This window comes from Lactobacillus helsingborgensis (assembly GCF_000970855.1).
GTDB classification, from domain to species: Bacteria; Bacillota; Bacilli; order Lactobacillales; family Lactobacillaceae; genus Lactobacillus; species Lactobacillus helsingborgensis.
Map to the genome: position 1 here is coordinate 781755 of NZ_KQ034046.1, position 230686 is coordinate 1012440.

At 36.6% G+C, this 230686-nt stretch carries 197 protein-coding genes, 1 other RNA gene, 2 pseudogenes and 1 riboswitch (1 of these 201 running past the window's edge); of the genes and pseudogenes, 118 read left to right on the forward strand and 82 right to left on the reverse strand.

Translation table 11 applies throughout. The features are described 5' to 3' along the window. The first annotated feature begins 67 nt into the window (after positions 1–67). Together JF73_RS03735 and JF73_RS03740 are read left to right on the forward strand one after the other, a co-directional pair. Positions 68–8707: an SLAP domain-containing protein gene (locus JF73_RS03735; protein ID WP_046327025.1), complete on the forward strand. Its 8640-nt coding sequence runs from the start codon at positions 68–70 to the stop codon at positions 8705–8707. 934 nt (positions 8708–9641) lie between these two features. Then, positions 9642–23615, forward strand: coding sequence for an SLAP domain-containing protein (locus JF73_RS03740; RefSeq protein WP_046327026.1), 13974 nt, complete (start codon positions 9642–9644; stop codon positions 23613–23615). Between the two features lie 70 nt (positions 23616–23685). On the opposite strand, the gene JF73_RS03745 is transcribed toward JF73_RS03740, so the two are convergent. The 3 genes from JF73_RS03745 to rpsD all read right to left on the reverse strand — a co-directional run bounded on the left by JF73_RS03745 (position 23686) and on the right by rpsD (position 26142). Further along, the gene (locus JF73_RS03745) at positions 23686–24993 is read right to left on the reverse strand and encodes a replication-associated recombination protein A (RefSeq protein ID WP_046327027.1); all 1308 of its coding nucleotides are present in this window, start codon (positions 24991–24993) and stop codon (positions 23686–23688) included. Further along, positions 24994–25461, reverse strand: coding sequence for a YueI family protein (locus JF73_RS03750; RefSeq protein ID WP_046327028.1), 468 nt, complete (start codon positions 25459–25461; stop codon positions 24994–24996). A 69-nt stretch (positions 25462–25530) separates the two neighbouring features. Further along, positions 25531–26142, reverse strand: a complete 612-nt coding sequence (gene rpsD, locus JF73_RS03755) for a 30S ribosomal protein S4 (RefSeq protein ID WP_046327029.1) — start codon at positions 26140–26142, stop codon at positions 25531–25533. 424 nt (positions 26143–26566) lie between these two features. Here rpsD and ezrA point away from each other — a divergent pair, with 424 nt between their 5' ends. The 10 genes from ezrA (at position 26567) to mreD (ending at position 38867) form a co-directional block, all read left to right on the forward strand. Continuing rightward, complete coding sequence (ezrA, locus tag JF73_RS03760; protein ID WP_046327030.1) at positions 26567–28282, forward strand: septation ring formation regulator EzrA; 1716 nt, start codon at positions 26567–26569, stop codon at positions 28280–28282. A 161-nt stretch (positions 28283–28443) separates the two neighbouring features. Next, positions 28444–29601 (forward strand): cysteine desulfurase family protein, encoded by a 1158-nt coding sequence (locus JF73_RS03765; RefSeq protein ID WP_046327031.1) that lies wholly within the window; start codon positions 28444–28446, stop codon positions 29599–29601. Between the two features lie 6 nt (positions 29602–29607). Continuing rightward, positions 29608–30825 (forward strand): tRNA uracil 4-sulfurtransferase ThiI, encoded by a 1218-nt coding sequence (gene thiI, locus JF73_RS03770; protein ID WP_046327032.1) that lies wholly within the window; start codon positions 29608–29610, stop codon positions 30823–30825. Positions 30826–31094: 269 nt separating this feature from the next. Beyond that, complete coding sequence (locus tag JF73_RS03775) at positions 31095–33734, forward strand: valine--tRNA ligase (RefSeq protein WP_046327033.1); 2640 nt, start codon at positions 31095–31097, stop codon at positions 33732–33734. Between the two features lies 1 nt (position 33735). Continuing rightward, positions 33736–35013, forward strand: coding sequence for a bifunctional folylpolyglutamate synthase/dihydrofolate synthase (locus JF73_RS03780; protein WP_046327034.1), 1278 nt, complete (start codon positions 33736–33738; stop codon positions 35011–35013). Continuing rightward, positions 34994–35674, forward strand: coding sequence for an HAD family hydrolase (locus JF73_RS03785; RefSeq protein ID WP_046327035.1), 681 nt, complete (start codon positions 34994–34996; stop codon positions 35672–35674). Before JF73_RS03780 ends, JF73_RS03785 begins: the two co-directional genes overlap by 20 nt. A gap of 35 nt (positions 35675–35709) precedes the next feature. Next, positions 35710–36333, forward strand: a complete 624-nt coding sequence (locus JF73_RS03790) for a JAB domain-containing protein (RefSeq protein ID WP_046327036.1) — start codon at positions 35710–35712, stop codon at positions 36331–36333. Positions 36334–36430: 97 nt separating this feature from the next. Next, positions 36431–37435, forward strand: coding sequence for a rod shape-determining protein (locus JF73_RS03795; RefSeq protein WP_038522305.1), 1005 nt, complete (start codon positions 36431–36433; stop codon positions 37433–37435). 50 nt (positions 37436–37485) lie between these two features. Beyond that, positions 37486–38337 (forward strand): rod shape-determining protein MreC, encoded by an 852-nt coding sequence (gene mreC / locus JF73_RS03800; RefSeq protein WP_046327037.1) that lies wholly within the window; start codon positions 37486–37488, stop codon positions 38335–38337. Next, entirely contained in the window at positions 38337–38867 is a 531-nt protein-coding gene (gene mreD / locus JF73_RS03805) for a rod shape-determining protein MreD (protein ID WP_046327038.1), read from the forward strand. The genes mreC and mreD overlap by 1 nt, the downstream gene beginning before the upstream one ends. Positions 38868–38899: 32 nt before the next feature. Here the strand turns inward: mreD and JF73_RS09520 are convergent, their stop codons facing one another. After that, positions 38900–39031, reverse strand: a complete 132-nt coding sequence (locus tag JF73_RS09520; RefSeq protein WP_084608687.1) for a DUF4044 domain-containing protein — start codon at positions 39029–39031, stop codon at positions 38900–38902. A 102-nt stretch (positions 39032–39133) separates the two neighbouring features. On the opposite strand from JF73_RS09520, the gene JF73_RS03810 reads away from it, so the two are divergent. The 29 genes and pseudogenes from JF73_RS03810 to JF73_RS09820 all read left to right on the forward strand — a co-directional run. Next, positions 39134–39460, forward strand: a complete 327-nt coding sequence (locus JF73_RS03810; protein WP_046327039.1) for a DUF3397 domain-containing protein — start codon at positions 39134–39136, stop codon at positions 39458–39460. A gap of 168 nt (positions 39461–39628) precedes the next feature. Beyond that, positions 39629–40060: a division/cell wall cluster transcriptional repressor MraZ gene (gene mraZ / locus JF73_RS03815; RefSeq protein ID WP_038522316.1), complete on the forward strand. Its 432-nt coding sequence runs from the start codon at positions 39629–39631 to the stop codon at positions 40058–40060. 2 nt (positions 40061–40062) lie between these two features. Further along, complete coding sequence (gene rsmH / locus JF73_RS03820; protein WP_046327040.1) at positions 40063–41010, forward strand: 16S rRNA (cytosine(1402)-N(4))-methyltransferase RsmH; 948 nt, start codon at positions 40063–40065, stop codon at positions 41008–41010. 13 nt (positions 41011–41023) lie between these two features. Then, the gene (gene ftsL / locus JF73_RS03825) at positions 41024–41386 is read left to right on the forward strand and encodes a cell division protein FtsL (RefSeq protein ID WP_046327041.1); all 363 of its coding nucleotides are present in this window, start codon (positions 41024–41026) and stop codon (positions 41384–41386) included. Continuing rightward, entirely contained in the window at positions 41386–43551 is a 2166-nt protein-coding gene (locus tag JF73_RS03830) for a PASTA domain-containing penicillin-binding protein (protein WP_046327042.1), read from the forward strand. The genes ftsL and JF73_RS03830 overlap by 1 nt, the downstream gene beginning before the upstream one ends. Positions 43552–43557: 6 nt before the next feature. After that, positions 43558–44520 (forward strand): phospho-N-acetylmuramoyl-pentapeptide-transferase, encoded by a 963-nt coding sequence (gene mraY / locus JF73_RS03835; RefSeq protein ID WP_046327043.1) that lies wholly within the window; start codon positions 43558–43560, stop codon positions 44518–44520. Positions 44521–44529: 9 nt separating this feature from the next. Continuing rightward, positions 44530–45909, forward strand: a complete 1380-nt coding sequence (gene murD, locus JF73_RS03840) for a UDP-N-acetylmuramoyl-L-alanine--D-glutamate ligase (protein ID WP_046327044.1) — start codon at positions 44530–44532, stop codon at positions 45907–45909. A 1-nt stretch (position 45910) separates the two neighbouring features. Beyond that, positions 45911–47017: an undecaprenyldiphospho-muramoylpentapeptide beta-N-acetylglucosaminyltransferase gene (gene murG, locus JF73_RS03845; RefSeq protein WP_046327045.1), complete on the forward strand. Its 1107-nt coding sequence runs from the start codon at positions 45911–45913 to the stop codon at positions 47015–47017. A gap of 16 nt (positions 47018–47033) precedes the next feature. Next, positions 47034–47891, forward strand: coding sequence for a cell division protein FtsQ/DivIB (locus JF73_RS03850; RefSeq protein ID WP_046327046.1), 858 nt, complete (start codon positions 47034–47036; stop codon positions 47889–47891). Between the two features lie 60 nt (positions 47892–47951). Then, entirely contained in the window at positions 47952–49310 is a 1359-nt protein-coding gene (ftsA, locus tag JF73_RS03855; protein WP_046327047.1) for a cell division protein FtsA, read from the forward strand. Between the two features lie 14 nt (positions 49311–49324). Beyond that, complete coding sequence (gene ftsZ / locus JF73_RS03860) at positions 49325–50662, forward strand: cell division protein FtsZ (RefSeq protein WP_046327048.1); 1338 nt, start codon at positions 49325–49327, stop codon at positions 50660–50662. 15 nt (positions 50663–50677) lie between these two features. Then, positions 50678–51118 (forward strand): cell division protein SepF, encoded by a 441-nt coding sequence (locus tag JF73_RS03865; protein ID WP_038522343.1) that lies wholly within the window; start codon positions 50678–50680, stop codon positions 51116–51118. After that, complete coding sequence (locus tag JF73_RS03870; protein WP_046327050.1) at positions 51118–51423, forward strand: YggT family protein; 306 nt, start codon at positions 51118–51120, stop codon at positions 51421–51423. The genes JF73_RS03865 and JF73_RS03870 overlap by 1 nt, the downstream gene beginning before the upstream one ends. A 172-nt stretch (positions 51424–51595) precedes the next feature. After that, on the forward strand, positions 51596–52426 hold the full coding sequence (locus tag JF73_RS03875; protein WP_257011441.1) for a YlmH family RNA-binding protein: 831 nt from the start codon (positions 51596–51598) through the stop codon (positions 52424–52426). A gap of 5 nt (positions 52427–52431) precedes the next feature. Continuing rightward, on the forward strand, positions 52432–53187 hold the full coding sequence (locus JF73_RS03880; RefSeq protein ID WP_046327400.1) for a DivIVA domain-containing protein: 756 nt from the start codon (positions 52432–52434) through the stop codon (positions 53185–53187). 220 nt (positions 53188–53407) lie between these two features. Next, positions 53408–56197 carry an isoleucine--tRNA ligase gene (gene ileS / locus JF73_RS03885; protein WP_046327051.1) on the forward strand — a complete coding sequence of 930 codons (2790 nt, stop codon included), beginning with the start codon at positions 53408–53410 and terminating at the stop codon, positions 56195–56197. Next, positions 56197–56403 (forward strand): cold-shock protein, encoded by a 207-nt coding sequence (locus tag JF73_RS03890; RefSeq protein WP_038522352.1) that lies wholly within the window; start codon positions 56197–56199, stop codon positions 56401–56403. The genes ileS and JF73_RS03890 overlap by 1 nt, the downstream gene beginning before the upstream one ends. A 14-nt stretch (positions 56404–56417) precedes the next feature. Next, positions 56418–56990, forward strand: coding sequence for an NUDIX hydrolase (locus tag JF73_RS03895; protein WP_038522355.1), 573 nt, complete (start codon positions 56418–56420; stop codon positions 56988–56990). Further along, a complete protein-coding gene (locus JF73_RS03900; protein WP_046327052.1) occupies positions 56983–57315 on the forward strand; it encodes a hypothetical protein in 333 nt (110 codons plus the stop codon). Before JF73_RS03895 ends, JF73_RS03900 begins: the two co-directional genes overlap by 8 nt. A gap of 18 nt (positions 57316–57333) precedes the next feature. Next, positions 57334–58029 (forward strand): 5'-methylthioadenosine/adenosylhomocysteine nucleosidase, encoded by a 696-nt coding sequence (locus JF73_RS03905; RefSeq protein ID WP_046327053.1) that lies wholly within the window; start codon positions 57334–57336, stop codon positions 58027–58029. Between the two features lie 4 nt (positions 58030–58033). Continuing rightward, positions 58034–59185, forward strand: coding sequence for a cysteine desulfurase family protein (locus JF73_RS03910; protein WP_046327401.1), 1152 nt, complete (start codon positions 58034–58036; stop codon positions 59183–59185). Positions 59186–59238: 53 nt separating this feature from the next. After that, on the forward strand, positions 59239–59580 hold the full coding sequence (locus JF73_RS03915) for a DUF1831 domain-containing protein (protein ID WP_038522367.1): 342 nt from the start codon (positions 59239–59241) through the stop codon (positions 59578–59580). Positions 59581–59585: 5 nt separating this feature from the next. After that, on the forward strand, positions 59586–60710 hold the full coding sequence (mnmA, locus tag JF73_RS03920; protein WP_179853375.1) for a tRNA 2-thiouridine(34) synthase MnmA: 1125 nt from the start codon (positions 59586–59588) through the stop codon (positions 60708–60710). Positions 60711–60831: 121 nt separating this feature from the next. After that, positions 60832–61488 carry a histidine phosphatase family protein gene (locus JF73_RS03925; protein ID WP_046327054.1) on the forward strand — a complete coding sequence of 219 codons (657 nt, stop codon included), beginning with the start codon at positions 60832–60834 and terminating at the stop codon, positions 61486–61488. After that, positions 61485–62132: a tetratricopeptide repeat protein gene (locus JF73_RS03930; RefSeq protein ID WP_046327055.1), complete on the forward strand. Its 648-nt coding sequence runs from the start codon at positions 61485–61487 to the stop codon at positions 62130–62132. The genes JF73_RS03925 and JF73_RS03930 overlap by 4 nt, the downstream gene beginning before the upstream one ends. Continuing rightward, complete coding sequence (recD2, locus tag JF73_RS03935) at positions 62125–64503, forward strand: SF1B family DNA helicase RecD2 (protein ID WP_046327056.1); 2379 nt, start codon at positions 62125–62127, stop codon at positions 64501–64503. Before JF73_RS03930 ends, recD2 begins: the two co-directional genes overlap by 8 nt. Positions 64504–64514: 11 nt before the next feature. Beyond that, positions 64515–64910 (forward strand): DUF1828 domain-containing protein, encoded by a 396-nt coding sequence (locus JF73_RS03940; protein ID WP_052727774.1) that lies wholly within the window; start codon positions 64515–64517, stop codon positions 64908–64910. 103 nt (positions 64911–65013) lie between these two features. Then, positions 65014–65178 carry a P-loop NTPase family protein gene (locus JF73_RS09710; protein ID WP_179853376.1) on the forward strand — a complete coding sequence of 55 codons (165 nt, stop codon included), beginning with the start codon at positions 65014–65016 and terminating at the stop codon, positions 65176–65178. Then, a pseudogene (locus tag JF73_RS09820) lies at positions 65130–65349 on the forward strand (IS3 family transposase); the annotation flags it as partial. The gene JF73_RS09710 and the pseudogene JF73_RS09820, both read left to right, overlap by 49 nt. Here the strand turns inward: JF73_RS09820 and JF73_RS03945 are convergent. From JF73_RS03945 to def, 4 genes are all read right to left on the reverse strand, one after another. Continuing rightward, the gene (locus JF73_RS03945; protein ID WP_046327057.1) at positions 65346–66296 is read right to left on the reverse strand and encodes a diacylglycerol/lipid kinase family protein; all 951 of its coding nucleotides are present in this window, start codon (positions 66294–66296) and stop codon (positions 65346–65348) included. The pseudogene JF73_RS09820 and the gene JF73_RS03945 sit on opposite strands and share 4 nt — an antisense overlap. Positions 66297–66343: 47 nt before the next feature. Continuing rightward, complete coding sequence (gene rnjA / locus JF73_RS03950; protein ID WP_046327058.1) at positions 66344–68023, reverse strand: ribonuclease J1; 1680 nt, start codon at positions 68021–68023, stop codon at positions 66344–66346. Positions 68024–68028: 5 nt separating this feature from the next. Further along, a complete protein-coding gene (locus tag JF73_RS03955) occupies positions 68029–68253 on the reverse strand; it encodes a DNA-dependent RNA polymerase subunit epsilon (protein ID WP_046327059.1) in 225 nt (74 codons plus the stop codon). A 174-nt stretch (positions 68254–68427) separates the two neighbouring features. After that, positions 68428–68982 (reverse strand): peptide deformylase, encoded by a 555-nt coding sequence (gene def / locus JF73_RS03960; protein ID WP_038522395.1) that lies wholly within the window; start codon positions 68980–68982, stop codon positions 68428–68430. A gap of 255 nt (positions 68983–69237) precedes the next feature. Between def and typA the strand changes: the two genes are divergently transcribed. The 9 genes from typA (at position 69238) to holA (ending at position 78802) form a co-directional block, all read left to right on the forward strand. Further along, the gene (gene typA, locus JF73_RS03965) at positions 69238–71082 is read left to right on the forward strand and encodes a translational GTPase TypA (protein WP_038522398.1); all 1845 of its coding nucleotides are present in this window, start codon (positions 69238–69240) and stop codon (positions 71080–71082) included. Between the two features lie 97 nt (positions 71083–71179). Continuing rightward, on the forward strand, positions 71180–72361 hold the full coding sequence (locus JF73_RS03970; RefSeq protein ID WP_046327060.1) for an FtsW/RodA/SpoVE family cell cycle protein: 1182 nt from the start codon (positions 71180–71182) through the stop codon (positions 72359–72361). Next, on the forward strand, positions 72358–72699 hold the full coding sequence (locus JF73_RS03975) for a DUF2129 domain-containing protein (RefSeq protein ID WP_046327061.1): 342 nt from the start codon (positions 72358–72360) through the stop codon (positions 72697–72699). The genes JF73_RS03970 and JF73_RS03975 overlap by 4 nt, the downstream gene beginning before the upstream one ends. Beyond that, positions 72696–73247 (forward strand): 16S rRNA (guanine(966)-N(2))-methyltransferase RsmD, encoded by a 552-nt coding sequence (rsmD, locus tag JF73_RS03980; protein ID WP_046327062.1) that lies wholly within the window; start codon positions 72696–72698, stop codon positions 73245–73247. The genes JF73_RS03975 and rsmD overlap by 4 nt, the downstream gene beginning before the upstream one ends. Next, a complete protein-coding gene (gene coaD / locus JF73_RS03985) occupies positions 73247–73741 on the forward strand; it encodes a pantetheine-phosphate adenylyltransferase (RefSeq protein WP_046327063.1) in 495 nt (164 codons plus the stop codon). Before rsmD ends, coaD begins: the two co-directional genes overlap by 1 nt. Then, the gene (locus JF73_RS03990; RefSeq protein ID WP_046327064.1) at positions 73734–74783 is read left to right on the forward strand and encodes a SepM family pheromone-processing serine protease; all 1050 of its coding nucleotides are present in this window, start codon (positions 73734–73736) and stop codon (positions 74781–74783) included. Before coaD ends, JF73_RS03990 begins: the two co-directional genes overlap by 8 nt. A gap of 62 nt (positions 74784–74845) precedes the next feature. Next, positions 74846–75562, forward strand: a complete 717-nt coding sequence (locus tag JF73_RS03995) for a ComEA family DNA-binding protein (protein ID WP_046327065.1) — start codon at positions 74846–74848, stop codon at positions 75560–75562. Then, positions 75531–77819: a DNA internalization-related competence protein ComEC/Rec2 gene (locus tag JF73_RS04000; protein ID WP_046327066.1), complete on the forward strand. Its 2289-nt coding sequence runs from the start codon at positions 75531–75533 to the stop codon at positions 77817–77819. Before JF73_RS03995 ends, JF73_RS04000 begins: the two co-directional genes overlap by 32 nt. Then, complete coding sequence (holA, locus tag JF73_RS04005) at positions 77816–78802, forward strand: DNA polymerase III subunit delta (RefSeq protein WP_046327067.1); 987 nt, start codon at positions 77816–77818, stop codon at positions 78800–78802. Before JF73_RS04000 ends, holA begins: the two co-directional genes overlap by 4 nt. A 70-nt stretch (positions 78803–78872) precedes the next feature. On the opposite strand, the gene rpsT is transcribed toward holA, so the two are convergent. After that, positions 78873–79124: a 30S ribosomal protein S20 gene (gene rpsT, locus JF73_RS04010; protein ID WP_038522422.1), complete on the reverse strand. Its 252-nt coding sequence runs from the start codon at positions 79122–79124 to the stop codon at positions 78873–78875. 200 nt (positions 79125–79324) lie between these two features. Here rpsT and rpsO point away from each other — a divergent pair, with 200 nt between their 5' ends. The 7 genes from rpsO to yihA all read left to right on the forward strand — a co-directional run bounded on the left by rpsO (position 79325) and on the right by yihA (position 87197). Further along, the gene (gene rpsO / locus JF73_RS04015; RefSeq protein ID WP_038522425.1) at positions 79325–79594 is read left to right on the forward strand and encodes a 30S ribosomal protein S15; all 270 of its coding nucleotides are present in this window, start codon (positions 79325–79327) and stop codon (positions 79592–79594) included. 162 nt (positions 79595–79756) lie between these two features. After that, on the forward strand, positions 79757–81541 hold the full coding sequence (locus JF73_RS04020; protein WP_046327068.1) for a ribonuclease J: 1785 nt from the start codon (positions 79757–79759) through the stop codon (positions 81539–81541). Beyond that, the gene (locus tag JF73_RS04025) at positions 81541–82374 is read left to right on the forward strand and encodes a hypothetical protein (protein WP_046327069.1); all 834 of its coding nucleotides are present in this window, start codon (positions 81541–81543) and stop codon (positions 82372–82374) included. The genes JF73_RS04020 and JF73_RS04025 overlap by 1 nt, the downstream gene beginning before the upstream one ends. A gap of 184 nt (positions 82375–82558) precedes the next feature. Next, the gene (tuf, locus tag JF73_RS04030; protein ID WP_038522433.1) at positions 82559–83749 is read left to right on the forward strand and encodes an elongation factor Tu; all 1191 of its coding nucleotides are present in this window, start codon (positions 82559–82561) and stop codon (positions 83747–83749) included. Between the two features lie 144 nt (positions 83750–83893). Next, positions 83894–85219 (forward strand): trigger factor, encoded by a 1326-nt coding sequence (gene tig, locus JF73_RS04035; RefSeq protein ID WP_046327070.1) that lies wholly within the window; start codon positions 83894–83896, stop codon positions 85217–85219. Between the two features lie 123 nt (positions 85220–85342). Continuing rightward, entirely contained in the window at positions 85343–86623 is a 1281-nt protein-coding gene (gene clpX / locus JF73_RS04040) for an ATP-dependent Clp protease ATP-binding subunit ClpX (RefSeq protein WP_046327071.1), read from the forward strand. Then, positions 86613–87197: a ribosome biogenesis GTP-binding protein YihA/YsxC gene (gene yihA / locus JF73_RS04045; RefSeq protein WP_046327072.1), complete on the forward strand. Its 585-nt coding sequence runs from the start codon at positions 86613–86615 to the stop codon at positions 87195–87197. The genes clpX and yihA overlap by 11 nt, the downstream gene beginning before the upstream one ends. A 39-nt stretch (positions 87198–87236) precedes the next feature. On the opposite strand, the gene JF73_RS09825 is transcribed toward yihA, so the two are convergent. Beyond that, complete coding sequence (locus JF73_RS09825) at positions 87237–87365, reverse strand: SPJ_0845 family protein (protein ID WP_255409528.1); 129 nt, start codon at positions 87363–87365, stop codon at positions 87237–87239. A 216-nt stretch (positions 87366–87581) separates the two neighbouring features. On the opposite strand from JF73_RS09825, the gene uvrC reads away from it, so the two are divergent. The 8 genes from uvrC to JF73_RS04085 all read left to right on the forward strand — a co-directional run bounded on the left by uvrC (position 87582) and on the right by JF73_RS04085 (position 96588). After that, positions 87582–89384 carry an excinuclease ABC subunit UvrC gene (gene uvrC / locus JF73_RS04050; protein ID WP_038522445.1) on the forward strand — a complete coding sequence of 601 codons (1803 nt, stop codon included), beginning with the start codon at positions 87582–87584 and terminating at the stop codon, positions 89382–89384. Between the two features lie 77 nt (positions 89385–89461). Continuing rightward, complete coding sequence (obgE, locus tag JF73_RS04055; protein WP_046327073.1) at positions 89462–90766, forward strand: GTPase ObgE; 1305 nt, start codon at positions 89462–89464, stop codon at positions 90764–90766. 24 nt (positions 90767–90790) lie between these two features. Continuing rightward, the gene (locus tag JF73_RS04060; RefSeq protein ID WP_046327074.1) at positions 90791–92710 is read left to right on the forward strand and encodes an acyltransferase family protein; all 1920 of its coding nucleotides are present in this window, start codon (positions 90791–90793) and stop codon (positions 92708–92710) included. Positions 92711–92722: 12 nt separating this feature from the next. Next, a complete protein-coding gene (rnz, locus tag JF73_RS04065; protein ID WP_046327075.1) occupies positions 92723–93664 on the forward strand; it encodes a ribonuclease Z in 942 nt (313 codons plus the stop codon). Further along, the gene (locus JF73_RS04070; protein ID WP_046327076.1) at positions 93657–94451 is read left to right on the forward strand and encodes an SDR family NAD(P)-dependent oxidoreductase; all 795 of its coding nucleotides are present in this window, start codon (positions 93657–93659) and stop codon (positions 94449–94451) included. Before rnz ends, JF73_RS04070 begins: the two co-directional genes overlap by 8 nt. Positions 94452–94459: 8 nt before the next feature. Continuing rightward, positions 94460–94681 carry a lipopolysaccharide assembly protein LapA domain-containing protein gene (locus tag JF73_RS04075; RefSeq protein WP_038522459.1) on the forward strand — a complete coding sequence of 74 codons (222 nt, stop codon included), beginning with the start codon at positions 94460–94462 and terminating at the stop codon, positions 94679–94681. 110 nt (positions 94682–94791) lie between these two features. Next, entirely contained in the window at positions 94792–94983 is a 192-nt protein-coding gene (gene rpmF / locus JF73_RS04080; RefSeq protein ID WP_038522462.1) for a 50S ribosomal protein L32, read from the forward strand. A 57-nt stretch (positions 94984–95040) separates the two neighbouring features. After that, complete coding sequence (locus JF73_RS04085; RefSeq protein ID WP_046327077.1) at positions 95041–96588, forward strand: bifunctional metallophosphatase/5'-nucleotidase; 1548 nt, start codon at positions 95041–95043, stop codon at positions 96586–96588. A 35-nt stretch (positions 96589–96623) separates the two neighbouring features. Here the strand turns inward: JF73_RS04085 and JF73_RS04090 are convergent, their stop codons facing one another. Further along, entirely contained in the window at positions 96624–96830 is a 207-nt protein-coding gene (locus JF73_RS04090) for a YjzD family protein (RefSeq protein WP_046327078.1), read from the reverse strand. A gap of 107 nt (positions 96831–96937) precedes the next feature. Here JF73_RS04090 and JF73_RS04095 point away from each other — a divergent pair, with 107 nt between their 5' ends. From JF73_RS04095 to JF73_RS04170, 16 genes are all read left to right on the forward strand, one after another. Continuing rightward, on the forward strand, positions 96938–100066 hold the full coding sequence (locus JF73_RS04095; RefSeq protein ID WP_046327079.1) for a DNA polymerase III subunit alpha: 3129 nt from the start codon (positions 96938–96940) through the stop codon (positions 100064–100066). 160 nt (positions 100067–100226) lie between these two features. Then, positions 100227–101186, forward strand: a complete 960-nt coding sequence (gene pfkA / locus JF73_RS04100; protein ID WP_046327080.1) for a 6-phosphofructokinase — start codon at positions 100227–100229, stop codon at positions 101184–101186. A gap of 28 nt (positions 101187–101214) precedes the next feature. Then, positions 101215–102984 (forward strand): pyruvate kinase, encoded by a 1770-nt coding sequence (pyk, locus tag JF73_RS04105; protein ID WP_046327081.1) that lies wholly within the window; start codon positions 101215–101217, stop codon positions 102982–102984. A 178-nt stretch (positions 102985–103162) separates the two neighbouring features. Then, positions 103163–104047 carry a CvfB family protein gene (locus tag JF73_RS04110; protein WP_046327082.1) on the forward strand — a complete coding sequence of 295 codons (885 nt, stop codon included), beginning with the start codon at positions 103163–103165 and terminating at the stop codon, positions 104045–104047. Further along, on the forward strand, positions 104044–104943 hold the full coding sequence (xerD, locus tag JF73_RS04115; RefSeq protein WP_046327083.1) for a site-specific tyrosine recombinase XerD: 900 nt from the start codon (positions 104044–104046) through the stop codon (positions 104941–104943). Before JF73_RS04110 ends, xerD begins: the two co-directional genes overlap by 4 nt. 8 nt (positions 104944–104951) lie before the next feature. Further along, a complete protein-coding gene (locus JF73_RS04120; protein ID WP_046327084.1) occupies positions 104952–105308 on the forward strand; it encodes a hypothetical protein in 357 nt (118 codons plus the stop codon). After that, on the forward strand, positions 105305–106045 hold the full coding sequence (locus JF73_RS04125) for a segregation and condensation protein A (RefSeq protein WP_143435074.1): 741 nt from the start codon (positions 105305–105307) through the stop codon (positions 106043–106045). Before JF73_RS04120 ends, JF73_RS04125 begins: the two co-directional genes overlap by 4 nt. Beyond that, on the forward strand, positions 106035–106643 hold the full coding sequence (scpB, locus tag JF73_RS04130; protein ID WP_046327086.1) for an SMC-Scp complex subunit ScpB: 609 nt from the start codon (positions 106035–106037) through the stop codon (positions 106641–106643). Before JF73_RS04125 ends, scpB begins: the two co-directional genes overlap by 11 nt. After that, positions 106643–107362, forward strand: coding sequence for a pseudouridine synthase (locus JF73_RS04135; protein WP_046327087.1), 720 nt, complete (start codon positions 106643–106645; stop codon positions 107360–107362). The genes scpB and JF73_RS04135 overlap by 1 nt, the downstream gene beginning before the upstream one ends. Positions 107363–107389: 27 nt before the next feature. Next, positions 107390–107504: riboswitch (FMN riboswitch) on the forward strand. Between the two features lie 87 nt (positions 107505–107591). Continuing rightward, entirely contained in the window at positions 107592–108272 is a 681-nt protein-coding gene (locus tag JF73_RS04140) for an ECF transporter S component (protein WP_046327088.1), read from the forward strand. 103 nt (positions 108273–108375) lie between these two features. Further along, the gene (locus JF73_RS04145) at positions 108376–108867 is read left to right on the forward strand and encodes a LysM peptidoglycan-binding domain-containing protein (protein WP_046327089.1); all 492 of its coding nucleotides are present in this window, start codon (positions 108376–108378) and stop codon (positions 108865–108867) included. A 51-nt stretch (positions 108868–108918) separates the two neighbouring features. Beyond that, positions 108919–109593 carry a (d)CMP kinase gene (gene cmk / locus JF73_RS04150; RefSeq protein WP_046327090.1) on the forward strand — a complete coding sequence of 225 codons (675 nt, stop codon included), beginning with the start codon at positions 108919–108921 and terminating at the stop codon, positions 109591–109593. Positions 109594–109665: 72 nt separating this feature from the next. Beyond that, on the forward strand, positions 109666–110871 hold the full coding sequence (gene rpsA / locus JF73_RS04155; RefSeq protein ID WP_038522505.1) for a 30S ribosomal protein S1: 1206 nt from the start codon (positions 109666–109668) through the stop codon (positions 110869–110871). A 60-nt stretch (positions 110872–110931) separates the two neighbouring features. After that, positions 110932–112242, forward strand: coding sequence for a ribosome biogenesis GTPase Der (der, locus tag JF73_RS04160; RefSeq protein ID WP_046327091.1), 1311 nt, complete (start codon positions 110932–110934; stop codon positions 112240–112242). 183 nt (positions 112243–112425) lie between these two features. Continuing rightward, on the forward strand, positions 112426–112701 hold the full coding sequence (gene hbs / locus JF73_RS04165) for a non-specific DNA-binding protein Hbs (RefSeq protein ID WP_038522511.1): 276 nt from the start codon (positions 112426–112428) through the stop codon (positions 112699–112701). Between the two features lie 95 nt (positions 112702–112796). After that, complete coding sequence (locus tag JF73_RS04170; RefSeq protein WP_046327092.1) at positions 112797–114056, forward strand: tetratricopeptide repeat protein; 1260 nt, start codon at positions 112797–112799, stop codon at positions 114054–114056. Between the two features lie 64 nt (positions 114057–114120). Here the strand turns inward: JF73_RS04170 and JF73_RS04175 are convergent, their stop codons facing one another. Then, positions 114121–115008, reverse strand: a complete 888-nt coding sequence (locus JF73_RS04175) for a YitT family protein (protein WP_038522516.1) — start codon at positions 115006–115008, stop codon at positions 114121–114123. Between the two features lie 86 nt (positions 115009–115094). Between JF73_RS04175 and JF73_RS04180 the strand changes: the two genes are divergently transcribed. Continuing rightward, positions 115095–116294, forward strand: coding sequence for a CCA tRNA nucleotidyltransferase (locus tag JF73_RS04180; RefSeq protein ID WP_046327093.1), 1200 nt, complete (start codon positions 115095–115097; stop codon positions 116292–116294). Position 116295: 1 nt separating this feature from the next. Here the strand turns inward: JF73_RS04180 and trhA are convergent, their stop codons facing one another. After that, positions 116296–116961: a PAQR family membrane homeostasis protein TrhA gene (gene trhA, locus JF73_RS04185; protein ID WP_046327094.1), complete on the reverse strand. Its 666-nt coding sequence runs from the start codon at positions 116959–116961 to the stop codon at positions 116296–116298. A gap of 120 nt (positions 116962–117081) precedes the next feature. On the opposite strand from trhA, the gene JF73_RS04190 reads away from it, so the two are divergent. From JF73_RS04190 to JF73_RS04240, 11 genes are all read left to right on the forward strand, one after another. Continuing rightward, a complete protein-coding gene (locus tag JF73_RS04190) occupies positions 117082–117942 on the forward strand; it encodes a DegV family protein (protein ID WP_038522524.1) in 861 nt (286 codons plus the stop codon). 3 nt (positions 117943–117945) lie between these two features. Next, positions 117946–118176, forward strand: coding sequence for a YozE family protein (locus tag JF73_RS04195; protein WP_046327095.1), 231 nt, complete (start codon positions 117946–117948; stop codon positions 118174–118176). A 46-nt stretch (positions 118177–118222) separates the two neighbouring features. Next, entirely contained in the window at positions 118223–119062 is an 840-nt protein-coding gene (gene ylqF, locus JF73_RS04200; protein WP_046327404.1) for a ribosome biogenesis GTPase YlqF, read from the forward strand. After that, positions 119059–119814 (forward strand): ribonuclease HII, encoded by a 756-nt coding sequence (rnhB, locus tag JF73_RS04205; RefSeq protein WP_046327096.1) that lies wholly within the window; start codon positions 119059–119061, stop codon positions 119812–119814. Before ylqF ends, rnhB begins: the two co-directional genes overlap by 4 nt. Positions 119815–119858: 44 nt before the next feature. After that, positions 119859–120710, forward strand: coding sequence for a DNA-processing protein DprA (dprA, locus tag JF73_RS04210; RefSeq protein WP_046327097.1), 852 nt, complete (start codon positions 119859–119861; stop codon positions 120708–120710). Between the two features lie 60 nt (positions 120711–120770). Beyond that, positions 120771–122882 carry a type I DNA topoisomerase gene (gene topA, locus JF73_RS04215; RefSeq protein WP_046327098.1) on the forward strand — a complete coding sequence of 704 codons (2112 nt, stop codon included), beginning with the start codon at positions 120771–120773 and terminating at the stop codon, positions 122880–122882. Positions 122883–122967: 85 nt separating this feature from the next. Next, a complete protein-coding gene (gene trmFO / locus JF73_RS04220; protein WP_046327405.1) occupies positions 122968–124284 on the forward strand; it encodes a methylenetetrahydrofolate--tRNA-(uracil(54)-C(5))-methyltransferase (FADH(2)-oxidizing) TrmFO in 1317 nt (438 codons plus the stop codon). Beyond that, positions 124285–125214, forward strand: a complete 930-nt coding sequence (gene xerC, locus JF73_RS04225) for a tyrosine recombinase XerC (protein WP_046327099.1) — start codon at positions 124285–124287, stop codon at positions 125212–125214. It begins immediately after the preceding gene. Beyond that, entirely contained in the window at positions 125211–125735 is a 525-nt protein-coding gene (hslV, locus tag JF73_RS04230; protein ID WP_046327100.1) for an HslVU peptidase proteolytic subunit, read from the forward strand. Before xerC ends, hslV begins: the two co-directional genes overlap by 4 nt. Positions 125736–125752: 17 nt before the next feature. Next, positions 125753–127162, forward strand: a complete 1410-nt coding sequence (hslU, locus tag JF73_RS04235; protein WP_046327101.1) for an ATP-dependent protease ATPase subunit HslU — start codon at positions 125753–125755, stop codon at positions 127160–127162. A gap of 18 nt (positions 127163–127180) precedes the next feature. Continuing rightward, entirely contained in the window at positions 127181–128071 is an 891-nt protein-coding gene (locus JF73_RS04240) for an aldose 1-epimerase family protein (protein WP_046327102.1), read from the forward strand. A gap of 137 nt (positions 128072–128208) precedes the next feature. Here JF73_RS04240 and plsY read toward each other — a convergent pair whose 3' ends face one another. Beyond that, positions 128209–128844 (reverse strand): glycerol-3-phosphate 1-O-acyltransferase PlsY, encoded by a 636-nt coding sequence (gene plsY, locus JF73_RS04245; RefSeq protein WP_046327103.1) that lies wholly within the window; start codon positions 128842–128844, stop codon positions 128209–128211. Between the two features lie 97 nt (positions 128845–128941). On the opposite strand from plsY, the gene parE reads away from it, so the two are divergent. The 4 genes from parE (at position 128942) to JF73_RS04265 (ending at position 135494) form a co-directional block, all read left to right on the forward strand. Further along, positions 128942–130900 (forward strand): DNA topoisomerase IV subunit B, encoded by a 1959-nt coding sequence (parE, locus tag JF73_RS04250; RefSeq protein ID WP_046327104.1) that lies wholly within the window; start codon positions 128942–128944, stop codon positions 130898–130900. 11 nt (positions 130901–130911) lie between these two features. Then, positions 130912–133365, forward strand: a complete 2454-nt coding sequence (gene parC / locus JF73_RS04255) for a DNA topoisomerase IV subunit A (RefSeq protein WP_046327105.1) — start codon at positions 130912–130914, stop codon at positions 133363–133365. A gap of 140 nt (positions 133366–133505) precedes the next feature. Next, a complete protein-coding gene (locus tag JF73_RS04260) occupies positions 133506–134438 on the forward strand; it encodes a LysR family transcriptional regulator (RefSeq protein ID WP_038522558.1) in 933 nt (310 codons plus the stop codon). Positions 134439–134564: 126 nt separating this feature from the next. Beyond that, positions 134565–135494 carry a manganese-dependent inorganic pyrophosphatase gene (locus JF73_RS04265; RefSeq protein ID WP_038522561.1) on the forward strand — a complete coding sequence of 310 codons (930 nt, stop codon included), beginning with the start codon at positions 134565–134567 and terminating at the stop codon, positions 135492–135494. Positions 135495–135535: 41 nt separating this feature from the next. Here the strand turns inward: JF73_RS04265 and JF73_RS04270 are convergent, their stop codons facing one another. The 3 genes from JF73_RS04270 to JF73_RS04280 form a co-directional block, all read right to left on the reverse strand. Then, the gene (locus JF73_RS04270; RefSeq protein ID WP_034979176.1) at positions 135536–135895 is read right to left on the reverse strand and encodes a helix-turn-helix domain-containing protein; all 360 of its coding nucleotides are present in this window, start codon (positions 135893–135895) and stop codon (positions 135536–135538) included. Positions 135896–137038: 1143 nt separating this feature from the next. Beyond that, positions 137039–137881 (reverse strand): beta/alpha barrel domain-containing protein, encoded by an 843-nt coding sequence (locus JF73_RS04275; protein ID WP_046327106.1) that lies wholly within the window; start codon positions 137879–137881, stop codon positions 137039–137041. Between the two features lie 68 nt (positions 137882–137949). After that, positions 137950–139512, reverse strand: a complete 1563-nt coding sequence (locus JF73_RS04280) for a PTS sugar transporter (RefSeq protein ID WP_046327107.1) — start codon at positions 139510–139512, stop codon at positions 137950–137952. A 249-nt stretch (positions 139513–139761) separates the two neighbouring features. On the opposite strand from JF73_RS04280, the gene JF73_RS04285 reads away from it, so the two are divergent. Both JF73_RS04285 and xerS read left to right on the forward strand, forming a co-directional pair. Then, positions 139762–140487 carry a MurR/RpiR family transcriptional regulator gene (locus JF73_RS04285; protein ID WP_046327108.1) on the forward strand — a complete coding sequence of 242 codons (726 nt, stop codon included), beginning with the start codon at positions 139762–139764 and terminating at the stop codon, positions 140485–140487. Positions 140488–140514: 27 nt separating this feature from the next. After that, the gene (xerS, locus tag JF73_RS04290) at positions 140515–141624 is read left to right on the forward strand and encodes a tyrosine recombinase XerS (protein ID WP_046327109.1); all 1110 of its coding nucleotides are present in this window, start codon (positions 140515–140517) and stop codon (positions 141622–141624) included. A gap of 5 nt (positions 141625–141629) precedes the next feature. On the opposite strand, the gene JF73_RS04295 is transcribed toward xerS, so the two are convergent. From JF73_RS04295 to JF73_RS04305, 3 genes are all read right to left on the reverse strand, one after another. Beyond that, positions 141630–142265 (reverse strand): NUDIX hydrolase, encoded by a 636-nt coding sequence (locus JF73_RS04295; RefSeq protein WP_046327110.1) that lies wholly within the window; start codon positions 142263–142265, stop codon positions 141630–141632. Positions 142266–142314: 49 nt separating this feature from the next. Continuing rightward, a complete protein-coding gene (locus tag JF73_RS04300) occupies positions 142315–143193 on the reverse strand; it encodes a DegV family protein (protein ID WP_046327111.1) in 879 nt (292 codons plus the stop codon). A 75-nt stretch (positions 143194–143268) separates the two neighbouring features. Next, positions 143269–143682 carry a MarR family winged helix-turn-helix transcriptional regulator gene (locus JF73_RS04305; protein ID WP_046327112.1) on the reverse strand — a complete coding sequence of 138 codons (414 nt, stop codon included), beginning with the start codon at positions 143680–143682 and terminating at the stop codon, positions 143269–143271. Positions 143683–144054: 372 nt separating this feature from the next. Between JF73_RS04305 and JF73_RS04310 the strand changes: the two genes are divergently transcribed. Beyond that, positions 144055–145743, forward strand: coding sequence for an Rqc2 family fibronectin-binding protein (locus tag JF73_RS04310; RefSeq protein ID WP_046327113.1), 1689 nt, complete (start codon positions 144055–144057; stop codon positions 145741–145743). Between the two features lie 38 nt (positions 145744–145781). Here JF73_RS04310 and carB read toward each other — a convergent pair whose 3' ends face one another. The 11 genes from carB to JF73_RS04360 all read right to left on the reverse strand — a co-directional run bounded on the left by carB (position 145782) and on the right by JF73_RS04360 (position 157581). Continuing rightward, positions 145782–148958 carry a carbamoyl-phosphate synthase large subunit gene (gene carB / locus JF73_RS04315; RefSeq protein ID WP_046327114.1) on the reverse strand — a complete coding sequence of 1059 codons (3177 nt, stop codon included), beginning with the start codon at positions 148956–148958 and terminating at the stop codon, positions 145782–145784. A 2-nt stretch (positions 148959–148960) separates the two neighbouring features. Continuing rightward, the gene (locus JF73_RS04320) at positions 148961–150016 is read right to left on the reverse strand and encodes a carbamoyl phosphate synthase small subunit (protein ID WP_038522593.1); all 1056 of its coding nucleotides are present in this window, start codon (positions 150014–150016) and stop codon (positions 148961–148963) included. A 4-nt stretch (positions 150017–150020) separates the two neighbouring features. After that, a complete protein-coding gene (locus JF73_RS04325; RefSeq protein ID WP_046327115.1) occupies positions 150021–150926 on the reverse strand; it encodes an RluA family pseudouridine synthase in 906 nt (301 codons plus the stop codon). After that, complete coding sequence (gene lspA / locus JF73_RS04330; protein ID WP_046327116.1) at positions 150919–151383, reverse strand: signal peptidase II; 465 nt, start codon at positions 151381–151383, stop codon at positions 150919–150921. The genes JF73_RS04325 and lspA overlap by 8 nt, the downstream gene beginning before the upstream one ends. 8 nt (positions 151384–151391) lie before the next feature. Beyond that, positions 151392–153068 carry a formate--tetrahydrofolate ligase gene (locus JF73_RS04335; RefSeq protein ID WP_046327117.1) on the reverse strand — a complete coding sequence of 559 codons (1677 nt, stop codon included), beginning with the start codon at positions 153066–153068 and terminating at the stop codon, positions 151392–151394. Between the two features lie 210 nt (positions 153069–153278). After that, on the reverse strand, positions 153279–153611 hold the full coding sequence (locus tag JF73_RS04340; protein ID WP_046327118.1) for a hypothetical protein: 333 nt from the start codon (positions 153609–153611) through the stop codon (positions 153279–153281). 14 nt (positions 153612–153625) lie between these two features. After that, the gene (locus JF73_RS04345) at positions 153626–154855 is read right to left on the reverse strand and encodes a metallophosphoesterase family protein (RefSeq protein ID WP_046327119.1); all 1230 of its coding nucleotides are present in this window, start codon (positions 154853–154855) and stop codon (positions 153626–153628) included. Further along, positions 154842–155975 (reverse strand): THUMP domain-containing class I SAM-dependent RNA methyltransferase, encoded by a 1134-nt coding sequence (locus JF73_RS04350; RefSeq protein ID WP_046327120.1) that lies wholly within the window; start codon positions 155973–155975, stop codon positions 154842–154844. The genes JF73_RS04345 and JF73_RS04350 overlap by 14 nt, the downstream gene beginning before the upstream one ends. Positions 155976–156041: 66 nt before the next feature. Then, positions 156042–156454, reverse strand: an RNA gene (gene rnpB / locus JF73_RS09420) — RNase P RNA component class B. Positions 156455–156480: 26 nt separating this feature from the next. Then, positions 156481–156921, reverse strand: a complete 441-nt coding sequence (locus JF73_RS04355; protein WP_046327121.1) for a cell division regulator GpsB — start codon at positions 156919–156921, stop codon at positions 156481–156483. A gap of 93 nt (positions 156922–157014) precedes the next feature. Further along, complete coding sequence (locus JF73_RS04360; RefSeq protein WP_046327122.1) at positions 157015–157581, reverse strand: SLOG family protein; 567 nt, start codon at positions 157579–157581, stop codon at positions 157015–157017. 69 nt (positions 157582–157650) lie between these two features. On the opposite strand from JF73_RS04360, the gene recU reads away from it, so the two are divergent. Continuing rightward, complete coding sequence (gene recU / locus JF73_RS04365) at positions 157651–158283, forward strand: Holliday junction resolvase RecU (protein WP_038522619.1); 633 nt, start codon at positions 157651–157653, stop codon at positions 158281–158283. Continuing rightward, complete coding sequence (locus JF73_RS04370) at positions 158273–160648, forward strand: transglycosylase domain-containing protein (protein ID WP_084608690.1); 2376 nt, start codon at positions 158273–158275, stop codon at positions 160646–160648. The genes recU and JF73_RS04370 overlap by 11 nt, the downstream gene beginning before the upstream one ends. 38 nt (positions 160649–160686) lie before the next feature. Here the strand turns inward: JF73_RS04370 and JF73_RS04375 are convergent, their stop codons facing one another. From JF73_RS04375 to JF73_RS04410, 8 genes are all read right to left on the reverse strand, one after another. Further along, complete coding sequence (locus tag JF73_RS04375) at positions 160687–160887, reverse strand: DUF3923 family protein (RefSeq protein WP_038522621.1); 201 nt, start codon at positions 160885–160887, stop codon at positions 160687–160689. Positions 160888–160974: 87 nt separating this feature from the next. After that, positions 160975–161604 carry an endonuclease III gene (nth, locus tag JF73_RS04380; protein WP_046327123.1) on the reverse strand — a complete coding sequence of 210 codons (630 nt, stop codon included), beginning with the start codon at positions 161602–161604 and terminating at the stop codon, positions 160975–160977. Further along, complete coding sequence (locus JF73_RS04385; protein ID WP_046327124.1) at positions 161604–162245, reverse strand: DnaD domain protein; 642 nt, start codon at positions 162243–162245, stop codon at positions 161604–161606. The genes nth and JF73_RS04385 overlap by 1 nt, the downstream gene beginning before the upstream one ends. Positions 162246–162318: 73 nt before the next feature. Then, entirely contained in the window at positions 162319–163617 is a 1299-nt protein-coding gene (gene asnS / locus JF73_RS04390) for an asparagine--tRNA ligase (protein WP_046327125.1), read from the reverse strand. Positions 163618–163683: 66 nt separating this feature from the next. Next, on the reverse strand, positions 163684–164166 hold the full coding sequence (locus JF73_RS04395; RefSeq protein ID WP_046327126.1) for a hypothetical protein: 483 nt from the start codon (positions 164164–164166) through the stop codon (positions 163684–163686). Further along, entirely contained in the window at positions 164156–166942 is a 2787-nt protein-coding gene (locus tag JF73_RS04400; protein WP_046327127.1) for a helicase C-terminal domain-containing protein, read from the reverse strand. Before JF73_RS04400 ends, JF73_RS04395 begins: the two co-directional genes overlap by 11 nt. A 24-nt stretch (positions 166943–166966) precedes the next feature. Further along, a complete protein-coding gene (gene addA / locus JF73_RS04405; RefSeq protein ID WP_046327128.1) occupies positions 166967–170593 on the reverse strand; it encodes a helicase-exonuclease AddAB subunit AddA in 3627 nt (1208 codons plus the stop codon). Positions 170594–170595: 2 nt separating this feature from the next. Beyond that, entirely contained in the window at positions 170596–174075 is a 3480-nt protein-coding gene (locus tag JF73_RS04410) for a PD-(D/E)XK nuclease family protein (protein WP_046327129.1), read from the reverse strand. Between the two features lie 75 nt (positions 174076–174150). Between JF73_RS04410 and mvk the strand changes: the two genes are divergently transcribed. Genes mvk through fni form a run of 4 tightly spaced genes read left to right on the forward strand, consistent with a single transcriptional unit; the run spans position 174151 to position 178171 of the window. Next, positions 174151–175059: a mevalonate kinase gene (mvk, locus tag JF73_RS04415; RefSeq protein WP_046327130.1), complete on the forward strand. Its 909-nt coding sequence runs from the start codon at positions 174151–174153 to the stop codon at positions 175057–175059. Positions 175060–175063: 4 nt separating this feature from the next. After that, entirely contained in the window at positions 175064–176023 is a 960-nt protein-coding gene (gene mvaD / locus JF73_RS04420; protein WP_046327131.1) for a diphosphomevalonate decarboxylase, read from the forward strand. Between the two features lie 36 nt (positions 176024–176059). Then, entirely contained in the window at positions 176060–177142 is a 1083-nt protein-coding gene (locus JF73_RS04425) for a phosphomevalonate kinase (RefSeq protein ID WP_046327132.1), read from the forward strand. Between the two features lie 15 nt (positions 177143–177157). Next, positions 177158–178171, forward strand: coding sequence for a type 2 isopentenyl-diphosphate Delta-isomerase (gene fni / locus JF73_RS04430; protein WP_046327133.1), 1014 nt, complete (start codon positions 177158–177160; stop codon positions 178169–178171). A gap of 51 nt (positions 178172–178222) precedes the next feature. Here the strand turns inward: fni and JF73_RS04435 are convergent, their stop codons facing one another. The 4 genes from JF73_RS04435 to JF73_RS04450 are packed head-to-tail and all read right to left on the reverse strand — an operon-like array spanning position 178223 to position 182114. Next, positions 178223–179008, reverse strand: a complete 786-nt coding sequence (locus JF73_RS04435; protein ID WP_046327134.1) for a Cof-type HAD-IIB family hydrolase — start codon at positions 179006–179008, stop codon at positions 178223–178225. Between the two features lie 20 nt (positions 179009–179028). Continuing rightward, positions 179029–180414: an RsmB/NOP family class I SAM-dependent RNA methyltransferase gene (locus JF73_RS04440; protein WP_046327135.1), complete on the reverse strand. Its 1386-nt coding sequence runs from the start codon at positions 180412–180414 to the stop codon at positions 179029–179031. Continuing rightward, a complete protein-coding gene (locus JF73_RS04445) occupies positions 180398–181372 on the reverse strand; it encodes a hypothetical protein (RefSeq protein WP_046327136.1) in 975 nt (324 codons plus the stop codon). Before JF73_RS04445 ends, JF73_RS04440 begins: the two co-directional genes overlap by 17 nt. Beyond that, entirely contained in the window at positions 181362–182114 is a 753-nt protein-coding gene (locus JF73_RS04450; protein WP_046327137.1) for a hypothetical protein, read from the reverse strand. The genes JF73_RS04445 and JF73_RS04450 overlap by 11 nt, the downstream gene beginning before the upstream one ends. Before the next feature lie 84 nt (positions 182115–182198). Between JF73_RS04450 and lepB the strand changes: the two genes are divergently transcribed. Continuing rightward, positions 182199–182777 (forward strand): signal peptidase I, encoded by a 579-nt coding sequence (gene lepB, locus JF73_RS04455; RefSeq protein WP_046327138.1) that lies wholly within the window; start codon positions 182199–182201, stop codon positions 182775–182777. 62 nt (positions 182778–182839) lie between these two features. After that, positions 182840–183031 (forward strand): LBP_cg2779 family protein, encoded by a 192-nt coding sequence (locus tag JF73_RS04460; RefSeq protein ID WP_038522674.1) that lies wholly within the window; start codon positions 182840–182842, stop codon positions 183029–183031. A 313-nt stretch (positions 183032–183344) separates the two neighbouring features. Here JF73_RS04460 and JF73_RS04465 read toward each other — a convergent pair whose 3' ends face one another. The 12 genes from JF73_RS04465 to JF73_RS09920 all read right to left on the reverse strand — a co-directional run bounded on the left by JF73_RS04465 (position 183345) and on the right by JF73_RS09920 (position 192629). After that, the gene (locus JF73_RS04465) at positions 183345–184184 is read right to left on the reverse strand and encodes a hypothetical protein (protein WP_046327139.1); all 840 of its coding nucleotides are present in this window, start codon (positions 184182–184184) and stop codon (positions 183345–183347) included. Then, positions 184184–184891: an ABC transporter ATP-binding protein gene (locus tag JF73_RS04470; protein ID WP_046327140.1), complete on the reverse strand. Its 708-nt coding sequence runs from the start codon at positions 184889–184891 to the stop codon at positions 184184–184186. Before JF73_RS04470 ends, JF73_RS04465 begins: the two co-directional genes overlap by 1 nt. Then, the gene (locus JF73_RS04475) at positions 184884–185255 is read right to left on the reverse strand and encodes a GntR family transcriptional regulator (RefSeq protein WP_046327141.1); all 372 of its coding nucleotides are present in this window, start codon (positions 185253–185255) and stop codon (positions 184884–184886) included. The genes JF73_RS04470 and JF73_RS04475 overlap by 8 nt, the downstream gene beginning before the upstream one ends. Positions 185256–185379: 124 nt before the next feature. Then, positions 185380–186225, reverse strand: a complete 846-nt coding sequence (locus JF73_RS04480) for a hypothetical protein (RefSeq protein ID WP_046327142.1) — start codon at positions 186223–186225, stop codon at positions 185380–185382. Positions 186226–186298: 73 nt separating this feature from the next. After that, positions 186299–187138 carry a hypothetical protein gene (locus JF73_RS04485; protein ID WP_046327143.1) on the reverse strand — a complete coding sequence of 280 codons (840 nt, stop codon included), beginning with the start codon at positions 187136–187138 and terminating at the stop codon, positions 186299–186301. A gap of 74 nt (positions 187139–187212) precedes the next feature. Further along, positions 187213–188034 carry a hypothetical protein gene (locus JF73_RS04490; RefSeq protein WP_046327144.1) on the reverse strand — a complete coding sequence of 274 codons (822 nt, stop codon included), beginning with the start codon at positions 188032–188034 and terminating at the stop codon, positions 187213–187215. After that, a complete protein-coding gene (locus JF73_RS04495) occupies positions 188034–188738 on the reverse strand; it encodes an ABC transporter ATP-binding protein (protein WP_046327145.1) in 705 nt (234 codons plus the stop codon). Before JF73_RS04495 ends, JF73_RS04490 begins: the two co-directional genes overlap by 1 nt. Positions 188739–188747: 9 nt before the next feature. Next, complete coding sequence (locus tag JF73_RS04500; protein ID WP_046327146.1) at positions 188748–189101, reverse strand: GntR family transcriptional regulator; 354 nt, start codon at positions 189099–189101, stop codon at positions 188748–188750. Between the two features lie 488 nt (positions 189102–189589). After that, the gene (gene pepT / locus JF73_RS04510; protein WP_046327148.1) at positions 189590–190831 is read right to left on the reverse strand and encodes a peptidase T; all 1242 of its coding nucleotides are present in this window, start codon (positions 190829–190831) and stop codon (positions 189590–189592) included. A 13-nt stretch (positions 190832–190844) separates the two neighbouring features. Then, positions 190845–191642, reverse strand: coding sequence for a Nif3-like dinuclear metal center hexameric protein (locus tag JF73_RS04515; RefSeq protein ID WP_046327149.1), 798 nt, complete (start codon positions 191640–191642; stop codon positions 190845–190847). Further along, on the reverse strand, positions 191635–192318 hold the full coding sequence (locus JF73_RS04520) for a tRNA (adenine(22)-N(1))-methyltransferase (protein WP_046327407.1): 684 nt from the start codon (positions 192316–192318) through the stop codon (positions 191635–191637). Before JF73_RS04520 ends, JF73_RS04515 begins: the two co-directional genes overlap by 8 nt. A 71-nt stretch (positions 192319–192389) precedes the next feature. After that, complete coding sequence (locus JF73_RS09920) at positions 192390–192629, reverse strand: ATP-binding cassette domain-containing protein (protein WP_046327150.1); 240 nt, start codon at positions 192627–192629, stop codon at positions 192390–192392. A 525-nt stretch (positions 192630–193154) separates the two neighbouring features. On the opposite strand from JF73_RS09920, the gene JF73_RS04530 reads away from it, so the two are divergent. After that, the gene (locus tag JF73_RS04530) at positions 193155–193595 is read left to right on the forward strand and encodes an 8-oxo-dGTP diphosphatase (protein WP_046327151.1); all 441 of its coding nucleotides are present in this window, start codon (positions 193155–193157) and stop codon (positions 193593–193595) included. A gap of 12 nt (positions 193596–193607) precedes the next feature. Continuing rightward, positions 193608–194840 (forward strand): CPBP family intramembrane glutamic endopeptidase, encoded by a 1233-nt coding sequence (locus JF73_RS04535; RefSeq protein WP_046327152.1) that lies wholly within the window; start codon positions 193608–193610, stop codon positions 194838–194840. 46 nt (positions 194841–194886) lie between these two features. Here the strand turns inward: JF73_RS04535 and rpoD are convergent, their stop codons facing one another. The 10 genes from rpoD to rpsU all read right to left on the reverse strand — a co-directional run bounded on the left by rpoD (position 194887) and on the right by rpsU (position 204991). Then, positions 194887–196008 carry an RNA polymerase sigma factor RpoD gene (gene rpoD, locus JF73_RS04540; protein ID WP_038522729.1) on the reverse strand — a complete coding sequence of 374 codons (1122 nt, stop codon included), beginning with the start codon at positions 196006–196008 and terminating at the stop codon, positions 194887–194889. Between the two features lie 13 nt (positions 196009–196021). After that, entirely contained in the window at positions 196022–197830 is a 1809-nt protein-coding gene (gene dnaG, locus JF73_RS04545) for a DNA primase (RefSeq protein WP_046327153.1), read from the reverse strand. A 14-nt stretch (positions 197831–197844) separates the two neighbouring features. Then, positions 197845–199911 carry a glycine--tRNA ligase subunit beta gene (glyS, locus tag JF73_RS04550; RefSeq protein WP_046327154.1) on the reverse strand — a complete coding sequence of 689 codons (2067 nt, stop codon included), beginning with the start codon at positions 199909–199911 and terminating at the stop codon, positions 197845–197847. Continuing rightward, positions 199904–200821: a glycine--tRNA ligase subunit alpha gene (glyQ, locus tag JF73_RS04555; RefSeq protein ID WP_046327155.1), complete on the reverse strand. Its 918-nt coding sequence runs from the start codon at positions 200819–200821 to the stop codon at positions 199904–199906. Before glyQ ends, glyS begins: the two co-directional genes overlap by 8 nt. A 243-nt stretch (positions 200822–201064) precedes the next feature. Further along, positions 201065–201820, reverse strand: coding sequence for a DNA repair protein RecO (recO, locus tag JF73_RS04560; protein ID WP_046327156.1), 756 nt, complete (start codon positions 201818–201820; stop codon positions 201065–201067). After that, positions 201821–202726, reverse strand: a complete 906-nt coding sequence (era, locus tag JF73_RS04565; protein ID WP_046327157.1) for a GTPase Era — start codon at positions 202724–202726, stop codon at positions 201821–201823. Further along, a complete protein-coding gene (gene ybeY, locus JF73_RS04570; RefSeq protein ID WP_046327158.1) occupies positions 202726–203250 on the reverse strand; it encodes an rRNA maturation RNase YbeY in 525 nt (174 codons plus the stop codon). Before ybeY ends, era begins: the two co-directional genes overlap by 1 nt. Continuing rightward, positions 203250–204206: a PhoH family protein gene (locus JF73_RS04575; RefSeq protein WP_038522748.1), complete on the reverse strand. Its 957-nt coding sequence runs from the start codon at positions 204204–204206 to the stop codon at positions 203250–203252. The genes ybeY and JF73_RS04575 overlap by 1 nt, the downstream gene beginning before the upstream one ends. Positions 204207–204230: 24 nt before the next feature. After that, entirely contained in the window at positions 204231–204674 is a 444-nt protein-coding gene (locus JF73_RS04580) for a GatB/YqeY domain-containing protein (RefSeq protein WP_046327159.1), read from the reverse strand. 140 nt (positions 204675–204814) lie between these two features. Next, positions 204815–204991: a 30S ribosomal protein S21 gene (rpsU, locus tag JF73_RS04585; RefSeq protein WP_009560161.1), complete on the reverse strand. Its 177-nt coding sequence runs from the start codon at positions 204989–204991 to the stop codon at positions 204815–204817. Between the two features lie 177 nt (positions 204992–205168). On the opposite strand from rpsU, the gene JF73_RS04590 reads away from it, so the two are divergent. The 4 genes from JF73_RS04590 to JF73_RS04605 all read left to right on the forward strand — a co-directional run bounded on the left by JF73_RS04590 (position 205169) and on the right by JF73_RS04605 (position 209501). Then, positions 205169–205996 carry a pyruvate, water dikinase regulatory protein gene (locus JF73_RS04590; RefSeq protein ID WP_046327160.1) on the forward strand — a complete coding sequence of 276 codons (828 nt, stop codon included), beginning with the start codon at positions 205169–205171 and terminating at the stop codon, positions 205994–205996. A 95-nt stretch (positions 205997–206091) separates the two neighbouring features. Beyond that, complete coding sequence (locus JF73_RS04595; RefSeq protein ID WP_046327161.1) at positions 206092–207699, forward strand: ATP-binding cassette domain-containing protein; 1608 nt, start codon at positions 206092–206094, stop codon at positions 207697–207699. Positions 207700–207832: 133 nt separating this feature from the next. Then, on the forward strand, positions 207833–208369 hold the full coding sequence (msrA, locus tag JF73_RS04600) for a peptide-methionine (S)-S-oxide reductase MsrA (protein WP_046327162.1): 537 nt from the start codon (positions 207833–207835) through the stop codon (positions 208367–208369). 253 nt (positions 208370–208622) lie between these two features. Further along, positions 208623–209501, forward strand: a complete 879-nt coding sequence (locus JF73_RS04605; protein WP_038522761.1) for a YitT family protein — start codon at positions 208623–208625, stop codon at positions 209499–209501. A gap of 55 nt (positions 209502–209556) precedes the next feature. Here the strand turns inward: JF73_RS04605 and msrB are convergent, their stop codons facing one another. Then, positions 209557–209988: a peptide-methionine (R)-S-oxide reductase MsrB gene (gene msrB, locus JF73_RS04610; protein WP_038522764.1), complete on the reverse strand. Its 432-nt coding sequence runs from the start codon at positions 209986–209988 to the stop codon at positions 209557–209559. A 145-nt stretch (positions 209989–210133) separates the two neighbouring features. Here msrB and JF73_RS04615 point away from each other — a divergent pair, with 145 nt between their 5' ends. Together JF73_RS04615 and tpx are read left to right on the forward strand one after the other, a co-directional pair. Next, positions 210134–211318: a pyridoxal phosphate-dependent aminotransferase gene (locus JF73_RS04615; protein ID WP_046327163.1), complete on the forward strand. Its 1185-nt coding sequence runs from the start codon at positions 210134–210136 to the stop codon at positions 211316–211318. An 85-nt stretch (positions 211319–211403) separates the two neighbouring features. Beyond that, positions 211404–211898 carry a thiol peroxidase gene (gene tpx, locus JF73_RS04620; RefSeq protein WP_046327164.1) on the forward strand — a complete coding sequence of 165 codons (495 nt, stop codon included), beginning with the start codon at positions 211404–211406 and terminating at the stop codon, positions 211896–211898. A gap of 44 nt (positions 211899–211942) precedes the next feature. Here the strand turns inward: tpx and JF73_RS04625 are convergent. The 6 genes and pseudogenes from JF73_RS04625 to prmA all read right to left on the reverse strand — a co-directional run bounded on the left by JF73_RS04625 (position 211943) and on the right by prmA (position 220003). Continuing rightward, positions 211943–212442: pseudogene (locus JF73_RS04625) on the reverse strand (NUDIX hydrolase). Between the two features lie 108 nt (positions 212443–212550). Then, positions 212551–214401, reverse strand: coding sequence for an aspartate--tRNA ligase (gene aspS / locus JF73_RS04630; RefSeq protein WP_046327165.1), 1851 nt, complete (start codon positions 214399–214401; stop codon positions 212551–212553). A 4-nt stretch (positions 214402–214405) separates the two neighbouring features. Then, entirely contained in the window at positions 214406–215692 is a 1287-nt protein-coding gene (gene hisS, locus JF73_RS04635; protein ID WP_046327166.1) for a histidine--tRNA ligase, read from the reverse strand. Positions 215693–215963: 271 nt separating this feature from the next. Then, entirely contained in the window at positions 215964–216401 is a 438-nt protein-coding gene (gene dtd, locus JF73_RS04640; protein ID WP_046327167.1) for a D-aminoacyl-tRNA deacylase, read from the reverse strand. Continuing rightward, the gene (locus tag JF73_RS04645; RefSeq protein WP_046327168.1) at positions 216401–218641 is read right to left on the reverse strand and encodes a RelA/SpoT family protein; all 2241 of its coding nucleotides are present in this window, start codon (positions 218639–218641) and stop codon (positions 216401–216403) included. The genes dtd and JF73_RS04645 overlap by 1 nt, the downstream gene beginning before the upstream one ends. A gap of 417 nt (positions 218642–219058) precedes the next feature. After that, positions 219059–220003 carry a 50S ribosomal protein L11 methyltransferase gene (prmA, locus tag JF73_RS04655; RefSeq protein WP_046327170.1) on the reverse strand — a complete coding sequence of 315 codons (945 nt, stop codon included), beginning with the start codon at positions 220001–220003 and terminating at the stop codon, positions 219059–219061. Between the two features lie 63 nt (positions 220004–220066). Between prmA and ybaK the strand changes: the two genes are divergently transcribed. Beyond that, positions 220067–220567: a Cys-tRNA(Pro) deacylase gene (ybaK, locus tag JF73_RS04660; RefSeq protein WP_046327171.1), complete on the forward strand. Its 501-nt coding sequence runs from the start codon at positions 220067–220069 to the stop codon at positions 220565–220567. Positions 220568–220698: 131 nt separating this feature from the next. Further along, positions 220699–221643, forward strand: coding sequence for a sugar-binding transcriptional regulator (locus tag JF73_RS04665; RefSeq protein WP_038522795.1), 945 nt, complete (start codon positions 220699–220701; stop codon positions 221641–221643). On the opposite strand, the gene citX is transcribed toward JF73_RS04665, so the two are convergent. The 10 genes from citX to JF73_RS04715 form a co-directional block, all read right to left on the reverse strand. After that, positions 221640–222197 (reverse strand): citrate lyase holo-[acyl-carrier protein] synthase, encoded by a 558-nt coding sequence (gene citX, locus JF73_RS04670; RefSeq protein ID WP_046327172.1) that lies wholly within the window; start codon positions 222195–222197, stop codon positions 221640–221642. The two genes, JF73_RS04665 and citX, sit on opposite strands and share 4 nt — an antisense overlap. Positions 222198–222286: 89 nt before the next feature. After that, on the reverse strand, positions 222287–223825 hold the full coding sequence (gene citF / locus JF73_RS04675) for a citrate lyase subunit alpha (RefSeq protein ID WP_143435076.1): 1539 nt from the start codon (positions 223823–223825) through the stop codon (positions 222287–222289). After that, positions 223815–224729 carry an aldolase/citrate lyase family protein gene (locus JF73_RS04680; RefSeq protein ID WP_046327174.1) on the reverse strand — a complete coding sequence of 305 codons (915 nt, stop codon included), beginning with the start codon at positions 224727–224729 and terminating at the stop codon, positions 223815–223817. Before JF73_RS04680 ends, citF begins: the two co-directional genes overlap by 11 nt. Then, a complete protein-coding gene (gene citD / locus JF73_RS04685; protein ID WP_046327175.1) occupies positions 224730–225026 on the reverse strand; it encodes a citrate lyase acyl carrier protein in 297 nt (98 codons plus the stop codon). Next, positions 225016–226071 carry a [citrate (pro-3S)-lyase] ligase gene (gene citC, locus JF73_RS04690; RefSeq protein WP_046327176.1) on the reverse strand — a complete coding sequence of 352 codons (1056 nt, stop codon included), beginning with the start codon at positions 226069–226071 and terminating at the stop codon, positions 225016–225018. Before citC ends, citD begins: the two co-directional genes overlap by 11 nt. 20 nt (positions 226072–226091) lie before the next feature. Further along, positions 226092–226886, reverse strand: a complete 795-nt coding sequence (locus tag JF73_RS04695) for an alpha/beta fold hydrolase (RefSeq protein WP_046327177.1) — start codon at positions 226884–226886, stop codon at positions 226092–226094. Beyond that, positions 226887–228353 carry a DASS family sodium-coupled anion symporter gene (locus JF73_RS04700; protein ID WP_046327178.1) on the reverse strand — a complete coding sequence of 489 codons (1467 nt, stop codon included), beginning with the start codon at positions 228351–228353 and terminating at the stop codon, positions 226887–226889. It lies immediately after the preceding gene. 18 nt (positions 228354–228371) lie between these two features. Then, entirely contained in the window at positions 228372–229076 is a 705-nt protein-coding gene (locus JF73_RS04705; protein ID WP_046327179.1) for an RraA family protein, read from the reverse strand. Positions 229077–229096: 20 nt separating this feature from the next. Next, on the reverse strand, positions 229097–230026 hold the full coding sequence (locus JF73_RS04710; protein ID WP_046327180.1) for an L-lactate dehydrogenase: 930 nt from the start codon (positions 230024–230026) through the stop codon (positions 229097–229099). Between the two features lie 407 nt (positions 230027–230433). Further along, positions 230434–230686 carry the final stretch of a flavocytochrome c gene (locus JF73_RS04715; protein ID WP_046327181.1) on the reverse strand. It continues 1142 nt past the right edge of the window, so the window shows 253 of its 1395 coding nt (coding positions 1143–1395); its start codon lies off the right edge, out of view; its stop codon occupies positions 230434–230436.

Consider the following 230686-nt stretch of genomic DNA (forward strand, 5'->3'; position numbering starts at 1 on the left):
CCTGATTTATGATGGTGGTAATTTTAACATTTTACCACGAGGATCGTTAAACATTAATGGCTCAAATATGGGCGACTATTCTGGTACTTTAGTCCTAATTAGGGGTACGGCCAATATTGAAAACGGTGGTTTCAATATCGTTCTTGGAAAGCTAGGTCCAAATGGTAGATACGTAGATGGCGGTAATGGCCAAATACTTTTGGTAGATGTGCAAGGCGGGAAGTTATTTGTTAATAATCCTACCTCATTAATTTTGAATGTCCAGGGCAATACCAATCCTGCTACGAGTATTATCGGCACAATGCCGATTACCTTAACAAATGTGCGGCAGCAGTTTGATTTGAGCTCAACACAAACTGGGGTTGGTAAAGTAACATTGCCACCATTTCACGTTTTAACTGTTAGGAAAACTGACAATACAATTGCAGTTGATAATATTGAGTTGCTTAATGGTCAAGAAAAGCTAACTGCAGATAAATTAGCAGAAATTAAAGCACAGGCAGCCAAAGCTCATATTTCACTTGATAAATTGCCGCCTGATGTTCAAAATTCGTTGGCTGATGGGATTAAGAACGGCTGGACTTACGACCAAATCTTTTCGGATATTATTCAGAAAGCATTCAATAATAGCAATAATTTTGGCTATAACAACATTAGTTTCATTCCAGCCAATCCGAGTGGTTTTTTGGATATTGATCCTGGTAAGGTACAGATAACCAGAAATTCTGATGGTTCACAAACAATTTCCGGTGAACCAGGCAGCGTAATTAATTATAATTTTACTGTTGATGGTCCGGATTCAGATCCAGAAAATTTGAAAAACCCATTTAGTTTGATTCTCCCAGTTGCGACTAAAGCATATATTATGGCTAATTTAATCGATAGTATGGGAGTAAAAACTGCGTGGACACCAAAGGATCAAAATGGCAAGAATTTAATTGACAACCCATATTCGCAAACAAAAGACACCATAAGAGATTCAAGCAACAGTTCTTTGAGCCCTTTACCAACACAATTTGCAGCAATTGTAAATGATGATGGTTCATTTAGTTTTACTATTCCAGCCGATCAAACGATTAAGTTTGATAAAGGTTACTCTGTAGAATTAACTCCAAATGCAAACTTTGTTAGCTACGATCCATCAAGTGTAGCTGCAAGACGTCGCCCAATTGTTAAAAACTTAGATATTTTAACTTTGTCTGATGCACAAGATCAAGCTGCTAAGGCAATAACTGACGCAATTAGTGATGCGAAAATTCATAGACCTAACAACCTATCTGAAGCTCAAGTTAAAGACTTTAATGAGCAATTAGATAAAGTTGCGGCCGCTGCATCCAAAACAATTGATACTAATAACGAAAAAACTTCAGTTTATGCTTCAAGTGCAAACACTTTAAGCGAGGTTAACAATCGTAAGAATGCTGCTCTTGATGTAATTAAGAATATTGTAAGTCAGGCGCAAAATTCTTCAACTATCGAGTCGTCTCGCGATAGTGCAATAACTAATTTAAATAATGAAGCCACATTGCAGTCAAAGAGATTCCCTACAATGGTAGATGCAATTAATGCTGCACGTGATAAAGCAATTAATACTGTGAAAGGTATTCAAGCTGATAAAGATATTACTGAAGCAATGAAGAATGGTATTAATGCGATTGATCAAGCAGCTTATGGCTATAAAAAGAGTATTGAAATTGATCTTAAACAAAAAATTGATCAGGTCTATGTCGATACTTACAAGCTTGCAAACGATCCTAATTTGAGTAAAGAAGAGAAGGACGAAGTATTAAAGCTAACTAGTCGTTTGTCGCGCGCTCAGGCTATTGCTCAACCGGAAGGTGACATTGAAAAAGACCTTGATCAAGTATCAGTGGATGGACACCAAAAAGAAGCTCAAGGTATAATTGATCAAGTTAACAAAACAATTCAGGCCCTAAAAGACTTACAGGCTGTTGCTCAAGATGAAATTAAAAACCATGCCGATAAAACTGCAGAAATAAAAGATTCTTATAATCAAGCAGTTCATAACATTATTACCGGTGATGATCCTGATGGTTCCAAGGGTAAGGAGTCTATTAAGGAGATAAATGCTGATCAAGAAGCAAGTAAAATTAAGGCTGCAGCTGCGGCTGCCAAAGAGCGAGTACAAAATTCAGGCATTAGTTTAAATCAACAGACTCCTTTACTAGATGCAATTGATCAAGCAACTGAAGTTGCAACTGCTAAACCAGGAAGTTCTAAGTATGATGAGCAAAAGTCAATTTACGGAACATCTGATAACACTGCGATCAAACAAAGAGAAGCAGCTGCACAAACTATTTTTGATCAAAATGCTGCAAAGGCTGAGATTTTGGGTTATGCGAGCGCCAATGAAAATTCGTTAGGGATTTCTTCAAACTCTGATATCGAGAAAACAGTAAATGATGGTTTGACCAATATTGATCAAGCCAGCGATTCTACTGCTGTTTCAACAACCGAGGAGTCAACTAAGCGATCAATTTTAAGACAGCTTTCTAAGATTAAACTTGCTAAAGCTGAAAGCGATATCGAAACCCAACTGCGTAGTTTGCCTGGTTTGTCAGCAAATGATATTGATGATAGCGTTGCGGCTGCACAGAAGTTACTTAACAATTTAACAACTCCTCTTGGTTATAACCAGCGCATTGATCAGGCAGACAGTTTAACTGCAATTGATTCAGCGCGTAATGATGGTATTGCTGCCTTGAACAACTTACTGGCTTCAGCTAAAGCTAAGGGTGAGCGTAACAATTCCTTAGCTGATGCTATCAAGCAGATCAGACAAGCGCAAACAAAAGCTAATAATCAAATCGATCAGACAAGCAATCTGACTGATGAACAAAAGAAAGCATATCATGATCAAATCAGCAAGGTAGTTAACGACAATATCGATATTTTAAACAAGGTCGCTAGTTCTAAAATCGTTGAGACAGTCACTAACGCTAAAAACAGTATAGATAATATTGTAAGCGATGCACAGGGTACTGCCAATAAGGAGGTAGAAGAAGCTAGAACCAATGCAGCTCAAGACATTGATACAGCTGTTAATGATGCAAAAGCTAAAATTGAAAGCATTGATGATAGTCAACTCAGTCCTTCAAATAAGAAGTATTATGAAGACCAAATTGATCAAGATGCCCATGCTGCAAAGGCTAAAATTGCTTCGTCTCAAAATGTTTCTGATATCACTTCGGCAAAGCAAGAAGGTCAAAACAATATTCTTAAAGATTTAGGTGCTGCTCAAATCACAGCCACTAAGGCTCAGGCAATAAGTAAATTGCAACAGGCCAAGGCTAATGCCAAAAATACTCTTGCAAATTCTCATCTTGATCCGGCAATAGTTCAAGCAAAACAGGACCAGATTGATGCGGGTTATGATCAAGCAATCCAGGCGATCACTAATGACCATACAGTAACTGATATTAACACTGATGCTCAAACAGGAATTGATGCCATTAATTCTGTTATTAATTCTCTTTCTCCTGATCTCGAAGCTCAGGCCTTAGAACAACAGCGTCAAACTGCAATTGGAAAATTAAAAGATGCGCGTGATTCTGCAAGCAGTCAGATAACTAATGATCCTAATTTAGGAGTAACCGAAAAGAATGACTACTATAATCAGATTACCAATGCCTTCAATCAGGCTCAAACTGCCATTCAAGGTGCAAATAAAGATGATATAGATGCAGCATTAACTAAAGGTAAAAATGATTTAGCAAACATTCAAACTGCAGCAAACTTGCAGTCTGCAAAAGATCAGGCTTTAGCAGCTTTAATGGATGAGCGCAATAAAGTAAAAGAACAGATTGGCAATATGGATCAGATTACCAGTGCCAACAAAGCAGATTTACGTGCAAAAGTGGATGCTATATATAATATCGGTGTTAATGGAATTAATAATAAAACCACCACTACTAACGGGCAACTTAATGAAATCGTTCAAAGCGGTAAGTCATTAATTGATAATGTGATTAGTGATGTAAATGTTAACAAGATTCTCAATAAGCAAAAGCTTGATGATTATGCTCAAAAGGCGATTGACCGAATTAATAATTCGTCGGATATTACCAATGATGCCAAGAACACAACGATTAGTAACATTACATCCGCACGTGATAATGCAAAATCAGCAGTTGATTCTACAGATGCCATTTCCGATGCTAATACAGTTGAGAAAAAGGGCGAATCAGATATTGACGCTGCAGAAGCTACAGGTAATGGTTTTAATACATCTAAAACTGACATTAAGAATAGTATTGCCAATGCTGCTAGCAGTGCCAATAATCGCTTAAGTGACATTTTTAGCAAATTATCTACAGACCAAAGAAATGAAGTAAAAGATAAATTTAATGATGCAATTAATCAACTTGGTACAATCCCAACGGATGCAAATAGTAAAATTGACGCTGCCACAAATAAAGAGCAACTAACCGGTATTTATCAAGATGCATTAAATAAAATTAATAACATTGAATCTGCTGCCAAGTTAGCTAGTGATAAAGTTGTTGCCACCGATTTGATTAAAAATACAGCATACGCGGCTCGAGCTAAACTAAATGATTCACGAGACCAAAACGCAGTTTTTGCAGTGGCTGATTTAGGCATTAAAGATATTGGAGCGGCCAATGATAGCGCTACAGTTGAGAAAATCAAAAATAATACCTTACAGGGAATTAGTAACGTAGTTGCTAATGCAAGTGAGAGTGATGCAGAGGATATTCGTAAGCAAAGAGATCAAGCAATTAAAGAGCTTGATAAAGCTCTTGGAAAGGACTCAACTGCTACCGGTGTTCTACCAGAAATAAATGGTTTAAGTGATTTAACCTCTGATCAGCTGGCTAAGTTTAAACAGCAAGCACAAGATGCTTATGATCATGCGGTTGCAAACGTTAGTGGCGCTCTATTAGAGAACATTGACACAGAAAAGAATACGGGTTTAAGTAATATTTATCAGGCTTTAGCTGATGCTAAACTGCAGGCGGCCAAAAATAAAGCAAAATCTGCTTTAGATGATAAAGCCCAAACTTCAATTGATGGTGATGCTAAAGATAAATCTACAATTGAAAGCGAGCGGGATAAGGCCAAAGACAATATTGATAAAGCTCAAAATGAAGATGATGTGCAAAAGGCTCAAGATGAGGGTAATAAAGCAATTGAAGCAATTGTTGATACAGCTAATGATGAGAACATTACTAACGCTAAGACTTCTGCTAAAAATGATTTTGATAATTCAACTAATAAATTACAACAGCAAATTGATCAAGACATGGCTGATAAAAAATTAGGTCAAGACCAATATAATGATTTGAAGAATAAAATTGATCAAATTCGTCAGTCAGGTGAAACTAGAATAAACTCTGCTACCAACCAGGATCAATTATCTGATGCTAAAGATCAGAATAATGCTGATTTGAATAAAGTTAATAATGAAATCATCAAAGCAGAATCTGTCAATAATGCATTGACTAAGTTGCAAGATGCAGTTAACAAGGCAAATGAAGCTGCAGATAAAATTGCTAAAGACAATCCTAATCTGGCGGATCAGATGAGAGATCGCATTAAGTCCGAACGTGATAAAGCTGCTCAAAATATTCAAGCTGCTCAAAACAATGAGACTGATGCAAATAGTGCAATGAATCAAGCAGCGCAAGCTGGTAATGATGCAATTACTGGCTTAACTCAGCGATTCGAAGAAAAGAACAAGCAAATTAATACTCTGAAAGAATATGCTGAAGCTGCTAAGGCAAAATTGCCAAGTTCAGGACTTGATCCGAACGAAATAAGCCAAAATGAAGCTGCAATAAATAACGCAATGCAAAAAGCTGTTAGCGACTTATATAGTGCCGATGATAATGCAGACTTAGGTCAAGTTGAAAAAGCTGGTGAGGCCGCTATAGATCAAGCAGGTATTCCAGCCAATTTACTAAGTGAAAAGAATAAGCAAATTGCGGCTATTGATAAGTATGTCAAAGATAAGGGCAGTATTAGCCAAGTTGCCAGCGATTTAACTGATCAGCAAAAGGCGGATTTACAGGACCAGCTTAACCAGTTGATTCAAAAGACCAAGGATGAAATTAGTAAAGTTGCTTTACCAAGCAGTCCGACAATAACAGATCTCGAAAATGCTAAACAAAAATTGCAAAACATTGAAAAGGGGCTCGATAGCGAAGGACACCCAATCAATTTAGGTGAAACTGGAATTAACCAGCTTTACCAAACTGCCCAAGATAAAGAAAAAATATATCAAATTAAGCAAAATGCTATTAATAATCTTCTTGAGCAAAAAGCAGAAGCTGATAAAAAGCTTGAAGATTCTGGTTTAGTAAACTCTGATTTACAAAAGCAAAAGCAGAAGATTCAGGATATTTACGATCAGAGCAAAGCAAAGATTAACGCAGTTCCAACAATAGATAAGAACGGAAATGATCGCTCTACAGATGACGTCAAAAAGGACGTTGATCAGATTGTCAGCAACGCAACTCAAGGATATTCTGATAGTGATTCCGGTAGTCACATTCCTGGATTTGCTGATGTTGAAAAAGATACTGATCTTGCTGCTGCGAAAGCAAAGGCAGAGGATATTTTACAAAGAAAATATGCAACAACTCACAACATTATTGGGTTATCTCAACTAACTGCCGCTCAAAAGAAAGCATTGAACAAGATAGTTGATGATTTATATGCAAATGAAAAAGCAAGCATAGAGCAGCAAACTGATATCAACAAAATTCCGACTGACGAAAATCAAATTGGTACTAAGCTAACTGATACTTATCAAAATACTTCTGAATGGTTTGATTATAATCAAGCTAATGCCTTAAAGGGTGCTGGAAATGAAGTAACAGGTCTAGAAGCTGGGTACAATGGGTTAACTGAAGAACAAAAAGCCAATCCTGATTATCAAAGCAATATTCAAGCTATACGTGAAGCAATTGATGCAATTAAGCATTCAACAAATATTGGCTCTACAACCCAATCGTATAGCAAAGGAATCAATGCTTATAATGGGCTAATGGCCAAAGAACAAGTTAATGATATGTTTAATAAAGCAAAGGACACGCTTAATGATATAGATAGTCTACTTCCTCAGGATAGGGATCACTTCAAAAATAGACTTGATGGCATACACGGAAGTATCAATACTGTGCTTACTCAGGATGCTCAAGCTGATGCATCTTATGAAAATATTGCCAATCAGATGAACCATGATATTGACATGACAAGACAAGCAATTGATCAGTTAATGCAGCAAGCATTGTACACAGTTAAGAGTTCTGCCAATAGGGATATTGAGGCTGAGTACAAAGGTGCAGTTGCTCAGAATCAAAAATATTTTGGTGATTCTGCATGGATTTATGCAACTAACAGTGAGCATGACAAATATAAATATATATCTGGTAATTCTTACGATGAAGTTTCGAATAATAGACTAACTGGAATACGGGAAATTGCCAAAGCTGCTGTTTCTGATGCTGCTACTAATGCTAAGAAGAAAATTGATAATAACAAAGTAAAGCATGAGAATGGTGATAATTATACTAATGATGAAAAAGCTGTGATTAAGACTGAAATCGACCGCATTTTAGCTGATGCTCAGGAAAAGATTAATCAAAATAATACTCTAACTGATATTGACGGCAAGCGTGACGATGGTATTGAGACGATTAATAAGGCTTCATCGGATTCAACTGTCATTGATAAAATTATTAAAGATAGTGCCAACAATAACAACAATGGCAATAATAACTCTAACAACGATGGAGGCAATTCTACTTCTAACAGTAATGGTAATACGACTTCCAATCCTGTAAATCCACCTAAGCAGCCAACTACTGATAAAGAAAATGGAACAAATGGTGCGCCAAATGACTTAGGTGAAAGCACTAATGTGACTTTAATGCACAATGCTTATCTTTATGACGAAGATGGTAAACGCGCAAACAAGGTTACTTTAGGAGCTGGCTCTACAGTTATCACTTATGGTACCAAGACAATTAATGGTAAAGAATACTACGTTCTAGTTGATCAAGGTGCTAACAATAAGAAATATTATGTTGCTGCAAGTAATGGTCAAGCTACTACCCAAAAAGTTAAGCATAATTCTTATGTATATAATCAAGTGGGTAAGAGAGTTAAGAAGCCTGGAGTGTTCAAGAAAGGTAAAACAGTTAACACTTACGGCGCAGCAGTCAAAATTCGCGGTAAGAAATACTTTACTATTGGTAAAAACCGCTATATCAAAGCTGCTAACGTTGCACCAGTCACGGCAGCCCAAACTGCTAAGGAAGAAGTGACAGCAACAAGTAGCAATACTACTACTCCAGCAACTACCACTGTAGTTAAAAAGTTAATGCACAATGCTTATCTCTATGATGAAAACGGCAAACGTGCCAACAAGTTAATCATTAATTCTGGTTCAGAAATAGAAACTACTGGCAAAAAGACGGTTAAGGGCAAAACATATTATGCCTTAGCAGATGGTCTACTGATAGATAGTGGCAATGTTGACGCTAAGAAATTAAAACTGAAACATAATGCTTATATCTATAGCAAGTATGGTCATCGTTTAGGTAAAAAAGTTTTGAAGAAACATAAAGTTGTAAAAACTTATGGTAATCCAGTTAAAATCGGTCATAAGAAATTTTATGTTGTAGCTAGTGGTAAATATGTGAAGAAGGCAAACTTTTAGGCAATTAATCTTTAAGATTGACTAGTTGCTAAAACCACAAAATACCCCAAATTTAAGGTAAATTTGGGGTATTTTTGCGTCTGGACTTTTTATTAAAACACTATTCTTAATTACTGCTAAAAATAGGTTTGCAGCTTTAAGCTGCTAGTTGCTTTAACATAAATAATTGGATATTACAGCGCTTTGCTTTCTGGCCGTAATTCCAGACGAGTAATTTTAGTTTAATAGCAGGAAAAGTAAATGAATAGCCACTGAAATTTTAAAAGAAAGTCTTAGCTATTAAGTATGTGGCTGTTTATTTGCTATAGTTTTAATGCCGGCAAAATGATCATAACAAAAGAAGTTACATTTTCAGACTAAAATTAGCACTCCAAGGGTTAGAACCAAGCAAAAATTATTTTGATGACCAGTCAGAGTAGAAATTAAAGGTCATCATTTCGTGTCTGTTAACGAAGCGATCAAGTCGCAAAATCACCTATTTAAAAAAGTTATTTCAGTTTATTAAATAATATTACTCCCAAGTTTTGGCCAGATTTGGGAGTATTTTTGTGGGCAAAAATTTACTACTAATTTAAATAACATAGTTAAAAATAATAAATAAATAAGTTATAACTAAAAATAATTTGTATGTGTTATTTAATATACGAAAACATACTAGATAAATTTGTATCACAAATGTAATAAAAAACAATTTCAAACTAATTTGCAAAATAGTTTTTCCTTTAATCACTTTTAGTTATTTTTATTTAATTGGCTTAAATGGCAGTAAAATAGTAACTTATAAAAATAATAAAGTTATTTTTAATCAGAATTAACAATTTTTAAAAATAACGGTTATTTATAGCTTAACATCTATTGCTAAATACTATATTGACAATGAATAACGCTAGTTATAAAATTCAAAGTGTATTTTTAATTCAAGGAAGGACAACTTATGTTAGGGAAAAATAACTTTAAAGAACGACTAAGAAAAATGGAAATGCAACAAAAGCAAGACCGCTTTTCAATTCGCAAATTGACGATCGGTGCCGCTTCTGTTTTGTTAGGATTCACTTTTCTGGGTTTGGGTAGTCAAACGGTTAAAGCCGATACTGATCTATCAACCCAACAAGTCGATAGAAAAACTGAAACCAAGTCATCCGAGTCTGATTTGAGTGAAGCTGCAACAGAAAATAATAAGGCTGCTTCTCAATCAACTCAGGATGATAGACAAACCAAAAAGACCGAAAAAGAGCCAAAATTATCTACTTTTTCAGGCTTATCTTCATTTTTGAAGAGTAGTGATGAAGACTCGAAATCTGTCAGCAAGACAAAAACCACAAAAGAGCAGACAAAGAAAGATAGTAAAGAATCCGATCAATCTACTGCTGTTAAGCAGCCAGATACTGAGGCAAATGATGCAAATGCAGTCACACCGGGAAAAACTGATTCAACTGGTAAAGACACTAACACTGATATTACCTCAGGAGACAACACAGCCAGTGATGGCAAATTGCCAGAAGATTCACAGGCAAATGTGATTAAGCCGGGTGATGATACTAGCAATAATGATGAGCAAAATAACAGCACGGATAAAATTGCGCCTGCTAAAAATAAAAATCCATTAGTCAAGGATGCTGGCGATGGTTTTTCTTATCAGGTTTATAACTGGAAAGATTTTCAAGATGCGCTTAACAATATAAATATCACTGAAATTATTTTAATGAATGATGTTAGCGCAGATCCTAATAATGGCAATAATAGATTTAATGTTCCTGGGCGTACTCTCTTAATTAGATCAAACGGAGATGCCAAATATAAACTTGATTTCACTGGCTATTCACCTAGACAAAGCCGTGGTACAAATGCAGATATTACTTATCAAAGTCTTAATATGCGCAGTGGGGACTATTACGGTGTTTGGGATACCGAATATGTAAGTGATAATTATCATGCCAACATTATGTTTAAGGATTGCTCGTTTGAAGGGTCGCAATTAATCTATGCTGGTAGCAATACTCACATCTTTTTTACCGGAAATAATGACGTTCATACTGCAAAATGGCCCAACCATACTGATCAACAAATGTTTGAGTTTACTAATGGAAATGAAAATGACAGCATAGAATTCTTGGATGGTGAATTTGTCGGTTCAACGTACGGTGGCACTATAATCGAAATGAAGAGTAAGACTAACACTGTCAAAATTGACAGAGGTGCAACCGTAACACTTAATCCCGTGCAAGACTTTGATGAAAACAGAAGCACTGGTGAGGGGGGAAAACCTTTTAGCGCCATTTACATGGAAAGCGGCGGAATTGTTCAAGTTGGTGGCGTCTTGAATATTAATATTGGCCTAAATAAAGTGAGACCTTATAAGGGCACAAGAGATGCCGGTAAAGCCAGGGCTGTTTATTTAAAAGATTCGGGTTCAACATTTAACATTTTACAGAATGGCCAAGTCAATATTAATACGAATGGTAATATTACTGACGCTGCTTCAGGAAATCTATTTTATGATAACGGTAATTTGAACATTAGTCCTAATGGCGAATTAAATATTCTGGGTAGTAACATGGGTGATTACTCTGGCACACTAGTTTATATTACTGGCTCTGCTGATGTTGAAAATGGTGCCTTTAATATTAGATTAGGCGATAAACCAGGCACAGGGGCTATTAATCTACTTGATGTTCATGGTGGAACTTTAAAAATTAACAACCCGACATCATTTATTTTGGATTCTCATAATAATAAAAACACTGCAACCAGCATTATTGGCAATAACAAGATCACAATTACTAATGTTCGCCAGCAGCTGCAAACTAACTCTGGCAGCAGATTCACATTGCCGCCTTTGCATGTTTTACAACTGCAGAAATCAGCGAAGGGTATTTCTGTAAATACTATCGAAATGCTTGATGGCAATAAGACTTTGACTCAAGAGCAGTTAGATGAAATTAAGAACGATCCTGCCATTAAAGATATTATTAACGACAGAAAATTTGGTTCTTTCTTAACTGCTGCTGAAGCTGCTGTTAAGAATCCAGAATCTAATAGATTAGATGATATTATCAAAAATGCTTTAGAAAATGCTCTCAGCAGTTCAGATTCTGACAGCTATAATAACGTGACCTTTGTTCCTGCTAACCCAAGTGGATTCTTGGATATTGATGATGATAATTTACAAGTTATCAAGAATAACGATGGTTCTAGGACTATCAAAGGCAAAGTTAAGAACTACACCGAAGCAGAAGATGGTCCAAGTAATGATAATGCCTTTTATAAGTACTTCCCTAAGGGTACTAAGGGTTATGTAATTATTAGATACATTAGCAGCAATGCTAAATATAACCGGGTTATTCAGGAAGATAAAAATCTGAAGCCTTATGCCAATACTAATGATACATACCGTGGCAATATTATTGACCGGGTTCCGGAACTGCCTAAGGTCTTTACTTCCGCAATTAACCCAGACGGTACTTTCTCAGTAACAATACCTGCTGGTATTACCCTAAATATGAATAAGGGTGATAAAGTTGAAATAACACCTAACGCCAATTTCGTTGAATACAGTCCAGAAGTTGTCGCAGTAGGTTCTCGTCCGATAGTTAAGAGTATAGATATCCTTACTTTATCAGAAGCTCAAGACGACGCTGCTACTACGATCAGAAACGCGGTAAAAGATGCCGAAAGCAAGAAGCCAACTAATTTAAAAGAAAGTCAATCACAGACTTTTGAAGATGAGCTGGCTAAAGCATTGGCAATGGCAGATTCAGTCACTGAATCTAATAAAGACACAACAGTTTATGGTGCAGATACAATTGCTGAAGTCAACAGACGCAGAGGAGCGGCTCTTGATCTTGTGAATAAAGCTTTGCAAATTGCTAATGAAGAATCAGCAGAGCAAGATAAATTAGCTTCAGCCAAAGAAGCTGCTAAACAAGCACTTGAAAATGAACTTAATGGTAACGGTACTTCCGGGATGCCTGGTGTAGCTAACCAAATTGCTGATTTAGCAAACAGTGGTTTAACTCAGGACAACGTTAAGATATATCAAGATCAGGCTCAAAAAGCATACGAAGCCGCAAAGAAAGCTATTGATGACTGTGAAAGTTTTGATGAAATCACTAAAGCGCAAGCTAAGGGTGTAGCAGACATTGATCAAGCTTTGACAGATGCTAAAACACAACAACTTATTGATAAAGCTGCAAGTGACTTAAAGACTGCTAAAGAAGACGCTTTGGACGAATTAGCAGCTGAAAAGGCAACTGTTGAAGATAACATCGCTAATTTAAAGAATATCAGTACTGAAGCTAAAACTGCATTTAATAAGGAAGTTGAAGCTTACTATCAAGACGCTGTTGACAAAGTTAATAACCCGTCACCAGCAAGCGTTGAACAAGTAGACATTGAGAAGAACACTGGGATTATAAACATTAACAGTGTTTGGAACAAAGCTGCAGCACTGGGTAAGGAAATTGTTTTTGACCAGAAAAAACTTGATGAATACGCCCAAGCTGCAGCAGACCGCATCAATAAGACGGACATGTCTGATGAAGACAAGCAAAAAGCAGTAACCGATATTAACAAGGCGCGTGATGAGGCCAAGATAAATGTGGGCAAACAATTAACGGCTGAAGATGCAGATAAGGCTGAAGATGATGGCGAAAAGGCGATAAAAGCAGTTGAAGACAACGCAAATGCAGCCAACATTGAAGCTATTAAAACTTCTAATACTGCTAACGTTAACGCTGCTGCTGATAGCGCAATTGAGCGTGTGAATAAAGCTTATAATAGTTTGACAGAAGCAGGTCAGCAGGAAAAAGCTGCTGCCGATAAAGCGGCTGCAATTTTAGCTATTAACCAGGCTAAAGCCGCAGCCACCGAAACGATTAACGCTGCTACAACTAAAGATGCAATCATCAATGCCTTTAATGCTGCTAAAGACAAGTTTGACAATGCGGCAACTACAGCTGAAGTTGCTTTTGCCAAAATAGCAGCTGTTGATGCTGTCAAGAAAGCAGCTGAAACTGTCAAGCCGAATTTAAGTGCAGCTGATCAACAGACAGTTGATGGTATCGTAGCAAAAGCTAATAGCGATTTCCAAAAAGCGACAACAGTCGACAAGGTCAACAGCATTAAAGATCAGGCAATTAAAGATATTGCTAATGTTAAAACTACTGCTGATGTAGTTAAGGAAGCTGAGATCAAGGCTAACAAGGATACGCAGACTGCTAATATTGATACGGCAGCCACAGCAGCCAAGAAACGGATAACTGATGCTTACAATAAGTTGTCACAGGCTAACCAAACTAGTTACCAAGAATCGTTACAGAAAGCTTTAGATGATATTGACCAAGCTGCAAAAACTGCTAAAAATAATATTCAGAGTGCCCAAAATGTGGCAGACATTATAACTGCAGCAGAAAAAGGCACACAAGCAATTGCTGCTATTGAGACTAAGACAGAAGTAACATTTGCCCAAGCCGATGCTAAAGAAGCAATTGCAAATGAAGCTGCTAAGGTTAAGCCGAATTTAAGTACAGCTGATCAACAAACAGTTGATGGCATTGTGACTACAGCTAATGGCAAAATTGATGCGGCTACAGATATTCCAACAATTAATAATATTAAAAATCAGGCGATCAAAGATATTGATCAGGTCAAAACCACCGCTGATTCAAATTCAAAGGAAAAAGTTGAAAAGGCAAAAGAGCTGAATAGGACTAGTATTGATGATGCAGCTAAAAAAGCGGTTGCTCGTGTTGAAGCGGCTTATAAGAACTTAACACCTGCTGAACAGTCAGCTAATGAAGCTGCTTTTGACCAAGCTGTTACCGCCATTAAGAATGCTCAAACTACAGCTGAAGCCAAGATTGCAGCTGCGACTACTGAAACTGAAGTTGCTGCCGCAGCTAGTGAAGGTACAACAAACATTAATAAGCTGGCAGATGCAGCTGAATTAAACTTTGTCAAGATTACTGCTAACGACGCAGTACAAGCTGAAGCTGGAAAGGTAAAACCTAACCTCAAAGAAACAGCTGATCAAAATAAAGTAGATGAAATTGTTGACCAAGCTAAAGCCGACATTGGTGCTGCTGAGACCGTTGATAATGTAAACAGAATAAAAGAGAATGCAATCAAGGCAATTGACAACGTCAAAAGTAATGCAGAGCAAACAATTCAAAAAGCACAAGAATTAAGCAGAGAAAGTGTTGATGCCCAAGCAGATGCCGCTAAGAAGCGGGTCAAAGATGCTTATGATAAGCTCACAGCTGATGAGCAAAAGACGACCGCAGTTCAAACTGCTTATAACGCAGCTAATAATGCCATTGATAAAGCTAAGACTGTAGCAGAGACTGCAATAGCTGCCGCACAAACTAATTCAGAAATCACAACAGCTGTTGATAATGCTAATAAAGCCTTTACACAAGCAGCTTCTGACGCCGAATTGGCCTTTGCCAAGGTGGCTGCGATAGATGCAGTTCAGAGTGAAGCGGACAAAGTCAAGCAAGGCTTAAAGCAAACAGTTGATCTTAATAAAGTAGATAGTATAGTAACCCAGGCTCAAACTGATTTGAACAATGCTGATAGTGTTACCAAAGTTGACTTCATTAAAGACCAGGCAATTAAAGATATTGATAATGTTAAAGCTACAGCTGATGCAGCTGTTGACAATTCCCAAACAGTCAATAAAGCTAATATTGATAAAGCGGCAGCTGAAGCAATTCAACGGGTTCAGAATGCATATAACGAGTTATCTGCGGCTGAACAAGAGCAGGCTAAGTCAGAATACAATAAAGCTGTCAGTGATATTAATGAGGCAAAGAAGACTGCGGATGCGGCAATCCAAGCAGCAAAGACAGTAGATGATGCGACAAATGCTGCTATAGCAGGAATTTCTGCAGTTAATGATATTGCCAACAAGACAGAACTATCATTTGCAAAATTGGGAGCTAAAGCTGCGGTTAAAGCAGCTGCAGATGCAGTCACTAACGGTCTTGATAATGAAAACCAGCAAAAGGTACAAGAGATAGTAGCTACAGCAAATACTAACATTGACAAGGCTACTACTATCACTGACGTGGTTAGACTAAGAGACCAGGCTATCAATGATATTAAGGGTGTCAAAGCTGTGGCAGACGCTGTTCAAGAAGCACAGCTAAATGAAAACAAGAAAAACAACACCGCTAATGTTAATGAAGCTGCTGATGCTGCTAGAAAACGTGTCGATGATGCATATAGCAAGTTGAATGAATCTCAAAAGAATGCTAATCACCAGACTTACCAAAATGCCCTTGATGCGATTGATAATGCTGCAAATAGTGCAAATAACCAAATTGCACTGGCACAGTCAAGTGATCAAATATCAGAAATAGTTAAAACTGCTAAGACTCAGTTTGATAATGCAGCCACAAAAGCGGAAGTAGCTTTTGCTAAAGTAACAGCTGTTGCAGATATTTTGAATGAAGCGAATAAGGTTAAACAAGACCTAAAGGCTGATGCTGATAAGAATCGGGTTGACAATATTGTTAACACTGCTACTACCAGTATTAATAGCACTAATACTGATACTGTAGCTAAAGTAACCAGTATTAGAGATCAGGCTATTAAAGATATCGACGCTGTTAGAGCGGAAGCTAATGGTGGTGAACAAGCCAGTCTGGAAGAAACTAAGAATAATCGGACTGGTGATGTTAACAAAGCAGCAGCAAACGCTAAAGCTCGGGTTGATACGGCTTACGGTCAGCTGACACCTGCTGAACAAGATGTAACAAAGCAGACCTATACTGATACTCTTGCTGCAATTGAAAATACGCGCCTTAAAGCAAATAATGATATTGCCAGTGCTGATAATAAGGATGCGGTAAGCGATATAGCAGCAGCTGCTGAGCAGGAACTTGATCAAGAAGCAACAAAAGCAGAGGTGGCATTTGCGAAAACAGCTGCTAAAGATGCGATTCAGGCTGAAGAGCAGAGTGCTATTGCCGACCTTAAAGGTCAAGACGATAAGACTTCTGTGCAGAACATCGCTAACAATGCTATTAAAGAAATTGACCAAAATTCGACAGATACTGTTGCCAAAGTAAACAGCATTAAAGATAGTGCTATTAGTGCCATTAAGGCTGTTAAAAACACGGCAAATGCGGTAGATCAAGCTATTGTTGAAGAAGCTCGCAAAGACAGTTCTGCGAATATTAATGAAGCAGCTGAAACAGCTAAGAAGAGAGTTGAAGCAGCATATAGTAAGCTGACGGGAACTGAACAAGCAGTTGCCAAACAGGCTCATGATGACGCCCTTAGCGCAATTGCAAGTGCACAAAAAGCTGCTAATGATGCAATTTCTTCATTAAATTCAAAAGCAGAAATTACTCAGGCAGCAAATGAGGGTATTAATAAGATTGATGCAGCAGCAAACGAAGCAGAAGTAGCTTTCGCCAAGGTAGCAGCTAAGGATGCAGTTCATGAAAAAGCCAAATCTGTCATAGATCAGTTAAATAAATCTGATGATAAGAAAAAAGTGCAGGAAATTTCTGATCAAGCAGATAAAGATATCGACGCAACTGGAACAGATACTGTAGATAAGGTAAACAGCATTAGAGATAAAGCAATCAACGATATAAGTAATGTAAAAGCAACTGCTGATGACAATGAACAGAAAGAACTGGAGCAAACTAAGGAAAATAATAAGACTAGTGTTGATGATTTAGTTAAAGCTGCTAAAAAACGTGTTCAAGATGCTTATGACAAACTCGGAAAAGACGAAAAAGTTTTAGCTGCAAGTGATTACAATAAAGCCATGGCTAACATCTCTCAAGCCCAAGCAACAGCAAATGATGCGATTAGTGCGGCTGCAAATGCGGATGCAATTGTTAAGGCGGTAAGTACTGCGTCTACTGCCTTTGATGCGGCAGCTACAACAGCTGAGGTGGCATTTGCTAGAGTGACAGCTAAGACTGCAATCCAAGCTGAAGCTGATAAAGTCAAAAAAGGTTTGAAACAGGAAGTTGACCAAGCTAAAGTCGATAATATAGTGTTACGGGCAGAAAATGATCTTGCTGCAGCTGTAAGCGTAGATAATGTAAATACTATTGCGGCTCAAGCTATTAAAGACATCGATGCCGTTAAAGATACTGCTGAGGAAAATGAGCAGAAGGATTTAGCTAAAGTTAAGGATGATTCTAAGCAGAGTATTGATCAAGCTGCCACAGCTGCAAAGCAAAGAATTAAGGATGCATATAATACTCTTAGTGCAGATGAACAGGCAGCAACTAAGACAGATTATGACAAGGCAATCCAAACCATTACCGATGCTCAAACTGCAGCTAAAGCTGCTATAGAAAAAGCAACAGATAAGGATGCCGTAAGTAAAGCTGTCGGAGACGCCGATCAGGCTTTCACCCAAGCAGAAACGGAAGCTAAATTAGCATTTGCCAAAGTAGCAGCTAAAGATGCTGTTGATAAAGTGGCAAGTACTGTTAAGGGTAATTTGAGTAAGGATGCTGATAAGAAACAAGTAGATGTAATTTCAACTCAAGCTGATACTGCTATTGATAAAGCTACCGATATCACAATGGTCAATCAATTAAGAGATAAGGCAATTAGCGATATCAATGCTGTTAAAGCAACTGCCGAGGCAGTCGACAAAGCTACCTTGGAGCAAGCTAAGGATAATGGTAAGACCAATGTTAATGGTGCTGCTGCTGATGCTAAAAAACGGGTAGAAAATGCTTATAATAATCTTAATTCTGACCAAAAGAATGATAATTATCAAGCATACCAAAATGCTCTTACTGCAATTGACAATGCCGCCGATGCAGCAAATATCAAAATTGGTCAAGCCCAAACTGCTGACGAAATTAAAGGGGCAGTTGATGATGCTAAGACTAAGTTTAATGATATTGCAACCAAAGCTGAAGTAGCCTTTGCTAAAGTTATAGCTAAAGCTGCTGTTCAAAAGGAAGCAACAAAGGTTAAGAATGACCTGAAGTCTCAAGCTGATAAAAACAAGGTTGATGGTATTGTTAACCAAGCTAATATCCAGTTTAACGACAGTGCTACAGACACAGTGCAAGAGGTAAACAGTATTAGGGATAAAGCAATCGATGATATCGATGCTGTTAAAGACGCAGCTAACGGCAATGAACAAGCAAGCTTAGAAGAAACTAAGAATAATCAAAAGGGTAATATTAACAGTGCAGCAGACGCAGCTAAGGCCCGAGTAGAAAAAGCTTATAATGATCTGGAAAAAGATCAACAACAAAAAACTAAGCAGGTTCATGATAATGCAATTACTTCAATTGAAAATGCACTTCAAAAAGCAATTGCCGATATTCAAAATGCTGAAACTAAAGATGCTGTGGTAGCCATAGCAGCAACAGCAGAGCAAAAATTTGATCAGGAAGCAACAAAAGCAGAGGTAGACTTCGCAAAAGTGGCAGCTAAAGATGTAGTTCACAAGGAAGCTGCTAACGCTCAAAGTCAGTTAAAGAACACTGCTGATAAACAAAAGGTTCAAAACATTTCTGATCAAGCAGATACCGATTTTGATGATGCTGCAACAGATACGGTAGACAAAGTAAATAGCATCAAAGAAAATGCTATTAGTGCAATTAATGCTGTTAAAAATACTGCATCAGCAGTAGATGAGGCTTTGCTAGAGCAGGCTCGTAAAGACAGCACTCAGAACATCTCTAATGCCGCAGAAGCTGCTAAGAAACAAGTTGAAGATGCTTATGAAAAACTAAGTTCAAGTCAAAAGGCAGCAACAAAACTTGACCATGATAATGCGCTTACCGCAATTGAAAATGCCCAAACTGCAGCCATTGATGCAGTCAATGCAGCAACAAGCAAAGATGCTATCACTTCAGCAGTTAATGATGGAGTTAACAAGATTAACGCAGCAGCAACCACTGCAGAAGTAGCTTTTGCAAAAACAGCCGCTAAAGATGCGGTTCAAGCTGAAGCTGCAAATGTGATTAAGAAGCTAAAAGACAAAAAAGATCAGGAAACAGTTCAGAAAATCGCTGACGATGCAGTAACAAATATTGACAATGCTTCAACTGATACAGTGCAAAAGGTCCATGACATCAGAGATCAAGCTATCAATGATATTGATAAGGTGAAGAATACTATTGAGACCGCTGAACAAGCTAAGTTAGAAGAAGCTAAAGACAATAGTCAGGCAAGTGTTGATGAAGCTGCTGCAGCCGCTACAAAACGGGTTGAAGATGCATATAATAAGCTTAGTTCGCTGCAACAAACCAAGACTGAAGCAGATCATGATGAAGCTATTACTGCAATTAAAAATGCACAAAAAGCAGCAAATGAAGCTATTGCGCAAGCAAAAGATAAGAGTGCAGTGGCTGGAGCTGTTTCAACTGCAAATACAGCCTTTGATCAGGCGGCCACTCAGGCTGAAGTAGCTTTTGCAAGGGTAGTTGCTAAAGAAGATATTAGGAATGAAGCAGATAAGATCGAAAATGGCTTGAGCCTTGAAAGTGATAGGACTAAAGTTGAAGGCATTGTCAACGAAGCTAATACACAGTTAAATACAGCTGATACAGTGCAAAAAGTCAATGATATTAGAGATCAAGCCATCAGTGATATTGATAGTGTCAAGACAACTGCAGATCAAACTGCTGCTACTAAGCTTGATAATGACAAGAAAGATGCAATTACTGCTTTAACTAACAAACAAACTGAAGTTAAAAATGGCATCGATTCCCTGAAAAATGTCAGTGCTGAAAACAAGACCGCTCTAAAAGATAAAGTAGATCGCTTCTACCAAGATGCAGTTAACAAGATTAAAGATGTAGGTACAACTACTTCTGACCAAGTTAACAGTGCTAAACAAGAAGGCATCGATAACATGAGCAAAGTTCTTGAGGATGCAAAAGCTTTAGATACAGCTATTGCAAATGACCAAAAGAAATTAGATGATCATGCTTCTGCAGCAATTGACAAGATTAATAAGTCTGATTTATCTGACGCTGATAAAGAAAAGGCTATTGAATCAATCAATAAAGCTCGTGATGATGCTAAAGAGACTGTTGGTTCACAGCCAACTGTCGAAAAGGCAGACGCAGCTGAAAAAGCTGGAGAAAGTGCAATTGATACAGCTGAAAAAACTGCTACAGATACAGATTTAGGAAATACTAAACTTACCGAAAAGACCAAAGTCGAGGCTGCGGCAGACAATGCTAAGAAACAACTTGATGATGATTATAATAAGCTGACTCTTGACCAGCAAAAGGAAGTTAAAGATAAGTATGACAAAGCTAAAGCAGATATTGATCAGGCTAAAGCTGATGCTGAAAAAGCAATAGATTCAGCTACTTCCAAGCAAGATGTCAATAATGCTTCTGATAAGGCTAAGACTGACATTGACAAAGCTAAAAATGACGCTGAATTAGCCTTTGCTCAAGCTGCAGCTAAAGACGCAGTTAAAGCAGTTGCTGAAGATATCAAGAGTGGCTTAAATAGACAAGAGGATAAGAACAAGGTCAACGATCTTGTTACTCAAGCTAATAAAGACATTGACGCTGCAACTACAATTGATTCTGTAAATAGCATTCGTGACAAAGCGATTACTGCAATTAAGGGTATTAAGAATTCTGCAGATCAATCAGATAAAGATGACTTAGCTGCTATCAAGTCAACTAATAAAACAAATGTTGACCAGGCAGCAACTAAAGCTAAAAACCGTGTTGATGAAGCTTATAACAAGCTTGATGACACTCAAAAAGCAACTACTAAAACTGATTATGACAATGCTTTAGCCGCTATTGAGGATGCTAAGAAAGCAGCCGAAACTAAGATAAACAGTGCTACTAATGCAGACGCGGTTGCAGCAGCAGTTGACAATGCTTCTAGACAATTTGATTCTGCAGCAGCAACAGCTGAACTAGCCTTCAGTAAAGTAGCTGCCAAAGATGAAGTCAATAAAGCAGCTTCTACAGCTAAGCCAAGCTTGAGTAAAGATAATCAGGATCGGGTAGATGAAATAGCAAAACAGGCAAGTGTTGATATTGATTCAGCTGAAACTGTTGCCAATGTTGCTAGAATTAAGCAAACCGCTATTGATAAAATTAATGCCTTAAAAGGTAATGATGAAAAAGACTTAGCTCAAGCTATCTCAAATGCCAAAGCAGAATTGAGCAAAAAGCATGATGATGCGGTAGCAAGACTGAAGGATAAGTTTGGTAATGATGCAGATACCACTGAAGTAGATAAAGCATTCAACTCGAATAAGGACATCACTGGAGCATCGGTTGATGAAGTTAAAGAGCACGAATTAGCAGCCGAAAGGGAATTGGCTAAAGGCGAAGTTCAAGATACTGGCACAAATGCTAAGAAGAAAGTTGATGAATTAAAGCACAAAGATGGTACTGACTATACCCAAGCTGAAAAAGATGCTATCAAGAACCAAATTAACAAAGATGTTCATCACGCTATTGATAAGAATGGTACTATTGATCAAGCAAGCGATTCAGCTGGTGTGGATAAAGCTCGTAAGGATGCAATTGACAAGATAATTGGTGACACAATTCCTGACAGTCAGGAAGTTATCAACATCATAAATCAAGATAAAGAAGTTCTCAGTCAAAGACTTGCTAAGATTCGTGAAGCTGCTACTGCATATTTGAGACAGAAATTTGGTCCTGACACTGATGATAGTGCCATTCAGCAAAGTTATGAAGCTGCACTAGCAAAACTTAAAGCAAATCCTACAGACTTAACAACCGAACTTGAAGGTGAAAAACTGATAGCCAAGGGCGCTTTAGCAGATGCCCAAAAGGCTGCTAATAAGCGGGTTGATAGCGACAATAATTATGATTCTTCTGCTAAAGCTCAGATTAAGCAAACTATTCAAAAAGATTACAACGATCTTCTAAATAGTATCGAAGCTAGTTCGGCAGTTAGTGAAATAATTACGGCAAAACGTAATCTCGGAATTGATCAACTATATCGTGATGCTACTGAAGCTAATGTTCATGTCACTAACATTGTAGAAAATGGCGGTGGTGCTCAAACTCCTGGAATATTGCCGAATCAACCAAATAAGACTGATGATAAAGATAAGGATACTGATAAGAAGAATGAAGACTCTGAAAGAGTTGTCTTGATGCACAATGCTTACCTCTATGATGGCAATGGCAAACGTGCAAACGGCATTACTTTGGGAGCTGGTTCAATTCTTGATACATATGGTATTGAAACAATTAACGGTGACCAATATTATGTCTTAATTGATAAAGGTGATAATGATAAGAAATACTATGTAGCAGTTGGCAACATTAAGAGCACAGCCCAAAAGCTGAAGCACAATGCTTACATTTATAACCAATATGGCAAGCGGGTTAAGAAATCTGGTAAACTGAAGACCGGTAAAGCTATTGCCACTTATGGCAGCAGCGTCAAAATTCGCGGCAAGAAGTACTTCACTATTGCTAAGAATCGTTATATCAAGGCTGCTAATATTGCTAGTCAAGATGTATTGCTTAAGAGTGCAACAGCAAAACAAGGAGCTGCAGTTGCCAGCGGAGATCAATCACACATCCTGATTAATAAGAAAGTTATGCATAACGCATACCTTTACGATCAAAAAGGTATTCGTGCCAATGGCTTAATCATTAATGCAGGTTCAACAGTTGATGTGGTAACTCAAAAAGTTGTTAATAAGAAGATCTATTATGTTCTTGAAGATGGTTTGTATATTGCCGCAGGCAATATCGACTCTAAGAAACTTAAACTAAAACGCAACGCCTACATTTACAATCAGTATGGCAATCGTGTTGGTAAAAAAGTGCTGAAGAAACATAAGTCCGTAAAGACCTATGGTAATCCAGTTAAGATTAAGGGTAAGAAATATTACACCGTAGCAAAGAACAAATTTGTTAAGAAAGCTAATATCAAAGGATAATCAATTTCTTAACTAAAATAAAAGTGTCACAATTGTTAGAAATAACAGTTGTGGCACTTTTTGAATTCGTTTATTTTTTCTTTAAACCATTTTTTTGTAATTCATGCAAGGTTTCGTACTGCTTTTTTAAGCCCTTTTCAATTTTAGAATTGCCCTTAGGCTGGAAATATTGTTTACCCACTAATTTATCTGGTAAATATTGTTGGGCTACCCAATCATTTGCAAAAGAGTGAGGGTAAATATAGCCCTTGCCATGACCTAATTTTTTGGCTCCGGAATAATGGGCATCTTTTAAATCTGCTGGTATGCTGCCATAATCCTTATGTCTGACATCCTGCAAGGCAGCATCAATCGCACTAATTGCACTATTACTCTTAGGAGATATTGCTAACTCAATGACTGCGTTAGCTAGAGGTATTCTGGCTTCAGGAAATCCGAGATTCTTGGCAGCTTGAATAGCAACTTGAGTATGCTGAACAGCGGCTGGATTAGCCAGCCCAATATCTTCATAAGCTATCACGCTTAGGCGCCGGCAAATTGCTACTAGATCACCTGATTCAATTAATCTCGCTAAATAATGTAAGGCTGCATCAGTATCAGAACCGCGAATTGACTTTTGAAAAGCAGATACTAAATCATAGTGGCCGTCACCTTTGGCATCAAAGTTTTGGCTACGCATCTGAATCGAATTTGCCATTTCGTCTTGGTTAATAGTCAGGCTTTCAGTTTCAGTTTTACCAGCTGCAATCAGCTCTTGCTTTGTTGAACGCACAGCTAATTCAAGTCCGTTTAGAGTTGCACGTAAATCACCATTGCATTTTTGCACTAAAAGATTTCTAGCATCATGTGTTAATTTGACTTGGTATTTTCCCAATCCGTTTTTATCATCAGTTAAAGCACGATCAATTGCTTTACTGATGTCTTCTGCAGCAAGAGGCTTAAGTTCGAAAATTTGACACCGGGAACGAATAGCAGGAGAGATAGCTATATACGGATTTTCAGTTGTTGCACCAATCAAAATAATTTGTCCAGATTCTAACAATGGTAAGAGAAAATCCTGTTTAGTTTTGTCTAAACGGTGAATTTCATCTAATAATAATATAACTGTGCCACTGAGTTTTCCTTCTGCTGCTACCTGTTCTAACTGCTTTTTACTATCTGTTGCCGCATTCAGCTGGCGAAAAGCATATTTGGTTGAACCGGCAATTGCACTGGCAATACTGGTTTTGCCGATACCAGGGGGGCCATAAAGTATCATAGATGACAGCATCCTGGCTTCAACCATTCGCCGAATAATTTTACCCGGACCAATTAAATGTTGTTGACCAACAACCTCATCTAAATTTTGTGGTCTCATTCTGTAAGCTAATGGCTTCATTTAATTGTCTCCATGAAAAAGCCGATGCCAGAAGCCAGCCTTTTTTTGATTAGTATTGCTAAGCTGGGGTTTAGGCATTTCCGGCGGATATACCTGATCAATTTCAATCCGCATCTTGTTAATTGCGGTTGGTGCTACTACTAAAATGGCTGAGTCGTCTGGACCGGTTTTAGCAGTCTCGTTGTTAACAATAGTAAAAGCAATCTCGTATTTACTACAATAAGTTTCTACTTGATCCACAAAATTATCATGCAAATTGCCATTTATTAGTATGTTGTACCCTGTATAATCTTTAAAGTGTAATAAAAATAGTTTAGTTAATTTGGGGTCTTGTACTTCTGTATTAGTCATTCTAACTAAAACCCGTTCGCGAAGGGAACCTAAAAATCTTCTTCGTTCATCAGGTCTTGTTTGCGGGGTAATCCCTTGAGCAGCGTTCGATACTCTGGTATTTAAATCTTCAGTCATCAGTAGCTCTCCTTTCGGGTAGCAAAAACCCCTCTCCAAGCAGGAAAGGGGTTTTGTAAAATGTGGAAATTAAAGTAACTTGTTGTAGTATTCAACAACTAAAGCTTCGTTAATTTCTGGTTCCATTTCATCACGTTCTGGGAGACGAACAAGTGAACCTTCCATTTTGTTATCATCAAATGAAACAAAAGATGGGCGGGATACAACTGCTTCAAGCGCATCCTTAACTTGTTGCAAGTTCTTTGACTTTTCTTTGAGGCCAATGACTTGACCAGCCTTAACTTCGTAAGATGGAATATCAACACGCTTGCCGTCAACAGTAATGTGACCGTGGTTAACTAGTTGTCTAGCTTGTTCTCTAGTAGTAGCAAAACCTAAACGATAAACAAGACTGTCTAAGCGGCATTCAAGTAAAGCCATGAAGTTAGTACCATGTTCACCTTCACGGATCTTGCCGGCACGTGTAAACAAAGTTCTAAATTGACGTTCGTTTAAACCGTACATCCAACGTAGCTTCTGCTTTTCGTGCAATTGCTCGCCGTATTCTGATAAACGACCACGTGAATTAGGACCATGTTGACCAGGAGCATAGTTACGACGACTAATTTCCTTGCCTGTGCCTGAAAGTGAAATTCCTAATCTTCTAGAACGTTTCCAACTTGGACCTGTATATCTTGACATAAAATCCTCCAATAAAATCTGATAACAGTTTTTGGAGTAAAATAGTTACGTATAAGTTTAACATTCGTGCATCTTAATTTTCATTTTCGCCTATTGCAGCGTCGGTTACTCGTTCACTAAAACGTATTAAGATGTTGACGTTCTTGCCACTTATAGCTGCAAATATTTTACACGCTCTATATTATAGTTGTCTCAGTGTATTAAAGCAAGGAAAACATTGTTTACTTTATTTAATAGGAAGAAAAAAGAAAAACCAGTTTTAATTAGCCCTCATACTAAACAATTTCCCTTTAAAACTAGAGTGTATTTATTAATAGTAACTAAATTTTCTCGGCAGAATTTGATTATTTTTGCCAGTAAAGAAAACTCATACCCACAATAATACAGAAATTTGTTATAATTGGGTTAGTTTTGGAGGAAAATTATGTCACCAGCTCAATCCATAGTTGTAATCATAGCAAGTTTAATCATTATTATAATTGTAGTACTTATGATAGTAGTCAACCGTCGTCAATTGCGGGAAATTTTGGAATTGGACGACCAGATCTCAGAAATAGAAAAAATGCATTTGGAAACAGATATAATTGATCTGGATAAAATGGATTTAGCAGGTGAGAGTCTGACTACTTTGACTACATGGCGCAAGAATTATACGCAGGCAGCAACTGAAAAAATACCTGCAGCGCAGACTTTTCTCGAACAAGCAGCCGACCAAAATGCGCATTATCATTTATTTAAAGCGCATAAAAACATCAAACAAGCTCAGGAAATTATGACGCAAACTTATGATGATGCGAAAAATACTAAGGAAGTTTTCACTGAACTGCTCGAATCAAATAGAGAAAACCAAAAGCAATATGATGACTTATTTAATCAGTATAAAGACCTGCGCAAAAATGTACTTGCTGATTCTTTTGAATATGGTTCTGCCCTTGATCAGATTGAAAATGAGCTGACAGCAATGGAAAATGACTTTTCCGAAGCTAAGAGTTTAACTGCTCAAGGCGATCAGGTAGAAGCAAAACGTATTCTTTCAAAAATTAAAGCTGCTTTGGCAAATGTAGGCTGCCTTTTACCCCAAGTCAGAGAGGCAAGGCATCAACTTGATCAGGTATTTCAAGATCAATTAGATGAATTATCTGATACATATAAAAAGATGATGTCTTCCAAGTTTTATATTACTGAGCTTGATGTTTTAGCCGAAATTAAGAAAGTCCGTGGTCAAGTTACCGATGCTGGTAAGCTATTAACCGAATTAAAGATTTCTGCTTTGAATAAAGAAATTGCTAAAATCAAACAAGAAATATCGGCCTTGTACGACGTTTTGATTAAAGAATACAAGGCACGTCCATTTGTAGAGGAAAACCAGGAGAAAATCCAACGCTTATTGGCCCATGAACAAGTAGAGTCTAAGAATTTGGTCGCTAAATTACGCCATATTGATGAAAGTTATGAATTAACGCATAATGAATTAGCTACCAGTAGGCAATTAGAACAAGAAGTTAATGATATGGAGCGGCAATATACGGTTGATACGCAGAATGTGGCTGATGGTAAAGGAGTATATTCTGCAATTAAATCGTCGTGGTTAAGTATGTTGGACCGTTTACGCGAAATTAGTGCGCAACAGAAAAAAATGGCGCAAGATGTTGATGGGTTATATGATTCTGAAAATGTGGCTAATGATTCAATCAACCGTTTCAAGCAGGAAGTTTCTCTGGTTTATCGGCGTTTGGAGCGTAAAAAGCTGCCGGGAAACCCCGATGCCTTTGTCCAGATGTATACGTTAGTCGTCAATGAAATTGGGCACGTGGCTAAAGAGTTAAGCCAAGTGCGATTAAATATGGAAAAGATTTCACAGGAATTAATTCAGATTTCTGATGACGTTGAAAGGTTAAAAAGAGAGTCAGACGATATTATCAATTCTGCGGACTTAGTTCAGCTTACCTTACAATATTCAAATAAATATTCAAATAATGGGTCAATTAAAGCTGCTCAGAAAAAGGCAATGCAACTTTATGAAGAAGAATTCAATTATAAAGATGCTCTTGATACGATTGCGACTGCTATTGAAAAAGTCGAACCAGGTTCATATCAGCGTTTAGAAAACTTGTATTATTCAGATAAGAAAAACAATTGATTATACTTTAGTTACCAATTATAATTATCAAGCTTTAAGATTAGCAAATGATTTTAAAGCTTTTTTAGTGTAGCTGCATTAATAATTGAAGCTTTAGTTAATTTAAGTTACAATTTATAAGTTAATAGCTAATCATGTAGTGCTTTGGGGGAGAGAAACTTTTGATATACTTTGACAATAGTGCCACGACCAAGATTGACCCTTCTGTTTTAGCAACCTATGATCAAGTTGCGCAAACTATTTGGGGCAATCCCTCCAGTTTACATAAATTGGGTGACCGTGCTTTTCAACTTTTAGAAAGTTCACGTAAGCAAATTGCTGCACTTTTAAAGGTTAAACAGGATGAAATATTTTTTACATCAGGTGGTACCGAAGCGAACAATTGGGCAATAAAAGGGACTGCTTTTCAAAAACGTGAATTTGGTAAACACCTCATTACTTCAAGTGTTGAACATGCCTCCGTCGCTAATGCTTTTAATGCTTTAGAATACCTGGGTTTTCGGGTAACTCGCTTGCCAGTTGACAAAGAAGGGCGCGTTAACGTTAATGATTTGCGTAATGCACTGGATTCTGACACTACTTTGGTATCAATTATGGGTGTTAATAATGAGATTGGAACTATTCAGCCCATTGAAGAAATTAGTGATTTGTTAACTAATTATCCGACAGTCAGTTTTCATGTTGATAACGTCCAAGCTTTAGGTAAAAATATTTGGCAGCGTGTTTTTACTCCCCGCGTGGATTTTTCCAGTTTGTCTGCTCATAAATTTCATGCTCCAAGAGGTACGGGTATTCTTTACAAAAAAGAAGGAAAAATGCTCGCACCACTTCATGATGGCGGTGGTCAGGAAAAAGGGCTGCGGTCGGGTACCGAAAATTTGCCGGCAATTGCAGGAATGTCTAAAGCTATCCGCCTTCTGTTAGAAAATGAAGCGGCTAAAGCTCAAAAAGAGTCTGCTATTAAAGGCAAAATTGTAGCATACTTACAAGATAAACCGGGGATAACTATTTTTTCACCTGTTTCTGCTGACTTTGCACCGCATATTTTATGTTTTGCACTTGAAGGGATCAGAGGAGAAACACTAGTACATACACTGGAAGAACATGATATTTATACTTCAACGACTTCTGCCTGTGCCTCGACTAAAGTTGATGAGGCTAGCACATTAGTGGCAATGCACATTGATAATAAAGTTGCAACCAGTGCTATTCGCCTTAGTTTTGATGAAACTAACACTCTTGCAGAAGCTGATGAATTTATTAAAGTCTTTGATCAGATTTACCGGCACTTTGCCACAATTAATCATTTAGGAGAATAAAATTAGATGAAATATACTGAGATAATGGTTCGTTACGGTGAACTTTCAACGAAAGGGAAAAACCGCAAAGATTTTATCGGTCGCTTAGCCGGTAATGTCACTAAAGTGCTGCGCGATTTTCCGCAAGTTGAAATTCATCCGCGTCATGATCGGATGCACATAGTTTTAAACGATGCTCCTTTTAAGGAAGTGGATCAACGGCTGAAAAAGGTTTTCGGCATTCAAACTTATTCACCTACCATTAAAGTTGAAAAGACATTAGAAGCAATTGAAAAGACCTCGCTTTCTTTAATGAACGAAACTTTCAAAAAGGGAATGACTTTTAAAGTTAATACCAGACGAAGCGACCACCAATTTTTATACGATACCAATGAATTAAATAAAATAGTGGGTGACTACCTTTTTGCCAACATGAGTGATTTGAAGGTAGAAATGAAACATCCTGATCTGGTCCTCAGAATTGAGGTGCGTAAGGATGCCGTTTATATTTCTAATCAATTACTACATGGGGCTGGCGGTATGCCTGTTGGTACAGGCGGGCGCGCTGTCATGATGCTCTCAGGTGGTATTGACTCACCGGTTGCTTCATACTTAGCTTTAAAACGTGGCGTTGATATTGATATGGTTCACTTTTATAGCCCACCGTATACTACAGAAAAAGCGCTAAATAAGGCTAAAGAATTAACCGGTATCTTGGCTAATTATGCAGGGAAAATCAATTTCATTGCAGTACCTTTTGCGGAAATTCAAGAAACTATTAAAGAAAAAATCCCTGAAGGCTACTTAATGACTGTTCAGCGGAGGTTTATGCTGCAATTAGCTGATAAAATCAGAGCCAAAAGAAAAGGACTGGCTATTTTTAACGGTGAGTCCGTCGGACAAGTAGCTTCACAAACTTTGGAATCAATGGCCGCAATTAATGATGTTACAACGACGCCTGTTGTTAGGCCGGTTGCTACAATGGACAAGACTGAGATTATCCGTTTAGCTGAAAAGATTGGTACTTTTGACCTGTCAATTCAGCCATTTGAAGATTGCTGCACTATCTTTGCGCCGCCGCGCCCAAAAACTAAACCTAGAATTGATAAGGCCCGTGAATTTGAAAACCGTTTGGATGTAGAAGGCTTAATAGAAAGAGCTTTAGCAGGTATTCAAGTTACAGCAATTTATCCTAACGATAAGTTTTTAGCAGATAAAGCGGCAGAAGATGCTGCACTGCTATAAAAAAAGTGTTATAATACCTGCAAAGCAATAATTGAGAGGTATTAACCTTATAGATAGAGAAAGGCTCATGGTTGGTGAAAAGCCGAATGAAGGTTAATTTGTAGCTTGATTGGACTGGTTGGCTGAACTTAAAGTAAGCTGGCCCGGTAAATATGCCGTTATCATTTTTAAGAGAAGCAGAAGTAGTTCTGCTTAATCTTAGGTGGTACCGCGGTTAATCATATCGTCCTAGACATTATGTCTAGGACTTTTTTATTGGGAGGAGAATTATGACAGATTTAGCGCCAAAATATGACCCACGTGAGGTCGAACAGGGTAGATATCAAAAATGGCTTGATCAAGATTTGTTTAAACCGTCTGGAGATAAAAAGGCACATCCATATTCAATTGTTATTCCACCACCAAACGTTACTGGTAAGCTTCATTTAGGACACGCTTGGGACACAGCAATTCAAGACACTTTAATCAGGTTTAAAAGAATGCAAGGCTATGACACTTTGTATTTACCAGGGATGGATCATGCCGGGATTGCAACTCAAGCTAAAGTTGAAGCAAAGTTGCGTAAACAAGGTAAAGATCGTCATGAAATGGGACGCGAAGCCTTTGTTAAACAGGTTTGGGATTGGAAAGATGAATACGCCGCTATTATTAAAAGCCAGTGGGCTAAACTAGGGTTATCATTAGACTATTCACGTGAACGTTTTACTTTAGACAAAGGATTATCTAAAGCCGTTCGGCGTGTTTTCGTCCAATTATATAATGAAGGTTTAATTTATCGCGGGGAATACATTATTAATTGGGACCCTGAATTGCAGACTGCTTTAAGTGATATTGAAGTTATTCACCAAGACGATAAGGGCGCCTTTTACCACATTAAATATCCGTTTGCGGATGGTTCGGGATTTGTCGAAATCGCAACTACTCGTCCTGAAACTATGTTCGGTGATACCGCGGTTGCTGTGGCACCTGGTGATGAGCGCTATAAAGACCTTGTCGGTAAAGAATTAATTTTGCCAATAGTTGGTCGTCATATCCCAATTATTGAAGATCAACATGTTGATCCAGAATTTGGTACCGGATTAGTTAAAATCACTCCTGCTCATGATCCTAACGACTTTTTGGTTGGCAATCGTCATCACTTAAAACGAATTAACGTCATGAATGACGATGGCACAATGAACGAAAATGCCGGTAAGTATGAGGGCATGGATCGTTTTGCATGTCGTAAAGCATTAGTTAAAGACCTGAAAGAACAGGGTTATTTGCTCAAAGTTAAGCCGATTGTGCACTCGGTTGGACATTCAGAGCGTTCTGGTGTTCAAGTTGAACCGCGTTTGTCAACACAATGGTTCGTTAAGATGAAACCACTTGCTGATAAAGTTTTAGAAAATCAGAAAACTGCTGGCAAGGTTAATTTTGTACCAAAAAGATTTGAACAAACCTTAGATCACTGGATGGAAGATGTCCATGACTGGGTAATTTCACGCCAGTTATGGTGGGGCCACAGAATTCCTGCTTGGTACAATAAAAAGACTGGTGAAATGTATGTTGGCGAAGATGCTCCCAAGGACATTGAAAACTGGAAACAAGATCCAGATGTTTTAGACACATGGTTCTCCAGTGCTTTATGGCCATTTTCAACTTTGGGTTGGCCTGATGAAAATTCTGTTGATTTTAAGCGTTACTTCCCAACCAATGCCTTGGTTACCGGTTATGATATTATCTTTTTCTGGGTTTCACGAATGATTTTCCAGAGCTTGCATTTTACACATGAAAGACCATTTAATGATGTGGTTCTTCATGGCCTGATTCGTGATGAACAGGGACGTAAAATGAGTAAATCTCTGGGTAATGGAGTAGACCCAATGGATGTCATTGACCAATACGGTGCTGATGCTTTACGCTGGTTCTTACTCAATGGTACAGCCCCAGGACAAGATACTCGCTATAATCCTAAGCAACTGGCATCTGCTTGGAACTTCATCAACAAGATTTGGAATGCCGCTAGATTTGTGATCATGAATTTACCAGAAGATGCACAAGCTGCTCACATGCCTGATACTAGTGAGTTTGATTTGTCTGACAGCTGGATATTCGATCGTTTAAATCACACTGTTAGCGAAGTAACTCGTTTATTTGATGATTATCAATTTGGTGAAGCTGGTCGAGAATTATACAACTTTATTTGGAATGACTTCTGTGACTGGTACATTGAAATGGCTAAAGTTGCTTTAAATGGTGATAATCAAGAATTAAAAACCAGAAAACAAGATAATTTGATTTGGATTCTTGATCAGATCTTACGCTTGCTTCATCCGATTATGCCATTCGTGACAGAAAAATTATGGTTGTCCATGCCACACGATGGTGAATCAATTATGGTTGCCAAATATCCTGAACCACATGCTGAGTTTGAAAATGAACCAGCTCGTCATGACATGGCTTTCTTAATCGAAATCATTAAGGCAGTACGTAATATTCGTATGGAAGTAAATGCTCCGTTGTCTTCTTCAATTGACATTATGATTCAATTAGAAGACGCAAAGAATGAAAGAATTTTAACTGACAATGAAGATTACGTTAAGAACTTTTTGCATCCAAAAGAATTAACCATTTCAACTCAAATTGCTGCACCAAAACTTGCTAAGACTGCCGTGATCTCAGGTGCACAGATCTTTGTTCCGTTAGCTGATTTAGTCAATATTGAAGACGAGATCAAGCGTATGACCAAAGAAGAAAAAGATCTGCAAGCTGAAGTTGAGCGCTCAACTAAGAAACTAAGTAATCAAGGCTTTGTCGCACATGCTCCTGAAGCTGTGATAAATAAAGAAAAAGCGAAAAAAGCTGATTACGAAAATCAACTTCAAAGCGTTCAGGAAAGAATTCAAGAATTAAAGAAGAGTGAATAACGTGACTTTTACTAAAGCTCAAGATGTGATTAATTATTTATACTCACTTCCTAAACTGCACGATAAGGCAGATTTATCTTATATTAAAAGGGTTCTAGCCTTTTTGGGCAATCCGCAAGACCAAATAAAAACTATTCACGTTACGGGCACAAATGGTAAAGGCTCAACTTCTTATTATTTAAGTAGTCTACTGCAAAAGGCCGGTCAAAAGACTGGTCTTTTTGTTTCTCCGTACGTGTTTGAATTTAATGAACGTATTCAACTAAATGGTCAAAACATTAGTGATAACAAATTAGTGGAAGTCGCTAATACTGTAGAGGCAGCTTTAACAGCAATCTGTCAAATAGATAGTCAATTTTCTTTAGTTACTTTTGAATATGAAGTGGTAATGGCCTTTCTTTATTTTTCATTGGAAAAATGTGATTATGCGGTGATTGAAGTTGGAATTGGGGGAGAACATGATAAGACTAATGTAATTACACCTGAAATCAGTGTCATTACTACTGTCGGATTAGATCACGAAAAAATAATTGGTCCGACAATTGAAGATATTGCCCGTGAAAAGAGCGGGGTGATTAAGAAAAATCGTCCCGTTATTTTAGGTAATATTCCTCAAAAAGTGCTGCCTATCATAGAGCAGAAGGCTAAATCAGAACATGCAACTGTTAAATTGCTGGGACGGGATTTCACGGTTTCAGACGAAAAACAATTGCTTTATAAAGATCATTCTCAAAAAATATCATTTTTACCTAAACCGCTAGTTGAAGGTTATGATATCGGCGTTGCGGTTCAAGCATTTAGTTTGCTAGATCTAACTTTGTCTGCAAGTGACATTCAAGATGCTATTAATCACACTGTTGTTCCCGGGCGCTACCAAGTCCTGCAAAATAATCCGTTAATAATTTTAGATGGTGCTCATAATATTCAGGCTGTCCACAATTTGCTTGATTTTGCTCATCATGAACAAAAAAAACGACACGGTCAAATTAGGATTTTGATCATGATGATGAAAGATAAAGATATTGCACAGGTTTTTGATTTATTTAAACCGACGGATCAGGTCTATTTGACTACTATCAACTATCCACGAGCAGCCAAGCAAGATGATTTTCCCGCTTGGGTTCAAGAAAGATACCCTTACTTTTCTGATTGGCAAACTTCCTATCTAAATCTAAAGCAAGCAAGTCAAACAAATGATATACTGCTAGTAACAGGTTCTTTTTATTTAGTGGGGGAAGTTTTGCAAAGGGAGAAACATAATGCGCGTTCACGGAATTAAAGAAGATATTAAAGGCATTCTTTTTGATATGGATGGCTTATTGGTAAACTCGGAAAATTTATATTGGCAGGCGAATATTCAGGCGGCAAAAGAGGCACATATAGGTACACCTGATGATATCTACCTTAAGCTTGTAGGTTCTACTAACACAGATATGAATGACTTTTACTTACAATATTTTACGAATACCGAGCAGCGCGATCAATTCATTAAACGCACAGACGAACTGGTGTGGCAATGGACAGATGAGGGCAAGTTGAAATTAAGACCCGGTGTACAAAAAGCCCTTGATCTATTTCAACAAGCTGGATTACCAATGGCAGTTGTAACTAGTAACACTGAAGATGTGGTTGAACATAATTTGTGGGCAACTGGAGCACGCAATTATTTTCAATTTCACTTAAATTATGACGATGTGCAGAAAAACAAGGTCAAACCCAAACCAGCACCTGATATTTATCTTTTAGCTGCAGACAGACTCAATGTGGCAAAAGAAAACATTTTGGCTTTTGAAGATTCAGCGCCAGGCTTATTGGCTGCTGTTAATGCCGGTATAAAGTGTGTAATGGTTCCCGACTTAATTCCTGCGTCTGCCAAAGATAAGCAAAAAGCGACCTTTGTCTGTCAGGATTTTTACGAGTTTTTGAAAAAAATTTACTAGATTTAAGCGTACTTAAATAGTGAAAGGATGGTTTTATGGAATTAATAAAATCTAAACACTATTTGGTAAAAACTGACTGGGAAATTTTAAATGATTTTGTCAATGAATTAAAAGAACTGGGAATAACAAAGTTTGATCAACTTGCTGTGAAGCTTAAAGAACTTAATATCAAAAACTTTGATGAATTGCTAAAATATATCTCTGGCAGCCAATGTAATGATGACTTGGCTATTTTAGCTGAAGGATTACTAGAACGGATACGAGCTGCAGTTCCTGACCGTGATTTGATCATGACTTCAAGTAACGAAGTGGGAACATACCTGACCGATAAATTAGCTGGACACAAACAAGAAGAACTGTGGGCACTATATATAGATAATAGTAATCATATTATTGCTGAAAAAAGATTGTTTCTGGGAACTTTGGATAAGTCAATAGCTCATCCGCGGGATATATTCCGTTGGGCTGTGATATATGCGTGTGCAGGGATATTTATTGTTCATAATCATCCTAGCGGTAACTTAATTCCATCCAGCAGTGATATTGAATTAACTAAAATGTTACAGGCAGCAGCAGACTTATTTCATATTGATTTTTTGGATCATTTCATTGTAGGTAAGGGACAGTATTTAAGTTTGCGTGAGCGACAATTATTTTAAATTCATCTTAAAGTTACATTCCATTTTCTTTTTTAAGTTGCACTTTATGCTATAATTATTCAAGATTTAGAGACTGCAATAATAAGGAGAGATTTTCGTGTTTGGATTAGGAGCAAAAAATATTGGCATTGATTTAGGAACTGCCAATACTCTTGTTTACATGGAAGGCAAAGGTATTGTCCTTAGAGAGCCTTCTGTAGTGGCAAAGAACACCCATACTGGGAAAGTAATCGCGGTTGGTTCAGAAGCAAGAGAAATGATTGGTAGAACGCCTGAAAGTATCGTAGCAATTAGACCAATGAAAGATGGTGTAATTGCTGATTATGATACCACAGCGTCAATGTTAAAATATTTCATCGAAAAGACAGTAGGTAATTCCAAACCATCAGCTATGATTTGTGTACCTTCAGGCGTCACAGAAGTTGAAAAAAGAGCAGTTATTGATGCTGCACGGGTTGCTGGCGCACGTGAAGCTTATGTGATTGAAGAACCGTTTGCTGCAGCAATTGGTGCTGGTTTGCCAGTAATGGATCCAACTGGCTCTATGGTAGTTGATATTGGTGGTGGTACTACTGATGTTGCAACTATTTCATTAGGTGGTATTGTTTCTTCTACTTCAATTCGTCAAGCTGGCGATAAATTCAATAATGCTATTGTCAATTATGTTCATTCTAACTTTAACCTTCTAATCGGTGAAAGAACTGCTGAAGATATTAAAATCCAGATCGGTTCGGCTTCAGTTGAAAAAGCTGAGGGTATTGAATCAGTTAATATTCGTGGTCGTGATTTAGTCACGGGCTTGCCTAAATCAGTTGATGTTAAAGCTGTTGATGTTTCCAAAGCTATTCAAGATGTTGTACAAGATATTATTGTAGCAATCAGAGAAACTCTGGAGCAAACTTCTCCCGAAATTGCAGCTGATGTTATTGATCATGGTATTGTGCTAACTGGTGGTGGTGCTTTACTTAAGAATTTGCCTGATGTTATTTCAGAAGCTACTAAAGTTCCAGTTTTCATAGCACAAGATCCGTTAGATTGTGTCGCAGTTGGTACCGGTGAGTCTCTGAAAAATATCGAAGTAATGCGTAAAAGTCGCAGATAAATAAACTAGTCGGCTATTAGTGCCGACTTTTCTTTAGGGACTGTTTCCATATGAAGAAATTTTTACAAAATAAGAAATTATTATCAGCATGTATAATAGTGGTCTTGATTTTTGCTATTCTAGGTGGCAGTGTTTCTATGCGTAACAAGCGAAATACTCCCATGATTATTCAAAGTTTTGGTAACGATGTAGTTGCTGTTGGTGCAAGGATAATTGATTTTCCTCTTAGTTTTGTTTCTGGCAGTTTGAATAATGTTCACGATCTTATGAATACTCAGAATGAAAACAACTATTTAAAGAGTAAAGTTACTGATTTGGAACAAACAAAAACTCGGAATGCCACCCTTGAAGCTGAGAATAAGCAACTTAAATCAGCCCTTAAATTAAAAGAAAGTTTGACAGATTATGAGAAAATTCAAGCTTCAGTTATTTCTCGTTCGCCAGACAGTTGGTCAGATCTTTTAATCATTAATAAAGGGACAACAGCAGGATTACGTAAAAATATGGCAGTAATGTCTGGAGGAGGCGTTATTGGTCGTGTTGTAGAGGTGAATGCTGCTTCGGCTAAAGTTGAATTAATTACTACGAGTGATAAATCAGCTAACCGTTTTGCAGTTGAAGCTCAAGCTGTAAATGGTAAAAAAGTACATGGTATCATCACTGTTATTGGTGATAATACTTTAGCTTTTACGCAAGCAGTTGACGGTAAAAAGTTAAAGCGTGGTACAAAGATATACACCAGCGGTATGGGAGGTAATTCTCCTAAAGGCTTGCTTGTGGGTACAATTGCAACGACAACACATGATACATTTGGTCTATCTGACCTAGTTAAGATTACACCAGCTGGGGAATTAAATGACCCTTCTGTTATTACCATTATCAAAAGAAAGGTGGATGACTAATGAGGTCTTTGCAAAAATTTAGTCTTGCTTTTGCCATGTTTGTTGCTCTAACAGTAAATGGCAGTCTGTCATTTTATCTCCACCAGTTCTTTTCATTTGGTAATGCGTCAAATTTGTTGTTACCTGTAAGTATGATGCTAATTGCACTTTTTGATGATACGAATGCAAAAGAAATTTGGCTCGCTTTGGGTGCTGGCGTTGTTAGTGACATATATTCCTTTGGCATCATTGGTATTTATGCAGTTTGTTTGCCACTACTTTGCTGGCTTTTACAAAAGGTCGCACGTTTTTTACCTGAAGTTTTTTGGGCTCGGATTTTAGCAGTTTTAGTTGCAGCAATTTTAGTTGACTCTTTTACTTGGCTTGTTCTCAATGTAACCGGTCTGTCTAATATTGCTTTTACAAGCCTTTTGCAAAGTATTTTTCCTACTTTAATTTGGTCTTTTATTTTTGCAGCAGCTACATATAGATTATGGTGGAATTTAGCACGAGACCATCCATTTATGATTAATTTAGAAAATTATCGCTAATAAAAAACGTGAGAAATTATTCTCACGTTTTTTTATTGGATAAAGCCAAGGGCGCCTACAGCTTGCATTACAACTGCTGCTAAAGTAATAATCGCCATTAACCAAGCCATTGCGATCGTCAGTTTTTCAAATTTAGATCTTTTTTTCTTATGTCTTCGCGTCATTGATAGACCTCCCTATTTGAACAATATTTTATGCTACTTAATTGTTTTTTTCAAACGACTAGTAGGATAAAATAGAAATTAATAAACGAGGTTATAATAAAAATGTTTTCAATTTTGATAATTCCATTAATAGGACTTGCATTGGCTTTTATTGTAAATAAAATCTTCCCAAAAGCTCAGTTTAGGGGCTATGACTTATTGCCCATATTTTTTATATATGGTTGTCATTTGATAACTAAACAGCAGCAAAAACCCGAATTTTTACCCTATGGCTTTTTTGTTTTTTTCTTTTTGGTAATCTTGCTTGCCGTTTCCGATGCTGTCAAAAACAAAAACCTTTCCTTAGGCAAAACAATGCGTAAAATCTGGAACTATTTAACAGTGAACACAATTTTTTGGTATTTAGGCCTGTTATTTATGATGATATAGTCAAACTTAAAATAAAAAAATTAGCAAAAATACTAGTCGCAAACCCGAACAGGTTTGCGACTTTTGCTTTTTGTGTCATTAAAAAATAAATATTTAGCTTTTTTTGATTAAAAAGTGGTAGGAAGTGGTGAATTGTGGTAAATTATTCAGTGGAAGGGGGGCTAAGCCATGTTCATGGGTGAATTTCATCACAATCTTGACAGCAAAGGGCGTTTAATTATACCTGCCCGTTTGCGTAGTCAAATTGGTGACAAGATGATTTTTACCCGCGGAATGGAAGGCTGTATTTTTGGCTATACTACTGAAGCATGGCAAAAAATTGAAGCTAAATTAGCGCAACTTCCATTAACTAAGAGAAACGCGCGTAGTTTTACGCGTTTGTTTTACTCTGGTGCGATGGAATGTGAATTTGATAAACAAGGTCGTGTAAATCTGACCACAACGTTGAAGAAACACGCAGCCTTGGTTAAAGAATGTGTCATTGTAGGAGTTTCTGACCGAATAGAGATTTGGTCGAAAGAACGTTGGGAAAACTTCAGTGATGAAGCAAACGAAAACTATGATGATATCGCAGAAAATTTGGATGATATTGAACTATAACTATGGAATTCAAACACACCAGTGTACTCTTACACCAAACAATAGAAAATTTAAAACCAAAAAATGGTGGTCTTTATGTAGACGCGACATTTGGTGGTGGCGGACATGCAAAATATTTACTAGATCAACTTGCAAATGGCACTTTAATCGGCTTTGATCAAGATGAATATGCAATAAATTCGGCCAAGTTAAACTTTGCTGATTTACTCAAATCTGATGCAAAACCTAAATTACAACTAGTACACGACAATTTTAGTCATTTAAAAATTAACTTGGTTAAGCTGGGTTACCAGAATGGCATTGACGGTATTTATTATGATTTAGGCGTATCTTCACCTCAATTCGACCAAGCACAAAGAGGCTTTTCTTACCGCTTTGATGCTAGGCTGGACATGAGGATGGATCAAACTCAAAGTCTTGATGCATATCAACTTGTCAATAATGCAAGCCAAAAAGAGTTAGCTGATATTTTGTATCAATTTGGCGGTGAAAAATTTTCTCGTCAAATCGCCCATAAAATTGTTCTTAAAAGACAAAAACAGCCAATTGAAACAACCTTTGAACTAGTTGAGGTTATTAAGGAAGCAATTCCAGCGTATGCACGTCGAACTGGTGGACATCCCGCAAAGAAGACTTTTCAAGCTTTACGTGTCGCTGTAAATCACGAGCTTGAAGTTTTAAATAAATCGCTTGAGGAGGCTATTGCGCTCCTTAAGCCCGGTGGTCGGATTTGCGTGATTACATTTCAGTCTGATGAAGACAAGATCGTGAAAAATATTTTTAAGAAATATTCTGAGGTTGAAGTTCCAAGAGGGATGCCTGTGATACCAGATGATATGAAACCAACACTTCGTTTGGTTAACCGCAAACCAATTGTAGCTTCTGCTGCTGAGCTTAAAAATAATAACCGCTCACACAGTGCAAAGTTGCGGGTTGCAGAAAAATTATAAAGAGGAAAAGGCAATGGCTGATAATTTAGCAAGAAAAGTAGAGTTTAATCCTAGTGAACAAAAAGTTCTACAACAAAGACAACGTCAGGTTCTTAATCATCACAATGTGGCCTGGACTGGCTTTGAGAAGTTCTTGCTTGCAGTAGGAGTGATGATTACAATCGGCTTAATGACAATGCTTGTTTCTTCCAGTATTTCTGCTACTTCAGCTCAACATGAACTTACAAATGTGCAACGTTCTGTAGCTAAGAGTCAGAGTCAAGTTGGAGATTTGCATCAAGAACTAGGAGAACTAACTTCGAGCTCGCGCATGAATAAGATTGCTCGCAGCAAGGGGTTGGCTTTGAATGAAAAAAATATTAGGACTTTACGCTAATGAAAAAACGCGTTAGTAATTCGAATACTGAACAATCCAAAGCTCACGGATACCGTTTTACAGTCGGGAGATTTCTCGAGGTAGCTGTTGCTTTGGTTTTTCTTGTATTTATAGGTAGATTTTTATATATTGGTATTTCAAATAAAGTTAATGGGCAGAATTTAACGGCCAAGACTGAGCAGTTATATATGCGTAACCAAGTGCTAAAGGCTAATCGCGGCACTATTTATGATCGTAATGGTTTGGCAGTGGCTCAAGATTCTCACTTGTACACTATTTATGCAATTCTAGACAAGTCTTCTATCAATTATAAAAATAAGCCGGAGTATGTAGTAGATAAAAATAAAACTGCCCAAAAATTGTCTCAGGTCTTACCGCTTAAAGCAGACAAAATTTTAAATTATCTTAACCCTTCACATTCTGTTTTTCAGGTACAATTTGGTACTGCAGGTTCTAATTTGACCAAAAAGCAAAAGGTTCAAATTGAAAAAATGAAACTGCCTGGAATTAAATTTTTTGAAACCCAGTCGCGATTATACCCCAATGGTAACTTTGCCTCTCATATAATTGGCATGGCTACACCCAAGTTTGATGAAAAGACCAGACAGCAAAATTTAGAGGGGACAATGGGGCTGGAAGCCTGGTATGATGATGTGCTTACTGGCAAGAACGGCTACCAGCTCTCAGCTGTCGATGCTTCGAACTTTCAAACGCCTAACAGTGCCCATACTTATAAGGCACCTGTAAATGGTAACAATATTTATTTGACTATTGACTCACAGTTGCAAGCATATCTTGAAAGTAGATTGTCGTATGTGCAAAATACTTTTAACCCTGTTTCTATGACTGCTGTTGTAGAAGATATTAAAACGGGTAAAATTTTAGCTGCTTCTCAAAGGCCAACTTTTAATCCGCAAACAAAAAAGGGCTTGAAAAAGTCCTACCGCAATATTTTGGTACAAGATACGTATGAACCAGGGTCTGTTTTTAAAGTATTAACACTTTCATCATCTGTAAATAGCGGAAATTACCATCCTAACCAATATTATAATTCTGGTTCCGTTACTGTTAATGGTTCCGTAATTCATGACTGGCAACCTCGTGGATGGGGCAGCATACCTTTTTCACAAGCTTTCCCCCGCTCAAGTAATACTGGTTTTGTTCATATTGAACAGCAGATGGGAGCGAAAACGTGGAAGAAATACCTCAAAAGATTTCATATTGGTCAAAAAACGGGAGTTACACTACCTGGCGAACAGGCGGGAACCATCGCCTTTAATTCTCCAATTGATCAAGCTGTTACCAGTTTTGGTCAGGGCGTTGACGTAAATGTCATGCAAATGATGCAAGCTTTTAGCAGTTTAGCAAATAATGGTCAAATGGTGAAGCCGCAATTTGTTGAAAAGATTACTGATGCCAATAATCATACTATTACCGGCTATCAAATTAAAAATGTGGGTCAGCCAGTTTATACCAAGGAAACAGCGGAAGTTGTGCTTAAAAACATGCGCCGGGTTTTAAATAAACGAATTGGGACCGGTGCAGCTTATCAAATGAAAAATCAAAGTATTGCTGTTAAAACAGGTACTGCGCAAATAGCTAACCTTAAAGGTGGGGGCTATTTGAAAGGTAATAATAATTATATCTTTTCTGTTGTTGGGGTTACACCGGCGAAACACCCGCGCTATTGCATTTACATTACTGTTAAACAACCTCGCAGGATGAGTAAACCTGCAGAAGTCATTCTCTCATCAATTTTTAAACCAATGATGAACAGAGTGATCATGATGTCAAAAAATGACCTGAATAGCTCAATGGTAGTTAAAGTGCCAGATATGAAGGGGTTAAGCTATGAAGAAGCTGAAAAGGTCACACAGCGTGTCGGTTTGAAACTGATAAAAATTGGGACGGGCTCGAAAATAACAGAGCAGTCTTATCCTAAGGGACAAAAGCAGCAAGCTGGAAAAACTATTTTGGTGCGGACGAATGGCAAACTTATTTGTCCGAACATGAAGGGCTGGAATCTTGATGAATTACACCAATTTGCTGATTTAACAGGTGTCAAATTAAGCATCAAAGGCTCAGGCGTGGTTCATAAGCAGAGTATTTCTGCTCAAAAGCCTCTAAAAACAGGAACCAAAATCAAAATACAATTAAAGGAGTAGCATTTTATGCTGATTATTAGCATTATTGCATTAGTAAGTTCGTTGGCATTCACAGGAATTGTTTTACCTTGGATGATTATTTTTATGAGGTCACATCATGAAGGACAGGAAATTCGTGATGAAGGACCAAAATGGCATGAAAAAAAATCCGGGACACCAACTATGGGCGGAGTGGTTTTTGTTTTAGCAGCAACCATTTCTACTATTTGGGTTTCTGCATGGCAACATGAAGTATCTAAGTTGATGTGGATATTGCTAATAAGCATGCTGGGTTACGGTATTATTGGCTTTTTAGATGATGGCATCAAGCTCTTTTACAAACGTAATTTAGGTTTACGTGCATGGCAGAAATTTTCCTTGCAAATTTTAGTTGCTCTTATCATCGTGATGATAGCAACAACTGATCATTTTAAATTTAATCTTTATCTGCCGTTTTTCGGCATGGTCAGCAACGTTGTCATTTTTACCTTATTCGTCGTTTTCTGGTTGGTAGGTTTTTCTAATGCTGTTAACTTGTCAGACGGTTTAGATGGCTTGGCTACCGGTTTATCACTTATTGCTTATGCTACTTATGCCTATATTGCATTCAAGCAAAAAAACTTTGCGGTACTAATTTTCTGCATGAGTGTTATTGGTGGCTTAATATCATTTTTTATTTTTAATCATAAACCTGCTAAAATTTTCATGGGTGATGCCGGATCATTAGCCTTGGGAGGCGGGCTGGCAGCTGTCAGTATTTTTTTGAATAGACCGTGGTCGCTCTTATTAATTGGAATTGTTTTCGTTTGTGAAACTGCGAGCGTAATTTTACAAGTGATTTCGTTTCAAACAACGGGTAAACGTATTTTTAAAATGACGCCAATCCATCATCATTTTGAAATGCTGGGTTACTCCGAGTGGAAAGTTGATATTATTTTTTGGTTAGTCGGCTTAATAGGTAGTATTTTATATTTAGTAATATGGGGTTAAAAATAATCAATGAGGCAAGTTAAAACATATCAGGATAAAAAAATTTTAGTTTTAGGCCTCGGTAAAAGCGGTTTTGCAGTAAGTAAATTACTGCTTAAACTTGGTGCAAAGCTGACTTTGAACGATAAGGCTGATTTAAGTAAAAATCAAAATGCGCAAATACTTGAGAAAATGGGTGTGCGCGTTATTGGCGGCAAACACCCAGTTGAATTATTAAGTCAGGAACATTTTGACTATCTTGTTAAAAATCCTGGAATACCGTATGAAAATCCAATGGTGCAAGAGGCACAAAAATTAAATTTGCCACTAATTACTGAACCGGAAATAGCTCTAAGTGTCAGTGAAGCACCATATATTTGTGTCACTGGTTCTAACGGTAAAACTACCACTGTTATGTTGACACAACAGATACTCGACCGCTATTTAAGCCGAAAAGGTCACCATGCTTATGCCGTAGGCAATATTGGTGTTCCTATTTCTTCTGTCGTAGAAAAAGCTACCAAAGATGATATTTTAGTTTGTGAAACCTCAAGCTTTCAGCTTCTTGGTGTAACCGATATTGATCCTGTTATTGCAGTAATTATTGATATTTATAATAACGTGCATTTAGATTATCATAAAACGTTCACCAATTACGTTAATGCCAAACTAAATGTTACTAGAACGCAATCAAGTGGACATTATTTCTTAGCCAACTTTGATCAGAAGGATATTTTACAAAAGGAAAAGCAAGCGACGAATGCTCAGGTTTTAACTTTTTCTGAAAATGATCGCACGGCAGATTATTTTATTGCCGATGGTTATTTACAAAATCAGCACGGAAAAATCATGAAAACTGCTGCTATGAAGTTGCCTGGCTTGCACAATCAGCAGAATGCTCTGGTTGCAAGTGCAATTGCACAATTAATGGGTGCTGCTGATGAGGACATTAGGTCAGTTTTAGCTAGTTTTACCGGGGCGAAGCACCGTTTACAATATGTCATGACCCTTAACGGTCGGAAAATTTATAACGACTCAAAGTCTACCAATATAGAAGCTGCTTCAGTAGCAATTCCGGCTTTTACTGAACCTGAGGTTTGGATTGCAGGAGGACTAGATCGCGGCTTTACCTTTGATTCATTAGTGCCCCTTTTAAAAAAGCACGTGAAGGCTGTAGTTTTATATGGTGAAACCCGTTATTTGCTTGCAGATGCAGCACGTAAAGCAGGTATTGCTAAAATTGTAATTGAAAATACTTTGCAGGAGGCAGTTCCTAAGGCGTATGACTTAACCACTGCAGGTGATGTTTTACTATTCTCACCGGCATGTGCGTCATGGGATCAATTTAGGACATTTGAAGAACGCGGCGATTATTTTGTTAACTTTGTGAAGGAATTAAAGACGAAATAAAATGAGAATAATATTTACTGGTGGGGGAACAGGTGGACATATATACCCCATTATGGCACTGATTGAACGATTAAAAGAACGTAATTTAGCAACCGATGATGATATTTTATTTGTTGGAACTAAAACCGGTCTGGAAGCTAAAATTGTCCCGGCAGCAGGGGTCAATTTTAAAACTATTGAAATGCGTGGCTTTTCTCGTAAACATATATTGAGTAATTTTGCTACAATTAACCTATTCTTAAAAGCTACAAAAAAAGCAGAGAAAATCATCACTGATTTTAAGCCTGATCTGGTGATGGGAACCGGTGGCTACGTCAGCGGGGCGATGGTCTACCAAGCAGCAAAAATGAAAATCCCTACGATGATCCACGAATCAAATTCCGTTGTTGGAGTTGCTAATAAGTTTTTAGGTCATTATGTAGATAAAATTTGCTACACATTTGACGATGCGGCTAAGCAGTTTAGAGAAAAAAAGAAACTGGTCAAAACAGGCAACCCGCGTTCACAGCAGGTGCTCAATTTATCTGCAACCAAGGTTGATATGCAAGAAGAATGGGGTCTAAATCCGCAAATACCGACTGTTCTGGTATTTGGTGGTTCTCGGGGTGCTTTAGCTATCAATAGGATAATGCTGAAATCATTGACTCGACTTGAAAAGAAACCTTATCAAGTTATCTGGGTAACAGGAACATATTATTATAAGGAAATTGAGCAAAAATTAGCTGGTGTCGATTATGGCAACAGTATAAAGGTTTTGCAATACGTAAAAGATATGCCGGCTCTATTACCAAAAATGATTTGTGTAGTTTCTCGGTCGGGAGCTACCAGTATTGCTGAGTTCACTGCCTTGGGTGTTCCCGCAATTCTAATACCTAGTCCCAATGTAACTCATAATCATCAAATGAAAAATGCACTTGATCTTGAAAAAGCAGGAGCTGCAACGGTGATTGCAGAAGATGATCTTAATATTAATAACTTCATTTCTTCAATAGATCATATTGTGCTTGATCGCAAATACTATAATGAGATGAGTCAGGCATCCAAAAAACTAGGTGTTCCAGATGCTTCAGATCAAGTAATTAAAGTAATGCAAGAAATTTCCCAATAAAAAGGAGGTGGGGCAGTTGACAAAAAAGCGCGTAACCAAGATAGATCCAAAGGAAAAGTTGTCACCTTATTTGGACCATCAATCTAATCGACAAAAGAAAAAGACCAAAGCTAAAACAAAGGTCTCTGCCTCGCTTTCCCAACTACGTAATGAAAGAAAGTCAGCGTTATTAAAACGTTTAGGTCTCCTTGTTGGTATATCACTTTTTGCGATTTTAGTTTTAGGTTATTATATTTCTCCTCTTGCCAATGTTAAAAGTGTTCAAATAGAAGGAGAAACAGACCTGCCAGTAAAAGATGTAGTTACTGCTACCGGAATAAAAGCCAGTGATAAGGTCGTTGACTATCTTTTTAATAAGCAAGTTGTAAATAACAAATTATCCCAGAAATACTCTGAAATTAAAAATGTCAATTTTCGGGTAAAACATTTTAATAATTTAGTAATTAAAATTGATGAATATCACACTAAAGGATATATCAAAACAAATAAGGGCTATCGCAAGATACTTTCACATGGCAAATTAGGTAGCCAATATATTCCTTGGTCAAAAGTTAGCTCAGATAAACCGGTTTTTGTCGGATACAATCACGAAATTTCCTTAAAGGAAACTTTAAATTTGTTCAACAGCTTACCGAGTGATTTTCAAGATCAAATCAAATTATTAAGTGGCAATACTCGCAGAAAATCCCAAGTAATATTTTTAATGAAAGATGGAAATGTAGTTATTGGCAACGTTTCTACCCTCAAAAGCAAATTAAAGTATTATAATAAAATAAAAACTAAAGTGGGAAAAAATACTTTGATTGATTTAGAAGTAGGTGCGTTTAGCAGGCCACTTACACCAAACGAAAAGCGAGCTTATGGTATAACTTAGGCTGATTTTGAGCTCCTTTTATGGTAAAATTTTTTTAAAAGCAGCAACAGGGGGTAAATTTTGGACAATTCAAATTTATTAGTGGGCTTAGACATTGGCACCACAAGTGTGAAAGCGGTTGTAGCCGATTCAGGCAAGGTAATTGGAGCAGTTGCGGTTCCTAATCAAGGGATGCGGCATGGTAATATAGTTGATATTGATGAAACAGCATCTGCTATTAGTAAAGCATTAAAAGAAATAGCTAAAAAAACAAATGCTAATATTTACCGAGTTGTAACTGGTATACCTGTAGGAATGTTGCAGCTTGAAACTGCAAGCGATTTGGTTAATGTAGGCGATAATGGTCAAGAGGTCGGCAATCAGGATGTAATGCGTGTTGTACGTGCTGCAGTCAGATCTGCCGTTAAAAATGAACGCGAACCTATTGCCTTTTTGCCAAGCCGTTTTTTAATTGATGGCAGAACTGAAGTTGATGATCCCCGCAAAATGATTGCTCATTCGCTTTCCGTACAGGGTATCATGCTGACTGCCCCAGCTAGTCCTTTGCATAATATTAAAAAAGCTATTGAACGTGCTGGCTATCGTAACAACTTTTTTATTCCCACCCCACTTGCAATTGCCAGCGTAGCTTTAACTGAAAGTGAACGTCATTTTGGCTCAATTATCCTTGATTTAGGCGGAGGTGTTACTACTGCTACTGTAATTCACAATAATCAGATTAAATATGCCAATATCGATTTTGAAGGTGGCAGCGATATTAGTAATGACATCTCAGTTGTTCTCAGCACTTCAAAAAGAGACGCTGAACAAATTAAATTAGATTATGGTTATGCCGATCCTAATTTGGCCTCAAGTAAAAATAAATTTGCAGTAAATAGCGTCGGTTCCAATGGCCAACAAATGATTGATGAAGAATATTTAAGTGAAATAATCAACGCTCGGGTCATGCAAACCATTGATAGAATTGAAAAAGGTTTAATTAAGCATGATGCCTTGAAATTACCGGGCGGCATTGTGATTACAGGTGGAAGCAGTCTTCTACAAGGTTTTGATAGCATAATTGCTAACACTTTAAACGTCAAAGCCAGAATTTATCAACCAGATCAGATTGGAATGCGCAATCCAATTTACTCAGCTGCTTTCGGTGTTGTGAACTATGCATATAAAATGTCAGATATTGATTTTTTGGTAATTAATGCAATATACGGTAGTAACTCGTTAGGACAAGAAGAAAATTCGGCTCCAAAAAGTACAAAAACTTCTAAAAGAGCGGCTGCTGTTAATGAAACAAAAAGAAAAGAAGAATATAATAGACATGAGTTACTAAAGCGAGAAAAAAGTTCGCAAAGTAAACCGAAAAATAATACGCAAAATAAAGATAAAAGCTTTAAGAGCTTTTTTAAAAAGTTCTTTGATTAAAGGTGGTTAATTAGATGGATTTCACGTTCGATTCAGACGACAATAAAAATGCTGTCATCAAAGTTATTGGTGTCGGTGGTGCTGGTGGTAATGCTGTTAATCGGATGATCGATGATGGTGTGCAAGGAGTATCTTTCGTTGCTGCTAACACTGATGTACAAGCATTAAATAGTAATAAGGCTGAAAATAAAATTCAACTTGGGCCTAAATTGACGAGAGGATTAGGTGCGGGTTCTCACCCAGAAGTTGGTCAAAAAGCTGCAGAAGAAAGTGAGCAGACTATTGAGGATGCGCTAAAAGGTGCGGACATGATCTTCATTACTGCCGGTATGGGTGGCGGCACTGGTACTGGTGCTGCACCTATTGTAGCTAAAATTGCGCGAGAGACAGGCGCCTTGACTGTCGGTGTTGTCACTCGTCCTTTTACTTTTGAGGGTCCTAAGCGTTCAAAAAATGCTGCTGAGGGAATTGCGCAACTGAAACAATATGTTGATACACTAGTTATCATTGCCAATAACCGTTTGCTGGAAATGGTTGATAAGAAAACCCCAATGATGGATGCCTTTAAAGAAGCCGATAATGTTTTAAAGCAAGGTGTACAAGGTATTTCTGATTTGATTACTTCCACTGATTACGTAAACCTTGATTTTGCGGATGTTAAAACAGTGATGGCTAACCAAGGAGCGGCTTTAATGGGAATTGGTCGTGCGAGTGGTGAAAACAGAACGGTTGAAGCTACTAAGTTGGCTATTTCGTCTCCTTTACTTGAAGTATCAATTGATGGTGCTAAACAAGTTTTGCTTAACATAACTGGTGGTCCTGATTTAACTTTATTTGAAGCACAAGATGCGTCTGAGATAGTATCTAAGGCTGCTGGAGATGACGTTAATATTATTTTTGGTACTTCCATTAATCCTAATTTAGGAGATGAAGTTGTGGTAACTGTAATTGCTACTGGAATAAATTCACAAGCAGAAGAAGAAGCTTCTAAGCAGTTACCAGGTCACAGCCACCAGATTAAATCTCACCCTGAAAGTGTTAGTTCAAATAGTGCTGCTGAAACAGCTAACAGAACTGCTTCTGAACCAAAATCAGGCTTAAGCAGCGCTTCTGGCTCAGTTCAACAAGCTCCTAAGCATAAACCTATGGTCGATCCGACAAGTGTCTGGGGCTTAGACAATGATAATGAAGGGAATCGTCGTACAAATCCAAGTGAGATCAGTTCGCAAGAAGAAACTTCAAGTTCATTTGATGACGATGATCAGAGCCGAATTTCACAAATCGAAACTAACGCTTTTGATGACGATGATACTGATGACATTCCATTTTTCAGGCATCGTGGTGAAAACTAATAGGAGGCAAAAGTAATGGCTTTTAGTAAAATAGGCAAGTTCTTCGGTGTTGCCAGCGATGATGACGAAATGCTGGAAGATGAATACGGTGAAGAACAGCAGATAGCTGATGAGGACAATCTTAATAACGGTGCAATTGATCGTGACAAGGTAGTTTCTATCAAGTCGGGTATCAGCGCGAATAAGAGTAAGATAGTTCTTTATGAGCCACGTGTATACTCAGATGCAAAAGATGTTGCCCAAAATTTGCTTAGTAATAAAGCGGTAATCATTAATTTTAGCCGAATGGAAGATGCTTCTGCTAGGAGAATTGTCGATTTTATCACGGGTACTGTTTACGCTTTAAATGGCGAAATTCAACGTATTGGGGATAAAATATTTTTGGCTACACCACCAAAGTTTGTTACTAATGGTAAAATTAGTGATTTAGTTGATAAGAAAGATACTTTGAGTTAATGGCAATCAGAATAATATACTACGGAATTTACATACTAAACTATGCCATTTGGATATATAGTATTGTTATGGTGATTGATGCGATTTTAAGTTGGGTTCCTTCAATGCGTGATTCAGCTGTTGGCAGAATAATTAATCGCATTATTGATCCCTACTTAAATCTCTTTCGTAAAGGTCCAATTGAACGGTTATCACAAACTATCGGAATTGATATTTCTTTTTTAATCGGTCTATTATTGCTTTACTTTGTGCAGGATTATGCTATTAAATGGCTTGCGAATATTCTTTTCCGGATATTTGCTTAATTACAATTTAAAAATGAATAAAATAGCTGATAAAACTCGTTAAACAAAACTTAGCTTTATCAGCTATTTATTTACAAATTTACTTACCTGCCTTTACCAGTTTGTTCATGCTATAATTAATCAAAAAAGAAGTTTCATTCTCAAGAGTTTGAGTGTTTTTAGGAGGAATTTTGTGAAAATAGAAAACGTTTATAAGCGTAGCCATTATGCTAAAAACGTTTTATTTAAAAATGATGTTGCTGCAGAAAAAACAGTAGATAAAATGGCTGGTTTTATCAACGACGTTCTTTATAAGCACAACGTGGTATTGACAGATTTTTTAAATCCTGGAGAAAGGGATATTCTCAAAAGTGTAGCTGGTGACGATGTTAGCTTGCTCGAATTTGGCGGCTATAATTCTGCCGAAAAAAAGCGGGTGTTGTTAGATAATAGTAATTTAGAGTTCTCACCAGCAGCATTTCAAATCACTGTTTTTGACATTGTGTATTCTCAAAAATTTGCCACCTTGACACATAGTGCAATCTTGGGTTCTTTAGCTAATTCTGGTGTTGAAACATCAACTTTTGGTGATATTATTACTGATGGTGCTGGTCACTGGCAATTTTTTGCTAAAAGTGAATTGAGCGATTTTTTTACCAGTGAAATAAATTATATTGGTCACACGAAGGTGAGATTAAGACCTACCACTAAGCAAAAAGTTCTTATTGTAGAAGATGATAGCGCACAAGCGACTGCCATTGCTTCTTCTTTAAGACTAGATGCGTTAGTAGCTGCTATATCGAAAAAAAGCAGACAACAGACCAAAAATGATATAGCAAATAATTTGGTTAAATTGAATTGGCATAGTGCAACCAATTTTAATATAATGATTAAAGAAGATGATGTTCTAAGCATAAGACACTTTGGCAGAATAAAGATTTTAGACGTTAAAACAACTAAGAAAGGTAAATTTAAGGTGGTGTATAAACTGTGGCAGACGAAAAGGAAAAAGAGCAAAGACTAACTCCGATGGAAATTCACAATAAAGAATTTAAAAAGCGGGGCTTCAGTGGATACGATAGACGTGAAGTAGATAGTTTTATAGATCAAATTATTAACGATTATGGCGATGCTCTTGATCAAACTGTTGATTTAAAAAATGAGGTTGTCAATTTACAAAATCAAGTTTCTGAATTACAGAAGCAAGTTGACCAGTATCAACAAAACGAAAATGCAACTAAAGAGGCAGTTGGTAACGCTAAGATTAAAGCGGAAAGAATCATCAACGATGCAACTGTTCAGGCAAATAATGAGGCTGAACAGGCCAAGATTGATACTGATTACCAGCGTCAGCAGCTTGAATCAGTTAAATCAGATTATGATCGTGTCAAAAAAGAGGTTGCTGGTTACCGTAGTTACATTCAAGAGCTTTTACAAAAAGCTATTGAAAATCTTAATGATGAAAAATGGCAAAAAGCTCTTGATAAATACTTCGGTACAGAGCGTTTTTATCCTCCAGATGGTGCAGAACCAATCATGTTAACCGATGAAGAAGAAGAAGTTGACGTAGACGATGATGATGACGATGATGGCATCGAGGTTGACAACGATAGTGCCGATGAAGTAAACTTTGAACAAGACATTGACGAAGATAATGATAGTCCTCAGCCAATGACGGGTGATAGTCCCAGCATTGAAACTGTCAATAATCAAAGCAGTTCTTCCAATACCAATAGTTCAGGTCCTACTGTTATCTTTCCGAATGACTATAAAAATCATAAATAACAAACTGGCAGTAAAACCTAAGAGCAATTCAGCGAATTAGCGCCGGTGTGAGGCTAGTATCAGAGCTCAAAGGTTGATCAGCTGTTAATAATGGTTTGTTACGTAAGTTGTACGATACACAATCAATAAGTGGAGCTTAAAAGCTCAATTTAGGTGGTACCACGATAATTAACCTCGCCCTAATTTTAGGACGAGGCTTTTTTTACAGAAAGGAATAAAAATGCGAGTGAAAGATACTCTTAATTTGGGTAAGACCAAATTCAAAATGAGAGGAAATTTGCCTGTAAGAGAAGCGCAATGGCAAAAAGAATGGGAAGAAAACAAATTATATGAACAGAGATTAAAGTTAAACAAGGGTAAGCCTCGTTTTGATTTGCATGATGGTCCTCCATTTGCTAATGGCAATATCCATATCGGTCACGCTATGAACAAGATCTCTAAGGATATTATTGTTCGTTTTAAAAATATGAACGGCTACTATGCTCCTTACGTTCCTGGCTGGGATACTCACGGCTTACCAATTGAACAGCAACTGACTAAGCAGGGTGTTGACCGCAAGAAGATGAATCTGGCAGATTATCGTCAGCTTTGTCAAGATTTTGCTCAAGAAGAAGTCAAAAAGCAAATGGCTGACTTCAAGCGCTTAGGTGTTATGGGTGATTGGGATCATCCGTACATTACTTTTCAGCCTGAATACGAAGCAGAAGAAATTCGTGTTTTCGGTAAAATGTTCGAAAAGGGCTATATCTATAAAGGTAAAAAACCTGTATATTGGTCACCTTCAAGTGAGTCAACTTTAGCTGAAGCCGAAGTTGAATACCATGATATCAAGTCACCATCAATTTATGTTTCTTTCCCTGTTAAAGATGGCAAAGGTCTTTTAGACCCACAAAACACTTATTTCTTGATTTGGACAACTACACCATGGACTATTCCTACTAACCAAGGAATTACTGTAAATCCGGGCTTTGATTATTCAGTAGTTCAAGTTGACGATAAGCGGTACGTTGTTGGTACTGATCGATTAGAAGTAGTTGCTGAAGAATTGGGCTGGAATGACTACAAAATTACCCAACACCTAAAGGGTAAAGATATGGATCGTATGGTAGCTAAACACCCACTATATGATCGTGATTCTTTAGTAATGAATGCTTTGCATGTCACTGCCAGTGATGGTACAGGTCTAGTTCATACAGCTTCCGGCTTTGGTGAAGATGACTATAATGTAGCGCAAAAATATGGCATTCCCGTTTATAGTCCAATGGACAATAAGGGTTGCTTTACAGAAGAAATTGAAGATCCTGATTTAGTAGGATTATTTTATAATGATGCAAATAAAGTTGTCAGCGAAAAATTAAAGAAGTCAGGCAATCTACTGAAATTAAGTTTCTTTACCCACTCATATCCACATGATTGGCGTACAAAAAAGCCTGTAATTTATCGTGCTACTACCCAATGGTTTGCATCAATTGATAAGTGTCGCCAGCAAATTCTTGACCAAATTGATCAAGTTAATTTCACTCCTTCTTGGGGTAAATTACGTTTGCATAACATGATTAAAGATCGTGGCGATTGGGTAATTTCAAGACAGCGGGCATGGGGTGTGCCTTTGCCAATCTTTTATGCAGAAGATGGCACTCCAATTGTTACGCCAGAAACTATTGAACATATTGCCCAGATTTTTGCTAAAGAAGGCTCTAATGCTTGGTATAAGAAAACTGCTAAGGAATTATTGCCTGAAGGTTTCACTTCTGAGCATTCTCCAAATGGTAAATTTACTAAAGAAACAGATATTTTAGACGTATGGTTTGATTCAGGGTCTTCTCATCAAGCCGTATTAGCTAAAAGACCTGATTTGCGTTTCCCATGTGATCTTTACCTTGAAGGCAGTGACCAATATCGGGGCTGGTTTAACTCCAGTTTGATTACTTCTGTAGCAGCAAAAGGAATTGCTCCATATCGTGGTATTTTATCTCAAGGATTTGTTCTGGATGAAAAAGGACATAAAATGTCCAAATCTTTGGGTAATGTAATTTCACCAAATGATGTCATCAAGCAAATGGGTGCAGAAATTATTCGTTTGTGGGTCGCATCTGTTGATACTACTTCTGATGTTGCAGTTTCACAAGATATATTGCGTCAGACTTCAGAGAGTTACCGTAAGATTAGAAATACATTCCGCTATATGTTGGCCAATACTTCAGATTTTGACCCACAAGTCAATCGTGTAGAATATCAAGATCTCAACTCAATTGACCAATACATGGAAGTATGTCTTAATGATTTGGTTAAAATTTGTCTTGACAGTTATGAACGTTATGACTTTAATAATGTTTATAAAAAAGTATTCGCATTCATTTCAAATGATCTGTCTGCCTTTTATTTAGACTTTGCTAAAGATGTGCTTTACATTGAAAGTCAGAATAGTCATGCAAGAAGATCAATGCAAACTGTTATCTATGATGCTGCCGTTAAATTGGCCAAAATTTTGACACCAATTTTGCCACACACAATGGAAGAAGTTTGGTCTTTCCTTAAAGAAAAGGAAGATTACGTTCAACTTGCAGAAATGCCTCAGGTTGAGACATATTCAAACCATGATGAATTGACTGAAAATTGGCATAAATTCATGAACTTACGTGATGATGTCCTAAAAGTTCTTGAAGAAGCTCGTGATCAAAAACTAATTGGTAAATCATTTGAAGCTGCGGTTACAATTTATCCAACAGCTGATATGCAAACAGTTTTAACTAAACTGAACGCAAACTTTAGACAAATTTTAATTGTTTCTAAATTAACTATTGCTTCAGGTGCAGCACCTGAAAATGCGCAAAAATTGCCAAATGGTGCTTTTATAGTTGAACATGCTGAAGGTGAAGTTTGTCCACGTTGCCGCATGATCAAAACAGACATTGGTGCAGATAATAAAATACCTATGCTGTGCGGAAGATGTGCTAAGATAGTTGAAGAAGATTACCCCGAAGCAGTTCAAGAAGGCTTGGAAGAATAATGCGTTACGGTAAAGTAAAACAGTTTGACCGAAACAGCAGTTTTGGTTTTATCACCGATGATGAAAATCAGAAATCATATTTTGTTTTTTATACAGCTATTAAAGAAGAAGGTTATCGCCGCTTGCAAGTTGGTCAAAAAGTTAAATACCAACTTGCTCAAGGTAAAAATGGCTTACAATGTGTCAACGTATATTTAGCTGATTAACAGGAAAGTGAATAATGGATTTAACAGAAACTGAAATCTCTTCAAAACAAATTTTTACGGGTCGTATTGTCGATCTTTCTGTAAGAACGATTAAATTGCCCAATGGTGAAACTGCCTCGCGGGAAGTGGTAAAACATCAACCTGCTTCAGCTGCTATCGCAGTGAATGACAAGCAGGAAATGTTGCTGGTCGAACAATGGCGTGAACCGATTAAAGAACTGACTTTAGAAATTCCTGCTGGTTTAATTGATGATACTGATGCTAGTCCACTGGATGCAATGAAACGAGAGCTGAATGAAGAGGGCGGCTATCATGCAGATTACTGGGAGAAAATTACTGAATTTTATTCTTCACCAGGCTTTACTGACGAAAAGCTCTATTTATTTTATTGCGATACATTAACAAAACTGACTGATAAAAAGGCGCTCGACCCAGACGAGTTTCTTACTAGTCATTGGTTTAATTTAGAAGAGTTGAAACGTCTTTCAGCAGAAGGTAAAATTGTTGATGCCAAAACGTTGTATGCCATGAGTGTATGGGAAAATATGCTGCTGACAGGCGCTGATACTAAGGAACAAAATGACTGAAAAACGATCTGATTACCGTAAAAAATTAAAACGGCAAAGGGGTAAGAAGGTTCTAAACTCCATCAAGTCTGCTTTTGATGATAGTGATGAAAAAGTTGATGTTAATCCTGAATTTACCCGTGATGCGGATGAAGTTGTGCACACAAACGAGCAGGTTAATGCAGAAACTGGCGAAAAGAAACGAAACTCTCCCAATAGAGAAGCTAAGTCACAGTCACCTACAAGTCAGGAAAAAGCTTTAAAATTAAAGGGCAAACTCAACCGTGCCATTTTAATTGTGGCTGTTTTAATAATTTTGGTATTATTTGCGTTATTTCACTTATAAAATTAAACGAGGGTAAAAATGAAGATAGCAATTATTGTCCCAATGGAAATTGAGGCTGAATATTATCGTAAGTATTTTCACTCTGGTCACAAAGAAATGTTCGGATCTACTACATTCGAGCATTTTTGCGTTAATCAGAATGATGTGTATATAGGTTTGAGCGGAATAGGCAAAGTGCAAGCAGCTATGAATTTAGCTAGTTTACTAAGTCTAGTTGATATTGATTTAGTTTTTATGACCGGTACTGCTGGGTCTTTACAAGATAGTGTTCATAAAGAAGATTTAATTTTGGCAAGTGCTTTTGCCTATCATGATGCCCATAACACTTTGGCTGGTGATTATGTTGAAGGGCAAATACCGGGCGAACCGGCGTTATTTAACTTAGATTCAACTGCTAGAAGTAATTTTGCCCAATTTTTACAGAAAGAAAAGATTGATTATCAAGAAGGATTAATTGTTACAGGCGATTCCTTTATTGGTTCTCAAGTACAAAAAGATAAAATCAAGCAGAATTTTTCTACTGCTTTAGGAGTAGAGATGGAAGGAGCTGCTTTTGCTCAAGTAGCTTATCATTTTGAAAAGCCCTTGATTGGCTTACGTGCCATTTCAGATAATGGTAACCAAGATGCTAACGGCGATTTTGACCATTTTGCTCAAAAGGTTGGTGCAAAAGCCGCTAAAATAATTTGTTCATACATAGAGAAGATGGCTTAAATTGATGACAGAAGTTTATTTAGACAATGCTGCTACAACACCAATGTCAGATAATGTAATTAATGTTATTACGGCTGAAATGAAAAATGACTTTGGTAATGCTTCAAGTACATATGAACTAGGACGAAAGGCTCGTCATGTTGTCGACTTAGCCAGACAAAAAGCGGCACACGCGATAAATGCTTCAGAAAGTGAAATTATTTTTACCTCTGGAGGCTCAGAAAGCAATAATACTGCAATTTTTGGTACAGCACATAGTCGCCAAAATATCGGCAAGCGTATCATCACAACGAAAATTGAGCATCCGTCCGTTTTAAAACCAATGCAGCAGTTGCAACGGGAAGGCTATGATGTCGTTTATCTGGATGTTGATGAAAATGGGCGTATTTCTTTAGCAGATTTAAAAGAGGCACTTACTCCTCAAACTATTTTGGTTTCAATTATGGCTGTCAATAATGAAATGGGTACAATCAACCCTTTGGCGGAAATTGGGGCTATTGTAAAGCCAAGTAATGCTTATTTTCATGTTGATGCAGTCCAAGGCTTAGGTAACATTGACTTAGACGTAGAGAAAATGAATATTGACTTATTGTCAACTTCTGCTCATAAAATAAACGGACCCAAGTTTTTAGGCTTTTTATATGAAAGAAATGCAATTAACTTGCCGCCGTTAGTTTATGGTGGTGAACAGGAAACCAAACGCAGAGCTGGCACTGAAAATGTTCCCGGAATTGCCGGCTTTGGTGAGGCTATCAGTGAAATTGCTGCTATAGATAAAGGACAACTGCAAAAGAAATATCAAAAGCTGCAAGGTATAATTTTAAATCAACTTGAAGAAGCTCAATTAGACTTTCAAGTAAATGGCGGCATTAAAGAATACGATTCACATCATATCTTAAATTTGTTTTTTAATGATATTTCCACCACCCTTTTACAGACAAATTTGGATTTAGCAGGTTTTGCGGTTTCCGGTGGCTCTGCCTGCACTGCAGGATCAATTGAGCCTTCACATGTACTAGTTGCTTGTTTTGGTAAAAAATCGCCAAGAATTAATGAATCTATTCGGATCTCTTTTGGACGCTTCACTACGGAGAAAGAGGTGCGCGCTTTTGCAAATCAGTTGGTTAAAGTTGTGAGCAAGCTCCAAAACAAATAAAATAATTGCTTTTTAAAGCAGATATGCTTATTATTAGTAAGTGAGGTAAAATTATGGCAAATACAGTTATTATTAATGGTGATACACGCAAGTTTACTCTTAGCCCGGATTTAAAACTCTATGCGTTAATCGATGCGGGCTTTGTTAAAACCGTTAAAGGTAATTTTAGTTATGAACATCCGCTTTATAATGAATCGCCATACGATGCCCCAACTAAGTTAAAAATGACCATTAATAAAGAAATGTCTCATTTAACAATGGTTGTGACTGATAAAAATGGTCTGCAAAAGGTTAATATTTTTAAGAATAAGCAATTAGCTCCTACAGTTGAACTTTTAGACTATATTTTGAAAGATTTAGAGGAGCGAAATATTATTGTTGCAGTGAAGGATTGATTAATTTGGCAAAAAGCAAAACAAGAGTTGTTGTTGGTATGAGTGGAGGAGTTGACTCCTCGGTTTCTGCCCTTCTTTTAAAAGAGCAGGGCTATGATGTTATCGGCGTCTTCATGAAAAATTGGGATGACACCGATGATTCAGGTGTTTGCACTGCGACTGACGATTATGAAGATGTTAAAAGGGTGGCCGATCAGATTGGCATTCCTTATTATTCTATCAACTTTGAAAAAGAATACTGGCACCGCGTTTTCGAATATTTTTTAAATGAATATAAAAAAGGGCGCACACCAAACCCTGATGTTATGTGTAATAGCCAAATTAAATTTAAATCATTCTTGGAATTCGCACTCAATCTTGACGCTGATTATATTGCAATGGGTCATTATGCCAAAACCTTTAAGGACAAGAATGGCGTTACCCATATGATGCGTCCTAAAGATGGTAATAAAGACCAAACTTACTTTTTAAGTCAGCTGAGCCAAGAACAAATTAGTCGTGTGCTATTTCCATTAGCTAACCTGACTAAGCCGCAGGTGCGTGAGATTGCACTTAAAAGTGGTTTAGCCACTGCTAAGAAGAAAGACTCAACTGGAATTTGCTTTATTGGTGAAAGAAACTTCCGTAAGTTTTTGAGTGAGTTTTTACCTGCCCAGGCTGGAGATATGATCACACCAGATGGCAACGTTGTTGGTCACCATGCCGGTTTAATGTATTATACTATTGGTCAAAGATCAGGTTTGGGGCTTGGTTCAACTAAAGAGTCAACAGCACCTTGGTTTGTAGTTGGTAAAGACCTGCAAAAGAATCAACTGATTGTTCAGCAGGGCTATGACAGTAAATTGCTCTATGCGACGGAGCTAGAAGCTAGTGATATGTCATTCTTTACTGGCCAACCCGAGCATGATTTTGAGATCCATTGCACTGCTAAGTTCCGTTACCGTCAGCCTGATGTTGGTGTGACTGTATCGTATGATGCATCAAACAATAAGGCAAAAGTTTACTTTGATGAGCCTGCTCGTGCTGTTACTCCAGGACAAGCATTGGTTCTTTATCAAGGCGAAGAATGCTTGGGTGGCGGCAATATTGATTGTGCTTACCAGAATGAGCAGCAATTACAATTAGTTTAATTTTAGCTATCAAAGGGAATGTCTTCGGCATTTCCTTTTTTGCTTGCTCCTACTCTTTTTCTTTTAAACAAATTAAATGATAAACTAGAAACTAATAGCAACAGAAAAGGATAATTATTTAATGCAGATTTATTTTGTCAGACACGGTAAAACAGAATGGAATTTACAAAAACGTTTTCAGGGGGCACACGGTGATTCACCACTTTTAACTCAAAGTCTAATTGATATCGGCAAACTGGCTGGTTATTTAAGAGGAACAAATTTTGCCGGCATTTATACTAGTCCCTTAAAAAGAGCAAAAACTACGGCAGAAAATTTCGCTGAAATTTCTGGTTGTAAAGCCCAAATAAATGTAGATGAACGTTTGCGCGAGTTTGATCTGGGAGCGATGGAAGGACTCACTTTTTCTGAAGCCGAAAGTAAATATCCCCAACAAGTTGATGATATCTGGAATCAACCTGCAAAATATGATGGTCACAGTATTGGTGGAGAAAATTATCCGGAAGTAATTGCTCGGGGATTAAGTTTTGGCCAAGAAGTAGCTCACAAGTATCAAGATGATGATAAAGTGTTAGCAGTAAGCCATGGAGCAGCTCTAGGAGCAATTATGGGTGGTTTATTAGGTTACCCGCTAGCTGATATTAGGAAAAATGGCGGTTTAAGCAATACAAGCCTTACTATATTGGAAACAAAAGACAAAGGGCAGACCTTCAAAGTTTTGACTTGGAATAAAACAGACTTTTTAGACAGAAAAATGGTGGATTCTGATTCGTTATGACAACAGACAAAAAAGCTGCAGGAGACTCAACTCCTGTTAAAAAGAGAGTACATGAATTAATTAAGAAAATTGATGCTCACCCGCATGATAGTGCAAACTACTTAAAACTTGCTACCTATTTAACTGAACAGGGTAGTAGCGATCAAGCAGCTGAACTGCTTGAAAAAGCTAAGAACTTAGTTGCTTATCCCCAGGATTTAGATTATGATCTGGCAGTATGTTATTATATGCAGGGTAAATTTGACCAAGCACTCAGTTTACTCAAGCAAATTCCTAATGATGATTTAGTTTTATATCAAAAAGCATTGGTATTTTTTAAAATTGGGCAGAACCAAAAAGCTCTGGCCTATGCACTGACTATTAAAAATGTTGATGCTAAAGTCTTAGAGTTAATCGGCGATATTTGGTTAAGTTTAGGAAATTTGAAAGAAGCAGAAATGAGTTATAGCAAAATTCCTACTACAAAAAGAACAGCCAAAAGCAATTTTATGTTGGGCATCACCATTTTAACTAGAAGTCGCAAAGAAGCTGAAAAATACTTTGCTAGGTCAAAAGAGCAAGACCCCAAATTTTTTAGTAAAGAGCAAAAGCAGTATGCTTCAATCTTGAAATTAGTAAATGAAGCGAGAAAGAAAAATGACTGAATTTACTGGCAAAATTAATCGAATTGTTTTCGAAAACGACCAAGATCTTTATAAAATTCTTGACGTTTCGATCATTGGTCAATTGGAAAATTACGACCGGGATGACATTAAAGTCACCGGTAATTTTGGCGATGTTCAAATAGGAGCAACTTATAGTTTTACCGGTAAGTTGACAGTACATAATAAATTCGGTTTGCAGTTTCACTGCGAAAATTATAAATTGGCCTTGCCACATGAAAAGGGCAGTTTAATTAATTATTTAAGTTCAAATAAGTTTCCCGGAATAGGCAAAAAAGCAGCTGACACCATCGTATCTGATTTAGGGATGGACGCACTGAATGTATTAAAAGAAAAACCGGGGAAAATTGCTACTCTGTCTTTAACTAAAAAGCAAAAGGACAGTTTGCTCAGCGGAATTAACTCAATGGATTCTTATTCGGAAACAGTTTTGCAACTAGCTCAATTTGGCTTAAATAAAAAAGTGGCGGGAAGACTTTATCAACTTTATCATGGCGAAACTTTAACTAAATTGGAAGAAGATCCATACGCCTCAATTGCTGAAGTGACAGGTTATGCTTTCAAAAGTGCCGACCGTATTGGTCAAAAGTTAGGAATTGCTGCTGCGGATCCCAAAAGAGTTAATGGTGCAATTTTTCAAATTTTACTTGATGAAGTAGGAAAAGAAGGCAATACCTACGTTAAGTTGGAAAAGCTTCTGACCGATGCTAAAAAACTACTACAGATTAACCAGTTTAATGTCATTGTTGACTGCGTCAATAACTTGCAGCATCAGGGTAAAGTAGTTGTGTTGGGCAATCATGCAGCTCTGCAAGAAATATTTGAAACTGAAACAGATATTGCCAATACAATGAAAAACTTGGTTGAAAAGAGTCAAGCGACTGCAAAATATAGTGACAAGGAACTTAATCAGGCGATAACTAAGGCCGAAACCAAATTAAAAATTAAATATGATGCAACACAAAAAGCTGCTATTAAAAACGCTCTGACCCATCCTATTTCAATATTAACAGGTGGTCCCGGAACTGGGAAAACAACTATTATCAATGGTATTCTATTAGCATTGCGTGATTTGGCTGAAATACCATCATCAGCTTTATATAGCTCGGACCCACCGTTTTTACTAGCTGCGCCCACTGGTCGTGCCGCAAAAAGGATGGAAGAAATAACTGGTATTACAGCTAAAACTATTCACCGGTTATTAGGTTTAGGAATTGGTGAAAATGATGCCACCGATTTGAACGAACTCAATGGGGAAATTTTAATTATTGATGAAATGTCAATGGTAGATATGTTTTTATTTAAACAGCTTGTTGCCAGTATTAATGAGACCAAACATATTGTTTTTGTTGGGGATAAAGACCAGTTGCCATCTGTGGGAGCGGGAAATGTCTTTAGTGATTTAATTAAGTCGCAAGCTTTTCCGACTACTGTCCTCAAACAAATTCATCGGCAAGGAGACGATTCAAGCATTATTACGCTTGCCCATGATATAAATCTTGGACAGAATAGTGCGGCCTTGTTTAAGAAAACCAAAAACTATTCTTTTATTTACTGCCCGCCTCATGAAGTTTCTCATGTTGTAAGCCAAATAGTTGAGCGCGCCCTAGCAAAAGGGTTTAATCCGGATGATATTCAAGTTTTAGGAGCAATGTACCAAGGCGATGGCGGAGTAACTAATTTAAATAATGTAATTCAGGCAATAATTAACCCTGCAAAACCTACCAGCAAAATACTTGAAATTCATGATGAGAAGTTTCGCATTGGCGACCGCATTTTACAATTACAAAATAATCCTGAAAAAGATATCTATAATGGTCAAATAGGTAAAATTTTAGCAATTGATAATGATAATGCCCAAAAGTGTATGGTTGCTGATTTTGATGGTAGAGAAATTACTTTTAGCAAAAAAGATCTTTTTGATGTAACTAGAGCTTATGCAATTACAATACATAAGGCACAAGGCTCGGAATTTCCGTTAGTAATTCTGAGCCTGACTATGCAAAATTACGTCATGCTGAAACGTAATCTGTTATATACAGCAGTAACTCGTGCTGAAAAAAACTTGGTTTTGATTGGTGATCCGCGTGCTTATGAGATGGCCTTGAATAACTCAGGTAATGACCGCCAAACTGGTTTAACTGCTAAATTGCAAACGGCGCTGAATGTAAAAGTTGACCCTAGCGCAAAGGAAAAGTCCGATAAAAATAGAGATGAGCAAGATCTAGCAGAAACTGACACACTTGCACCTCCAAAACAAGATTATATTTTAACCCCTGAATTGATATATTCAGGTCAAATAGACCCGATGATTGGGATGCAAAATATTAAATTAGAAACTAAAACGAGATAGGAATTTAAAAAATGGTGCATGAAAACGCTGATTATTCTAGTTTGATCCTGCAAAAAGATATTACTAAATGGATAACACAACATACTAAAGTCTTAGAATTTGGGCCAGATACCCTTGAAATCGAAACGATTTTAAAAGATTCCTTTGGTGAGACTGTCTACTGCTTTGTCGAAAAGAATCAAAACGGTAGTTTCGATATTAATGATGACGGACGTGCATTATTTAAGTTGGATCCAAGTGCCAGTGATGCCGAACTAATAGATGCAGCGGCAGATTTGGTCTTTAATGCAGGATTTTCTTTTAACGCTGAAAATGGTGTAATCAGTTGTGAAAGTGACCTGGAAGACTTAGTAAAAAATATCATGCAGTTAGCCCAAATAGAAGTAAATGTATCATATTTAAATTAAGAAAATGAATTTAAATAGTATTTTTTATTGCCATTTTAAAAAAATAATGATTAAATCATTGTTATATTTTTAATTATAGCCTAATCATTAAGGAGCGAAAAATATGGCAATAATTTTTGAGCGGGTGAAGAAAAACTACGGCAAAAAGCCGGTCTTTTATGATCTTAACTTTAAATTCCCCTTGGAGCACACAGTGATTGGTTTGGTAGGACCTAACGGAGTGGGAAAGTCAACCAAATTGATAATGCTTCTGAGAAAGGCTTCTTAGGGATACTCAAACGAGAAATGTTTTACGGTCTTGAAAAGCAATATAAAAATCTCACTGAATTAGAAGATGCAATCAGAGACTACATTGAACATTAGAATCATATTCAAATTAAAAGGACTAACTCCGATTGAATATCGGAGATTAGTCCTTTTTTTAAATGTATTAAATTAGCGCAATAAATTAAAACAAGATACGGAAAATTCAACATTAAAAGTATTGCGTTTAATTTCCTCACCATCTACTTGAGCATATTCTTTTTGCCTAGTTTTAACGGTAATTTTTTTAGCTTCAAAATAATGGAATTGGGGATCATAAACATGGGAACCATCTTTAAGCAGATTAATAAATAATTTGACTAATTTTTTCAAACCAAATTTTTCTACTACTACAGTGTCAATTCTATGGCTGTCAATTTTTGCGCTAGGTAAAAGAGGCAAGCCACCACCTAAATAAGGGTGGTTAGTTGTTGTGACCAAGAACGCATCATCAAAATGGAACTTACGCTTATTAGTTTCAATATCGACACTAAAAGTATCCTGTCTAGTAACACTTGCCAGAACGTTATATCCGTAAATCAATTTTCCTTCATTAAATCTGTTCAGTAATTTTTTTAATTTGGAAATATTGCTATTGTGATTAACAAAAGCATCAAAACCAACACCGAAACTATTGGCAAAGTAGTATTTTTTATCTTTATTAATATCAGGAAAAACAAATGAACCACAATCAATTTGATCGGGCTTAACTCCGCCTTTTAAGCGATCAAGTAAAATTTTAGGATCAGCAGTTAAATTGGCTGCACGCCCGAAATCGTTTCCTGTACCAGCGGGCAAATAAGCGATAGGTGTGGCAGGATTACTTGAACGCTTAATGCCATTAAGCACTTCATTGAGTGAACCATCTCCACCGATTACTAATAAAATTTCATTTGAAGAATGTGGTCGATTACCATAGTCTTGAGCGATGCGAATTGCCTCACCAGCGTAATCGCTTGTTCTAGTATCAAAATTAATATTATTATTTATGAGTAATGCAGTAATTTCTTCAAACACAGACTTAGCATGACCGTTGCCTGCAGTTTCATTTACTAAAAGGTGTATCTTTAATTTATTGTTCATATAATTTCATTCATTATACAAAAAAGCCCGTACAAAACAGGCTTTTTTTATTTTTTCTCAACTAACATAGGTAAGATCATTGGCCGTCTTTTTGTTTTCGAATACAGAAAGTCTGACAGGTTAGCGATTATCGCATTGCGGATTACGCTATCTTTTGGGTGTTCCATTTTGTCCATCTCAGATTTTAGCACATGATAAATATGCTTTTGTGCTTGATTAATTAATTCTGTAGATTCTCTCATGTAGACAAAACCGCGACTTAAAACGTCGGGACCAGCCAGTACACGTTTATGCTTATAATCAACAGTTGCTACCACAACCACTAAACCATCTTCAGATAATACTTGTCTGTCATGGACAACAACATTGCCCACATCAGCAGTACCTGAAGTGTCAACATAAACATCGCCCGCAGGAATGTGACCGGCTATTCTTGATCCTTCAGGACCAAAACAAACTACTTCGCCGTTTTCAAGGACAAAAGTATTTTCTGCGGGGACACCGGCTGCCTGTGCTAATTCAGTATGAATGACTTGCATCCGGTATTCGCCGTGAACAGGAATCATATACTTGGGCTTGGTCAAACGAACCATCATTTTAAGTTCTTCCTGACCACCATGTCCAGATGTATGGACGTTATTTATTCGACCATGAACGACGTTGGCGCCACCCTCCATTAATTTATTAATTAAGTGGTTGACGCTTAAGGTATTTCCTGGAATCGGGTTAGAGGAGAAAATTACTGTATCTCCTGGTTGCAGACTTATTTGCCTGTGAGTACCGTTAGCTATCCGAGATAAAGCTGCCAGCGGTTCACCCTGAGAACCAGTACATAAAATCATGACTTCTTCTGCCGGGGTATGGTTAATTTCGTTAGCATCAACGATCAAACCATCAGGAACATTTAAGTAACCTAAGTCAATCCCATTTTGCACGCCATTTTCCATACTCCGTCCAAAAATGGCAACTTTACGTCCGGTATCTTTGGCCGCCTGAATAGCGGTTGAAACACGGTAAAGATTAGAAGCAAACGTGGCGAATATTATGCGACCATGAATTCCTGTAATAATATCGTGTAGCGATTTGGCTACAAAACGTTCGGACTTGGTAAATTGCGTTACTTCAGCATTAGTCGAATCAGATAATAAAGCTAGAACACCTTCGTTACCTAATTTAGCCATTTTTTGAAAATCAGGGGCAGGCTGATTCATAACAGGCGTTAAATCAAATTTGAAATCACCAGTAAACACGACTGCACCCAGCGGAGTATGAACGGCTATACCCAGAGTATCAGGAATAGAGTGGGTAGTTCTAAAGAAAGTCACTGTTAATTTTTTGAATTTAAGGACAGTGTCTTCATGCTCCTCGTGCAATTCTGTTGTCCGCAGAATGCCGTGTTCTTCGAGTTTTCCTTTAATAAGAGCCAAAGCAAAAGGAGTGGCGTAAACCGGAATTTCTGGAATTTTTTCCAGTAAAAACGGAATACCGCCAATATGGTCTTCATGACCGTGACTCACAACAAGTGCTTTAATTTTTTTCCGGTTTTTAATTAAATACGAATAATCAGAAATTACATAATTAATGCCAAGGAGATCATCTTCAGGAAACTTAATACCACAATCCATGATAATAATCTCATCTTGGTATTGAACACAATACATATTTTTGCCTATTTCGTGCAACCCCCCGATTGCAACGACGGCAACTTCATTATTTTTAATGCGCACGAAAACTACTTCTTACTCTCAAAAGAGGTCAATTTAAAGTCGGCGTGTTCTTTTTCGTAAGTTAGCGAATTTCCGGCTAATTCTTGGATGAGTTCAATATTATAGGGGGTATTCTCCTCAACCATAGTCCTTGCTGCCACCATATTATTGGCTTCAAGGTAAAGAGTCTGGGTTGTCTCCCGTCTAGGGTTGACAACCTTGTCTTTTTGATACAAAACTTTGTAGATCATATTTGTATTCTCCTTATTCAGTTTATAAAACGTTCATATTTTGGATAACAAAAAGTACCCAATAGCTAATAAAATTCTACCATACATAAGAAATCAAGTATAGAATCAAGTTCTAGTAGCTTTATTAAAAAAACCGTCAAATCAAAAAAGACGGCTTAAATATTTTTAAAACAATTAATAAATTATAACAGTATCATCATCCAGTTTGAAAGGATCTTCCTTATTAATGCGATCATAAAACAGATGTCCCCGTAAATGTTCGATTTCATGGGATGCTACAATTGCAGGGTAATCTTTTAAGCGTACGGTTTTTTCTTCTCCGGAGACAGTGTAGTAGTGGACCTTTAGCTTGTCAGGTCTAGGGACATACCCGTCAATTACCTTGTCAACGCTTAAGCAGCCTTCACCTTCACTGAGACATGCTTGCCTAACTGATTCAGACAATATTTCGGGATTAACAAAAGTTTCCTTAAAAATTATATCACCCTTATCGTTAGGAACTAATAGTGAAGCCATTTGGACACTTTCACCTACCTGCGGAGCTGCTAAGCCTACACCCGCTCTTAGTTGGTGTTTTGCGGCAATTTTAGGATCTTGAGAATTAACAAGATACTCCATCATTTCTTTAGCTAAGTTTTGGTAGTGTTCACTTAAAGGAAAAGTTAATGGTTTAGCGACTTTACGTAACACAGGATTACCATCACGGGTAATATCTTTCATTAATATCAATTAAATTCACTCTTTCATAAAAGTTTATAGTTATATTTGTAACATAAAGTAAACTAATTTGTCTGCTTTTTATTCTATACTAAATTTTTAATTTGAAAAAGAGGGATAAACGTTGACCAGTATATAGTTAGGTGGTAAAATCAATGAGCGTAAATATACAGATATGAAACACTTCGATTAGCATGTTTTTGACGTGCCGCCGAAACTGTGACATGGTCACAGTTTTTTTATTGAGGAGTGGAGGAGGAATTACTTTTGTCAGAAAAAAGAAGAAACGATATTAGGAATATAGCTATCATAGCTCACGTTGACCATGGTAAAACTACTTTGGTTAACCAATTATTGAAGCAATCCGACACTCTCCCTGAACATATGGCTCTGGAAGATCGGGCAATGGACTCAAACGATATTGAGCGCGAACGTGGTATTACTATTTTATCCAAAAACACTGCGGTTAAATATGGCGATACTACAATCAATATCTTGGATACTCCGGGACATGCCGATTTTGGTGGCGAAGTTGAACGTATTATGCATATGGTTGATGGTGCCTTGCTTCTAGTAGATGCCTATGAAGGAACTATGCCGCAAACTCGTTTCGTACTTAAAAAGGCATTAGAAGCTGGGGTTAAGCCTATTGTAGTTATTAATAAAATTGACCGTCCAGGCGCCCGTCCAAAAGAAGTTCTTGATGAAGTTTTGGAACTATTCATTGAGTTAGGTGCAAACGATGAGCAGTTAGATTTCCCGGTTGTCTATGCTTCTGCGTTAAACGGCACATCTTCATACGATCCAGATCCAGCCAAGCAGAAAGAGACTATGAATCCTATATTTGATACGATTATCAAATCTATTCCTGCACCAATTGACAATTCTGATGAGCCTCTGCAATTCCAAATTACAATGCTTGACTGGGACGATTATGTTGGCCGAATTGGTGTTGGTCGTGTTTACCGTGGTCGGGTCAAAGTCGGTGACAACATCACAGTTATGAAACGTGACGGTTCTACCCAAAACTTTAGAGTTACCAAATTATTTGGTTTCTTCGGCTTGAAGCGTAATGAAATCACTGAGGCAAAAGCTGGCGATATAATTGCTATCAGCGGTATTAACGATATTTTTGTCGGTGAAACTATTGCATCAGCAGAGAATCCTGAAGCATTGCCAATTCTGAAAATTGATCCACCAACTTTGCAAATGGATTTTGTTGCCAATGATTCTCCTTTCTCTGGACGTGAAGGTGACAAGGTTACGCCTAAGAAACTGGAAGACCGTTTAATCAAGCAAACTCGGACTGATGTCTCATTAAGAGTTGAGCCTACTGATCAATTAAACGCCTGGACTGTTTCTGGTCGTGGTGAACTGCACCTTTCAATTTTAGTCGAAGAAATGCGTCGTGAAGGTTTTGAATTGCAACTGTCAAGACCAAAGGTTATTTACCGCGAAATTGACGGCAAAATGTGTGAACCATTTGAAGCAGTCCAAGTTGATACACCTGACGAGTATGTTGGTTCCGTAATTGATTCACTTTCTCAAAGAAAAGGTGAAATGAAAAATATGGCTTCAACGGGCAATAATCAAACTCGCTTAGACTTCTTGGTTCCTTCCCGTGGCTTAATTGGTTATAACAATGAATTTATGTCCCAAACAGGTGGTTACGGCATTATGAACCACAGCTTTGATTCATATAAACCAGTTGTGAAAAACTGGGAGCCGGGCCGTCAAAACGGTGCACTTGTGTCAATTAGCCAAGGCAAATCAACTACTTACTCTTTACAGACAGTTGAGCAACGTGGAGAACTATTCATTGGTGCCGGCGTCGAAGTATATGAGGGAATGATTGTTGGCCAATCATCACGTGATCGTGATATTGCTGTTAATGTCATTAAGGGTAAAAATTTGACTAATACTCGTGCTGCCGGTAAAGACCATGCCGCTGCGATTAGAACTCCTAAGACTTTAACTCTAGAAGAAGCCATCGAATTTTTAAATGATGATGAATACTGTGAAGTAACACCAGATTCCATCAGATTAAGAAAGAAAATCCTGAACACTTCTGAGCGGCAAAAAGCTGATAAGAAACGCAATAAAAATAAATAAATTATTTAAGAAGGGCACTCACTGATGAAGTGGTGCCCTTTTTGTTTTATAATGCTTTATAATGAACGTGTATTAATCACAGGGAAGAGGTCAACTTGTGCGACAAAAACTTCACCATTTAAATTATAATATTTTACTGCCTTATATATTATTGGTTGTTTTTGGCATAGTGATGGTTTATTCGGCCAGTTCTGATATTTTATTGGTAAATGGCTTCAATCCAGCTATCTATGGTATTCGACAAGCAATATACGCGTTTTGCGCAATTTTTTTGGTTGGTGCTCTGTGCTTTTTTTTAAAATTAGGCATTTTCAAAAGTCGTAGATTTGTTGCCGGCTTTTTAGTGATTTGTCTTTTAATGTTGTTTTATCTGATCTGTTTAAAACTTTTCAAAGGATCTGCAGCTGCTGTTAACGGCTCAGTTGGCTGGATTGATTTGAAAATTATCAAAATACAACCTCTTGAAATAGCCAAGTTGGCTCTCGTAATCTATCTAGCTTATTTTTTAGACCGCCATGATGGGTCATTTAAGAAGGGGCACATTATTCAAAATCTCTCTAGACCGGCCATCTTAGCAGCATTTATGATGTTTTTAGTTATTATTGAACCAGACTTTGGAGGTACTGCAGTACTAGCAATGATAGTGATTGTGATGTTTTCTGTTTCAGGTGTCCCTGCTAAAAACGCGGTGCTTTGTCTGATTGGAATCGGCATCAGTGTCTTTTTGTTAGTATTTTTGATAATCAAGTGGAATCCAGAATTTTTGCAGGAAAGTTACCAGTACCGGCGTTTTCTCTCCTTTCTCCATCCATTTGAATTAGAGCAAAAGGGCGGAGCACAATTAGTTAATTCATATTATGCTATTCATAATGGTGGTCTACTTGGCGTTGGGTTAGGAAACAGTATGCAAAAAAGGGGCTATCTTCCTGAACCATATACTGATTTTATTCTGGCTATTATTGCCGAAGAAATTGGGGTAATAGGAGCTTTACTGGTTTTGGGACTGATATTTTACCTGATATTTAGCATAATGGAAGTTGGCAACAAGGCATCTTCTCAATTCAACGCACTGGTTTGTTTTGGTATTGCTACAATTATTTTTACCCAAACATTTTTTAACGTGGGAGCTGTTTTAGGCTTATTGCCCATCACGGGTGTTACTCTACCTTTTATTTCTTATGGTGGCTCATCTTTGCTCGTCCTTTCAGCTGCTATTGGTATTGTGTTAAATATTTCTGCTAATGAACGAATTAAAAAAGAGAAAGAAGAACTTGAATGAGTATTGAAAAAGATTTGGAGCATAAAAATATTAATCAAAGACAGAGTTTGATTGTTTATTTAAAGTCTGTTAACAATCAATACAAATTACGACGTTATGGGGATATAGTCTATTTCTCCAAAAAATGTGCTTACTGCATTTTATATGTTAATCAAAAGGATGCTGATGAAATTAGGGAGGAACTAAACGCGCTTGATTTTGTCGACCAAGTTACGAAATCAAGTTGGGATCAAATTGATCTTTCAAGTGATCATATTGAAAAACAAATAAGTGATTTGGGTGTCCAAGCTGAAAAGAAGTTACAAGAAACACAGGAAGATATGGAACAATTGTTATGAGAATTATTTCTGGTAAATACGCCAAGCGCAATTTATACACTCTTAAGAGTCAAAAAACCAGACCAACAAGTGATAAAGTTAAAGAATCTCTTTTTAACGCTTTAGGTCAGTTTTTTTCAGGGGGCAACGTCTTAGACCTTTACGGTGGAAGCGGAGCCTTGGGAATTGAAGCTGTTTCAAGGGGATGTCACCAGGCTGTAATAGTTGATATTAATTATCAAGCCGTAGAAATAATTCGTAAAAATGTTGCTCTTACTAAAGAACCTGATCGCTTTTCTATCTATAAAATGCCAAGTAATGTTGCTCTAAATAAGCTAGCAGGTGACGGGCAAAAATTCGATTTAGTTTTTTTAGATCCGCCTTATGCCAAGCAACACATTGTGTCTGACATGAAAAAAATGCTTAAATTAGCTTTATTAAGCCAAGATGCAATTGTGGTGGCTGAAACTAATGATGAAACTGAATTAGGTCAGGTTGAAGGCTTTAAGTTAATGCAGGAAAAACATTTAGGTAAGACAATTGTGCGCTTTTATCGAAAGGAAAATTAATGAGTACCGCTATTTTTCCAGGAAGTTTTGATCCGTTGACAAATGGTCATGTTGATATTATTCAGCAAGCTGCCAAGATTTTTGATCAAATTTATGTTGTAATAATGACTAATACGGCCAAGAAATATCTTTTTACTGAAAAGGAGAGACAATCCTTGGCACAGGATGCTGTCAAAGAAGAAAAAAATGTGACGGTTCTGTTAAGGCCAAATAGTTTAACGGTTGATGTTGCTCATGATCTTCAAGCTAATGTTATTATTCGGGGCGTCAGAAACAACGCTGATTTTTTATATGAACAACAAATCGCGGAAATGAATAAAGAAATAGCACCGGACGTAAGCACTGTTCTATTTTTTACCAAACCAGAGAATAGTTTTGTTGCGTCCAGCATTGTGAAAGAAATTGCTAATTTTAATGGTGATACCAAATCATTTTTACCTGCTAAAGCAGCTGCAGCAATTAGGAAAAAAATAGGTAAAGAAAAAGATGAATGAACCAAAAAAATCGACCAAAAAAAGGGGTAGACTAAATAAGTTCCTCCTGTTAATTCTAACAGTCGCTGTAATATTTATTGGCTTAAATTGGCCAACCAATTATTATATTGAAATGCCCGGTAGCGCAGTGTCTACAGGACAATTTATGCGTAGCAACTCAAAGGCACCTAATAACTTTTATTTGGTTACAGTAAGTGAAACTAGTCAGCCAGCTTCAGTATGGCAATACCTTTTTAGTTTTACCCAAAAACATGTTAGCCGGGTTCCCAAAGAAGAACTGTTAGGCAGCGCCACAAATAGCCAGTATCAAGAACTGCAAAATTGGTATATGGAAACCAGTCAGCAAAATGCTATTTATTGTGCTGCTAAGAAAGCTGGACTTAAGCCTAAGTTGCATTATCAAGGCGTTTATGTAATGCAAGTACAAAAAGGTTCGAGTTTTAGAAAAAAATTGCAAATTGGTGATACTGTTTTAGGCGCTAACGGTCATAGATTCCGTTCTACTGCAGAAATGATCAATTACCTGCAAAAGAGAAAAATCGGCTCAAAAGTACAGATAACAGTTCTCAGAGAGCAGAAAAAAATTGCTTTTACCGGTAAAATCGTTAAAGTCAAGGGAACAGGGAAGCCAGGTATTGGTATTCAATTAGTTGAGCATACTAAAGTTGAAACCAAGCCCAAGTTAACTATCAATGCAGGCGATATTGGTGGACCGTCTGCGGGTTTGATGTTTACGCTGACTAGTTATGAAATCTTCTCGGGTGAACATTTAGCAAAGGGCCATAAAATTGCTGGCACAGGCACTATTACTCCTTCTGGAAAAGTCGGCATCATTGGTGGAGTAGATAAAAAAGTGGTTGCTGCAGATAAGGCAGGTGCCGAAGTATTCTTTGCCCCTACTGATACTGGTGGATTGAAAAAGAGCGCCAATAATTATGTCGTCGCCAAAAAGACAGCTAAACAGATCGGAACAAAAATGAAAATTGTTCCTGTTCGTACTTTTGATGATGCTCTCAATTATTTACGTAAAAATTTCAAATAAAGTATAAAAAAGCTCAAAATTTTTTGAGCTTTTTTCGTACTTAAAATTGGGAGTTGAAAACAATGGATTGGGAAAAAGTTAAAAATTTTATTGCACAATACAAACTCTATTTTGTCGTGGGACTTGTTTTGCTAGTTTTAATTATTGTCATTTGGACAAGAAAAGAGACGCAAAAAGATGAATTGATCGATTTTAATGAGGATAAAAGTGCTGCCTTTGCCAATAAAGAAAGCCTTGATAATGACGAGAATGATAAAGAACAGGTAAAAGCCGCCGCAAAAAAACAAGTAATTGATAAACCACAAAATGTTACGTGTGATATTTCTGGTGCAGTCAAAAATCAAGGTGTTTATACGTTAAAAAAAGGAGCTCGCTTAAATGAGCTAATCACTGCTGCAGGCGGATTAAAAACCAATGCCCAAATCAAAAATGTTAATCGGGCACTAATTTTGAATGATCAGGATAAAATTCGTATTCCTTATAAAGGTGAAAAGATCACTAAAAAAGCAATTGTTGAAACCTATTCTTCGGACAGTGCTGAACCAAATTCAGCTGAAGTGGCGAGCGATACAAGTGTAGCTGAAAATAATAAAGTCAATATTAACACAGCGGACGCAGCTCAATTACAAAAACTGAATGGCATAGGTGAAAAAAAGGCCCAGCAAATTATTAGTTACCGACAAGAAAATGGTCAGTTTAAAGCAATTGACGAACTTAAACAAGTTTCTGGAATAGGGGACAAAACTTTTGCAGGACTTAAGGATCAACTGGAAATTTAGCATTCTCAGACCAGGCTTTTTCTTATTATTAGGACTTTTATTAATTGGTTTAAGTTTTATTATTTTTCAAAAACAAAATGTAACGCAAAAATTGGTCTGTTATGCTTTGATTAGCTTTTTAACATTATTATTAATTTATAAATTTAGCAACTTAAAATGGGTTATTTTACTGTCAGTACTTCTGATGGCGATTATTTTCCATGTCGATAACAAAGAAACGAAATTTATGCTGACGCCTCATGCCACTGTCGACGTTTATCCTGATCAGGTTAAAATTTCGGATGATTGGTTTTCCGCTGAGGCAAAAACACCGGGCGGCAGAATTTTAATTTCGGGAAAATTAACTCCTAATCAGCTTAGAAAAATTGCTCAGGGTTATCAAATTACTTTTTCTCATTTGGCTGGTGAGGTAAGTCAAATTGAGCCTGCTTCTAATTACGGACAATTTGATTTACGTTCTTTTTATCGCAGCAAGAACATTACTCAACAAGTCAAATTGACTAGTTGCAATCTTAAAGTAGAAAAAAGAGGGTTTTGGAATTATTTACATTATTTACGCTATCGTTTAAAGACATACTTGCATAAAATGCCACCTATACTTTCTTTTTTCAGTTATGAACTGCTCTTAGGGGAAAATCCCAGTCAAGATTTTCAACCGATCTTAAATAATTATCGCGATCTTGGCGTCATTCATATTTTGAGTATTTCAGGCTTACATGTTGGTATTTATACCCTCGTAATTAGTACGATTTGTTATTTTTTCAAGTTGACTGAAAATGAAGCCTTTTGTTTTTGTTTACTTATTTTGCTGGTAGGGATATTTCTTTGTAATGGTCAAGCAGGTTTTGTGAGAGCAAGTTTGACTTATATCATTGGCAAGATTTTAACTTTAAATAAACTGCAAATAAATAAACCAGATTTGTTAGGGCTGACGGCGATAATTCATTTGCTTATCAATCCGCGTTTAATGCTCGGTACTGGTGCATTATTAAGTTACATCTTGGCACTAGGATTAGAATTAACAAATAAAATGACGAACTTTAAGCAATCTGTTGCTTTAAACATGCTCCTTTTACCTTTATTATTGTTTTATTTCTTCCAGTTTAATTTTCTAACGGTTATCTTTAATCTGATTATTGTGCCTTATTTTAATTGGGTGGTGATGCCGATAACATTTTTAAATTTAATGGTATTTAAAATAACGCCGCATTTGAGTTGGCTGTTAGAAGGAATATTAGAAAAGAGTGAGCAATTAATTGCGCGGTTTTCTAGAACCCAGATCGGATTATTTACTTTTGGTAAAATCAATTGGTGGCAGTGCTTATTTTTGCTCTTACTAACTTCTGCAATATTAGTGGCTATTAATGAACAAACTTCTAGCATTAAATTTAAAAAATATCTTTTGAAAGGCACCTTGTTCTTTTATTTAATAATCTTTCTCAGCATCCATTTTCCGTTGCAAGGGCAGGTAACATTTATTGATGTCGGTCAAGGTGACAGCATATTAATATCTACTCCCTTATTTAGACGCGTTTTTCTGATTGATGTTGGTGGGAAATTAAACTTTAACGGTAAAAAAGTAACTCCGCAAGTTAATAAAATTACAATTCCATTTTTAAAAGCACAGGGAATAAGCAAGATTGATGGTATATTTTTAAGTCATCAAGATGCAGATCATGTGGGAGACTTGGGACCATTGCTGGATCAAGTTAAGGTAAAAAAATTATACATGGCTCAAGGACTTCTAGACAATCCTTCCTTTCGTAAACGGATTGCCTCGCGCATTGGTAAAAAGCAGGTTGTGCAATTATTAGCTGGGCAAAATGTTAAATATCCAGATATTTCTTTTGCAATTGTTTACCCGTTTAAGCCGGGTATTGGCAAAAATGAAGATTCTTTGTCATTAACATTTAAATTAGCCCGTAAGCAGTGGTTGTTTACTGGCGATCTCGGTCAAGCAGGGGAAGCAGAAATCATGGCTAAGTACCATTTACACGCAGATTACTTTAAATTAGGTCATCATGGCAGTCGGACAGCCTCCAATCCAGATTTTTTAAAGGCTTTACAGCCGGAAAGAGTTTTTGTATCTGCCGGACGTCATAATAGGTTTGGCCATCCACATGAAGAAACAATTGGAACGCTGCAAAACCAACATATCTCATGGGCTTCCACTCAGGACTGTGGTATGATAACTTGGAACTATGGCGGATTAATGAAACCAAAATTTAAACAATTTTTACCGGTGGCAAAAAAATGACGTTACTTTCTTTATTTAAGAATTCCCAGCAAAACACTCTAAATACTCTTATTAGTGGGTCTGATACTTTTTTAAACGATTATCTTGCTAAGTCCTATCTGCAGGAAGAACAATTCTCAGACTATGAAAGGGTAATGGTTGATTGTGAAACAGATGGATTAGATAATTTAATTGCAGCTCTCACTGAATCAAGCCTTTTTAGTCAAAAAAAAGTGCTGACTGTTAAGAACCCTTTTTTTCTGACCGCTAAAGTACCACAAAAATATCATAAACAAGTTGAGCAATTACAAAATATTTTTGAAAATAGTTCCCAACTGGATGATGTGGTAATAATGGTAGCGTCATATGAAAAACTGGATCGGCGCAAGAAAATAACTAAAATTATTACGCAAAATTTTAACGTCGTTGAAGCCCAAGTAAAGCCCTATGAACTGAAAAAAGTAGTCAGAGGGCTGATTACAAGTGAAAAATACCAAATAACAGACGATGCCCTTAAATTGCTTTTGGAGCGTAGCGATCAAGTGCTGGATACGGTTTTGAGTAACTACAATAAACTGAAAATGACGGCAATCGATCAGAAAATCACAACTGCATTAGTTGAAAAGAACACTGATTTGTCACTAGCACAAAATATATTCGCTATTTTAGAAGTTGCTTTAAGGAAAAATTATCAAGAAGCACTAACACGTTTAGATAATCAACTACATAATGGTAACAGTCCAGTGCAGCTTTTAGCTGTTTTTGAAAATCAAATAGAGTTTATTTTGGTGGTAAAGGTGTTGCAAACCAGAGGGAGAAGTGAGGCAGAAATTGTGCGTGAGTTAGGTGTACACCCATTTCGAGTTAAGGTGGCTCTCAGGAATAACATAGGTTTACAAAAATTAGAAAAATTATTACAAGAAGCCATTAAACTTGATTTTAATTATAAAAACGGACAATATCGCAGTGAGAATTTTTTAAGACTTTTTATCCTGAGTGTTTGATATTTACAGCAAAAAAAAGACAGAAATGATATTCATTTCTGTCTTTTTTGATTATTAATAATCAAGATCATTATTTTGCAAGTTTTGCTAAACGACTCTTATCGCGGTTAGCTTTATTTTTGTGAATAAGACCTTTGGAAGCGGCCTTATCTAATGCACGAGCTGCTTCTACATGTAATTCGGAGGCGTTCTCAGCACCAGCTGCTTGAGCAGTCTTGAACTTCTTAATAGCAGTTCTTAATTTGTTCATTTGAGCGGCATTGCGCTTTCTAGTAGCATCTTGAGTCTTAACACGCTTAATAGCTGATTTAATTTGTGGCATAAAAATTCACCTCCATCAATCGTAATTCTACTTTATAGATTATACTGAAAGATAAATGCAGATGCAAGATAAATTATACTTGCTTTTTAAAAAAATTGTCTGTATTATACTATTGTTGTGAACCGTTAACGCTGTTTGCGCGCTCACACCTGACGGTTAACGTTGTTAACGGCAATTATTCTAGTGAAAGGTGAAAAATAATGGCAATTTCAAAAGCAGAAAAAGATGAAATAATTAAAAATTTTGCGACTCACGAAGGTGACACTGGTTCAACTGAAGTTCAAGTTGCAATCTTGACTACTGATATTAACAATCTGACTGAGCATATGAGAAATCACTCACATGATCACCACTCTTATGTTGGTTTGTTAAAGAAAATTGGTCACCGTCGTAACTTACTTCGTTATTTACAGAATAAGGATATTAATCGTTATCGTGAATTAATTAAGAAATTAGGTTTACGTCGTTAATTTCATTTGCAATGTCAAAAAGCTGGTTCAAAGTTTTGAACTGGCTTTTTTATTTTTGTCAAACTGCTATTTTATGCTAGAATAAAAAAAGATACTTTTTACGTTGTGATCACACGATCCCTAAATAACAACTGAATAGAAAATTAAAGAAAAGGAAATATAATGACTGATCAAGTTAAAATTATGATTCTGAGCGGTGTTCGTGAACAAGGAAAAGACATGTTCGCCGTTCAAGTTAATGATGAAATTTTTGTTCTTGATGCCGGTCTTAAATATCCTGATAGTACGTTGTTTGGAATTGATTTGGTTATTCCAGATCTGGACTTTTTTGAACAATACGGCGATCAGGTTGTCGGCATCTTTTTAACACACGGACATGCTGATTCTATCGGCGCTTTGCCTTATATCTTACGCCAGTACGACATACCCGTTTTTGGTTCACAACTAACAATTGAACTAGCCAAGATTACTGTTAAACGCGAAAACAAACGTTGCAAAAATAGTCTTTTTCATGTGATCGATGCAGATACTGAGATTGAATTTAAGAATGCTAATATCTCATTTTTCCCTACAACACACTCTATTCCTGACTCTTTGGGAATTGATGTGCATACCCCTGCAGGTGAAGTTGTTTACACAGGAGATTTCAAATTTGATCCTTCAGCAGCACCCAAATACCGCACGGATCTGGATCGTTTAGCAGAAATAGCACATAAAAAGGTATTGGCACTGTTAAGTGATTCTTCCAATGCTGAAGCATCACTTCCTAACGTTGCAGAACAGGATATTGGGGATTATGTAACGAATGTTTTTCGTAATGCCAAGGGCAGAGTAATTGTAGCGGCTAAAGCTTCTAATTTAATCAGAATTCAAGAAGTATTAAATGCCGCGCATAAAACCGGCAGACGTGTTTTATTGACTGGCAGAGACTTAGCTAAAATAGTGCGAACAGCTATGAGCTTGGGTTATCTAACAGTTCCTAAAGGTCTGTTAATGCGGGTTAAAAATTTAAAAGAAACTCCTGATGAAAAAACCGTCATTCTTGAAACGGGTCAAATGGGAGAACCTTTAAATTCCTTGCAAAAAATGGCTAAAAAGCGCCATAGCATGATCACAATTCATAAAGGCGATTTGGTTTTTATTGCTACAACACCGTCGCATTCTGTTGAAACGATTGTGGCGCAAACTAGTGATCTGGTTTATCGTGCTGGAGGCACTGTTATCCAGCTTGGTAAAGCTAAACACACTAGTGGTCACGCTACCGGCAGGGATCTCCAACTTCTAATTGGTATCTTAAAGCCCCAGTTCTTAATTCCTGTAATTGGTGAATACAGACTGCTTGAGGTTCATAAAGATTTAGCTATCAGAGCCGGACTAAAAAGAGAAAATATTTTTATCACGAAAAATGGTGATTGCTTAAGCTACGATTTTAACCAAGAACGACTTTACCTGACTGATCCGGTTCCAGGAGAAGATACAATGATTGACGGCTCTGGTATTGGCGATGTTGGCAACATCGTACTGCGCGATCGTGAAGTATTGTCAGATGATGGTATTTTTATTGCTGTAGTTACGATTGACCGGCGTAAGAAAAAAATTATAGCTCAACCACAGGTAACAAGTCGGGGCTTTGTTTATATTAAGGCCAACCAGCAGTTAATGCGTGACAGCATTGAATTGATTAAAAAAACTATTAACAACAATTTTGAACATAAAAAATTTGATTGGACTGAAATTAAACAAGATGTCCGTAACGATTTGGAAAAGTTTTTATATCGTAAAACAAATCGCAGACCAGTGGTTTTACCAGTAGTAATGGAGGTTAATCAGAATCGCCACCGTGCTATGCAAAAAAGAAATAGCAAGAATGAGCAGACGAAGGAAGAAACCCATCATCCAGTTGATGTTAATAAGACTGGCCAAAGGATTGTCAAGAAAGATAAATAATGACGTCGTTAAGTCAAAAAAATTTGCTTAATTTGGCAAATAAAGTTGCAACAAATGGTGACTTTCCCCAAGCAGTTCAATATTTGGAAGAAGCTTTACGAGATGGCTACAGTGAGACAATTGTTCTCAATCTTTGTCAGATGTACATTAAGAATGGGCAGAATTATTCAGCCTATGAACTAATTAAAGAAGAAAAAGATTTATTTACTGATGCCCAAGTTTTCTCTGTTTATAGTAAAGTTTTACAGGCGAATAACTTTTTGATTGAAGCACTTGAAGTGAAAAATATTACCGGTTATGATTTGCCGGATAAAATTCAGCCTGTTCCTTTGAAAGAGCAGCAGCAAATAATGCTCAATTTTAAAGGAAAAAGCAAACCGACAAAATTTGACTATGAGCAACTTTTTAAACTTGATTTAATTAACTTCCAAAATTATGCTCAAAGCTTACTAATTGATCCTAGCTTGAATTTTGCTAGCCGCATAGTTTTATGTGAGGATTTATTTCGCTTAGGCATTAAGGAAAAGTTCAAGGTATTAGTGTTAGGGCAGACTGAGGAGTTTATCCCGCAAAAAATTAACTTGCTTGAAAAAGAGCCAATTTATCGTGAAGTTGTTTCTGGTATTGGATCGAGATATTATCATAAACCGAGCCAACTTCCAGCGGTTTTAGGCGAAGTAAATTTGATTTTAGGCAGTCTTTATCCTAAACTAAGTAAGTATGTTGATGATCCAGATAGTTTTGCCAGTGATATTGCTTCATATATTGAAAACCAAGATGGTAGGAGCAATCAAAAACTGTTTGAGAGAATTGATCATAATATATCCGAATAAAATTGGACAAATACCTTTACTTTTTCAAAGTATTTAGTATAATAGCAAAGGACGTTTTCATTAGGCATGGCTCTATGCATTAAAATACTAGGCATTTGCCAATGAAAGTAGTACAATATTCAACAGAGAACTATCCGTTACTTACTCAACGGACTTCTTGCAAATTTACAGGAGGGTCATTTTAATGGCAGAAAAAGAACATTACGTTAGAACAAAGCCACACGTAAACATTGGTACTATCGGTCACGTTGACCATGGTAAAACCACTTTAACAGCGGCTATTACTAAAGTTTTATCAGAAAAGGGCTTGGCTAAGGCTGAAGATTACTCAGAAATTGATGCTGCGCCAGAAGAAAAAGAACGTGGTATTACTATCAATACCGCTCACGTAGAGTACGAAACTGAAAATCGTCACTACGCCCACATGGATGCCCCAGGTCACGCTGACTACATCAAGAACATGATTACTGGTGCTGCTCAAATGGATGGAGCTATCTTAGTTGTTGCGGCAACTGATGGTCCTATGCCTCAAACTCGTGAACACATTTTGCTTGCTCGTCAAGTTGGTGTTAACTACATCGTTGTTTTCTTAAACAAGACTGACTTAGTTGACGACCCAGAATTGATCGACTTAGTTGAAATGGAAGTTCGTGACTTATTAACTGAATACGATTACCCTGGTGATGATATTCCAGTTATCCGTGGCTCAGCTTTGAAGGCATTACAAGGCGACAAGGAACAAGAAGAAGTTATTTTGAAGTTGATGGATACAGTTGATGAATATATCCCAACTCCAGAACGTCAAACTGACAAGCCTTTCTTAATGCCAGTTGAAGATGTCTTCACTATTACTGGTCGTGGTACTGTTGCTTCTGGTCGTATTGATCGTGGTACAGTTAAGATCGGTGATGAAGTTGAAATTGTTGGTTTAGTTGATAAAGTTCTTAAATCAGTTGTTACTGGTTTGGAAATGTTCCACAAGACTTTGGACTTAGGTGAAGCCGGAGATAATGTCGGTGTATTGCTTCGTGGTATTGACCGTGACCAAGTTGTTCGTGGACAAGTTCTAGCTGCACCTGGCTCAATTCAAACTCACCACGAGTTTAAGGGTCAAGTTTACGTACTGAAGAAGGAAGAAGGAGGACGTCATACTCCATTCTTCTCAGACTACCGTCCGCAATTCTATTTCCACACTACTGATATTACAGGTGAAATTGAATTACCAGAAGGTACTGAAATGGTTATGCCTGGTGATAACACAGAGTTTACTGTTAACTTAATTAAACCAGCAGCCATTGAAAAGGGTACTAAGTTCACTATCCGTGAAGGTGGTCGTACTGTTGGTGCTGGTCAAGTTACTGAAATTCTTGACTAGTTCGTTAAAAGACAGTTTAAAAAGATGTACTTCTTCATAGAAGTACATCTTTTTTTGCCTAAATTTGTTTTTTACGAGCGTTTAATGTAAGATAATTTAGTATGTAACGATGCAATTTAACTTGACATTGGAGGTATTTAATTAATGTCTGTAAAATGGAATAAAACCGATAAAACTACCGGTGAACTTACTTTTGATATTCCCCAAGCTGAAGTAAAGCGTGGGCTAGATCAAGCATTTAAGAGAGTGAAAAATAGTCTGCGTGTCCCGGGCTTTAGAAAAGGACACGTTTCCCGTGTTATTTTTGATCAGTATTACGGTGAAGAATCATTATATGAAGACGCATTAAACATCGTTTTACCAGCAGCATATTCTGCTGCTATCAAAGAAGCTGATGTTGCTGCTGTTGGTCAACCTCAAATTTTGCCTGTTTCAATGGAAAAGGGTAAGGACTGGCAAATGAAAGCCACAGTTACTGTTGAACCAGAAGTTAAATTAGGTGAATACAAGGGAATTGAAGTTCCTAAGCAAAATACTCGCGTTTATGCCAAAGATATCGATGCCAAGCTAAAGGAAGAACGCGAAAAGAATGCTGAATTAGTCTTGAAAAAGAGCGCTGCAGCTAAGGGCGATACCGTAACTATTGACTATAAAGGTACAATTGACGATAAAGCTTTTGATGGTGGCTCTGCAGACGATTACTCGCTTGAACTAGGTTCTAACACATTTATCCCTGGCTTTGAAGACCAATTGATTGGTCATAAAGCTGGAGATGATGTTGATGTTGTTGTAACTTTCCCTGAAGATTATGGAGCAAAAGATTTAGCTGGAAAAGAAGCTCACTTTGCAACTAAGATTCATGAAGTAAAATCAAAGCAATTACCTAAATTAGATGATGAATTTGCTAAAGATGTAGATGACTCGGTAGATACTCTTGATGACCTCAAAGAAAAGATCAAGAAGGACTTGAAAGCTCAAAAAGAAGATTCTGCAAAAGAAGAAATTGAGCAAGCAGCTATCGAAGGTGCAGTTAATAATGCTACCATTGATAAAATTCCAGATGCAATGATTCAAGAAGATATTAATACCCAAATGAATCAATATCTAGGAAATATGCAACGCCAAGGTATTAGTCCAGAAACTTACTACAAGATAACTAATACTACTGAAGCACAATTACGCTCACAATTTGCTAAGGATGCTGAAGAAAGAGTAAAAACTAACTTGGTTCTTGAAGCTATTGTCAAAAAAGAAGAAATTAAAGCTTCAAAAGAAGAAATTGACAAGGAAATTAAGAACTTAGCCAGTGAATACAACATGGACGAAAAGACTGTCCGTAATACTCTGACTGATGATATGCTTTCTCATGACATTAATGTGCGTAAAGCAATTGACATTGTTGCTGACAGCGCAAAGCAAGTTGCAAAATCCAAAATAAAAGAAGACGAAAAAAAGTCTGATAAAAAATAGGATTTATCTCTGAAATACTGAGGCAGTGTCATACTGCCTCTTTATTTTATCTCCGAGCAAAAAATTCATGTATAGCCTCTATTTTATGCTAACCTTAAAGTTGAAGATATGAGGAGGAATATGATGGCATCACAATTTACTGATCAACAAGAGGAAATTAAATGTTCCTTTTGTGATAAAACACAAGATCAAGTTAAAAAGATGATTGCTGGTAATGGTGTTTATATTTGTAATGAGTGTGTGGATTTATCAAAAAGAATTATTGATGATGAATTGAAATCTGACTCATTAAAAAAGGCACGTGATTTACCTAAGCCAATGGAAATAAAAAAGCAGCTTGATCAATATGTTATTGGGCAAGAACGTGCTAAAAAAATTCTTTCGGTTGCTGTATATAACCACTATAAACGTGTCACCCAAATGGACGTAGATTCTTCAACCGAATTACAAAAATCAAATATTGCTTTGATCGGACCAACTGGGTCAGGAAAAACTTATTTAGCCCAAACATTGGCTAAAATATTAGATGTGCCTTTTGCTATTGCAGATGCAACTACTTTAACTGAGGCTGGTTATGTCGGTGAAGACGTTGAAAACATTTTGCTTAAGTTATTGCAAAATGCCGATTATGATATTGAGCGTGCAGAACGCGGCATTGTTTATATAGATGAAATTGATAAAATTTCTAAAAAGTCTGAAAATGTCTCGATTACCCGTGATGTTTCTGGCGAAGGTGTACAACAATCTTTACTGAAAATTTTGGAAGGTACAATTGCTTCTGTGCCACCTCAAGGTGGTCGTAAGCATCCACAGCAAGAATTAATTCAGATTGACACTACGAATATCTTATTTATTGTCGGTGGTGCTTTTGACGGCATTGAGCAGATCGTTAAAAATCGTCTGGGCAAAAAAATAATAGGTTTTAGTGCTGAAAATGAATTGAATAAAGTTCAGGATGATTCCTGGACAGAACATCTGACGACAGGTGACTTGGTTAAATTTGGCTTAATTCCGGAATTTATCGGAAGAATACCTATAATTGCTACTTTGGATAAACTTGACAGTGCTGATTTAGTAAGAATTTTGACTGAGCCAAAGAATGCTCTAGTCAAACAATATAAGAAACTATTGTCACTTGATCAAGTCAACTTAGAGTTCACTGAGGAAGCTTTAAAGGCGATAGCTGATTTGGCAATCGAACGTAATATGGGTGCTCGAGGTTTGCGTACTATAATTGAAAACGCGATGATGGGTATCATGTATAAAACGCCAAGTGAACCGGACATTGAAAAAGTAAAAGTTACTAAAGATGTAATTGAGAGTAACGCTGATCCTGAAGTAACTCGCCGTGAAGATGATAATCCAGAAGATAATTTGGAAATAAAGGCTGCTAATGATCATTAAAAATAGTTCATACGCTATTAGTGCAGTCCGAGAGGAACAATATCCAACTGATAATTTACCGGAAATTGCACTTTCAGGACGCTCAAATGTGGGTAAATCAAGCTTAATTAACACATTGTTAGGCCGTAAAAATTTAGCGCGGACGTCGGGTCAACCGGGTAAGACGCAAACACTAAATTTTTATCTAGTTAACGATGACTTTTACCTAGTTGATGTTCCTGGATATGGTTATGCCAGAGTTTCGCAAAAGAAAAGACAGCAGTTCGGCGAAATGATTCAAGATTATCTGGAAACCAGAGCAAACTTGCAAGGTTTAATCATTTTAATCGATGGTCGCCATGATCCTACAAAAGATGATATAGCCATGTATAATTATGCGCTTTATTTAAATCTACCGATTTTGGTGGTTTGCACAAAAATTGACAAGATTAAGAAAAATCAGCGAAATCAGGTCCTCAGTGCATTAAGTCATAAGCTTGATCTAAAGCACGATAACGTGGAAGTCCTTACTTTTAGTTCAGTTCAAAAATTACATGTCAAAGAAGTGTGGCAATGGATTGAACAAAATCTGTAAATTTGTAAGAAAAAAATGGTTCTCTTAGGAGAACCATTTTTATTTATCCTTTTGCTTGTCTTTTTCGTCTTTGTCTTTGGTGAACTTTTTCTTTTTATCTTTTGGCACTGTCGCAAATTTATCGAATAGTTTTTCTAGTTCATCTTGTTTTTTGAATGTTAAACCCATAATTAAATTCCTTCCTGATTTCATTATAATAAAAATAATATTAAGTAGCTAGCTAGATTTTTGAACTAAGTTTAAATAATATTATTTATGTAAAGCAAACAGATAATGATTATAATAATTTAAGTAATAGCATAAAGTGTTTAATGAGCAAAAGCAAATTTCAAACGGTAAATTATATGTTAAAATAATATAGCTGATTTTGGAGGGAGTGATTTTTTGGCATCGCAATTAATTGAAAATAAGTTAAAACTATTACCGGCTAAGCCAGGTTGTTACTTGATGAAGGATGTTAACGGTAAAGTAATTTATGTCGGCAAGTCAAAAAATCTAAAAAGTCGTGTACGTTCTTATTTTAAAAGTACTCAGGTTGGAAGACGTGCTGAATTAGTTGAAAATATTAGTGACTACGATATCATCACGGTTTCGACAGATAAGGAAGCATTTTTACTTGAAGTAACATTAATTAAGAAGTATCAGCCATATTATAATGTACAATTAAAGCAAGGTACAGGTTACCCTTATATTGAAATTACTAACGAGCGAGATCCTCAAACAAAATTAACTAGTATTATTAGAAAAGATGGGGGCTATTATTTTGGCCCTTACCCGAATGTTTACGCTGCTCAGGCTACACTCAAATTCATCCAGAAAGTTTTTCCGTTAAGGCGCTGTCATGGTAAACAAGGTAGGCCTTGCTTATATTATCATATGGGTCAATGCCTTGGCGCCTGCTTTAAAAATGTACCCAAATCAGTTTATGCCGCTCAAATCAAAAAGATCAAAAGTTTTCTGAACGGTGATATTGGTTGGGTCAAAAAAGACCTTAATCAAAGGATGGAAACTGCATCTCAAAACCTGGAATTTGAGCGCGCAGCTGAAATTCGCGATCAACTTAATTACATTGAAGAAACCGTTGAAAAGCAAAAAATAATTTCGAATGACAATACTCAACGTGACATTTTTAACTTTTACGTTGATAAATCTTGGATTGCCATTCAAATTTTCTTTTTAAGACAAGCTAAGCTGCTCAGAAGCGAAACTAGGATGTATCCGTTAACTGATACTAATGATCCTGAAGATACATTCTCCTCGTTTATTGTGCAATTTTACGGGCAAAGAAATAGAATACTGCCTAAAGAAGTTCTTGTGCCTGCCAAAATTGATAATGAAGCTCTAAGCGAGGTTTTACATGTACCGGTGAGAACGCCAAAAAGAGGGCAAAAGCGTTCCTTATTAAATATGGCAAAAGACAATGCCAAACTCAAGCTGGACGAAAAATTTCGCTTGCTGGAATTAGGCAATAGAAAAACTAAAGGAGCACAGAAAGAAATTTTTGATTCCTTGGGGTTGCCTTATGGTCATGTCATTGAGAGTTTCGACCATTCACATATTCAAGGAGCTGACCCAGTTTCGGCTTTGGTAGTTTTTAGAGACGGCGAACCGGACAAAAATTCATACCGGAAATATAAATTAAAGGGCGAAGTCGAGCATCAAAATGGTGGTGATGAAGTGCGCAATACCCGTGAGGTTGTCCGCAGGCGGTACAGCAGACTACTTAAAGAGCATAAACCAATGCCGGATTTAATTCTAATGGACGGTGGTCAAATTCAGGTTGATGCGTGTGAAGATATTTTAAGAAATGAGCTAGACCTTAACATTCCAGTAGCTGGTATGGTTAAAGATAATAAGCACCGCACAAATCATCTTTTGTATGGAGATCCTATTAATGGTGTGCCCTTAAAGTTAATTCCGTTAGATCCAAAATCACAAGGCTTTTATTTGATGACTAGAATTCAGGATGAAGTACACCGCTTTGCTATTACCTTTCATAGAAAAACACATGCCAAAAATGCACTGTCAAGTAAACTTGATTCTATTAAAGGAATTGGTCCTAAAAGCAGGAATAAGCTATTAAGACATTTTGGCTCTTTGAGAAAAATCAAGGAAGCTTCAATTGATGAATTGCGCTCTGTTGGTTTGACGTTACCGCAGGCTCAAACTGTTAAATTAACGTTGTAATTATTGATTTAAACCCAAATTCCACTAAGCATTTGTGGTATAGTAATAAGGTTAAGAAAGACGGAAGGAGAATCTTTATGCCAACATTTGTCGACCAAACTAAGATAGAAGTCCAAGCCGGAAAAGGTGGCGACGGTATGGTTGCTTTCCGCCATGAAAAATATGTCCCTAATGGCGGACCAGCTGGCGGCGACGGAGGTCGTGGCGGCAGCATTATTTTTGTTGCTGACAGCGGTTTAAGAACATTAATGGACTTTCGTTATCGCCGTAAATTTAAAGCTGAAAATGGCGAAAACGGTCGCATTAAATCACAATATGGTCGAGGAGCAAGCGACTTATATTTAAAAGTACCTGTTGGTACAACTGTTTATGATTTTGAGACTAACGAAGAAATTGGTGACCTCACTAAAAATAAACAAGAATTAGTGGTTGCACGCGGGGGCCGCGGAGGTCGCGGCAATATTCATTTCGCCACCAGTGTTAATACCGCTCCTGAAATTGCTGAAAATGGGGAACCAGGAGAAGACCGGGTTTTACGTTTAGAAATAAAGGTTTTGGCAGATGTTGGTCTTGTGGGCTTTCCTTCTGTAGGCAAATCAACTTTATTATCTGTTGTAACTAAAGCTAAACCTAAAATTGCTGCTTATTCTTTTACGACCTTGACTCCCAATTTGGGCATGGTAATTTTACCTGATGGACGTGATTTTTCTATGGCAGACTTGCCCGGCTTAATTGAAGGGGCAAGTAATGGTGTAGGATTGGGAATCCAATTTTTACGTCATATTGAAAGAACTAAAGTAATTTTGCATTTAGTGGCAATGGATCCTGCTAATGGGCGTGAAGCAATCAAAGATTATCAGACTATTCGTCACGAATTGCTGCAATATGATCAGAGCCTTGAAAAGAGACGTGAAATTATTGTTGCAACTCAAATGGATATCCCGGGTGCAGAAGAAAAATTAAGTCAATTTAAAAAGGACTTAAAGTCTCAGCAAATTAACAAGCCAGTTTATGCTATTTCTAGTGTCACTCACAAGGGTATTGACCAATTGATGCAGGATACGGCTAGTTTGATAGAACAAGCTGAAAAAGAACAAGTTGCCAAGACCACTGAAAACGTTCAAAATGTTAAAGAATACAAATATGAACAAAAGCAAAAACAAGAATTCGAAATTATTAGATTAGAAGAACATGTTTTTGAAATCAAAGGTGAAGGTATTGAGAGGTTGGTTGAACGGACTAATCTTGACTACCATGACGGAGTTATGAGACTCGCACGCAAGCTGAAAAACTTAGGTGTTGATGATGCATTACGTAAAAAAGGAGCCGTTGACGGCGATGATGTAATCATTGGTTCATTCAATTTTGAATTTGTCCAATAAAATAATAGAAAAGTTTTGAAAGATATGACAAAAAATCGGTTTATTACAGGATATTCTGGACTTAGAGCTTTGGCGGTAATCGGAGTGATTTTATATCACTTTGACCCTAATACTTTTGTGGGCGGGTATCTTGGTGTACCGATTTTCTTTGTTTTGTCTGGATATCTTGTTACGTGTCAGATACTAAAGTCTTATGAAGAAAAAGGCTTTTATGATAGTAAAAAGTTTTATTTAAGCAGGCTGAAAAAAATTTATCCGCCACTAATTGCGGTACTATGGTTTTCAGCTGCTTATATTATTTTATTTCAACGCAATTTACTGGCTAAACTAAGTCAGATTGTGGTGGCTAATCTGCTTAACGTTTATAATTTCTGGCAAATTCTCAACGGGCAAAGCTACTTTGAGCGCTTTGCAGTCAATGAATCGCCATTTGTCCACCTATGGACTATGTCAATTAACGGTCAATTTTACCTGTTGTGGCCAGTAGTTATTTTCTTACTGGTAAAGTATGGTAAAAAAAGAAAATATATTTTTAGTATTATTTGCACTTTGTCCATTCTTTCAGCTTGTGAAATGGCACTAATGTATAAATCGGGTGTTGATATTAACCGAATATATTATGGTACAGATACCAGGTTCTTTGCACTGGGCTTGGGAGCAGCTTTAGCGGTAATTTGGCCACTAAACAAACTAAAAAGCAACATTAAAACTAGTGATACTATTACTTTAGACCTGATAGGCTTAACTAGTCTCATTGGTATTTTAATTTTGTTTTTCAATCCAGCCATGAATCCGGAAAGTGCTTTTCCTTATTACGGCGGGATGCTGTTATTTACCATATTTGTTACTCTGCTTGTCGGTGTAACAGCTCATCCTGGCTGCCACTGGAATAACTGGTTGACTAATCCCATATTCAATTGGCTTGGCTCACGCAGCTATGAAATTTATCTCTACCAATTTCCAGTGATGATTTTCTTTGAAGATAAAGTTTCTAACATGGCAGATCATGTTCAACTTTATCATTTGCTAGAGTTAATTTTAATTCTTATTTTCAGTGAATTATCATACAGGTTTGTAGAAAAACCTCTGGGCAAAATTTCTTGGCTGAAACTGAAACAATTTTGGCGGCAGGTTTTTGCTAAAAATACCCGTAATTATCTGCTTCGGGCCCAAGCTATTTTGGCAAGCTTAATTTTTCTAATTGGAAGTATCGCAATTCTTGTTTCCCCAACAGTTAAAGCCCAAAATTTCAATCAGACGCAACTTGCGCGGAGAATTAGAGCTAATTGCAAAGAGCAAGAGAAAAATAATAAGGCACTAATTGCTAAGCGCCAAAATGTTAGCCCCAAAGAACAAAAAAAGGCTAAACTATTAAAGGAAGCTGAACGTGCTGCTAAAAAGCATCCTGTTAATAAATCATTCATGAAATATGGTATCTCACAAACTGAGCTGCAATTGGCGCGTAAAGTTGAACTCACAGCAATTGGTGATTCAGTTATGGCGGGCTCCAGCGATGATTTAAACCGTTTAATGCCTAAGGCCGTGATCGATGCGGCAATTTCGCGGCAGCTAAGTGTTTCTTTTAGCTTGCTTAAGCATTATAGAAGTAAAAATGCACTGGGTAAAAATATTTTGATTGGTTTGGGCACTAACGGTCCGTTTAAAATGGCAGATCTAAATGAGCTCATGAAGCAAATAGGAAAAAAGAAACAAGTATTTTGGATTAATACTTATGTACCAAATAAACCGTGGCAAAATGAGGTTAATAGTTTATTAAATGAAGCAGCAAAAAAATACCCTAATTTTACTGTTATTGACTGGTATTCAAATGCCAATCAGCATCCAAATTGGCTATATGAAGATAAAACGCACCCAACGCCACTGGGATCAAAGCACTATAGTGCTCTAATTGTTAAACAAATTGTTGAAAAAGCTAAGTATTAGAATGGGAAGAGTATGGAGTTACAATTTTTAGGAACTGGAGCAGGACAACCGTCTAAGAAACGCAACGTATCAAGTATTGCGTTAAAAATGCTCGATGAAATTAATGAGATTTGGTTATTTGATGTTGGTGAAGCTACCCAACATCAAATTTTGCGTACGAATATCAGACTACGCAAAGTAACCAAAATATTTATTTCTCATAATCATGGTGATCATATTTTCGGATTGCCGGGATTACTTGCGACCAGATCTTTTCAAGGGGATGTTGGTCCAATCACAATTTACGGTCCAGCCGGATTAGAAGAATTTGTCAGAACAGCCTTAAAAGTTTCACGCACTAAAATTAGTTATCCGATCAAATTTGTGGTTTTAGAAGAAGGGGGACTCATTTTTCAAGGCAATGGTTTTAGGGTATATGCGGAAAAGTTAGCTCACCGCGTTCCTAGTTTTGGCTATCGAGTTGTCGAAGATAATCGACCGGGTGAACTTTTAATGGATAAATTAGCGCAATATAATGTACCTAATGGACCATTACTTGGTAAACTAAAGAATGGTGAAAAAATTACCCTAGATAATGGTACTATATTAGATGGTAAGGACTTTTTAGGACTTAATAAGGCGGGTAGAGTAGTGACAATTATTTATGATACCCGTGCTACACCGGCAATTGCCCAGTTGGCGCAAAATGCTGATGTGCTGGTTCACGAATCAACTTTCGCTGGCAATGAAGCAAATTTAGCTCATTCATATTATCACTCCACTGCTGTTGAAGCAGCAAAAATTGCGCGTGATAATGGGGTTAAACGTTTGTTTTTAAACCACATCTCTGCCAGATATTTAGGCGCTAAAGCCAAAAAATTAGAAAACCAAGCCCAGAAGATTTTTCCAAATACTAGGTTGGCTAATGATTTTGATCGAATTGTAATTCCAATGAAAGGTGAGAAAAATGAGTGATTCTCTGAGAAATAAGGTAGTTGTAATAACCGGTGCATCTAGTGGAATAGGACACTCTATTGCTTTAGAAAGTGCTGGTAGAGGAGCTACAGTGATTTTAATTGCCAGAAATGAGGCAAAATTAGCAAAGGTAGCTTCAGAAACACACGAATTGTCCGGCGCTCCAGCTTATACAATTGTTGCTGATATGAATCATAGTGATCAAATTGATGCCGCATTTAAACAAATAGTAAAATTAACCAAACACGTTGACTATTTAGTTAATTGTGCTGGCTTTGGCAAATTTGAAAATTTTTTAGAATCAAATCGTCACGAAGTGACGGCAATGTTCCAAGTCAATGTTTTGGGTTTAATGTATTTTACCCGTCTAATTGGTCGTTTAATGATAGATCAAAAAGCTGGTCAAATTGTTAATATTGGTTCGATTGCCGGCAAGGTTCCTACAGTGAAATCAGCAGCTTACAGCGCGTCCAAAGCGGCTGTCATTCAATTTTCTAATGTACTGCGGTTAGAACTAAAACCTTTTGGCGTCAAAGTGATGACTGTGAACCCCGGTCCTGTTTATACTAATTTCTTTAATATTGCTGATAAGAGTGGACATTATGCTGAAAACGTTCAAAGATTTATGCTTGACCCAGATGATGTTGCTTGGCAAGTAGTTCATTTCTTTGGCAGTAACAAACGTGAACTTAACTTACCGGTTAGTTTGGGCATATTGGCCAAATTATATAATCTATTTCCCACCATTGGTGATAAATTATCACTTAAGTTTGCTTCAAGAAAGTAGTGCAAAATATGAAAAATACAGGCAGGCAAATCAAACTCATTTTTACTTTAATTTTGACATTATTAGCAGTAATATTTGTGGTTTTAAATACCGATAATGTTGCTATTAATTTTGGCTTGTTCAAATTCAAGCTGCCCTTAATCATTATTTTAGTATTAATGCTTATTATTGGAGTTCTAATTGGTTATTTTTGGGGATCTTATGGACATAATCAAAACAAGAATAACTAATATAGCTTGATTTATTCGGGATACAATAGTATCATTAACAAACGTGAAGTATTTTGGGTACTTTTTAAGTAACTAAAATCGTAATTCTACAAAAAAGGAGATCAATTTAAATGGCTGTTCCTAAAAGACATACTTCTAAGCAAAAGAAACGTTCACGTCGTGGTCATATTAAGTTAACTGTGCCAGCAATGCATTATGATGCAACTACTGGAGAATATCGTTTAAGCCACCGCGTTTCACCTAAAGGATATTACAAAGGTCGCCAAGTAGTTAACCAAACTAACTCAAGCGACAACCAATAATTAAAAGACACCAAAAATTAGGTGTCTTTTTTTATTTAGAAAGATGAACATGCTGAAATGAAACTGGTTTTCTTGCACACAAGTGATATTCATGGCTACATTATGCCTACCGATTATCAGAATAAAAATGACTATTCTGCTGCTTTTGGTCTTAGCCTAGTAAGCAGTCTAATTGAAAAAGAACGTCAAAAATATGGCACAGACAATGTGATTGTGACCGATGCCGGAGATTTTCTTCAAGGCTCACCGCTTGCTGCCTATGTTCATGAAGCTAATAAAAGCTCTGTGTTAAAAAAATTTGCAGATTTTTATAATGAGATTGGTTATGATGCAAGGTGTCTCGGCAATCATGACTTTAATTTTGGTCAAGATTATTTAAAAAGCTATCTGAAATATAGTCAGTCACCATTTTTAAACAGCAATATTTTATCTCGTAAAACGGGTCGGTCAGCTTTTGGTCAGAGTTATGTTATTTTGCATAAAAATGGCTTAAAAATTGGTCTTATCGGTATTACGACCCAGAGAATACCATTTTGGGAGCCTGCAGACCATATTACAGGCTTACAGTTTGAATCTGCCTTTACTCAGGTTCAAAAAATAGCCAGAATTTTACGTCCGCAAGTTGATGTATTAGGCGTTTTGTACCATGGCGGGTTTGAAGCCGATCTAAAAACTGGTAAGAGAACCGAACCAAAAACAGGTGAGAATGAGGGCTACCGTATCTTACAGAATATTCCAGAAATTGATGTAATGCTAACAGGTCACCAGCACCGCAAGCTAAAGCTCATTTCAAATAATACTGCTATTGTTCAACCGGGATACAAGGGAGAATGTGTTGCCAAAGTAGTAATGGATATTGCTGATAAGAGTAACAAAATTCAACACATGTCTGTGGAATTATTGGATAGCAAAAATCATGTTCCCGACAATAAAATTATTAATTTAGGCGCTAGTTTGGATAAAAAAACACAATTGTGGCTGGATCAGCCAATTGCTCACTTAGAAAAACCAGCCTTAGTAATGAACGCTGAACAGGCCAGAATTAATGGGTCTGACTTCATCAATTTAATTCAAAATATGCAACTTTATTTTACCAAAGCTGATATTTCTGCAACAGCACTAATGAGTGAAACGGCTCAGGGATTTAACGAAGATGTAACTATGCGTGATATTTTACTAAATTATCCGTTTGCCAACCAATTGTGCAAGGTTAGGTTGACAGGCAAAGAATTGCGTAATATTGTTGAATACTCCTTAAAATTTTTGACAAAAGATCAGACTGGAAAAGTAGTTTTCAAGCCTAAGTATAAAAACCTGCTTTTTAATTTTGATGTGTTTTATCCGTTGACTTATGATGCAGATATTTCTAAGAGTCAGGGCAGTCGCCTAACTAAATTGGAATTAAACGGAGTACCAATTGTAGCTGAAAAAATATATCATCTTGCCGTAAATAATTATCGGGCAATGGGCGGTGGTTTTTATCCGGAATATTCACCAAATAAAATTGAAACTATTTTGGATAAAGATTATGTAGAGATGTTTCAAGAGTATTTGCAAAAGAAAAATATTAAGCTGGATTCAACGCGAAATTATTATTTTAAGTAAACAAAAAAGCCATTAGTTTTAGACTAATGACTTTTTTATTTGAGTTTAGAATATTTACTTTTATCTTTATGAGAGTGAGCTGTGATCGTAGGAATGATTGCCGCAAAAAGCAATCCGAAAATCAAACCAACAATGGCAGCTTCTTTGAAATTAAAAACATTTTGCGTTAATGGAGCAGCGATGAAACCTACAATTAGCATGTAAACCACGCTCCAGCAAATAGTCACGATATAACGACCCATAGTGGTTCCTTCTTTCATACACATGAATTTTAACAAAAATTATGCACGTTTTCAATCCAGAAGATAGCTTTTTGGTATACTAATTTATAGGGAAGGTGGCTGCAAAAATGAAATATGCTGCTCTGCAAAATCTTAGTGCTTTCACGCTTTTAGAAAGTCCTATAAAGATCAAAAATTTATTGAATACCGCTAAAAATTTAGGCTATGATGCCGTAGGGCTAACGGATATTAATGTCACATACGGTCTAGTTAACTTTTACGAAGTAGCACAAGAGGTTGGTATTAAGCCCCTTTTAGGGATGCAGTTGAGACTTAATGGTCTAATTGATAGTGCGCATAAATATGATTTAATAGCATTTGCTAAAACAGATGAAGGCTACCGCAATATTTTACGATTATCAAGTAGGATCAATCTGCTAACTGATAATGGTACTAATGACAAAATCCTGACTCTAGAAAACTTAACTAAAGATTTAAATGAACTGATTTTTATCACACCTGCAAATACACATAGTGAGTTACTTAATTTGCAGCTACAGAATGAAAACTTGGGCACTAATTTCATCCGGCATTTAATTAGTTTGGTGCCAAAGACCAGTTCATTATATTTAGGCGTTTACGGCAGCAATTCACAAGAAAATTATATTCAATACGTCACGCAGATTGCTAAGCAGTTTGACTTGCCCCTTGTTAGTGTTGAAGACACATGCTACTTGAAACCGCAGGATCAATTTTTGCGCAAGACTTTACAAGCTATTAAAAAAGGCGCTGTAATGCAGGATATTTCTGAGTTGGCAAAACAAAAAGGCTCACATTACTTGCCTTCAGTTCAGGAAATAAGTGAGCGTTATCATGAGCTTAATTTGGATGATGCTCTAAATAATACGGGCAAAATCGCTGATGCTTGTGCTGCCAAAGTTGTTTTTCAAACACCTGTTTTGCCTAAATACAAACAGGACCAGTTTGCTAACTCAAAGGATTATCTTAATTCTTTAGCTCAACAAGGTCTACAGGACCGTTTTCATGGGCATAAAATACCGCTAAACTATCAAAAACAACTGGACTACGAGTTGCAGGTTATTGACCAAATGGGCTTTAACGATTACTTTTTGATAGTTTGGGATGTCGTAAATTATTGCCACCGCTCTGATATAGCTATGGGGCCGGGACGCGGCTCTGCCTGTGGCTCCTTAGTTTCGTATTCACTGCGCATCACGGAAGTTGACCCTATACAATATAAATTACTGTTTGAACGGTTTTTAAATCCGGCAAGACACGAAATGCCAGATATTGATTTAGACATACCTGATAATCGCAGAGACGATGTCATCAAATACATGTTCACTAAATACGGTATGGACCATGCGGCTCAAATTCTTACCTTCGGTACTCTGTCCGCTAAACAAGTTTTGCGGGATACGGGACGCGTTTTTGGCTTGCAAGAAATGCAAATGAGCAAATGGTCAAACAGCGTACCTTTTTCTAAAGGTAAAATCACTTTGCAAGAAGCATATCAGGGCTCAAAGAAAATGCAAATGCTAGTGAATGCCAGTGCGCAAAATAAGCTGCTCTTTGAAACGGCAAATGGTTTGGAAGGATTACCGCGGCACTATTCTATTCACGCAGCCGGTCTAGTCCTTAGTGATAATTCTATTGCCGCGATTGCTGGTTTACAATCTGGTCAGTTGGGCATACCTATCACTCAGCAAACAAAGAAATATGTCGAATCACTGGGATTATTAAAAATAGACTTTTTAGGTCTCAGAAATCTTACAATTTTAGGGGATACGGAAAAATTAATACGAACACAAGGTAAAAAAATCGATTTTAATAAAATACCTTTGAATGATCCTCAAACTTTAGCAATTTTCCAAAAAGGAGAAACCGAGCTGGTTTTTCAGTTTGAATCAAGCGGGATCAGAAATGTATTGCGTGAATTACATCCTGACGACTTTGAAGATTTAGTTGCTGTTAACGCTCTTTACAGGCCAGGCCCAATGCAAAATATCAAGACTTTTATAGCCAGAAAAAAGGGCAAGCAGAAAGTAGCGTATCCAGATCCAAGTTTAAAACCAATTTTGGCTTCTACCTATGGCGTTTTAGTGTACCAGGAACAAGTAATGCAAACGGCTCAAGTTTTAGCAGGTTTCTCTTTAGGTGAAGCCGATATCTTGAGACGAGCAATGTCAAAAAAGGACCAGAGCGTTATTGAGAAAGAAAAATCGCGCTTTATTTCCGGTGCTGTCAAAAAAGGCAAAACTAAACAAGTAGCGGCCAAGGTTTATAACTATATTGAACAATTTGCAAATTATGGCTTTAACCGCTCCCATGCTGTGGCCTACACAATGATTGCTTTTTGGTTAGCATATTTGCAAGTTCATTATCCTGCTGAATTTTATGCAGCTATGCTTAATTCAAATACTGGTAACCAAAATAAGTTAATTGAATATGTGATGAAAGCACAAGGTGACGGGGTAAAAATTCTGTCTCCTGATATTAACAAAAGTACCTTAAATTATCAGGTGATTGACGGCAAAATTTTAGTCAGCTTGCGGGCAATTAAGGGTATCAGGATTGATTTTCTGAAGGAAATAATCAAGAAAAGACAGAATGGCAATTTTAAGTCTTTAAGTGATTTTTTGCGAAAAATTGATCCTAAGTTTATTCAAACCAAAGTAATACAATCAATGATTAAAGCTGGCTGTTTTGATCAACTTAACTCTAATAGAAATGAGTTATTACAAAATAGTACTGAAATAGTTGAAAACGTTAAATTAACGCAGGGAAATCTTGCACTTGCTGAAAGCTTAGGCGGAGCACCTATTGAGCCGGCTAAAGCACCAACTAAACAGGAAAAGGCCCGCATGGAAGAAGAAGCCTTGGGTTTTTCCACTTTAACTTCGCCATTATTAGCAGTTCAAAAATATGCTCAAAAATTTAATGCCAGACCTTTAAGTGATTTTGAAATCCATGAGTCAGGCATAACAGTGGGGAAGCTGTTAAATTTAAAATTAATTAGAACCAAAAATGGGCAAACAATGGCGTTTGGCAGCTTTGCGGATTCAAGCAGCAAGCAGGATATTGTTATTTTTCCTAATGTTTATGATAAAATTCAATCGAATTTAAAGGAAGGTGGAATTTACTTATTAGGTATTAAAATACAGAATGACCGTATTGATTCCAGTAAAAAACAGTATGTATTGACAAATTTAAAGGTTGTCAACTTCAAAGAGTGATTTTTGCGTAAACTTGAGCAAGTAGCTGTTGTTAACGCTAACATCGAAAAAGACTGTTAAATCAAGAATTTAAATCATTTTTTGTGAGATTTTTTCCTGAAAGAATGTTAAAATTTAGGTGATGTGAGAAATTACACAATAATCTTGATGAGGTGAATTCATGAAACGAATTGGAATTTTAACGAGCGGTGGCGACGCTCCAGGTATGAATGCAGCCGTAAGGGCTGTTACAAAAACCGCTATTCATCACGGTCTTGGTGTTGTTGGTATTCGTTATGGTTTTGCCGGCCTTGTAGCAGGTGACTTTGTTACATTAACTGCTGAAAACATTGACCATATGATTAATTCTGGTGGTACTTTTCTTTACAGTGCCCGCTATCCTGAATTTGCACAAGAAGAAGTGCAAAAGAAGGGTGTTGAACAATTAAAAAAGCATGATATTGATACTATTATTGTAATCGGTGGTGACGGATCATATCACGGTGCTTTGGCATTAACACGTTTGGGTATTAATTCAATTGGGTTACCAGGTACTATTGATAATGATATTCCGTATACTGAATATACAATTGGTCTTGACACTGCCTGCAATACTGCAATGGAAGCTATTGACAAAATCAGAGACACTGCCAGCAGCCATCACCGCGTTTTCGTAGTTAACGTTATGGGACGAGATTGCGGCGATATTGCTATGCGTGTAGGTCTGGCTTCCGGTGCTGATGCAATTGTTGTTCCGGAAAGAAAATACGATATTAAGGCAATTGCCGAAAGATTAAAGCGCGGCTTTAAAGATGGCAAAGATAATGGTATTATCGTGTTAGCTGAAGGTGTCATGAATGCTGCTGATTTTAGAACAGAGCTTTTAAAATACGGTGACTTTGATTGTAGAGCAAATATTCTAGGTCACATGCAACGCGGTGGTTCACCAACCCTTTTGGACAGAATTAATGCCACAAAAATGGGTAACTATGCGGTTAAATTACTTCTCGATGGTAAAGGCGGTTTAGCTGTCGGCATGGAGAATGGTCAATTAGAAACCCACGATATTCTGGACCTGTTTGATGAACAGCACGCCAGTGAACAGTCTTTACTTGACATTAATGAAGAAATGACTAAATAATAGTCGATTTTGGGGAGATTTTTAAATAATGAAGAAAACTAAAATTGTTAGTACCTTAGGGCCAGCTTCAAATGATATTGAAACTATTACAGCTCTGGCTAAGTCAGGCGTAAATGTATTTCGTTTCAACTTTTCACATGGTGACCATGCTGAACATCTTTCACGGATGAAAATGGTTCGTCAAGTTGAAAAAGAAACTGGTTTAGTACTTGGTATTGCTTTAGATACCAAAGGTGCTGAGATTAGAACCACTGATCAAGAAGGTGGCAAGTTTACCATTAATACTGGAGACCAAATTCGTGTATCAATGGACGATTCTAAACCGGGTAACAAGGACATGATTCATGTTACTTACGAAGGTCTTTATTGTGATACCCACGTTGGTGGTCACGTTTTAATTGACGATGGTTTAGTTGACTTATTAATTAAAGAAAAAGACGAAGAAAAGAAAGAACTAGTTTGTGAAGCTCAAAATACTGGTGTTATCGGTTCTAAGAAGGGTGTTAATGCACCTGGTGTTGAAATTCGCCTCCCAGGAATTACTGAAAAAGATGCTGATGACATTAAGTTTGGTTTAGCTCATGGCATTAACTTTATCTTTGCTTCGTTTGCACGTAAGGCGCAAGATATCCTTGATATTCGTAAGTTGTGTGAAGATGCTGGTTGTGACTACGTTAAGATTTATCCTAAGATTGAATCACAAGAAGGTATTGATAACGCAGACGAAATCTTGCAAGTTTCAGATGGTTTAATGGTTGCTCGTGGTGACATGGGTGTAGAAATTCCATTTATTGATGTGCCATTTGTTCAAAAAGATTTAATCAAGAGAGCAAACGCACTTGGTAAGCCTGTTATTACTGCCACCCAAATGCTTGATTCAATGCAAGAAAATCCTCGTCCAACTCGTGCTGAAGTTTCAGATGTTGCCAATGCAGTTCTTGATGGTACTGATGCCACTATGCTTTCTGGTGAATCAGCAAATGGTTTGTACCCAGTTAAAGCTGTTTCAGCAATGGCTGAAATTGATGAAAGAACTGAACGAGAACTTCTTAAGCGTAACACTCTAGCTCTGCAAAGATTTGAAGAATACAAGGGTTCAAACGTTACTGAAGCTATTGGTGAATCAGTTGTGCGGACTGCACAAGAATTAGGTGTTAAAACCATTATTACTGCAACTAATTCTGGTTATACTGCAAGAATGATTTCCAAGTACCGTCCAAATGCTAACATTTTAGCTTTAACTTTTGACGAGAAGATCCAACACTCACTTGGCATTTCTTGGGGTGTTCAACCTTTGCTTACTGAAAAACCTGCTTCTACTGATGATATGTTCGAAGTAGCAGCTAAAGTTGCTAAAGAACAAGGTTATGTTCAAGATGGTGATTTAGTAATCATTGTTGCTGGTGTTCCTGTTGGTGACTCAGGTACAACCAACTTGATGAAACTCCAAATTATTGGTAGCAAATTAGCTCAAGGATTAGGAGTAGGCAACGGTTCAGTTGTTGGTAAAACAGTTGTAGTTAACAGTGCCGAAGAAGCAATTAGCAAGACTAGAGAGGGAGACATCCTTGTTGCCAAGACTACTGACCCTGATTACATGCCAGCGATCAAGAAGGCTTCCGGTTTAGTTGTTGAAGCTTCCGGCTTGACTTCACATGCTGCTGTGGTTGGTTTATCATTAGGTATTCCAGTTGTTGTTGGTGTTAGTGATGCAACTGAAAAGATTGGTAGTGGAATTACTATTACTGTTGATGCTCGTCGTGGTGCTATTTACCAAGGTGAAGTTTCAAATCTTTAATTAAGTTCATTTGTCAAAATAGTCAGTGGTTGTCACTGGCTATTTTGTTTTGAGTTAAATACACTAGGCAATGATACAATAGATATTACTAGTAAAGTCAAATGACTATTAGAGCTAAATACTTTGAAAATGATATACTTGTTTAAAGATCCCAATTTTAGATTTAGGAGAGAAAATTATGCTTGGCACCATCGCAGCTGGTAAAATTATTGATCAAAATGAAAATTCTTTTTTCGTGCAAATTGATGGCATTACTTATGAATTAAAAAGAAAAGAAATCACGCAGGAAGAAAAGCCTAAACTGGGGGATGAAATCAAGGGTTTTTTATACGACGATAAACAACATAATCGTGAAATGACCCAATTCCTGCCGTTTGCTCAAAAAGACCAATATGGTTGGAGTAAGGTCACAGCAGTTAAATATGACCTTGGGGTTTTTGTAGACATTGGTTTGCCGGATAAAGATGTTGTAATATCTCTTGATGATTTACCTTTTAATAAAGATCGGTGGCCTCGCCCAGATGACCAGCTTTTAGTTCATTTAGAAACAGATGAAAAGGATCGTATTTGGGCAAAGCTGGCTGATGAAAATATCTTTGAACAGCTTGCTGCTCATTTTCCAGATGACATGAAAAACAAAGATGTCTTTGGAACGGTCTATTCTGCACGTGAAGTAGGAGCTTTTGTGATTACAAAAGAATATTATCTTGGTTTTGTCCATCCTTCAGAAATGGCGCGTCCCCTGCGCTTAGGTGAACAGTTCAAAGGCCGGGTAGTTGGTATCAGTCAGTATGGCAGGCTAAACTTAAGCAGTTTACCTCGTGCTTTTGAAGAAATTGATGATGATGCCCAAATGGTTTTAATGAGTTTGCGGCGTAAAAGCGACAAAATGTTGCCTTTTTACGATAAATCAGATGCTGAAGATATTAAAAATTATTTTGGCATTTCCAAATCTGCTTTTAAGCGTGCATTGGGGCATTTGCTCAAAAATAATTATATTGTAGAAGACAAGGACGCAGGTACAATTACTTTAATTAATGATCCTGAAGATGTAGCAAAATGAACAATTTAACAGAACAAGTTGAAGATTATTTAAGATACAGCCAAATTGAGCGCGGTTTAAGCGCGAACACCATTACATCTTACAGGCAAGACTTAACTGCTTTTATCAATTTTTTAAAAAAAGAGCATTTAAAGACTTGGCCAACTAAAGCTCTTGACATTGATGCCTTTTTGGCTCAACAGCGTGATTTAAATAAAGCCACCAGTTCAATTAGTCGGTTAATTTCTAGTCTGCGTAAATTTTATCAGTGGCTGGTAAGGCAAAACATCCAAAAAATCAATCCCATGCTGGAAATAGATTCTCCCAAAAAACGGCGTTCTTTACCTGTAGCCCTCACAGTAGATGAAATCAATCATTTGCTTGATCAACCTAATACCAATAAGAAACTGGGTTTGCGCGATCGGGCGTTACTTGAAACTTTATATGCAACTGGAATTAGGGTGAGTGAATTAATCAACCTCAAGTTTAACGATCTACATGAAGAACTGAAGTTGATCAAAGTTTTCGGTAAGGGATCAAAGGAACGGTTAATTCCAATAAGCGAAGTAGCTTTGTCCTGGATAGATAGTTATAAGGAAAAAGTACGGGATCCGTTAATATTAAAAGTAGGCCAAAACTGTGACTTTATTTTTCTTAATAGTCGCGGTACCGCTTTAACAAGGCAGGCAGTCTGGCAAATTATTAAAAAATATTGTAATATGGCTGGTATTCAAAAAAATGTTACCCCTCATACTTTAAGGCATACTTTTGCTACGCATTTACTAGAAAATGGAGCGGACTTGCGTGTAGTTCAAGAAATTTTAGGTCATTCAGACATTAGTACCACCCAAATTTACACCAATTTGTCGCAGAAGCATATTTTACAGGTGTACGCAAAAACTCATCCCCGGACATAGGTGATTAAATGTTAATTGAATGTAAAAATGATAAAGAAAAAGTAGCAATGGGCTTGTTGTCATATTTACCTGATTTTAAAAACCTTGCTAACCTTAAAGATGAAATTCATTTAAACAAGAATAGCAATGAATTTCATCTATACCTTTATCGTGCTCAGGATCCCAATTTTGTGGGCGTAATCGGAACCCAAGCGAATAAGCAATTTGTAGTTATCCGCTATCTTTCGTTTGCTCCTGATTATCGTAAGGAAAAGTATGTGGCACAAGCAGTCAATGAATTGGCCCAGGCTAATCCGCAAAAAATTATTACTGCTGTTCCTGAATATATTGAACTGATTAAATATCTTAAAAAGGACACGAGATAATGAGTGAAAACCTAACTTTGGAATTACCTAATTTTGAAGGTCCTTTGGACTTATTGCTGCACCTAATCAAAGTCCAAAAAATTGATATTTATGATATTCCGATTGCCCAAATTACCAGTCAATATTTGGCCTATTTGCAAGAAATGCAACAATTAAATCTCAAAATAGCAGGAGAATACTTTGTGATGTCTTCAATGCTTTTGCGCATTAAATCTCAATCATTATTACCGCATAATGATTTTGCAGATGAAAACGAAGAACAGGAAGATCCGCGGGATGAATTAGTGCAGCAACTAGTAACCTACTCAGTATTTAAAAAGGTTTCAGCTTATTTTAAAAAAAGAAACGAAGAAGTTCCAATTACTGCTGCTAAGGAAGAAAGTGTTCCCCAAAATAAAAAGATTCAGCCTTTACCAAAAGGGCAGATCACAGCTACGGAATTAACCAATACTTTTATAGTAATTTTGCAACGAATGAAAATTAGGCAGCCTGATATCGTTTCGGTTAATGTAAACGAAACCTCTGTAGCAGAAATGGCTCATTTTTTACAAAAAAAGTTAGCTAAACATCAGACCGTCAGTTTTTTTTCGTGTTGTAAGGAAATGAGAACCTTATCCGATGTGATTGGCTTATTTTTAGCATTACTTGAACTATGTAAGAAACAACAAGTAAAAGTGCTACAAAAAAGGACTTTTGGCGATCTTTGTTTAGAAAGAATTGATTGTGATGACAAGTAAAATAGCGCAGTTAGAAGCACTATTATATGTAGCTGGTGATGCTGGTATTACAGATGTAAATTTATGTGAACTTTTGCAAATTACCAAGCCTGCTTTGCGTGAACTGACCAAAGAATTACAAAAAAAGCTGCTGGAAAATGCTGATTCAGGTCTTCAAGTACAGCATATTAATGACAACTATAAATTAACTACTCGTCCCGAAATGAGTGCGATCATTGAGCACTTTTTTCAAAAAGATTTAACAAAAAGCTTGAGTCAATCTGCACTTGAAATATTGTCGATTATTGCTTACAAGCAGCCTATAACCAGAATAGAAATTGATGAAATTAGAGGCGTTAATTCCTCTGGTGCACTGCAAACATTAATCTGGCGCGGGTTAGTTAAAATAGATGGTAAAAAAGAAGCTCCCGGTCACCCAAACGTATATGTGACCAGTGACTACTTTTTACAATATTTTGGTTATCACAGTCTGGCCGACTTGCCCTTAATTGAAGACTTTGAGGATGAAAGTGTAAACGCTGAAGGCGAAATAGATTTATTTGCTGCCAAAGGACAAGCTGATAAAAATATTGCAAAAACTCAAAAAGGAGAAAAATAATGGTTTTAGAACGGTTGCAAAAAGTAATTGCGGAAGCTGGGATTGCTTCACGCCGCAAGGCCGAAAAGATGATCGTAGAAGGACGAGTGACGGTTGATGGGAAAGTCGTTACTCAGCTAGGAACTAAAGTTAACACTTTTAGCAACGTTACTGTTGATGGCGAGCCGATTGAGCGTGAAAGTCTACATACTTATTTGTTTTATAAACCACGCGGCGTAGTTTCTACTGCCAGTGACGATAAAGGTAGGAAAACAGTAGTTGATTATTTTAAAAACTTACCGTACCGGCTATATCCAATCGGAAGACTTGACTATGACACTTCTGGGTTGCTGCTGATGACTAATGATGGAGAATTAGCTAACTTGTTAATGCACCCACGTAATAACGTGGCCAAGGTTTATGTGGCAAAAATAACAGGTCAGCTTACGCCTGAAGAAATCGGTCAACTGAAAAATGGTGTCAAAATTGATCGGCATAGATGTGCACCTGCCAAAGTAAAAATCATTAAGACCGATCGCAAAAAGAATAACCAAATTGTGCAGTTAACAATTCATGAAGGACAATATCATCAAGTCAAAAGAATGTTTAAGTCTGTAAACCATCAAGTTAAAAAATTAGCCCGTGAAAAATATGCTTTTCTAACTCTTGATTCTTTAGTTTCTGGCACATATAGAGAATTAACTCATGAAGAAGTTGACAGATTAAAGGACGTAGATTAACATATATGTGGAAATTAAAAATAAGTTTGTTGTCTTCATGGCAGGGTGAAAATCCCGACCGGTGGTGTAAGTCCACGACCCACGATAGTGGTGGAATCTAATGAGATACCGATAGTTAAAGTCTAGATGAAAGAAGACAGACTAAACTAAAAGCCAAGATCTATAGCTTACTTTTACATGGTCTGTTGCTAGGAGCAACAGACCATGTATTTTTTTGGAGGTAAGAATCTTGCATAAAAAGAAATCTAGTAATTTAGCTAACATAGTAGCCTATACTTTAATTGGAACGATTGCATATATATTAATGCTGCTTGAATTTCCGCTACTGACTAGTTTTTTAAAATTTGATTTTTCAGACGTGGTCATTACAATTGGTACATTTTTGTTTGGACCTGGACCCGGTGCATTCATTGCATTTGTGCGGATGTTAATCAATTTAATTTATAAGGGCTTTGCTTTACCAAGTATAGTTGGACAAACTGCAGCTTTTCTTGCTTCACTTTCTTTTGCTTTGCCATTTTATTATTTAACTAAAAATATTAGTAAAGATGAAAAGAATTTCTCGAAAAAATTTTTACAACCAATAGTAGGAATTGTTCTGGGAATTGTGGCGATGACTATAGTTTTATCCGTACTCAATGCTCTAGTGTTAACACCTTTTTATGCGGTGACTACAGTTCCTAACTTACCGGCAATCCATGGCTATACTGGTTTGCTTGCCTTTACAGAAAAGGTTTATTTAGGTCAATTGTTACATATTCCTTCTATGAGTGCTTATATTTTTGGTATTATTGTGCCATTTAATCTGTTAAAAGGAACAATTAATGGTGTAGTTGTTTACTTATTATTTGAAACAGTTTTACGAACATTTAAGCCTTTTGTACGCAGAAACTTTAATTTAAAAAATTAATATAGTGAAAAACCAAAATCAGTCTATTAAATGACTGATTTTTTTGTCCACTTAAATGGCAAATATGCTAAAATTAAGCAGGTTAGGTAAGGAGGTTTTCACGATGAATCATAATCAAGAGGGTCCATATCATCATTATGAACGTCCTCAGGAATCAAGGGTCAGGACATATAAGTCTGTATCAAAAGGCTGGCTTGCCCTAATAGTTTTGTTGGTTGTTGTTTTAGTAGCTCTTGTTCCTGTAGTTCATCATTTGGCTGGAAATAATAATTCTGCCAGCAAAGTTGTTGAAGTACGTAAAACAAGTAAAAAAACAATTAAGCATACCAAAGCTAAAAACTTGCCTGCTAAAAATAAAAAAGTTATAAATAAAAGTAAAACCAAGACTAAAACTGAGACAAAGTCAAAGAAAAAATCTCAGACTAAGCCTCAAAAGAAACGTGCAGTTGTAAAACAATACGTTGTAAAAAGTGGTGATTCGTTAACAAGTATTGCCAACCGATTTAATATGTCTGTAGGCTATTTAGCACAGTTAAATCAACTTGATCCCTATAGTCAAGTTGATATTGGTCAAACATTAAAGATTAGACAATAATAATTTAGAAAGGAATAGGGACTAATAGTCAATAGTCCCTTTTTTATTGGAATGCAAGTAGCAATTGATGGTCCAGCATCTGCTGGTAAAAGTACAGTAGCAAAAATTATCGCTCAAAAGTTAAATTTCACTTATATTGATACGGGGGCAATGTACCGCGCATCTACGTGGTTGGCGCGGGAACACAAACTTAGTTATGGTGATGAAAAGGGCATATTGGCTGCTATTGAACAGGAAAATATTGAACTGAAGTCTGTTGCCGGTCAACAAAAGGTTTTTGTGGGTACAAAAGATATTTCACAAGAAATTCGCACGCCAGATATTTCAGCTCATGTTTCTCAAGTATCAGCTCTTGCTGGGGTAAGGGAAAAGATGGTCAAATTACAAAGGCAGATGGCTGGCAAAATGAATGTGGTGATGGACGGTCGTGATATTGGTACCACTGTTTTACCAAATGCTGCTGTAAAAATCTTTTTGATTGCTTCTGCTCATTCCCGTGCTGAAAGAAGAATGAAGGACTTCAAGGAAAGAGGCATTAAAGTAGATCAATCACTTGCAGAAATTGAACATGATATTGCGGAAAGGGATTATAAAGATTCTCATCGTAAAATCTCACCATTAAAAAAAGCACAGGACGCTATCGAAATTGACACGACTGCAATGACGATTGAGCAAGTTGTTAATGCAATTTTATTTGAAATTAAAAAAAGTCAAAAAAAACTATAAAAAAGGGGATAAAACAGTAGAAAAATCTCTAACTTTCATTTAAAATTAGAGTATGATATTGGGAGGTAAATAATGTCAGAAAACAGTAATCAATTTTTAGATGCATTAAAGCAAATGCAAGGAGTTGAGGTCGGAGATATCGTAGATGTTGAAGTATTAGACGTTGAAGAAGGTCAAATTGATGTTGGTGTCGTAAATGCCGGCGTTGAAGGTGTGATTCCTCGTCGTGAATACACTTCAGATCGCAATGTTGACCTACGTGAAGCCGTTAAGCCAGGCGACAAGTTCAAAGCTTTGGTTTTGAGAAAAGCTGGCGGTGACAAAGAAAACGGAGAATTCTTCTTCTCAGTTACCCGTTTAAAGGAAAGAGAAGCTTACGATGAATTACAAAAGGACTTCGAAGAAGGTAAGACTATCGAAGGTACTGTAACTTCATCTGTACGTGGTGGTTTGTTAGTTGATGTTGGTACAAGAGGTTTCTTGCCAGCTTCACTGATTTCTAACCGTTACGTTTCAGATCTTAAGCCTTTCATTGGCAAGACCATGAAACTTAAGATTACCGAAATTGATCCAAGTAAGAATCGCTTAATTCTTTCTCACAAGGACTTAATTGAAGAAGAACGTGAAGAAGCTTTTGATAAGGTAGCATCTCAATTAGTTGTTGGTGATGTTGTTGAAGGCAAAGTTTCTCGTTTAACTAATTTCGGAGCTTTTGTTGATGTTGGTGGTGTTGACGGTTTAGTCCACATATCCGAGATTTCATATAAGCATGTTGATAAGCCAAGCGATGTTTTGAAGGCTGGTCAAGATGTTAAAGTTAAAGTAATTGGTATTGATGATGATAGACATCGCATCTCCCTTTCGATTAAGCAAACTGAACCTTCTCCATTCGAACAAGCCACAGCTGACTTACACGAAGGAGATGTGTTTGAAGGCGAAGTAAAATCTTTAACTAACTTCGGTGCCTTTGTTGAAGTAGCTGATGGCATTCAAGGTTTGGTACATGTTTCAGAAATTTCTTATAAGCATGTTGATAAGCCAAGTGATGTGTTAAAGGTTGGTCAAACAGTTAAAGTCAAAGTTTTAAACATTGATCCTAATGAACGTCGTATTTCACTTTCAATGAAGGCTGCTGAGCCTAAGAGTTCTGAAAATGAAGGCAACCAATCACACGGTTCATACAATCGCAATTCGGTTAACAAGAAATACATGAACAATGATGATAACGGCTTTGCTTTAGGTGATATCATAGGTGACCAATTAAAAGATCGTCGTTAATTTTTAATGAAAAGACCGACTTTTTAAGTCGGTTTTTTTATTTATGAAGGAGGCTGAAAAATGGTTTTACCCGTTGTTGCAATAGTTGGACAGCCAAATGTTGGTAAATCAACGCTTTTCAACCGGATTATTAATCAACGTTTAGCAATAGTCGAAGATAAGCCAGGTGTAACTAGAGATCGCAATTATGCTCAAGCAGAATGGTTGGGTCATAAATTCGATTTAATTGACACTGGCGGTATAACTTGGTCAGGCAGCAATATTGAAGATGAGATTAGGGCTCAAGCAGAAATAGCGATTGAAGAAGCTGATGTAATTGTCATCCTAACTAGTGTGACCAACCACTTAACTAGTCTTGATGAACGAATTGCGCAAATGCTCTATCAAACTAAGAAGCCGGTAATCTTAGCTGTCAATAAGGCTGATAATCCTGAACAGCGCATGGATATATATGATTTTTACAGCTTAGGATTTGGTGAACCTATTCCAGTTTCAAGCATTCATGGGACTGGTATTGGTGATTTGCTGGATCGCATTGTTGCTAGCTTGCCGCAGGATTTAGATCAAAACGAAAACAAACAAATATCTTTTAGTGTTATTGGTCGACCAAATGTCGGAAAATCTTCCATTGTAAATCAACTTGTGGGAGAAAAAAGGGTCATCGTTAATAACGAAGAGGGTACTACCCGGGATGCAGTCGACACGCCATTTGAAACGGCTGATGGTACTAAATTTAGAATCGTGGACACAGCTGGTATCAGAAAAAGGGGCAAAGTTTACGAAAAAACTGAAAAGTACTCAGTTATGAGAGCGATGGGCGCTATTGAACATTCCGATATAGTTTGTTTGGTACTGGATGCCGATACCGGCATTAGAGAGCAAGATAAGCACGTTGCGGGTTATGCCCATGAAGCAGGACGCGGCATCATTATCGTGGTCAATAAATGGGATCTACCAAAAAAGAATAGCAATAGTGCCAAAGAGTTTGAGCAAACTATTCGAACAGAATTTCAATATTTAGATTATGCTCCAATTTTATTTGTTTCAGCTAAAACCGGACAGAATTTGGCAAAAATTCCAGAAATGGTTAAGCAAGTTTATCGCAATCAGCAGCAAAGAATTAAGTCAAGTGTATTGAATGACTTGCTTTTGGAAGCAAGTAAGTTAGTTCCTACACCTATGATTAAGGGTAAGAGACTGCGTGTTTATTATATGACTCAAGTTGCTACTAATCCGCCCACTTTTGTTGTTTTTGTGAATGACCCTGAGTTAATGCACTTTTCTTATGAACGATTTTTAACTAATCAGTTAAGAGCCAACTTTGACTTTTCTGGAACACCAATTAAGATTATTCCACGTAAGAGAAAATAGTTTGTATCTAGCAAATGCATAAAAAACACATTTTTAGATTAAATTGCTTGTTGTAGCAGGGCTTTTGTGCTATTTTGAATTCAAGGAAATAGTGATCTAGATAATCATTTATTCCTTGTTCCTTTGTTGAGGAACTAGTTAGGAATCTTTTTAGAGATTCATGTTTCAGGAGGTGAATTCCCAATGGCAAATAAAGCAGAATTAGTTAGTGAAGTTGCATCAAAGACAAAGTTAACAAAAAAAGACGCAGCTACAGCTGTTGATGCAATTTTTAGCTCAATCCAAGAAGATCTTTCTAAAGGTAAGAAAGTACAATTGATTGGCTTTGGAACTTTTGAAGTGCGTAAGCGTGCAGCCCGTAAAGGACGTAATCCACAAACTGGCGCTGAAATTAAAATTCCAGCAAGTGTTGTACCAGCATTTAGACCTGGTAAGGCTCTTAAAGAAGCTGTTAAATAGCTTAATAGTTTTTACTTAAAAGATGGTGGCTAATTCGCCATCATCTTTTTTGTTTGTTATTATTTTAAATGTAGATAAATCATGGAGGAATTAAAATGAGCTATTCAGAACAACTTCTTGATGCCATTGAACGGCAAGATTTTTCCCAGGAAAAAATTTTATTGAAAAAAGCCTTAGACAGCGATGAACCTGAAATTTTAGCATCACTAGCAGAAAACCTTGTAGGATTAGGTTTTACCGACTTAGCTAAGGAAGTATACCGCAGTCTGATTGCTCGTTTTCCCAAAGAGGACCTATTCAAAATCTATTTAGCTGAAATTTTATTAAATGACGGCAAAGACGAAGATGCCTTGACTTTACTTTACGGTGTTAAACCAGATTCTGCGGCATATCTTGACAGCTTATTAGTGCAGGCAGATTATTATCAAAGTAATGGTTTGCTCGAAACAGCCTATAAAAAGCTCTTAGAGGCTGCTAAAATTTCACCTGATGAAGATGTCGTCAAGTTTGGTTTAGCCGAACTGGATTATCTCAGCGGGCGTTACGAGCAGGCACTGTCTAGATACCAAGATCTATTAAAGCGCCATAAAACATTTAGCGAAGTAAATTTGAATGATCGGTTATTTCAAACTTTAGCCAAATTAGGCCGCTACGAAGAAGCTAGCAGAGTTATTTCCCAAAACGGCAACGAAATCTTGGATATTGACAGTAAATACCAGGCTGCCTTAGTAATGCTTGCTGTTCATAAAGATGAGCAGGCTATTATATACTTGAATGAAGTAATTGATCAAAGTCCTGATTACGTAAACGCATACCGTCTGTTAGTTGACGCATACGAGCAGCAGCATAATAATGAGCAGGAACTGCGGTCAGCTCAAGCTGGAATAGCCTATAATGAGCTTGACCCAGTTTTGTATAAAAAAGGCGCCCAAGCTGCTCTAAGAATGAATGATTTTAAAACTGCTGAAGAATTATTGCAAAAGGGAATAAAATTTTTACCTGAAAATATCGCATTGCGCATCCAATTATCAAATCTTTATGTAAAAGAAAATAAAGATGAAGAAAATATTGCTCTGTTTAAGCAATTGGATGATGAAGATCTTGAACCACAAGTGCACTGGAACCTGGCAATTTCCTATCAAAATTTAGATCAAAGTGCCAAGGCCAAAAGTGAATTTTTATTAGCCTATCCTGAATTTAAAGATAATAGTGCATTTTTAAAACAAATGATCCGCTTTTTCAATACAGAGCCTAATGCCAAAGAAATTGTCAAAGAACTTCTCGAAAAGTACCTGAAACTTGAACCTGAAGATACAGAAATGCAGGAAATGTATGACAACTTGAATTTTAAATAAAAAGTATCGTAATAAAAAAGCCCGTTTAGGGCTTTTTATGTGCTTAAATTTAAACCAGTTAAAACTATTTTCTAATTAGTAAATGGTGCCTTTTTTGCTTGTAAGTAAAGCCTTCGCCTAAAACCTCGTGTACTTCAATTACACTGACAAAAGCTTGCGGATCCTCGGCAGCTATCAGTTCTTTAACCACAGGTATTTCTCTGGGAGAAACTACCAGGTAAATCACTGGTCTTTTTGTTTTTTTATAACCACCACGAGCTTCAAAATAAGTAAAACCGCGATCTAATTTTAAGTCAATCATTTGGGCGATTTCTTGGTAATGATCCGAAATAATTAATAGTCCGCGAGCAGAATAGGCCCCTTGTTGCACAGCATCCATTACTCTGGAAAGAATAAAGGCGGCTACCAGAGTATACATAATATGCTTAATGTCTAAATATGATAAAGATGACAGCAAAATGATGGTGTCACAGAAAAGAAGCACTTTTCCAGAAGAAAAGCCAAACTTAATTTGCATAATTCTTGCGATAATATCTGTTCCGCCCGAAGTACCGTTGTAGCGAAAAACTAGTCCTAAACCAATACCGGAAAGCGTTCCTGCTAAAATTGCCGACAAGAAGAGGTCGTGTTCTAAGTTTAATTGATATATAATAGGGATTAAGCGCCAAAACCACAGGAAAAATGATAACCATAGAGTTCCCCAAATGGTGTAGGCTAGTGGCCTTTTACCCATGAAACGATAACCTAAAATTATTAAGGGGATGTTAAGTAAAAGGGATGATAACCCCATATTTATTCCCCAAAAATGTCTCAGCAGTAATGTAATACCGCTAATTCCGCCGTCTGTAAGTTTGTTCGGAACAGAGATCATATCCAGACTAAGCGCGTAAATCGCGCAACCAATTGCTATCATAATCAGATCTATGACATTTTTCTTGTTGATTTTCTGCATAATACATAATCTTTCTTTAAAAAATATTATCTTTAAACTAACATAAATTAAATTAAAAAAACACTGATAAATGAGTTGACTAAAAAATGAAGAAAATAAACAATTTACCACCAATTTTTACTGCGGCATTTCCCGTGCTTGATAAATTAAATGAGGCTGGATATGAAGCATATTTTGTAGGCGGTTCTATTCGTGATTTACTTTTAAAGCGACCTATCCATGATATTGATATTGCCACCAGCGCTTATCCTGCCGAAGTGAAAAATCTTTTCCCTAAATCTATCGATACGGGTATTAAACACGGAACAGTGACGGTTTTAAATGATGGTGCCAGTTACGAAATTACTACTTTTAGAACCGAATCGGGGTACCAAGACTTTCGCAGACCTGATCACGTCACGTTTGTGCAAAATCTTGCAGAAGATTTAAAAAGGCGTGACTTTACGATTAACGCTTTAGCAATGAATACAAAAGGGGAGATAATTGATCTCTTTAACGGTTTAAGTGACTTAAAAAAGCGTCTGATAAAAGCTGTTGGTGATCCAGCAACCAGATTTCATGAAGACGCCTTAAGAATGATGAGAGCCGTGCGCTTTATGAGTCAGCTGGACTTCAAGCTTGAAAGTAAAACTAAAAAAGCGGTCAGTGAATTTCATGATTTGTTGCCGAAAATTTCAGTTGAACGCATCCGTGATGAGTTTGTCAAAATGGGAACAGGGGCTAATTCACGGGCAGCCTTTCAGGTCTTTTTAGATACTGAGTTAAGTGAAGGGGTCCCAGATTTTGCCGGCAAAAAAGATTTGTTGGCAATTTATCCCCAGTTAAAGTTTAATCCCAGTATGGAAACCAGCCTGTGGGCAGTGATCATTATTCTTTTAAAAATACCTAATAACGAAATTGGACACTTCATGCGTGACTGGAAGAATTCCAATGCGATGACTGAAAAAGTAAAAAAGATAGTAGCTTTATTTGATCTGCTCTCCGAAAAATCACCATCTGATTTTGAATTGTTTACTGCAGGGAAAGATATTTTGCTTAACACAATTGATGTCGCTCACATATTAGGTCAACCAGTTAATTCCGAAGCTTTGGTTGACCGCTACACTGCTTTACCGATCAAAGCGGATGCAGAATTAGCCGTTGATGGTCAGTTTTTAATTGCTAATGGCATTAAACCGGGACCAAAATTAGGTCAGATTCTCTTATTAATTAAACAAAAAGTGATTGCGGGTGAAGTAGAAAACACTCAAGAGGCAATTCAGGACTATCTCAACCAGATAGAATAACTTAAACATAAAATAAGACAGAGAAATACATTAAAGCTGAACCTAATATCACAAACAAGTGCCAGATTACATGAATGAAAGGAATTCTTTTCATTGTGTATAAAAAAGCACCCACTGTGTAAGCCACGCCACCACCAACAAGGAGCCAGAAACCGACGGGACTGAGCCTAACGTATAGATAGTTGCCAGCTAAGATTACGAGCCAGCCCATCGCGACGTATAAAACAGTATCTAATATGACGTGTTTTCCTCTATTAAAAATGTAGTAAACAATGCCAAAAATAGCAATTAGCCAGACTAAGCTGAATAATAAAATACCCCACTTACCACCAATTGCTACCAAAGAGTAGGGGGTGTAAGAGCCGGCAATCAGGAGGTAAATTGATGAGTGGTCAAAAATCTGGAATACATTGCGCGCTCTAGTAAAAATCAGACTGTGAAAAAGCGTAGAAAAGAGGTACAAAAGAAGTAGACATGAACCATAAATGGTAAAGGTAACTATTCTAAGTGGACTATGTGTGGCGGCAGCTTTTATAATCAGCAGTACTAAACCGGCTACAGCAAGACAAAAGCCAATCCCATGGGTAACTGCACTGAGTGTATTGTCTAAAATATAGTAGCTTTTCGGTCTTTGCTCAGGTTCTTGCCAAATTTTTTGCATTTTCATTATGAAACAGATTGTTCGCTTTCTTTTTTTTACTAGTTTTTTTGCTATAATGATTATAATTAATACAGTTCACATTCTATCATAAATGAGAACAGCAAAGCAGAATTGAGGGCGAGAACGTTGTCAGAAATTAAAATTTTGACAGATTCTTCCGCGCAATTAACGCCGGAAGAAATTGAAAAATATCATATTACCGTTGTGCCTTTGTCGGTTACAATTGATGGAGAGACATACTTAGATGGTGTGGAAATTACCAGGCAACAATTTGTACAAAAAATGAGCGAGTCGGAGCAATTGCCGAAAACCAGCCAACCACCTATTGGCACTATGGTTGATACGATTAATGAGCTCACAAAAGATGGCAGCGAAGTTATTGGAATTTTCTTGGCAAAAGTATTAAGCGGCACGATTGATGCCGCTCGGCAAGCAGTCAAACTAACTGGTAAAGCGGATCAAGTACATATAGTAGATTCAGAATTAACAGATAGATCTGAGGGCTTTCAAGTATTAGCGGCTGCACGAGATATCGCTGCTGGTAAGACTATTCCCGAAATTTTAAGTCATATTGAAAAAATCAAAAAAACGCAGCGTTTGCATCTTCTAATCGTTAATTTGGAAAATGTTATTAAGGGTGGGCGTTTAGGACCTTTGGCAGGAAAAATCGCCAATATGCTTAATATTAGAATTGAATTGCAAATGCCAAATGGTCAGCTGAAAATTGCTAAAAAAGGTCGAGGCAAGAAATTTTCTTTGGCTTTTGACAAACGTGTTTTAGATGATATTGAAGCAAATAAGGAAAAGATCAAAGAAGTGGGCATTTCTTATGTTGCCACTGGTGAGACACCCCAAAAACTGCTTGACTTTGCTCAAAAAATCAAAGATATTAATTCTAAAATAGACGTTTTGGTCCGCGAAACCAGTCCTATTATTGCTACACATGCTGGAATGGGTGCGTATGCAATACTTTATTATACGGAGTAAAAATTGGCATACAGAGAGAGCTTTTACCGTTTTTTAATGACCCAACGCGATGCGGATTCAAAAGATGAGGTGGCTCAGTTCGCAAATAACGCACAAAATGATCAGACTTTTCCTAAGCAAGAACAAAGCTATGAAAAATTATCTGATTATCTCGAACTTAATGCTGGTTATTTACCGAGTATGAGCATTTTTGATAGGGCATATCAAATGTATCGCGATAAAATGTTGTATTAAATTGAGCTCCAATTTGGGAGCTTTTTTAGTGTTTGAAAGGCAAATTATGGTTAACATTCAGTGGTACCCCGGACACATGAACAAGGCACGCAATCAACTGGAAGATAAAATGGGATTGATTGACGTAATTGTTGAAGTTTTGGATGCACGTATTCCGCAATCGTCACGCAATCCTATGATTGAAGAATTAGTGGGCGATAAACCGCACTTAATTATTTTAAACAAAGCTGATTTGGCTGATCCAATTATGACGAAAAGGTGGCAGAAAGAATTTACCAGTCAGGGAAAATTCGTCATGGCATTGGATTCACTACACAATACTAACATGCAAGTGCTGGTGCGCATGATTAAAAAAGCCGCGGCTGCTAAAATTAAAAAATTAACAGCTAAAGGTGCAAGTCAGCCAGTTATTAGAATTGCTTTGGCCGGTATCCCTAACTGCGGTAAATCAACTATCATCAATCGTTTAGTTGGGCGCAATGTAGCTGAAGTAGGTAATAAACCGGGAGTTACGAAAGGGCAAAATTGGCTTAAAACGACTGATAACATTCAGATTTTAGACACGCCGGGTATCTTATGGCCTAAGTTTGAAGATCAAACGGTTGGGTTGAAACTAGCAGCTTTAGGTGCAATTAAGGACAGCGTGTTTAGTGCTGATGATGTTGCCTTATTTGTGCTGGCAAAATTGCGCATGCACTATCTTAAAGACTTAAGCAAATTTGCTCGGACTACTAAAGAAGAAATTACCAAAATTAATGATACCGATTTATTGCTGGCGCTGACAGAAGAATATGGCATGAGAGATGATTATGATCGTTTTGCTACATACATGCTGCAACGGCTACGCAAAGGAAAAATAGGAAGGATCACCCTTGACCGATTATGACCATAAACGAAATTAAAAAATTACTGCAAAATGGCACGGTAAGCGCTGAAGACCTTGCTCTTTTGGAAAATGATTCTCGGGTTGGTGTTCAAAAACTTGTGCTTAGTTATCGTAACCGCCAGCAAAAATTAGCAAAGAAAAAAGCTGCTTTTTTAAAACGCTTTGCCTATGAAAAAGCCTTTTGGGCTAAAAAGCAAGTGGTAGCTGGTGTAGACGAAGTGGGCAGAGGCCCCTTGGCCGGCCCAGTAGTTACAGCCGCAGTAGTCATAGATGACAGTTTTGATTTAGTTGATGTCAATGATTCTAAAAAATTAAGTGCCAGGCGGCGTTTAGAATTATATCCGTTAATTTTACAAAAAGCGGTCAGTGTGGCAGTGGGCGTGAAAAGCGCGCAAATCATCGATCAAATCAATATTTATGAAGCTGACCGGTTAGCGATGGCTGAAGCAGTGAGAAATTTAGACGTTAAACCTGATGCTTTATTGGTTGACGCCATGCAGGTGCCGGTCAACCTGCCGCAAGTGCGGTTAATTAAAGGGGATGCAAAATCGAATTCAATTGCCGCTGCCTCAATTGTTGCTAAGGTATTCAGAGATCAATTAATGGCGGATTATGGTTTAATTTACCCAGAATACCACTTTGCTGAAAATGTCGGATACGGCACTAAAGAACATCTTGCAGCAATTAAAAAATATGGCGCTACCCCGATTCACCGTAAAACTTTTGCGCCGGTTAACTCTTTATCTAAATAAAAATTTTACCTCCTTTTTACGTACATGTATTTAGGAGGTTTTTTATGAAACTTACAGACTTTCTTTTGCATCTTAAATTACAAAAAGGAATGGGATATGTTAAGATATTACGAGTTGCAAGTCAATTAAATGCTGCAGATGTGACAATTCAGACTATTAAAGACTTAGATCTGCCAACTAATTTAATCAATTTGTGTATTAATGCTTATAATGATAGTAAGAGCAGTAAAATGATTGAACGGATAAAAAAACAATGTCACGTTATTAGTTTTTTTGATCCCGAATATCCTGAAAAATTGCGTCAGATTTATCAACCACCCTTGATTTTGTTTTTGCAGGGTAATACTACTTTGTTAGGGCGTAAAATCGCGACGATTGTTGGTTCCAGACAGGCAACTAATTATAGTCAATTAGTAATCAATCAACTCGTACCCAATTTAATTAGAAAAGACTATGTTATTGCCAGCGGTCTGGCGCAGGGTGTCGATGTCATGTCACATAAAGCGGCTTTAAAATATGCTGGACAAACGATTGCTGTGATAGGTAATGGTCTAAATCATTTTTACCCTATGACAAATTGTCATGTTCAAGAACAAATAGCACAAAATGGCTTACTAATTAGCGAATATTTACCGGATACGCCGCCGCGACCATTTCGCTTTCCGCAGAGAAATAGAATTCTGGCTGGCATTGCTGAATGTGTAATTGTTACTGAAGCTAAACAAAAGTCTGGTTCTTTGATCACAGCCAACTTGGCTTTACAGGAAAATCGCGATGTTTTTGCTATTCCTGGTCCAATTACCAGTGATCTTTCTCAAGGACCAAATAAACTGATTGAGGCTGGTGCCTATCCCATCACTGATTTTGATTTGCAACTTGAAAGATTTGACAATTAGCAGTTAAATATTCTATTCTCAATTGAGTATTTAAAAAAGAATTAAATGAGGAGGCTTTTGATGCCTACTAAATCAAAGCTAAAGAAACGTAAGAAAACATTAGTAATAGTTGAGTCTCCGGCAAAGGCTAAAACTATTGAAAAGTATTTAGGGCGTAATTACCGTGTAATCGCATCTAAAGGTCATATTCGTGACTTACCTAAATCACAAATGGGGATTGATTTTGACAATAATTACAAGCCAAAATACATTTCGATTCGCGGTAAAGGTGACACCATTAAGGAATTGAAGGCGGAAGCAAAAAAAGCAAAAGATGTTTATTTAGCATCCGACCCTGATCGTGAAGGTGAAGCTATTGCCTGGCATGTTGCCCATGTGCTCAATTTAGACCAAAAAGATAAAAATAGGGTGACATTTAACGAAGTCACTAAAGATGCTGTCAAAAACAGTTTTAAAAATCCTAGAACCATTGACATGGATACTGTTAATGCTCAACAAGCTCGGAGAATTTTAGATAGAATTGTCGGTTATTCTCTTTCGCCAATTTTATGGGATAAAGTCAAAAAAGGTTTGAGTGCTGGTCGAGTTCAATCGGTCGCCTTAAAGCTGGTGATTGATCGCGAAAAGGAAATTAAAAACTTCAAACCACAGGAATACTGGACAATTGATGCCGAATTTAAGAAATCCCGTCAGACTTTTAAAGGTCAATTTTGGGGCGTAGATGGCAAAAAAGTGGATTTGCCGAATAATGATGCGGTTCAAAACATTTTGGCTAAAATTGATAAGAAGAACGACTTTCAGGTAGAAAATGTTCTAAAACGTGAGCGCAGACGGCAACCGGCGGCTCCTTTTACAACTTCAACTATGCAGCAGGAAGCAAATAAACGTTTAAATTATCGCACCCGCAGAACGATGAGTATTGCGCAGCAATTGTATGAAGGGATTAGTTTAGGCAAACAGGGTACTGTTGGTTTAATTACTTATATGAGAACTGATTCCAAACGGACATCACCAGTTGCTCAAGCTGAGGCTTCAAAATTTTTAAATGAAAACTACGGTAAAGAATATGCTGCTAAGGGAGCACGTCACTTTAAGAACCAAGAAGATGCTCAAGACGCGCATGAAGCTATTCGTCCTACCAGTGTTTATCGCACGCCAGAATCACTCAAGTCAGTTTTAACGACAGAACAGTACCGTCTTTACCAATTAATCTGGTCCAGATTTTTGGCTAGTGAAATGACACCCGCCGTTTATGACACGGTCAGAGCAGATATCACGCAAAATGGGGTAGTATTTAGAACTACCGGTTCTAAAATGAAATTTGCTGGCTTTACCAAGGTTTATGATAACCAGCAGGAAAAAAATGTTGAGCTGCCTGAGTTAAATGATGGCGATAAAGTTAAATTGGCCAAGTCTGATAATAAACAGCACTTTACCATGCCACCCGCAAGATATACCGAAGCAAGTCTAGTGCATTCTTTAGAAGAAAACGGCGTGGGTCGACCTTCTACTTATGCACCTACAATTGATACAATTCAACGGCGTTATTATGTTAAGTTAGATGGTAAATCTATTGTGCCGACAGAGTTAGGTGAAATAGTCGATAATCTGATTGAAAAATTCTTCCCTGATATTGTTAATATTGACTTTACCGCTCAATTGGAAAATGACTTAGACGGAATTGAAGAAGGTAAGAAAAACTGGGTAAAGGTAATTGATGATTATTATCATCCCTTTAAAAAGGAATTAGACAAGGCAGATGCCGGCATTAAAAAGGTGCAGATTAAGGATGAGCCTGCTGGCTTTAACTGTGATATCTGTGGTGCTCCCATGGTGATTAAAATGGGGCGCTACGGCAAGTTTTATGCCTGCTCACGCTTTCCTGATTGTCGCAATACCAAGGCAATTGTTAAGAAAGTTGGTGTTACTTGCCCTAAGTGCGGTAAGGGTGACGTAGTCGAGAAGAAGTCTAAGCGTAACCGCAAGTTTTACGGTTGTTCTCGTTATCCTGATTGTGACTTTGTTTCTTGGGATAAGCCGATTAACCGCAACTGCCCTAATTGTGGTCATTTCTTGGTGGAAAAAAGAAATAAAAAAGGACCTGTAATTCTTTGTCCGAATGGAGATTACAAAGAAGAACAAAGCTCTGAAAAAGAAGCTGCAGAAAGTTAAATTTATGTTAATATCATCAGATCACTTTTGGTTTGATGATATTCTTATATATAAACAAATATTTTTAGTAGAGGAATATGATAATATGCCTGAAAAAGTTACTGTAATTGGCGGGGGATTAGCCGGAAGCGAAGCTACTTGGCAGCTGGCTAAACGGGGAATTACCGTTGATTTATATGAAATGCGCCCGCAAAAAATGACCCCAGCGCATAAAACTGACCAGTTTGCTGAATTAGTTTGTACAAATTCTATGCGTTCCAACCAATTATCTAATGCTGTGGGGTTGTTAAAAGAAGAAATGCGTCAGCTTGATTCACTGATCATGCAAGCTGCTGATCATTCTCAGGTGCCAGCTGGTGGGGCGTTGGCAGTTGACAGGGATGAATTTAGCGGTTATGTCACAGATAAGCTGCATTCAATGCCGAATATCAATTTTCATACTGAAGAAATTACTGCTATTCCCACTGATGGTATCACGATAATAGCAACCGGTCCTTTAACTAGTGATAAGTTAGCGGCAGAGATACAACAATTTTCGGGTAAGGAAAGCCTGCATTTCTTTGACGCTGCGGCTCCAATTATTGCTGCAGCTTCAATTGATATGGATATTGTTTATAAAAAATCGCGCTATGATAAAGGTGAAGCTGCTTATTTAAATTGCCCCATGACTAAAGAGCAATATGAGAATTTTACTCACGAACTGGTCAATGCGGAAACCGCAGAGGTTCATAGCTTTGAAAACAGTGACGTTTTTGAAGGGTGCATGCCAATTGAAGTAATGGCACAAAGAGGCATTAAAACAATGCTGTTTGGCCCCCTGAAACCTGTAGGGTTAGAAAACCCGGCAACAGGCAAGACACCGTATGCTGTGGTTCAGCTGAGACAAGATAATGCTGTTGCCTCAATGTACAATATTGTCGGCTTTCAAACACACCTGAAATATGGCGAACAAAAACGGGTTTTCTCAATGATTCCTGGACTTGAAAACGCCCGCTTTATTAGATACGGTAAAATGCACCGCAATACCTATATGGCTTCTCCCGGAGTTTTGTCAGCTACATACGAGGCAAAAAAACAAGCCGGCTTATTTTTTGCTGGTCAAGTCACTGGCGTTGAAGGTTATGTTGAAAGTGCAGGCAGCGGCTTGGTAGCAGGAATTAATGCATCCCGCAGAGCTTTAGGTCTTGAACCGGCAGCTTTTCCCAAGTTAACAGCATTGGGTTCAATGGCTAACTACGTCACTACTGCAGATATCAAACACTTTCAACCAATGAATGCCAGTTTTGCATTAATTCCCGGGCTTGAAGGTCCTAAAGTGCGTAATAAAAAAGAGCGTCATCTTAAAATTAGTCAGCGCGGTTTGGATTGTTTAAAAGAATTTCAAGAGAAAGTGCTAAATTAAATGGCTCCCAATCAAGACGATTTATTAAAGCTTTTTATTTCTTATTTACAAAATGAGAGGCATTACAGTCCAAAAACAATACTGTCTTATCAAACAGACCTAACCGAAGCAAAAAAATTTTGGCAAGAAAATGGCGGCTTTAATGGGTGGAATAACATAGACAGAAGGGATGTAGAAATTTACCTTCAAAACCTATCAGACCGTAATCTGGCGCGCACCACTCAATCTCGCAAAATGTCCAGTTTGAGATCTTTTTATCACTTTTTAACTAAAAGAAATATTGTTAAAATAGATCCAACGCAGACGATAGTTCTGCGGGCAAGGGAACGTAAACTGCCGCAATTTTTTTACGCACCTGAAATTAAGCAAGTTTTTGATTCATTAACCGGAAATGACCCTTTGACCTTGCGTAACTTAGCTTTATTTGAATTGTTTTATACCACCGGCATGAGGGTGAGTGAGGTAAGAAACCTCAAAATTAAGCAAATTGATTTAGATTTAAAAATAATTCTGGTTCATGGTAAGGGCAACAAAGATCGTTATGTTGCTTTTGATGAACAAACAAAATCTGCTTTAACGCGTTATTTTGATAATAGTCGTCAAAAACTCTTGGGCAATCAAGAGGATTTAAACTATGTTTTTCTCAATAATGCGGGTAAACAGTTATCTGACCGCGGTATCGAATATATCATGCAAAAAGTTTTTAATGGTGCTGGTATTAATGGTAAGGTACATCCACATGAGTTGCGGCATTCCTTTGCGACTGCAATGTTAAATAATGGTGCTGATTTACGTAGTGTACAGGAATTATTAGGACACGATAATTTATCCACTACTCAAATCTATACTCACGTAACAATGAGTCATTTACAGGCAAACTACGAAAAATATTTTACCCGTAATGACAAGAAAGACGAGGCAAAAAAATGACAACAATTTGTTCAGTAAAATTCAATGGTAAAACAGCAATAGCTGGTGATGGTCAAGTTACTCTTGGTGAAAAAGTAATTGCCAAAGCCACTGCTAAGAAAATTAGACGCATTTACCACGACAAAGTAGTTATTGGCTTTGCTGGTGGCGTAGCTGACGCTGTCAGTTTGCAGGACATGCTTGAAGGTAAATTAGAAGCTTTTGGCGGCGACTTGCGCAGAGCTGCTGTTGAAATGGCACAAGCTTGGAGAAAAGATGCTACTTTGCAAAAGCTTGAAGCAATGCTCATTGCTTTTAATGAAAAAGACTTGTTACTTATTTCAGGTAATGGTGAAGTGCTGGAGCCTGACGAAAATGTTGTAGCAATTGGTTCTGGTGGGAATTTCGCGCAGGCGGCAGCGATCGCGTTGACTAGACATTCAGCCAACATGACTGCTAGTGAAATTGCTCATGAAGCTGTAGAAATTGCATCTGGAATTGATATCTTTACTGATGACCAGATAATTACAGATGAATTGTAAAAACGGGGCGGAAAGAAATGGAAACAAAAACACCGAAACAAATAGTTAGCCTACTTAATGAATACATTATTGGGCAGGATGAAGCCAAAAAAGCCGTTGCTGTGGCTTTGTATAACCGCTACCGGAGAATGCAGCTGCCTAAAAAAATGCAAGAAGATATCACACCTAAGAACCTCTTAATGGCTGGTCCTACTGGTGTCGGTAAAACTGAAATTGCGAGAAGGCTGGCAGCAATTGTTAATGCTCCGTTTGTTAAAGTAGAGGCGACTAAATTTACCGAAGTTGGTTACGTTGGTCGTGATGTAGAATCAATGGTGCGGGATCTGGTGAATGAAGCTGTCCGCATGGAAGAAAAAGACCAATTTGACCGCGTTCGCGCCCAAGCGACAAAAGAAGCCAATAAAATTTTGGTTCGTTTGCTGGTCCCTGGTGTTAAACGTGAGCGCAGGAAAAATCAAATGCAGGAATGGCAAGACATGATGTCAATGTTAATGGCTGGGGGCCAGGGAGATAACCATTCTGCAGATTCTGATCAAGAAGAGATCACTGATGATGTCCGCAATGAACGATTGAGTGTAGCTGAGCAGTTAGGTAAAGGTTTGCTTGAAAATCGTGAAGTCACAATCGAAGTTGAACAAGCGCCGAAAGTTAATCCTATGGGCGATATGATGGGGCAAATGGGGATTGATATGAGCTCCATGCTTAACGGTTTAGTACCTAAGAAAAAAATCAAGCGCACATTGCCGGTAAAAGATGCCCGAGAAATTTTGATACAGCAAGAATCGCGCAAAATGGTCGACTATGACTCCCTTTACCAAAAGGCAATTGAACGTACAGCCAATAACGGCATCATTTTTATCGACGAAATTGATAAAATTACTGCGGGCAATAAAAATACTTCCGGTGAAGTCTCGCGTGAAGGCGTGCAAAGAGATATTCTGCCAATTGTTGAGGGTTCTACCGTTCAAACTAAATACGGACCTGTAGCAACAGATCATATTCTCTTTATTGCTGCTGGTGCCTTTTCTGAATCTAAGCCGAGTGACCTGATTCCTGAACTGCAAGGACGTTTTCCGATTAGGGTAGAGCTTAATGCACTGACTAAAGATGACTTTGTCAAAATTTTGAAGGATCCTGAAGATTCCCTTTTAGAGCAATATGTTGCTTTGATGAAAGCCGATGGGATCAAGTTAATTTTTACACAAGAAGCTGTCGATCGCATAGCTCAAATTGCTTATGATGTAAACCAAGGCACAGACAATATTGGTGCCAGACGTTTATCAACTATTTTGGAAAAACTGCTCGAAGATGTCCTGTATGAAGGCCCTGATATGACAATGGGCGAAATTACAGTGACTGAAGCATACGTTAATGAAAAACTTAGTGATATAATTACAAATAAGGATTTAACTAAGTTCATTCTTTAACAAAGGTGATGATCAAACATGGACTACATTATCAAAAACAGCTTTTTACAGGTTAAAATTGCCAGTAAAGGTGCTGAGGTCCAAAGTGTTAAAAGTTTACATAGCGGGTATGAATACATTTGGCAGGCTGATCCAAAGATATGGCAGAGGCATGCGCCTATTCTCTTTCCCATTGTGGGCAGACTGAAAAATGATGAATATACTTATCAAGGTAAAACCTATCATTTAAATCAGCATGGTTTTGCCCGAGACTTGGAATTCTCCGTTGAGCAGCAAACTGCTGAAAGTATCACTTTTTTGCTGACAGATAATGAGCAAACCAGGAAGGTGTATCCGTTTAGTTTTGAATTACGGGTAAATTACAACCTGCTTAATAACTTACTGGAAGAAAATTTTAGCGTGCATAACAAGTCTGACGGAGAAATGATTTTTGGTATTGGGGGTCATCCGGGTTTTAATATTCCTACGAGCGCAGATTTAACTAAGGAAGATTTTTACTTCAGTACCAAACCTTCAAGAGCTCGCGTGCGGATACCCCTTAACGGTCAGTTCTTAGACTGGGCTAATAGGTCGCTAGCTTCAACCAATAGTTTGATTACTCTGAGCGATCATCTATTTAAAGATGACGCATTGATATTTCAAATGCGCGGCCATGATAACCGTATCTCATTAAAAACAGACGCGAATAATTTTCACGTCAATGTGTGGCTAAGGGATGCTCCGTTTGTGGGAGTCTGGTCACAATATCCTCAAACAGCTGACTTCGTGTGTATTGAGCCATGGTGGGGGATTGCTGACCGCACTGACACCAATCAAAAGCTCGAAGAAAAATACGGCATGAATCATCTTGAAGCTGGAGCTATTTTTACCGTTGGGTTCAGTATGGCATTCCATGATCGAGATGAATGAAAAAATTCTATATGATAAAAGAGAAAGCATGAGCTTTCTTTTTTTATGACATAAATCTGATGTTGCGAACTAATGTTCTAACAATTATAATAAAATAGCTAGCAATTGAGCTAGCTAAAAATATTAATAGATAGGGGTTATAACTTATTGTGCTTTTTCTTGTACCAATACCATAGACCAAAGGGGATGATATTTTCTTGATGGTGCAGCAAGCGAACGATATTTGTTCTATGGCGGGTAAATAATATGACCATGATGCAGCCGACGATGATTTCAAGAAAAACATCATGGAAAAAGAAAGTAACAATAAATATTAATACTACAGCAATTAAACTGGCTAAACTGACATAAGATGTTATGAAAACCAGTGGCAAAAATATTAGCGCGCAAACACCAAAGAATTTCAAATTATAGCCTAAGAATAAACCGGCACTGGTAGCTACTGCCTTACCACCTTTGAATTTAAGAAAAATAGAAAAAGTGTGCCCTAAGATAGCCAACCCACCGGAAATTAATAGTAAGTATTTAGGACCATTAATATGAAATAGCCGCGGTAGGTTGGTTGCTAATGTGCCCTTGAGAACATCAATCACTAACACTACGCTTCCTGCAACGGGACCAAAAACACGAAAAGAATTAGTAGTGCCGATATTGCCGGAACCATAATTTCTAATGTCCTCAGAAAAAAATATCTTGCCTACGATAACACCAGTAGGAAACGATCCTATTAAATATGCTAGAATAAATATCAGAATTAAATTTAGATTTATCATTTATATCCTACTCTCTTAACATCTAAGGCTATTTTATCAGAGATTACTAAGTATGAGGATGAAAATAAATAAATGATTTTAAACTGGAGGAGTCTATTTGACTAAAACAAGTAAAAAAACGAATTCTTATGATGATTCAGCGATTCAGATTCTTCACGGTTTGGAAGCTGTGCGGAAAAGGCCGGGGATGTATATTGGCTCAACCGATGTACACGGACTGAATCAGTTAGTCTACGAAATCGTAGACAATTCGGTTGATGAAGCAATGGCCGGATTCGGTAAAGAAATTGACGTTACAATTCATCAAGATAATAGCGTCACCGTACGCGATTTTGGACGCGGTATGCCAACTGGGATGCATAAATCAGGTAAACCGACAATTGAAGTTATTTTAACTGTTTTGCATGCCGGGGGTAAATTTACCGAGCAAAATTATAAAACATCCGGTGGTCTACACGGTGTGGGCTCTTCCGTCGTTAATGCTCTTTCCAGTTACATGGATGTTAAAGTCGTGCGTGATGGTATAGAGTATGAAGAAGAATTTAAAGATGGCGGTCATCCCATTGGGACTTTAAAACGTTTAGGAAAGACTAAAGAAAAAACAGGTACGACCATCACATTCAAGCCAGATGAAAAGATATTTTCAACCATTAAATATAAATATGAAACTATTCAAGAACGTATTCGTGAATCGGCTTTTTTGCTTAAAGGTGTCAGGTTCGTTTTAACCGATGAACGTGAGCCGGAGCATCATGATGACTTCAAGTATGACGATGGCATTAAAGCCTTCGTCTCCTACCTTAATGAAGGTAAAGATACTCTGAATGATGTTTTTTATTTTGCCGGCAAACAAGATGAAATTGAAGTTGAATTTAGTGGCCAATACAGCGACAGTTATTCTGAAAATTTGGTTTCTTTTGTAAATAATGTTCGTACAGCAGACGGCGGTACCCATGAGGTGGGTGCAAGAAGCGGTTTCACCCGCGCTTTTAACGATTATGCCAAAAAACAAGGCTTACTCAGTAAAAAAGATAAAAACATTGACGGTTCTGATTACCGGGAAGGTTTAAGTGCTGTCTTATCAGTTAAAATTCCAGAAGAATTATTGGAATTTGAGGGTCAAACTAAGAGTAAGCTGGGTACTCCTCAGGCTAGGTCAGTAGTTGATGCTATTGTCTATGAAAAAATGTCTTATTATTTAATGGAAAAAGGGGAGCTAGCGCAGGAACTGGTTAAAAAAGCCCAAAGAGCAAGGGATGCCCGTGAAGCTGCCAAAAAAGCCCGCAACGAAAGTAGAAACGGTAAAAAAAGACGCAAAAAAGAGGTTCTTTCCGGTAAATTAACACCTGCGCAATCACGCAATCCTAAGAAAAATGAATTATTCTTAGTTGAGGGTGACTCTGCCGGTGGCTCAGCAAAACAGGGCCGTGACCGTAGATTTCAAGCTATTTTGCCTTTACGGGGTAAAGTTTTAAATACCCAAAAGGCTAAATTACAAGACATTTTTAAAAACGAAGAAATTAATACTATGATCTACACTATTGGTGCTGGTGTTGGGACTGAGTTTAAAGTGGCAGATTCAAATTACGATAAAGTAATTATTATGACGGACGCTGATGACGATGGTGCCCATATTCAGATACTTCTGCTTACTTTTTTCTATCGTTACATGAGACCAATGATTGAACACGGTAAGGTTTATATTGCACTACCGCCCCTTTACCGCTTGCAAAAAGGACGAGGCAAAAAAGCGCAGGTCAAATATTCCTGGACCGATGAAGAATTAGCAGCTGACGAAAAGAAAATGGGTCGGGGATATACCCTGCAAAGGTTTAAAGGACTTGGTGAAATGAATGCCGAACAGTTATGGCAAACGACCATGGATCCTGAAACCAGATTACTGATCCGCGTTAAGATTGATGATGCTGCTTTAGCAGAACGCCGTGTGACTACATTAATGGGTGACAAGGCGGGAGCGCGTAGAAAATGGATTGAAGAAAACGTTAAATTCAGAATGGGCGAAAATGCTTCAATTTTAGAGGAAGAAAATGAATAGGGGTTTGATTAATGGCAACTAAAGAGCGAATTCGTGAAATGCCGCTTGAACAAGTTATGGGTGAGCGCTTTGGCAGATATTCTAAATATATAATTCAAGAACGTGCCTTACCGGATATTCGTGATGGCTTAAAACCTGTGCAGCGCAGAATTTTATATGCTATGTATCAGGATAATAACACTTATGATAAACCGTTTAAAAAGGCAGCTAAGGCTGTGGGTAATATCATGGGTAATTTTCATCCTCATGGTGACAGTTCAATTTATGGTGCTTTAGTTCACCTTTCTCAAGATTGGAAAATGCGTGAGCCGTTAATAGAAATGCACGGTAATAATGGTTCTATGGACGGGGATGGTCCTGCAGCTATGCGTTATACCGAGTCGCGCTTAAGCAAGATTTCAAACATGTTGCTGCAAGATATTGATAAAGACACCGTCAACATGGTACTTAATTTCGATGATACCGAGTACGAGCCTACAGTATTACCAGTTCGTTTTCCCAATTTGTTAGTTAATGGTTCTACCGGTATTTCAGCAGGATATGCTACCGAAATTCCACCTCACAATCTCTCTGAAGTTATCGACGCTACTATTTATTTGCTGAAAAATCCGGCTGCGACTTTAGACGACCTGATGAAATTTGTCAAGGGTCCTGACTTTCCGACAGGGGCTATTGTCTTAGGAGAAAAAGGATTACGTGAAGCTTATGAAACTGGTCGCGGCCGCATTCAGGTACGCGCAAAGTCGACTATTCAAGAAATAAGGGGGCACCGCGAAGAAATAGTAATTACGGAAATTCCATTTGCCGTTAACAAAGCTCTTTTGGTTAAAAAAATAGATGAAATCCGCTTAAACAAAGAGATTGACGGCATTGCAGAAGTGCGTGATGAAACTGATAGACATGGATTATCTATTGTAGTCGAACTTAAAAAGGGTGCTGATGCACAAAATATTTTAAATTATCTCTTTAAAAATACTGAACTGCAGGTATCATACAATTTCAATATGGTTGCTATTGATCACATGACACCAATGCAGGTTGGTCTGAAACACATCTTGTCTTCATACTTAGAACATGAAAAAGATGTAGTAACTAAGAGGACAAAGTATGATCTAAATAAAGCTGAAGAACGGCTTGAGATAATTCAAGGCTTAATTCACGCAATGGATATTTTGGATCAAGTTATCAAGGTAATTAGGGCTTCTAAAAATAAAGCAGAAGCTAAGACCAATTTGTCTGAAAAATTTAATTTTTCTGCTAGACAGGCGGAAGCAATTGTATCTCTCCAGTTATATCGATTAACTAATACAGACGTTGATGCGTTAGTTAAAGAGCAGACAGAATTAAACGAGAAGATTGCGCGTTTTAAAGAATTACTCTCTAACCAGAAGACACTGGAAAAAGAAATAGTTAAAGAATTATCTGTCGTGAAAAGAGAATTTGGCAATCCTCGCCGGACAGAAATTTCTTCAGAAAATGCCAAAATTCAAATTGACGAAAAAGCACTGGTTGCTGATGAACAAGTGCGGGTGTTAATAAGTAGGGATGGCTATTTAAAGAGGTCTTCTCTGCGTTCATGGCAGTCAAGCGATGATGAAGATAATGGTTTACCGGGCGGGGATGATGTAGTGTTTGAAAAAACACTCTCTACTTTGACTAATTTATATCTTTTTACTAGTCGTGGAAATGTGATTTATCGTCCAGTAAGTGAATTGGTTGAAGCTAAGTGGAAAGAAACAGGACAACACCTTTCTCAAGAAATAGGGCTGGATGATGATGAAAACATCATTCGCGTATTTGATTTTGCTGAGCTGGACCAAAATATTAATTTCTTGCTGGCTACTAATGACGGCTATATTAAGCAGCTGAGTTTAAGTAACCTTCAACCTACAAGAACTTACCGTTCACGAGCTATTACCGCTATGAAAATGAAAAAAGCCGATAGTAAAGTTATTCGTGTTGATTTAGTTAAACCTGATAGTGCAGCAGAAATCATTTTATTTACCCATAATGCTTATGCAATTCGTTTTGATATTAGCGAAGTACCTGAATCTGGTGCTAAATCTTTTGGAGTTAAATCAGTCAATCTTAAAGCTGAAGACTTTGTAGTTTCCTATGTTTTAGTAAATCCAGAATTTATTGATTTGCTGCGTATTGGTTTAATTACACAAAGAGGTGCCTTTAAGCAGTTTAAAGCTGATCTGATCAATAAGGTAACACGGGCTAAACGGGGTGTTTTAGTACTAAGAGAATTAAAGACTAAACCACATCGTATTGCAGCAGTTACAGCTTATGGTCAGGATCATACCTTATTTGTTACTACTACAAGCAAGAGAAAAATTAAAGTGTTAACTAATGAGTATCCGGTTAGTGATAGATATTCAAATGGTTCATTTGTAATTGATACAACGAGTGATGGGGTACCAGTCAATATACGATTGGGAAAGCCGTTAAGTGCAGAATAAATTTTAATTTATTTAATGATATAAATAAATTATGAAAGCACTTTGATAAAATTTAATATTACTTTGACACAAAGGGGTTTTTGATTAATAATAGCATATAAATAGAGCTATATAATTGTTAAGATAGAAGGAATAATTTTATGCCTAAAACAGAAACAATACTATCAACCAAGTCCTTACATTATTTCTTGCAATTAATCGATACCATGAATTATACTCAAGCTGCCCAAATACTTGGTATTACTCAACCTGCATTAACTCAACAAATAAAAAAGATAGAGCATGCAATCGGAACTCCTTTGTTTGGTCAAATGGGCAAAAAACTTTATCTTACTGAAGCTGGGAAGCAATTACAAACCGGTGCAATCAAGCTTCTTGGAACTGTAAATTCTGTTGTTAGCGATATTCAAGAATTTACCCAAGAAGATAAAGGGCATATTGCTATTGGAGTTTTGGAAAGTGTTAATTCTGACATTCTGCGACATTTTTTGGTTAAATTTAACCAAAAATTTCCAGATATTACTATTAATGTTTCCTACTATAATCGTAAAGACCTTTGGTATAATCTCGACAATAATTTAATTGATTTAGCTTTGTTGTATGTGCCTGAAACAACTAAGAAAAGCCAAGCAAACATTCAGAATCAATACGAACAAATGAAAATTGTTCAGGATAAATTGACAATCTTAACCCATGATAATCAGGCGGAAGTAGGGAAGGCCTATCCTGTTTCTAAATTTTTAGGCAAAAAGTGGGTTCTTTATCCTGACGACTTTTATTTAACTCAATTATTAAAAGGAAAGTTGGGTAGTAAATTAAATACCAGAAATGGTTTAAAAGTACCCCTAACTTTTACTTCCACTCAGCAGTTAGTGGCGACTGCACAAGAAACTAAATATGATACAGTTGTGAGCGATTCATATTTTCAATTACACAAAAACGAAATTACTCTGACCCCAGTCTTTTTAAAGGGTGTTCAAAAGTTTTCAATTTCGTTTATTTACCGTAAGGGTAAAAAAGACGTTCCCAGAATCAAGAACTTTTTAGTCGAATTGAAGAACTTTTTAAGCTAATATCTAGTATAGAGTATAATTTTTAAATGAATTTAACCGTGTAAAAATACTCTTGGTTACTTAAGCATTATTGGGTAAACTATGATATAAGTATATTTTTATAAAAGAAGAAATAGAGGAGAATAAATGGAAAAAGAATTAGTCTTTGGTCATCAAAATCCAGACACAGATGCAATTGGTACAGCGATAGCATACTCTTATTTACAAAATAAATTAGGGTATAACACAGAAGCTGTTGCTTTAGGTGAAGCTAATGACGAAACTGCTTTTGCTTTAAATAAATTTGGTTTTGAGGCACCTAGAGTGATAAAAACAGCAGCAAATGAAGTTAAAAAAGTAATGCTTGTTGACCATAATGAACCTCAACAAAGTGTTGCGGATATTGATCAAGTTACTGTTACTCATGTGGTTGATCACCATAGAATTATGAATTTTGATACCAGTATGCCGTTATTCTATTTGGCTGAACCAGTAGGTTGCACAAGTACAATTATGCTGGGACTGTACAAGCATTTTGGTGTTGAAATTCCCCAAAATATAGCTGGAATTATGTTATCTGCGATAATTTCAGATACTTTGCTATTGAAATCTCCTACTACAACGGAAAAGGATAGGGAAGCAGTAAAAGAACTAGCCAAGATTGCTGACGTTGACTATGAAAAATATGGTTTGGAAGAACTTAAAGCTGGTACTAATATTGCAAGTAAATCAGAAGAAGAACTAATTGATTTGGACGCCAAGTCTTTTGACCTTAACGGTAAAAATGTTCGCGTTGCTCAGATAAATGTAGTTGATTTACCAGAAGCCTTAGAACGTAAAGATGCGTTCTTGAAAGCCATGAGCGATTCAGCAAATTCTGCTGGTTACGATTTATTTATGCTGCTTATAACTAATGTACTCGACTCAGATTCAACTGCATTAGTTATAGGTTCAGATGATGCACTAGCTTCATTTGAAAAAGCATTTGGTTCTGTCAAAGATTCAGAAATCAGTTTGCCAGGAGTAGTTTCAAGAAAGAAACAAGTAGTACCGCCATTGACAGACGCATTCAAGTAATTTAAAAAAGCACGAAATAGAAATTCTATTTCGTGCTTTTTTTAATCTTTATTGATCTCTTTAGCCAAAATAATGAATGATTTACATACTCTTTCGGCCTTGTCTGGTGACATTTTTCTAAGTTCATTAAGAACCTTCTTAATGAATACAGGAGTATTATCTTGATGGTTTTCAACTTTAACTTCCTTAAAGCGGTAAGCATTCATGATAATATCTGGTGTAGTAGTATTTAAGGCTCTGGCAATTGAGTCAAGCTTTTGAATACTAATATTTTGGTTTTTTGTACGTTCAAGACGTGAAATAAAGTTGACTGATAAATCACTTAATTCAGCGAGATCCTCCTGAGTCAACTTTTGTTCACGCCGCCTACGGCATATTTCTTTTCCTAAATTTATACTCATGGAATAAATTCAACCCTTTCAAAAAAATAATTCCATATTCTATAATAACAGATTAATTATAGAAGTGAACAATAAAACAAAATAATAATGAATAAAACACTTGCTTTTGACAAATTTCTACTCAAACTAAATGTTTTAAACTATACCCCACATAGTATTGTAAGCTATTTTTTGGTAAATTAAAATAAAAAAGCACCAATTAATTAAAACTAAAATGAAAAAGGAAATAACGTTAAATATTCTATCAAAGCGTGTATTTGCTTGTCGTAGTTGCATATACGAGATTACTTAAAAAGTTATCTAAAAAAATCTGTGGTTCATATAGTTAGTTATTATAGAAAGCGCTTTTATTTATATTTTTACATTTTTTGAGGGTTATTTTAAATAAGTAAATAAAAGAGCAAACCTTAAAAGACTATAATTTAACAGCAAGATTTTATTTTTTAAGCACAACAGTTCAATTATATTTTGAATACAATTTTTGTCAAAGAATTAAATTTAGGCTTTATTCTGGTAAAAATAGTTTGATTACCAAAGAGATATAAATTTTTATTTTTGTATTTCTATGGTAAAAGTAATCGAAGAATAATACAAGCGGGGCAGCAAATCTGATAAGCTCTAAGGTGTGATATAACTTCGTATAATATATATTATGTAAAGTAATATCAAACTTTTAGATAGAATTCAAATAGAGGTACTTATTTTAAGTTGTTGAAGATAAAGTTTTAAACGATTTTAAATTAGTTTTACGTATAATTAATCAAGTAATGAACTTAAAATCTTCATCTCGTGTCGTGTTTTTAAATTACCAGTGTCTATTTTGATGTACTTGGATCCTAAATTAAAATTTTTATTTTTTAGGTTAATGCGACTAAAAAATTTAGAGTTTGATAAACAATACTGTGTAAAACAGATCATGATAATGATGTGGCTGAGTTTGTTGTTTTGACTAAATAGTTCTTAAAGGCGATATATGAAAGCTGAATAAATTTAATTGTTGAAAAGCCTTTTAGATAGGTATTTTTAAAGAATGCTATCATTAAAACTATAATTTTAATGAAAGATAATTTGATTTATATTTCAAATACCAAAAATGCACCTCAACTTAACAAGGTGCATTTCAATTAAAAATATTCTTTAATTTTATTGGTGATTAATAAATTTTGCTACCGCTGATTTAATCGCCCCTTCTGCATAGTCATCCATTGCTGTCCCCACTGTCACCACATTTACTCCGGTATTTTTAAATGCTTTCACATTGACTTCATTTATCCCCCCTTCAGCGAATGTAGGAACTGAAACAGTCTCAATCAATGCTTGCAAACGGTCTTTAATTTCCTGAGGTATCTCTCCTGCGGCGACGCCTTCATAACTCATTCCTGTCATCATACCAATAAAGTCGGCGCCAATTTCTTGCATTGCTAAGGCAACTTTTTTCACTTCTGTAATATCTTCGGCACCAATACCAAATTGGTGTAGATCTGATTTTTTACCGATATAAGAATCAACCAGTAAACCGTTCTCATGTGCTAATATAACAACATCTTTTAAATCGGCTAAACTAGATTTGTGACAATGAACACCATCTGCACCTGCTAAAGCCAATTGACGAAAATCTTCACTTGTCAGTGGAATGGGCTCTCTTTCTGTAAAACTTCCAGGAAAACCAACGGTTAAATAAATATCCGGTCCGACAACTGCACGCACTCCCCTCACACATTCAAGCATACTTTTTAATGGCAGTTCGTGCCGCACATATTCGGCGTCTCCCATAGTTGAAACACCCTCGAGGCCTCTTGCTAAAGTAACTGCGGGATGGTTTGCTTCTAAAATTTTAGCTCCCCCTGCGACCGCTGCTTTAGCTAGTCGTGCGTCATCACCTGTCATGCCAGTACTCATTAATGTGGTACCATTGTCTTTTTCGATGGCCTTTTCAACCTTTTGCCGTGCTATCACCATTTTGTTTTTCATGTCCTGTTTTATCATAATTTCCTCCTAAATATTTGCAAATTTGAATAATAAACACCATGCGATTTTGAGTTCAATCTTTTTGGCTAAGAGAGTTTGCCTTTTTCGAGTTTGTTAATTAACAAAACCATTATGAATGCAGATACAATACCCGTTAGCATTGCAAGTAAAAAGCCCAACCAATTATTCGACATTGCGGGTCCTAAAAACGATGGCACATAAGCGGTACCACTCACGTTAAATAGGCCTACGACGCACCCTGCAAGAGTTGAACAAATTAACGTGCCAATCATTTCCAATTTATTTGAAAGAATAAAAGGATAAACTGATTCGGCATACGTTCCAAAAAGTAGATTTATAAATAAACCTGGGACTGCTAAAGCTCTATCACTTGGTTTTTGGGGATAGAGGACGTTTGCCAGATTTATTCCTGTAGCAACCATTATTAAAGAGCACATGTCAATCGCACCCAAGAAACTGTTACCATATTTAGACATTTGCAACATAATTAAAGGTAGAAAAATCGCGTGATAACAGCCTGTCAATATGGCTGGAAAAATGATGAAACCCGCAACCGCCCCTGCTAAAATAGGATTAATAGCGATCGCGGTATTTAAAATAAATTGTAAAAAATCGCCCAATTTTGCCGATAAATGAGCAATTAAATAGTAACCTGTTAAACCAGAAATTAACCCGGCAAATGATCCTGCACAAATATTTGCTGTTGTTCCCGGAAAATGCCATTGTAAACATTTTTTAAAAATGACACTGACCAAAATTCCGGCCATAATACCACAAATTATTCCACCGATCAGCCCACCTTTTGTTGAAAAGAGTCCAGCGATCACGCCAGCGCAGATAGCAATATCATTCAAACCAGATATTTGTTTGGCGGCAACTGCTGATATTATTACTGGTAAACCATTCAGCATGATGTCAAAAAGCGCATTGGTCGACTTGGGAATACCGGGTATCTTCGATATTAAAAGTGTAATTGCCATAGTAATAAAAGCTGGTAAACACGCCATTAAAATTCCGCGTAAGCTAATATTTTGCCAAATATTTTGACTAGCTCCGTTATTGTCCTTATCAGTTCCACCAATTAAAGGAGAATATTTAATTTGCCATTTTTTGGTTAAAGCAAACATTGCGCTTACTGCCCTAGTTTCATTAGTAGTACCTGTAGTTCCAGATACGGCAACTACATCCAGACCCATTTTTTGCGCATTGGACATAGATGTGCCGCCAGTTCCAGCAGCAATAATATGATGTTTAATTGCCGCAGTGATCGCCTTTTTATTCGTTCCTGCGGGATCAGCGCTCATTAGTATTAAGCCATCAACCTGATTAGAATCTATTAAATCTGCCATTTTTTGATCATGCTCTTGGGCAACTTTATCAATTTCTTTTAAAGTGCCCTCAGCAATAATTACTGGTTCTTGTCCATTCCATGACCATAAATGTGCTGCAGTGGTCGGTTTAGCGAAATCTAAAGAAGCATCTACAGCAACGAAATGTATTGCTGCTATTTCCGTTTCTGTGGTTGATTGCACCTGTCTAACTACGGCTTCTAAAAGACTTTTTGGATCTTTTCCTCCAAGATTGTATAAATTGCCCCCACTGCTTCCTAAAATCAAAATTCTTTTCATAACATACCCTTCCTGTTTGTTAATTAAAAACTTTAACTTGGTAACCTTATTTTTTTGAGCTCAAAACCTATGAAATCAATCAAATATATTATTTTTATTGATTTCATTTTTATCTTAATACGAATTTTGAAAGCGATTGCTTTTCTGTTAAAAGTGCAACCTTTTTATTTTTTCTCCTTGACCCAATGTGTAAAATTACACATAATTGAATTAAGATTGATAAAGTTTCTTGAGAAAGGAGTTGTAAAAATGCTAAGTTTTAAAGAAGTTTATCAGGCTCATGAAGATGAATTAACAGATTCAGAGGAATATATTTGCGACTATATTCTGGCACATAGTAGTCAGGTCAAGAACATGTCTATAACCTGTTTGGCGTCTAATACTTCAGTAGTACCTAATACCATTACTAGGTTGTGCAAAAAGCTTAATTATAAAGGATATACCGAACTGAAATATAATTTAGATACATTTTCTGAAGACAGTCAGGCTTTATCTCAAAGAATTCTCTTTGAAAATACGGTTAAGCTAATTAACAAGAAAAAAGAAGTACAGATAATAAACTTATTCAGTAAAGCTAAAAAAGTTGTTTTCTGTGCTTCTGGTGAAACCGGCAATGTTGGGCGTTATTTTACTTATGCGTTTAATGCTGTATATAACAATTCGGTTTTTTGCAGTTATACAGAAGAAATTTGGGATATTCTTAACCACTATTCCAATTTAATAGTTTGTATGCTTAGTTTTTCCGGCGATTCAGAGCAAACTTTAAAAATTGCCAAGTTAGTTAAAGAAAAAAACATCAAACTAATAACTGTCAGTGATGTCAGCCATTTCTCCCCTTTAGCAAAAATGGCTGATATACCCTTATTTTGTTATTCACCTAACATTTTTTATAAAGGTTATAACTTAACTAACAAAATGCCAATGTTTGTTGTGCTTAATTCTTTATTGGAACAAGCTATTAACTACCAAAAATGATTTATTTTTAGGAGGAGACTTTATTACGTGGAAACCAAAAAATATTTAAACTTAATTGATGATGAATTAAATAAGATGCCAGATTTTGTGAAAGAATATAACTTTGGCACTACCCATTCCTTGGCCACTTCTTACCAGTATTTAACAGAAATAAGACGTTTTTTTAATTGGCTTCGCCAAGAGGGAATTTCAGATGCTAAGGATAACCAGCACGTGACAACAGAAACCCTGGCAAATCTTCACCGAAATGATATTATGCTTTACATTAATTACCTTGGTCACGTCAAAAACAAGCAGGGCAATTTAAGCTCCCCCACCACTATTAATCGTTCAATTAATGCACTAAGATCTCTTTTTAAATTTTTAACTATAACTGCAGATAATATCAACGGACAGCCTTACTTTGAGCGCAATGTGATGCTTAAGATTGATTCACTCAATAATACAGAAACTTTAAATTATCGTGCACACGTGCTTGAATCACATATGTATACCGGAAAGTTAAAATACCAATTTTTAGACTTTATCGAGAACGACTATCAGAATATTTGTAACAAACATGCCCTACCAAGCTTCAAAATTAATAAAGAACGAGATATGGCAATCATTGCTTTAATACTTGGTACTGGAATAAGGGTTTCTGAATGTGCTGGTGTAGACCTATCAGATATTAATTTCAAGAAGGCTACACTTGATGTTACCCGCAAAGGCGGTCAAAAAGACAGTGTGCCAATTGCTGAGTGGACTTTAAGTTATATTACAGCATATAAAAAAATTCGTAGACAGAGCTATTCTGCTACGAAAAATACGAATGCTTTCTTCCTCACTCGTTGGCATAATAAAACTAGACGGATTACGGCAAGTGCAATTGAGAAAATGGTTAGTAAATATTCGGCTGCCTTTGGGCACCCGCTTACGCCCCATAAGTTACGTCACACCCTGGCCTCTGAACTATATGGTGTAACCAAAGATCAGGTTTTAGTAGCCCAGCAATTAGGGCAAAAAGGTACTACTGCAACAGACTTATACACGCATGTTGATCAGAAAAAACAACGTGCAGCCTTAAATAAAATAGCAAATGCAGACCAAAATATGGCTACTAACGAAAAGGATATTAAAAATAAAATTCAACCTTAAAATTTTTATTCAAATTTGGTTTGCCATTGTGGATCATTGTTAGCTGCAAAACACATTTTAACTTCTTCTAGGGTATTACGGGGTAAAGATAAGGCTGGTAGATTTCTTAATGAAAAAAACTTACATTCTTTAGTTTCAGTATTTTGAGCAAATTTACCCCCAAGATCACGACAAAGAAAGATGACGTTGCAGACATTGATCACTCGTTCTACTTGTTCTTTATGATGAATATTAGTTGAGTGATTATTAACCGCAATGATGCGCTCTACAGTAATTTGATGACCAGCTTCTTCTTTTGTTTCTTTAATACAATTTTCTTTGACTGTTAAATTTGGTTCACACCAGCCACCTGGCATTGACCATAAGTTATCTGTACTTTCTTTTACCAGCATTATTTTTTGATCTTGAAAAATTGCTGCTCTGGTAGATACCTTGGGCGTTTGATAACCATCTTCGCTGCTAAACAGACCTTTAACTACCTTAAGCGGCAAATCTGTCTTAGCAGCCATTATTTTAGTGGCAATCTCTCTTATTTGCTCATACCTTTCCCTGTCAAAGCGGTCATGACCATATTCCAAACCATTTTGGGCTATACTTTGCAATTCTACTGCCCATTTTGTAAGTTGATCTAATTTTTTCATTAGTAACCTCATAATTTCATAGCAAAAAAGCAGCTCTTAGCAGCTGCTTTTATTTTGTTAAGTCAATTTTGTCAATATCAATCATCCAACCGATTGCAAAAGATTTTTCACCTAGGTGCGTAGCAATTACCGGGCTAAATTTAGTGACTGAAATACTTTGCTCAGGAAATTTCTCCTTTAAGAAAGTTTTCGCTTCAGCAACTTGACTACTGTCATTGGAATCGATGATAAATAGCTTGATTTTATCCTTATACGGTAGTTGATCAATTTTTTTCACAGTTAACTTCTTGATTTTAAGAAATGCTCGCTTCATTGAACGTATCTTATCAAAAGCAACTATGTTACCATCTTTAAACGTAAGTAGTGGCTTAATATTCAGCATTGAGCCGATAAAAGCACCAGCATTGCTTAGCCGTCCTCCACGACTTAAATTATTCAGATCGTTGACAACAAATATTTCATCAATCGTTGACCGAATTTCATCAAGATGAGTGAGAATACTCTCCAATTCGACACCGTTTTTGATCATCTTTGCCGCTGCTAAAACTAGGTTCCCTTGCAAACGCACAGTCATTCGGGTGTCTATAGGATGTAAATTATATTTAGGATTATTATCTGCGATATTGCATAGTGTCTGATAAAAGCCTGAGATACCACTTGAAAGTGTAATAGCGATGATTGCTTCATAACCTTGGTCAAGCAAGCGGTCAAAAAGGCGAATTAAACTTCCTGTACTTGGTTGAGAGGTTTTGGGGAAGTCTGCCCCTTCACGTTGCATTTTAAAAAGCTGGTCAGAGGTAATGTCAACATTTTCCAAATATTCTTTTTTACCTATGATAATGGGAATTGAAACAACAATGATATGGTTTTCTTCTGCCTCTTGTTTTGTTATGGCGCTAGTACTATCAGTTACTAATGCAATTTTCATCTAACTTACCTTCCGCTTTTGTCTGTACAATATAAAAGAATTATAGCATAAAAAAGTAGGTGTTTCGACTATCAGCTATATAGAAGTTGATTTTTCAGTTTTCTGAACTAACTTAGTGAAAATCTGATTTAAAAGTTTAATTTCGTCGTCTGAAAGTCCCTGTAATAAAGACTCCTCAATTTCTTTTAGAGCCTTCCTTAATTCTTCAATTTTTGCCAGGCCATGTTGATTTAACCAAACAGTTTTACTTGAATCTGTTTCAGAACGTTTAATAGTCACTAGACTCATAGTTTTTTTCTGCTGTAATTGTCTGCTTAAAGTTGATAACGAAATTTGTAGTTTGTTAGCCAAATCCCCCATTTTTAAAGCTGTGTTGTTATTTCGGTAAAAATACAGTAATATTCTTGTTTGTGACAAATTCAACCCACATTTTCTGCTGATTTCATTTTTGATATTGCCCGCAATTGTACTAAATGATAAAACGTCCATTTAACTACCTTTTCTGATTAAAATAAATCATAAAAAAATTTTATAAACTAAATTAAAGCAATATTATGCTTACTAAGTAGATATTAGAATAGCAGTTAAAAATTGTGAAACAATTGTGCTTAACTTTTATAGTAATATTTGTAACTATTAATTTTAGCTTATAAACATTCGCTGTGATAACTTTAAATCTATATTACCAGTATATCAAGTTTTTGCAATGTTTTCTTTTTTGATGCGTTATAAATTAATATATTAATAGCAATACGCTATTTTAAGTTTAAGGCAATTTTGTAGTTTACAAAATGTAATTTGTCCCTTATACATATCAGCAAATAATTGGTATAATAGAAAACGTGTTTTGAGGTGATAATTATGGCTTATGATGGCTTATTCATACATAGTCTGTTAAATAGTGTTAGACCTTTAGTTGTAAACGGCAGGCTTTCAAAAATATACCAGCCGTTTGCCCAGGATTTAATATTAACTTTTAGAAAAGAACGCAAAAACATTCAACTCCTGCTTTCTGCTAATGCGCAATATCCACGCTTTTATGTGACGAAACAGGCTATAGTTAATCCGGACAAAGCCCCTACTTTCGTAATGGTCTTACGCAAATACTTAGAAGGCTCTGTCTTGCAATCGATTGATCAGGTTGGCGTTGACCGTATCGTCAATTTTAATTTTAGTAATCGTAATGAACTTGGTGATCAAGTTCAACTGGTTTTATCGTTAGAGCTAATGGGACGTCACAGCAATGTTATTTTGTATGACAAAAAAAGTGGACAGATAATAGATCTGCTAAAACGGGTTAATCCTGATGAAAATCGGGTTCGCTTATTGCTGCCTAAAGCAAAATATGAATTACCTCCTCTTATCCCTGGAATTAATGGTTTTAAGATTACCGAGGCAGAATTTAATTTAAAAGCGACTGATACAGCTCCTGCAACATTAGCCAAGCAATTTGGTGGCCTTGATCGTGATGATCGCCAAGAGCTTGAGGGCTATTTAGAAGATGATTTATCATTTTCATCTTTTAAAACTTTTATGGACCAGTTCGATAAAAAAGGTGCTTTTATATTAAAAACGCCGAAAAATAAACGAAAAATTTTCCCTTATTTGCCGTATCATTTGGACTTAACAAAAGAAGCTTCCGATCCTGATTTCAACCACGCGTTAGACGAGTTTTATCAGTATCAGTCAAATCAGGACTGGGTCAAACAAAAATCTAGTCAAATTGAACGTGTCATTAAAAATGAGCATAATAAACTGACCAAGAAAATTGTTAAGCTAAAAAAGCAGTTGGATCAAGCAGAAAATTCCGAAGGCTATAGGATTCGGGGTGAGATTCTTAATGCGAATTTAGCTCAAGTAAAACCAGGAATGAGTCAAATAGAATTACCTAATTATTACGACAATAACAAACCAATTAAAATTAAACTTGATACCGCACTCTCTCCTGCTCGTAATGGTCAAAAGTACTTTACTAGGTATAAAAAGCTACGTGATTCAATCAAGCATGTTAAGGAGCAAATCAGTATTGCCCAAACTAATTTAAACTATTTTGATACAATTCAAACAGCTATTGACAACGCTGAACCCCAAGATATTGACCAAATTACTGATGAATTAACGAGTCAAGGCTATTTGAAAAAGCCACAAAAACCGAAGCGCAAAAAGAAAATTACGGAAAAAAATCTTAATAAATTCCGCATTTCATCGGGCAAGACCGTTTTGGTCGGTAAAAATAATTTACAAAATGATTGGTTAACTTTGAAGAAAGCTAATAAAACTGATATTTGGTTCCATGTCAAAAATATTCCAGGATCACATGTTATATTACAATCTAGTGAAGCAACTGATGAAGACATTAAAGAAACTGCAGAGATTGCGGCCTATTTCTCTAAAGCTAAGAATTCAGCCCACGTTCAAGTAGATTACGTGACCGACAAGCGAGTTAAAAAACCTAATGGCGCAAAGCCGGGTTTTGTAATTTATACTGGGCAAAATTCAATCGAAGTTACTCCTGAAAAAGAACGTGTTTTAAGTAAAAGAATCAAATAAAAACGAGGATGAACAGATCATCCTCGTTTCTTTTTCTGTTAAATCGGTTGCGTTGTTAAAGACAGTGATTCTAAAACAGATAAAATGAGTTCGGAAGTCTCAATACTAGAAAATACAGGGATATTTTGATTGAGAGCTTCATCTCTTATTCTAATGGCATCATCACTGGCAGAATCTGATAAATTAGTAATGTTAATAACCATGTCAATTTTATGCTGTCTTATTTTACTTAATAGACTACTTGAACCACAGTTAATTTTTGATGCAATTCCCGTTGTGATACCAGCTTCAGCTAAGCAATTAGCCGTCCCCTCCGTCGCAATTATTTTAAAACCTAAACGGTAAAATCGTTGGGCCAATTCTGTTACTTTTTTCTTATCCTCGTCTCGTACTGAAATAAAGATCGTGCCAAAACTGGGAATACGTAAACCACTGGCTTCATAGCCTTTATACAAAGCTTTCGCTAGCTCAGTGTCTCGGCCCATAACTGATCCCGAAGACTTCATCTTTGAATCGAAGGTATTTTCACTCTGGTAGTCAATATATGAGAAAACGGGCATTTTGACAAAAATAAAATTATTTGAATGCCACAAGCTATTCTTAAATCCTAATTCGGGCAAATTACCACCAATAAGCACCTCTGTGGCACACTCAGTTATGTCTTGACCGAGTGCTTTAGAGAGAAAAGCGATGTTATGTCCCGCATAGGGCTTGATTTGAAGTAGATAAATTTTCTTTTCTACAATCAAAAAATGAAGTGTAAAAATGCCCCGCATTTTCAAACGTTTAACTAGCGCAATGGTAAAGTCGGTTAAGTGCTTTTTACCAGTTTTTGCTAGATTTTGTGGTTTAAAAACTGCAATGGAATCAGATGCATGAGATCCGGTTTGTTCTAAATGCTCAATAATACCGGGGATAGTTACATTCTGTCCATCCGATATAGCAGTAATCTCATATTTATTGCCTTCAATAAAATGGGATAAACTAACTTTAGAAAGCTGATTTTCGTGCAAATACTTTTTAAGAGCAGGTAAATCATAAACTACAGCAGACTTTTGTTTAACCCCCATATTGTTAAAACCGCCAATTAAGATTGGAAAACCATGCTCATTAATAAATTTTTTAGCCTCAGACTTATCTACTGTGGTTAAAAGCTTATTTTGGTTTAAGTTCTTTAACGGCTTATTAAGTATCTGTTCAATTCGATCTTTAGGATTAATATCACCGCTACCTATGATGTTCAATCCATTTTCAATCAATTTTTTACATAAAGCGTTAATTTCTTTTCCCGAAAATTGAATTAACACGTTTTGGATATGCTCTTTTTCGGCGATATGGAGAATACTTTCAACTGTAATTGGTTCAAAATAGACCTTGTCTGTCCTTTTATAACTAATAGCAACAGATTCGTCGTTATTTGATAGTAAAACAGTGTCATAATTATTTTTATGTAAAGTATCTAGAGCATGACTAATCATATAGTCGAATTCACTCGTAACTGAAACTTGTGAAGGCAGCATACCGACCACTAGCACCTTCTTGCGTGCTGTGAGAGGAATGCTTTCGTCTTGAACGCCAAAAGCACCGTAATATGCGTTTACCAAAGGCTTAATGGTTCCTGCTGTACCATCTATTTGCTGGTAGGCTGGCTTTAAGTGCAGCTTTTCCAGTCGTTTTTTAATGGCACTAACACTGATATGAGCCACTTGAGAAATTAAGACGTTGCGAAAACCCCTTTTTTTCGCTTCAAGCAATAAATTATCCGTTAATGCCTCATCAGACAGTTTCTGAGCAATTTTAACTATATTTTCAAGCTTCTGAAAATAAACTGGATGAATATGGATAATGTCCTGCAATTCATTGTAATTAAAGCCTTTAGCTATTGCAGCTAACAATTTAATTAAATGTAATTCATCGGGATGTCTTAAATCATCTATGATTTCTGACTTGTCTTTAGCTTTTTCACTGCGAAAGACGTTAATTGACATCTTGACGTTAACAGTTGAAGCTAAGCCTTTTAAAAAAGCTGATTCAAAGTTAGTACCTATTCCAATTGCTTCACCGCTGGCCTGCATCTTTGTTCCTAAAAGATAGTGATTACTACCTGATTGTGTTAGTGACCAGAAAGGCATTCTAATAGCTACTTTATCTAAAGTAGGTTCTACTGCAGCATTTAGTCCTGATAATGGATCTGTAATTTCATCTAAACGATAACCCAGTGCGATTTTGCAGACAATGTAGCCTAAACTATATAGTCCTACTCTTTTGGCCCAAATTGCACTGCGCGTTAATCTGGGTTTGATTGACAAAATTTTGACCGCAAACTTTGTACCCTCATGTTTAACAGCAAAATGAATATTTAAAATTCCCACGATTTGAAGATTGTTAGCAATTTTTTTAGCAATTGTGCGGATTTGTTGTACTTGATCATTGTTGAGTGTCAAAGCCGGCATTACTGTTGCCGAGTCACCAGCATTAATGCCTACAGATTCAATAGTATCTGCTAAATTAGTAAAAAGAACATTGCCGGAACTGTCACGAATGACATTGGCAATGACCTCGCCCCAAGTAGAAAGGTCTTCAGATAAATGATAGTTGCTATACGAAAAACGCTCTTTTTGTTGCTCTTTCTTCAGGTAATTCAGCAAATCAGCCAGATTTTCAAAAACAATTTGCTCATTATGAGATGACTGATTTTCTTTGATTAGCATAAGCGGGAATTGAACTTGTTCAGAAATTTGTTTTTCTAAGTTATCAACTCTAAAGTCAGTTAAATTCCAATATTTGTTAACTTCAATATTATTAGCTGTTAAAAAAGCATTCATTTTCTGATGGTTGTCCATCATCAGAGTTTGGTTATTGAGAGTCAGCAACTTAACTCCCATTTGTTGTAATATACCGTCTTTAACCAATTCACGTGTTATTTTTAAACCTGTTGTAGAACCGTATGCCGAAATTATAGCATTAGGTTCTTCCATACGGATTATGCGCTTAAGAAATTCCAACGTCATTGGTTCAAGATAAACGGTTAATCCCGACTTTTTGTCAGTAGAAACAGTTGCCGGATTGGGATTAACTAAAACAATCTGAATGTCTTCTTCAAAAAGTGCTTTGATTGCGTCATTAACTAACAAGTCAGTTTCGGAAACCTTGCCAACTAAGGTTGGACCAGATCCAATAATTAACACTTTATCTAAATCATTTGCTAAAGGCATAATTACACCATCATCTTTACGAAATTATCAAATATTGGCAGAGCATCGAGACTACCTGGAGCACCTTCCGCATTAAAAGCAGTTCCAATCACCTTATTTGCTTTATTGCTAAAACCTGCCAGCAGTTCGCTGTGGAGATCATAAAATTCGTTTTCCATGGCGAATTGAACACTGCTAGGTAAAACTAACTGGTCAATATTCATAGCAACCTGCCAAATTTGATTTGAATTTTGCTCTATCACGGGAAAGTTAATTCCGTTATATACTTGCGGTAAATCAACTAATTCGAATTTCAAAAAATCACTTAATGCCAAGAAACCCAAGCCAATTCCCCATATAGGGATTTGACCATAAAAAGCATTCAAGATCGGTTCAAGATCTTCTCTAAGCTCGTCTACTCTGCCGGGTCCACCAGAAATGATTATACCCTGCGGACGTAAATTTTTAATGTCAGGAACTGACACATTATAAGGCAAGACGGTGGCGTTAACTTTACGCAAAGACAGCTCTCTGAGCATTGAATGTTTTAAACCCAAATCAATAATGGCCACGGTTTTGCCCACATTAGGAACAGCATAAGCATTTTTAGTGGAAACACTAGCTGATTTATTTTTCGGTAAAACCAATGCTCTTATTTGATCAAAGGCATGCTCATCATTGGTATCCATAATTGAAGCTTTGATAGTTTTCTCTTTATTTAAAAGATGAACTAAAGCCCTCGTATCCACGTTATAAATAGCAGGGATATTTTTTTCTTTTAAAAATGAGTCCAAATCTTGAAAATTTTCGCTATCAGAAATATTTTGAGCAACATCATTAGCAATGATACCCTTCACGGTCGGGTTAATGCTTTCATAATCAATTGCATTAATGCCGTTTCCCCCAATCATTGGAGCAGTGTACACTAAAATCTTACCGGTATTGGTTGGATCTGTTAAAGCTTCCTGATAGCCAAAATTACCTGTTTGAATGGCTAGTTCGCCCGTCGAAATAATTGAAGCTCCTAACCCTTCTCCAGGGAAATAATTGCCATCTTCAAGAATTAAATATCTTTTCATTTAGTCACTTTTTTCTTAATTCCGTCAGTCTTTCTAAAAAGATTTGCGGAGGCTCAACCTTAAATTCGAGCCATTTACCTGAATGTGGTTGCTTAAAACCTAAAATTTGAGCATGCAAAAATTGTCCGTGGCCTTTTAAACTATGTTGGGGACCATATAGTGGATCACCAGCAACTGGATGACCAATATATGAAAGATGTACCCTGATTTGATGGGTACGGCCAGTTTCAAGGCGACACTCAATTAGACTATAATTTTGAAATTGTTCGAGTACAGTGAAATGTGTGACAGCCTCTTTACCATTTTCAACTACTGCCATCTTTTTACGGTTAAAGTGATCGCGTCCAATAGGAGCGTTTATTACCCCCGATTTTTCAGAAAAATTACCGTGAACAATTGCCAAATATAACCTTTTATTAGTTTTATGTGCTAATTGATTTTCTAAGCTTTCACGTGCAAAACTATTTTTAGCTACCATTAATAAACCCGAAGTATCTTTGTCAATGCGATGAACAATTCCAGGACGAAAACCTTCAGGACTTTGTGCTAAATTTTTGGTATGAAATAGCAGTGCATTAACAAGTGTATGATCTGGATGTCCAGCCGCTGGATGGACCACCATTCCCTGAGGTTTGTTAACCACAAGGACATCTTGATCTTCATATATAATATCGAGCGGTATATCCTCTGGTATCATAGCTAGTGGTTTTAGTTGCGGAATAGTAACAACAATTAAGTCGTTTTTTTGTACTTTATAAGAAGGTTTAACAACCTTATCATTTACCAAAATATTTTTATCACGCAATAATTCCTGGATTCTTGTCCGCGATAAGTTTGGAATTTTACTTGCAAGTAAACTGTCTAATCTACCCTGTTCGTCTTTGATTATGAATTGGTATTTATCAGGCATTATTTTTTTCACTTTCATCCAAAAATAAGAGATAAATAAACACCATAATTATTCCAATCGTGATGGCAGAGTCAGCAATATTAAAAATATTAAAATGAATAAAGTCGACTTGGATCATATCAATGACATACTTTAAGTGTATACGGTCAATTAGATTCCCGATAATACCACCTAAAACTAAGGCTACCCCAGAGCTGAAAATCTTGCTATTAAAATTTTTTCTTAGCAGATAATATAAACAAACCACAATGGCAATTGCACTAATCAGGTAAAAAAGTCCCATTTGACCAGGTAAAATATTCCAGGCAGCTCCCTCATTTTGAATATATGTCAATGAAAAAACATGCGGAATAACCTGATGAGTTTCTCCCAGTTGATAGTTATTGACTATAAAAAACTTTAAAGCTTGATCTGAAGCAACAACTAGTAATGAAATTAATAAATAAAAAAATTGCATTGATAAAATTAAAATAAACCGCTGATTTTACCATTATTGTCTACATCAATATCTAAAGCAGCTGGGTGTTTTGGTAAACCTGGCATGTCTAAAACATGCCCTGTCGTTATAACTATAAAACCAGCACCATTTTTCAAACTGGCTCCTTTGACATGCAAAGTAAAATCAGTTGGTGCACCCAACAATTTTTGGTTGTCAGTAAATGAATATTGAGTTTTGGCAATAATTACGGGTAATTTATCCTTTCCCATTTTTTCAAGCTCGTGAATATCTTTTTTAGCCTTTTCACTGTATTCAACTTTTGAGGCATGATAGATTTTTTGAGCTATTTTTTCAATTTTAGTTTTTACATCATCATTTTTTTGATATGTAGGTATCAGTTTACCAAGACCGGAATTTGCCAGTTTAACTATAGCTTTTGCGGCCTCTACTCCACCTTTTGAACCTTGTTCGTGGTAATCAACAACAACAGAATCAATTCCTTCATCTTTAATCAATTGCTGTAAGAGTGAAATTTCATTTTCACTATCTGTTGCAAAATGGTTAATTAGAACAATAACGGGAATGCCGTAATTTCGCATATTATTCATATGTCTCTTAAGATTTGCAAAACCGCTACGTAAAGCAGACAGATTTTCAGTACTTAAGCTATCTGTAGTACCTTCAGCTTGGTATTTTAAGGCACGTACGGTGGCAACCACTACACTGGCATCGGGCTTTTTATCCAAATGACCCGAAACAAAATCCATGAACTTTTGACCGCCCAAGTCGCTGCCAAATCCTGCTTCGGTCAATACATAATCACTTAAGTGCAAAGCCAAGTTAGTGGCAATGACAGTATTAGCGCCATGAGCAATATTAGCAAAAGGACCGCCGTGAACTAAAGCCGGTGTGTGTTCGATAGTTTGCACAAGATTGGGTTTAAGGGCATTGGCAAGTAAAGCGGCAATCGCACCTTCAAAGCCAAGGTCACTAACGTAAACTGGTTTATCTTCTTTGGTATAACCAACCAACATCAAACCAATTCTCTTTTTCAAATCATCAATATCGGTGGCCAAACATAAAATAGCCATTAACTCGTTAGCAACAGTAATTGCAAAACTTGATTTGTGCTCCACGCCGTTAAATTTGGAACCGTGACCGACAGTGATGTTTCTTAAACTACGGTCATTAACGTCAATTCCGCGCTTTAATAAGATTCTATCAGGATCAAGACCGATTGCATTTCCTTGATAAATGTAGTTATCAACTAAAGCAGCCAATGTGTCAATAGCAGCTGTCAAAGCATGCATATCACCAGTAAAGTGGAGGTTAATATCTTCCATAGGAATTACTTGCGCTTGTCCTCCGCCTGTTGCTCCACCTTTTAAGCCGAAAACCGGTCCCATTGATGGTTCTCTTAAAGCAATCATAGTCTTTTCATGTAACTGGTTGTTGATGGCATCTGCTAGACCAATTGTCATAGTCGACTTGCCTTCTCCTGCAGGAGTGGGTGAAATTGAAGTAACCAAAACAAGTTTACCCAAGTGCTTAGTTGCTAATGTCTTTTTAATTGCCTGCCAATTAATCTTAGCTTTATCATTGCCGTATGGCTCAATATCTGTGCTACTTAAACCAACTTTAGCAGCAATTTCGTTAATGGGTAATGCGTGTGCTTCTTGTGCAATTTGAATATCTGTTTTCATTGCGCATGCCTCTTTCTGTATATTTAAATTTTAAAATTATTTTTCCATTTTAAGTAATACTCTTTTCATATTAGAATTTAGGTCCCACCTTTTAATTAATCATTTCAATTATAACAAATATTGCATGATTTTTATTCATTACTAGCCATAAATTAAGAATAACGCTAACTTTCCTCTTAGAAAGTAAAAAAGCGGGCTAAAGCCCACTTTTTATTTTTCACATCTTAATAAATAATATTGCCCTACTTCTGCAACTTTTATTTTATAAATTTTGAAACAATACCATTGCAGGACAATCTGTGGTACTGCCACCTTTTTTATCTGTGTGCGAAATGGTAATTTCAAAATATTCTCATTCCAATAAGAATAAACATATGTATAAAAAAGTAACATAACAAAGACTAAGGCACAAATTAGTGCTGGCCAATTAAAGACTTTAGTGCTTTCATATAGCAAGATTAGGCTTAAAAGCAGCACAATGAATACCCAACTGAAATAAATCAATCCGCACCGTCCTAAAATGACAAAATGTTTCTTTTTCATACGATCTTCTTTCCTCAATATTTAATTTTAGCTTTTAAGTTACTATGGTCAGTAATATCAAATAATGTCTTCATATACTTACTAAATCTTGGTCTTTGACTGACTAAAAGTTTAAACTCAGGAGAATTATAAAGCTTTTTAAGCTGTTTTTTTTCAATATGATTATGTCCAGTAAAGTACTGGTAGTTCATTTCAATAAAAAGATGGTTAACTTTTTGTAATAGCTGAGATTCTTCAGTCTTTAAATGATCTTTTTTATTCGTGTTACCAGCTAAATTCCTAATCTGAATTTCTTTTAAATACGAATGAAAATGGGTTAACTCTTTATTTTGCCTTTCCTCTGCGGTCAAATAAGGGGTCATATCAAACGTTTTGCGTTCATAGCTAACACAATTGGGACTGACTTTTACATTGCCATAAGCCTGATCATAAGAACAAAAACTTGAAGTTACTATTTCGGTTGCCGGAACTTTTTCCTTAGGACCAACAATGTTTTGCGCGTGAATATGCCCGGAAAAGACAATCTTAACATCATAGTCTCGACACAAACGGCCTAATAATTGGGCATTGTTTAAAACAAATCCGCGATTAACCGCTGGATTATGAACGTAAAGATTATGGTGCAAAAATAGCAGTGGCCGCAAGCCCTCTTTTTTTGCCTGCTCCAATTGTCTTTGTAACCATAAAATCTGTTCCTCTCCTAATTGTCCTTCTGTAGTTGGGGCACCACTTGCTTCGTGGGTACCATAAATATTGGAATCAAGTAAAAGCAAAAGATATTGGCTATTTAACTGAACGCTGTAGGCTAATGAATTGGCGTCTTTACTAAGTGCGCAATCATAAGATTTTTTGAAAATATTTCGCCAATCTTCCGGGCTTATTTGATGGGCATATAATTGATTAGTCCCACGAAAAGATCTGGCCCAACCATCATAAATATCATGGTTACCAGGTAGCACCAGTAATTTTGTCTCTTTTAGCCTGTCAAATATTTCGGCAAACTTTTGCGCAGAAATAAGTTCACCATTGAATGTGACATCACCTGTGACTATGATAGCAGCAGGCTTTTTTTCGTTGGCAAAATCAGAAAAAGCCCGCAAGGCAGTTTCCTGGTAATTTAAATCCTTACCTTGGCTGGTACCTTGGATAAGCTGAAATGCCTTACCATCATCATGTAAACTGTCAGCAATCAGATGTGTATCGGTAATGACCCAGAATTCCGTATTTGCTTTATTTGTGATCATTTTTCTTAGTCCAGTATTGGTAAAAGTCAACTCTTAAATTACCGTTGAATAATTTCCGCTTTTTAGTTGCCTTTTTACCAAAAAATTCTTCAAACTTTGGATCTCCAACTAAATAATATTGACTGAAACTATCGTATTTTAAAAGCGTTTCTCCCATTTGTTGATAAAGATCTTCTGCTGATTTGCGGTCCTTTAATCTTTTTCCATAAGGTGGGTTGGCAATTATGACTCCATTTTCCAAATCTGTAGCAAAATCTTTTACAGCAACTTGCTTAAAATAAATATCCTGTAAAACACCGGCATTATTGGCATTTAATTTTGCTATTTCTAAGATAGATTGGTCAATATCACATGCCCAAATTGGCTGTTCAAGAGGCTTGACTTGGCTTTTAGCTTCATTCACCATGTCTTGGTGAAGCGAATGATTAAACCAGTCAAAGCCATCAAATGCAAATTGGCGCCACATTCCAGGTGCGATATTCTTGCCAATTAAAGCTGCTTCAATTGCTAAAGTCCCAGAACCTGTCATAGGATCAATCAATGGATGAGTACCGTCATAAGGTGTAAGTTTGAGCAAACCAGCTGCGAAGTTTTCTTTAAGCGGGGCGCCGCCATGTTCTATTCTATAGCCTCTTTTAAATAAGCTTGAGCCGGTTGTATCAAGCGAAATTCTGGCAGTATCCTTATATATATGTATATCAAGTGGATATTCATTGCCACTTTCAGGCAAAAAGCCGCGCCGATGATATTGATCAGACATTTTATTGACAATTGCTTTTTTTACAATTGACTGTATTCCGGGCTCAGAATGCAATTTTGATCTAACGGAACGACCGCTAACTGGAAATTTAGCGTCAACTGGCAGCAATTCAGCCCAATCAATATCATAGACCTGGTTATAAAGCGTATCAAAGTCAGTGGCAGAAAATTCTTTAAGCAGAATTTTAACGCGGTCTGCTGCTCTCAACCACAAATTTGTCTTAACGATATCACTTTGATCACCATTAAAGAAAACACGACCGTTTTCAGTTCGCGTTTTATAACCCAGTGCTTGCAGTTCTTTAGCAACAACGCTCTCGAATCCAACACCCATTGTTGTATAAAGTTGATATTTTCCCATCTTCGACTCTTTCTTTTTAAAAAAAGCGTTGAGCCCTTTGAAAAGCTCAACGCTGCCAATGCAAATTTCTATAAGCCACGTTCTGTTCAGGTATTTGCGGCATAAACACCTTTAGCAGCCATCTATCTTTGTTAAATAATAACAATCCAATCTTTAGTTCAATTTCTTAGATTGAAACGCCCCCACCAAGTTTGGGTTGCACGCTCGCAGGGTTTACCTCGTTCCACCAAAAATGTTTCCATCTTTGCTTCGTCACTGTGGCACTTTTCAGAATATTCATGCATATCCTTAGTAGGACTTAGCATTTTTTTCGCCGTAATCTAAATTTTTTAAGCTGTTAAATTTGTTATTTCTGCTCAAAATTGTAGATTCTTTAGCTTATTGGGCTAAATACGATCACTACAAGCATCGCAGCTTGTGCGTGCGTGGACTTTCCTCAGCTTGATCATTTACATGTCAAACCGCGACTGCTCAAAATTTGCACCATTAAAAATTATAACAAAGCTTATTCTTTTTGTAACCCATAAACTCGTTGTTCAAGGTTATAAACTTTACGCTCAAGTGTAGAAATTCTCTGAATAATAGCCATGTTAGTGGAATTTTCAGCTTGAGAATTTTCTTCATTCATTGAACCGAAGTTTTGACTTGCTCGCTGCTGACTAGGTGTATATGTGCGTACATTTTCAGAAGTGGAAGAAAGATTTTCTGTTCTGGTTCTTTGATTCTGAAGGGAGTTTTCTTTATGTTGGTCTTCCATCAGTTCACCCTGAAGTTTACCAATTTGACCATAAAGATCTTCAATTATTTGTTCAAAGGTATCGTAATCAGCGATCACTTTATCCAAAAAAGCGTCTACTTCATCTGGGTCTAAACCTTTAACTTTGGTTCTAAATTGTTTTTTTAATATATCCTTCGTGGATAGTTGAATATCATTTAAATCTGCCATGATAATATACAACTCCTTTTCCAATCCCCCTTATTCTAGCAAAAACTAATCTCGCTTAAAACTAAAATGTTAACTTTTAAACAAAGTTATTTTTTATTCATCGAATTTGTCTTCTTGATTTGCTTGATATTCTTCAGCTTCATCTTGCAGATCATAAAAATCAATTAATTCGAGGGGATAATCTGTCGTTTTTTGATAATCTCTGATTAAATTATAGTCAAACTTAGGTTTACCAGGATTTTCCGTATCATATATCATTAGGGCACCGTCTGTATGCATTAACATGAAGTTTTGATAATTTCGTAGTTGCACTGGACTATGATACGGTTCTTTGGAAGTTGAGGCAAAGAAATCAACTTGACTTTTTAAGGCCAAAAACTTTTCTTGATTGTTCTCATTCCATCTGCTGGCAAATTCTTCATAGGGAATGATGATAGAAACACGCACAGGAAATTTTTCACGTAATTCAATAGCAACTTCACTTGCCCACTGCTCAACTCCCAAATTTGCCCCAGTAATTATCCAATCAAGCTGACCATTTTCCAGCAAGTTAATCATATGCTTTTTTAAAACTAATTTAATGATTTTAATTTTAGGATCTTTATCACTATATGTATTTAATTCGTAATTGCGGTATCCAGTAATCCATAGTCTTTGCATAATGAAACAAATGGCTCCTTGTTCAAAAACTTTTTCTTTATTGCTATAATGCTAGCAGGAGTGAGATTGATGGTCAAATATCCAACCGGCAGCTCAGCTGCTTTTCGCAAAACAGATTATAAGTCTCAAAGTAAACGTCAAAAAAGAAAACATAAGAATATTAATTTTTCTGATCGAGGAATGAACCTTGAGCAAATGATTAATGAATCTAATAAGTATTACCGTGTTAAAGAAATAGCTGTAGTACACAAAAAGCCGACGCCAGTTCAAATTGTGAAAGTTGATTATCCTAAAAGGTCACGGGCAGTGATCAAAGAAGCTTACTTTCGTCAAGAATCAACGACTGATTATAATGGTGTTTATAATGGCTACTATCTAGATTTTGAGGCTAAAGAAACTAAGAATAAGACCAACTTTCCTTTAAAAAACTTTCATGAACATCAAATAGTCCATTTAGCAGAATGCTTGAAGCAAAAAGGAATTTGCTTTACAATAATTGGATTTACGAGCTTAAATCGCTATTTTGTTACTCCGGCAAGTGCAATTATCAAAGCCTGGTGGACAAAAGATAAGAGCTCATTAACATTAAAAGAAGTTGAGGAATGGTCAATAGAGATTAAGAGCGGCTTTCAACCAACCCTTCCCTATTTGCAAGCTGTAGATCACTTTATCTCGGATAGGAAAATGAAAGATGACGAATAAAAACTTTAACTCGAATAATGGTCGTGAATCACGGAAGAATTATCGCCAGAATTTACCTAAACCATTATGGCGCAGAATACTCAAATGGGCTTTTTTAGGAATTTTTCTCCTATTAATTGCTGGTGTCGGGCTCTTTGCTTTCTATGCAAAAGATGCTCCTAATATCAGTAGAGCTGATTTAGAAAGTGGTGGTTCATCAGGTATTTATAATACTAATGGCAAATTTATCATGTCGCTTGGGACTGAAAAAAGGCTTTATGTTAAAGACAGCAAAGACTTACAGTTGTTGAAAGATGCTATTGTTTCAGTTGAAGACAAGCGCTTTTATAGGGATAACTTGGGTATCGACCCTATCCGTATTGTTGGCTCAATGCTTACTAATGCTAAAAGTAAAAGTATTTCTGCTGGTGGTTCGACTATTACGCAACAACTCGTTAAGCTGACCAAATTTTCAACTTCCGCATCACAGCGTACCCTGCGGCGCAAGGCACAGGAAGCTTGGCTGGCTATGAGGGTACAACGTGAATACAGTCATGATGAAATCTTAGAGTTTTATATTAACAAGGTTTATATGAATTACGGCAATACTGGTATTGGTACGGCTGCTAATTTCTATTATGGTAAAAAAATTGGCGATTTAGACTTGGCGCAAACAGCAATGTTAGCGGGAATGCCTAATAGACCAACCGTTTATAATCCTTATACTTATCCGCAATATGCCAAGTATCGCCGGGACATAGTCTTAAAGGCAATGTTAAACAACAAAAAGATTACTCAGGAGCAATACGATCAGGCAGTTAAAGAAAGCGTAAAAAAGGGGTTAAAACCTCATAACAAGCGTAAACAATCGAATTTACGTAAAATTAATGATCCTTATGTTAAGGAAGCAATTGCTGAAGTCAGGGCCAAAGGTTTTGATCCGTTTCGTGATAATTTAAAAATTACTATTAATATGGATCAAAAAGCGCAGAAAAAACTTTACGAATTGGCTAACAATGGTACTATTCCTTTCACTAATGATAAAATGCAAATTGGTGCGTCAGTAATTGACCCAAGCAATGGTCACGTAATTGCGATCTTAGGTGGTAGACACTTGCCTTCTTCAGTTCAGTTAGGTTTGGATCGTGCCGTACAAACTTCGCGCTCAACGGGATCATCAATCAAGCCTGTGTTAGATTATGGCCCCGCAATTGAATATCTTAATTGGTCTACTGCTAAAATGCTGGACGACAGCAAATATGTCTATCCGGGCACTAATATTCAGTTATATGACTGGGACAATAAATATGATGGCGTCATGACTATGAGACACGCCTTGGAACAATCACGTAATGTTCCGGCAGTTAAAACTTTGAGGGATGTCGGTATTAAGCGCGCAGCTAAATTTGCCGGCAAAATGGATATTAATATTCCTAAAGACTCTGGTCTTTCTGTTGCTATCGGTGCTAATGCTTCCAGTCTACAAATGGCAGGTGCATTCAGTGCTTTCTCTACAATGGGCGTCTACCATAAGCCGCAATTTGTTTCGAAAATTGAAACGCCAGATGGTTTAACAAGAAATTACGATTCCGAAGGAATTCGAGTAATGAGTAAAGCCACAGCCTATATGATTACAGATATGCTTAAAGGTGTCATAAAGAACGGTTCTGGAAAGAATGCGCAAATTAAAGGATTGCACCAAGCTGGTAAAACCGGTTCTGTTAAATATTCTGAAGAAGAATTAGCCCGTTACCCTAATTACAGGTCAACTCCGAAAGATTCATGGTTTGTTGGTTACACTCAAAGCTATTCAATAGGCGTTTGGACTGGTTATGATAACTTAAAGGACGGTACAATTTCTGGTATCGGTCAACAATCTGCTCAATTGTTTTATAAGAATATGATGTCTTATTTAATGAGAAATAAAGAAAATGTTGACTGGCAAAAACCTGATTCTGTCATCAGAGCTAGAATTGCTCGCAATTCCAATCCGCCTGAAGTATCATCAACTGGCGACTGGCAATTGTTCGTGCGGGGTCACTCTCCTATTGGTATTGTTGATGACAGTAGTGATTATGATGAAGATGATGAAAAAGCCGATAATAATAATTCTTCATCGACTACAAATACCCAAGAAAATAATTCAACTCGAAATGAGCAAAATGGTACCGCTAGACAATCAAATAAAAACCAAAGAAAGTCTAAAAGTAAGAAGGAAAATCAACAGTCTACTAACGGAAATGAAAGTAACTCCGAGGATTCTGGTCAGAATAATAATCAAAATGATTCTAATTCTGGCAATTCCACCGAAAATGAGCAAAAGCCTAATAAACCAGGTGGTGACAATTCAAATTCATCTAATGGCGAAGGTAGCCATCATCACTGAGTAAAAAAGAAACGTCGAAAAATTCCGACGTTTCTTTTTTATTTTCTTACTATCAAATAAACTAATAGTTCTACTAAAAGAATAAATATAAAGAAGACAATTAAAACAGCTAAGGAAACTAATTTAACATTCATGGTATTAACAGCGCCAGTTCCGTCATAAGGACGTAGCCAGAGAAATATTGCTGTGATTATGAAAAGGATTGTTAGAACTACGTTAGTTATGTGCCACTTATTCATCAAGTTTACCCCTCAAGCAAATTGTATTTGCTTAAAATAATATTATATTTTTCATAACATTATACCATTATTTTCTAACAATTAATATTATTTACACTTTAAATATGAATAAGGATCGTTTTTATCGCGGGCTGTCATAGAATAACGTCCAAATAAAATCATCGCATGATGAGTATGAATCCATTCATCGCGAGGAAGAATTTCCTCCAGTCTTTTTTCAACCTGCAGCGGCTTAGCATCTTGAGGTACAATATGAAAACGTTTGGAAATACGAGACACATGAGTATCAACTGCAATAGCTGGAATGCCAAAGCCTTCAGCTAAAACCACGTTAGCCGTTTTCTCTCCTACTCCTGGCAAAGAAATTAATTCATCTTTATCTTGAGGGATTTGGCTATGGTATTTTGTTACTAAGATTTCGGCAGTAGCTTTTAAATGCTTTGCTTTCGAATGGTACAACCCGATCTGTGAAATATGCTTCTCAATTGCAGCAATAGTCGCTTGAGCTAAATCTTTAGGTTCAGGATAGTCTGCCATAAATTTGGGCATTACTTTATTAACCATTTTATCAGTAGTTTGCGCGCTCATTAACACGGCACACAGCAAGTGAAAATTATTATCCCAAACTAATTCACCCTTGGCATCCGGATACATGTGGTTAATACATTCCAAAACTTTTCGTGCTTCTTTTGTAGTTAAAATTTTTTCTTGCGTCATTAGTGATTCCTTCTTAAAAATTTTTGCACTTCACTACTTGTTTTTAAATTATGTCTTTGCCAATTAAGCAGAACGCGATCAACGTATTTTAAGCTATATGCTTGTGCTAGAACTGCTTCTCTCAAAGCCATTTTGATAAGTACCGGATCATGATGATCAACGTTTAGCCAAAATGCAATTTCTTCACGTTCAATTGGACTTAAATAACGTCCAAATTCAATTTCAAATTGACGCACTAATTGTGTTAGTGGACTATTATCAACACTGGAAGTAGAGCTATTATTGCCGGCTTTTTTATTACCTGATTTAATTTTATCTTCCAGCAGCAAGTCTAACTGGTTATACAATTGGTCTAAATTGTACTTATTGCCAATCTTGCCACTTTTGTCGGAAATTTGATCAATACTAAGAAAATTCTGTTCAATTAGCTTCTGAACTAGAGCCGTAATTTCGGAAACTGATAAATTAGTATTTGCTGCCAGTTGCTCATCAGTTGGGAAAAAATTCCCCTTTTGAGCAAACATTTCCAGCTGAATAATGACAATCATCTCAGCATCATCGATTTTAAGTTGCGGATAATATGCAAGCAGGCCATTTGAAAAAGTAGTCGTACCTAAAGCGCGGTAATCATTGTACTGCATGATAAATTCTCCTTTAAAAAAGTTGAACTAAATTAACTTTAGTTCAACTTTTAACTGTTTTATTAACTTTGAATTAAGGTTGCAAGCGATTAATCATTCTTGGAAATGGAATAGCTTCGCGGACGTGGTCTAATTTACAGATCCAGGCAATCACCCGTTCAAAGCCCATTCCGAAACCAGAATGAGGAACACTGCCATACTTACGCAAGTCTAGATACCAACCGTAATCTTCTTTGTTTAAGCCAGCTTCTTCTATCTGTTTAAGTATGGTATCGTAGTCGCTTTCTCTTTCAGAACCGCCCATAATTTCGCCGTATCCTTCTGGAGCTAAAACATCTGCACAGAGATATTCTTTTGGATTATCAGGGTTTTTCTTCATGTAAAATGGCTTAATTGCAGTTGGGTAGTTAACAATGAAGAAAGGACGGTCAAATTTTTCTGAGATAAAGGCTTCATCAGGTGCGCCAAAGTCGTCGCCCCACTTGAAGTCACGTCCGTCATCCTGCAACATTTTTACTGCATCGTCGTAAGACAAACGAGTATAGTTTCCTTGGGCAGCAGGCTCTAATTTTTTAGGATCGCGTCCCAATATTTCTAATTCATATTGACAATTTTGTAGAACTTGACCAGTAACGTAGGATAAAAACCGTTCTTGCAGATCAAGAGATTCATCTTGATGCATCCAAGCCATTTCAGGTTCCATCATCCAAAATTCCGTCAAGTGCCGTCTTGTTTTAGATTCTTCAGCTCTGAAAGTTGGACCAAAGGTAAAAATTTTACCGAATGCGGCGGCTCCTACTTCACCATAAAGTTGTCCAGATTGTGAGAGGTAGGCGTCACCACCAAAATACTCTGTATGGAATAATTCTGTGGTTCCTTCTGGAGCAGAATGCATGAAGATAGGGGCATCAAACTTTATAAAGCCTTCTTTTTCAAAAAAGTCAACAGTCGCCTTAAAAATTGTGTTTCTAATCCGCATAATTGCAAAAGGACGTTTGCTTCTTAACCATAAATGGCGGTGGTCAAGTAAAAAGTCAATTCCGTGTTCCTTGTTGCCAATTGGGTAGCCTTCATTATTGGTAATAAGCTTTAGATCTGAGATTTGAATTTCATAACCAAAATGGGAACGTTCATCTTGGTGAACAGTACCGGTTATGTAAAAACTGGCTTCCTGATGTAACGATTTTGCAATTTCAAAAACTTCATTAGAAACCGCATTTTTACGCACTACACCCTGAAAAAATGCAGTACCATCACGTAATTGCAAGAACACAATTTTACCACTTGAACGCTTGTCAGTAAGCCAAACATGCATTTGGACTTCTTCATCAACGTGTTTGCGGCAATCTTCAATTGAAATTAATTCTGTCATAAACTTTTATTCCACTTTCCTTATCATATCAAATTAATAATACCAAAGTTTTATCGATTTAGCGACTTAACCCACTAATTTTCCATTTTTAAATTCATATAGTTGGTAGTGATATTCACCTGCTAAGTTTTTAGAACTGACTTCCCAAACAGCTTTTCCTTGATACCAGCCTAAGTTAACTTCGGTAATTTTCTCATTTGGCCTTTTAGATTCGTATTTATGACGAATCACTTCTTCGTTCACACCTTTATTTGCCGGATATAAGTAAGCTTTTTTGGAGCCTGGAAGATAAATAAAATAAAAAGTTTTACGCTTCTTATCTAGACCTTTAAGTGCGTAGCTATTTATACCGCGGTCTAAGTGGTAGTTTTTTTCAGTATACTTAATTGGCGTTTTTTGTAAAGCAATTCTATTAAGTTCACGTGTTTGTGTTCTTTCGGGATTTCCAGCTTTATAAAAAATTATAATGAAAGCAAAGTATAAAAATACTATCAATATTAAAATGTAGGTTAAAAACTTAACGGTTTGTTTTGTATCATCATTTATCATAGTTATCTAACTTTTCTTCCAATTCGTTTAAATTTATTCTTTTGACTTTAACAGGGATAGCAGCTAAAAAGACTTGCCCATAATCTTTAGTCCAAAGCCGCGAATCTAAGATTAAAAACTGCCCTCTATCCTGTTCACCGCGAATTAATCTGCCCATTCCCTGCTTGAAACGAATAATTGCTCGCGGCATAGTGTCGGAATGAAAAACATCAACGCCGCTATCAACAAGTTGCTTTTGGCGCAATTTAACTTCTGGTAAATCTGGTGATTCAAACGGCAATTTAGTTGCTATTACGAGATCAACACCACATTCATGGAAATCAATCCCTTCCCAAAAACTGTCTGCTCCAAGGATAATAGCTTTTTTTACTATAGCAAATCTTTTGATAATACGGTTATTTGAGCCGGAAACGCCTTGAGCTAAAATTTCAAAATCTCGTAAATGCGGTGAGTTAATGATTGCACTATAGACATTCTTTATTAACTCCAAATTAGTCATTAAAACTAAAACATGATTTTTGGTTTGCAAGTCATGCTCTAGAATTTGAATTAAAATTTTTGCAAAAGCCGGTTCGTTAACATCAGGCAAATCATTAACGGATAAAACTTCCAGATGATCAGCGAGTTTAAAGGTGCTCGTGCCGACATATTCTTGTGGTGTCAGGTCTGTCAAACCCAGTTGCTTAACAATAAAATCAAACCCATTTTCACTAGTCAGAGTTGCACTAACAAACAGAATATGATCGAAACGATCATATATTTTACGTAATTCTGGAGTAGCATCGAGCATTAACCAGCTTAAGTTGGCACTCAATGGATCTTGGGGATTGGTTAAAGAAACTATAAATCCTTCAAGATCAAGATAAGTCCTTTTCCGCAATAAATCTGATAATTGATAGCTTTTAGTAATGTAGTAGTCTAACTGATCTATTTGGGCAGAAATATCACTCAAAATAGCATCCCGATCAATATTAGAACTATCAGTTTCATTATAAAGTTTAAATAAGATCTGGTTAGTTTGCTGCCTGACATTTTCTAATTTGCGCTGCAACTCAGCTAGTTTTACTAAAAATTGATTATTTTTCGGAAATAAATCTGTGCCTTTAAAGCTGAGAAGTAAGTTGCCATTAGACAAAACACTTTGACTGACGGCTTTTTTCTTTTTAGAGCATAACAAATGTTGCAAATGATTGATTACTTTAATTAAATCTAATATTTGGGGGTCTAATTTTTCCAGTAAAAAATTAAATTGGACATCATTGCCATATTGGTTAAACACACTGTCATCAGCGTAGAAAAGCAAATTACGCAAATGAGTTAGCGCTCCCCATAGGGATTCAAATTGAAAAGAATCATTGCGCGAACTAATAACATTGTCTACAAAGCGATGTGCTTCGTCAATCACCAAATAGGGATTTTGTCCCCAAATAGTGTCATTATAATGGTTAGCTAAAAATGCGTGATTGGTTACTAGAATATCAGCTTGCTCTTGACGTTGCCTTGCCAAATTCCAAAAGTCCACTTTCGCAAAACTGCTCCCGACACGAGCATCCCCCGGATGAGCTATTTGCGCAAACAAAGGTGCTCGATAATTAGTTAACTGCAATTCATCCAAATCACCCGTATTCGTTTCAGTTAACCAAACCAAAATTCGCATCTGCAAAACCAGAGTTAATTTATTTGGTGTATCTTGGTATAAACTTTGATAAAAACCATCTAAATCAAGATAATGATTGCTGGCCTTAACTTCTTCTGCTTTTAAATCCAAGTTAGTCACATTTAATAACTGAGGTATCTCTTTATTAATAATTTGTCTTTGCAAAACTTTAGTCGGTGTGGCAATTACTAATTTTCTACTGGTATAAAGCTGATAAGAATATGCGCATAAATATGAAAATGTCTTTCCGGTACCGTTTGGTGCTTCAACCAGCAAAGCTTTTTGGTCAGAAGTATTAATGAATTGCTCAATCCGGTTAATCAGATCAACTTGAGGCTGCCTATAATTAATTTTCTTTTTAAAAAGCTTTCTTTTTGCCTGATCACTTTGAGGAAAAGTAGCTGAATGCTCTTGCTCATTATTAGCTACGCTTTTTTGTTTTCTTAAAATTATTTGACGTACCTGCTGATATTTGGCAGGTAAAGGACGCTTTTCTTTGCGAGCGTCATCAGCGATCGTGGTAAAAATCCATGACGTATCACGAATTAACCCGTGTGCTAATGAACTAAGTGTGTTAAGAGTTGCTTGCGGTAATTTTTCCAAGCGCCGAATGATTTTTATTAGCAGCACAGCAGTTCCGTAAGCATCAGAATCAGCCTTGTGTGGATTTAAATGTTCAATCTGTAATTGGGCAGTCAAGTCACTCAATTTATAGGATGGTTCGGTGGGAAAAGCTATTTTAGCCAGCTCCACCGTATCAATTGCCCGGTTAGTAAGAGGCTCGTAGCCATGCTCTACCAATTCATAATTTAAGAAAGGCAAATCAAAGTTGACGTTATGAGCCACAAAAACTGTATCTTTGAGAATCTTAATAATTTGAGGAGCATAATATGAAAAATCCTTCTGATGAGCAACATCTTTATCATGTATGTGCGTTAAGTTTTGAACAGCTATAGGTATTTCACGGTGAGGATTAATTAAAAAAGAATACGTTTTTACAACTTTTAGATTTTTTATTATGGCACAACCAAACTGAATAATATGATTGTTGTCTTCACGCTGTGTCCCGGTAGTTTCCAAATCTACTACAGCAAAAACAGTATTGGCAAATGACTTCATTTTTTAACTTGGCCCTCCTTTCATCTATTTCACTTCTACAACTTTTTGAGCATCTAATAAAATCAAATATTTACTTTTAACTTTGGCATCAGCAAAGGAATTCAATGCCCTTTCATAAAGGCGCAATTGTCCCCGGTATTTCTGCTTAATATTTTTGATTGCCAGATCTAAATGTGTAGGATCAATGTGGTCAGTTTTATAGTCGAATAATATTATGCCATCTTTTTCAATAAAGTAACCATCAATTGTTCCGTGAATTAAAATTTTAGCATTTGGATCGTCAAAATGCTCAAAAAGAATACTAGCAGGCAATAAACTGGAAAATTCAATTTCACGTTTTAAATTTTGCGGTTGTTGCCAAAACTTGGCAGCAAAATCACTGTGAACAAACCAATTAATTTGGTTCAGGTCAAGACTTGAAACTAGATTACTGTTCAATTTGTTTTGCTTAACTAGTTGCTGAACTTCTTCTTCAACCTGCTGCGGCTTTCCCTGACCGTGATAGTCATAATATTGCAAAATTAAGTGCATGGCGGTACCAATTTCGGCACCAGTAAACTTAGTTTTGAATAAAAAATTAGGCTTGGTATCAATCGGTTGCAAATACCTATTTGTTGATGAGAGTAAGTGGGCATTTTCAAGTTCATTGTCAAGTGGATCATTAAAAGCCTTTTTTATTTCAGAAACTGATTGGTAGGCTGTTGTTTTACTTGCATCCTTAAAGGGATAATCAAGCCCATACAAATCTTTAATTCTTGATAGTAAATAGGAGTTTTCTGTATCTGCTTGTTCTTGAACCTGAGTTTCTACAACATTTATTGTTTCATCTTGATAGTCAATGTATAACAAATCCTGACCAGTTTCAGAAGCAAAATTAATATCAGAAATTTTTTGTGCGATCAATTCGTCAAATTTAATAGACGGCCCAATTAGATCCATTGGGTTTGTAGAATTTAGCTTACTATTAAGAGAAAGTTGGTTTTGCCATTTTTGCAATGTTTTCTGCAAATCATTGATATCCGCTACTAAAATTAGTTTTTGCCTTGCACGGGTCATTCCTACATACAAAATCCGTGCTTCTTCTTCTAGAAGCTGCCTTCTTTTGGCGACGTTATCAAATGCTTTAATTAAAGTATCGGCACGATAATGCTTACATCTAATAGTTAAACCAACTGAATCAGAGCTGATAATATAATTATTGCTTAAGTCACGCAGCTGAAACCGGTGTTCTAGTCCAAGATAAAAAACAATCGGAAATTCCAGCCCTTTAGAGCCGTGAACTGTCATGAGACGGATGGAATTACCAGCTTCTTTGGTTAATAAGGGTTGGGCTAAATCTTTTTGGCTGCGTCTCATGCGCTCAATGAAATTGATAAATTGATATAGGCCTTTAAAGCCGGCGCTCTCATAAGAAGCCGCTCTTTCATACAAAGCTTCGAGATTAATTCTGCGTTGCTTGCCATTTGGCAAAGATGTCATAATTTCCAAAAGACTGGTTTTTTCATAAATACTCCACACCAATTCAGAAATTCTATGTGTTGTCGCAAATTGGCGCAATTCTTCCAGTTGATTTAAAAAGTCCTTTATTCTTTGACTTAGTTGATCATCGACTGCAACGTAAGCTGTCAACGCACTATAAAAACTGGCATTTGGCGTATGGATTCTAATCCGGCTTAAATCAGGTTCTTTAAAGTTAAAAAGAGGCGACCTTAAAACTGCTACCAACGGTATATCTTGATCAGGATTATCAATAATCCGCAGGTAATTTAAAATAATAGTTAATTCCAATGTTTGAAAATAGTTTTTAGCATCCGTAACCATGATGGGAATATTATTTTTAGCAAACTCCTGCATAATTTCAAGATTATTGCTCCGGCTCCTGGTTAAGATCACAATATCGCTATATTTAAAAGGCCGGAGTTTGTTTGGTTCCTGAGAATGTTGATCATAAACTAGCAAGTTTTCTTTTTTAAATTGTTTAATGCGGTTAATGACCATTGCGATTTCTGCTGAATCAATGTCTTCCTCATTCTCATTTTGAGTCTTATCAGTCTCTTTACTTTTATCATGAAGAAGTATTTCAGTGGCGTCCGCCAAATTTTCAGGCTGGTTCTTGGAACCATACTTTAATTGCCCTTCTTTAGCATAGTCTATACCACCAAAATCAGGGGTCAAAATGTTGGCAAAAACCTTATTAACAAAATTAATAACGGGTTTAGTCGAGCGGAAATTATCGGATAAAAGAATTCGTTCCTCTTTTGCAGCATTTTCTTGACGGGCAGCTTCTTGATATTTATGTAAAAACAAGCTTGGTTCAGCCTGCCTGAAGCCATAAATTGATTGCTTAACATCCCCCACCATAAACATGTTGTTATGACCGTCTTTTTTAATTAATTGCAAGATCTTTTCTTGTAAGGGATTAATATCTTGATATTCATCAACTAAAATCTCGCTAAATTTATCTTGATAAAATTTGCGGGCCATTGCCGAAGCAGAAGTATCTTGACTCAATATGCGATACGCTAACTGTTCCATATCACTAAAATCAAGTAAATTCTGTGCTCTTTTTAGTTCTTCAAAACGGTCGATTAAAGCCAATTCAGCTTTTGTAATTGCCGCCATTATCTGAGAGCCCTTTTGCAAGAGATTAATTTGTTCTTTTTCATCAGTAGCATAGAATGAAGTAAATGTCGTAAAAATTTGATCTCCTGCTTCGTTTTTTAAATTAACGCATTCTTCATAAAAAGCAACGAGATCCTCATCCCATTTACTGGACCTACGTATATTTTTTTTAAAAATACAAGCACGCAATTTTGCTCTCTGATCATCATAAGCAGCGTTATGTTTAAGACTATCTAAATAACAGGCTAAGCACTCATTAAACAAAGTAAAGGCTTCTTTTACTTTGCTAAATTCTTTAGTATTCATGATCGCGCTTTGCAGTACTTGGTCTATCTCATCTTTTAAATCATCAAATAGCGTAATCAAATACGGCTTGACTTCTTTTTGCCAAATAGCTGATGTCACTACGCTTTGGTCAATTTGATATTTTTGAGGCAATTGCTTAAGCCACTCACGGTAATCGGGCTTGGCCATGGCGTAATTATATAAATCTAATAATAGATTTTGAGGTGTTTGGGCATCCCTGTCGCCAGCGAAATTGTCATAAAAAGCAATAAAACCGGTATCTTTTTCTGTTAAAAACTCACTTTCGACTTCTTTTAATGCCCGCTCTCGCATTAATTCCGCCTGAGTGTCATCTGTTAAAACGCTGAAACTGGGATCAATGCCGACAACGTAATAGAACCGATGGATCACGTCTAAACAGAATGCGTCAACAGTAGAAATGTTGGCCGAATCAATTAGATTTAGTTGCTGGCGGAAATTAACCTTGGTGTTGCCATTGTGGTATTCTACTAAAAGCAAATCTTTAATGCGCTTTTTCATTTCTGCGGCGGCTGCCTTGGTGAAAGTAACAACCAAAAGCTGGTCAATACTGGTGCCGTTCAATATTGCTCTTAACAAGCGGTACACTAAAACAGTAGTTTTACCACTGCCGGCAGACGCAGACACTAAAATATCTCGGTTGTCATCTGCAATCGCTTTTTTTTGAATATCAGTAAATGGGGGCTCAGTAGTATTTTTTGCCATGTTTAGTCGTCCTCCTGTAACCGTTCTGTGATTTTTTTGATTAATTCTGGTTTATCCATACTGCCAATTTGGTGGTACCTATTTTCTTTCAACATGGCATCGAAAAAGAAGATATCACGAAAATCGGAATATGTGAGTGCGCTAATGCCATTACCGTACTTGTAGGGATTGAGCTTTATTTGACCCGACAAGATTTGGCTAGATGCATCTTTAATTAGTTCTTCGTCATATTTGAGCAGCAATTTCAGTTCATCATCCTTAAAAGCACTTCCGCTGAAAGAAAGCGAACCGTCCTTCTTTTTGCTTTTAACTCCTGTATAAAGGCTGGAACTAGTACCAGGTTCCTTTAATTCCGGTTCAGCCTCAAGCAACAATAGCTGGTCGTCATTGATTAAGCCGGTGTATTTAAGGCGGTATTGGCCGTCAAGATAAGCCTTGTTAAGCTCCAATTTTTTATTATATATTTTCGTGCCATTAATTCGTTCCATTTGCCTAGTGACAGTTTGATAAAAAGCACCTAAAAGTGATAACGGCATTTCTGATTGAGTGAAAAACTTTTGATTGCGGGCCAATACGTCCAAATACGAAACCATTTGTAGCGAAATGCCATGGTAAAAAAGCCCCAGATTAAATTTCTTGGCGGAGGACTTATAGTCGACTACCTGTGCCATAATTTCATTTTGATCGGGAATTTTGGCTAAATCAACGCGGTCCATTTTCCCTCTCAAATTAACATAATGATCCCCTGAAATATTAGGTACTTTTAGTTGCAGGCCTTGGACTTTTTCTGTATTGCCAAAACTTAATTCTGAATATTTAGCTTTTAGCGGCGTTTTTTGAACTGCCTTGTGCCAGTTATGAGCCACATTACTAGTACTATGATCAAGGCACTTAAAAAGAAACTCATTGAAGGGATCATTCAATAACTGCTGGTACTTTGGTTCACTTTTCATTTCACTGCGGGCCAGGTCAAGCAATTGCTGTAACTTAACTTCATCAATGTCTTTTAAATTAAGGCTTTGCTGGTTTAATTCTTTGACTAACCGGTCAAAAGTCTCATGAAAATAATTTCCAGCTTGAATTACATCCAATTCATTTTCGAATCTTTTATGAAGTCGCAATCCGTAGGTAAGAAAATATTCGTAGGAATTTTCATAAAAAGTTTCAAGTTGCGAAACAGAAGAATCTAAGTTTTCCCCATACAATTGTTGCGCTAATTTAGGACCAATATCTTCCGGTTCGTTAATAAACTGGCTGGCAGCTATTACCTTATCCGTTCTTTGGGGCAGGTATTTCTTAGTTAATTTTAAAATATTGTCAACATCAAGCTCTTTATTAGTCCTATTAAGATAGCTCAAGTAACCCAAGCTTGCTTGCGGATTGGTAATAAAACTCAGCAATTCTCCCAAATTTTCCGGTAAATTATGTTGGTTATATTCAGGAGCACCAGCGTTTTTTAAACGTTCATAATAAATTGAAGGTTGCACTGTTGCTGCTTCATCATTGGCAATGGAATAGCTCAAATAAAATTTGTCATGTGCTAGTGCCATGCAGTTGCCAAACTGATAATTTTGGTCCAAATTACTTAGTTGTTGCCGATCTTCAATATATGAATCTTCACCAAAATCATTTTTCAGTTCAGTCAGATTTTCTGTGCTCAGAAAACCCGGTGTATTTTGAATTTGGGGTAGTCCATTGACTGTAGCACCCATAACAAAAACTTGTTTATAGCCACTAACTTGCACAATTCCCATTTCTGACAAATTGACAGCATCCAAAGTGGCAGGAATTTGGGAAAAAGTAGCTTCTTTAAAGCCGTTGATTAGAACGTTAAAAAAACTTGCCGTTTCAAAATCAGTCGGATTAATTAAAAGATAATCATGCAGTAAGTTGATTAATAAATCCCAAACTTGTTCAGATTGACGGGCTTCTTGCAAATTACCTTTATTCTGTGCACTAGTACGCCACTTTTCCAGAACAGTATTAACACCATTTTTTAGTAAAAAGTTAAAAAAGATAGTAATAGCTTTTTGAGTATCCTTTTCAGCCTTTAAATTTGTAAAAAGATGAGAAATTTGTTTAACAAAGTAATCCTTGAGCCTGTTTATTTTACCTACTTCATCTGGAATTTTATCTAAGCCGATAACTTCTGCAGCCATATATTTAGTAAAGTCTTTGCGCCAAAGATTATGGTTTATGCCATGTGCAAGCACAAAATTTTCCAGCTGGTCGACATCATAAAGGTAAGAGGCTTCATCTTGATACCACTTGGGAATGATAAGACGGGTTTTCATAATTGCCAACATATTATTTGTCTGCAATGGTCTGGTCAAAAGCTGGGCGATATTTTCTATTAATACAACTATTGGATGGTACTTCATTTCCTGTTGCAAGTCGTTAAAAAATGGAATCTCATTTTGGCGCAAAATAGGAGTTAAATAAGTTTCATATTCGTGCAGATTTGGAGCTAACACCAAAAAGTCGCTATAACGATAATGCCCTAAAGTTACCTGCTGGTATATCGTATGGGCAACATAATAAGCTTCTGCATAGCGATTATCAGCGCGGACAAGTTGGACTTGATCGCTGTTTTCCAGTCTGTCAATTTCCCCCGTCCAAAATTCGTTAAGCAGTTCTCTTTTTGAAGGTTTATGATCAGCATTTGTTGAGCTGACTTGATATTCTAAATTTTTGCTTTTAATATAGCATATTAGCTTGTTAATGGTATTTTGAATAACATAATCATAATCACCTGGTTGCGCTTTTGGCTCAATTTCACCTTGTTCAGTCTTAAACGCCAGTGTCACGCTGTGCGCTTTTGTCATTAATAATTTTACTGTGAGACATTCCTGTAAAGAAAAATGAGAAAAGTCGCTAAAATAAAAGTCAGTTTGACTTAGGTCAATTTCTGAATTTAAATACTCATTTAACTCCAGCTGAACTTCGTTAGTGGTAGAAAACTTGCCGGCAATTGCGGCAATGAAATCAGCATAGATAATCTTGAGATCAGCGATTTTATTTTTAGTTTCCAGCGTTAGGGATTCGGTAGTAATTTCATTTAGGTCTAAATTGCCCTCCCGAATTTGTAAGATTGTGTCATATAGCTGTTTAATTAAGCCGGGATTCAAATCAGTGGTTTGAAAAAGGTGCAGCTGTTCTTTTTTTTGCGCAATAATTTTGGCTAGCAGCATTGAAGCTGCAGCTTCATCAAGCTCGGTTGGCAAGCCCTTTTCGGCATCCTTCAAAAAAAACCAGGCTAAGCGGGAAAAAGATAAAACTTGCAAATTTTTAACAGATTGTTCAGAATGCCCCTGACTAATGGCAAGCTTATTTATTGCTCTAACTTCTGTGGTAAACTTAATGTGGTTAGGGACGATGACAAAAGTTTCGTGTTCTGGATAATTTTGATAATTTTGCACAGCTTCTGTTAAAACCTTATCCTGTATCGGATCGGTTTGTCGACCCAGTAATATTTTGATCATCGTTTCTCTTCTCCTTTGTCATTATTTTATCATAGGAGCAAAATTTTTTTATATACATTAAGGATCTTAAATAAAATGAAAACAAGCTTTTTAGCACATGGAAAAGTAATTTTAATTGGAGAGCACTCGGTAGTGTATGGCTATAATGCATTGGCAATGCCAATTATGTCTTTGCATATTAAAACCACGGTTGAACCTGCAACACAAATGTGGATGGATACAGCTCATTATCAAGGCTCTTTTTTTATGGCTCCATCTGAATATGACGGCTTAAAATATGTTGTCAAAACTATGCTGGAAAAAGCAAATAGCACCGAAACGCTTAAAATTACGTATACCGGAGAAATACCTATAGAACGCGGGCTTGGTTCTAGTGCTACAGTTGCTTTGGCTACTACGCGTGCTATGAATGATTACTTTAAACTCAACCTGAGTGAAAATGAGATTATTGCTATTACCAATCATGCAGAAATGATTAATCATGGCAAGGCTTCTGGCTTAGATGCTGCCACTGTTAATTCGAATTATCTAGTTTTCTTTAATAAAAAAGCAGGCCCTACAGCGCTCAGGGCCAAATTAAACTCTACTTTACTGATCATGGATACAGGAGAATTAGGCAGCACTAAAAAAGCTGTCAGCTTGGTACATGAACAAGTTGCAACTGACCCAAAAGCTGCGGCCAAAATTGCTAAGCTGGGTAAATTAGCTGATGAAGCCAAAAGTGCCTGGTTAAAAAAAGATCAAGCGCAAATTGGCACTATCTTTAATCAGGCTCAGGCTATTTTGCATTCTTTTTGCCTTTCAACCTCTAAAATCGACCAATTACAAAAAATTGCTCTGGCAAATGGTGCCCTAGGTTTTAAATTGTCTGGTAGTGGATTGGGCGGAATAGTGATTGCGCTTTGCCATAACTCTGAAATTGCACAAAAGATAGCTGCTAAGTGTCAAAACATTATAGCTAACAGTTGGATTGAGGAAATATAGTTATATGGTTAAAACAATTCGTGCTCATACAAATATTGCATTAATTAAATATTGGGGCAAGGCCGATTCGCATTTGCGCTTACCTCTTATGTCTAGTTTGTCAATGACTCTTGACCAGTTTTATACCGATACTCAGATTTCTGCTAGTGACGAAGATTGTTTTGTTTTAAATGGTATCAGGCAAAAAGGAGCAAGCGCTCAAAGAGTCTTTTCCTTTTTAAAAGTTTTACAGCAGAGGTTTGGCGTAACTGGTCACCTCTTAGTTGAGTCAACCAATAATGTTCCTACTGCTGCTGGTCTAGCTTCCTCCAGTTCAGCTTTTGCGGCTTTAGCTGGTGCTTTTTGTGCTCATTATAATATTCAACTAACTCCAATTGAACTTTCTCGTATAGCGCGTTTAGGTTCAGGATCAGCCTGCAGATCAATTTATGGCGGCTTTTCTGTATGGCAAAAAGGCACAGATGATAAGTCTTCGTATGCCTATGCCTTGGATGAAAATCCCCAAATAGATTTACAGCTGCTGGCCGTCGAATTAAATACCAAGCAAAAAAGAATATCATCAACTGCTGGGATGAAAATGGCACAAAGCTCGCCTTTTTTTCAACCCTGGCTGCTGCGTAATCAGCAGGAATTAGAGCAAATGATTTCTGCTGTTAAAGCTCAGGATTTCACGGCAATTGGTAATCTAGCTGAATTAAATGCGACTGAGATGCACGCCGTTAACTTAACCGCACGACCTTCGTTTACCTACTTCGAGCCAGCAACTATCAAGGCAATCAAAATGGTATCAGAATTACGTCAAAACGGTATAGAATGTTATTTTACAATTGATGCTGGACCTAATATAAAAATCTTAAGTCAATTAAAAAATGTAAAAGATATTACTAATAAGTTTGTAACAGAATTCGAGAATGTTAAGATAATAAATGCAAGTTTCGGTCCAGGTATCTCATACCTGAACTAATTAATGTAAATTAATTGATTAGGAGATTTATTTCTTTTGATAACAGAACAAGCACCCGGAAAATTATATATTGCCGGCGAATATGCGGTTTTAGAACAAGATTGTCCCGCTATCTTAGTCGCAGTTAACCAATTTATCCGTGTTTCAATTATTAAGTCAAAATCTACCACCGGTTTAATTCATTCAAAACAATATTCCCAAAGTTCTATACATTGGGTTAGGCGGGGAGCTAAAATGGTTATTGACAACCGGGATAATCCATTTGAATACATCCTTGCTGCGATTTCTTACACAGAACATTTTTGCTTGGAACAAAAAGTAAAAATGCAAGTTTACGATTTATACATCAATTCCGATCTTGATTCCTCTGATGGCAAAAAGTATGGTTTAGGTTCAAGTGCTGCGGTAACCGTAGCCACAGTTAAAGCCATTCTACGCTTTTACAATGTTCCGTTTAGTAACGAGTTAGTTTATAAGCTTTCAGCTATTTCGCACTATTCTGTTCAAGGTAACGGTTCAGCAGGCGACATTGCTGCCAGCGTCTATGGCGGCTGGATTGCATATCAAACTTTTGACAAAAATTGGTTAAGTAACGAATTAGCCCAAAAATCTCTATCAGAAGTCGTCAATGAGGCTTGGCCCGGATTAAAGATTCAACTTTTGACGCCGCCTGCCGAATTAAAACTGATGATCGGCTGGAGCCAAAAGCCAGCTTCTACTTCTCGATTAGTAGACGAAACTAATGCTAATAAAGCTGCTTTAAACGGCGAGTATCAAGAGTTTCTCAAGCTTTCCCGCCTATGTGTTTTGAAAATGATTGCCGGCTTTGAACGCCACGATATTCGTTTAATCAAAAAGCAGATTCGAGTTAACCGTAAACTACTGCAACATTTTGCTCAAATTAATCAAATTGCAATTGAAATTCCCCGATTATCCAAATTAATTAACATCGCCGAATCGTTTGGTGGCGCAGCTAAAACTTCCGGTGCTGGTAATGGTGACTGCGGTATTGTGATTGCCGATGAACATACTGATACTGATTTTCTGGAAGAAAAATGGCGGCAAAACGGCATTATGCCTCTTGACTTCCACGTACACCAAATTAGATTAGCAAAATAAAATAAAGGAAAAAATATGACAATCCGATCTAAGCGTAAAGAAGAACATTTGCAGCTGGCACAAAAGTTTTATCAAAAAGAAAAAATGAATAGCTTTGACCAAGTCCATGTCATTAGACCAGCCTTACCTGAAACTGAAGTCGATTTAGCTACAATTAAAACAACGATGTTTGGCAAAAAAGTTGCTGCCCCCTTCTTCATCAACGCAATGACTGGTGGCTCTGCTAAATCTTATATTGTTAACAAAGCTTTGGGTCAAGTTGCCCGCAGAACCAATATTGCCCTAGCACTAGGCTCTGCAAGTATCCTAAATAAAGAACCTGAGCAGCTAGACAGTTTTCTAATTGCTCGTGAAGAAAACCCTGATGGCGTTTTAATTGCTAATATTAATGGCAAAACTTTGCCAGAACAGGCACAAAAGATTATTACCGAATTAAATGCAGATGCTTTACAAGTTCACCTTAACGCAGTGCAAGAAATTGCTATGCCAGAGGGAGAACGCAATTTTTATTGGCTGGATAATTTAAAAGATTTACGCCAGAAAATAACAGTCCCCATTATTATCAAAGAAGTGGGCTTCGGCTTAGATCCCAAAACTATTTGCACGTTAAAAAAGGCAGGCTTTAAGCTCTTTGATGTTGCTGGTAGCGGTGGTACAAATTTTGCTCAAATTGAAAATGCCCGCAATCCTAAGGATTTGTCATATCTAAATGATATCGGCTTGCCCACTGTTGTTTCAGCTCTAGCGGCAGCAAAACAGCAAGTTGAATTTATAGTTTCTGGTGGTGTACGCAATCCACTTGATGTTTTTAAAGGACTCTGTTTAGGCGGCAAGTATGTGGGGATTTCCAACCAATTTTTGCAAACGCTGCTTAATCACGATGAGGAATATTTGCAAAAAACAATAGTAAATTGGCAACAAGAACTGGCTGGTTTACTGGCAATATACGGACAACACAGTTTAAGCGATTTGAGCAATATTCCTAAATATTATGATTTAGAGCTAAAAAATATTATTGAACAAATATAAAAAATAATCCCAAAAGTGTAATAACTTTTGGGATTATTTTTATTTAAACTATTAATTTAACATGTGCCAGATTTCTTTTTGGACAGCGCTGTCGTTACTTGAACCAATAACATGGCTAGCTGCCCTCTTGGCAATTGGCAGAGCCGTGCCTGTCGCATAACTATTGCCAACATATTTTAACATGCCCACGTCATTGCCACTATCGCCAAAAGCAACCATTTCTCGCGGATTAATTTTATATTTACTACCGAGATATTTTAATCCTTCAGCCTTATTCATTCCTTTAGTTGACATATCAATTGAAGTAGCAGAACCAGAAACAAAACCGATTTGAGGGTATTTTCGCTTCAATTCGTCAAGCAGGTGCGGCATTTTCTCCGCAGAAACATCGAAAGTTACTTTGAAAATCTGATCATTTAAATTATCAAAATCATCAACTAATAATAATTTTTCATAGTATTTCTTTAATTCTCGCGCAAAGTCTGGTCCGTTTTTTCTTAATGTATAAGCACTAGCTAAACCAGAAACAGTTGCTTTTTCATCGTATTGCTGCGTAATTTGTAAAATTGTCTGGAGATCTGAATGAGAAAGTGAATTAACGTGAATGACCTGTCTGCCTTTAGCCACCAAAGCGCCATTATCGGCAATATAATATATCTTATTTGCTACGTGAGGAAAACGTAAATACAAGTTTTCAAATTGATTGCCACTTGCAACCACAAACTTGATATTTTTTTCTGTCATGATCTTAAATTCACGCAAGAATAAATCTTCATCGTATTTTTTTTGGTCGTTTAACCAAGTACCATCCATATCTGTCGCAATTAATTTAATCATTATAAATAATAGTCTTTCCTTTAAAATCTTAATCCTTTAGGATAATAGTTTTTTAAAACCTGATTAGCAACCTTACCAAAACCCAATATAAAGTTATGGTAACTGACTAACACAAACCCTTTTAGATCGGTGTTCACTTTGATTGCTTCTCCATGTAAATAGCTAGTGTAGGAATTGGCAGTAAGATTGATTATTCTAGTTTGTTTTTGCGCCGCTAATACCATGGCTAACTGATGCCCTGGTTCAAACCGATTCTTTTTAAGCAAGCCCAATTCTGTCCCATTAGCGAGAATTCTTACATGTAAGCCTGTAGTATCTTGCGCCGGTATAAAAACGTGATTGTTTCTGATTAGGCAATCAGACCGCCAATTTAATAATGCGGAAGGTAAATTAAATTGATCCAAAATAGCGGCAATTAATTTAATTTCTGCTTTATTGGGCGCAATATTAGCTAAACGTCTTTTTCTTTTCTTGTTCTCCTTTCTTGAACCAGTCATGCTCATCTCTGGTTTTGCTGGTAATTTTAGTTTTGCGACAAATTGTCCCTCACCTATCGCAGCAGTTGGCCAAAATCTCAGTGTGTTAGCTAATTTCTTGTTGTGGTCAGCCCAATTAGGTTGCCCTTTAGCTACTTGATTAGTACCGAGTTCAATTGGTAAAATTTCAAGCTCAAACTTTTGGCTTAGCCATGATATTATTTCTTCATTTTCTTCTGGTGAAAAGGTACAAGTTGAATAAACCAATGTTCCTTCCGGCTTTAACATCTTAACTGCCGCTGTTAAAATCTTTTTTTGCCTTTCTTGACATTTCATGACATAGTCTTGCGACCAGTACTCTATCGCCTGCTGATCTTTACGGAACATTCCCTCCCCACTACAAGGAGCATCAACTAAAATTTTATCAAAAAAACGGGGAAATTGACGGGTTAAATTTTCGGGTTTGTCATTAGTAATTAAAGCGTTGGTAACACCCCAGCGTTCAAGGTTTTCACGCAATACTTTAGCTCGACTAGGTGAAATTTCATTTGCTACTAACAACCCTCTACTTTGCAGTTGCTCGGCAATTGCAGTGCTTTTCCCACCAGGAGCTGCGCAAAGATCAAGCACTCGTTCGCCCGGTTTGGCATTAATAATGTAACTTGGAAACATTGCTGAGGGATCTTGCGAATATACTGTGCCACTAATCCATTCAGGATCATGACCGCTAATTTCACCGTAAAAAGCATTGGGAATTACTGGAATATGAGATTGGGTATTATAAGATACTTGTTTATTTTCTTTAAGTGAATTAATACGATAGCCTTTTTTGGAAGGCTGAGATTTTATTGCAGTAAAGAGTTTGTTTGCTTCATCCTTTCCTAATAGTTTTTGATATTTTCTGACAAAGTCGTCAGGCAGCTTGATCATTTTTTTGATCCTTTCTTAATTGGTGTATGACGCAGAAACTATATGCTGCAGCAATGATAAGCCAGCTTAATGCAAGAAGCCAAATTAAATGTTGCTTGTTTGAAATAAATGTCCGCCAACTTAAAAAGAAATACGCACCAAAAGTAACAGCCAGTTCAATCAATAGTATTCTAATGCCATGATTTATCAGCCAGTTGCGCAGCAGAGCGCCGTTTAAATGGGTTTGCTTCACAGTTTGCCAATCCATATAGGCTAAAAGCAAATTACTTAAAAAAGCGATAATTAAAAAGACAGCTATCAGAGCTATTTCGCGTAAAAATGAAAATTGATGAATTTGATGATTTTTTACAAATAGTGGTGTCTTCACTTTAGCATGATAATGCTTCGCTATTTGACGTATGGTTTTACTTGAACTGTCGACTATTATGATGTAATTTTTTAGTTTGAATTTTCCAGTTGGCTGCTTAGGACCGGTGGTTAAATAATAACCATTCTGCTTCATTTGCCGGTAATGCTTTAAGATACCGATAACAGAATAATAAGTTTGATTAAGGTGAACATATTGATTATCCTGAACTTTCAAGGTTGGCACCTTAGCATTTAAACCCAAAACAGCAAATGAGACTCTACCTTTAAAATCATCGGCCGTAAAATATCTGCCAGATTCAGTGGGTAAAGTTACTACTTCATGGTTAGACCACACTAAAGTTTGATTATCCTTAGATTTACTTGCCAAATGAACCTGAATCTTATTTTTAGGGTAATTTTTTTGTAAATACGTGATAAATGAACCAACATTTTGGTTGCTTTTTACATTGATATAACGGGTATTATTACTAAGTCCATAAGCCTCAAGAAGTTGATCAGCCTCTCTTGATTGAACATTGGACAGCATGCTGCCAATACCTAAAAGTGATAAAAATATAACGATTACTAAAATAATTTTTTTAATTTTCATGTGCTATCTCAAAAATGTGCTCTTCAATAAAATCAAAACTAGCAAAAGATCTGTTAATCTGCATCATTTCTTTTGAATGAACAAAATGTTCATTTCGCCAAAAAATTGGAGAATTCGTGGCGCCATTTTTTTCGCCAACAAAAAGTAGATGGTTGGTAAAATTCTTGTTACGCCAATTTAAAACTAGTTTTTCATCATGTTGACCAAAGTTTGGTGCCCAGGAACAAATAATTAAATCGACATTGTTTATTACGCTTAGAGCTTTTTCCGCATTCAAATTTTGTACTCTAATAAAAGAATTTGTGCCAGTTTTAGAGGTCTTCGACCATTCAAAATTATCGGTAGCGGTCATTTCAACACCAACCTCCGCTAAAGCTTTGCTCCAATAGGCATTACCTGCCATAATCTCTAAACTGGTTTTAACATTTAACTTGTTTTTGATCAATTCCGCAGTAGTTAAGTTAGGCACTGACCAAATACCAAATTCTCTTGCTAGAAATTCTCTTAAATTATTAATAAGCTGGTTAACGGTCTGAAACTGCTTAATTTTCTTAGCGGGAAGATTAATACATATTTCTTCTGCAAAGTCAGGCAAAAAGCCCAGCTTTTCAGGAGCTCTTGGCAAAACCTTTTTTTGCTTTATACAAGAAACTATTTCGTTTACTTCCCTTACTTGCTGATGAACAGGTTCTAGTTCTAGTTCATCATCTAATTGGTTAATTTTACTTAAAAAATCTGTCATTATCAAATACCTATAATGATTTTAACATTCAAAAGACAAGATTTCAGTTATAATAAAAGGTAACATGATAAAGGAGAATATTTTATGGCAAAAAAAGTTATGAAAAAACAGGATGAAGAAGAAGAAAGTTTAGGTAAATTTCTCCTGGATGTAGTCATAATGATGGCAGTAATTCTGGGTGTATTCTATGTTTTATTTCACTTTGTTCTTTCGAATGATAGAGTTTCGGGACCATCAATGCAGCCCACGTTTGAAGACAATGATCGTTTGATAGCTGTACGCAATTTCACTCCTAAGCGTAATGACGTAGTAGTGCTTCTTGCTCCAAAAGCCGCAAATGATACCCCTGGTGCTTATTACATTAAGCGCATTATTGGATTACCAGGAGATAAACTGGTTTCTAAAAACGACAAAATGTATGTTAATGGTAAGCTCTTACCTGAACCTTATCTTGAGAATCACTTTAAAAAGGCTAGTAACGCTCAGGGCCAACCATATACCAATAATTTCACCTATAAGGTACCTAAAGGGTACTATTGGGTAATGGGTGATCATCGGGATATTTCCAAAGATTCACATATCTTTGGCCCCGTTAAGCGGCAAAATTTAATTGGGAAAGTTAAATTCAGGTATTGGCCATTTAATAAAATTCAAGGTTTTTAACTTTAATTTCCTTTGAATTTTAGTATTTTTCCGTTAAAATAAATTGTAAAGGAGAATTTAATATGAATCACCAGTTAGAAGAATTATCCGATGCAATTATTGACTTTCAGGTCAAACATCATGTTACTGATACTGATTTAGCTTTTGCCAGTCATTTGTCAGTTGAAAAAATTCACGCAATGAAGACTGGCGAAGGTGAATTTACTCCTGAAGAAATTAATCAGCTGTACGATTACCTTGCTGCAAATCATTAAAAAGTTAATTATAAAATTTTGCCTGCAATGACTTTTATTTCATTGCAGGTTTTTATTTTACGTGATTTTAGAAAAATGTTAATCATAGGATTAATTATAGGTATTGTCTTGCTTTTGAGCAGTTTAATAGCGCTTATTATTTCAAGACAAACCCAAAGTCTAACAGCAAAGAACATTGCTATTTTGACTTTTATTGCCTTTTGTCTTTTATTTGGATTGGCATCTTTATTGTTTGTCTCATGGGTCTTTTTTGGCTGTTAAAAAGACGCTAAAAATTTTTTAGCGTCTTTTAGTATGTTTAGTATGCGAATTTTTATTTTCCTTCTCTAGCCTCAAAGAATTTACTGAAAAGAATTGTATCAAAAAACCAAAAAAGTAAATTGATTGCAAGCATTAAAACGAGAGCGAGAGCCAAATCGTCATTTGTTCCTGTGGTTTCTCCTATCATAAATCTAAATGGGAACGAAATTATTTGTAGACCTATATCACTTGCTTTGATTGCAAGCCAGGCTACTAAAATAATTACAAAAACTGCAATTACCCGAAAGTAAGCTTTGCTGAGCGCTTCCGGAAGAAAATCCAAAAGAGCACGACTGGAGTAATTTAAAAAGCTGATAATGAAGTAACCAAAAAATGCGCAGAGAATAGTCATCATGATTGCTCCAAAAAAGTTAAACATAATTTCCAGATCAACTTGTTGTAAATGTCTGCCAATATCGGCAAACATTTCGATTATGGTGGTATGAAACTGACTGTCGAAGGTAAATGTCACTATGCCTAAAACAAGAGTACAAATTATTTCCAGTAGGACAAAGAATAGCAATGCGCCAAACGAACTTAAGATGTTATCAAAATAGAGTTTTTTGTCATCAATTGGTACTAAACGCCAAGTTTGGTTACCACTAACGTGTTCATTTTGGTAACAAGTAGATAAATAAAATATCCCAGTGAAAAGCCATGCAAATACTATAAAAATAGCCAACCATAAAGTTAAAAAATTGGAAAAAATGCTTCTATTAAGGTACAAATGACCGTTATGATAATTGAAAAAAGTTATTGCAAATGTTGCTACTGTCTGAATAATTAACAATAGTGAAATCCATTTAGTTTTTAATCTGAAAAGCACCGTAAAATAGCGATTAAAAATTGCCATTATTCTTCCTCTTCCCTTTGATAAAAACTCTCATAAAATTCCTCCACACTTTGATTATCTGCTCTAATTGCTTCTGTAGACTTTTGCATACAGACAGTTTTATTTTTAATAATTACTACTTCATCTAATACTGCAGCGATTTCATTTACAAAATGGTCTGAAATTAAAATGGTAGATTTTTCTTGTTTCCATAAAATTATCGACTTAATAATTTTTTTGCGAGCCATAGCGTCGATACCAGAAAAAGGCTCATCTAAAAGGTATAAATCAGCTCTTCTGGAAAAAGTTAATGCAATAACCAACTTCTCTTTCATACCCTTTGATAATTCAGATAAGCGCAGATCAGGTTTTAAGTTCATAAAATCTCTTAATTGTTCAAATTGCTTGAGATTAAAATCCTGATATAAAATTTGGTAAAATTTGACGATATTACTAATTTTTGTTGAATTAGCAAATCCTGTCAGGCCATCAGTAAAAGAAAGATGGCCTTTTCTGTCAGCCTCCTTGGTAAAACCAGCAACTTTAACGCTACCACGATAATTTTTGGCAACACCACTGATAATTCGCATCAAAGTGGTTTTGCCCGCACCATTTTCACCTAAAAGAGCAACAATTTTTCCGGGTTTAAGTGTTAAATCCAGATCAGTTATGATTTTTTTCTGATTTTTTTTGTAAACTAAGTCTGTTATTTCTAAGGGATTAGTCATCACTATGCTCCTCTTTAAGATATTCAGATAAAGATTTGAGAATTTGCTCGTCAGAAACTCCTAAAGAGTTCATGCTGTGAACGAATTTATCTAGTTCAGCATTAATTAATTCCCTTTTCGTTTTTTCAAGTAAAGTAGTATCTTCAGTGACAAAATTGCCTTCGCCCCTTTTGGTGTACAAAATACCCTCAAAATTCATTTGTTGCAAAGCACGTTGGACAGTATTAACGTTAACGGTTAATTCAACAGCTAATTCACGCACAGAAGGGATTTTTTTGCCAGGCTTTAATTTGCCGGTAATTATTTGTCGATATAGGTATTGCTTAATTTGCAAGTAAATGGGAATATTATCTTTAAATTCCACAAGTCCACCATCCTTTGGCCGTAATACACCTATAATACACTATCATAAACTAGATTGCTTTTTTCCGCAAACCATTGCAATTTTGCAGAACTTTTTAATCTTTTTAACTGGCAAGAATAGACCATTATTTATTTTGTTCACTTGCTTCAAAAAAATGATTGATCAAGAAAATGTTAAGGAATAACAAAATTGCGTCGCTGATTGTGTTTGCTAAAACGGCAAAAGGTAACTCACTGTAATAATCAATTCTGAAATCCATTTTTGTAATCAAAGAAAAAAGAACATTACCGATAAAAATGCTATTGATTTCAAAGAAAAACCAGATCAATATGCAAATTATAAAAATGTGCAGTATTTTTGTAATTGCCCCATTTACGTTAGCGGGAACAAAATCTATTATTGCTTGGCTAGCAAAATTAAGAAAGCTGATAATGAAATATAAAAAGAAACAGCTTAAAATGGCTAACATAATTGTACCAATCACTATGAAAAATACCCTGGTATCAAAGCTGGGATGAATTGCCTGCAGTAACTCATGAAACCCTTGTTGAAATGGCTTGTCAATAAAATATGCTAAAAAAGCTAGTACAATTGCCGGTATTATTTCAAGCACAATAAAATAAATGAAAACCACAAAAGTGCTTAAAACATTAGCCAGATAAAATTGACCGTCGCTAATCGCTGCTAAACGCCAAGTTTGGCTGCGATTATATCTTTCACTGTGTATTGGCGTATATATAAGAATAAATGATATAAGCAAAAAAGCTAAAATACCAAAGATTAATAACCATTCTGGAACGAAACCTGCACCATTATTTTCTGTGTTTCTTGTAATCTGCCAATTAGCAACATTAAAATAGGAAAAAAAAGTAATTACTAAGGCTGCAATTAGCTGAAACAAAATTATAATGTAAAAATTTTTTGTTTTTGTTTTAAAAAAACTGTTAAACAGTCGGTTGAATTCTGACATTTTGAGCTCCTTATTATTTATTCGGCTTATAACTTATAAAATATCGTCTTTTCCATTTGATAAAACAAGCAACTTACCTGCTTTTTTCGTCCGCTTCATAGAAATAGTCAAATAGAAAGATATTAACTCCCAGCAGGATCAAGTTAACTATCGAAATAATGATATTAGCATATAGTAAGTTACTATCATAAGCTGGCTTAAAGTTTAATAAATTAAGAATATTACCCATAATCTGGTTTGCAAAAAACATTTCCATTCTAGCAAAAAGCATAGCTATTATAATCACGATGATTAAGTGAAAAAAGCTGACAAGTAAACGGCTAGAAAAAGAGGGTAAATAATCCATGATTGCCTTGCTGGCAAAATTTAAAAAACTGATCAGAAGAGATAGGAAAAAGCAACACAACATAACCAATATGATGATGTTAATAATAAAATGTACTGTGTTTACATCAAAAGCTGGATTAAGTTGTTTAATCATTTTTTGCCAACTGCTTTTGAAGTTTTGATCAATCTGATAAGAAAAATAAAATAAAATTCCTGCAACAATTATGTCAAGTACAATAAAATAGATAAATGTAACAAAAGAACTTAAACTGTTTGCCAGGTAAAATTTACTATCGCTGGTTGCTGCTAAACGCCACGTCTGATTGTGGCTAAGCCTTTCATTTTTTACAGCCATATATATGAAAAAGTAAATTATGCAAAAGAAGCTTAATATTAAAAAGCCCATTAGCCAGTCTGGCAGGAGTTCAGTGTAAAGATTTAAGAACTCATAGAAACCACCTGTACCAATTAACAAGCCACAAACAGAAAATGCCAAGGCACCAATTACTTGCAGTATTAAAAGAGAATATGCATTCTTAGCTTTTTTTACGAAAAATCTGCCAAACAAACTATTAAACGAGGTCATGTTTTTCTCCCTAATTAAAAATATAAAACTGTCTAGCAGTTGATAAATTAACTAATTCTAGCTCCCACTCTGTATTACTTTTTTTCCGGCTCAAAGAAGTGATTAATTAAAAAAAGGTTAAGCGCTAAAATTACTAAATCGATGACAAACAGTACTATCATTAAGTTTTCTAATTCAACCAAACTGTTAAGAGATGTAACTTTCAGATTGACCAAATTGAAATTTCCAGTGAAAAAATCATAAAAAGAAAATACGCTGTTTATTTTCCAAATGAATCCGATAATAACAATAATTATTAACAAGCGTACTAAAAATAAAATAGTACGATTTGATCCTTGTGGTAGAAAATCTGAAATTGCGATACTAGAAAAATTTAAAAAACTGGCTATTAAAAACATAAAGAAGCAACTTAAAATTGCAACAATGATTACGTAAAAGAATTCCAAACTGGGATGGATATTTATTCCTAAATTTTGTCGAAATTTGCTATTAAATAAAACACATATTAGTAAGAGAATAAAAACAATTATTACATTCACTAAGACAAAATAAATTAGTGAAATAAAAGAACTGAATATATTTTCAATGTAAAACTTGCCATCTGTGATAGGAATTAAGCGCCAAGTCTGGTCTCTATTCAATCGCTCGTTTTGGGAAATGGTTAATAAAAACAAGATTAAACCAAATACGAAGAATAATGAGCCAAAACATGCGAGTATCTCCGTTAAAAAGCCTGCTGGATTAGTCAGTCTAGTATGAATCATTCCTAAATTTATACTAAAATTGGTAAAAAAGGCAAGTGCTATTGCCGAAACGAATTGAATAGTAACAATTATATTGACTCTTTGAATTTTGCGCTTCAATAACTCTTTAAATAAATGAGTTGCCGGGGTCATTATTCTTCCTCCGCTTCATATAAGCCTTCATAGTAATCTTCAACGCTCTTATGATGTTCACGGATCTCCTCAGTTGATTTGTGTGTGTAAATGGTTTTGTCTTTAATAATGACGATTTCATCTAGCATACTAGCTATCTCATTGACAAAGTGATCAGAAACCAAAATAGTAGAATTTTCTGGCTTCCACAAAATAATTGAGTTAATAATTTTCTTACGTGACATGGCGTCAATCCCAGAAAAAGGCTCATCTAATAAATAAAGATCTACTTTGCGCGAGAAAGCAAGTGCAATGATTAATTTTTCCCTCATTCCCTTGGATAGTTCCGACAAGCGCATTTCAGAATCTAGCTTCATAAATTGACGTAATTGCTCAAATTGTTTTTCATCAAAATCCTGGTAAATAACTTCATAAAAACTACTGATGTCTTTGATTTTAGTTGAGTTGCCAAAACCTGTTAGACCATCAGTAAACGAAAGTCTAGCTTTCCTTTGGGCTACTTTGCTTTCACCAGAAATAGTCACTGTTCCGCGGTAATTTTTAGCCATACCGCTGATAATGCGCATTAAAGTTGTCTTCCCAGCACCATTCTCACCTAGAAGGGCTACAATTTTTCCTGGTTGTAAATTTAAATTGATATTATCCAAAATTGTTTTTAAATTTTTCTTGTAAGTTAGATCTCTTATTTCCAATAGATTTTCCATTTTTAACTCCTACTTTAAGTGTTCAGTTAAAATTAAATTAAGCTGTATCGTTGAAACCCCTAGGGCTTTCATATTATGCACAAATTTACTTTGTTCAGATTTGATAATGTCTTTTTTAATTTTTTCCAGTAATTTTTTATCATTAGTCACAAAATTACCCTCTCCTCTTTTAGTAATTAAAAGCCCTGATCTAGTCATGTGTTTGAGCGCCTTTTGAATAGTGTTCACGTTGACCATTAGGTGAGCTGCTAAATTACGGACAGAGGGAATTTTCTGACTGGGTTTAAGTTTTCCGGTAATTATTTGGCGACATAAATCTTCTTGGATTTGAACATATATCGGCCTATCATCTTTAAACTTCATATTTTCCCTCTAACTGTATTACATATATAATACACTATAATATTACAATAAAATTAAAGTTTATGCAATTAATAGTTTAAAATCTTTTTCTGCGAAAAATTAAATAGTCAGCATAAGTACTAACTTTATTCAGTTGTAAGATAATAATATTTTTTATTTTCACTCACCTTTCCCCAAAAATTTTTATTAGTGATATACTTTGATAATACACTAGTATAATAAAATAAATAAATGATAATGGCAAGTGCATCTTTACAAAAAATCTTAGAATTATTTAAGTGTTCCACAATACGTCCAAAAAATCTTAAAAAAGCAAAAAAAGCGGATAAAACCATTTTTGACAATGATTTATACGCTTTTTCTTGTCTTTGTATTAGTTGTGCATAATTTTACTAACTTTTTGATAGCTTAATTAACTTTATTACAGCAACTTTTAGCCCTTTATTTATTTTTAATTATGTGAGTTATAAATAGTCAGTTTTGTTTCACTACTTGTTATCAGCAGCATTCATTTGCACCATTTTTATCATGACATCTACAGCTTTTGCCATGGATTCCAGTACTGTGTACTCGAAGCGTCCGTGCATGTTTTCTTGACCAGAGAACAGATCCGGACAAGGTAAACCTCTATAAGTCAGAAGTGAACCATCTGTCCCTCCCCTTACGGGGTCTTCATTGATGGTTAAGCCTTCAGCTTGATATGCTTTTCTCGCTAAATTAACAATTTCCATGTGATCTTTAAGAATATCAGCCATATTGTAATATTGATCTCTCATGTTAAGCTTAATTCTTTCTGTGCCGAAATCCTTATTCATTTGATTGACAATAGCTCTGACTTTATTTTTACGATCTTCAAGACCATCTCTTTCAAAGTCACGCACGATGTATTCCATTTGTGCGTTGTCTACTGTACCAGTAAAGTTGGTCAGATGATAAAAGCCTTCTCTTCCAGCCGTCTTTTCAGGAACTTCGTTTTGCGGAAGTTGATTTTGGAAGTTAATACCAACCTGGATAGCATTGATCATCTGATCTTTAGCCACTGAAGGATGCACATTTACTCCTTGAATATCAAGCGTGAAAGTAGCAGCAGAAAAAGTGCCCCAATCTAACTTACCTGGAGCCCCGCCATCGACTGTGAAAGCAAAATCAGCACCAAATTCTTCGATATCAAAATGCTGAGCACCCATACCGATTTCTTCATCAGGAGTAAAACCAAACCGAATCTTGCCGTGTTTGATTTCTGGGTGGTTTAACAAATATTCTGCTACAGTAACTAATTCTGCTACTCCACATTTGTCATCCCCGCCCAGCAAAGTGTCACCAGATGCTGTAATGATAGTCTGTCCCGCATATTTCTTTAAGTTGGGAAACTCGGCCGGATCCAAATAAAAATTAGAGTCGCCTAATTGAATTTTAGATTTGCCGTCATAATTTTCATGAACTTGCGGCTTAACATTTTCGGCATTAAAGTCTGCGGTATCACAGTGTGCTAAAAGTCCCATTACAGGAACATCATAATCTACATTAGCTGGAATTTCGGCAATAACACAGCCTGATTTCTGATTATAATGCACATCAGATAAGCCTAATTTTTCTAGGTCAGGTAGAATTACTTCTTTTTGAAAGACTTCTTGGCGTTCAGTTGAAGGGAAACGATCTGAATGTTCATCTGAGCGTGAATTGACTTTGACATATTTTAAAAATCTGGGCAATAAATTTGGATATTCCATTTTTTCTCCTTACCTAAAATAAATCTTGAAATGGATTGGTTGAAACTTTTGATTCTGCGACTTGGACATCCCATGAATTTTCTTCATTCCACCGCACTAATTTCTGGTAAATTTTTTCTTTAAAAATCTTTTCAGTATAGTGTCCCGGATCAACGACTGTTAAACCCGCTGAAATCATATCATGGCCTGTATGGTAATAAACATCGCCAGTAATAAAAGCATCAATTTTTTCTGCTACAGCTTCAGGCCAGTATTTACCGCCATCGCCGCAAATAAAACAAACAGATGAAATAGTTTGCTTATTATCAGCAGTAATTAATCTTACCATTTTTACCTGCATCTTGTCTTTAACATAATAGGCAAAGTCTTGAGCAGACAATGGTTGCGGCAATCTGCCTTTGCGTCCAATTGCAATGCCATCTTCATCAGGACAAAAAGGTTCAATGTCTTTTAAGCCTAATTCTTCCGCCTGCCAATCACTAGAGCCATCATCTGCTTTATCTGAGTTAGTGTGGATAGAATAGACTGTTATTCCATGAGCAATAATTTTGCCATACATGGCATATTGCGGATTTGCAAAATTCAGATTTGGCGCCGGTCGGAACATTAGCGGATGATGACTGATAATTAAATCAACTCCATTTTGCACTGCTTCGTCTACTACTTGAGGTCTAACATCTAATGTTGTCAATATTTTAGTGACATTCTGCTCAAGAGAACCTATTTGAATACCAACTGGATCACCCTTGCTGGCAATTTCTTCAGGAAAATGCTTTTTTAAAACGGCTACTACATCTTTAACTTTAGTCATTTAACTCCCCTTCAATCATTTTTATTTCATCTTCAATTTGCCTGATATGTGTCCTATCTTTTTCTTGGGCTTTATTTAAATTAGACAGCAGCCTTTGATGATAGGCTAATTGATCCTGCCATTTTTGATAAAAAACCTGATTTTTTTCTTTTAAAATTTCTGGGCCAAAAAATATTTGCCGATCAGTTAACCTGATAGTACTTTCTACCTCTTGTGCCTTGATCAGCTCATATATATGCCCGGCTTCAGCTATAATTTTTTCATCAATAATTTGATACTTATGTGTTGAAAGCCATTCACGCACACCAGGTTCGCCTACATTAGGTTCCAAAATTAAAGTCGCAAAATGAAAATTTTCTGACCAAGCTTTATCTAAAATATTGGTCATTAATTTACCACCCATACCAGCAATTATCACTGTATCAATTCTGTCTTGGGCGCTAACTGTTTCAAGACCGGATCCCAGACGGGTTTCAATTTTGTCTTTTAAGCCGGCCGCAACGATATCTTTTTCCGCATTTTGTAAGGGACCGGCTGCTACGTCACTTGCAATAGCATAATCAACTTTACCCTCTTTTACTAATTGGATTGGTAAATAAGCGTGATCTGTTCCGATGTCAGCAATACGGGCTCCTTGATCAACCATTTGCGCTAAAGTATTTAATCGTAAGTTCATCTTCATCCTACTTTCTTTATAATAGAATTTTAGCATAATGCTTTTTATAAGATAAAAATAAAATAACGAATTTAGTTACTCTTATTATTAGTTTCTAAATCAATCTGGCGGTCAAACATGCTTACCTCGTCTTTAGCTATGTGATGAGCAACTTCAATCACTGTTCCGGGAAATTCTTTTAAGAAAGCGGCGTGGATTTTTTGAGACAATTTTGTGTCCAATGAGGAAGTAGCTTCGTCTGCTAACAAAATTTGTCTTCGCTTAAGCAGCGCGCGGGCAATTTCTATGCGCTGATTTTGCCCTCCTGACAAATTTTTACCTCCAAGACCAACTTGATACCGATACCTTTTTTTCTGACCAGTTCTTCTAGGCCAGCTTTAGAAACCGCCTTATTCAGCTCTTGTTGGGTAACCTTTTGCCCTAAAGTAATATTGTATTCAATCGTATCATTTAATATAAACGGTTGTTGATTGATTAAAGCAAAGAGTTCATGTAATAGCGAATATAGTTAATCCGGGCAAGTTTCCCGTAGGCTTTTGAGCAAAGGAGATGAATACTTTTAAAAGATAAGCTAAAAATACTGATTGAAATGAATAAAGAATTGAAATAAATAGAAAAAGAAAAAGTTTCCATTTCTTTGCATATTTGAGAGCCATGTTATCCTCCTAAAACTTAAAATAGTATTACAAGTATAATGAAACAAATTAATAAAAGCCACAAAATTTCTGATCTAATTTAAATTTGCTGGCAAAAAAGTGAGAAAAATTTTCTTTTTCTTTCTAAATCGCTATTTTATAATTGATAATAAGATTTAAAAGAAAGAGATTTTTTACTTAATGGATAGAACTGAACCAGTTACTTTAACGAATATGTGTATGATTAAAAAAAACAATAATATCTTAGTTTTGGATCGCAATGACCCCTATTGGCCAGGACTTACTTTTCCAGGAGGCCATGTTGAAGATCATGAATCTTTTCATGACTCAGTGGTGCGAGAAGTTAAGGAAGAAACAAATTTAGATATTAAGAACCCGCGTCTATGTGGTATTAAGCAATTCTATGATGAAAACGATCACCGTTATCTCGTTCTTTTTTACATAGCGACTGAATTTACCGGTACAGTCAAAGCCTCAAGGGAAGGCGAATTGACGTGGATGACTGAAGAAGAACTTTTGCAACATAGGTTAGCTTATAATTTTGACCGCGACTTACTCGTGTATTTTAATGAAGAAATTGGTGAACATATATTAGACGGTCAGCGGGATGAATTATTCTAAGGAGAATTTGAAATGCTTTCTGAACAAGCAATTAAGCGTTGGCATCTAGGACAAATAATAGTCCAAGAAATTCTGATCATTATGGCGCTTGTGCTATTTTTTAAAATCAAACCCCTGGCCAAAAGTAAAATTGGGGCAATGGTAGTTCTGCCAGTTTTGTTTATACTAATACTTTTACAACTAACACTCCTACACGAAAAACATCCTGTACGAAAATTAGTCCAATTTAATCATTATTTTCAAGCTGCTAACATCCAAATATGTTTTTTAGTACTTCTCACAATCGGAGCAAGTTTTATCAAAGTTTTAAATACTAAGAACCTTATCTGGTTATTAATTCCACTTACTTTGTACGAACTAGTTATGCTAGTTCCTATGGCAGAACTGGCCTGGGGAAAGATAAGTAGTGTGATTGGGCAAATCATAACTTTATTATTATTCTCAAGTCTGATAGTTGCTATTTTAGAAATGTTGACTATGTATAGCTACCCTTCTTGGCTACAAATGCTTAATAAAACTGAAATTACCGGGGCAATTTGCTTTGTCATCACTTCAGTAGTCGCCATGAATAAATGGGGCTATCAAACTCCCGGCCTGAGATTGAGTTCAAAAGCTAAATATGCAGTTCTGGGTTTTATCGCTTTATTTATTATTATTGACTGCTTGTTTAATGCTTTTAATGTGGCAGATAACTGGGGACAACTGCTCACGAGCTGGGATTTTCAGATTACTACAAAGCATATAATAAAGTTCATTTGCGAAGGCATAGCAGCTGGTATAGCTGAAGAATGGTTGATGCGTTTTTGTGTTTTAAATATCTTGCTTAAAACTTTTAAAAATGCGCAACATCAAATCTTATGGTCGGTTGTATTAGACGGTATAATCTTTGGAGCACTTCATATTGTTAACCTGATAGAGCAGCCAATACCGGCCACAATTTTACAAATGATTAATGCAAGTGTAGCTGGTATTACTTTTGCAGCAATTTATCTTTATACTGGGTCTTTTTTCATAAATATGGGCTATCATGCAGTTTTTGATATTCTAGCTTTCCTAGCTTCCGGTACCATGACCATGACTAATCCCACTGTTTTTGAATGGCAGTATTTGATCTTAACAACCCTAGCTTATCTGGCTTTTTCATTTTTCTTATTGTCAGGTAAACGCAAAAATGTTGTTGAATACAACATGGAGCAATGGGGATTAGCTGATAATTATGGAGTTTACGGCTTAAACTTTAAATAATAAAAAAGACAAGATTTTTTGAAATCTTGTCTTTTTGTTTAGCTATTTAATCTAAGAAATCACGTAGTTGATTTGATCTACTTGGATGACGTAATTTACGCAAAGCCTTTGCTTCAATCTGACGAATTCGCTCTCTTGTAACTCCAAATACTTTTCCAACTTCTTCTAGAGTTCTGGTGCGACCATCATCTAAGCCAAAGCGTAACCGCAAAACATTCTCCTCGCGATCAGTTAAAGTATCAAGAACTTCTTCTAATTGTTCTTTGAGCATTTCATAAGAAGCATGTTGTTCAGGACTAGTTGCATCTTTATCTTTGATAAAGTCACCTAGATGAGAGTCATCTTCTTCTCCAATAGGAGTTTCCAAAGAGACTGGTTCTTGAGCAATTTTCAAAATGTCGCGAACTTTAGCAGTAGGCATATCCATTTCGGCTCCAATTTCTTCTGGAGTTGGTTCGCGTCCTAAATCCTGCAATAGTTGTCTTTGAATCCTAATTAACTTATTGATAGTTTCAACCATGTGAACTGGAATTCTAATAGTTCTGGCTTGGTCGGCAATAGCACGTGTAATTGCTTGCCTAATCCACCAAGTGGCATAGGTTGAAAATTTGAAACCTAAACTGTAATCAAACTTGTCTACGGCTTTCATCAGTCCCATGTTGCCTTCTTGGATTAGGTCTAAAAATGACATGCCACGACCAACATAACGTTTTGCAATCGAAACTACCAAACGCAAGTTAGCTTCAGCTAATTCTTGTTTAGCTTCTTCGTCACCTTTTTCAATCCTTTTTGCCAAAGAAATTTCCTGATCAGCATTTAGTAATGGTACCCTACCAATTTCTTTAAGATACATTCTGACAGGATCATTCATTCTAACGCTCGAAGGAGCAGACATATCCTTTAATTCAGCTTTTTCAACATCTTTTTGTTTCTTCAAAGCTAAACTAGAAGGATTGCCCTTTTCATCAACGATACTAATCCCGTTATCTTCGAATTCCTGAACGAGTTGGTCGACTGCCTTTCCTTGGAGTTTATAAGGCTTAATCAATCGATCAACAAATTCATCTTCGGTAATTGATTTATCTTTTTTAACTTCTTTAACAACTTTTTTGACCATCTTATCTAAAGATAATTGCTCGTTGTTCTCAGTCTTTTTATTCTCTGCCACAATAAGCCCCCCTTTAACCCTGAATTCTCTTTAACTGCAAAATTTTACGAGTAATACTTATTATTTCATCATTATCTGCTTTACGTTTCGCGTCTTGTAAATCACCCATCAGTTGTTGGAGCTGCACTTTAATTTTTCGCATGTTTAAAGCATTAATTTGCTCATCAATTTCGCGGTCTGAAAAATCCTGAGGCATGTCCGTCATTTCAGCATTTATTATTATACCTTGAAGTTCGTTAGGAATAAAATCTAAAAAACTATTAACTGTCGGATTTTCTTGATTTTCACTAAAATTTAACCATAATTCCGCTAATTTTTGATAATTTGGATCAGGAAATAAAAATTGATGTGCTAAAAGATATTCTCGTGCATGATCAGAATGAATGAATAAGTATAATAAGCGCGTTTGAACTGGGTCATTTATTGTACTAGTTTGTTCATCTTCAATTGGAGCATCAGGATAATCATTAATTGGTTCAGGTTCCAGCGGAACAGGATTACCCTGATGTCTCTTTGCCGTATTTTGCTGCCTACGATACTTTGTCAAATTAACCTTAAGCGAATCTATTGAAACACTTTGTTCTTTAGCTACTTTGTTTAAGTACAAATCTTGTTCAACTGGATTTGATAATTGTGCAATTTCTTTGGTTGCTTCATCAAGATATGCTAATTTTTCGCGATCGTTAGCTAAATTATATTTTTGTGCTAGTCTTTTAAGGAAGAAATCCGTTGGGGTTAGTGCACCCTTAATTTCATCTTGGTATTTCTCGATACCATATTTTTTAACATACTCGTCCGGGTCCAGTTTTTCAGGTAAAACCACAATCCCTAAATTAAAGCCGCCAACTTGATTAAACATCTTAGCAGCACGTTCTTCAGCATGGATGCCAGGATCATCCCCGTCATAATTAATAATTATATTATTGGTAATCCTGCGTAACATATATATTTGCTGATCAGTCAGGCTGGTTCCCATTGAGGCAATACCTGATTTAATACCGGCTTTATAAGCCGCAATGACATCCATATATCCTTCGTATAAAATCAAATGCTTTTCACTGCGAGCCGCTTTTTTAGCTTCTGCAAAATGGAAAAGTGTCTTAGACTTAGTAAATATCTTTGTTTCTGGACTGTTGATATATTTAGCTTCAGTTTTATCTGTTGAAAGACGTCTTCCCGAAAAACCAACAACATAGTCCCCTTCATTACAGAGAGGAAACATCAGCCTGTCTCTAAAGCGATCGAATAATTCTCCAGCTTGCGACTGGACAAACAACCCGGTATTAAGCAAGTCTTCGTCTTGATAATTATGTCCCCGTAGATATGTTAATAACAAGTTGTCTTGCTTAGGCGCATAGCCAATCCTAAAGTGATTGATAATTTCGTTATTCAAATCGCGGCTTTGCGCATATTCCAGACCGCGCTTTCCCGCATTAGTCGAAACTAGGACCCGATGATAAAAATCAGCAGCTTCTTCATTTATTTTGATCAAAATATTAGAAAAGCGAGGTCTCTTTTGAGTGTATTCTCCAATATCAATATGAGCAAAGTCGGCAACCTTTTGGACACTTTCCGGGAACGTTAAATTTTCCTTGTACATGAGGAAGGAAAACACATTTCCCCCTTTGCCACAACCAAAACACTTAAAGAACTGTTTACCTTCATTCACTGTAAAAGAAGGAGTTTTTTCTTGATGAAATGGACAAAGTCCAACATAATCTTTACCCTTCTTTTCGAGTGAAACATATTGGCTTATAACATTAACTATATTGACGTTATTACGTACTTTGGCAATTGTTTCCTCGGGAATCAGACCAGCCATATTGCCACCTACTTTTATTTAATAACTAGCTTGCTTAAATCACCAAGACGATTGGCTAATTGCGCCACGCTATTCAACTGAGCCAAACGATTATTTTTAACTGCTTCGTCCTTAGCCATAATCATATTAGTATCAAAATATAAGTCAATTACGGGTTGCAATTTAACAAAACCATCATAAAGAGCTGCAAGGTCATTGACTTTGCTTAGTTTCTTAACCCCATTAGCCAGTTCAGTTTCAGTTTCGTTATCAAACAAGTCACTCTTGACCTCATTTTGACCTTTATATTTGGCTTTCTTTAAAATATTATTGATTCTAGTCAAGCTTTCAACTACTGGTTTGAATTTATCATCATCATGATGCAATTGCAAAACTTTTGCTGCAGCGAGGATTTGAATAGGATCTTGCTGGCTTGAAGCCAAAACGGCATCAATAATATCATATTTATAATTATTTTTCTGTAAATATTGGTTAATCCGATCCCGAATAAATGATGAAATTTGTTCTTCTTGTTCGGCTGTCTTAGGCAATTTGGCAGGAGTTTTCTTTTCCAAAGCGGATACGATTTCCGGTAAGACTTCGTTAAACGGCAATGACCATTTTTGCTCTAATAAAATTCGGACAATACCATAAGCATAGCGCCGCAGTGCATAAGGATCATTTGAGGAACTCGGGATCATTCCTGCTGCAAAGAAGGTAATGATTGTATCTAATTTATCGGCGACTGATAATAATGAGCCAACGGTAGTTGCAGGTAATTTCCCTTCTGAAGTAGTAGGCATATAGTGTTCTTCTATTGCCTCAGCCACATCATCTTTTTCACCGGCAAGCTTAGCATAATGCTTACCCATCACACCTTGAAGTTCAGCAAATTCACCCACCATTTGGGTGACAAGGTCAAATTTATACAGCTGGCTAGCGCGGTCAAAATCCTTAATCGTTTGAGCATCTATGTTCCACTTATTTGCCAAATAATCACCAATAATTTGTACTCGCTTCATTTTCTCAGACATGGAGCCGATTTTATCGTGGAATGAAACGTTATCTAACTTTTGTACAAAATGACTGAGTGGGTATTTACGATCCTCATCATAAAAGAATTGGGCATCATCTAAGCGAGCAACTAAAACTTTCTCATTGCCAGAAACCACATTTTCCAAATAGTCTTTATTACCGTTGCGAACAGAGATAAAGTGGTTAATCAGTTCACCATTTTGATCATAAACTTCAAAGTAACGTTGGTTGTCTTTCATAGAAGTAATCAGAACTTCTTGCGGCATTTGCAAATAATTTTTAGCAAACGATCCTGCAAAGACAGTCGGGTATTCGACTAAATTCGTTACTTCTTCAAGTAAGCTCTTGTCTGGTTTAATTTGCCAGTTGTTCTTTTTAACCAGCTTATTCATTTGGTCTACGATCATATTACGACGTTTAGTAGCGTCTACAATTACAAATTGATCTTTTAAAGCATCTTCATAATCGGAACTGTTAGCTAGAACAACACTATCTCCGAGAAAGCGGTGACCCTCAGTTTTACGACCAGCAGTAATATCAAGAATTTTTACAGGCACTACTTCGTTGCCAAATAATGACACAAGCCAGTGAATAGGACGCACAAATTCAAAGTCGTTTGAATCCCAGCGCATTTTTGTAGGAAAAGTCATTGCTTTAACAATTTCGCTCATCCCCAAAAGAATAGAACTGGTTTTTTTACCTTCTTTCTGCACATGAACATAAGCATATTCGGTACCTTTTAATTCTTCAAAGTAAATGTCATCTGTTGTCATTCCTTGACCACGGGCAAAGCCTTGTGCAGCCTTAGTCCAGTTTTTATCTTGATCAAGAGCTATTTTTTTTGCGGGACCTTTTTTAATTTCATCAATATCATCTTGTTTTTCAGCTAATTCTTCCACTAAGATGGTCAATCTGCGGGGCGTTGAAAAAGTCTTAATACATTTAAATTTTAAGCCATTTTCTTTAAGAAACTTCTGCGTTCTGTCCGCCAGTTGCTTAACACTACGTTCAACAACGTGTGCCGGCATTTCCTCTGTGCCGATTTCAAATAAATAATCTTTAGCCATTTTCTAATCCCGCCTTCTTATCTTCTGCGTTCTTCAATAACGGAAATCCCCTTTTTTCACGTTCCTCTACAAAGCACACTGCTACTTCATGAGCCAAATTTCTAATTCTGGCTAAATAGCCAGCCCGTTCGGTAACAGAAACTGCACCTCTGGCATCAAGTAAGTTAAAAGTATGAGAACATTTCAGAATATAGTCATACGCTGGCTGAACTAAATTTAATCCAATTAATTCTTTCGCAGTTCTTTCGTAAACGTCAAAAAACTGCAATAAATCTTTTTGATTAGATTCTTCAAAAGCATATTTCGAATTCTCATATTCTGCTTCTTTAAAAATATCGCGATATAAGACTCCGTCTCCCCACTCCAAGTCAAAGACAGAATTAACGTCTTGAATGTATGAAGCAAGCCGTTCTACACCATAGGTAATTTCACTCATTGTTGGTTTAACATCAAGTTCACCCACGACTTGGAAATAAGTAAATTGACTGACCTCCATGCCATCAAGCCAAACTTCCCAACCAACACCGGCACAGCCCATAGAAGGATTTTCCCAATTATCTTCTACAAAGCGAATATCGTGTTCAAGCGGATTAATTCCTAGCTCTTTTAGGCTATCAAGGTAATATTGTTGAATGTCTTCAGGAGCAGGTTTGATGACTACTTGAAATTGATGGTGTTGGAATAATCTATTAGGGTTGTCACCATACCTGCCATCAGCGGGTCGACGTGAAGGCTCAACATAACAAGCAGCCCAGGGTTCTGGTCCAACAGCACGTAAAAAGGTATAGGGACTCATAGTACCAGCGCCTTTTTCAACATCATAAGAAGGCATTACCATACAGCCCTTTGAGGACCAAAACTTTTCCAACTTAAAAATCATATCTTGAATAGTTAATTTTTTATTTGCCATTTATATTTCCTTCCTGCATTAGACCATAAAAAAAGCCTATGCAAAACATGCATAGGGACGAGATTCAGTCGCGGTTCCACCCTAATTCAGGAAATAATTCCTGCTCTTAATTCATTTAGCTAGAGGTGCCTTTTCCTAGGTGCTCTTACACTATACAGCACTCGCTTATCTAGTACTTTTTTTATCCTCATCATTGCCAAAATACATTATTATTTTATCATAAAAAGCATGCAACCTAAAGGCTTAGTCCATTAATTTCAATTCATCTAAAAATTTTTTAGTTTTAAGATTAATGTCAATTGTATCTTGATAGATACGGTCAATTGCTTTTCGTGTCGCCTTTTTAGTAGAGCTATTAATTTTAATGCTGCCTAGGCGTTCAAATGGTAGCAAAAATATTGTCCTTAAAACAGCAACTTCTTTCGGTTTTAAGTGCATGCGATCTGGATCAGTATAAAAATGTTTTTTACACAAAATACCGCCATTTTTAATTGAGTAATCAAACTCTCCTTGATCTTGACCGCAAATAACACAATGCCGCAATTCAGGTTCAACTCCAAATGCTGCTAAAAGCTGCATCTGGACTATTTGGGTAATCATTTCAGGATCGGTACCACTTGCAATTTTTTGCAATGCGAATTTGGTCAAATCATAATACTTACCCAAATTTTGATATTCCATAAAAGCGTGGTCAACCAAATCTAAAATAAAGGAAGCATAAGCATTTTTAATCAGATCATCGTACAGCCCGTCAAACTGCTCAACATTTTTATAAGTTCTTAAAGTACTTAATCCGTGCCCAGAAAAGTATACAACATAAGTTCCATAAGAAAAATTGAGTAATGCAGCTCCTAATTTAGACTTCGGCTTAAGAGCACCATGTGCAAGCATAGTAAATATACCATTTTTTTCTGTTATGATTTTTGCTAACAAGTCTGCATCATGATATTTTTGTCTCTTAAAAATTATGCCTTCTACTTCCTTTAGCTCACGCACCATTTACGTAAAATCCTTTGGATTGTAGCCAATTCGCCTTAAAAATTGCGGGTCTGAACGCCAATTACGTTGGACTTTAACCCATAAGTGCAGATTGACCTTCTCACCCAATAAATCTTCAATTTGACGTCGTGAATTAATACCAATCTGCTTGAGCATTTTGCCGCCTTTGCCGATAATAATCCCCTTTTGACCACTTTTTTCGACATAAATAGTAGCCTCAATTTGAAGTTTATTATTCTCGTGCTTATTCATTTGCTCAACCCAAACCGCTGCTGCGTGTGGTACTTCTTCTGCAGTTAATTTTAAAATTTGTTCGCGAATTAACTCAGCAACCATGAAATATTCTGGACGATCTGTTATTTGATCAGAACCAAAGTACTTTGGTCCTTCTGGCAAATATTGATGCAATACTTGCATTAAGTCGCTAATGCCAACACCCTGAGTTGCTGAAACAGGGAGAAATTCTTTAAAAATATTCAAATTGCGGTATTGATCAATAATTGGTAATAGTTCATTAGGATTTACTTGGTCTACTTTATTAATAAGAAGTAAAACTGGTACTTTAACATCCTTTAGCATATCTGCTATGTAAGCATCACCTTTACCCATTTCTTCAGGTTCTACCATGAACAAAATGAGGTCAACATCTTTTAAGCTAGACAAGCTGGCTTTATCCATGTATTCATCTAAATTTAGGTGGGGCTTAAAAATTCCTGGAGTATCGACAAAAACTGCTTGCATATCGTCAGTAGTCAAAATTCCTGAAATTTTATTACGAGTAGTTTGTGGTTTATTAGAAGTTATAGCAACTTTTTGACCAACCAAATAATTCATTAAAGTGGATTTACCAACATTAGGTCGACCTAATAATGCCACAAAACCAGATTTATTGTTATTTTCAACCATTATTTTCCTCTACCTTCATCAAGTTGGTTTGAATATAAGGGCAAGCCATATTCTTCTAATACCTGACCCTGAATTTTAAACATTTCTTTTGCTTCAATAGGTTCAATATGGTCAAAACCATTGAGGTGCAAAAAGCCATGTACTAAGGTATAGCCAAATTCGCGATCCCAACCGGTACCATATTCTTTGCTATGACGCTCAATTACGTCTGGACACATGAACAAATCGCCTATATCTTCATAAAAATCAGGATCGGATTCAAAGGAACTAAAATCAATTAGTTCCTCACCATCTTCAATTGCAAAAGAAATAACATCAGTAGGTCTATCTTTACCGCGATATTTTTTATTAATTTCATTACTATGCTTTTCATCAACGAAATTAATGCTCAATTCCAGATTATTTTTCTTATTAATCTTATCTTTAGCAAGTAATAACAGCTGAAAGATCCAGTCTTTCCAATCACGGTCTTGGTTTGTTAAAAAACCAACATCATCATTATAGGTAATATCAATTGGGGCCATTAATTCTGTTTTTCTTCCTTTTCATACGCGTTAATAATTTTGGCAACTACAGGGTGACGCACAACATCATTTGCTGAGAACCAAATAAACTTAATCTGCTCAATCTTTTTCAGAATACGTTCGGCATCAATTAGGCCGCTACGCTGTCTTCCTGGCAGGTCAACTTGCGTCATATCGCCATTAACAATCATTTTGGAATTAAAACCAAGTCTGGTCAAAAACATTTTCATCTGAGCATCAGTGGTATTTTGCGCTTCATCTAAGATAACAAAAGCATCATCTAAAGTACGCCCCCGCATATAAGCTAAAGGAGCAACTTCAATTACACCACGTTCCATTAGATGGTCAGTAGTGTTAGTTCCCAGTATGGCATAGAGCGAATCATAAATAGGCCTTAAATAAGGATCAACTTTCTCTTTTAAATCACCGGGTAAAAAGCCCAAGGATTCCCCGGCTTCAACAGCAGGACGAGTTAAAATTATCCTAGAAACTTCACCTTTTTTAAAAGCAGCAACTGCGCAGACTACCGCTATGAATGTTTTACCGGTACCAGCAGGACCAATACCAAATACCACATCATTTTTTTCAATTGCTTCAACATATCTTTTCTGTCCCATGTTTTTAACTCTAATCGGTTTGCCTTTAGCATCCCGAATTAAAATCTTTTTGTACAAGTCAGGAAAATATTCTGTTGTTCCCTTATCTGCCATTTTCATTGCACTTACAACATCGGCAGGACCGATATTAATATTTGCATTAACGACATTATCAAGAGCTTTTAAAACAGCTGAAATTTTTTTAATGTTGCCGTCTTCACCTTGAATAGCAATACTATTACCGGTGTCAACAACACTGGCATTATAGCCGGTTGACAAAAGATTTAAATTGTTATCATTAATACCAACTAATTTTTGGATATTCTCAGGATTTGTAGGTATAAAATTGGTTTGGGCCAAATAACTCTGCTCCTTTTCTTGCGCTTAACTTAGCTGATCACGCACTGCGGCCGAAGCTGCTTTTCCATCAGCCTTGCCCTTAATTTTAGGCATTAAAACTTTCATTACTTTGCCAAAATCTGACTTATCATGAGCGTTAACTTCAGCAATCGCTGAAGCCGCTGCTTCATTAATTTCTTCCTTTGAAAGCTGCTTAGGTAAATAATCCTCAACAATTGCAAGCTCTTGCTTAGTTTCAGCAACTAAATCGTTTCTGTTTGCCTTGGCAAATTCTTCAATCGATTCTTCTCGTTGCTTCTTTTCACGGCTTAAAACTGTTAGTTCTTCTTCAGGAGTCAGATCATGACCTGCTTTAATTTTTTCATTCATTAATGCAGATTTAATCATACGCACGGTGTTCAATTTGACTTTGTCACGTGCTTTCATTGCTTCTTTCATATCTGACATTATTTGTTCAGACAGACTCAAAAAAATTCCTTCTTTCTCAACAAAATCTAGCTAAATTATATCAAATTTGAGAGTGAGTTTAAATTAAATAAAACATTAAAATCAATTAATTGGACTAAATAAAAACGACTCCTATCTCAACGATAAAAGTCGCTTATAAATTAATAATGTCTACGTTTGCGAGCTGCTTCGGATTTTAGTTTCCTACGAACGCTAGGTTTTTCATAAAACTCGCGCTTGCGGTATTCCTGTAAAGTACCACTTCTAGAAACGGAACGTTTAAAACGACGAAGAGCATCATCAATAGACTCGTTTTCGTGAACGACTGTCTTGGCCATATGTGATCCCTCCTTCCATTTCTTGACGTTACCGTCATACATTTAACTAAATTATATCAAACATCAACAATCGGTCAATACAAACGTACAATATTTTTTAAAAAATCATTCAGGAAAAAGTTAATCTGTAAATGATTTTGGTTAAATTGTATAATTAAAGAAAAAAAGGAGCATACTATGGCTGAAGAAACACCAAAAAAAGAAGTTAACATTATTATAATTTCAGATTCTGCTGGAGATACCGCCTTTAACAATGCTGTAGCCGCCGCTGCTCAATTTCCTGATGCGCAAATTAATTATCGCAGATATCCTTTTATAATTAATAAAGAAAAATTAGAAGAAACATTTGCAGAAATTATAAAATATCCTAATCTATTAATTATTTACAGCTTGGTCAAGGATGAAATGCAGATTCCGGTTATTCGTTTTGTAAGAGAACACCAAGTTAAAAGCGTGGATATTCTATCACCAGCGATTGAATCCATCCAAGAATTGACTGGTCTTAAGCCGCAACAAAGAATTGGTGCCCAGCACAAAATGAACCAAAAGTACTTTGATCGCATTTCTGCAATGGAATTTGCGGTCATGTATGATGATGGCAAAGACCCTAAGGGCTTTTTAGAGGCTGATGTGGTACTTTTAGGAGTTTCGAGAACTTCCAAAACCCCCTTATCGCTTTTTTTAGCAAACAAAAATTTAAAAGTGGCTAATTTACCTTTGGTACCAGACACCCATATTCCTAAAGAAATTTATCAAATTGACCCTAAAAAAATTATTGGTCTGACAAATGACATTTCAGTATTAAATGAAATCAGGCGTGAAAGAATGATTTCTTATGGTCTAAATCCCGATACTTCCTATTCCAATGTTGATGCGATTAAAAAAGAATTGGATTCGGCCCAAAAGCTTTATGATCAACTTGGCTGTTTTGTAATAAACGTTGCTCACCGCTCAATTGAGGAAACTGCAGCAATTATTATGAATCATTTAGGTGTTCAAAGTTAATTTTTTCTTTATATGTATTGTTTTCATTATTTAACTTCCATATAATTAATTTAATATTAAAAAATTAAATAGTTGCAATCGGTTGAGGCAAAATAATGACAAACAAACAGGAAATTCAACGAGAAAATAAATCAATCAAAAAAATGGTTGCTTTCAGGCTGATCTTAATCGCTATTTTTGGCGGGATCACTGCCTTAGATGGCATTATCAGCCCAATCTTAATTGGTAAATTAATGGACAACATCAGTAAAAAAGAATTTTCCACTTCTTTTATCTTATTAGTGGTGTTTTTACTGTGCTTTGTTTTAGTTAATACTTCTTTTTGGATTTGGCGCTTATTGAGCCTGAATATTAGGAAAATTATTAACAAATGGTTGCGCAGCCAGGCAGTAGCCAGCTACAATAATCATCCGCAACTACAGTCAAGTAAAATTTTAAATTTTATCAACGTCACGATCAAACAATTTGAGAACCAGATTATTGATTCGGTAATAATGTTGATCTACTGCATCGAGCAAGCAGTAATCACTTTATTCTTTGTAATTAAGATTAACCCTATATTAGGTCTAACCTATTTAATATTAGGATTTATACCAGCAGTAGTTCCCTTTGTTTTTAAAAAATGGCTGAGCAAATCAACTGACAGGTGGAACAAGTCATACCAGCGCTACTCACTGCACACCACTGAATATTTTAACGGCTTCTATACCATCAAAAGATTTGAAAGCTTGTTAATCTTTAAGGATAAGCTGAACAATCTCTTAAATGATTCAGAAAATAAATATTATCAAATGGATGCGGACAAGGAGCATTCACGGTTTGTTTCTAACTTGCTCTATTCATTATCTACCATTCTTTCTTTGGGTTTGGGCGTTTACTTTGTCAGCATTGGTCAATTGACCGCTGGTGCGTTAATGTCTTTATATTTAGCAGCAGACAGGGTTACAAGTCCTATAATTAGTTCTATTCAATTCACTAACCAGTTACTTTCAAGTCGCCCATTAATTGATTCATGTCAAAAAATTATTTCTACCAAAGAAAAACCAATTAACAATATCGAACCCCAAAAATTTAGAGATGACACGGTACTTAAAATTGATGATGGCTCATTTGGTTATGATAAAGCTATTATCCATAATCTTTCTTTTAGTGCCAGTAGTGGTGAAAAAATTTTAATTTCTGGCAGATCCGGCATCGGTAAAACAACGATTGTAAAAACAATGTTGAACGAGCTCAAATTATTGGGTGGAACAATTAAATACAGCAAGGAATTATATGCTAAACCAATTTATGACAATATCGGTGTCTTAGCCCAAGAAACTACCATTTTTACCGGTACCCTGCTTTTTAACTTGTGTCTTGGTCAAAATTATCCGACTACTTCAATTTTACAAGTTTTACATGAAGTCGGATTAACCAAATTTGCTAATGAGAATGCACTGAATATGAGCCTTGGTGAAGGTGCCAATGCCTTATCTGGAGGAGAAAAAAGAAAGTTAGAATTGGCCAGATTGCTACTGCGTAATAAAAAGTTATTACTGGTTGATGAAGCATTATCGGGTTTAGATAAAGAAAGCTATGGTCAAGTCTTTAACTTGATTCTCAATTTCCCGGGCACAGTAATTGATATTGAACACAATGTGCAACCTGCATTTGCTAAAAAATATGATAAAGTAATAGAACTTGATCAGTATGCTTTATGATAAAGAAACAGATTTAAGTTAATTATTTACTAAGTTTAATAATTTTAAGCTCATCAATTGCAGTAAACTACTAGGCAAAATAAAATGGAGTAAAACAGTAATCTAATCTAGCAATAGAAAGCGTGTAGAGTTTATGTATGAAAATAAAGAAAAATTAGATACAGCTATTTTCGCTGGTGGTTGCTTTTGGTGCATGGTTAAACCGTTTGACTCTTTACCGGGAATTAAAAAGGTGATTTCCGGTTACACTGGTGGTAGTGTTCCTAATCCAACCTATGAACAGGTCTGCACAGGAATGACGGGACATACTGAAGCAGTAGAAATTACTTACAATCCTGAAGTTATGCCTTATGAAAAGTTGCTTGACTATTATTGGCAAGTAACTGATCCGACTGACGCATCTGGACAATTTCAAGATCGTGGTGATAATTATCGTCCCGTAATTTTTTATAATTCAGATGCGCAAAAAGAAGCAGCAGAAAAGTCCAGAGCAGCTTTGCAAAATAGTGGCAGATTTGATGAGCCAATAGTTACTAAAATTGAACCAGCGAAGCCATTTTATCCTGCAGAAGATTATCACCAAGATTTTTACAAGAAAAATCCAAGACGCTATGCTCTTGAAGAATCAGGTGGTAGAGAGGAATTTATTAAAAAGCACTGGCAAAATTAAAACAATTTTCAAGGAATTTAGCTTAAAAATCGTGCTGATTGTGTTAGTATATTTTAAATTGAATATTATCCCAGTCAGATTTCACGATTAATAAGTTGCCTAAAAGTCTAATAATTTAATTAAGCAATCTGTCTTCGACTGATTGCTTTTGTTTGCAGAAAATTACTTATTTCTCATTTATTTATTGGACACAGCAGATTAATTTGTTAGACTGACATCTAGATTAAATAAATTGATAAAAGGATAAAAATAAATGGATCAGCTTGATGCCTTTAACCGACGTTATAATCTACTTTCAAAAATTTCAGCTTCATTTTTCTACTCGTTGGCTGTAGCCGTTGCCCTAAACTTCTTTTGGACGCCGGGACACATGTATTCTTCAGGAATCACTGGATTTGCGCAGTTAATTAATACCATGAGTGAACGATTTTTACCTGTTGAACTGCCAACTTCTGTTTTATATTTGGTATTAAATTTGCCCCTTTTATTGCTTGCTTGGCTAAAAATAGGTCATAAATTTACGTTTTTTACCATTATTACGGTTATATTGGGTTCAATCATGATGCGGGTAATCCAACCTGTCAATATGCATATTGATCCTTTAGTCTGTGCTATTTTTGGTGGAATGATCAATGGACTCGGGACAGGTTTTGCTTTAAAAAACGGCATTTCTACCGGTGGACTTGACATTATTGGCATTGTGATCCAGAGAAAAACGGGTACAAGTTACGGCAAAATCAGCATTTTGATCAACTTATTAATTATCGCGGCTGCCGGTTTAGCTTTTGGATGGACACGAGCTTTATATTCGGCTTTAACTATTTTTATTAACGGACGAGTAATTGATGCAGTTTACACCCAGCACCAAAAGCTGCAAGTGACGATTGTGACTGAACAACCCCACGCTATTATAGATGGCATTCAAGAGAAAATGCACCGCGGTATTACCATTTTTCATGATGTTGAGGGCGCATACAGTCATAACGAGAAAAAAGTCCTAATCACCGTGATCGACCGTTATGATATGTACGATATAGTCCACATTGTTAAAAAAAGCGATCCCTACGCCTTCATGAGCGTTACCGAAGTTGAGCGTGTTTACGGCAGCTTTAAGGAACAAGAAATTGTCTAAATCAGAACACAAAAAAACATGATCCTCTTGGGTCATGTTTTTTACATAATTTTTATTATTTAAAAAGTTTTTTATATTCACCGTAGCCTCTTTTATCTAAGTCTGCATACGGGATAAAATCTAAAGACGAAGAATTAATACAATATCTCAATCCACCCTGGTCAGCTGGTCCATCGTCAAATACGTGCCCTAAATGCGAATCTGCATCTGGGCTCTTGACCTCAGTTCTTTCCATATTATGTGATTGATCACGATGATAAACCAATTTCTTAATCGGTCGGGTAAAGCTAGGCCAACCACAACCCGCATCATATTTATCTTCACTAGAAAATAAAGGTTCACCGGAAACTATATCTACATAAAGTCCTTTTTGGTAAAAGTCATCGTATTTTCCTTTAAATGGATAATCAGTTGCCGCCTGTTGCGTTACTTGATATTGATCAGGTGTCAGCTCTTTTAATCTTTGCTCTTTTTTGTTTTGGTCCATTTTGCATCACCCTCCTTTCTTAACTATAACAAAATTTGCATTAGCATACTAAAATAAAACTTAATAAAATAATGCTATTCTTATTTTCAAACAGATTAATACTGGGTTATAATATGGTTTCAATCAAAATAGGAAGGTTCTTTTTATGCCAAAATTAGCAAAAAGCTTAAATGCAAAAATAAATACTAAAATCAAAAATTTGCCTAATTCTGCGATTCGCTCTTTTAACCAAAGAATTTCTACGATCCCAGGAATAATTAAATTAACTATCGGAGAGCCAGACTTAAATACACCTGAACATATTAAACAAGCGGCAATTAATGATATTACTAATGATGATTCTCATTATGCCCCAGAAGCTGGTAAAAAGAAGTACCTTAAAGCAGTGAACAAGTATCTAAACCAAAGTTTAGGCGTAAATTATGATCCTGCAACCGAATTGTGTGCGACTGTTGGAGTTTCCGAAGGCCTGAACATTGCCGCCATGGCCCTTTTAAATCCAGGAGAGAAGATCATAGTTCCTACTCCGGTTTGGGGAGTTTACTTTGGCATTATCGAGATGGCTGGTGGCATTCCAATTCAGGTAGATACTTCTGCCGATAATTTTTTATTAACGCCAGCCAAATTAAAGGAAACACTGGAAAATGAAGGCAAAGGAGCGAAGGCAGTTGTCATTACTGACCCTTCAAATCCTACTGGACGCGTCTACTCTAAAGAAAACTTAGCAGAATTAGCCCAAGTCATTACTGACTACGACATGTTTGCGGTTAGTGACGAAATTTATGCAGAGTTGATATATGGTGATAAGAAACATTATTCATTGACCCAAATCATTCCTGAAAGAACAGTTTTACTTTCGGGATTATCCAAAAGTTTTGCTATGACTGGTTGGCGAATCGGCTATATTGCTGGACCAGCCGAATTAATGAAGTCAATGATCAAAATTAACTCATTTTTAATTTCTTCTGTAACTGATAATGTCCAAATTGGTGCGGCTGAAGCTTTGGAAAACGGCGAACAAGACTATATTGCAGCGCGTGCTAAATACCAGCGGCGCCTGCAAATTTTACAAGAGGGCCTGGAGAAAAACGGCTATACGTTAGCTACACCTGAAGGTGCCTTTTACATTTTTGCCAAAATTCCAGCTAAGTTCGGCTGTGACGATGTGGCTTTTGCTAATGATCTAGCTGAAAAAGTCAAAGTGGGCGCAACACCGGGTAGCTATTTTGGAGCAGGTGGCCAAGGGTATGTCCGCTTTTCCTATGCTTCTTCTGAAGAAAATATTAAAGAAGCTATCAAACGTATTACTTCATACACTGAAAATAATTAAAAAGCTAATTTCTTGGGCTTGTACACAATTGTAGTTTAAACTGGATTGTGGAAAGATTTTTATTTATAAAAGAAAGGGTTAAATTATGCAAGTAACAATGAAAAACGAACCACTGTCAACTAACGGAGAGCCACCTAAAATTGGTGAACAATTGCCTAACTTTAAGGTAAAACAGGCTGACGGTTCATTTGCCACAGTAGACGAACTGATTGATAAGCCAACTTTAATTAGTGTTGTGCCAAATATTAATACCAGTGTTTGCAGCATTTCTACTAAACACTTTAACGGCGAAGTTGACAAATTCGCTGGTATTAACTTCTATACTATCTCTACCAATACACCTGAAGAACAAAAAAATTGGTGTGCAGCTGAAGACGTTACTAAAATGAAACTTTTATCTGATGAAGAATTTGATTTTGGTAAAAATATGGGCTTATTTATTGCAGATACCAAATTTGACTCTAGAAGCATTTGGATTGTTGATGCAAACAAGAAAGTTTTATATCGAGAATTAATTTCTGAATTAACTAATGAGCCTAACTACGCAGAGGCATTAGCATTTTTACAAGATTTAAAGTAGTTTAACGAAAAAGCGATTAAGTAAAAACTTAGTCGCTTTTTTTGTTAAAAAACTGGTTTATCTAAAACCTGCCACGTTTTAAAAGTTTGATCGGTTAAATCAAATGAAGCTGGTTCTAATAAAATTTCTTTTGCTTTTAGTACTAAAGGTGAAGAATTTGCAATAGTCAATTTGGTTAATGGAACTGAAAGTGCTCCTAAAGAATCTTGACCAGTAAACTGCTCTACTTCATTTTTTATGTTACCTTTAACCTCATTGATGCGGTAAAAAACACAAATATGTTGGTTGAAATGCCATTGCTGATAATCCCAGGGATATTTAAATGAGGTTATGCCAATTTGAGCGCAATCCTCTACGACTAACCCCGTTTCTTCGTTTACTTCTCTTTTCACAGCGTCCAGCAGTTTTTCACCGTCTTCTAAACTGCCTCCAGGCAGATCGAAGCGATTAATATAGGGGCCACCATTTTTTTAATTACAACTAAACTGTTTGAATTGCCAATAATACCATAACAACCAAACGCGCGATGAAATTTAACTGTCATCCATTACTCCTTTATCTACAAATATTGACCAATAATTAAATAGTAAAATGGAAAAAAAGAAGCATGAAGTACTTACACTTCGTGCTTCTTTTTTTATTTTGCCAATTTTTAATCCCAAGTAGTATTTCTTGCTGCATCTTTTTCAGCTTGAATCTTCAAATTGTTTTCAATCTTGGCAACACTATCCTGATATTGTTCTTCAACTTCAATACCCAAGTCTGAAAGTTGTTGGTCAGACACTGGTGCTGGAGCATGCATCATCGGCTCTGAGGCGTTGGCATTTTTCGGAAAGGCTAAAACATCGCGAATATTATCTTTTTCAGCCAAAAGCATTGCAAACCGATCAAGACCAATAGCAAGACCAGCATGTGGTGGAAAGCCCATGTCTAGAGCGTCAAGCAAGTAGCCAAATTGTTCATAAGCACGTTTTTTCGAAAAGCCCAGTGCTTTAAGCATTTTTTCTTGAATGCAGCGCTTATGAATACGAATAGAGCCACCGCCAAGCTCATCCCCGTTCATAACTATATCATAACTACGGGCGTGAGCCTTATGCGGATCAGTATCTAGTAATTTAATCCCTTCATCATCAGGCATTGTAAACGGATGGTGCGCCGCAATCCATCTGCCAAAGCCCTCATCATATTCAAATAATGGCCAATCAACTACCCATACAAAGTCAAATTCATGTTGAGGAATAATGGCGGTTTCTTTTGCAAATTCCCGTCTTAAATGATCAAGAGAATCACAGCAGACTTTCCATTTGTCGGCAATAAATACTAGTAATTCTCCACCCTGCAAACCAAATTCAGCGATTAAAGCAGACTTGTTTTCAGCAGTTAAAAAGCGGGAAACAGGTCCAGAAAATTCACCATCTTCATACTTGACCCAGGCCAAGCCCTTTGCATGGTAGCGTTTGATATAGTCTTGTTTTTGCTCAATTTGCTTACGAGAATACTTGTGTGCCCCATCTTTGACCGCAATACCTTTAACAAAGCCGCCATCTGCGATTGCTCCAGAGAAGACTTTGAAGTCACTGTCTTTAAAAATACTGCTTAAATCATGAATAAGCATTCCAAACCGGGTATCAGGCTTGTCAGTACCATATTTATTCATAGCATCAGTCCAAGAAATACGAGGAATTGGTGTTTTTAAATCAATATTCATGACATCTTTCATGATTTTCTTCAGCAAGCCCTCGGTATAATCTTGTACTTGTTGTTCATCAGTAAAAGAAGTTTCCATATCAATTTGAGTAAATTCCGGTTGTCTGTCACCACGCAAATCTTCATCACGGAAGCATCTTGCTAATTGATAATATTTATCAAAGCCAGCACCCATCAATAGTTGCTTAAAAAGCTGCGGTGATTGTGGCAAAGCATAAAAGCTGCCTGGATAAATTCTTGAAGGTACTAAATAGTCACGGGCACCTTCTGGGGAGGACTTACCTAAAATAGGAGTCTCGATGTCAATAAAACCATTTTGATCAAAAAATTCATGTGTTGCGCGTAATATTTTTGAACGCAAAATAATTGCTTTTTGTAATGCAGGCCTGCGTAAATCTAAGTAACGGTATTTTAGCCTGGTCTGTTCAGCTATTTCAACATTATCTTTTATTTCAAAAGGAGGGTTTTGCGATTTATTTAGAATTATGATTTCTTTAGCATCAACTTCGACTTCGCCCGTTTTCATATCAGGATTAATGCTAGAACGCTTAACCACCTTACCCTTAACTTGGATAACATATTCGTTTCCCAGAGAATCAGCCATTGCCATTAAGCTTTGACCAGAGTCATGATTTACTACTACCTGAACAATACCTTCACGATCGCGCAAATCAATGAATACTAGGTTACCCAAATTACGTACACGTTGAACCCAACCATAGAGATTTACTTCTTGATTAAGGTAAGCGGTCGTGATGTTGCCACAGTAATCAGTTCTTTTTTCCATTTGTTCCATTTTATTATTCCTTCAATTTTTTCATGACAGCAGTCATATTTTCAAGATCAGTTAATTCTAACTTAAATGTTTTTGCATCAGCAAGCCTTTTGACATTCAGTATTCCTGCCGCCATTTCTTTGGCACCCAATGTGATCACGTATTTTGCTTCAGCTCTATCAGCTTTTTTAAATTGTGCTTTCAATTTCTTCTGGTCAACATCGTATTGCACTTTCAAGCCCTGACTGCGAAGTAAACGAGCAATTTCAACTGCTTTTATTGCTGCTTTTTCACCAATATTTGTGATAAAGAAGTCGATTCCTTGATCTTCAAAAAGTGCAGGATTTTGCTTGTGCAATACCAGCATTAAGCGTTCTTCTCCTATACCGAAACCAACAGCTGGAGTTTTTGGTCCGTCAAATTCTTCAACCAAATTATCATAGCGTCCGCCACCTAAAATGGTTGATGCTGATTCCCAAATGCTTTTATCTTCGACCATAAATTCAAAAATTACACCCGTATAATAATCAAGGCCACGAACGAGATCATTATCAATCACATATTTAATATCCAGTTGATCAAGCATCATCAATATCTGATCAAAGTTTCCCTTTGATTCTTCATCTAGATAATCAACTATCTTAGGTGCATTTGGTAAGAACTTCTTATCTTGTTCATCTTTAGAATCCAAAATACGCAAAGGATTTTTCTCTAAACGTCTCTTAGAGTCATCTGAAAGTTGATCTCTAACGGGCATAAAATAATTTACCAATGCATCATGATAATCTTGGCGCACCTGAGCATTACCCAAAGTGTTAATGTGCAACTCGTATTTCTTAACACCCAGTTTGGCTAAAAGATCATGAGCTAAAACTATTGTTTCTACATCTGCTAACGGATTAGCTGAGCCGAAACTTTCAATGCCAATTTGGTGAAATTCCCGTTGACGTCCAGCTTGAGGTCTTTCATAACGAAATGTTGATTCTATGTAATAAACATTTAACGGCTTGGCTACCTCTGGTGCATAGAGCTTATCTTCAACATAAGCACGAACGACGCCAGCAGTCCCTTCAGGACGTAAAGCAATGTGTCTGCCACCTTTATCGTTAAAATCATACATTTCTTTTTCGACTACATCAGACGTTTCACCGCTTGAACGTGAAAAAACATTATAGTTTTCAAAACTTGGTGTCCGAATTTCCCGGTAATTTGCCTGCTTAAAAAAATCACGCAGAATCTGCTCTACTTTTTCCCATGAACCAGATTCATCTGGCAAAATGTCAACTGTTCCTTTTGGTCTTTGCACTCTCATTTAATCATCCTTTTAATTAAAAAACGTCCTTGAATAAATCAAGGGCGCTCTGAATTAGCACGGTACCACCTTTTACCTGCTGCGAATAACGCTCGCGAAGCGAATATTATCTGGTAAAGGGGTCACAGTTAGTTTTTTCCGCCTTTTCAGCGTAATTAGCGGTCTCTGTATAAAAAATACTAAACTTCAGTCTTTGTCATTGATAATTCTTTTTTTAGCTTATAGTTTTCAAGACAAAAAGTCAACCTATACTAGCATTGCGGCTTATTTTTTACAAATCAAGTACTATCGTGAATGGTCCATCATTTTGTAAATCTACTTTCATATCAGCCCCAAATTCACCAGTTTTAACTGTTAAGCCTAGTTTGACGAGTTCTTGATTAAAATCTTGCCATAATTCCTGGGACTTTGGCGGTTTCATAGCTTTAATGAAACTTGGTCTATTGCCTTTTTTAGTATCAGCTAACAAGGTAAATTGGCTCACGCTTAATATTTGTCCGCCAACATCTTTAATTGCCAAATTGGTTTTGCCATCTTCATCTTCAAAAATGCGCATTTTGGCTATTTTTGCAGCCGCCTTTTTGACTACATCAGAATCGTCTCCGTCTTTTAAACCGACTAAAAGCAGGAGTCCCTTGTTAATTTCTCCTACTACCTTGCCAGCAATATTGACGCCGGCATGATTTACTCTTTGAATGACAATCCGCATTAATTATCTGCTCTCCTTGTTTGATATATATCCGGAATATCGCGTAACATAGTTAAAATACCATCTAATTGCGCCGAATTATTAACAGCTACTGTGGCGTAAATGTGAGCAATATTATCCTCATTAACCTTACCAGAAATATTATTAATATTAGGAGTTAATGTGTTTAATTTGGTAATGACATCAGTCAGCAGTTTTCCTCTGTTATAGCCAAAAACTTCAATGTTAGCGTTAAAAGCTTGGGCACTGTTTTCTTCAACGTTTTCCCACTGAACTTCGATCAATCTGCCCTTGCTTTCGTCATTATTGACTATATTGCGACAATCTGCACGATGAATTGTAACGCCGCGTCCTTTAGTCACATAGCCCACAATTTCGTCGCCCGGAACAGGGTTACAACATTTAGCCAAATGAAGCATCAAGTCACTAATTCCTTGAATCATAACCCCATTTTTGTGCTTGATCTTCATTGCCTTAGAATCTTTTTTATGGGGTTGAGGCTCCGAAACAGATTTCTGACCTGAATTTAATATTTCTTCTTCAAGCTGCTTTTGCTTTTTTCTTTCATCTTCACGCCGCAAGTCTGCTGTTAATCTGTTAACCACGCCAATAGCTGAAAGATCACCGAAACCAATTGAAGCATACATTTCATCAGCGTTGTGGTAATTTAGCTGGTCTAAAAGCGGCTCGATATGCTCTTTTGACATAAACTCTTTAGGCGCAAGACCTTGATCGCGGAGTTTCTCAGCAACCATTTGTTCACCCTGTTCGATGCTGTGGTCACGATCTTGGTTTCTAAAGTAACGGCGAATTTTATTGCGGGCGCGTGAAGTTTTGACCATGTCCACCCAATCACGAGAAGGACTGGCATTAGATTGGGTCATGATTTCAATTACGTCGCCATTTTTAAGTTTATAATCCAACGGTACCAATTTACCATTTACCTTAGCTCCAACCGAATGGCTGCCGACTTGAGTATGAATTTCATAGGCGAAATCGAGAGTCACTGAGCCTTTAGGTAATTCGTAAACTTCACCCTTAGGCGTAAAGACATAAACCCGATCTGAAAAGATTTCACTCTTAACGCTTTTCATAAATTCATCGGCGTCTGAAGTTTCATCTTTTAATTCTAAAATTTCACGGACCATGTCCAATTTTTCATTAGAGCTAGTCTGCTCTACGCCCTTTAAATTACCTCTTTTATAAGCCCAGTGGGCAGCCACACCGTATTCAGCCACTTCATGCATTTGTTCAGTTCTAATCTGAATTTCCAGCGGTCGACCCCCGGGGCCAATAATTGTAGTGTGGAGTGACTGGTAACCATTTACTTTAGGTACAGCAATATAATCTTTAAAACGACCTGGCATTGGTTTCCATTTAGTATGGACAGCACCTAAAACCGCATAGCAATCTTTCACCGTTTTGACTATCACGCGTACGGCTAACAAGTCATAAATTTCATTAAAGTCTTTATGCTTATTGACCATTTTTTTGTAAATGGAATAAATATGCTTTGGCCGACCGTATATTTCGTATTTAATACCTAGGCTATCTAAACTGTCTTTGAGTGTCTTAATCGCATCTTGGATATAATTTTCTCTTTGACTACGTTTAAGACTCATTAAATTAACAATGCGATAGTATGCTTTAGGGTTCAAATAATGAAAACTCATGTCTTCAAGTTCCCATTTGATCGTACCAATACCTAACCGATCCGCCAAAGGCGCATAAATATCCATTGTTTCAGATGCAATTCGGCGCTGCTTATCAGGACGCAAATGTTCTAAAGTGTGCATGTTGTGCAGTCTATCAGCCAACTTGACCATAATCACACGGATATCTTTAGCCATTGCGATCAACATTTTCCTGTGATTTTCAGCTAAAAATTCTTGGTGTGACTTATACTGATATTTATTTAATTTTGTTACGCCATCAACAATAAAAGCTACATCTTTACCAAACTTTTCTTTGATATCATCATTAGTTACTGGTGTATCTTCAACAGTATCATGTAAAAAACCTGCCGCTATAGTATCAGGGTCAAGACTTAATTTGGCAAGAGTTCCAGCTACTTGGGTGGGATGAACAATATAAGGCTGTCCGGAAGCTCTCTTTTGCTCACTGTGCGCATTTTTAGCAAATTCGTAAGCTTCTTCAACAAAAGCAATTTGCTTATCGTTCATATACTTCTTGCAGGTATCTATCACCTGCTCGTGCGTCATCTCAATGTACTTAGACATATAAACCGACCCTTCTAATATTACCCGTATATTTGGTTATCCATTACACCAAAAATCTCTAAAATAAGATAAATTAGTCCAAACAAAAAGTTATAATTAGCATATTTGAATAAAACAATTAGGCAAAAACAGCCTGGCATAAATAGCAGCCAGTAGTGTTTAAGATTAATTGTTTTAATCAACTTACCAATATGATAGCTGATTATACTGTTAAGGAGTATAAAAAGTAATCCTACCCGCCAAATAGTCCCTATTCTTAATAGACTGAAAATAAGGGGTAAGATAACAACTAAAATGCTCCACCATATTACTGGCATTACCTTATAACTATTTAATTTGCTAATTAAAGGTATGTTTTTTAGTTTATCAATCAACTTGCCAATTCCTTACTAATTTAATTATCTATTATAACTCTTTTTAGTTATCTTTTCTTTCTATAATTAATCCAACCCAGCGCCCATGCTCGATTGTCAAATCAATTTTAAAATCATGCTTTGTCAAAGCGGCTTTGATTTTATCCAGCTGAGTATAATCTATTCCCGAAAAAATCACTTTACCACCTGCATTTAAGTGTTCATTTAATTCAGGAATTAGCTCAAGCAGAATTTCCGCCAAAATATTAGCAATAATAATGTCATATTTGCCTTCTACACCATTAAGCAAACTAGCCTTTTCCACCTTGATATTTGCCAAATGATTAAGAGCGATATTCTCTTTTGCCGCTGTGACAGCTTCATCCGAGATGTCGGTAGCCACAACAGAACTGGCTCCCAATAATGAAGAAGCAATGGCCAAAATACCAGAACCTGTCCCCACGTCACAGACAGTCTTTGGCTCAGTTAGTGCTTGTTCTAGTCCCATTAATGCTATTTGCGTTGTCTTATGTGTGCCAGTGCCAAATGCCAAACCAGGATCAAGTTTGATTAACTGCTGATCTTTAAAAGCTGGTTGATAATCTTCCCATTCTGGCACAATTGCCAAATGCCGCGAAAAGTTTATGACATGATAAAATTTTTGCCAAACTGTGTTCCAATCTTCGTCTTTAATATAAGAAGTGGTTATTTTTGCTTTGCCAATTTGCAAGCCATAACTTTTTAACTCAGCTAATTTCTTCTGGTACTTTTCAACCAGTTCAGCTTTATCTTGTTCAATATCAAAATATGCTAAAAATTGTAAATCTTGTGGTAAGTCGTTTATCTCACTGAGGTTAACAATCGTGGAGTCTGATTCCCAGCCAGCCTGCTCAAAATCAGAGCGTTTGCGTGATTCAGTCCCTAAACAGTGCAATACATCTTGACTGTAGATATTTAAAGCATCTTCAACTTCATGGCTGGTTTCAATTTTAATAATTAATAATTTCATTATTTTTTTAACTCCCTTTTTATTTTCCTTTTTATCAATGCTATCATTAAAAAGGTGATATTAATGTCAAAAAAGAAAAATAAGATTGAAAAAACTCTAGTAGAAAAAATATTGGATAGAGATAAGATTCAGTACCGGCAAGCCGAATTTGCTACACATGAAGATTCAGGTGGTGTAGCCCAAATGGATACATCCATTTTAAACGAGAATGAACATTTGGTCTATAAAACACTTGTGTGTTCTGGCAATAAAATCCCAACTGTTGTTGGTGTAATCCCCGTGACTGAACATTTAAGCTTGAAAAAACTGGCTAAAATTTCAGGAAATAAAAAGTGTGAAATGCTTCCTTTAAAAGATTTAGCAAAAACAACTGGCTATGTTCATGGTGCAAATACTCCAATTGGGATTTACTTTAAACACCACATTCCTATTTTTCTTGATAAAAGTATGCTCCAAGAACAAGAAATTGCAGTTTCGAGTGGTAAAGTTGGTCGGAGCGTTTTTTTAAAACCGCAGGATTTGCAAAAAGTAACTAATGCCAAATTTGGTGATTTGCTAGAATAAAAGAATATTTAGACAATAACACTCCCTTTGAGAATTATTATCTTTTAAAATATTGTTTTGGTCATAGTAATAAAGCGCTTTTTCTAATATAATTAAAACAAATACCAAGTAGACAGAATAGGAATAAATAAATGACATTATTAACAGATGAACAGCTTGCAAATATTGCACATGACTACTTCTTGAGCAAACTGAATATTGCTGAAATCTCAAAGAAGTATAACCTTTCCCGTTATCTGATAGCCAAGGCAATTGATGAAGCTGAAAATAAAGGGATTGTTAAGATTAGCATTTATCAAAGCCCCAAACGAGCACAAAATTTGGAACGAAAATTCCAAAGCCTTTTTGATCTGAAAGAAGTTTATATCTTAGAAGATAAAGAAACTAAAAACCAAGACAATGAAATGATTGTCAATTTTGCGGCAAAACAAATTCAAAATTATATTACGTCTGCCAATGTTGTTGGTCTTACTTGGGGAACACTTTTAAGGGATATTATTGATGATTTTTCAACAGAAACTCGCCCTGACCTGACAGTTGTTCAACTATTGGGTCAGGTGGTTAATGCTAGCAAACGCAAGCAGCCACTTATTCAACATGCTGCTGACAAATTTAATGCAAAAAGTCTAACTTTTCCCGCTCCTCTTTATGCCATTGATCCGGGACTAGTCAAAAAAATTCAGCAAGAGCCCTATTATCAATATATTGAAAAGTATTTTTCAAAACTTGATCTGGTGTTTGCAAGCATCGGTACCATGCAATCGCTGGAATCTGGACAATTTTTTATGGATTATTACGCTGACAAGCTATTTACAGGGATTAAAAAAAATCAGTTAGCAGGGATTATTTTTGGCAGACCGTATGATATTAAAGGTCGCTTTTACAGTCCGATTGAACCCCACATATCTGGCATCAGTCTTTCAGACATTTTAGCAGTTCCTGATCGATTTGTAATTGTTAAAAACCGGTTTAAGGAAGATGCGCTTTTGGGGGCTCTCAGATCTGGCGTAATAACACATTTAATAACCACTTCAGGTATAGCTGAAAGAGTTCTACGCAAAAACGAGGCACTTTAATTGGCGGATTTTTTACAGAACTTCTCATTATATAAGCTAGTAATATAATTTTGCAGATCTGCAACTGAATGTGTTCTTGAACGAGCGCATTCTTTAGCAGGTTTTGAACATAAAAAGCATTTGCGAACAGGCAAGCCTAGATCTTTGCGGGATATTGCCTGTTTTTGTTTTCTAATTAATACATCGGCATCAAATAACCGATTAATTTTTTGCTTATTCTCAAATTCAACTGCCTTTTGTTTAACGGAACGATAATTAGCATCAACAAGATAAAAATTCTCTGAACCTGTAGCTCTCTCCCAATGTTTATACAAAGTAAAAGGTAACTGGCTATTTTGCAAAATTTCTTCCAAATTTAGAATACCTGAAGCAAAAATTTCTTTTAAATAGTGATTGTTTTTGATAGGGCCAGGAATGTTTAATTTAACATCCAGTAGCGTACATTCAGGAAACTTTTGAAATGTTGTTTGTTGCAACTCTGCTCTTTCATCTTTATTTGCTAATACCTCTGTAATACTCTGTGGTTCTCCTTCAGCAAATATTGTTTTTACCATTTTATCATCTTCTTTCTATTTTTATATTATAACTAAAAAGTGTGAGAACAAGTCTTAGCCTCATTCTCACACTTTATTAAAATAATTAGTTAATCTTTTACTTGCTTAATTGTATCAATAATAGTGCCATCCCGATATTGAATTAAAGCAACAACACGATCAGTATATTCTAGAGGCTTGGGAATTCCAACCTGTTTTTGCGCCATTTCTTGAAGTTCTTTGATGTCAACAATATTGAGCTCAGGAACTTTAGCAAAAGCAGCTATTAAGTCTTTACGGCGGGGATTAATCGCAATTCCTCTTTCGGTCACTAAAACATCAATTGAATCTCCTGGTGTAACAACTGTTTCCACTTCTGGTACTACTGTAGCATTGCGTCCACGTACTAGCGGAGCAGTGATAATAGTCATTTTTGCTGCAGCCGCATCCTGGTGACCACCTATGGCACCACGAATAACACCATCGGAACCTGTCATTACGTTAACGTTAAAATTGGTATCAATTTGCAAAGCTGAAAGAATAGCCACATCTAAGTTATTTACTACAGCTCCTTTATTATGAGGATCAGCGTACCAAGAAGCATCAATTTCCTGTTGGTTTTTATTTTGGGCCATTGAAGCTGCAGCACCCTTGTCAAAGTCCTGAACATCCATGATTTTCTTGACCAGGCCTTCCTCAAGAAGATCAGTCGTAGGCTTAGTTATACCGCCTAGCGCGAATGATGCCTTAATCCCATCCTTTAGCATAGATTCTCTTAGGTATCTGGTCACTGCCAATGCAGCTCCACCAGATCCAGTTTGGAATGAAAATCCTTGTTTATAATAGGGTGAATTTGTAATCACCTGATTAACAGTTTGTGCAATTTTCAGTTCTTTAGGATCTTTGGTGAAACGAGTTGCCCCTGAACCAATCTTATCAGCATCACCAATTTGATCAACCTGCACAACATAATCGACTTGAGTTTGTTTAATTGAGGCAGGCGTATTCGGATAATCAACAATATTGTCAGTCAACAAAACTACTTTATCCGCATATTGTGCATCAATCAAAGCATAGCCCAAGGATCCAAAAACTGCGTCCCCTTCTTGACCATTAGCATTACCAGCTGGGTCAGCATTTGGGACTCCTAAAAATGCCACGTCAATTTTGATCTCACCTTCTTCAATAGAACGGGCTCTATTGCCGTGAGAACGGAAAATTACTGGGTTTTCTAGACCACCATGGGAAACAAAATCACCTAAACTACCTCTCATTCCAGAGGATGTAATATTGGTAATGACACCCTTTTTTATTGCTTCAATTACAGTGTCATTCATAACACCAGTTAAGGAAGATGGGGCTAAAGTTAAGTTTTGATAACCCATTTTAATAATTAAATTCATTACTTTATTAAAAGCAAAATCACCATTTCTAAAATGATGGTGGAACGAAATGGTCATACCGTCTTTTAGAGTTTTCTTAATAACATCTTCTAAAGAATCTACCACTTTTGATTCGCCCGTAGTAACTTGTACTTTAGGAGCCACTCTCTTTACTTCAGGATTACCTATTTCCACAGATTCGAATGGTTTAAGATTCATTTTTGTCATCAAATCATCAGGCAAATTGCGTTTTACTTTATTCTCCAATGTAATTACCCTCCTCATCAATTAAATTCGATGCTTTAGCTGTTTCAATAACACGGTTAGCTTTCTCAACAACTGGTTTGTCGACCATTTTACCGTTCATTGAAATAACGCCTGAGCCTTTTGCCTTTGCTTCTTGAATAGCATTTTGGACAGAAAGAGCATTTTCAATTTCTTCTTTAGTAGGGTTAAATACCTTGTTAACCATAGGTATTTGTCTTGGATTAACTAAAGACTTGCCATCATAACCAAGCTCATAAATATATTTTGTTTCGCGGTAGAATCCTTCAGTATCATTCATATTTGAAAATACAGTATCGAAGGCATAAACATCGGCTGCTCTAGCGGCTTGCAAGACCATGTTGCGGGCAAATTCAAGTTCACGCCCATCTGGATATCGGTGTGTGTGCATATCGGCAGTATAGTCTTCACCGGAAACAGCTAAGCCCATCATTAATGGGGTTGCAGTTGCAATTTCTGGAGCATTGAGAACACCTTTTGCACTCTCAATCGCTGCCATAACACCAATAGAGCCTTTTTGAATACCGTATTCTTCTTCCGCTTTTTCCATATCCGCCACTAATTTTTTAATCATGGCGGCCGATTCAGTTTTAGGAAGACGAATAACATCTACTCCAGCGCGAACCATAGCTTTGACATCTTGGTCATAAAAGGGAGTGTCTTGACCATTAATTCTAACGACAATTTCAGCACCGCCAAAGTCAACTGTTTTAATAGCCTTAAATACTAACATTCTGGCTGCGTCTTTTTCAGTTAATGAAACTGCATCTTCTAAATCCAGCATAATAGAGTCCGCTCCATAAATACCAGCGTCTTTAACCATTGCAGGATTATTACCTGGTACGAACATCATTGTTCGACGCAAACGATTTTTAACATAAGTCATTTATTGCAATACCTCCATTCTTGGTGCATCAGTAGTTTCAGTTGCTCTTTGCGCAGCCGCTAATGTTCTTGCAGCAATCACGCAGTCAAGCGCTCCTTTGTCAGTAGCCTTAACTTTTGCGTTAGTAATACCAAATTTATTAAGTGTTTCAGTTATCACCTTTTTAATTTGATCACCGTATGATTTAGCTACCTCTGAATCCAGATCAACTTCAATCCCATTTTGACCAGCAGAGATCATAATCTGAATATCTGAAGATTCTAGTGTTCCTGCTACTCCAACAGTTTTAATTTCCATCAATGTTCATTCCTTTCTTGATTCTTTCTTGTAAAATTTGATAATTTTCATTTATAAAATTCATTGTAGTTGGTGGAACTAGAGTGGAAATATCTTTTAAATCACTATTTTTGATCAATTGGCGCACACTAGTTGCCGTAATTATTTTCTCGTTATCACGAAAGCGGTGCACGATTTTAACAGCAATACTGGGACTAAGTATTTTTTGTAAACTTTGATTATAGAAATTAGTTGTCCTTGAAAATGGCTCAGTACCTAGATATCGTTTCTTAATAGTTAATTCGGGTGCAATAATATTTTTAAAAATTAAAGCGTCAATCTCTGTTTGCGTTGTAATTAGTTCATCAGGTGACTTTAAAAAATAAGCTGGAAATGTCGAGCGTGAAACTAGGTAATCTCCACCACTAACTACCACCACATTTTTAAATTTGGCAGTTCCTTTTTTTACCAAATCTATTCTTTCTGATGTTTTAAATAAAGAAGCATCTGTAGCTACTACAAAAACATAAACTAAATCATTTTCACTACTTGCCAGTTGTACTAACTTTTGGTGGCCCAAAGTAAATGGATTAGCATTCATAACAATTGCTGCAACTTCTTTTTGATTTTGGTTTTCAATTCTAGGTATTTTTGCTAAAAAGTCTTGAATACTTGGTGTTCCACTTTCTAAAAAAGCCGCAGTATCAGTATGAGCCAATTCATTAAAACCTAAATGGGCGAAACTAGAAGAATATTTTGCTTTGGTAAATACGAATGAATGATAAATTTTCTGACTAAAAAGGTATTCTTGCAGAGCCGAAACTATTTGATTAAAACGTGCCCCGTGAACAGAATTATCATTTGACACAGCTATATATTTAAGAACTTTGCCTGCAATACTACCAGTTCCTACCAAATGGCCATCTTCATCTATTAAGCCAACAGTATGATCGAGGACGTCAACTTCGCGGGAGCTGAAATCTTTAATACCTTGATTAATTAAGAAGTTTTCCCATCTTGCCTTCGTGTCTGGAAAAGTTAAATTAAGGTCTATAGTTTTATCCATTTATTTGGTTCTCACTTTAGCTAAAATTTTTGCAAAAATTTCATAATTTCTTTATACATTTTCAAAGGCTGTTCCGCCTGAATTAAGTGACCACAGTTTGCTATTATTCCTGCGTAAATTTTAGGATTCAGTTCACTCATAGCATAGGCAAAATGATAATCAAAAAAGGGTGAATTTTGTCCTGCTAAAACGAGCATAGGAACTTTCAAGCTAATTAAAATGTCCCGCCAATCCTGCTCAGCATGATCTATTCGACAAAGATAATTTTCTTCAGCATTATACGGATATTTTTGGGCTTCAATTTTGGCCTTTTTAAACATCTCATCATTGATATGAGCAAAAATACCATTGCCCAGATCTGCCTTTAAATAATCCGGATAATTTTTCCAAGTTAGATCTTTAAATCCATAGTGCCAGGTGCTGTCTTGAATCATTTTGGGAGGTTGATCTAAGTCAACAATTGCCTGCAATCTTTGAAAGCCAAATAGTGAAACATAAGCCCAAATGTTTGCGGCTCCCATGGAATTACCAACAGCAATAATATTTTTTAAATCTAATCTGCTAATGAGCTCGGCTAAATCAGCTGCATGGCGACTAATACGTTGCCCCTTAAACGTTCTTTGAGAACGTCCCTGATTTCGAGGATCAATTATTATAAAGCGGTAATCTTCTGTGAAAAGCTTTACAGCCTCTTGCCATAATGTTGCAGAACTACCTATACCAGGAACTGCTAAAATAGGCTGACCACTTTTTAATGTATCGTAATAAGTTATTCGAATACCATCATTAGTTATAAAATTGCTTGCCTTAAGCATTTACCAAATTCCAATAACTTTCATCCATAAAGTGCCTATTACGCCGAAAATCAGTAAATAGAGAATTCCTAAAATAAAGTTATATTTCCACCATTCACTCTGCTTAATGTAACCAGTTGTAGCTAATATAGAGGCCGGTCCGTTAGCGTAGTGAGTGGTTGAAGCATTAATTGCCCCGGTAAACGCCAAGAGCATAGCTGATAATCCTAATGGAGCTCCTGTAGCAACAGCAACAGATAAAAATGGCAGGTATAATGCTGTTATATGTGCAGTACCACTGGCAAAGAAGTAGTGGGTGTAAAACATCAATATCACTAAAACAGCTAATACTATTTGCCAGCTTATTCCGTGAAGACTAGTCTGAATAGTCTTGGAGAACCAGTCAATGAAGCCAAAGGAAATAAGTTTACTTGCCATAAATATTAAAATTGATAGCCAAATTAGAATGTTCCAAGCTCCAGTTTGGTTTAAAGCATCTTTCATAGTTAAGACGCCTGTTAATAGCAACAAGCCGACAGCTAAAAAGGCTACAAAAGTAGAATCTAATTGAGGAATTTTGAAGATTCCGGATAAAACCCATAAAATAATAGCCAGCAAAAATACTATTGACATAATCATTTCAGGCTTTGTCACTGGTCCCATTTTTGCTAAACGGTCACTGGCCCATTTTTTAGCATTGGGAGTTTCTTTAATTTCTGGAGGAAAAATTTTATAAATCACAACCGGAATAATAACAGTTGCAACTAGAACAGGAACTATTGCTGCTGTAAACCAGCTGATCCAGGTCATATTATAATTTTTCTGTGCCGCCATTTGAGAAGCAACCATATTAGGAGCAGCACCTGTAATAAACAGAGCAGTTGACAGAATGTTGGCATGGAAGGCAGTAAAACTAAGATAAGCTCCGATTTTCTTTCTTGAAGGATCGTTAGGATGAGAATCATAATCTTTAGAGATTGATTCAGTCACCGGCCAAACTACACCACCTGTACGTGCACTGTTTGATGGTATTAAAGCTCCTAAAACTAATTCCAAACCGGTAATTGCATAGCCGATACCAATGGACTTTTTACCAAATTTTTTAATCATCCAATACGCTATCCGATTACCTAAACCGGTTTTACTAATACCATATGCCATGATAAAAGCCATAGCAATTAGCCAAGAAGCAGAATTACTAAAGGCGCTAAGAATACCAGTGGTTACTTTACCAGTTTTTGGATCTACAACATCTTTGATTGGAGCTAAACCAACTAAAACTGTCACTATCAGTCCAATCAAAGTAGTACCGCCTATGGGCAAAGGCTTTGTAATACAGCCAACAATAGTTGCTACAAAAACGGCAAACATCTCCCATGCGGGAGCAGACAAGCCAGCCGGACGCAAAGGCGTGATGCACCAAAGGATAACGCCAATCACTAAAGGTAAAATAAAGCCCTTATAATTAACTTTTTCAAGTGTTTTCATAGTAATTACCTATAATTTTTAATTTTCCGGACGATAAAAATCGTCGATAATTTCATAATTCTTATTCTTTAATTCCTCATCAAGCCAATCTATATTTCCTGAACCATCATGAAAACTAGCAGCTTTTGCTTCATCTTTTTCATGAAATTCCTGAACAATCGGCAACAATTCAGATGCTTCTTCCAAAGCGATTTTGATAACACCGTCAGCGTCACCTAAAATGACGTCACCGGGGTTAACACTGACGTTACCACAAGAAACCGGTACATTTATTTCTCCTGGACCTTCCTTGTAGGGACCGTCCGGAGTTGTACTTACAGCATAAATAGGCAAATCCCAGTTGCTTAAACTATCAATGTCTCGTATAGGTCCGTCAACAACTACACCAGCTACATGTCTTTGATCGCGCAGCCATGTCATCATTACTTCACCAATAACCGCCCTAGTATTGTCATTTTCATTATCAATGACAACCACGTCGCCTTCGTGGCAATACTTTAAAGCCGCATAAATAGTTAAGTTATCACCGGGACGATTATGAACTGTGAAAGCTGGACCACACATTTCTTCATGTGGGTGCGACATCAGTCTGATTCTAGGCGCCATTGCACCTGTCCTATTCATACAGTCAGCTACATTTGATGAGGGCAGCTTTTTATATGCAGCAATTAATTCCTTTTGCGGAAGATTCCTTTGTAAAAAAATTCTTTTTCCAACCTGCATTATTTATGCCTTCTTTTTAATTAATCTAAAGTGATATTATCTAGCACTTCCTGCATTTTGGTAGCCGAGTTCACCATCTTTGCCTTTTCAGGTTCTGAAAGTTCAGTTTCAATCACCTGACTGACTCCAGACCCGTCGATTACTGCAGGAGTGCCTAAATAAAGATTGCTTTTAATACCATACTCACCATTAATTGGTGCAGATAGAGGCAAAGCAATTGAACGATTAGTCAATATTGCAGTAACAATTTGCGTTAACATCATCGCAATGCCGTAAAATGTTGCACCCTTATTTTCAATGATTTTTCCACCTTTTTGACGAATATTCAGTTCCACTTGGTCCAGAATATGATCATCAATATTAGCAAATTCTTTTAGTGATTTACCGCTAACAGTTGATTCATCAAAATTTTCAAAAGATGTATCACCATGTTCGCCTAATACCATAGAATTAATTTCAGCTACAGGAACATTTAATCTCTTAGCTAAGTCTACTTTTAAACGAGCAGTGTCAAGCGAAGTTCCCGTACCTATTACCTTATTTTTAGGAAAGCCGGATAGTTTTTGGGTTAAAGTTGTCAATATATCAACTGGATTAGCAGAAACTAGGAAAATACCATCAAAGCCAGATTCGACTACTGGTTGAATGATACTTTTCAAGATGCTAACATTTTTATTCACAAGATCAAGCCGACTTTCTCCTGGCTTGCGGGGAACGCCTGCTGTAATCACAACCACAGCAGCATCTTTTGCATCGGAGTATTCACCAGAATGAATATTACACTCGCCTGTAAAAGGCAGTATATCTTCCAAATCCATTGAATCTCCCACCGGACGTTTCTTGAGCACATCACAGATTACTAACTCGTCAACACTAGTATGTTGCAGCAAATCATTTGCAAAAGTTGAACCTACAGCTCCGTCTCCAACCAATAATACTTTTTTATTCATTAAGTCATTTCCTTTCGAATTTTTTAAAAATGTAATCACTTACATCAATATTATAAATTTTATTCCCGTTATTTGCAATATTTAAAATAAATAATTTATTTTTTCAATTTTTTAAAATAAAAACAGTCTTACATATTTAAAATTCGGTTTGTCAATAATGCAAAAATTAGTATTTTCGACATAGCGCTTATTTAGGAACCAAAAATAATAAAAAAAGCCCTTCGCCGATGCTAAACGACAAAGAACTTAAAATTTATTAAATATAATCTTATTTATATAAAGCTATAATTTTAATAGACACATCAGTGCAAAACCACAGCTTACAAAAGTGGAATCTAGCAAAATACCTAACAATATTGCCAATGGCTGACAATTCTTTTTCAAACACTAATTTAGTTAAATTATAGTTATTGGTTTTTGACGAACTTGCTCATTTGTATTCCTGCTTGCCTACCAAAAATGACTGTTTCAGCAATCGAGTTGCCACCAATTCGGTTATTTCCGTGTAATCCACCTGAAACTTCTCCCGCAGCATAGAGTCCTTTAATTATGTTGCCATCTGTATCATAAACTTCGGTTTGGGGATTTATATGGATACCACCCATAGTATAGTGAATGGCCGGGTTAATATGAATTGCAAAGAATGGTCCCTGCGCAATT

What these genes read in the sequence shown, in the direction of transcription:
- JF73_RS03735 (WP_046327025.1), top strand. Translation starts at nt 68, where the DNA reads ATGGGCGACTATTCTGGTACTTTAGTCCTAATTAGGGGTACGGCCAAT.
- JF73_RS03740 (WP_046327026.1), top strand. Translation starts at nt 9,642, where the DNA reads ATGTTAGGGAAAAATAACTTTAAAGAACGACTAAGAAAAATGGAAATG.
- JF73_RS03745 (WP_046327027.1), bottom strand. Translation starts at nt 24,993, where the DNA reads ATGAAGCCATTAGCTTACAGAATGAGACCACAAAATTTAGATGAGGTT.
- JF73_RS03750 (WP_046327028.1), bottom strand. Translation starts at nt 25,461, where the DNA reads ATGACTGAAGATTTAAATACCAGAGTATCGAACGCTGCTCAAGGGATT.
- rpsD (WP_046327029.1), bottom strand. Translation starts at nt 26,142, where the DNA reads ATGTCAAGATATACAGGTCCAAGTTGGAAACGTTCTAGAAGATTAGGA.
- ezrA (WP_046327030.1), top strand. Translation starts at nt 26,567, where the DNA reads ATGTCACCAGCTCAATCCATAGTTGTAATCATAGCAAGTTTAATCATT.
- thiI (WP_046327032.1), top strand. Translation starts at nt 29,608, where the DNA reads ATGAAATATACTGAGATAATGGTTCGTTACGGTGAACTTTCAACGAAA.
- JF73_RS03775 (WP_046327033.1), top strand. Translation starts at nt 31,095, where the DNA reads ATGACAGATTTAGCGCCAAAATATGACCCACGTGAGGTCGAACAGGGT.
- JF73_RS03785 (WP_046327035.1), top strand. Translation starts at nt 34,994, where the DNA reads ATGCGCGTTCACGGAATTAAAGAAGATATTAAAGGCATTCTTTTTGAT.
- JF73_RS03790 (WP_046327036.1), top strand. Translation starts at nt 35,710, where the DNA reads ATGGAATTAATAAAATCTAAACACTATTTGGTAAAAACTGACTGGGAA.
- mreC (WP_046327037.1), top strand. Translation starts at nt 37,486, where the DNA reads ATGAAGAAATTTTTACAAAATAAGAAATTATTATCAGCATGTATAATA.
- mreD (WP_046327038.1), top strand. Translation starts at nt 38,337, where the DNA reads ATGAGGTCTTTGCAAAAATTTAGTCTTGCTTTTGCCATGTTTGTTGCT.
- JF73_RS09520 (WP_084608687.1), bottom strand. Translation starts at nt 39,031, where the DNA reads ATGACGCGAAGACATAAGAAAAAAAGATCTAAATTTGAAAAACTGACG.
- JF73_RS03810 (WP_046327039.1), top strand. Translation starts at nt 39,134, where the DNA reads ATGTTTTCAATTTTGATAATTCCATTAATAGGACTTGCATTGGCTTTT.
- mraZ (WP_038522316.1), top strand. Translation starts at nt 39,629, where the DNA reads ATGTTCATGGGTGAATTTCATCACAATCTTGACAGCAAAGGGCGTTTA.
- rsmH (WP_046327040.1), top strand. Translation starts at nt 40,063, where the DNA reads ATGGAATTCAAACACACCAGTGTACTCTTACACCAAACAATAGAAAAT.
- ftsL (WP_046327041.1), top strand. Translation starts at nt 41,024, where the DNA reads ATGGCTGATAATTTAGCAAGAAAAGTAGAGTTTAATCCTAGTGAACAA.
- JF73_RS03830 (WP_046327042.1), top strand. Translation starts at nt 41,386, where the DNA reads ATGAAAAAACGCGTTAGTAATTCGAATACTGAACAATCCAAAGCTCAC.
- mraY (WP_046327043.1), top strand. Translation starts at nt 43,558, where the DNA reads ATGCTGATTATTAGCATTATTGCATTAGTAAGTTCGTTGGCATTCACA.
- murD (WP_046327044.1), top strand. Translation starts at nt 44,530, where the DNA reads ATGAGGCAAGTTAAAACATATCAGGATAAAAAAATTTTAGTTTTAGGC.
- murG (WP_046327045.1), top strand. Translation starts at nt 45,911, where the DNA reads ATGAGAATAATATTTACTGGTGGGGGAACAGGTGGACATATATACCCC.
- ftsZ (WP_046327048.1), top strand. Translation starts at nt 49,325, where the DNA reads ATGGATTTCACGTTCGATTCAGACGACAATAAAAATGCTGTCATCAAA.
- JF73_RS03865 (WP_038522343.1), top strand. Translation starts at nt 50,678, where the DNA reads ATGGCTTTTAGTAAAATAGGCAAGTTCTTCGGTGTTGCCAGCGATGAT.
- JF73_RS03870 (WP_046327050.1), top strand. Translation starts at nt 51,118, where the DNA reads ATGGCAATCAGAATAATATACTACGGAATTTACATACTAAACTATGCC.
- JF73_RS03880 (WP_046327400.1), top strand. Translation starts at nt 52,432, where the DNA reads ATGGAAATTCACAATAAAGAATTTAAAAAGCGGGGCTTCAGTGGATAC.
- ileS (WP_046327051.1), top strand. Translation starts at nt 53,408, where the DNA reads ATGCGAGTGAAAGATACTCTTAATTTGGGTAAGACCAAATTCAAAATG.
- JF73_RS03890 (WP_038522352.1), top strand. Translation starts at nt 56,197, where the DNA reads ATGCGTTACGGTAAAGTAAAACAGTTTGACCGAAACAGCAGTTTTGGT.
- JF73_RS03895 (WP_038522355.1), top strand. Translation starts at nt 56,418, where the DNA reads ATGGATTTAACAGAAACTGAAATCTCTTCAAAACAAATTTTTACGGGT.
- JF73_RS03900 (WP_046327052.1), top strand. Translation starts at nt 56,983, where the DNA reads ATGACTGAAAAACGATCTGATTACCGTAAAAAATTAAAACGGCAAAGG.
- JF73_RS03905 (WP_046327053.1), top strand. Translation starts at nt 57,334, where the DNA reads ATGAAGATAGCAATTATTGTCCCAATGGAAATTGAGGCTGAATATTAT.
- JF73_RS03910 (WP_046327401.1), top strand. Translation starts at nt 58,034, where the DNA reads ATGACAGAAGTTTATTTAGACAATGCTGCTACAACACCAATGTCAGAT.
- JF73_RS03915 (WP_038522367.1), top strand. Translation starts at nt 59,239, where the DNA reads ATGGCAAATACAGTTATTATTAATGGTGATACACGCAAGTTTACTCTT.
- JF73_RS03925 (WP_046327054.1), top strand. Translation starts at nt 60,832, where the DNA reads ATGCAGATTTATTTTGTCAGACACGGTAAAACAGAATGGAATTTACAA.
- JF73_RS03930 (WP_046327055.1), top strand. Translation starts at nt 61,485, where the DNA reads ATGACAACAGACAAAAAAGCTGCAGGAGACTCAACTCCTGTTAAAAAG.
- recD2 (WP_046327056.1), top strand. Translation starts at nt 62,125, where the DNA reads ATGACTGAATTTACTGGCAAAATTAATCGAATTGTTTTCGAAAACGAC.
- JF73_RS03940 (WP_052727774.1), top strand. Translation starts at nt 64,515, where the DNA reads ATGGTGCATGAAAACGCTGATTATTCTAGTTTGATCCTGCAAAAAGAT.
- JF73_RS09710 (WP_179853376.1), top strand. Translation starts at nt 65,014, where the DNA reads ATGGCAATAATTTTTGAGCGGGTGAAGAAAAACTACGGCAAAAAGCCG.
- JF73_RS03945 (WP_046327057.1), bottom strand. Translation starts at nt 66,296, where the DNA reads ATGAACAATAAATTAAAGATACACCTTTTAGTAAATGAAACTGCAGGC.
- JF73_RS03955 (WP_046327059.1), bottom strand. Translation starts at nt 68,253, where the DNA reads ATGATCTACAAAGTTTTGTATCAAAAAGACAAGGTTGTCAACCCTAGA.
- JF73_RS03975 (WP_046327061.1), top strand. Translation starts at nt 72,358, where the DNA reads ATGAGTATTGAAAAAGATTTGGAGCATAAAAATATTAATCAAAGACAG.
- rsmD (WP_046327062.1), top strand. Translation starts at nt 72,696, where the DNA reads ATGAGAATTATTTCTGGTAAATACGCCAAGCGCAATTTATACACTCTT.
- coaD (WP_046327063.1), top strand. Translation starts at nt 73,247, where the DNA reads ATGAGTACCGCTATTTTTCCAGGAAGTTTTGATCCGTTGACAAATGGT.
- JF73_RS03990 (WP_046327064.1), top strand. Translation starts at nt 73,734, where the DNA reads ATGAATGAACCAAAAAAATCGACCAAAAAAAGGGGTAGACTAAATAAG.
- JF73_RS03995 (WP_046327065.1), top strand. Translation starts at nt 74,846, where the DNA reads ATGGATTGGGAAAAAGTTAAAAATTTTATTGCACAATACAAACTCTAT.
- holA (WP_046327067.1), top strand. Translation starts at nt 77,816, where the DNA reads ATGACGTTACTTTCTTTATTTAAGAATTCCCAGCAAAACACTCTAAAT.
- rpsT (WP_038522422.1), bottom strand. Translation starts at nt 79,124, where the DNA reads ATGCCACAAATTAAATCAGCTATTAAGCGTGTTAAGACTCAAGATGCT.
- rpsO (WP_038522425.1), top strand. Translation starts at nt 79,325, where the DNA reads ATGGCAATTTCAAAAGCAGAAAAAGATGAAATAATTAAAAATTTTGCG.
- JF73_RS04020 (WP_046327068.1), top strand. Translation starts at nt 79,757, where the DNA reads ATGACTGATCAAGTTAAAATTATGATTCTGAGCGGTGTTCGTGAACAA.
- JF73_RS04025 (WP_046327069.1), top strand. Translation starts at nt 81,541, where the DNA reads ATGACGTCGTTAAGTCAAAAAAATTTGCTTAATTTGGCAAATAAAGTT.
- tuf (WP_038522433.1), top strand. Translation starts at nt 82,559, where the DNA reads ATGGCAGAAAAAGAACATTACGTTAGAACAAAGCCACACGTAAACATT.
- tig (WP_046327070.1), top strand. Translation starts at nt 83,894, where the DNA reads ATGTCTGTAAAATGGAATAAAACCGATAAAACTACCGGTGAACTTACT.
- clpX (WP_046327071.1), top strand. Translation starts at nt 85,343, where the DNA reads ATGGCATCACAATTTACTGATCAACAAGAGGAAATTAAATGTTCCTTT.
- yihA (WP_046327072.1), top strand. Translation starts at nt 86,613, where the DNA reads ATGATCATTAAAAATAGTTCATACGCTATTAGTGCAGTCCGAGAGGAA.
- JF73_RS09825 (WP_255409528.1), bottom strand. Translation starts at nt 87,365, where the DNA reads ATGGGTTTAACATTCAAAAAACAAGATGAACTAGAAAAACTATTCGAT.
- obgE (WP_046327073.1), top strand. Translation starts at nt 89,462, where the DNA reads ATGCCAACATTTGTCGACCAAACTAAGATAGAAGTCCAAGCCGGAAAA.
- JF73_RS04060 (WP_046327074.1), top strand. Translation starts at nt 90,791, where the DNA reads ATGACAAAAAATCGGTTTATTACAGGATATTCTGGACTTAGAGCTTTG.
- rnz (WP_046327075.1), top strand. Translation starts at nt 92,723, where the DNA reads ATGGAGTTACAATTTTTAGGAACTGGAGCAGGACAACCGTCTAAGAAA.
- JF73_RS04070 (WP_046327076.1), top strand. Translation starts at nt 93,657, where the DNA reads ATGAGTGATTCTCTGAGAAATAAGGTAGTTGTAATAACCGGTGCATCT.
- JF73_RS04075 (WP_038522459.1), top strand. Translation starts at nt 94,460, where the DNA reads ATGAAAAATACAGGCAGGCAAATCAAACTCATTTTTACTTTAATTTTG.
- rpmF (WP_038522462.1), top strand. Translation starts at nt 94,792, where the DNA reads ATGGCTGTTCCTAAAAGACATACTTCTAAGCAAAAGAAACGTTCACGT.
- JF73_RS04085 (WP_046327077.1), top strand. Translation starts at nt 95,041, where the DNA reads ATGAAACTGGTTTTCTTGCACACAAGTGATATTCATGGCTACATTATG.
- JF73_RS04090 (WP_046327078.1), bottom strand. Translation starts at nt 96,830, where the DNA reads ATGGGTCGTTATATCGTGACTATTTGCTGGAGCGTGGTTTACATGCTA.
- JF73_RS04095 (WP_046327079.1), top strand. Translation starts at nt 96,938, where the DNA reads ATGAAATATGCTGCTCTGCAAAATCTTAGTGCTTTCACGCTTTTAGAA.
- pfkA (WP_046327080.1), top strand. Translation starts at nt 100,227, where the DNA reads ATGAAACGAATTGGAATTTTAACGAGCGGTGGCGACGCTCCAGGTATG.
- pyk (WP_046327081.1), top strand. Translation starts at nt 101,215, where the DNA reads ATGAAGAAAACTAAAATTGTTAGTACCTTAGGGCCAGCTTCAAATGAT.
- JF73_RS04110 (WP_046327082.1), top strand. Translation starts at nt 103,163, where the DNA reads ATGCTTGGCACCATCGCAGCTGGTAAAATTATTGATCAAAATGAAAAT.
- xerD (WP_046327083.1), top strand. Translation starts at nt 104,044, where the DNA reads ATGAACAATTTAACAGAACAAGTTGAAGATTATTTAAGATACAGCCAA.
- JF73_RS04120 (WP_046327084.1), top strand. Translation starts at nt 104,952, where the DNA reads ATGTTAATTGAATGTAAAAATGATAAAGAAAAAGTAGCAATGGGCTTG.
- scpB (WP_046327086.1), top strand. Translation starts at nt 106,035, where the DNA reads ATGACAAGTAAAATAGCGCAGTTAGAAGCACTATTATATGTAGCTGGT.
- JF73_RS04135 (WP_046327087.1), top strand. Translation starts at nt 106,643, where the DNA reads ATGGTTTTAGAACGGTTGCAAAAAGTAATTGCGGAAGCTGGGATTGCT.
- JF73_RS04145 (WP_046327089.1), top strand. Translation starts at nt 108,376, where the DNA reads ATGAATCATAATCAAGAGGGTCCATATCATCATTATGAACGTCCTCAG.
- cmk (WP_046327090.1), top strand. Translation starts at nt 108,919, where the DNA reads ATGCAAGTAGCAATTGATGGTCCAGCATCTGCTGGTAAAAGTACAGTA.
- rpsA (WP_038522505.1), top strand. Translation starts at nt 109,666, where the DNA reads ATGTCAGAAAACAGTAATCAATTTTTAGATGCATTAAAGCAAATGCAA.
- der (WP_046327091.1), top strand. Translation starts at nt 110,932, where the DNA reads ATGGTTTTACCCGTTGTTGCAATAGTTGGACAGCCAAATGTTGGTAAA.
- hbs (WP_038522511.1), top strand. Translation starts at nt 112,426, where the DNA reads ATGGCAAATAAAGCAGAATTAGTTAGTGAAGTTGCATCAAAGACAAAG.
- JF73_RS04170 (WP_046327092.1), top strand. Translation starts at nt 112,797, where the DNA reads ATGAGCTATTCAGAACAACTTCTTGATGCCATTGAACGGCAAGATTTT.
- JF73_RS04175 (WP_038522516.1), bottom strand. Translation starts at nt 115,008, where the DNA reads ATGCAGAAAATCAACAAGAAAAATGTCATAGATCTGATTATGATAGCA.
- JF73_RS04180 (WP_046327093.1), top strand. Translation starts at nt 115,095, where the DNA reads ATGAAGAAAATAAACAATTTACCACCAATTTTTACTGCGGCATTTCCC.
- trhA (WP_046327094.1), bottom strand. Translation starts at nt 116,961, where the DNA reads ATGAAAATGCAAAAAATTTGGCAAGAACCTGAGCAAAGACCGAAAAGC.
- ylqF (WP_046327404.1), top strand. Translation starts at nt 118,223, where the DNA reads ATGGTTAACATTCAGTGGTACCCCGGACACATGAACAAGGCACGCAAT.
- rnhB (WP_046327096.1), top strand. Translation starts at nt 119,059, where the DNA reads ATGACCATAAACGAAATTAAAAAATTACTGCAAAATGGCACGGTAAGC.
- dprA (WP_046327097.1), top strand. Translation starts at nt 119,859, where the DNA reads ATGAAACTTACAGACTTTCTTTTGCATCTTAAATTACAAAAAGGAATG.
- topA (WP_046327098.1), top strand. Translation starts at nt 120,771, where the DNA reads ATGCCTACTAAATCAAAGCTAAAGAAACGTAAGAAAACATTAGTAATA.
- trmFO (WP_046327405.1), top strand. Translation starts at nt 122,968, where the DNA reads ATGCCTGAAAAAGTTACTGTAATTGGCGGGGGATTAGCCGGAAGCGAA.
- xerC (WP_046327099.1), top strand. Translation starts at nt 124,285, where the DNA reads ATGGCTCCCAATCAAGACGATTTATTAAAGCTTTTTATTTCTTATTTA.
- hslV (WP_046327100.1), top strand. Translation starts at nt 125,211, where the DNA reads ATGACAACAATTTGTTCAGTAAAATTCAATGGTAAAACAGCAATAGCT.
- hslU (WP_046327101.1), top strand. Translation starts at nt 125,753, where the DNA reads ATGGAAACAAAAACACCGAAACAAATAGTTAGCCTACTTAATGAATAC.
- JF73_RS04240 (WP_046327102.1), top strand. Translation starts at nt 127,181, where the DNA reads ATGGACTACATTATCAAAAACAGCTTTTTACAGGTTAAAATTGCCAGT.
- plsY (WP_046327103.1), bottom strand. Translation starts at nt 128,844, where the DNA reads ATGATAAATCTAAATTTAATTCTGATATTTATTCTAGCATATTTAATA.
- parC (WP_046327105.1), top strand. Translation starts at nt 130,912, where the DNA reads ATGGCAACTAAAGAGCGAATTCGTGAAATGCCGCTTGAACAAGTTATG.
- JF73_RS04260 (WP_038522558.1), top strand. Translation starts at nt 133,506, where the DNA reads ATGCCTAAAACAGAAACAATACTATCAACCAAGTCCTTACATTATTTC.
- JF73_RS04265 (WP_038522561.1), top strand. Translation starts at nt 134,565, where the DNA reads ATGGAAAAAGAATTAGTCTTTGGTCATCAAAATCCAGACACAGATGCA.
- JF73_RS04270 (WP_034979176.1), bottom strand. Translation starts at nt 135,895, where the DNA reads ATGAGTATAAATTTAGGAAAAGAAATATGCCGTAGGCGGCGTGAACAA.
- JF73_RS04275 (WP_046327106.1), bottom strand. Translation starts at nt 137,881, where the DNA reads ATGATAAAACAGGACATGAAAAACAAAATGGTGATAGCACGGCAAAAG.
- JF73_RS04280 (WP_046327107.1), bottom strand. Translation starts at nt 139,512, where the DNA reads ATGAAAAGAATTTTGATTTTAGGAAGCAGTGGGGGCAATTTATACAAT.
- JF73_RS04285 (WP_046327108.1), top strand. Translation starts at nt 139,762, where the DNA reads ATGCTAAGTTTTAAAGAAGTTTATCAGGCTCATGAAGATGAATTAACA.
- JF73_RS04295 (WP_046327110.1), bottom strand. Translation starts at nt 142,265, where the DNA reads ATGAAAAAATTAGATCAACTTACAAAATGGGCAGTAGAATTGCAAAGT.
- JF73_RS04300 (WP_046327111.1), bottom strand. Translation starts at nt 143,193, where the DNA reads ATGAAAATTGCATTAGTAACTGATAGTACTAGCGCCATAACAAAACAA.
- JF73_RS04305 (WP_046327112.1), bottom strand. Translation starts at nt 143,682, where the DNA reads ATGGACGTTTTATCATTTAGTACAATTGCGGGCAATATCAAAAATGAA.
- JF73_RS04310 (WP_046327113.1), top strand. Translation starts at nt 144,055, where the DNA reads ATGGCTTATGATGGCTTATTCATACATAGTCTGTTAAATAGTGTTAGA.
- carB (WP_046327114.1), bottom strand. Translation starts at nt 148,958, where the DNA reads ATGCCTTTAGCAAATGATTTAGATAAAGTGTTAATTATTGGATCTGGT.
- JF73_RS04320 (WP_038522593.1), bottom strand. Translation starts at nt 150,016, where the DNA reads ATGAAAAGATATTTAATTCTTGAAGATGGCAATTATTTCCCTGGAGAA.
- JF73_RS04325 (WP_046327115.1), bottom strand. Translation starts at nt 150,926, where the DNA reads ATGCCTGATAAATACCAATTCATAATCAAAGACGAACAGGGTAGATTA.
- lspA (WP_046327116.1), bottom strand. Translation starts at nt 151,383, where the DNA reads ATGCAATTTTTTTATTTATTAATTTCATTACTAGTTGTTGCTTCAGAT.
- JF73_RS04335 (WP_046327117.1), bottom strand. Translation starts at nt 153,068, where the DNA reads ATGAAAACAGATATTCAAATTGCACAAGAAGCACACGCATTACCCATT.
- JF73_RS04340 (WP_046327118.1), bottom strand. Translation starts at nt 153,611, where the DNA reads ATGAAAAAGAAACATTTTGTCATTTTAGGACGGTGCGGATTGATTTAT.
- JF73_RS04345 (WP_046327119.1), bottom strand. Translation starts at nt 154,855, where the DNA reads ATGATCACAAATAAAGCAAATACGGAATTCTGGGTCATTACCGATACA.
- JF73_RS04350 (WP_046327120.1), bottom strand. Translation starts at nt 155,975, where the DNA reads ATGGGAAAATATCAACTTTATACAACAATGGGTGTTGGATTCGAGAGC.
- JF73_RS04355 (WP_046327121.1), bottom strand. Translation starts at nt 156,921, where the DNA reads ATGGCAGATTTAAATGATATTCAACTATCCACGAAGGATATATTAAAA.
- JF73_RS04360 (WP_046327122.1), bottom strand. Translation starts at nt 157,581, where the DNA reads ATGCAAAGACTATGGATTACTGGATACCGCAATTACGAATTAAATACA.
- recU (WP_038522619.1), top strand. Translation starts at nt 157,651, where the DNA reads ATGGTCAAATATCCAACCGGCAGCTCAGCTGCTTTTCGCAAAACAGAT.
- JF73_RS04370 (WP_084608690.1), top strand. Translation starts at nt 158,273, where the DNA reads ATGACGAATAAAAACTTTAACTCGAATAATGGTCGTGAATCACGGAAG.
- JF73_RS04375 (WP_038522621.1), bottom strand. Translation starts at nt 160,887, where the DNA reads ATGAATAAGTGGCACATAACTAACGTAGTTCTAACAATCCTTTTCATA.
- nth (WP_046327123.1), bottom strand. Translation starts at nt 161,604, where the DNA reads ATGACGCAAGAAAAAATTTTAACTACAAAAGAAGCACGAAAAGTTTTG.
- JF73_RS04385 (WP_046327124.1), bottom strand. Translation starts at nt 162,245, where the DNA reads ATGCAGTACAATGATTACCGCGCTTTAGGTACGACTACTTTTTCAAAT.
- asnS (WP_046327125.1), bottom strand. Translation starts at nt 163,617, where the DNA reads ATGACAGAATTAATTTCAATTGAAGATTGCCGCAAACACGTTGATGAA.
- JF73_RS04395 (WP_046327126.1), bottom strand. Translation starts at nt 164,166, where the DNA reads ATGATAAATGATGATACAAAACAAACCGTTAAGTTTTTAACCTACATT.
- JF73_RS04400 (WP_046327127.1), bottom strand. Translation starts at nt 166,942, where the DNA reads ATGAAGTCATTTGCCAATACTGTTTTTGCTGTAGTAGATTTGGAAACT.
- addA (WP_046327128.1), bottom strand. Translation starts at nt 170,593, where the DNA reads ATGGCAAAAAATACTACTGAGCCCCCATTTACTGATATTCAAAAAAAA.
- JF73_RS04410 (WP_046327129.1), bottom strand. Translation starts at nt 174,075, where the DNA reads ATGATCAAAATATTACTGGGTCGACAAACCGATCCGATACAGGATAAG.
- mvk (WP_046327130.1), top strand. Translation starts at nt 174,151, where the DNA reads ATGAAAACAAGCTTTTTAGCACATGGAAAAGTAATTTTAATTGGAGAG.
- mvaD (WP_046327131.1), top strand. Translation starts at nt 175,064, where the DNA reads ATGGTTAAAACAATTCGTGCTCATACAAATATTGCATTAATTAAATAT.
- fni (WP_046327133.1), top strand. Translation starts at nt 177,158, where the DNA reads ATGACAATCCGATCTAAGCGTAAAGAAGAACATTTGCAGCTGGCACAA.
- JF73_RS04435 (WP_046327134.1), bottom strand. Translation starts at nt 179,008, where the DNA reads ATGATTAAATTAATTGCGACAGATATGGATGGTACTTGGTTAAACGAC.
- JF73_RS04440 (WP_046327135.1), bottom strand. Translation starts at nt 180,414, where the DNA reads ATGATCAAGCTGCCTGACGACTTTGTCAGAAAATATCAAAAACTATTA.
- JF73_RS04445 (WP_046327136.1), bottom strand. Translation starts at nt 181,372, where the DNA reads ATGAAAATTAAAAAAATTATTTTAGTAATCGTTATATTTTTATCACTT.
- JF73_RS04450 (WP_046327137.1), bottom strand. Translation starts at nt 182,114, where the DNA reads ATGACAGATTTTTTAAGTAAAATTAACCAATTAGATGATGAACTAGAA.
- lepB (WP_046327138.1), top strand. Translation starts at nt 182,199, where the DNA reads ATGGCAAAAAAAGTTATGAAAAAACAGGATGAAGAAGAAGAAAGTTTA.
- JF73_RS04460 (WP_038522674.1), top strand. Translation starts at nt 182,840, where the DNA reads ATGAATCACCAGTTAGAAGAATTATCCGATGCAATTATTGACTTTCAG.
- JF73_RS04465 (WP_046327139.1), bottom strand. Translation starts at nt 184,184, where the DNA reads ATGGCAATTTTTAATCGCTATTTTACGGTGCTTTTCAGATTAAAAACT.
- JF73_RS04470 (WP_046327140.1), bottom strand. Translation starts at nt 184,891, where the DNA reads ATGACTAATCCCTTAGAAATAACAGACTTAGTTTACAAAAAAAATCAG.
- JF73_RS04480 (WP_046327142.1), bottom strand. Translation starts at nt 186,225, where the DNA reads ATGTCAGAATTCAACCGACTGTTTAACAGTTTTTTTAAAACAAAAACA.
- JF73_RS04485 (WP_046327143.1), bottom strand. Translation starts at nt 187,138, where the DNA reads ATGACCTCGTTTAATAGTTTGTTTGGCAGATTTTTCGTAAAAAAAGCT.
- JF73_RS04490 (WP_046327144.1), bottom strand. Translation starts at nt 188,034, where the DNA reads ATGACCCCGGCAACTCATTTATTTAAAGAGTTATTGAAGCGCAAAATT.
- JF73_RS04495 (WP_046327145.1), bottom strand. Translation starts at nt 188,738, where the DNA reads ATGGAAAATCTATTGGAAATAAGAGATCTAACTTACAAGAAAAATTTA.
- JF73_RS04500 (WP_046327146.1), bottom strand. Translation starts at nt 189,101, where the DNA reads ATGAAGTTTAAAGATGATAGGCCGATATATGTTCAAATCCAAGAAGAT.
- pepT (WP_046327148.1), bottom strand. Translation starts at nt 190,831, where the DNA reads ATGGAATATCCAAATTTATTGCCCAGATTTTTAAAATATGTCAAAGTC.
- JF73_RS04515 (WP_046327149.1), bottom strand. Translation starts at nt 191,642, where the DNA reads ATGACTAAAGTTAAAGATGTAGTAGCCGTTTTAAAAAAGCATTTTCCT.
- JF73_RS04520 (WP_046327407.1), bottom strand. Translation starts at nt 192,318, where the DNA reads ATGAACTTACGATTAAATACTTTAGCGCAAATGGTTGATCAAGGAGCC.
- JF73_RS04530 (WP_046327151.1), top strand. Translation starts at nt 193,155, where the DNA reads ATGGATAGAACTGAACCAGTTACTTTAACGAATATGTGTATGATTAAA.
- JF73_RS04535 (WP_046327152.1), top strand. Translation starts at nt 193,608, where the DNA reads ATGCTTTCTGAACAAGCAATTAAGCGTTGGCATCTAGGACAAATAATA.
- dnaG (WP_046327153.1), bottom strand. Translation starts at nt 197,830, where the DNA reads ATGGCTGGTCTGATTCCCGAGGAAACAATTGCCAAAGTACGTAATAAC.
- glyS (WP_046327154.1), bottom strand. Translation starts at nt 199,911, where the DNA reads ATGGCTAAAGATTATTTATTTGAAATCGGCACAGAGGAAATGCCGGCA.
- glyQ (WP_046327155.1), bottom strand. Translation starts at nt 200,821, where the DNA reads ATGGCAAATAAAAAATTAACTATTCAAGATATGATTTTTAAGTTGGAA.
- recO (WP_046327156.1), bottom strand. Translation starts at nt 201,820, where the DNA reads ATGGTGCGTGAGCTAAAGGAAGTAGAAGGCATAATTTTTAAGAGACAA.
- era (WP_046327157.1), bottom strand. Translation starts at nt 202,726, where the DNA reads ATGGTTGAAAATAACAATAAATCTGGTTTTGTGGCATTATTAGGTCGA.
- ybeY (WP_046327158.1), bottom strand. Translation starts at nt 203,250, where the DNA reads ATGGCCCCAATTGATATTACCTATAATGATGATGTTGGTTTTTTAACA.
- rpsU (WP_009560161.1), bottom strand. Translation starts at nt 204,991, where the DNA reads ATGGCCAAGACAGTCGTTCACGAAAACGAGTCTATTGATGATGCTCTT.
- JF73_RS04590 (WP_046327160.1), top strand. Translation starts at nt 205,169, where the DNA reads ATGGCTGAAGAAACACCAAAAAAAGAAGTTAACATTATTATAATTTCA.
- JF73_RS04595 (WP_046327161.1), top strand. Translation starts at nt 206,092, where the DNA reads ATGACAAACAAACAGGAAATTCAACGAGAAAATAAATCAATCAAAAAA.
- msrA (WP_046327162.1), top strand. Translation starts at nt 207,833, where the DNA reads ATGTATGAAAATAAAGAAAAATTAGATACAGCTATTTTCGCTGGTGGT.
- JF73_RS04605 (WP_038522761.1), top strand. Translation starts at nt 208,623, where the DNA reads ATGGATCAGCTTGATGCCTTTAACCGACGTTATAATCTACTTTCAAAA.
- msrB (WP_038522764.1), bottom strand. Translation starts at nt 209,988, where the DNA reads ATGGACCAAAACAAAAAAGAGCAAAGATTAAAAGAGCTGACACCTGAT.
- JF73_RS04615 (WP_046327163.1), top strand. Translation starts at nt 210,134, where the DNA reads ATGCCAAAATTAGCAAAAAGCTTAAATGCAAAAATAAATACTAAAATC.
- tpx (WP_046327164.1), top strand. Translation starts at nt 211,404, where the DNA reads ATGCAAGTAACAATGAAAAACGAACCACTGTCAACTAACGGAGAGCCA.
- aspS (WP_046327165.1), bottom strand. Translation starts at nt 214,401, where the DNA reads ATGGAACAAATGGAAAAAAGAACTGATTACTGTGGCAACATCACGACC.
- hisS (WP_046327166.1), bottom strand. Translation starts at nt 215,692, where the DNA reads ATGAGAGTGCAAAGACCAAAAGGAACAGTTGACATTTTGCCAGATGAA.
- dtd (WP_046327167.1), bottom strand. Translation starts at nt 216,401, where the DNA reads ATGCGGATTGTCATTCAAAGAGTAAATCATGCCGGCGTCAATATTGCT.
- JF73_RS04645 (WP_046327168.1), bottom strand. Translation starts at nt 218,641, where the DNA reads ATGTCTAAGTACATTGAGATGACGCACGAGCAGGTGATAGATACCTGC.
- prmA (WP_046327170.1), bottom strand. Translation starts at nt 220,003, where the DNA reads ATGAAATTATTAATTATTAAAATTGAAACCAGCCATGAAGTTGAAGAT.
- ybaK (WP_046327171.1), top strand. Translation starts at nt 220,067, where the DNA reads ATGTCAAAAAAGAAAAATAAGATTGAAAAAACTCTAGTAGAAAAAATA.
- JF73_RS04665 (WP_038522795.1), top strand. Translation starts at nt 220,699, where the DNA reads ATGACATTATTAACAGATGAACAGCTTGCAAATATTGCACATGACTAC.
- citX (WP_046327172.1), bottom strand. Translation starts at nt 222,197, where the DNA reads ATGGTAAAAACAATATTTGCTGAAGGAGAACCACAGAGTATTACAGAG.
- JF73_RS04680 (WP_046327174.1), bottom strand. Translation starts at nt 224,729, where the DNA reads ATGACTTATGTTAAAAATCGTTTGCGTCGAACAATGATGTTCGTACCA.
- citD (WP_046327175.1), bottom strand. Translation starts at nt 225,026, where the DNA reads ATGGAAATTAAAACTGTTGGAGTAGCAGGAACACTAGAATCTTCAGAT.
- citC (WP_046327176.1), bottom strand. Translation starts at nt 226,071, where the DNA reads ATGGATAAAACTATAGACCTTAATTTAACTTTTCCAGACACGAAGGCA.
- JF73_RS04695 (WP_046327177.1), bottom strand. Translation starts at nt 226,886, where the DNA reads ATGCTTAAGGCAAGCAATTTTATAACTAATGATGGTATTCGAATAACT.
- JF73_RS04700 (WP_046327178.1), bottom strand. Translation starts at nt 228,353, where the DNA reads ATGAAAACACTTGAAAAAGTTAATTATAAGGGCTTTATTTTACCTTTA.
- JF73_RS04705 (WP_046327179.1), bottom strand. Translation starts at nt 229,076, where the DNA reads ATGCAGGTTGGAAAAAGAATTTTTTTACAAAGGAATCTTCCGCAAAAG.
- JF73_RS04710 (WP_046327180.1), bottom strand. Translation starts at nt 230,026, where the DNA reads ATGAATAAAAAAGTATTATTGGTTGGAGACGGAGCTGTAGGTTCAACT.